The organism is Methanosarcina sp. (assembly GCF_028693135.1).
Lineage (GTDB): Archaea > Halobacteriota > Methanosarcinia > Methanosarcinales > Methanosarcinaceae > Methanosarcina.
This window is the reverse complement of the sequence record NZ_JAQUVZ010000004.1, coordinates 1-176,260: the sequence shown is the minus strand read 5'-3', so window position 1 is coordinate 176,260 and position 176,260 is coordinate 1. Positions and strand designations below refer to the sequence as shown.

Here is a 176,260-nt window from a genome sequence, read left to right as displayed (position 1 = left end):
TTATCTTTAATGCATCAAAATATCTTAATGAAGGGGGAAAAATAGTGTTGTTTGACATGCTGGACCCTCGCTTATATCCGTTATGGAAAATAGGGCTTTTTTCACAGGACAAAAGTTGCTGGAAATTATTATGTAAAGCATTTTGTGGGGTTAGAAATACAATATCATCAAGCTTGAAAAATCGGCCCAGAGATATTCTTGGATATTCCCATAATCCCAATACAATTAGAAAAATTGCAAATAAAAATGGTTTTGAAATGATTTGCGTGCAGTCAATGTATTATGAATACAAATATCATGCAATAATATATCGGAATAAAACGGCTGTTCAGACGGACATCGAACCACAGGTTGTAGAGTCCGAATAAAAAAAGGATTTCAAAGCCATTATTCTAAAAAAAGGATTAGGGATCCTGAAAAAAGGGATCCTGAAAAAATTTATAAATATTTCAATAAGAAAATTAGAAGGGCAATTTGCCCTCCTCCTTCTGATAGTGTTTATCTCTACCGCTTAAACGCAGAGAAGAAATAAGTAACTAATTTACTTCCTTGCTTTAATCTTTGCAAAGAGCTGTTTTAAGGTATCTTCGTTGCTCTGGGTGAACTCAAAAGGAGAGCTTGTGAAGGGCTCAAAGTGCACAGGCACATCGTCTAGCCTATAGAAAGTCCCATCGCATTCCATGGCGTCGATGACTCCTGGGAGTACAACATCCGAGGCAACTGTGGTCGGGCAGGGAGCGATGTCCAGGCAGACCATAGGGATTTCGGCAAGATAAGAGGCGCAATCTGCAGGGATGTGGCAGACAAGGTCAGCACACATTACAAGAGCTGCATCAACGTCCTTTTCCCGCAGCAAGTCCACAGTTGTGAACTCCCCGGGGTTGTAACGCGGATACCCACGTGTGAAGTCAAGCCCGAAGGGGTAGCCGTACATGTAGGAGGCGACCTGGTTAAAACCTGCCACGTTGCAGTGGCCGCGGAGTGCGCCCAGGGTGAACTTTGAGTAATTGTTCAGCTCCTTTACCAGATTCATGGCAATTTCGGCGTTCCTGTGCTTTCCGATGGACGAAGAAAGGCCGAGCCCCACTGAGATAGCCCCGAAGTTGCAGTTCTTCATCATATCGAGCATGTCTTCCATCACTGCAATGGGGACCCCTGTGACCTCTTCCACTGACGGGTGAGGAGTTTTTCCGTGCAGGAGGGTCAGGAGCGCACTTATCAGTTCATAATCTGAGTTGGGTTTGAGCTGCACGTGCAGATCGGAAGCTTCTGTTGTTGGAGTTTTTCTTGGATCTACGGTGATGATTGTCCTGTCGAAACGCCCGCGTTTGGTCCAGTAACCCCTCGGGAAGACCCCGTACCTGGACATCTGCCGCGGCATGGATTCAAGAGGGTTTGTTCCCCAGTAGATTATAAGGTCGCCCCTGTTTTTCTTCTGCCCTTCGGTTGCGCCGACTTTTCCGGCTTCCTGGATTCCCATGGCTGTTGGCCCATGGCAGATTGTTGCATTGGAGTCAACAATAGCACCCAGGTATTCTCCGATTTTAAGCCCGACTTCATGCGCTTCACAGGAGGTCTCACTGCCCATAAAGAGAAGGGGACGCTTTGCCGAAACAAGGATATCGGCAGCTTTTTCAAGAGCTTCATCCCAGGCGGCAGGGGTCAGTTTTCCTTCTCCCTTTATAAGGGGCTGCCTGAGCCTGTGGGAACTTACAACTTCCTGGAACTTGGCGTTTCCCATCTTACATGCATTTTTAGCTTCAATCTTTCCGTCTCCGAATTCAACCTGGATATCGTCGCAGGCTGCCCCGCAGACCGGACAGATTATGTTTTTGTAAATCATACTCACTGCCCTCCGACATAAACTTTCAGCACTATATCTTCAGCGCTCAGGACCTCTTCTTCTGTGGGCTCAACCTGCACGGGGGCACCTTTGTAGAGGGGAGATCCCGTAGAAAGGGTATCAGGGTCGATGATAACATTGGACCAGATAGCTCTTGGCATGAACACATGCCCTGTACAGACTGAATCCGTACATTTCGTATAGACCGCAACAGAATGCCTCCCGTCCCGGCTTGTAACCTTCACTTTTTCGGGGGAGCAGAGTGACACGAAATCAACCGGGGAAAGCCAGCAAGATGCACATTCCGTGATATAATCATCTGTTAACTTGTCCCCGCCTTTGGCAAGCCTGCCTTCATCAATCGTACTTCCGGTAATGAGTAATACTTCCATACCTCTCACCTCAGAGTTCCGGATTTGCATCTGCAGCCGCGTAGAGCACTCCTTTTGCCCGCTTGCTGATTGCATAGTCCCCGGTGAACTTCTTGAATTTTCCAGATAACTCAACCCCACCCTGGGTGAAGCCATCTACCATACCTGTATATTCGAAACCCGGAGTGAAGCGTTCAATTACTCCCCCGACAACTATGGTACCGGCTGCCATTTCAGCGCCAACGCAGCGAAGAGCTCTGCCTTTCACAACGATGAGCCCTCCGTTCTGGCGGATCCCGCAGAAGCCTTCAACATTGCCTTCCACTAGAATTTCCCCACCGTCCATGCCGCCTCCGAGCTGGTGCCGCGCCGAGCCTTCGATCACGATACGCCCGCCTTTCATGCCGTGCCACTTGCCTCTGTAAGCACAGCCCACGTGGTCTCCGGCGTTGCCTTTAATGTGCAGGAGCCCGCCAAGCATTTCCATGCCTGCCCAGGAATCCGCATCTCCGGATACAAGGATCTCGCCTCCTTTCATCCCGGACCCTACATGCATACCTGTGGAACCCTCAATTTCAATATTTCCTGCACTCATGCCTTCTCCAATCCTTTTGACCCTCGTTACGTCGCCTTTTATGCGGATCAGAGTCTCAGCTGCGGAACTGCCTCCATTGCCTTTCACTTCGAAAAAATCGGAAAGAGGATAGGTCTTTGGCCCTTGCCAGATAAGCAGGTTTCCGATTTCTTCAGCATTTTTGCCTGCAAAGGAGTCAGGAGTTATGGCATCTGCCTCCAGTTTAATGTCGATCTCTCTCTTAAGAATAAGAATTACTTCTGACATCACTTCACCTCTCACCGTTAACCTTTATGGGAGTCGGATTTTCCAGATACTTCTCTGAAGTCGGATAGTTGGCAAAACCCAGAGTGTAATACCTGAACCATTCCTTAACGTCGGCCAGCATCTCCTTTTCCCGCTCGTCTTCTACATGCACTTCGGAATAATAAGTCCGTTTTTCAGGAACGGAGACGATCTCTCCTTTAACAGCCACGATTTCTCCTCCCTTCACGGTGTATTCTGCCTTCCTGAAGGTCCTGAGGAGAGCCTCGTAGTTGTTCGGGTCAAGCTGCTGCGGGTTTATGTTGTAGACTGTAACATCCCCGTCTGCGCCCACGCCAAGAGAGCCTTTTCTGTGGACCATGCCAATTGTCTTAGCAGGGTTGGCTCGGGTCAGAATCGCAAGGTCATAGAGGGAAAGTTCCCGGTTTACGCCTCCGAGTTCGCTCCTGTCATTTGCCCATTTGTGGCATTCACTGAAGGTCTGCTTCCTGAAAGCCTCGGACATGAGCCAGGTCATAACCTCAGGATATTTCGTAAACGGCCCACCGTTAGGACTGTCCGTGGTCATTATCGTTTTCCAGGGGTCGTTGATAAGCAGGAGACATTCAAGTCCCATTGCCCACTGCAAACTGTGTACGGGGTTGGACTTGAGATAGGTAAAGGGAATGACACCTGAGCCGCATTCCATCTCAACATCTGTATTCGACCACTTGTTTCCTGTAAGTGTGTAGAGGTCGTGAATAGCAGGTCCGTCTCCGGTCATAACTGTTGCTTCTCCGAAAGGAGTGCACCCACTATCGATTACCACATGGTCTTTGTTATTGATGTAGTCTGCAATATCTTTTACGCCGGATTCGCAGTCTCCCCAGGTTGTGCCTGCAAAACTGTTGAACATCAGATGGGTGAGGTATACGGAACGGTCCCTTGAAGGGTCCATTTTGGTTTCAGCCCATTCAACATCCATGTTCTGCCTGGTCTTTACCCCGTCAGGGATTTTCAGGGAATCTTTGGTAAGTGCATAGCAGCCCGGATGGCCCAGGTTGTTTGCATGCAGGTGGACAGGCATTGGCATGCCAAGCCGTTCGTTGATCTCGGTAAGCCCTTTTATGACCTCTCGAGGAGTAATTTCGAAATGGATGTTAGCCTCATCAAGCGAGCTTACGTTTTTACCCCAGCCCCAGTTTTCGACTCCTGCAGGGTTGACGCATTTGATCCCGTAGGTCTTGTGAGTTTTCATCATCCAGGCCACATATGCTGCAGCCTTTTCTATGTCTCCGTCCCGGAGATAACGCATTAAGAAAAAGTTGTTCCCGAGCACCAGGTACCCGCCCATGTCAAGAAGGGGAGTTGCCTTCATCTCCTCGTGGGTGTGGCGGGCTTCAATAGGGGGAATTGCCGCTTCAAAGACCGTTGTGTAGCCCATTGCTGCGTAATCATATCCCTGTTTGTAGACTGAGGGGACAGTGTATCCTGAACCGGAATGGGTTAGAGAAGTCTTCTTGAGAGTTGCTTTATAGTGGTCTTCCGGCCGCATTAGCCTGCCGGCGTTAACCTTTGCACCTGCAACGTGAGAATGGGAGTCAACTCCTCCGGGCATGACTGTCATACCTGAGGCATCAATAACCTTTGCGTTTTTCAGTTCGGCTGCAGAAAGCTCTTTTACAACTTTTCCGTCCCTGATGAAAACATCCATTCTCTCCCCTTTTATTTCGTTCAGGGGGTCAAAGACGTACCCGTTCTTGATTGCGATTGTTCCTGCCATTCATTCCACCTCTTTTTTTACAAGCCAGATCGCATTAACAGGGCAGATAAGGGCACAGGTCCCATCTCCTCCACAGCGTTCCTGGTTTACAACCGAAATTTTTCCGTTCTTAACCCCGAGGAGAGCTTTTTCGTCCATGTTGTACAGGTACCCTGCAGCAAGTTCACGGTTATCGAGAGCGTTTACCGGGCAGACGATCACACAGTTCCCGCAACCCAGGCAAGCGGCTTCATCCGTTTCCAGGCGGGTGCGAAGCAGGGCTTCAGGGGCAGGAATTTCAAGCAGTTTTTTCTCGAGGGGACCCTTTTTCTCCATTTCCGGAAGAATTGCAGTCTTCCTGACATCAATGGCATCTACGGGACAGGCAACAGCACATGCCCCACAGTAAATACAGGCATCCGGACGGTGACTAATCTTTTCGACTCTTTCTCCGGGTTTAGCCTTTTTATTGAAAATGGCGTTTGCAGGACAGACGTCAACACAGGTATGACAGGTCTGGCAAACATTCTCGTCCCGGGTCCAGCGTCCTTCAAAGGGCTTTTCCACAGAAATCGCGTTTACTGGACAGACTGCAGCACACCAGCCACAGTGTACACAGCACTCTGTATCAATGAGGGTCTTTCCAACCAGCTTCAGGCTTCCGTCCTCTGAAATCTCGCGGGTTACCTCAATACAGCCTCTGGGACAGACATCTTCACAAAGCCCGCAGTGGACGCAGTTATCATTTACGGAAGTTGGTTTCATGGCTCCGGAGAGATAGGAGTTGTCATTGAGGGTTTTTCCTTCCTGCCTCAACTCAAGAGCACCTGTGGGGCAGACTCTCGCACAAATTCCACAGACAATGCATTCTTCACTCTCCTTCATTTCCAGGAAATCCGCATCCAGTAGCCCTCTTGCTATGGCTCCCACGGCTCCTATAGCCAGGGTACCCTTAGGGCATGCCTGTACACAGGTTCCGCAGCCAATGCATTTTTCAGGCTTATAGACCAGCTGTCTATCTTTTTTTTCGGAAAAGACAGACAATCGTATATCATTTTGCATTTTGCTTACCTCTCAGCGTTATTCTGTGCATCCGCCGCACAGCAGCTCATTATCATGTTGAATGAACATTTCACCGCAATTTTTACAGCACTGTATCCGCTTTTTCTTCCGAACCGGAATTTCCAGGTTCACAGGTTTCCAGGAATACACCTTTTCTCCTGCAGCCAGAAGGATGGGCACAACCTCTTCATGGGGAAGCTTTTCAGTATTCAGGAACCAAGCGTGGAGTTTAGGATAGTCCTTTGTCTTCTCAGTGTCGAGAATGATTCGGACACCTTTTATGCCGTGCGCTCCTTCAGGTGCCTGTTTGTTTACCGTAACAGCCATCTTCCCCAGATTATTGATCTTCAACCCGTTGTTTCCGATGGTAGCTCCGGCAAGGATCTGAAAGGGGTCAGGCATGCAGCTTTTTGTTTCGCAGGTCACGTATATGCGCTCCCCGTCCCGGACATCGAGCTCCCTTCTTGCAATATTGAGCATCTGGATGCCGATTAATGCCCCGGTGGTCAGGAAGCCGTGAAAGGGGATTACCTTTTCAAGCTGTGAACGCAACTCAGGGTCCTTTACCTGCTTTAGAATTTTTTCCATGTGGGAGTTTTCTAAGTCTGAGTTTTTATGCAATGTATACACCACCACGGGTTTTAGCGTTATGTTTTTATGAACATAATGGTATTGAATACAGTTGCGGACAGGAAAAATGTCAGACAACCGTGTTACTGGAAGGTATTACATTATGTAAATTTCAACATAACGCAGAAGGATACACTGTATTTATAGGTAACTTCTGAACAGAAACTTATTGATTATAGAAGGATTCAGTTTGGTGGAATCTCAATTTGAGGAATAGAAATCCTCTTAATTGACCAGGATGCTGAAAATACCCACCATCCAGACCTCTGTAGCTTCCAGATATGTAAAGCGCAACATATCTATAAAAACGGAAGACAAAACTATTGTGCTCAAAATATATAAACAGGTATTTTATAAAATTGTCGATTGAGAAAGAATTTTCCTTCAAAAAAAGGACAACAGCGAAAATTTTTATTATTAACTCTGTGAACGCGGAGACATAGCGTGAAGTCCCCTTCCTAGCCTTCATCAGAACGCAGGTGGAGTAGTTCACAAGGTAATTTACCCACGAAAAATAGGAAGCCATAGATTTTTAATCACTCGGCAAGTTTGACAATAGCTGTTCTTTCAGCAATGACATTCCTGCCTTCACGGTCAATAACCATCAGGGTAATTTCAGAACCCGCTTTGAAACCGTAGTTATCAGAAGTATTATCGTCGCCATTCACGCTTACTTTTACGCTGGATTCTATGGATCCTTCTGCACTGTCCTGCCCACAGAGCACAAGCCTTTCCCCGACGTCCCATAAGCCGTCTTCAAGAGTGTCCCCGTTGTGTTCAGGGTAGTAGTCGGATTTTTTACCTCCGGATCCCAGATCCAGGTAGAAGACGGAGGTATCTCCTGTGAGAAAACCCTGCCCAAAAACAGGCCTGTGGGAATTCCCATATCCGGAAACCCTTATCGATATAGAGTCTAATGGAAGGGAATCTCCTCCCTCGTGCATGAGGACAATCTGATTTTCTTCGAACTTAACTGGCTCAGTTGACCCATCATGGCAAAGCCCCCCTTCACAAGATTCAAGAGCAATTCTTGCCATAGGTTGCTGAAAATTTGTCCTGCCTCCGGAGAGATTAATGCTGCTGGCAACTGCACCTACGAGCACAAAAACTATTAGAAGAGAGAGAAGGGAACCGACAACAGGAGAGAGACCTTCCGTTGCAGATTTAAAGAAATAACGGAATTTATGCCGGAGACTTCCCAACGCCCTCATCAAGACGATTATACGTCGAACTTGAATAAATAGCTAACTGTTTGTCCAAAAATTGGAATTTTTTAGGAATCGATGCAAAAAAAAGAAGGGGAATATTTGTCCCGGATTATTTATTTTTCCGACGTCCTTTCTCCTCATATTCCTTTTCGAGTTTGAAAATATTCCGGACGCTTTCAAGTTCTTTTTTGCTCCGGGAATACCTCGAAAGCACCATACCAGCCCCGAAGAGCAAGGCTACAATTGCAGCGAAGAAATACATGGGTGCGGATTCAGCATAGTATTTAACCTGAATAGCCTCTTCCCGTTCTCCCATCTTAGAAGAGATCCACAGAAGAGTCTGCCTTCCATCCTCATCGAAGCTTGTATCATAAGGTGCAGGCCTTGCTATCCCGAATATTCTGTTACCTGTGATAAAACCCTCCGGAAGAACTACACGGATGAACTCAGAGTCGGGTTTCATAAAGGCAAAACTCTGAGTTCCAGGTGTATCAAGGGTGTATGCAACAAAACCCGTAACAGGAGCTTCAAATTCAAGGTGTATGACCTTCATGTTCTGGGAAATTTCCTGCGTAAGAGTATAATTAAGATCCGAAACGTTGCTGCTGTTCGAAAACCTCATAAAAGTTTTTGAACTTGCTACGGTTTCGTTTGCAGGTTCCGCCAGAAGTACGAAATTTTTAATCGGGCCTTCATTGGAACTGCCACCAAGGGAATCAGGCGGGAAAATTTCAAGCTTACTGCTATTTATGACAATGCTGACTACCTGTACCTCTGTTTTGTCTTCCAGAATATAATATGTGGTGGTATTTGCTGGAATATTATTATCCCAATCATCTAGAAAAACTTCAAATTCATAGTTAGAGATATTGCCAGGCTCATCCAGAATGATCTCCTTTTTTTGATCGATACAGCCCGACATGAAGACCACCAGCAGGGCAAGGAGTATAAATATACTTTTTGTTATCAGTTTCACGGAAAAATTCTCCCTTGGGCTTGAAGCGATCTCTTTTCAGCCTGCAGCAGTTTTCGTTATTTAAAGCGAAGCTTGCAGGATCTGTAACAGGTCAGCCTTTATCCTATGCTCTCTCTTCTTAATAAACAAAACGGATAACCTGTCAGAAGAAAAACACAAAATAACCCCGGTTTAGCTAACAGAAAAGAAAAAATTTATTGAGAAAAAATAAAAATAACAATCAAAGCTCAAACTCAGGTTTTTGAGTCTCCTGAAGAACTCAGATACCTTTCTACCATGGACCAGTCAATTTTTTTGATATATTTTGCCTGAAGTTTTGAAACGTAAAGAATATTACTGCCAATAAGGATTTTCATGTCAGAGGGTTTGGAAGCAGATTCCCCAAGCGGGAGAAGCACAGGCCCCTCTGAAGAAGTGGAAAGCCTGAAGTCCTGCCCGCTTTTCCTGATGTAAGCCCTGACTTGTTCATCAATTGAAAAAACCGGAATCATATAACACACCGTGCAGAAATTGTTTGGGGAGTATAAATAGTTACAGGTTATTGTATCTGGAGAAAAGCCAGAACCTTTACATTGATAAAAAGAAACTTTACATTGAAAAAAAGAAACTTTACATTGAAAAAAAGAAACTTTACATTGACAAAAAGAAACTCCGGAACTTCAGAAGCTTCCGGGCAGTTTTAAATTTAATGACAGCAATTTAGAACGAAGATAGCATGATGATGAAAGATAAAGGAAAACTTGTAATCTGGCCTGCATACATTGACCAGACTAAACCCAGAAGTAGTGGAAGGATAATCGCTCGAAAAAATGCCATAAAGGAGCCGCGTCTGAATGAGATTAAAGAAGCTTCCAGGCAACTGGGCCTGAACCCTGAAGTAGAGCCTGAAAAAGCCTATCCCAAATTCTGGTGGGAAGTTAGCGGGAGAGTGCTCGTGGATGATAAGGGTCCAAAATCCGTTATTGCAAAGCAAATCGCTTTAGCAATAAGAAAGACGAGAGGGCATGAAACCCCTTCTAAAGCGGAAACTCGCCGGTAGATATCTTAATAGCAGGGAAAGAGCGCCCGAAGAGGATTTCTGTAATATATGTCTGAGATGTATGTTTCCTGAAAAACATCTGAATTATCGGGAAATTCAGTATTTTTGACCCTGCAAACATCTAACCTTTAAGCTCTGACCCTGGAATTTGATACGATTCTTAAAGAAGATAAAAGCCTCATTAGTATTCGGGAAATTTTCGGGATATTCTTGAGACATAAAAAGAACGTTTATATCATTTGGATGCAAAACCTGCATACATGTCCGAAAGCAATAAAAAAATACTGCCTGTCATAAACAACAGTTCAGTTAATATCAATAAAAATGCTCAGAACCCCTATCAAGAAATCAAGCTGGGATGCGGGTGCGACTCTGCTTGTAGTGGCTGTGCCGGGTCCCTGGGGATGAAGGCAGGTTCGGAAAAAGACGTAGTATACAAAAATGTATCCTCATATCTGCTGATCGTAAGCGTGATTCTCCTTGTAACTTATATTGTGAAACAACTTCTAACTTCGATGTTCACTTGAATCCGATTCAAGAGGAAACACCCTAAAACCATAAGTTCAACCTTATTATTTCAACCTTTTATAGGGGTGCCTCGTTTCCTTTCCACAGTGCTCACAGGATACGACAATAAACCCTCCTTTCAATCTGTAACGAGCATTGTGTCCAGGCATAAGGAACGCATAACAGTGTTTGCAGATCCTGTTTTTAATTTCCCTTGGAATGCTAATCCTGTTCCTCATAGAGAGATTTCGTATGAGCTGCACGTAACGCCTGCTGTGCTCTGGGTTTTCCGGGAACTCAACTTTCGCAAGCTCAAAAAGCCGCCACATACGCTGGACTGCTATATTCTGAATAAGGTTTTTCTGCTTTTTCCTGGCTACTTTAGGCATTGATAGACCGATCCTTTTTATGATAGAAGAGTCCCGTTTCAGCCCTTCTCTCAAAAAGCGAAATCAGGAATCAAGAATAATCACGTTAATATCTGGATTCTTGCTGTGTACAAGGGCTTTAAACCTTTCGGGATCTCCCTCTATTTCTCCCGAACTCCCGTAGTGCATGGGAATTACAACCTTTGGGGAGATAACTGCTGCTGCGCTGGCAGCTTCCTCTTCATCCATGGTATACGTCCCCCCGATGGGCAGAAGAGCTATATCGGCACTGAAAGTCTCCATCTCCGGAAAGAAATCACAGTCTCCTGCATGGTAGATCCTCAATCCTCCGAGTTCTATGATATACCCCACTCCAAGCCCCCTGGGATGGTACGGTTTATCAAGGTTATAGGCTGGAACTACCTCAATCCGAACCCCTTTAATCTCAAGCCCGTCAGCCAGGATATCACCTTCCTCAACCCTCCGAGCATCACCTCTGAACTCAAGGGAACAGCTCTCAGGGATCAATGTGGTTGTGTCAGACCTCCGTACTTTCCGAATATCTGCAGGGCTGCAGTGGTCAAAGTGCTCATGTGTAATGAGAAGAATATCTGCTTTATCATCAAAAGCAGGCTCTTCACTGAGTTCATAGGGATCGATATATATCTTTTTGCCGTCCCCTTCAAGTAAAAAACCAGAGTTTCCCAACCACTGAATAGTAACATCCTCAATCTTCACACTGTTCATATCATACACCTGCGGATTCCGTAACTGAGCCTGCGAGAAAAACTTATAGAAGGATTGTTCCCGGATTATATTAATAGTATCCGACAGCGTTGACTCTATTCATTAGAGAGAAAAAGATCCCTTAAAATCCCGGGCAAACTTATGATTTTAAAGGGTTCAAGAATAAGCTTCCTTAAGTTTAAGAACAACGTTAAAATTCGGACATGGAGACCGGTTATCAGTCCTTTTTGACGAAACCTGGCTCCAGTACCTTATTATAAATCATCTTCTGAAGATAACAGACAAACGGCATTCTGATGACTACTGCTTCTCTTTTATGTCCTGCACTGTGGACCCCAATCGATTCCTTCCCGTCAGCAATAATGAAAAGTTCTTCTTTGTACTGAGCGCCGTCAATTACAATATCATGGATAAAATCTTTAAACTCTTGAGTAACTTCTCTAAACTCAAAAGGCAGCGATTTGAATTTTTCAATCTCGTCCACAATGAAAATTAACCTGCACGTTTTTTGCAGTTTTTGTAGTGCCGCTTCAAATTCCTGCAGATATTCAGGATTGGATGAGAAAATAATGAGTTCTTCCTTTGCTTCGCTCAGGATTTCAAAAATTCTGTTTTTTATTCCCCACTCACTCTGGATACACCAGACAGGAGAGGTTTTAGGAAGTTCATAACTTAATTCATTTAGCTGGTCAAGCGTCTCGATTGCACAGTTGATGAATTCGTCTTTTATCTTGCCTATTACCTGCTTAGGGTCAACTGCACGAAAATAGGTTGGAGAGCCCTGGCGGACTTCCAGATAACCCTTCTTTGACAGCACTTTAAAGACTTCGTATATCTTGGCTCTTGGCACATTAGTGAGTTCATGGACTTCCCTGGCTGTAGCTTCCCTCAAACTGACAACCCCAACATAGACTTTTGCCTCGTTTTCAGTTAGCCCTAGCCGTTCCAGATTGCTAATTAGCTGAGGATTAAGTTGTGAAAACATTTGTTACCCCTAAAGTAACAATAGATTTAAATCTTTTCTATCTATAATACGTCACCAAATCTACAATAATTAAAAAAAATAAGACAGTATAAAAAGGATAGGAATGTAATAATAACAAACCTTGAATGTGGAACCTCCGGCCCAAAGGGAAAAACGGCGGGTTGAAGCTGTGAATCAAGGTTCCTAAATGGCACTTCATATTAAAAATTATGAGAGGAATCAAATATTAAAAAATCTTTTGAAAAACTTGGGTTTTTTACTCAGAAGAACCGTTTTTCCGTACTCCTGGTAGCTTTCCTGTTCATAATCATATCAATTCAGGGAGCACAGCTAATTGAGATGAAATCAGGAACGGAGACCTTTGTAGGAAAAGATTCTCCTCTCTACCAGAACTACGATCACCTTTATAAGAATATTTTTCAAACACAGTCTATTGTTGTGATGGTAGAAGGCAACGATGTGAGAAATGCTGACCTGATGAGAGCTGTGGACAGGTTAGAACATCAGCTGGCAGCAACAGATGGAGTGATTGAGACTACAAGCCCTGCTTCCCTTATCAAGACGATCAACTACAAGATGACAGGGAGGTATGAACTTCCCGAAACCAATGAAGAAATAGAAGCTATCATAGATGGAAATCCTGATATTTTCAGCCAGATTATCCCTGACAATACCCATATGCTGATTTCTGTAGTCATGGCCGGCTCAGCCAATGACAAAACTCAGCAAGATATCCTTACTGCTACTGAAGATGCGGTCCCATTTGCGGAATTTCCACCTTCTTACAATATTATCGTTACGGGGGATCCGGCATTCCAGATCTCCATGAACTATGAGATGAATTCCAGTATGGGTGTACTTTTAGGGCTTTCAGCTATTTTCATGGTTATTGTGCTGCTCATCGTGTTCAGACATGTCCGCTGGTGTCTTCTTCCTCTGCCAGTAGTTCTGCTTGGCATTGTTTACACCTTCGGAGCTATGGGTTATGCCGGGATTCCAATGTCCATGGTTTCAATGTCTGCGTTCCCGATCCTCATAGGCGTAGGGATCGACTATGCCATCCAGTTCCACAACAGGCTTGAAGAAGAACTACAGGAAAAAGGGAATAAAACAAGAGCAGTTATAGAAACCATAAAGCACACGGGTCCTGCAGTCCTCATAGCCCTGACAATGACAGCCCTTGGCTTTTTCTCCCTTTTTACATCCACGGTGCCAATGATCCAGGACTTTGGAAAACTGCTAATGATAGGGATTGTTATGTGTTACCTCTCCTCCATATTCGTAGGTGTTGCAACACTTTCAATATTTGATAGTTATTCAGATAAAAACCCCTTGAGAAAGGTAGTAAATAAGATAAAACCGGCAGATTCGGGAAAACAGAAAAAGCCAGAGGGAGATACCGAGAGCGGCCATCTAATCGGAAAGATCCTCCAGAAAACCACGGATTTGACTATCAAATATGATGTTATCGTGCTGGGAGTCGCAGCCTTACTCTGCGTTAGCGGTATCTACCTCGATCAGTCCGTACCTATCCAGACAGACGTTCAAAAATTTGTACCCCAGGATATGCCTTCCCTTGTGGACCTAAAACACATGGGGGATATAATGGGTGGAAGCGACGAATTAAACCTTATAATAAAGGTTGAGGACACAGCCAGCCCTGAGGTCCTGAAATGGATTGACCAGTTTTCCGAACATGAAGTGGCAACCAGTAGCCATATTTACAGCGCTTCGAGTATCGTATCTCTTGTAAAGGAACGGAATGATGGAGTGATTCCTGACACCAGCCAGGAGATAGAGGATATTTATTCAGAAATCCCTGATGCACAGAAGGACAGCTACATGTACGGAAAAAATATGCTTCTCCTGAACTTCAATATAGGGAATGCGGTTTCCGACATCAAGGTAATAGGTATTAAAGAACTTACAAACATCGTTAAGCAGGATATGCAGTGGATGCCAGCTCCTCCGGGTGTCACGGCCACGATTACCGGAAATTCGGTTGTCTTTATAGAGGTAATTACTGCTCTTACCAGTGGAAGAGTAGCAATGACTTTCCTGGGTCTCGTCCTCGTGCTCGCAGGACTTTATATTGTTTATAGAGACTGGGTGAAAGCTCTGGTCCCTATAATCCCAATGGTAATAGTTATCGGTTGGTCAGGAGGAATCATGAGCACCCTTAACATCAGCTATACTCCTCTAACAGCAACTCTGGGAGCTTTGATTTTAGGAGTGGGGTCCGAATATGCGGTCCTCATGATGGAACGTTACTTTGAGGAAAAGGAGAAAGGACAAAGTCCTATGGAAGCAATCCATATGGCCAGTTCCAAAATAGGAAGTGCAATCGTTGCTTCAGGAGCTACTACAGTATTTGGGTTTATGGCCCTACTAGCTTCTCCTTTCCCCATGATATCCGACTTCGGTATGGTTACGGTTATCGATGTCGTGCTGGCTCTCCTTGCAACCTTTGTGGTCTTCCCGCCACTGATAGTATTCCTTGATACCTGGAGGGATAGGAGAAAAGGAATCAGGAAAACAGAAAAAGAAATAGAGATAAAAAAACAAATTCAGGGGGCCGAGATATGACACGAGTGCCCATAAAAATATTAAGGCAAAAAATGATTAAAAAAGTTACTACGTTTGCGTTAATTCTATTATTAGTATCAGTGACTGCACTTCCCGCCCTCGGAAACGATGACGATGAAACGAATTTCATTATTCTGGATCAAGGCTCTACTGTAGACTACTACAAGAGTTACGGAGAGCCAGTTATAGAGGCGTCAGTAACAGGGGATCCCGAGTTAACGAGAGGAGAAACAATAGACCTGAAGGTGAAAATCGCAAACACCGGAGTAATAGACGGTTTTAAGAGGCTGAATGCAAACCAGAGACTAATAAACGACTCCACTGAGGAAACAGTTGCACTGGCAGAGATGGAAGAAGAGGAAGAAGCTACAACAGCAAAAGATATCGAGGCTACCCTCCAATCGGAAAACAAATACATCGAAGTCGAGTCCACATCTAATCCTCAGAGTGTAGAAGAACTTGAAACGGGGCACACATCAACCCTCAGTTACACCATTAAAATAAACAGCGACACACCTGCCGGGGATTATGAGCTCCTCCTGCCTGTAACTTACCAGTATCAGGCAAATGTTAAAACTGTAACTGCGGATGCAATAAATCTCGGGGTTACGGGTGTGGAATTTGCAAGAGTGTATGAAACAAAGAACGAAACTCTCAGAATACCCATTTCCGTAAAAAGCGGACCTAAATTCGAAGTAATCAATGTCTCCGGAAGCCTTGTACAGGGAGAAAGCAAGCTCATCAATGTCACCTATAAAAACACAAGAGAAGAAGTAGCAGAAGACGCTTTAGCCCGGATAATCGTCATGAGTCCCCTGAGCACTGAGAAATCCATAGTAAGGCTTGGGGACATAGGTCCCGGCGAAGAGAAGACTGCAAGTTTTGAAATTTCGGCAGACAAGGAAGCCCTTGTAAAGAACTACGGAATTAACAGTGAAATAAAATACGTTGATGAAGACGGAGAGACATCGTTTTCTGAAAGCATGAAAGTGAACATACCTCTTGAAGCCACAGAGACAAAATTCAGCACAACAGGAATAGCAATTATACTGATTATCGTTATCGCCCTTTACCAGATCATAAATGTACACCGGAAAAGAAACAGGAATGAAGAAAATGCACCAACCGATGAAAAAGCATCAGGTGATGAAAATGAATAAAAATGGATTATTTGCTACGGTCACAACTCTTCTGATCCTCTGCTCTGCAGTCCTGCCAGCGCAGGCTGCTTTACCCAAAAATTTTGACATCAGTGAGAACTATTATAATGTGTATGGAAGCCCTGACATCAATGCAACACTCATTGGAGACAATGAGTATTCCAGAGGAGATACTGTTACCCTCAGTATTGAAATGATGAATAAGGGAGAAATCACCGGCTTTGAGGCTGATAAAGACGTGGAATTTGGAGAGTCAGTGGATCTGGTTCTCCAGCAGACAGAAATGCAGTATGAGGCACAGGTTACAACAGCAGTAGGCATTCTTGCAACTCTTAAATCCGATGATCCAAACATTAAAGTCAAATCGGGAGCCCAGCAAGCAGGCACTCTCAAACAGGGAAAACAGAGTTCAAGCCCCACAAAGTTCACCATAGAAATCAATAAAAAAACTTCTGCAGGTACATATCCCCTTAACCTTGAACTTGCATACCAGTACCAGAACAATGTTCAGCTGGACGGAGATGAGTATGATACTACTACAGGCATTGTGACAAACAAGGATGTAGGTATCTGGTATGAAAACAAGACTCAGACCCAGACAATATATGTAGAAGTCAAAAAAGAACCTTACTTTGAAGCCGCAAATGTAACAGGTGATCTTTACCCTGGCAAAAGCGGGATGCTTTACGTCACATACAAAAACACAGGAGAAGAACCTGCAAAAGACGCGACTGTAAGAGTCAGTGCAGCTGATCCTTTCAGTACGACTGACGACCAGGCTTACCTTGGGACTTTGAATCCGGGAGAAGAAGCTGTTGCCGTTTTTGATATGGATGTAGACGAAACTGCAACTCCAAAGCCATACTCCCTGAGCAGTGAGATTCTCTATGAAGATTCGGACGGGCACGACCAGGTTTCAGATACCATCAAGATCAACACCGAAGTTCTGGAAGCAAAAGAATCGCTTCCGGGATACGAGATTGGAGCAGGTGTTGCAATGATACTTGCAGCATGTTTCGTTGTGCTGAGGAAGAAGAAACAGAAGCAGGAATAAACACGGGAAAACCGTATAACTGAACAACCAGAAAGAAATGTGTCTGTAAATATAATTTTTACAGGCACTCACCGACTCAGTTCCAAAATCCAGTGATGAATGTAAAATCAAAAATCACTGGATTTCAAAATTGGTTATAATTCTTTGAATACGGAATCATGATTGAAGTCTATAGATGTCGAATATTTAGTTTAGTCGAAGTCTGAATTCTTTGTGCAAATTCAGTGTTTCAATCAAAAAATGCAAAAATCACTGGATTTTGGACCAGAGTCCACTCACCCCTTATTTATTACAGATCTTGAATTCAAAAATATACAGGATCTAAAAAAGAAATGTTCAGTCTGAGAGATCGGACTTTTTCGAACCGGCGTTTGTAAACTCTTTTTCACTGACAGCTTTTGCAACCATTACCTCAGTGGATTTTATGACCGCATAAATCCGGTCCCCGGGCTTTATATCCAGCTTTTCCACTGCCTCTTCCGTAACTACAGAGGTAAGGATTGAAGGTTCCAATTCAATAGTGATCTTGGAGACAAGCCCACTTTTCTCGACTTCAAGTACCCTTCCGGGAAGCTTGTTTCGGGCTGAAAGTTTGAAACTTACGTTTTCCCACGAGGTTTCATCTTCTACGGCTTCATTAATCAGTTTTTTGTTCGTATCGTATTCAACCAGCAGTTTTCTTCCCAGGTCAGTCAGAAAGGTACCCTGATCCTTTCCTCCGCGCACAGTAACTACCGCAGGTTCGCCGAGAGCTTCATTCATTTTTTTAAGCATTAACCAGGCATGCTTGTACGAGATTCCAAGTTTCTGGCAGGCTTTCCGAAGGGATCGTTCCTCGTCAATTGTTTTCAACAACTCGGCTCTGCCAGCACCCATTACCGTTCTTCCATCTTCAGTAAACCAGAGCTTTGTTTTCGCTTTCACAGACTTTCACCCTTTTAACGGAGCACATGAACAGAACTTGCCTTGAACTGGACATAAACCGGAACACCCGGAGAGAGATCCATCTCTTCTGCCGACTGCCGTGTTATGAGAGCGTTCAGAGAAACCCCACAATCAACCTTCACCCTCACAAGAGCTCCAAGTATCCAGACTTCCGTAACCTTGCCCTGCAGAGAGTTTCTGATGCTGGATTGCGTAGAAGTTTTACTTAAAGCTATGTTTTCAGGCCTCAGAAAAGCATATACCTGATCTCCTGCCTCCATATCCCCTGAGGCATCGATCACTGCCCCCCCGGTTTCGATCCGGAGAAGCCCGCGGTCAGCAGAGAGAACCCTGCCTTTCAGCACATTCTCAAACCCTACAAAGCTGGCTACCTGGCTATCTACCGGGTTTTCAAAAATATCTTCAGGGGTCCCAACCTGTACAAGCTTTCCATCCATTACGATTGCAATTCTATCAGCCATTATGCGGGCTTCGGTCTGGTCATGAGTAATATGCAGCACAGTCAGATTAGTCTTTTTATGGAGCGCCAAAAGCAGTTCTCGGGCGTTTTCCTGCGTACGGGGATCAAGCGCACTCAGGGGCTCGTCAAGAAGGAGAATTTTAGGGTCAGTGACAAGGGCTCTTGCAAGGGCTACTCTCTGTTGTTCCCCTCCTGAAAGCGTAAGAGGGTTTCTGTCAAGAAGATGGGCGATTTTCAGGTCTCGGGCAGCATCCAGAACCCTTTTCGGGTCTTTTATTTTTTTCATCTTCATCCCGAACTCGATATTCTGTTTCACGTTCATGTGAGGAAAAAGCGAATAATTCTGGTAAACAAAAGCAAGGTTGTGCTTTTCCGGAGGCAGGTGTGTTACTTCTTTTCCATCAATCAGAACCCTTCCGGAATCAGGGACATGAAAACCCGCGATCAGTTCGAGAAGCAGGGTTTTTCCGGAGCCTGTGGGCCCAAGTATCACAAAATATTCCCCGGCTTCAATTTTAAGGCTAAGCTCGTGCAGGGCAAAATTCTTCCATTTCCGGGAAAGGGATTCAATCTCTATCATAAATACTCCAGCCTGCGGAAATAACTCTTATCACAAGAAATATCGAAAGCGTGACCAGTATAAGCAGTACAGCTATGGGTCTGGACGCCGAAAGCCCGTAAGAGAGATAACGGTCATAGATAAGCGTGGGCCCTATCATAGGGTAGTAGGCGATAATCACAACAGCTCCAAACTCACTTATAGCCCTTGCCCAGGTCATGACGGCGCCTATTAAGAGATGCCTTGCTGAAAGCGGGAGGGTTACAAAGAAAAAGGCTTTCCAGAGAGGAGCTCCCAGAGAACGGGCGGCATTTTCAAGTTTAGGGTCCACGCTTTTGAAGCCTTCCCTTGCAGAATTTGCCAGATACGGCATGGACACAAAAAGCATTGCAACCACAATTCCCGGAAGAGCATCTCGAAACTGGATATAGGGTTCAAGGGGTCCGCCAATAAGCCCCCTTGACCCGAAAACCGTAAGAAGGGCAATTCCTGCAACCGTATGCGGGACTACAACAGGCACATCAATTATGCTCTCAACCAGCCTTTTTCCGGGAAAATCGAACCTTGCAAGAATGTAACCTGTCGGAGCTCCGAGAAACAGAGCGAGAAGAGTGGCAAGAAAACCCGCATACAAAGAGAGGGAAATCGCACCCATTACTGAACTGTTTTCTACAGCTTTAATCAGGCCCGTAAAATCCCCCAACAATTGCCCGAAGATCATGTTTGAAAGAGTAAGGAAAATAAAAAGAAAAAGAACAAGCAATATAAGGGAAAAGACGAAAATCATAGGCTCAATTCTACGGATTTTTCGGGTTGTGGCTTTCATTCTAATCCCTTTACTGCCGTTTTTGTTTTTAAGTAATTCCCTGAGTCCGTGCTTTCTGATGTTCACCTTATGCAAGAGGTGTTTGAAACAGCTTTCCGGACCAGGGAGAAGTTTATCCTTATTCCACAAGAGCCTGAACTTCTTCAGGCATTGAATCTTTTCCTTCAGCAATGGCAGGGATAATCGGAGGTTGTCCGTTCTCGATGAATATCTGCTGACCGGGCTCATCGAGGAGGAGTTTTACGAATTCTGCGGCAAGCTCCGGGTTTTTCGCGTTTTTGGGAATTGTTACACCGTATACGATAGGAGACCCGGTGACCACTTCTCCGTTTGCCATTTCCACCTGTACTTTTGAGTAATTATCAGCATATTCAAGAGACCCCAGATCAATTTCAGACGGGAGTTCCACGAACTTAAAACCGTGCTGGACAGCAACACTCCTGTAGATGTAGAAATAGTCGATTTCTCCCATTTCAAGAGCAGAGGAAAGTTCGACTTCCATACTCCTGAGCATAATCTTGCTGGTGTCAGGGGAAAGGGATTCGGATGCGGGGACGTGGACAAGAACTGTCCCGTTTTCCTCTGCTGTAGCGGTCATGCCGGTTTTATCCAGAATCAGGTCATCATAGATCTCACTGTCAGCGTAATAGGACTCTGCGAGCTGGGTCACCATCTGGGTCCTGTAGCCACATGGGTCGTCGTTAGGGTTGGAAAAGCCGTAAGTTACGCCTGGACGCCTGAGGATCTCATACCAGTTATCTGCGTTGATCTCGTCGCTGTACATGCTTTCATTCGTGTAAGCGATTACGATCTGGTTTCTTGCAAACGCCGCATACCAGTCCGCATATTCCGGCATCATCATGGACGGAATCAGGACATAGTCTGCAGATGCAAGAACATCAGCCTGCTTTCCCAGTTCGGTGATTTTTCTAACACTCTGCGCACTCCCTGCAGCTTCCCGCTGAACATCGACCCCCGGATGCTGGGCTTCGAACTCGGCTTCAAGCTCCTCAAAGGGCACCCCCAGGCTTCCGGCATGGAAAATCGTCAGGACTTCCCCTGTACCTGCAGAGGGGTTTTCAGCCCCGTTTTCCATTGTTCCGGCACTTTCATTCTCGGACTGGTTATCAACACAGCCTAGACCGGCAAATACAACCAGGATTAAGAGAACTGAAATTAACTTAAAAAATCTGGAATTAACATTCATAGTTATGTTTTCTTGAATATAACAATATAAACCTTTGGAAGGAAAAATAACTGCTATTTTACATTAAAGAAGTAATATTTAGATAAAAAAGCTATTAAAAGCATAATAAAGTTTTTTTACCCATATAAACCGCAAAAAGAGAAGAAACTAAAAAAAGAACCGGAAGGGATTTGTGGGAAGTAGAAAAAATATAAATATAAACATAAAAATCATTTTAATTCAAGTTAACTTGTATAGTGAGAAAAAAAGAGCTCATTGGGTAGTAAAGAAGTAAATAAATACTAGAATGAAAGTAAAAGTTTATTTATATACAGGTCGATACGAGGGGGATATATAAATGGTTATATATTTTAGAAATATCAATAATATCCCATAGTTTCGATAAATAATAGACTCACAAACATTAATAAATATTTCTTGGTGTATCCTTATGGATGGTTATAATATCTTCTTAGTATTGCTTTCAGTCTACATAGCCGGGCTTGTGGCTATTGGCTGGTATTTTAATAAAAAACAGAAATCTGTTACTGACTTCTGGCTCGCAGGACGCAGGATTGGACCAGCCGCCCTTGGATTTTCAGCTGCAGCCTCATGGCTGACAGCCGGAGGGATTCTTGCGGTTATCGGGTTTTACATGCTACAGGGAATAGGTTCTATATGGGCTTTTGTTGCCCCGAACATCCTCGCCCTCCTTATCATTGCGATGCTTGTGGGGAAGATCAAGAACCTGCCTGCAATCACACAACCCGAACTTCTGGAACAGCGCTATGGCAGTGCTGTCCGATGGCCGATTGCCCTGATCATTACTGTAGTGATGATTCTTTTTGCGGTAGCAGATGTTACAGGGCTCTCCCTGGTGCTTCAGGTCTTCTATGGCCTTAATCCTCTTTATGCTGCAGCTATTGTTGCAATTGCAGTCTCCATTTACGTAACCCTGGGAGGGCTTTCGGCGGTAATCTGGACAGATGTCGTCCAGTTTGCTTTCCTCGCCATCTTCACAATAGCAATGGCTTTTGCCGCAGTAGGAGCAGTAACTGATGGCAGCCTTAATATTCCTGCAATGAGCAGCTCAGAGCTTTTCGGAAACGTACCGGATACATGGTGGAACCCCTTTTCAATTGGCATTCCCATGGTCCTTATCTTTGTGTTTGCAATCGTCCCTGGCTGGATTACGGAACAGGACCCCTGGCAGAAAGTATGGGCTGCAAGGGATGCAAAATCAGCCCGGCTCGGGATGATCATAGGGTCCCTTATGATCACTGTAGTTTTCGCGGCATGTGCTGTAATTGCAATAGCCCTCAACGCCATTTACCCTGAAATAGCAGTAATGGGATTTCCTGCAGGAATGGCTCTGGCAGAACCTGCACTTCTTGCCTTTGTAAGTGAGCGTTTCGCCTCAGCTCCCCTGATAATAGCCCTCAGCGCAATCGGGCTTGCAGCAGCTTCGATGTCATGTGCGGACACTTTTGCAACCTCAGGAGCGTCCTGTCTCTCAAGGGACATTTACCAGAGATACATAAAACCTGATGCTACAATGAAGGAAATGCTGGTTGTAAACAGGATCAGCGTGCTCATTATTGTACTTGCTGCAACCGCGGGTTCATTTGTGATCCCCAATATTATCGATGCAATTCATATTGCAACCTTTATTGCAAGTGCTTCCTACTTCTTCCCCCTCATGGGAGGCCTGTACTGGAAAAGAGCGACAAAGGAAGGAGCGTTTGCAGGGATGGTGACAGGATTTACAATTCAGGTAACCCTTGTAGCCCTGGACCTTATAAAGACCCCACCTCTGGCGCCTTACTACCTTGAAACAGTCCACCCGGCTCTGATGAGTCACGGTGTTATTGTGGGTATGGGCCTGAGTGCCATTGCCTTCTTCGGGGTCTCCCTTATGACAAAGCCCTCAAGCAGGGTTAACCTTGCACCATTTTTCGAAGAGGAAGCCGAAGAGCTTGCCCGCTACGAGACACGTGAGATCAATGAGACAGACTCCTCATACATTGCTTTTCTCAAAAACGTTGATGAGAAAGTTTCAGGGGAACGCACTCACCTTCAACTTAACCTCCGGGCTTCAGGGGCTCTCAGCTGGCACGAACTTGTGGAAAGGCTGAAAACCAGTTCTCCGGCATGGGTTACTCCAACAGGGCTTGATTCCGTATACAGACTGACACATGGGGATATGCTTGCCTGCGTAACTGTTACAAGGGGAAGCGAAGAGAGGGATATCTGGCTCAAAGCCGAACCAAAACTTGAAACCGTTGGAAGGCAGAAAAAAGAGCTTTTTACAGCTTACGAAGAGCTTAAAAAAGTTCTTGGAAAGAAAGGAGTAGAACTGGAATTCTATTAACAAAAAGTTATTAAGAAAGGCTGAGGTTCTTAACCGAACCCGGCCGTCAATTTCTTTTTTGGAATTTAACCGCGTCAGGAATATGGTGACGAAAAATGGTAACAATAGTAACTAATATAATCATCTGATACTATCAATTAATATATTCATATAAAAGCTGGAGATTGACTAAAGTGGCATTAGTGACTAGAACCGAGCAAATACAATTTAAATCCGAAACAATCTCAGGTCTAGCTCACGCCTCTAAAAATTTGTTTAATACTGCCAACTACATAATACGACAAAGATTCTTTGAAAATGATAAGCTATACCAGGAAACTGGTGAAAAGGGTGAAGGTATCTGGTATAAACAGCTTTACTCAATGCTAAAAAATACAGAGCAGTATCGGACATTGCCAGCACAAACAGCTCAACAGGTACTTAAACTACTGGATAAAAGCTGGAAATCGTTCTTCAAAGCATTAAAAGTATACGCAAAGTCCCCAGAATTGTTTTTAGGCAGACCTAAACCACCCAAATACAAACACAAAGATGGAGAACATATCCTGGTATTCACAAACCAGCAATGTAAAATCGTAGATGGATTACTCAAATTCCCAAAAGCGGTAAACCTGGAATTGAAAACCAGACTTGTAGACGTGGACTTGAGAGAAGTACGGGTAATCCCAAACGCAAATAAGTATACGTGTGAAATCGTGTACGACAAAACAGTTTCTGAGAATGAAATTAACTCCAGTCGGGTTTTAGGAATTGATCTTGGTGTTCGCAATATTGCAACTATCGCAAACAACTTTGGTGCAAACCCAATTGTTGTTAAGGGTAATACTGCAAACAACATTAATCAGTTCTATAACATGAAAAAAGCCAGGATTCAGCACATATACGATCTGGCTAAAATTAAATGGGGTAGTAAATTAGCAAAACTCGACTTCAAACGAAATAACATGATAAAGGATTATTTCCACAAACTTAGCCGTAGAATAGTTAATTACGCTATCAAAAACAATGTCAAATCAATCATAATTGGCAAAAACGAAAACTGGAAGCAAGATGTCAACATGGGACGAAAAACCAACCAGAAATTTGTTCAGCTTCCCCTGGCCAGGTTAATTGAGATGATCCAGTACAAAGCTCAGGAAGTCAACATAGAAGTTGTTCTTCAAGAAGAGAGCCATACATCAAAATGTAGTTTCCTTGATAACGAACCTGTAGAACACAGAGCTAAATATGTCGGCAGACGAATCAAACGGGGTTTATTCAAATCTGCAACTGGGATAATCATCAACGCCGACGTCAACGGAGCTCTGAATATAATCAGGAAAGCAACTCCAAAAGCATTTGCAGACGGAGTGGAGGGTGGAGGGTTACACCCAAAGAGATGTTTGATAACATCTTTTGAAGATATTTGATCACATTTTGATCATTTTTGATAACCTAGAGCTTTCTCAATGATTTTTTTTCCAAGCTGAACATCCTCCAGAGAGAAGACTTCCAGATTGTAGACCCCCTTATAGTCGGAAAGTAATTTGAGGACCGAAAAATCGACACACCCCTTCCCTGGCGCCATATGCTCGTCTCCATCATATTTTTCGGTCCACTGCCCGCTGTTGTCGTGCAGGTGAAGGTGAATAATATGCTTCTGCAGGGTCTGGACAAACGTCCTGAGTTTATCAGAATTTCCCCCACAGGTGAGGTTCGCGTGCCCGATATCAAAAGTAGCCTTAAGCTGGTCGGAGTTCACACATTCAATGGTTCGGGAAAGTTCTTCTGCTTCACAGCAAAAGTTCGAGGGGTCTGTCCCTTCCTTATTTTCAAGCCCCAGCATAACTCCATAGTCTTCAGCCAGAGAGGCAAGAAATCTAAGGTTATTTACCATTGAAGAAAAGGATTTTTCTCTATCAGGTCCAACTCTACCAGGGTGGAGCACCACTACATGAGCTCCGATACTGTTTGCAATTGACATGGACTCTTCAATGAGAGTAAACTCTCTGTCCCCCATTTTTGCAGTATCCACCTGCAGGGCTGCAGGGTACTTAGGATCTGCTGCAGAATAGGGGGCGTGAACAGTGCCTGCGAAACAGTATGCTGACATTTCGTCAAAGATAAGTTCAAGTTCTTTCTTTTCAAGTAACGAACCATTGTAAATTCCCAATTTCGGGACATATAATTCTATAGACCTCACATTTTCCTTTAGTTCCTTAAGGGAACCAGCAAAGGATGAAGCTCCAAAGATCACATATTTAGCAAGGAAACAAAATATAAAGCTCTTTTGCGATGCCGCAACGACCGGGATACGGCAAAATGTGTAAATTTATAGAAACACATGAGCACCAAAGGAAAAAAAGATGAGATTTACATTTAACCCGGGGCAGAAGGCGTTAAAGCTCTAAAAATACAGAAAAATAGCCAACATATTTATATATAATTAATTGTTACCAGGTTTTCTTTTTAAAAAAATTAATAGATAGTTTCTGAAAAAAATAGATAGTTTTACCCTCAGGAATATATGATTACGTAGAAGAAGAACAATATAAAATAATTCGAATTTTTGAAGCTGAAAAATATCCTTTTTGTCCCAAAAGAAATGGAAGGATATTTGTGAGGTGTGTTTTTTATAAAAATTAGAAATATAAAAACCACTTCAGGATAACTGATTATTATAAAAATGATTAATATATTAATAGAAATAAATAAGAAAATTCATTAGTAACAATCGGAATCTTTATATGATACTGAAGAAAGTATGATTTTTTTTTTTTTATATATATAGGACTTTGATTAGTTTGCCCTGCCCAACCGTCCTTATAAAATTGATTATATATTATATAATTATATAAAAATATTTTAAAAGCGCCTTTATTTCGAAAGGTTTATGAATGATCCTCTCTAATCCAAAATTTAACGCTCGTCATCATCATTTTTATTTGCAATGAGATGGCAGACGGTTTTAAAAAAATGTATAACGTTTTTGAATCCAGCTTATTAACATGTTAATAACATAAAGGAGGAAAATAAATGGAACCACTCATAGGCATGGGAGTGCTGGCACTTATTGGCGTAGCTGCAACCATTGCAGGTGCCTCAGAAGACCTAGAATCCGATGTTGGGTCCCAGAGTAATCCCAACTCACAGGTCCAGTTAGCCCCCCAAATGATGTTTCCGCACAGAATATATAATAAAGCGGTGTCAGGGGAACCACCCTCAAACGCTTTAATGTGTTCGGTAGGTGCAGCCGTAGCTACAGTATTGATAAGTGAATTTACTTTGTCACCACTCTTTGCACTGGTAATCGGTTCCCTTGTTGCAGCATGCGTCCACGGCACCTTTGCCGTCACATCTACAATGGGCCGTGCAGCCAGCCAGAGGCGTTTCAAGCAGCCAGTTTATCTGGATATGATAAGAAGCCACACCCCGGTAATTATGGGATACTCATTCATAACGACTTTCTGTGTCCTTATTGTATCTTATTTGATGACCGTCGTGCTTGGACACCCCTTCCCGCTAACGATGCTTGCCTTTATCTGGGGTATTACAGTAGGTGCAATTGGTTCATCTACAGGTGATGTCCACTACGGTGCAGAGCGTGAATTCCAGCAGTTCGAGTTCGGTTCCGGGCTCAACGCTTCAAACTCGGGAAACATTGTCAGATATGGAGAATCCGGGGTCAGGAACGGGTACGATAACTCCTGGTTCTGTGCCAAGTTCGGAGGTCCTGTCACAGGCATTGCTTTTGGTATGACTGTATTCCTTGGTAGCTGGGTGACCACTATTTTTGATCCTGCAGTAAGCATTGCCAGAGGCTGGCTCTCTGTTGTTGCAGGTGTTGTCATTGTCCTTATCTTAATTATCTGGAACTGGAAAATTGAAGTCAAAGCCCGTAATGCTTTCGGACCTTACAAGGAAGACAAACCCGAGGAGGCTTCAGCATGATTGACGCTCTTATGGCTAACATCCTTTGGATGGTATTCATTGTAGTTGGTGGCGTCCTTATCTCCTGGAGTGTCCACTTTGTACCTGTAGGTGGCGCACCTGCAGCTATGGCTCAGGCAACTGGTATCGGTACTGGTACCGTACAACTGGCAGCCGGAGCAGGCCTGACAGGGCTTGTCAGTGCAGGGTTCATGATGAACGTGACAAAGGATCTCCCCCTTATTCTTGCCTCAGGTGCAGTAGGGGCAATGATCATGATTTCTGTAACCATGATCGTCGGAACCTGGGTTTACGTCTATGGTGTGGGCTGTGTGCCTTCCTCAGCAAAGGTAAAAGTCGACCCTATTACAAAATACAGACAGGATCTGTATGTATCCCAGGGTACTGAGGGGCACGGACTTCCAACAGTCTCTTTCGTCAGTGGTGTTATTGGCGGCTGCCTTGGTGGAATCGGCGGAGCTCTCATATATTATTCTCTTATAGAAGTGGGTGTTACTGCAGGTCTCGCTGCGAGCGCAAGCTCTTCGGTTACAGGGAATGAACTTGTAGGAATTGCTGCAATGTTCGCAATAGGCATCTTCTTCGTGAACGCTGTGATACCCTCCTATAACATTGGAGGTACAATCGAAGGGTTCCACGACCCTAAGTGGAAGAAGTGGCCAAAAGCTGTAATGTCTTCCTTTGTAGCAACGATATTATGTGCCATCGTGGCAGTAATCGCAATTTCACAGCTCGGAGGTATCTAAAAATGTCTGCAGGTGGAGCAGGAGGAGGAGCCACAGCCGCTTATCCTCAACAAACAATAATGGCTATTGGTGCAGTCGGCGGCCTTGCAGGGATTTACCTGGGCCATTTCATGCCTCCAGCATTTTCCTTCTTTGGAGGACTTGGAGCAATCTGCGCCATTGTATGGGGTGCTGATGCGGTTCGTCGTGTTGCAAGCTATGGGCTTGGTACCGGGGTTCCATCCATTGGTATGATCGCCCTTGGTATGGGTATTGTAGCCGCCCTGTTCGGGCTTTCCGTTGGAGGTATTGCAGGACCCATAGTGTCCTTCATTGCCGCAGCGATAATAGGTGCCGTAATTGGTGTCCTCGCAAACAAAGTAATAGGAATGGGCATCCCTATAATGGAACAGGCGATGGTGGAAATTGCAGGTGCAGGAACCCTGGCAATTATCGGATTAAGCGTTGTCATTGCAGGAACATTTAATTACGCTGATGTCGTTCAAAACGTGGTCGCCAATGGATACATTGCACTGATCTTTATCATAGGAGGTATGGGAATCCTTCACCCCTTCAATGCTAACCTCGGTCCTGATGAGAAACAGGACAGAACTCTGATGTTAGCTGTTGAAAAGGCAGCCATCGCAGTGGTAATTACAGGTTTTGCGTCTTCACTCCATGAAGGATTGATGGCAGCCGGATTAAACATCTTTGTAGGACTTGTTATCTGGGCTTTTGCCTTTATGAAGTACTATGAGCTTGTCAAGAGAGATGCATTCTCTGTTGTTGGAACCGGGCTGCTGCCAAGTGCGGAGGAATTAGAATGAGCATAATTCGCATAGCTCCCGAAGTACATCTGGTCCTGGACCCTGACACTGCAACTGTAGCAGAAGAAAGGGCAGACTCTATTCTCTATTCCATGGAACCTGTCTTTGAGAGGCTGGACAAACTTGATGGGGTTGCAGAGGACCTAATGAACTCGCTTTCACCCAGCAAACCGCTCCTGAACTCATGGCCCGGCCGTGAGAACACCTCCTATATGGCAGGAATTTATGGGAACTCTTTCTACGGAGTCGTTGTAGGTCTTGCCTTCAGCGGACTGCTTGCCCTGATCATATTCATACAGAGACTGATCGAGGGAGGTATGTAAAATGGTAAATAAAAGAGAACCAGCACCTGGATGGCCCATCCTGAAAGGAGAGTATGAAATAGGCGATGTAAAGAGCTGTGTTGCAGTCATTACCTGTGCGTCACACCTCCCCGGAAAGCCTATTCTCGATGCAGGAGCAGCAATTACGGGGTCCTGTAAAACCGAAAACCTGGGCATAGAGAAGGTCGTTGCCGACGTAATTGCAAACCCCAATATCAGGTTCCTGGTTGTAACAGGAGCTGAAGTCAAAGGGCACGTTACAGGACAGGCAATGCTTGCTGTCCATGCAAATGGTGTAAAAGACCACAGAATTGTAGGTGCAGTAGGTGCTATCCCGTATGTGGAAAACCTGAACGAGGAGGTAATTGCCCGCTTCCAGCAGCAGGTCCAGACCGTAGACCTGCTGAACACAGAAGATATGGGTGCAATCACAGCCAAGGTAAGGGAACTTGTATCAAAGGACCCTGGTGCCCTTGATGCAGAACCAATGGTTGTGGTAATAGAAGAGGGAGAAGAAGAAGAAGATGTAGGAGTCGTCAGGCCGGTTTCCGGTGAGATTGCAGTCATCCGCAGCAGGCTAAAAGGCATTGAAGCCCGGATGCTTGACATAGGAAACTTGAACAAGTTCCACTCAGGGATTCATGCAGGAAAGGTCGAAGGTGCCATGATCGGGTTGACAATAACCATATCCCTGCTTGGGTTATTACTGCTCGGGAGGTAAGGAGAATGGCAGAAGAATACGGAAACGGAGTGCCAATGGTGCTCAACCCTCAGATGGGTGCAATTGACGCTACTGTTGAGAGCATTCGGTACAGAGCACAACTGATTGCGAGGAACCAGAAGCTGGATTCCGGGGTAATGTCCACCGGAATGATTGGCTTTGCAGGAGGCTTCCTCTTTGCACTGCTGATGGTGATTATACTCCCGTTAATGGTCGGTCTCTAAGCTTGAGAGGTGAAACTATGGAAGGAAAAGCACCAGCAGCGTTTGTAGATCCAGACGAGTTTAACGAAGTAATGAAAAGGCTCGAAAAGATCGATGAAAAGGTTGAGTTTGTCAACAGTGAAGTTGCACAGAGAATCGGAAAGAAGGTAGGAAGAGACATCGGAATTCTGTACGGCGCAGTGATAGGACTGCTTCTCTTCCTGATCTATGTCTCGGTATCATCAATGTTTGCAATATAATGAGGGATCAAAATGTTCAAGTTTGACAAGAAACAGGAAGTTTACGAAATAGGTGGAGTTAAGTTCGGCGGACAGCCGGGCGAAAACCCAACCGTGTTAGTCAGTACCATGTTCTATGCAAGGCACAAGATCGTGACCGATGAGGACAAAGGTCTCTTTGACAAAGCCGCTGCAGAAACTCTGTGGAACACACAGGTGTCAATGAGCGACGCCACAGGAAACCCCTATGTAAACCAGATAGTAGGGGAAACCCCCGAAGCAATCAAGAACTACATCGACTGGTTCGTTGGGATCGATGACAGGACTCCCTTCCTGATCGACTCCTCAGCCGGAGATGTGCGTGCATTTGCAGCCAAGTACTGTACTGAAATCGGAGTTGCAAACAGGGCAATCCACAACTCCATCAACGCAAGTATTGAACAGGCAGAAATGGACGTGCTCGCAGAGAGCGCTGTGGAAGCCGCAATAGTTCTGGCTTTTAACGCAACCGACCCAACCGTAAAAGGGAAAATGGATATCCTTGAAGTCGGTGGTTCCGGGCAGACAAAGGGTATGCTTCAGGTCGCTAAGGAATGTGGAATCAAGATTCCTCTTGTCGACGTTGCTGCAATGCCCCTTGGCGCTGGATCAGGCGCAACAATCCGCTCTATCCCGACCATCAAGGGCAAGCTCGGCCTGCCTGTCGGCGGTGGATACCACAACATGGCATCCGCATGGGACTGGCTCCGGAAATTCAAGAAAACCCAGCCTGACCCCAAGGCAATCTACATGCCTACGGACATTGGTACCAACCTCGTAGCCCAGATAGCAGGTTCTGACTTCCTGCTCTACGGTCCTATCGAGAACGTCAACCAGATTTTCCCTGCTGTCGCCATGGTAGACATCATGCTCGGCGAAACCGCAAAGGAACTTGGCGTCGAGATAGCAGACCTGGACAACCACCCGGTCACCAAACTGACGTAAGTTCAAAAATTATTAAATGGGTCGCGAGATCCGGAAGCAAAGAGGCATTTTCTCTTTGCTTTTTCTTTTTTTGCATTACCGGAAATTTTTATATAATTAATTCTCCCGTAATTATTCTCAGTGCCATTTTTTTTCACCATTAGTTTTTCTCAGCATTAGTTTTCTCAACCTTATAGTCAAGGACGAAAATTTTTTTCACTAATCTTGAGTGAAAGATTAACAACGGAAAACATGGAAAGCATGGAAGAATTGTGCCCTTAATTCCTTTATTCCATGCTTTCCGTGCTTTCCGTGGTTCATAAATTCTTTTGAGATTAGCTAAAGAGTGAATGTACACTAATTTTTATGAGAACTCTTTGTTTTGCCAGAACTCTTTGAACAATATTGATTTCAAAGCCCGGTTTTAGTTCCATAATTTGGAAGCCATGCACCAGAAAAAAAGCTGAGGAAAAAAATTGAAGAAAAGAGCTGAAAAAAAATGAAGAAAAAGTATAGATCTTAAAGAAATTTTGGTATTTTCAGATTGTTTTTTAGAAGGAAAGTACCCGGCAGACTGGAATTATAAAGAGCCTGCCAGGTACGATGAATCCACTCCCAACTCGCTTTTTAGGAAGAACAAATAGCCCCTGTAGAAGATCAGATTATTAAGGAAATGTAACGACCTGACTGAGTGTCCATAAAAACCCCCCGCCCAATCAGAAGACATACAAATCCATTTCCAGACTCACCATTTGTCAGAGTTAACCAATGTCTTTCGAAACTGGAGAGGACAACAAAGACATATAAACTGTGAGCACATAGGAAATCAGCAACCTGATTTTCAAGGCCATTCGAGCCCCATTCACATACTAATTTATTTAATTTACATGTCGTACACTGTTTTACATATATATATAAAGAATTGTGAACTGATATTATCTGTTTTAGATACGTTGTCACTGTCTCACTTTAGCACATGGGCGGAAAGTACTGCCTGATGCAGCCCATAAGGGAATAAACAGAAAATTAGGAGTCAGATGAATTTGCAAGAAGTTATAAACAGAGAATATTATATGTAACTGCAGATGAATTGACCATCCTGAAGAATAATATAAAATTACAAAAATTCTCAAAAAATGGCACTAAACAGAAAGATTTAATATTCGGTAGTACTTACCAGTATATAAACCACTGATAAATATTTTTAGTTTTTAAAGGGATAAGGGTCATTTGATAAAATAAATTTGTTATGTTTTTAGCCGGAAGAGATAAAAAAGTCATTAATATCGGGGTATAAATTATGGATCGTAGCATAAAGGACCGGAAAGCTAGACCATCTTGGGTGAAAATATGCTGATCAGAAAAAATATATCCCTTGATGATAAGTACCTTAAAAAGTTGCAGCCCCTTCTGGACGCCAATGACGGGAATCTTAGCGCCGCAGTCAGGGACACAATTGAAATTGCAGATACAGCACTTACGTATCATAAAAGCATTGACGAAGCAATTAATTTTTTGAAAGAAACCCCCGCAAAAGAAGAACTGAGTGACACAATCAAGAACGGGGAAAATGTCATTATAAATAATACAATGCTCGATTGGCTTTTCAGATATACAAAAGGAAGGCTTACGGATGGAGAGCTGGTTAATGAGCTCATCAATCCTTTTGAAATTAGTGATATGAGAGAACTCGAGGACTACCTTAACCGGATTTCCAGAAACTATCAATGGACAATCAGAACATCAATCAAGTGTGAGGATATCCGCAATCCTGAGTCTGCCCTTATACTTCTTTCCAATGCCACTGTAAACAGCAGAGATTTTTTTGCCCAGCTTATAGCCCATTTTCTGGCCAGATGGAAACAACTGGATGTGGAACACATTTTCAGACGGGCAAATTCAACCCAGATCTCATTCAAAAAGAACCTCTCGGTCTCTCTTAATGAGACCATGCCAGGGATCCGAAAACACTTTGGTTACCTTGACATTATATGCAGAGAACTTGACGATAATACAGAGTTCTGGACCCAGCTAATGTATACATACAATGTTGAAAGGTACAACCTTGTGACTTTGCACAGAAGCCAGTTCGAAACTTTTGCAGCTGGAGAGGTCCCAAACCCGACAAAGATACTGGAACGCCTGTGTAAACAATCAATAAGCGAAATGTCTCTTCCCGATTTACTGATTTACTTCAGGAAGATGTACCTGGCAACCCAGCTCGTAAAGAATATAGAAATATGTCTTGAACCAGGAAAAGAATCAGTAACCATCTATCATGATTTCAAAAATGAAAAGGTTATCCAGAACCTTGTCGAATATTTTTCAAATATATTCAGAGAAAACCGTACAGCTTTTGTAACTTCTTCATATTCAAGTATGATAGTGTTCAGTTTTTATAAGGAACATGAATTTGAAGACAGCTCCGACTTATAAAGAGTAGAAGAATTAATAGAATCTGATTTCATTTCAAAAGAATAAAGCTCCTGAGAAAAAAGGCTGCTCAAAGAATCAGAAAAAATTAAAGAAAAAGAAGGTTAAATTTCTGCCAATTTAACCTTTTGCGACCCCGATCGGGATAACTCTTGCAACCTTGCGGGCAATACCAAGCTCGTGGACAACATTTACGACTTCACTGCTAGACTTGTACACGCCAGGAGCTTCTTCCGCAATTACGGAGGGGTGAGTTGCCCTTACAGTTATTCCCTGAGCTTCAAGGTTATCTTTTATGCTTTGCCCGTGGAACTCTTTCTTTGCGTGTGCCCTGCTCATAATCCTCCCGGCTCCATGGCAGGCACTTCCGAAAGAAACGTTCATGGCCTCTTTTGCACCGCAGAGTATGAAAGAAGGCGTCCCCATGCTTCCAGGAATTAAAACCGGCTGTCCCACATCCCTGTATGCGGCTGGAACTTCAGGGTGTCCGGCGGGAAATGCTCTTGTTGCCCCTTTTCTGTGCACGTAAACCTCTTTTTTCCTGCCGTCAATGTTATGTTCTTCCAGTTTTGCTACGTTATGAGCAACATCATACAGGAGGCTCATTCCCAGGTCATCGGCATCCCTGCCAAATACCTTTTCAAAAGACTCACGCGTCCAGTGAGTGATCATCTGCCTGTTTGCCCAGGCATAGTTTGCAGCGCAGAGCATTGCTTTGAAATAGTTCTGTGCTTCCCTTGACTGAGCCGGAGCACATGCAAGCTGCTTGTCCGGAATTTCAATCCCGTACTTTTTCACAGCCTGAGAAAGTTCTTTTAAGTGGTCCGTACAGATCTGATGCCCTGCACCTCTTGACCCGCAGTGGACCATTACCGTAACCTGGCCTTCTTCAAGCCCAAAGGCCGAAGCCGCTTCCCTGTCATAAATCTCGTCCACATATTGGACTTCAAGAAAGTGGTTGCCGCTTCCAAGAGTGCCTATCTGAGGTTTTCCGCGGGCTCTTGCCTTTGTGCTCACATGAGAAATATCTGCTCCTTCCAGGCAGCCGTTCCCCTCACAGTGTTCCACGTCCGCTTCCACACCATACCCGGCTTCTACTGCCCACTTTGCACCCTCAAGAAACACACTGTCCAGTTCCCGGTCAGAAGCCCTGAACCTGCTTTTGGATCCGACACCTGAAGGTACATTATTAAACAGCTCGTCAACCAGCGTTTTTATTTTAGGAACTACATCTTCTTTTTGAAGGTTTGTGCGGATTAACCGCACCCCGCAGTTTATATCAAAACCCACTCCACCGGGACTGATAACTCCTTCCTCTGCATCAAAAGCTGCAACGCCTCCTATAGCAAAACCGTAGCCCAGGTGGGCATCAGGCATTGCCATTGAATATTTCTGAATGCCAGGAAGAGTTGCCACGTTTGCAATCTGGTCGATAGTATCGGGATCGATGCCTCCAAGCAAATTTTCGGATACAAACAGGCGCCCCGGAACCCTCATATTAGGAATGTGCCCTCTCGGGATTTCCCAGCTGTTATCGGAAAGCTTCAGAACCATGCTTTTTATGTCTCGAGGTACACTTTCCGTGCCCAATTCCTCAGTACCGATATCTTCACTCTCTACCATAATTGATGCTCCCTACTCCTTTACGTGTTATGAATATAATCTCGATATGAATATAATCTCGATATGAATATAATCTCGATATGAATATAATCCTGATAAATATACTCTTGATATGAATATAATCCTGAAATTACTCATTTACCTTACGTTTCCTTAATGATCTACAAATTAATCTGGAAACACAAATAATATACAATTATTCAGACTGCTTTAAAGACCAGCATTTTACGAAATGCCTGGAAAGAGTATAACTCGAGAATAACAAGCCGTTAGAACCTGATTGAATTACTTAATTAACATAGCGAGTTAACTTAAATTAGGCTGGGTTAAACCCACTTAACCGGTTAAGCGTCATAGGTTAATTTAGAATATAAAAATTAACTCCAGATTTATAGCTCAGGATAATGATAATAATTCACGTACATGAAGATATGTATGGCTCAAAATAGTAGAAATAAACAGGAGGCATATATGAGAGTCATGCATAGCAGCTAGATCCTCCATCCATGCATAGGAAAATCAAAAAGCAGCTACAAATTCCAGCCATACATAAGGAAATCAAAAAACACTGATTCTTAAATATCAACAACAACCTGAGCCATCCAGCCATCGGCTGTCTTCTCGAGTTCCAGCTGATTATAAGTGACAGCTTTAATTTCAGTTTCAAAGGGGTGGCTTCCGGGATAGTATTGTTCACCTGCTGCCAGGGCTTTTATTGAGTATTCACCTTCTTCTTTCCGGATTTCCTCTACCCGGAATTTCCAGAAAACAACCTCATCGACCTCAAAAAGATATAAAAGCTCAGAGAGCCAGTCCACAAGCAGAGATTCCAGATCAGGGGACTTAAGGAAAACATCTCTTGCCGTCTCTCCTGAAACCTTCCCGGTGTCAATTATAACATTGAACATAGCAAGAGCTGCGTTTTCAAATACCTCTTCCAGCGTATTTCCATAAGCCCGGAACTTTACATCTGCAGTGTGTTCCAGATACTCATACTTTTTTCCTTGAGACGGCATAGCCCAGTATTGGATTTTGTCTTACATTAACCTATCCGCCTCAGAAGCCTGTTTTCAGGCATCAAAACGATTTAAAAGAGATTTATCAGGCTGAGCCCAAAAAACAGCTAAAATCAAAAAACGCTGAAAGGCATCAGTCCAGCCTTTTCCAGATATAAATAATCCGCTGGATTGCAGTAATATGGCTGGTCACAGCGATCAGGACAACCGCCCAACCCAGGATGGTAAAACCTGCAATCGAAGCCGGATAAATCGAATTGGCGAAAGCGGCGAGAATTATGACTACAAGACGGTCAGCCCTGCCCATGATCCCTCCGTAATACCTTCCGAGATTGAGTGCCTGGGCCTGAGTCCCGAGATAACTCGTAAGAAGCACGCCTACGATTGCCGCAACCCCTATCTGCCAGGACACATAACCTGCAAAAAAAATGCTGCAGATAATAAACACGTCCGAATAGCGATCGATTACGTGGTCGAGGAAATCGCCCCTCGGTGTTGCCCTGTTGGATTTGCGCGCAATTACCCCATCCAGGGCATCAAAAAGCGAGTTAAACACTACCAAGATGCCTGCTAATAGGGTAAGTTCATTATATACAGGAGAATAATAAAAACTGAGTCCCGCAAAGAAAGCACATATAAGGGAAACTATGGAAATCGTATCAGGTGAGACCTCATATCTTATGAAAAAATCTGCCAGTGGATCAATAACTCTCGAGGCAACGGGTCTCAGGGCATTAAACGTCATGGTGCTTGGAATCTTCCTTTTAGTTTTATATCCGTTATAGAAGACAGGCCTGAAAGAATGACAGCTTATCCTGGGTCTTATGCCGATCTGGATCTACTTATTTATAATATTTATTTGTTTACCTGTCTTTTGGTATTTATACTTAAGGCTGTAAGTTTGATTATCAGTGCACTCCATAGATAATACTTACTCATCTCACATTTCACTTCTTATTTTCACTTTTTTACGGCTGCCAGCTCATAAAGGTACTTTACTCTGCAGGAGTGCTCAAGCTGCGTGGTCACGATATAAGCCTCTCCCAGAGTCCTTCCAATGGCAAAAGTCCCATGGCTATAAACCACAGCACCCCTGTGTTCTGAAAGCGCATCTGCCAGGTTTTCGGCAAGCTCCCGGCTCCCGATCCCGCCGCCTACCACAGGGATATTCCCAAGGAAATACTGGCCTTCACTATCCACAGGAACAATCACTTCCCCGGCTCCGGCAAGCAGAGACTCCACAACTGCATAAGAGCAGTGGGCATGAATTATTGCAAGGGCAGAGGTCTTCCTGTATATCTCCCTGTGCACTACAGTCTCGGAAGATGCAATTATGTCCAGGGATGAAGTATCCTGAATTTCTACCTCAACAACATTATCGACGGTGATCTCGTCAAGGGCAGTCCCGCTCCGGGTAATAAGCATCTTATCCCCGGCTCTGACACTGATGTTTCCAAAATTTGATTCCACAAGCCCGTGTCCTACCAGCTTGCGCCCATATTTTGCCATTTCCTGCCACATCTTATGCGAGATATAGATAAAGAGTGCCATAAGGTTTATGCGCCGCAACATTCTGACAACAACAAAAACAGGGAAAAGGGAGACAGTTAAAACACTGTGGAAAACTTCCGAAAGGGGGATTCTGCCATAAAGTTTATCTGTGAGTATTGTATTTAGATAAGTCTGCAATCAGCTTCATTGTGCCTCGTTGGCTCAGCCCGGCAGAGCGAGTGACTTGTAATCACTAGGTCGCGTGTTCGAATCACGCACGAGGCTTCTTTCTAATTTTTGTATATGTTGCCCCTCGATTTTAGATATTTTTTCAGGCATCTATACAGGTCAGAGTTTATCTTTCTAGTAACAACGCATCAATCCCATTATACAGCCCTCTCAGGGCTATGCTGAGTCTGCGGACTTCAACCTGCCACACCCTTTTACTGATCTGCCCATTCCCCCCGGCTTTAACAGCTGCTATCCAGGCGTACCTCCGGGCTAATTGTTCATTGTTGGAAGGGGAATGAAAAATATTTCCCGTTTTCTGGTTACTGTATTTTTCATTAATAAGAAATTCATAGATCTCCTGAACTCTTTTGAGCAGGGTTTGTTCACTTTCGGAATCTGAAGCTCCAAAAAGGACAAGACTCCAGAGGCGAAACTCCACCTCATGACGCTCAGATAAAAGTTTATTAGAGCTGGAGATCTCAAGCATCTTTCTGAACTCAAGATAGATATCCGTATTTCCAAAACCAGAAGGTAGAGTGTTTCCTAGCGAGATCATAAGATGAATACACTCATGGAAAAGGATTCTGGCTATAAGGAACTCAACTCTCTCCTGCAAGTTCCAAAATCTGGTTACAAGAGTCTCATCCCAGAGCTGATAGGGGTTAACAAGGATTACAGACCTGTAAACAATCTTTTTTTCTTTCCGGGAAACCAGACGTTTGGGATAAAGAACCACCCCCTGCATTTTCCCGAAAAACTGAACCCTGACAGCCAGGTCCCAGCAACATTCCCATTCCCCGGAATTTACACACTTTACCCTGTAGTATTTTCCATCAAAATTAACCTTCTCAAGCAACCGGTACATATCCTTACTATGTGCCTTTATCAATGACTTCACTCTGGATTCTCGATAGATTCCAAGGTCAAGATAAGGGACGTTCGGGACAGAAGAATAAGAGAAATAAGGTGCATATGGATTCAGATCATGAAATCCCTGAGGCAGTGAGCCTGGATTGTCTTGCCAATTACCATCTTTGGCCTCAACTGGCGGGACCTTCCGTTTCATAAAATATCCTCCTATGACATATCCCATAAGATGTTATAAGATATTATTACAAAGGATATATAAAAAAGAATCAACCCGCAGGAAATTAAAAAAAAGGTTTGTCCTTCTTGAGAAAAGGCAGAGGCATATTTAGGCCCATTCGTCCCCAGGATTGGGCATTCACCCCTCATTTAATTATATTTATTCTCATTTATTCTCATTTATTTTCATTTATTTTCATTTGATTCATTAAGATATCCGCAAACGGGACAATTATTTAACTTTGAGAGAGAGATTTCACTGAAATTTCCTGAAAGCCCGTTCCAGAATAAGAGTCGGCTTTCCAGAAGCTTTCCTTTTCCAGTAAGAAACTTAATTGTTTCATTTGCCTGAATAGAACCGATAATACCCGGAGTTGTTCCAAGGATCGGGAAAACTTCCTTTCTGGAAATTCGTGGGAAAATGCAATAAAAGCAGGGGGTTTTTCCAGGAATGATTGTTGTGACCTGCCCATCATACCCTGTAACTGCCCCATGAATTAAAGGAATTCTCCTTTTTACGGCAAGCCTGTTAAGCAGATGTCTCGTTTCGAGGTTATCAAGGGCATCGACAATAATATCACATTCAGGAATCAGGGATTCAATGTTTGATTCGGTAAGCATTTCCCCAATGGTTTCAACCTCAATTCCGGGATTCATAGAAAGAAGCTTTTCCTTTGCAGATTCTACCTTAGCTCTCCCAATATCCTTCTCATGGTGGAGAAACTGCCTGTTCAGATTACTGAGATCCACCGAATCAAAATCTGCAAGAATTATTTTCCCGACCCCGGCTATTGCGAGATATGTGGAAATGGGGCTTCCGAGTCCGCCTGCACCGGCAACCAGTACTTTCGCATTTTTCAACTTTTCCTGCCCCTCTTCCCCGAAAAGGAGGATCTGCCGGCTGTATTTTTCACGCTCAAAATCATTCATGTAAGATTTTCCTGAATATTCTTCTAGAATATTTATTTTGCTGGTCAGTCTCCGAAAATGCTATTATCCAGAGAAGTTAAAAACCATTCCATTAGTGATTGATTTCTTTATGCATAACATCTTCGGACAACAGAGAACAGGCAAGGAATAAGTAAAAGCTTTGATAAAGAGAGTAAAATGTGAAGCTTTGATAAAGAGAGTACTCCAGATTCAACTGTTTAGAAATGATTAAAATATAATATCAAGGGGTTTTGTTGCCAAGAATGATTATTTTAGGAATGGAACTAGAGATCAATTCCCAAACTGAAAATTAGAAGTTATATTTTTATCATTCCTTAAGGTAAAAAGGCATTCACTGAAAAGGAAGGATAACACACAGGCATATTAGAGGTTACGAATCAGAATTTTTTTGGAAAAATTAATTAAGGCAAGGCCCATAAAAATAGTTAAATCATTTTTAAGATTACTGGAGCCGGGTACTGCTGCTCATTATTACAAAGCCCCTTTACAGGTTTAACAGATGAGATGCTGGAAAAGAGAGAGTTATAAAGGTTTTGAAATTTATGAAAGTTCTGGATTTAAAAAATACTATCCTCAATATTAAACAGGAATTCTCTGGCTACTTTAAAGAGCGAGATGCTGAAATCAACGGTTCTCTTCTTGCGCTGCTCTCGGGAGAACACGTTCTTTTGCTGGGCCCTCCGGGAACTGCAAAAACCCTGCTCGCAAACAAAATCTGCGAAACTATCGAAGGCGGAAACTTTTTCCATTACCTCCTTACTCGTTTTTCAACTCCGGAAGAAGTATTTGGACCGCTTTCTCTAAAGGCGCTTGAAAAGGACGAATTCAGCCGGAGAGTAGAAGGCTACCTGCCAACTGCGCATATCGCCCTTCTTGACGAAATTTTCAAGGCTAACAGCTCTATCTTAAACAGCCTTCTGACAGTTCTGAACGAGAGGAAGTACCATAACGGCAAGGAAGTCCTGGATGTTCCTCTCTTTTCCGTTTTTGGGGCTTCCAACGAACTGCCAGAAGAAGAGGAAAACCTTGAAGCCCTTTACGACAGGTTCCTTTTCAGGTATAGTGTGGACTATATTCAGCATGAAGAAAACCTTGAAGACCTCATTTTCGAAAATACAGAGGATTTCCTGCCTTCAACGAAACTCTCGGTTGAAGATATAAAGGAAATCCAGACGAAAGCAAGGGATATGCGTGTAGACCCCGAGGTCCGGGCAATTATAAGAGGGCTGAGAAGAGAGCTTAAGAACTCCAATATCTTCGTTTCGGACAGGCGCTGGAAAAAGATTATAAATGTGCTCAGGGTCGCTTCAGCCGTGAATGGGCACACAAGCGTAAACAGGATGACTGTTGTCCTGCTCCAGCACATGCTCTGGGACCTCCCTGAACAGAGGGAAACGATCAGGAAACTTATCCTGGATAGAGTGGTCTCCGGAGGCACTGATACCGGAAAGCTCAAACAGAATGTGCTTGACCTTAGAAATTCCGTATACAGTTGCCTGCAGCAGGAACTCCCGGACCCCGTATCCTGCAATAAGTGCTTTGAAGAGGAGAAAAAGACGATAGGTGGCGTGAGAGCATCCAGGTTTACAGGGGTGAAAGCCACAAAAAATCTCACATTTAATAATGCCCTTGATTTTTTAAAGCACCATACCGAGTTTCCGACCCATACCTACAGTTTCGGACTTGAGTACAGCAGCATTAACGGAGCGCTGAGCTTCGAAGCCGTGGCAGGGCAGTTCCGCCAGAGGTACGATTTTGAGTTCAAGCTAAGCCTGGACTACGGAGACAGGAAGCTCTATGAAAAAGAGTACGAAAACCTTGAAGAAAGGCTGAACTACTTCAGAAAGCAGGTGCAGGAAGAAGAAAAAGCCCTTGAGGAAACCCTTCGGGAAAATATATGGGTTTCCGGACAGGACAGCAAGGAAATACTGATAAAATACCGCTCCAAAAATACGGATATTTATGAGATTGCAAGCCATCTGAACGAAATCCGGGCCCTGCTCGAAAAACCAAAAATATTTGATGTGGAACTCGAAAAAGCAGAAGTTGCCTAAAGGAAGGTTTTAAAAAGCCTGAAAAAGACAGGAAACAAAAAATATGCAGGACCAGAAAAGCTCGAAAAGAGGTATCAAAGATCTATACGGATCAGCCCAGGCGTTATCTTTTGATCAGGCGTTTAACCCCTCTACTATATTGAATATAGAACTGCGGGAATTTCTGGTAACTCCCCGAAAAGTACCTTACAGGCTCAGGGAAGAGATTGCAGAAGTGCTTATTTATGAACTACTCTCAGGAAAAAACTACGAAATAAAGGACGAAAACCGCTTTATGGAGAAGTTCGGGGCATTTTATCCGGTTTTTCTTAGTATGAGAAACCAGCAAGTCTGGGAAGAAATAAAAATCCTTGCAGGAACCAACCGTATGGCAGGGATTTTTATCCTGAAAAGTCTGCTGGAAGAACTTTTTACGCTTCTTGGAGACTACGAAAAAGTAGAAAAAGACCTGTTCAAAAAATCCCATCGAGGGCTGGAAAAAACTCTAAAAGCCCTGAAAGAGCTTATCAGTGAAACTCAAGCAGTATGGGAAAGGAGCAGGCTGGAAAGGATTGAAAGCCCTAAATACCCTGACTGGCAGAGAAATACGAACGGGTGGCAGGACAGAAAACGACCAGACGATAATAACCAGAGAGCAGAAGATAATAACCAAAGAGCAGATGATAATAAGGGAATTTTCCTTAAAAATGCTGAGAATCGGACAGCGAATAACCAGGGACAGGACAAGGACCAGAACCAGAACCAGGATCATGCGCCCGAAAATACGTTGGCGTCGGAAAGACTTGCCTCAATGACCCACGAATTCATGTTCAGCGAAAAGGCTGGAGAAGCAGTTGACTCTTTAATAGGGGAAAAGATAGCTGTAAAGCTTGAGGAGCTTATCCCTGTCCTCGAAGACCACTTAGACATGCTTGATCTCCTCTCAATGCTCTTTCCGGGAAGAATGTGGGACTACTCCTTACAGGCCCTGCACAGGGAATACTTCGAAAACCTTGAAAAGTATGCGGCAATCCTCAGAAAAAGTTCTGACCTGCATGAGATTCTCGAACAGGTTGGTAGAATTGAGCTTGAGTACGGCTCAAAGAAACTTCAATTATCGCCGCACAGCCGAAGTGAAGTGCACTCAATTACCTTTTCAGGTGATATCCAGACCCTGCTTCCGGTAGAAGCCGTAAAACTCAAAAACCCCGTCCTGAAGCTCAAGTTCTATGCTGACATGCTCGAAGAAAAACTCCTTACATACCAGCTCAGAGGGAAAAACTGGAACTCGAACTCTGCAGGTAAAAAAAGAAAAGGACCTGTTGTTGCCCTGGTTGATACCTCTGGTTCCATGCGTGGAGCCCCTGAAATTCTTGCAAAAGCCATGGTCCTGGCAATTACGAGGAGGATGTTAAGAGAAAACAGGGATGTCAAAGTAATTCTTTTTTCATCGAAATGGCAGACAGTTGAGATCGAGCTTACGGCTAAAAAACACATGGGCAAAGAGTTTCTGGAGTTTCTCAAATATACTTTTGGGGGCGGAACGGACTTCAATACGGCTCTTCGTGCAGGGCTCAAAGCAATAAAAGAAGAAAAAACCTATCAGGGAGCAGACCTCCTTTTCCTTACCGACGGTGCCTCCGAACTCTCAGAAATACCCCTTATCCGGGAATGGAATGAAATAAAAGCCGAAAGAAAAGCCCGCATATTTTCCCTCATAATAGGAAACTATGATGCAGGAGGGCTGGACCAGGTCTCAGACCATACCTATATTATCCCTGATGCCGGAAACTGGCAGGCTGAGGAAAGCCCTGCAAGGTTTATAAAAGAAATCAGCAGACCTGTGAGGATGTATTAACTGATTGGGGAAATGAAAGAACAACTTTAGTGTAAATTGAGATTATTGGGTTCTCACGTCTAATTATAAAAACAGGACCGGAGATTTACAATTAACGTCTGCGTTTAAAACGCCTGCTCATCTCTTCTATGAAATCTTCCAGATCTTTCTTACCTGGCGTTTGATGTTTGTAAATACTTGACAGAACAACAAATGCCGCCTTTTTACCTTTGTTGGAATTCTTAAGCAGACCGATCTCGATCACTGTAATTATCACTTCAGAGATCATCTTGCGGTCCCCGGGACTTAAATTACTCCACTTATCATTGAGTTTTTTCGAAGAGCCCTTTACTGACTCCTTACTCTCGGAAGCTATTGTTGAGGCTTTTGAAGAGACGGTTTTTGAGATTTTTATTACCCGGTCCCTCCCACAGGAGGCAGTTTTCGAAACCGTCCTGAAAGCTCTTCCCGGAATATCTTTCAGCCACTCTTTTTCGTAAGCATAAGAGCTCCCCCTGGTGTCTCTTGAAAATCTGCCTTCGGAAGTTCTGCTTTCCAGGATTTTGCGAATTTCGTCAAAGATTTCAGTGATTTCCTCCTTAGATCTCGTTCTAAGGTATTCTCTGAGATTTTCGATCAGTTCGGAGTCCGGTTCGGCAGAATAGTCTTCTTCAGAATAATCTTCATCAGATGCAGGGTCTTCTCTGACCTCGACAAAGTCAGCATCAATTACAGGACAGGACCACATGAGAGAGTCGCGTAAAGAATCCTTCCCGGACCCACGGCTTTTCCTGAGCCTGCTGCCGGAACTTGAAAATTTCCTGAATATGTCCTGTTTATTTTTGAGCAAGAAAATCACATCCATGCCTGTTATGAAGCAAGAATTACTCGACTTCTATCGAAAATGTTCATAGCCTGAAATGGTTTCAGTATCATCTTTACCACATATATGGTTCGTAATTACATAAACAGATTTCATTCCGGGGTTTAATATCTTTTTCTGTTTACATTGCGGCGAAATCTCAAGTTATCGTACAGGAATACTGTAAACCCGGAACTGTCATACTGAAACGCTGGTAGTAATGAAACATCGTGTGAACATCTCGTATAAACATCGTATAACCTTCGTGGCAACATATACAGTTCCGGGAGCTGCAGGAGATTGGACGCTTTCAATCCTTCCCAAAAACACTGAAAACTTTGATTACACAATTACAATCAGGGACGCAAAAGAATAAACGGCCCCGTTTCCCCTTTTTTTGGTTTATTTCTCTATAAAATGCCCCCTTTTTTTAGATTCATTCCCGATCCATTTCCGATCCATTTCCCTCTTCATCAGATATTCAGGATGCTGGAGGAGCCTGGAATCTGTTTATAGACCCCTGAGAATGCAGAACCGACGAATTCAGAGATTTTGAAGAAGCATTTAATATCTCTCTACCCGGATTTCAATCCTTTTCCTGTCCACCTCTCCCTTGCCCCTGCTAAAACAGTATGTGGGGATACATAATTCTGGATATTCATATCCCAAAACCCTGACGGACAGGTTTTTGAAAGCTGAAACGGTCGATGGTTATTATAATAGATAACATATAATATTGAATGGCATATAATTAAATTGGGCATAATTCCCAGGAAAAATCAAAAAAACCTGTCTTTAAAACTTACCTTTTATCCTGCAAGTGCTTGAAAACGAGGAAGAGCTGGAAAAGAGCCCCTGAATATATAATTGAAATAGAATACCGAGAACCGGGAATCAGGTGGGGGAAGGAGCGATAAACTTCTGGTCTCCAAAAAAAGGAAGATAACAAGCCCGAAGGAATAAAATAGTCTCAGGGACAAAAGAGAGGAAGTTTCATAAGATAAAGAGTTAATGGGAGAACATTAGCCACGATTATCTTTAATCCATACTTATCTTTACTTTATATTTTTGCTGGAGGTAAAAAATACAATGAGAGAAGGCCTGGACCCCTTTGGGGTAAGAGATAGCATCGAAACAACTGCCGGAAAAGCTACGATTTACAGACTGAGCAAACTGGAAGAAAAGGGCTTTGAAGGGATTTCCCTGCTCCCCTACTCTATAAGGATCCTGCTGGAATCCCTGCTCCGGCATGCGGACACTCAAACAACTATAATAACTGCAGAAGATATAGAAGCCCTTGCCAGCTGGAGCCCTGAAAATATAAACGAGAGGGACATTCCGTTTATTCCTTCAAGGGTAATCATGCAGGACTTCACAGGGGTTCCTGCGGTAGTTGACCTGGCAGCCCTCCGCTCGGCAATGGAGCGTCTTGGAGGAGACCCTTCAAAAATCAATCCTGTAATTCCTGCTGACATGGTCATTGACCACTCGGTTCAGGTGGATTCCTACGGAACCTCATATGCCCTTGAGGAAAATGAGAAAAAAGAGTTTGAACGCAACAGGGAGCGTTATACCGTCCTCCGCTGGGCACAGAACGCCTTTGACAATTTCAGGGTCGTACCCCCTGGAAGAGGGATCATCCACCAGGTGAACCTTGAGTACCTGACCCCTCTCGTGCATCTGAAAGAGACAGAAGGCGAGTTATTTGCATTCCCTGACACTCTTGTTGGGACTGACTCCCATACCACAATGATCAACGGGATAGGCGTGCTCGGCTGGGGAGTAGGCGGCATAGAAGCCGAAGCCGTAATGCTCGGTCAGCCTTACTATATGCCTGTTCCTGAGGTTGTGGGCTTCAAACTCTATGGAAAACTGGGACCTGGTGTTACTGCCACAGATCTCGTTCTTACGATCACCAAAATGTTAAGAAATCATGGCGTAGTCGGCAAGTTTGTCGAATTCTACGGGCCCGGCTTGAATTCCTTAAGCCTCCCGGACAGAGCAACGATTTCAAATATGGCTCCGGAATACGGGGCAACGCTCGGGATTTTCCCGCCTGACATGGAGACCTTAAACTACCTGAGGAGAACAGGCAGGAGCGACGAGCAGGTTGACCTTGTGAAAAAGTACCTGGAAGCACAGGACCTTCTTTACTCTATCCACAAGCCTGAACCTCTTTTCAGCAGCACTCTAGATCTTGATATGGGTACTGTAAAGCCCTGCCTTGCAGGACCAAAACGCCCTCAGGACCAGCTCTTCCTTAACGAGGTCTCTGAAAATTTCCGTGAAACAATGAGGCAGACCTTTATAGGAAAGAAGGAAGGAGGTGTTGAGCTTGCCAGAGACTCTGCCTATCTGCGCTGGCTGGGAGAAGGAGGAGCACCTGTAGAAGAATCCGAAGAATCGGGCAAGGATGAGGCAAAAAAGGTTGACTCCAATGAGAGAGACTTCAGGGTCACACATGGTTCCGTAGTGATCGCAGCTATCACTTCCTGTACCAATACCTCCAATCCTTCAGTCCTCATAGGAGCCGGGCTGCTTGCAAAAAATGCTGTTGAAAGGGGGCTGAGGGTTAAACCCTTTGTGAAAACAAGCCTGTCTCCAGGCTCAAGAGTGGCTACTGAGTACCTTGGAGCCGCAGGTCTTCTACCCTATCTGGAAGCTCTGGGTTTCCACCAGGTTGGGTACGGCTGTACGACCTGTATAGGGAACAGCGGGCCTCTGCCCAAACATGTTTCAAAGGAAATTGAAGAAAAAGACCTTACAGTTGCAGCCGTACTCAGTGGAAACAGGAACTTCGAAGGCAGGATCAACCCCCATGTAAAAGCAAACTACCTTGCCTCCCCTCCGCTTGTTGTTGCATATGCAATCGCGGGTACAGTGAACATAAACTTTGAAACTGACCCCCTTGCTTACGACCCGAACGGGCTCCCTGTTTATCTCAGAGAAATCTGGCCTGGAAACGAAGAGATAAGGGAAGTCGAAAAGAACAGCGTTAAGCCTTCAATGTTCAAAAAAGAGTACTCAGGGGTTCTGGAAGGCGCAAAACTCTGGAAAGAGCTGGATGTACCTGAGGGTACCCTCTATGCCTGGAGCCCTACATCCACCTACATTCAGGAACCGCCCTATTTTGTGGATTTTCCGCTTACTTTGCCTCTGCCGGGAGATATACAAAATGCCCGGGTTCTTGCTCTTTTCGGGGACAGTATCACTACAGACCACATATCTCCTGCAGGGGATATCCCGGCAGACAGCCCGGCAGGCAGATACCTGATATCCTGGGGTGTGGACCAGAAAGATTTCAATTCCTACGGCTCGCGCCGGGGCAACCATGAAGTAATGATGCGCGGGACTTTCGCGAACATCCGGCTAAGGAACAGGCTTGTAACCAGGGAAGGAGGCTGGACTGCCTACCACCTGAAAGGAGAAGACTTCCCACCTGAGTCCTCCAAGGGAATTCCGATCTACGATGCATCTCTGCTCTATGAGGAAAACAATGCCCCCCTGATTGTTATCGCAGGAAAAGAGTACGGAACAGGTAGTTCCCGCGACTGGGCAGCAAAAGGGACATTCCTCCTTGGAGTAAAGGCGGTTATTGCCGAGTCCTTTGAGCGCATCCACAGAAGCAACCTTGTGGGCATGGGAGTTCTCCCTCTGCAGTTTAATAAAGGGGATAACGCAGATACCCTTGGTCTCACAGGAAAGGAAAGCTACGATATCCTCGGTATTGAGAAAATGGAGCCACACGGAGAGCTTCTCGTAAGGGTAAAAGACGATAAAGGAAAAGAAATAGAGTTTAAGGTCGCGTTGAGGCTGGACTCTGCTGTAGAGATAGAGTACTACAGGAACGGTGGAATTTTGCATAAGTTCCTGCGGGATTCGGTGAAGAAAAAGTAATATGTCACTTATGCCATAATGGCATAAAAATTATTTTTAGAAGGTTCCGCGCCTTAATAAGGATTCGTCTTTTTTTGGAACCTTTCTTATTATCCTTATTGCACACGGGTTATTTTACCTAAAATGTGTATTTTGAAGAAGAACAAATTACAAAAATATTAGATACTGTAATTAAAATAGGTGAATAGATTAAGAAGGCAGGAATTTTAACATCAGAAAATATATTTAAAACGATTAAAATTTACAATTTCAACAAATTTAATATACTTATTCGATGATAATACAGTTGCATTGTCCCTATTTTTGGACCCAAAAAGGTCCTTCGTGTTAAGTCTTTCACGTAGAATCTCAGAGGATTCCCCAATTTCAAAGTTTTTTGAAAATCCTCGAGGCATAAATAAGAGGTATAAAATGAGTAAAAATATATGTTTCATAGACGGGCTGGAGGGCATTCTGAAATACAGGGAAGTCGACATCAACGAACTGGTCGAACTTTCTTATGATGCAGTTTCATATCTGCTAATCCAGGGAGAGCTCCCTGGAGAACAGGAACTTGCCGAGTACTCAGCCCGCCTGCATGCGGTGCGTGAAATCAACGGGGAAGTAATGGCCATTATCCGCATGTGCAATTTCAACATCGATGCTATGGAAGCTCTGCGTACAGTCGTTTCTTTCATATCTCAATTTGATCCGGACCTGAATGACAGCTCTGCGGAAGGAAATCTGAGAAAAGCTATACGGCTAATTGCCATAATCCCAACCATTGTTGCTGCTTATTATAGAGTATCAAATGGAAAGGAACCTGTACCTCCTGACCCCTCCCTTTCCCACGGAGCCAATTTCCTGTACATGATAAAAGGAATCAAGCCAGATCCACTGGAAGCTGAAGTTATGGAAAAAGACTTTATTCTCAGTGCCGAGCATGAGCTGAATGCTTCCACATTCTCATCCAGAGTTACAGCTTCAACCCTGTCCGACCTCTATTCAGCAGTTGTTTCAGGGCTCTGCACGCTTAAAGGTCCCCTTCATGGAGGAGCAAGGGCAGAGGTTATGAATATGCTTGAAGAAGTTGCCAGCCCTGAAAATGCCGAGAAATTTGTCCTTGAGAAAATAGAAAAGAGAGATAAAATAATGGGCTTCGGGCACAGAGTGTACAAGACATATGACCCCAGAGGCACAGTGTTCAAGCAGCTCTCAAGGAAACTGGCTGAATCTAAAGGGGATATGCACTGGTATGCGACAGCCGAAGCAATCGAAAATACTGTTGTCCGCGAGCTTGTGGAAAAAAGAGGGAAGCCGATTTATCCAAATGTTGATTTCTATTCCGGAGTTATCTACAAATATATGGAAATTCCTCCGCAGCTTGCAACCTCGATCTTTGCAATCGGGAGAGTCTCGGGCTGGATAGCTCATTGCCTCGACCAGTATGAGAAGAAAAAGATCATAAGGCCAAGGGCCTTCATGCTTGATGAATGTTAAAATATGAGAAAAGTTTTTGAAGAAAAATGAGGAGTAATTTTTGAGAGGTTCCATTTTACTTCCCTCATCCTTCAAAACTCGGTTTCAGGAAGTGCTGATTATAAATTGCTTGTTTTAGGAGTTAGTAGTTACAGATACGTTTCAAATCAACGTCACGATAATAAGACTGATTCTTGGCCCGTTGAATGTTTACAACTGATTTTGAGACCCCCTCAAGAGACGTCTCACTGGGTACGTTTGGTAACTACAACGTTGTCGAAATAGATTTCTCGCAAAGGGTAATTACTGTGACTACTCATTTGCAAATAAATGTAAGCAGATGTGAAGTTCAAATCGCTTAATGGTGAAGCATATAATTCATTGCTATTTTCCAAAATTTTAAAGCTTTTATCATCCAGGATTATTTTTATGTGCTGATCTGCAATCTTCCTGCCAGTTCGCCCTTCAGGCCAGCCATCAGCATACAACAATCTTGGTTTCCCATCAATTTTATTGGCGATAACGCTACGAGCATTTTGCCCGGGCGGGACCCCAACATATTCAAATTTGATCCAATCAGTTTCATCTTCTGGATTCCCGTTAGTTGCGATAGGACAGAGATAGACCGATCCAGTCAGGTAACAACCATTGCTCTGGTTGTTCCAGTTAAGATCGAAAGAAATTTCCTTTCCGTCACTAAAGTTCACTTTCTCTACACTTTTGACTCCCTCGAACTTTACCGTATCATCTCTTGTGCCAATTGTATTCATGCCCAACCTCAATCGAGAATCAATATTTTCCGAGGGGTCAGCATCGTATACATCTATTATGCTTTCCTTAAAATCTCCTTCACGAGTGATTTGCCATGTTTGTGCATTCAAAACTCCTGCACTAAAATTTTCATTAAACATAGAGACATTTTTAGTGGAAATGACACCTGATGCTTTCTCTTCTATATTAAAAATATTAACAGCTAATAGCCCCACCAGAACAATAAGAATCAGACCGACCAGATATACTCCTTTTTTCACATTTTCTGCATTCATCGGTGTAGCCCCATAAAAATAGAAAATTACCTTAAAAAAGTAAAAAGACAGAAAGATACACCTTTTCCTGTCTTTTAGGCTAATATATTTCACGTTTCACTTCAACTGACAAATAATGTTTTGTTTACTCAGGGGTAATTCACTGTATAGCCTGCGACTGCACCATCATCAACAGCTGTAGCTCCTGCACCCTGATCATGGGGAACCCAGACCTGGAAGAAGCCGGCTACTGTATTACCGGATGCATCTGTTACCGCATAATTAATTGTGTATACTCTGCCGTTTCCATCTCCCTGTCTTTCTGCTCTCAAATCAACTGTCTGGGAATCCACGATAACAATATCCTCCAGCGTGTTCCCATCTCCATTGCCTGTGACTTCCTCCGGCTCATCGCTGCTCACTGATGTGATTGCTATACTATTAATGCCCACACCAGCATCACAGATATCGGCCACTGAAGTAACAAAATAAGAGATTAAAACAGTCTGATACTTATGGTTCGCGGGCCAGAGTACTATCGGTTCATCTGCCGTTGTTATCTCCGGTGGGGTCGTGTCCTCCACAGTGATGTCAACAGTATCAGTAGCTGAAAACTGCCCGTCGTAGACTTCGAGGGTTATTGTTGTTGTTCCAAGCGGGAGAGTCACTTCAGGATTGACACCTTCAGCTGATCCACCATCCCAGATCCAGGCATATGTCAATGGTTCGATTAGCCCGTCATCGGTGGAACCTGATCCATCAAGAGTTATCGATGTACCGGCCAGATTAGCCTGCTCAACGGTCTGATCTTCACCTGCATTGGCTACAGGTGACATATTTGCTGGTTTCTCTGCTTCAACACTGAGATCATAGAGGATTGGCGAGACTTCTCCACTGTTGATTTGCATTGTTGTCTTGATTTGCAGATATCTACCATCGGGTGTTGAACTCAATGAGACACCATTTGCCGCGGTTTCCCAGGGAGACCATGTGTTTCCATCATTTGAACTTCTTACCTCAACTTTGACAGATGTCCCAGTCGGCTCATTGGCGTTCCAGGAAAAAGTGCCCCAGGGCATGTCTGCTTCTTCACTGTCAAAGTCAACAGTCCAGGTACCTACTTTTGTAGTAATAGTTCTTGCCACGATACCCGTCATGTCGCTGTAAGTGTAATGTCCCCCGCTTCCAAGTATATTTTTTGTAAGGTCAACCGAATTTGTATCAGGGTTTATCCTATAGATGTTTTCACTGGATATATCTGTCACCCAGACTTTGCCGGCGGCATCCACTGCTACGCCAGAAGGCGAATTGAAACCACTTATTGTTTGTATAAGATTTCCGTCGTTATCGTACCTAGATACACTGTTATAATTCCAATTCTCATCTGTACCAGCTACCCATACGTTGTTATCAGCAGTACAAACAACGCCTCTCATTGTCATTGCAGATTTTGTCCATTCTATTGGAGTCCCCTTGTCATTGATGTCTATTTTAGTAAGCTGTCCACCTGATCCCACAAATAGATAATTCGAATAATCAAGCCCCATTCCGTATGTAGAGCCGAGGGGGATAAGGGTTATGTCTGTAAGATCTGCAGTATTAATTCTAAGGATATGTTCACTAAGTTTCGCCGACCAAAGGACACCATTTTTATCTATCACGGCTCCATAGGCACTGTGCCCCCAGCTAGATACATCAAGTGTTTCTTCAATCGCGCCTGTTTCTCCATTAATATAATAGTATTTCTGTGAACTCGAGGTCCCTGCCCACAAATTATTTTTAGAGTCAACAGCTAATCCTCTTGGAGCAGTACCCCAGTAGTCATAGTCATATTCACCGGTGTATTCACCAGGTGCATATGTGCCTTCCTTGTCGTTAATTAAGACAACTTCGTAGAGGACGCATTCGTCTTTACCCCAGTCAAGGATTTCAGCACCTGTTATGTCTCCGTCTCCATTCAGGTCTTCAGAGGTTTGAACCTTACCATCTCCATTTCGATCTATATACTGTCCAGCTTCAAAGAGCCCGATTTTCACAACCGTCCCTGCCCCTCTGTTGCCGACCCAACAGTTACCTTGAAGGTCAACTGTTGTTCTGGAAGGATCGCAAGAGGAATGAGGAGCAACTCGATAACGACCTAATTCATCCCCTGTTTCTGTATCGACTTTAGAGACTGTACCGTCGTAGTTCGGAACCCAGATAAAGGGTAGAGTAACAGCTTTTTCAGATAATTGTAATTGATCGGCTGCGGTGTCGTGTTCCACTCCAACAAGTGTTCCTTCATCGAAGTCAGCATCTAAAGTATATGCCTTTGATGTGGCTGCCATTGCTGGACTTGCTAATGATAGAATAACTAATGCCGTTAGTATTGCTACCATTATCGGTCCAGCTTTTTTGTTCGTAACTTCCATTTGATTTCCACTTCCTATATTTAGGAGACCTATTCCTTTTTCCCCGGATGTTTTATATTCATTTTAGACTATTTATTTACCTAGTTAGGAAAATATAGATTAATTTTGATATAAAAATATAGTTTTCATCCTTATTAGGAAAATATATTAATAGATTATTAAAAATATGAATATAAAAAATAACATCTAATAAATATATAGTCCAGTATATAAAATAAATTATCCAGATATAAAATTAATTATTTGTAACCATTTAGGTAGCCTTATATAGAATACATTTGGACAATACAAAATTAAAAATAGAGACTACAGGTTTTTAAGAAAAAATAGAGACACTATTTTGAACATATATAGTTTAAATTTAGAGAATTTTCAATCTAAAAATTATTTTGTCGAAAGAATATAAGCAAACTAAAAATTAATATGTCTGGGAAAAACTGCTGTGAATCAAAGATTTAAGTTTCCAGTTATGCAAATGTTTTCGTCAGGAAGAGATCCCCGATACGTTTGACCGGATAATCTTTTTATCATCTGACCGCTTTTTGGTATCCAGATACCCATGAGTTATAGAGATTTTATAGACCGGTTAAAAGAAAACGGAAAACTGGTAGAAGTTCCGCAGCCCGTTTCCCCTAGATTCGAGGCTTCAAGAATTGCAAAAAAAACAAAAGCTCCGGTTCTTTTCCACGACATTTCAGGCTCAAAGGTTATTATGAACCTTCTTGGGTCCAGGGACGAGCTTGCTTCCATGCTAGGGGTCTCTAAAGAAGAAATTATAAGGAAGCTTGCGGAAGTTTCTCCGGAAGGCGAAGTCCAGATAGTTTCAGAGTCTCCTACCCTTGAGGTCATAGAAAACGAGGTAGACCTCACAAAACTTCCTATCCTTACCCATTTTGAAAAAGACGGCGCTCCTTACATAACTGCAGGGATTGTGGTTTCCGAATATGGAGGGGGCATGAATGCCTCCATTCACCGTCTCATGCTCGCAGGAAAAGACAAACTCGCAGCCCGCCTTGTCCCCCCGAGGCATACCTACCTCCTGCACAAAAAAGCCATCGAAAAAGGCGAACCTCTACCCATTGCAATTGTTATCGGCTGCGACCCTACGATTATTTACGCAACCTCTACAAGGGTCCCTGTTGGAAAGGAATTTGAATACGCAGCTGCCCTGCGGGGAGCTCCGGTAGAACTCTTTGAGTGTTCAAACGGGATTAAAGTACCGCACTCCGAGATCGTACTCGAAGGGTACGTTGACCCTGTGGAAAAAGTTGATGAAGGGCCTTTTGTGGACATTACCGGAACATACGATGTTGTAAGGAAAGAACCTGTAATCCGCATCACCCGCGTGATCCACAGAAAAGACCCGATCTATCATGGCATTCTGCCGGCTGGTCCCGAACACCTCCTGATGATGGGAGTGCCTTACGAGCCAAGGATATACAGGGCTGTAGGGGAAGTTACGACCGTCAAAAACGTGGTCTTGACAGAAGGAGGATGCTGTTACCTTCATGCGGTTGTGCAGATCGAAAAGCAGACTGAAGGAGACGGGAAAAACGCTATTATGGCAGCCTTTGCAGCCCATACAAGCCTGAAACATGTAGTGGTCGTGGATGAGGATATAAATATCTTTGACCCTGATGATGTCGAGTTTGCAATTGCTACAAGGGTAAAAGGGGATATTGATATTATGATTATTCCTAATGTCCGCGGAAGTTCCCTTGATCCCAGAGGAGCTCCTGACGGGACGACTACGAAAGTAGGAATCGATGCTACAAAGGTTCTTATTGAAAAAGAGAACTTCGAAAGGGCTGTGATTCCTGAAGAATGACTTATATAGAACTTTTAAAAATATAGACTTTTTAAAGGGCAGGTAAACCTTAAGAGACTGCAAGCCGGGGGGTGGAATAAACCTCACCTTGCCTTAATATATTATACTCGTCTTAATATTTTATACTTGTATTAGTCCTGTACTTGCCTTAATTGATTATACGGACTTCAATATTTTGCATTACGCCTTTACCACCTGACAGCTGAAGAGTGAATTTTCATGTACCTTACAAAAGAAGAAGAACAAATTCTTAACGGAGAAGCAGGAGAGACTCTCAGGAAAGCAATTGAGATTCTTGTAGCTCTCGGGGACATCTATGGTGCTGATGGGTTGATCCCCATCAAAAGCGCCCAGATTGCAGGGGTCTCTTATAAAACGATAGGTGATGCCGGACTTGAATGGATCTCAGACCTTGAGGGGCAGGTAAAGGTTCCCTCAATCCTGAACCCGGCTGGAATGGACCTCGAAGACTGGGAGAGGCTGAGAATCTCTCCTGAATTTGCAGAAAAGCAAAAGGCAATTATTCAGGCTTACAAAAAGCTTGGGATTAGCTGTGAATGTACCTGCACTCCTTATAACCTGGAAGGCTTTTCAGCGGGCTATGGCGACCACCTGGCCTGGAGCGAATCCTCAGCAATCTCCTATGCAAATTCCGTAATAGGAGCCCGGACAAACAGGGAGGGAGGCCCATCCGCCCTTTCAGCAGCGCTTCTGGGAAAAACTGCAAACTATGGGTTACATCTTGATGAAAACCGCGTTCCTGAAGTCTCGATCAGTGTGGAGTGCTCACTTAAAGAATCGGATTATGGAGCACTTGGATATGTAGCAGGCAAAATCATAGGGAGCAGGATACCTATTTTTCACCTGAAGGATACTCCTGAAAAGGATGAACTTAAAGCCCTTGGAGCTGCAATGGCGGCATCCGGAGCAGTGGCACTTTATCACGTGGAAGGAGTGAGCCCTGAAGCCTGCAGGATGGGCTTTGAAGAACCTGAAGAGAAAATAATTATCGAGAGAAGCCAGCTGGATGAAGTTTATGAGAGCAGAGAAAGAGCTGGAAAAGAGCCGGAACTGATTACTATAGGCTGCCCTCACTGCTCTGCAGCCGAACTTAAGAAAGCGGCTGAGCTCCTGAAAGGAAAAACAGTTTCAAAGGAAACCTGGATCTTTACCTCGCGAGAACTTGCAAAACGTTATCCGGACCATATCCGGACAATTGAAGAAAGTGGAGCTAAGGTTGTCTGCGATACCTGTATGGTAGTCTCTCCGGCAACCAACCGCTACTCCTGCGTCATGGTGAATTCGGGAAAAGCCTTTGCCTACGTGCCCGGGATGTGCGGGGCTGAAAGTGTATACGGGAATATGGAAGCCTGCATCGAGGAAGCAACCGGAGGGAAAAGAAAAAAGGTAGGTGGTTCCTATTAAACTCAAAGGCAGGACAATTTCCAGGGGATGTGCAGAAGGGGAAGTTTTGCTTTCCAGAGACCCCATATCCTTCCTTGGCAGTGTAGACCCTAAAACAGGAATTGTTGTCGAAGAAAAACACTCTCTCGCAGGAAAATCAATCAAAGGGAAGGTTCTTGTTTTTCCCCATGGGAAGGGTTCGACTGTTGGCTCCTATGTAATGTACCAGCTGAAGAAAAACGAGGCTGGCCCAATAGCGATTATTAATCTGGAAACCGAACCGATTGTAGCTGTAGGAGCAATTATATCTGAAATTCCTTTAGTTGATATGCTGGAAAAAAACCCATACGAGTATTTAAACGATGGAGACATTGTCCTGGTAAACGGCAGCGAGGGATATATCGAATTAATTAAACCTAAAGGCGGTAAGACAGAATAATGATGCAGATAAACTTTAATGATTCGAATTTAATTTTAAACCTGAATACCGTGCCGTTTAAGCTTAAAACGTGAAAATTGCATTAAATGTAAAAGCTAAAAAAACCCCAAGCTTCAGAGACGTGAAACCTAAAATGAAACAGGGACGAGAAGACCAGAGAAAAGGCAATGGTAAGTCAGAGACTGAGGAGATGATTTCACGCATATACCCTTTCATAACCAGGGTATTTGATGTATATGAAATCCAGAAGTCCGGAGAGATTCTTTATTTATTCGGCACCCCTAAAACGGATGCCGAAAATGTAATGGGAGAACTCTGGGCTCCCCTCGAACAGCGAGGGTTTGGAGGTACCCTGAAGTACGAGCTTGGGGAGCACGTTCTTATTGTTACTCCTGTAAAAAAGACAAAGGAAAAGATCTGGGTAAACCTCGTACTTTTCATAGCAACAGTTTTTACAACCATGATCTGCGGAGCCTGGATGTTAGGGGTTGACCTCTGGAGTGATCCTCTGCAGGTTTTTCAGGGTTTGTCCTTCACCTTTGCAATAATGGCTGTGCTAGGCTCTCATGAGATGGCTCATTATGCAATGGCAAGGTACCATGGGATGAAAACTTCTCTCCCTTACTTCATCCCGTTTCCGACTTTCATAGGTACAATGGGAGCGGTAATCCGTTACAAAGGACCTATTCCTAACCGGAAAGTTCTCTTTGACGTGGGAATTGCAGGGCCTCTGGTAGGGCTTTTTGTCTCAATTGTAGTCACCATAATAGGGCTAAATCTTAATGCGCCTACAGCCAAACCATTGCCCGATGCCCTGATGTTCGAGCTTGGCTTCCCACCTCTTTTTGTAATGATCCAGAAGCTTGTCGGTGTTACAGGGAGCAACCTGCACCCTGTGGCTTTTGCAGGCTGGGTGGGGATGTTTGTAACCCTTCTAAATCTCCTTCCTTCAGGGCAGCTTGACGGCGGGCACGTGCTCAGGGCAATGCTCGGCAAAAAAGCGGACAGGATTTCTTCAATGATGCCGCGTATCCTTTTCCTGATAGGTTTTTATGTGGTTTACTGGTTAAAGGGAGACGGATTTATCTGGATATTCTGGGCTCTCTTCCTATGGGCTTTTGCAGCGGCCGGGCATCCTTCCCCTCTTCATGATAAAGTGAAGCTGGATAGAAAGCGTATTATTATAGGAATAATTACCTTCATCCTTGGCTTTCTCTGCTTTACCCTTATTCCTTTTAAGCCCATAATCTGAAAGGAACCGAAAAACCTGAAGAGAACCGAAACCTGAAAAAAGCACTGAAAAAAGGAGAAAAAAATAATGGATGTGCATTTCCGGTATAGCAAAAAGAACTCTTACAGCTTGGCGGTTCTTTCACCTTTACTTCCTGAAACCGGGTTTACGGACAGCCCCCTTAACGGGATCATGATTTACAGTTTTACTACACGGCAGGCAGCGAAAATCTTCAGGGAAGTTGAAAATGCAGGAACGGACTCGATCTTCATAGCAGGAGGGCCTCACCCTTCCGGCTCCCCTGAAGAGACACTTGACTATTTTGATTACGTGGTGATTGGCGAAGGGGAAGAAACGCTTCCGGAACTTGTAAGGGTTCTGAAGGAAGGGAGAGATCCGGGAGAGGTAAAGGGGATTGCTTACAAAAATTCAGATACCGGCAAGATGATCAGAACTCCTGAAAGGCCACATGTGGACCTGGATAAATATCCCTGTTTTGACCCGAAAAAACTTCGCTCCCCCATTGAAATCAGCCGTGGCTGCCCCTGGGGTTGTAAGTATTGCCAGACTCCCAGGCTTTTTGGACGAGAGGTCAGGCACAGGAGCATTGATTGTATCCTGAAGAATGCACAGCATTATAATGACCTCCGTTTCATAGCTTCAAATGCTTTCGCTTACGGAAGCGATGGAATTCACCCGAGGTTCGACAAGGTAGAAAAACTGCTCTCCGCCCTGCACAAACTGCCCGATAAGAAAATCTTTTTCGGAACTTTCCCTTCCGAGGTCCGCCCTGAGTTCGTGACCGAGGAATCTGCCGAACTTGTGAGAAAATACTGTGCAAACGACACCCTTAGCCTTGGCGCTCAGTCCGGAAGTGACAGCATCCTCAAAGAAATAAGGAGAGGGCATACGGTTGAGGACAGCATTTCAGCTGTTGAGTGCTGCCTGGAAAATGAGATTGTCCCCGCAGTTGATTTCATTTTCGGGCTTCCCACAGAAACCGAAGAGGACCAGGAAAAAAGCCTTGACCTCGTGCGCTGGATCTGCGGAAAAGGAGGGACTGTCCGGGCTCATTACCTGACCCCACTACCGGACACTCCGTACGCATCAGCAGTCCCCTCGAAAGTGAACGACCATGTAAGGCGGGAGCTTGGAAAACTTGCCCTTGAGGGGAAACTAACGGGCTACTGGGAAAAATACAAAAAAGTCTAAAAAACCTGAAAAAAGAAGGAGAAGAGGATTAAGGAAAGCCGACAGGTGTTGCCCCATCCCGGCTTTTAAACCCAAATCCTGCTTTCTGGTTTTTCAACCCGTTTTTAAATTAAACCGCACAAGGAGACCTTTGTTTTTGATCCTGTTACTTTACTTCGATATCAATTCCGACTAACGGAATTGACTCTCTGGTAGGTATTTATTTTTCAAGAACTCTTTATTTCTGCAGGTTTGATCTATGCCTATTTATAAAGTATGTTCACTGATTTTTTTGCTTTGATGGCTCGTATATTTCAAAGAATGTCTGTTGATCCCGTATTTAGTTCTCTTTAGGAGATATGCTTCTCGATCTTGTATTGTTGTTTGCTTCGTCTTAGCAGGTGATTTAGAACCTTCTGATACTCTTTTACTATTTAGGAGGTATATGTTTTTCAGATTAGGAGGCTCTCATACTAACACATTTATCGGCAGGATAGATATTTCGTTTTTAGTCCCATATGTAAGAAACACTTCAATGTATTTATAATTTATTGTTACGTATTTTAACGTAATGCATAATAAATAACAAATCATAGAATATAAATCATAAAATTGAAATATGTAGAAGTAAAATGTGTAGAAGTAAAATGTGTAGAAGTAAAATGTGTAGAAGTAAAATATGTAGAAGTAAAATATGTAGAAGTAAGTTTTCCAGAAGATCAATTTACAGAATGAAAGTATATACAAAAACTAATCACTAATCACTAATCACTTTAATTGAAAGGTGAAATTCTATTAGAAACTCATAGCCAGTTCATCTTTTTTGGCTCCGTCTTCGATAAGAGGCAGTCAAATTAAGAATGACAGATCAAGGCTCAATTTAACTTGAGCCTCACCTGCATTATGATCTATCATGTAGACTCGTTCATCACTACCCGGAAACTTTACTTCGGGATGTGTTGAGAACCTGCATTCCAAAAAGATACTGTTGGCTAAATATTACTGTTCAGGCTTTTTCTGCCTTTAAGACCATTTCCAGACCTGCCTGCATTAATTCTTCTGCACGCTCCTGCTTTTTTGCCTCGGCAAAGACCCGGAAAATAGGTTCCGTACCTGAAGGACGTATAAGGACCCAACCATCGTCATACCAGATCTTGATCCCATCAATGGTATCTGTTGTGAGCCCCAGGCGTGAAGCCTCCTCCCGGATTCTCCCCATAGTGCCCGTAACATCCCTGGAAGGCGTTTTGGTCTTTGCATTGAAGTATACAGGCACGCTTTTAGTTAACTCGGAAAACTTTTTCCCTCCAACCATAATCTCCAGGATTTTAGCACATGCCATTGCTCCGTCCCTGCAGTACTGATGTTTGGGGAAAATAAGGCCTCCATTGCCCTCTCCTCCGAAAACGGCACCTACTTCCATCATCTTTCGGGCGACATTTATGGAACCGACGGCTGTCCAGTAAAGTTCAACCCCTTCTTCCTTTGCGACATCAGCCATGCGCTGGGAAGAACTGACCGGGGTGACTATAGGTCCTTTTTCACTTTCAAGCATATATTTCGCCATCATGGCAAGCAGAATTTCTTCATTTACGAATACCCCGTTTTCGTCCATAAAGACTATTCTGTCCGCATCCCCATCGTGCGCTGCCCCAAAGGCTGCACCTGTCTTTTTAACAAGGTCCGAAAGCTCAGTCAGGACTTCAGGCGTGGGTTCGGGGTTTCTCCATGGAAAAGTCCCGTCAGGCTGAGCCCCAAGAGTCAGTACCTCACAGCCAAGGTCCCTGAGCAGAAAAGGAAGGGTAAGGGAACCTGCTCCGCAGCCCATATCCACAACTACCTTAAATTTCCGGCTGCGTATGGCTTCAGCATCCACTGCACGGATTATACTTTTTATATAATAATCGTTAACTGACGGATCTGCCTTGAAATTTCCCGTTTTTTCCCAGGAGACCGTTGAGAATTTGCCTGAAAAATAAATTTTTTCAATATCGCTCTCCCCGTCCCTCGGGAACTCTGAGCCATCTCCTGCAATCAGCTTGATTCCATTGTATTCCCTGGGATTGTGAGATGCCGTAATAACGATCCCGGCATCAGCATAGTCGCGCACATAGTATTGAATAGAGGGGGTAGGGACAATCCCTACATCAATCACACTCAGGCCTGTTGCAAGAGCGCCGGCAATTGCTGCAGATTTCAGCATCTGACCCGAAATCCGGGTATCGCAGCCTATTGCAACCGTACCTTTCGAGCCCATGTATGTGCCAAGGCTTTTGGCTAAATTGACTGCCAGTTCAGGCGTTACAAATTCATTGGCGATACCACGCACACCATTAGTTCCGAATAATTCCATTTAAGATCTCCATCTCATTATTTACGTCAAAATTATACCATTATAAGGAAATTATGTTCTAATTAGATTTATTTATTGTAACCAGAACCCTGATAGGAAAACAAAGTTTCGGTACAAGAGATTAAAGAATTTTTGAAGTAAAGCAAGCAACTTTAGAAATTATGCTATTTCAGATATATAGCTCAGGAAAAAACCCCGATTAAATACACCATATCCCTTACTATAGCTGCTGTAAGGCACCTGGCTATAGGGCTGGAAAATACATATATCTTATTAGCTGAAAACTCGTTATTAATGGATATTGCAAAGCTCGAAATGATAAAAGAGGCTATAAAAGCCAGAGAAAGTGCAGTCATTGCATTTTCAGGGGGAGTGGACAGTACAACTCTTGCAGCGCTGGCATTTGAGATACTTGGGGAAAAAGCCCTTGCCGTAACTATAGATTCTCCACTTTTTCCCAGGCAGCAGCTCGAAACAGCTGCCCAGACAGCCTGTGAAATAGGTATTCAGCATAAAATCCTCCCGTTCTCCCTGAACAGCGTGCCCTATTTTTCCGCAAATACTATTAACAGGTGCTACTTCTGCAAAAAAGCCCTTCTTGAAACCCTGGTAGAGTTCGCGGAGAAAACCGGATATAATGTAGTGCTTGAAGGAACAAATGCTTCTGAAATAAAAGGGGAAAACCGTCCCGGGTACAGAGCAATTGAGGAAGCCGGTGAAAAGATTTTATCTCCATTTGTGGAGTTTAACATTACGAAAGAAGAGATAAGGGAGATTGCCTCAAACCGCTCCCTTTCAGCTGCCAACCGGCCGTCTGCAGCTTGCCTTGCTACACGTATTGCTTATGGCCAGCCTATCACCACTGAAGCTCTTGAGAAAATAGAAAAAGCCGAAGATTATCTTTTATCTCTGGGTTTTACGCAGTTCAGGGTCAGAATGCACTCCAATCTTGCCAGAATAGAGGTTACTGGGGAGGAGTTTGAGGACGCACTCCGCAAAAAAGAAAAAATATCCAGGCATCTTAAAGCTCTTGGCTTTGACTATGTAACCCTCGACCTTGAAGGCTTCCGTTCAGGGAGTATGGATGAACCCCACATGCAGAAAAAAACGGAAGAAAAAGAAGAAACGGAAAGACAAGAAACCGAAGAAGAATGAGCTCAAAAAAGAAAAAATATCGAAATAGCCAGATGAGCCAGATGAGCCAGATGAACCACAAAAAGACTGACTGCTGAAGAAATATGACAGAAATTAGAATCCGAAAAGCCAAAAAAAAAGACCTGCCTGCAATCCAGAGGCTCCTATCCACTTATTTTCTGGATATGGAAGAGCTTGAGCCCGAGGACTTTGTGCTGGCTGAAAAAGAAGAAAAAGTGGTCGGATGTGCTGCCCTTATCAGGGACACGTCAAACGAGAAGACTTTTCTGGAGCTCCACTCCATTGCCGTGCATCCAAACCTCCGGGGAAAAGGAATCGGAACAAGGCTTATGGAGTACCTTATAAATACTATTGATTGTCCGGAGACTCCTGGAGCCCCAGTGTGTAAATTATATGTACGGACTACTGCTCCGGGCTTTTTTGAAAAACTTGGTTTTATAAAACTACAGGACGCTGAAAAATTGCTTCTCTGGGATGACTGCAGAAAGTGCGAGCATTTTGAGAAGTGTGCACAGCACGCCATGAGATATTTTCGAGTTTCCTGAAGAAACAGACCTTATAGAGGTTAACGAAACATTATTTTACAAAAAAGCACAATGAAGCAGCTTATGCTCACTCTTGGAATCGTCAATACCTACGACAAGATCAAAGTTCTCGATGCGCATTACCGTGCAATTGCCAGAGCCGCCCCAATCTGCCATGCTTTTGGGTTCCACCTTGCCCTTTATGACTTCCCATTCAAAATGACCGCAGAAGAGCTGGTCGCGTTCGTAATGGATAAAACCACTATAGGAGAATCGGGAAGTTATCTCAGAATCCTTTACGAAAAAAACCACCTTTCAGTGTCCGACCTTCCAAAAAAAGGATTTCCTTCCCACTTTGGAGAGATAGTTATCACCACTTCAAAGCCGGACCCAAAAAGGCAGGTTATGCCTGTAAAAGTTGCTGAAGAAGCGCTACGCAACCGTTCATTTCTATTTCTTGTGGGCCTCGGGCATAAGGGGCTTCCAAAAGAACTCTTTGAGAGAGGGAAATACCATCTTGATATTACCTCTAAAGGACTTTCCCTTGAGACATGCACTGCAATAGGGGCTATACCTGCCCACCTCTCAGGGCTCATGGAAATCATGGTAACAAAAAAGTAACCTTTGAATTTAAAATTAGAAAGCCCAGAGATAAAAAAAATAATCAGTGGAGCAGCCGCCCTGAAATCAGACTGTTCCAAAAAAAAATTGAAGGAAATCAAAAAAAATTCCGGAATAGATATATATTACGAATTACAATTAATATTTTGTTGTGGGTAAGAACAACACTTGTTGCGCTGTTGTGGGGTTTGCAACCTGAAGGACTTAGATTTATGACCTGTATTTCAGGAATTCGTCCGTAAGGGCCGGGAATTCCAATTTGAGGAATTTAACCCGGAAAGATTTGAACTCTAACCTGCAGTACAGTTTACCCTTTCGAAAGGGGCAAAAATTCTGCCCTAACCGAAGGAACCTGTATCCGGAAGGAGTGAAATTTTAACCCTGACAGAGTGCAAGCATTGAAGAGACAGGAGGAAAACTTATGAGTGAACTGAATTACGAAGACAGAAAAAAAAGTGAATATAGATACAAAAACCGTAAAAATGGCTACCATACCGTAGTAAAAGGCTGCACAGACAGCCTTGACACAGATGAATTAGACCTTTACCGCTTTATGATAGGCGGCGTGCAGGGTAAATAACCTGCATAAGCTTTTTTTAGTACTCATTCCTAGAAAAGAAGCATGTACGATGTATATGCGGTCCGTGAAGATTTTCCTGTTTTAAAAGAAGTTGTGTACCTGGACAGCACAGCGACTACGCAGACCCCGATCCCTGCAGTTGAAGCCATGGTTGACTACTTTTACAGGTATGCAGGCAACCACGGGAGAGGAGCGCACCGCCTTGCCAGGGAAACCACAAACCACTATGAAGATGCACGGGAAACTGTTGCCCGTTTCCTGAATGCAGATCCGTCAAAGACCGTATTTACGAAAAATACAACCGAAGGAATAAACCTTGTTGCAAACAGCTATCCCTGGGAGGCAGGAGACCACATCGTTACAACCATGCTCGAGCACCATTCAAACCTCCTGCCCTGGCTGCGCCTGCAAAAGAAAGGGATAAATATAACAGTTGTAAACCCGGACCGTAAAGGCATAATTGATCCTCAGATGATAGAAAATGCTCTCACAGACAGGACAAAACTCATCGCTATAACCCAGGTTTCAAACGTTTTCGGTTCTATCCAGAATATTAAAAGGACTACGAAAATTGCCCGCAGAAACGGGGTAAAAACTCTTATTGACGGTGCCCAATCTGCAGGACATATGCCAGTGGACCTGAAAGACATTGAATGTGACTTTTTTGCAACCGCAGGACACAAAGGGCTGCTTGGCCCTCAGGGAACTGGCGTACTCTACATCAGACAACCGGAGATTCTGGAAAGTGCCTTAGTAGGGGGAGGTGCGGTTTCGGACGTCAGAGGGCTTTCATACACACTTGAGCCTTCCCCTGCATGTTTTGAAGCCGGCACTCCGAACATTCCTGGGGTTATCGGGCTTGGGAGAGCAGTAAAGTATGTGGAAAAAATAGGAGTTTCCGAGATTGAAATGCATGAAGCGAAACTTTCCGGTGAAGCTGCAAAGAGGCTTTCAGAACTCGAGCATGTGGAGGTTTACGGGCCTGAAAACCGGGCAGGGATTGTGCCTTTTAATGTGAAAGGGCTTCATGCTCACGATGTTGCCCTGATCCTTGACCAGACAAGAAAAATTTGCGTTCGCAGTGGACACCACTGCGCAATCCCGATTACCCGCTTCCTTGAAGTTGACAGCACTGTGAGAGCTTCTTTTGCACTTTACAACACAGAAGAAGAAGTAGACATACTTGTAAATGCAGTCAACGCGCTCAAAGCCCTTGTATCATGAAAACTACCTGCCTCCTGAAAAAAGGTTTCTTTTAAAGGGCATCTGAAAACTAGATCCTGAAAACCGAAACCTGAGAACTTGATCCGGTATTTAAGCAGAAAACACATTACATTCTGGCTTACATTCCTTAATTTTTATAGATTGTTTTTTATATAGGCTCCGGGCAATATAATTACATAACACTAAATTTATATAAGTTAATTTAACCTAACTTTTTTCAGGAGCAAGATAAATGGAACGAATAACAAGCGGGATAGAATGCCTTGATTCACTCCTTGGAGGAGGATACCCAAGGGGAAAAGGTATCCTTATTACGGGACCTACAGGTTCGGGAAAGACAATAATGGGCACACATTGCCTTTACAGCAACTGCTCCGCAGGAAAGAGAGGGCTTTTGATCCTTACAAGAGCCCTTCTGGAAGATGTCCTCCTTCAGTCTAAATCGCTGGGAATGGACCTTGAACCTTTTATTGATTCCGGGCTGCTCGTGGTAGAAGATGTATTCCAGAGCAGGATTCAGGAGACACTCTTTTCTTCTCGCCTGGGAAAAGGGCTTGAAGTAGCAGAAAAAGACCGGGTTGGGACGGTCAAAGACCTGGCTGAAAATGTAGACATTGTAGTTTTGGACAGCCTTGGAGCTCTTACCAGAACACGTAATTGTGTGGGTAATGAAGCCCTCAGTAAGTTTGACGCCATCTACAGCATCCTGGCAAAACATGGTTGCACATCTCTTTTTCTTATGGACGACCGCGCCCACGCCCAGCACCAGGGGTTTGCAGATTATCTCGTGTTCGGAAAAATAGAACTGAAAATAAAAGAAAAAACTGAAAACGGAAGACTATTACATATGCTTTCAGTCACAAAAATGAGGGGGGCGGACCTCTCCGGCGAAAAGCTCTTCTTTGGACTTACTCCGTCAGGGATAAAAAGCAATTAAGGTTTCGAGAACTATTTAGAGAGCTGAAAACCTTTTCTCAAAAAAACCTTTTCTCAAAAAAATCTTTTTTTTGAATTTTAGTCTTTGTGAACCACTCTCAAGCTAAAAAGACCAGGGAGTTTTACGCTTCGTAATATAAAAAAGTCAGGGCATTATTTGTGAGTTTAGATCAGTGTTTACTACCCTGAAAGATCTGGTTTTAGAACTATTTTCGGACTCTTTCAGTATATTTGACCTTCTCCCAAATTATCCCGATTTTAAAATAACCCAGTTGTCTTAATAAAAAAGTTTATAATATACTTAAGAAGTAAATTTAGTTAGTTTATAGACAAATACTTTGAAAAAGAGGATTAAATTGAAAAAATCGTTTTATTTAGAGAAATTCAAGGATTAAAAGTTAGGAAGATATTGCTACACTATAGGAAGATTTTATAATATGTTGATTCATATATAGTTCAAGGAGAAATCTGAAGGCGAGAGTATGGATGAAGTAACAGAAATCTCGGAAAAGAAAAGTTTTATTTCGGGGTTATTCGGGAAAACAGGCGATAGTAACTCCATCTCAGAGATACTAAAAAGGACTAAAAGTTATTTTGATAAGCCTTTGAGAAGCATGCCGACGTACGACCAGGAAAATGAAGGACCTCTCATAGAGTTTGAAGTACCTGAAGGATTTAAGGAAATCGAAAGGTACTGGCTTCAAGAACCTTATTGTCTGGTATCGATCCTGGAAGACCGCAGAACAAAATACTACAGGCTGGTTGAACCTGCCCTTACAAAGTTTGAAAAAGAACTGCTTGAGAGACTTTATGAGGATTTTCAAGATGTAATGGTTTTGAACCCTACGACCTCTAAAATAGAAAAAGATGCGTACCTTGTGGACAAAACCCTTTTCCTTCTTGAACGTTATAAAGCTGAAATTTCAGCCTCAGCCATTCACAAGATAATGTATTACCTCAGAAGGAACCTGCTTGGTTATGAAAAAATCAATTCTCTTCTTTATGATCCATATATAGAAGACATATCGTGTGACGGTGTAGGAGTTCCACTCTATATTTATCATACGAGGTATCTCAATATTGAAAGTAATATTTCTTTTGAAGAGGAAGAACTCGACTCCCTTGTAATCAAGATGTGCCAGCTGAATAACAAGCACATCTCTGTCAGCCAGCCAATCGTGGATGCAACAATCCAGGATGGATCAAGGCTTCAGGCTATGTTAGGGAGAGAAATAACTCCCCGCGGCAGTTCATTTACTATCCGTAAGTTCAGAAAAGATCCGATAACACCTATCGACCTGCTCGGCTTTAAAACGTGCGATATGGAAATGCTGGTATACCTCTGGCTGGTCATTGAAAACGGCTACAATATGCTTTTTGCAGGAGGGACGGCTTCAGGAAAAACCTCAATGCTTAACGCCACTTCCCTTTTCATGCCTTCCACAGCCAAGATAGTCTCTATAGAGGATACAAGGGAACTCTTGCTCTACCACAACAACTGGGTCTCGGGTATTTCAAGGGAAAGCTTTGCCGCAGATGCTACGGGAGAAGTTTCCATGTACGACCTTTTAAGGGCTTCCCTGAGACAGCGTCCGGATTTCATCATTGTGGGTGAAGTAAGAGGCAGTGAAGCTCTTACTCTGTTCCAGGCAATGTCAACAGGGCATGCAACAAGCTCGACAATGCACGCAGGAGATGTTCAGACTGTTATAAACAGGCTTACCCACGAACCCATAAATGTGCCTCATATTATGCTGCAGTCGCTTGATGTGCTGTGTATCCAGGAACAGGTGTACATAGAAGATGAAAGAGTCAGGAGAACAAGGAGCCTTGTAGAAGTCCTTAACGTGGACACTGAGACAGGAGACCTTGGCATAAACGAGATTTTCAACTGGGAACCTTCTGAAGACAGCTTCCTGAAAGTTGGGGACTCCCATCTCATGCAGGATATCATGCACGTTAGAGGATGGGATTCGGGCCAGTTGAGAAACGAGATCGAGAGCCGAAGAAAGATCCTGACTTACCTGTATGAGAAAAATATGAGGAGTTACATCCAGGTATCTCTTGTAGTGCAGGCGTATCAGAGTTATCCGAAAATGGTCATGGAAGGTATAGAAAACGACACCCTGCAAGGTATGATACAGGATATGGTTGCTTAAGAGGGGGAACATGACTTACATTTCTGTGGACGAACTGGCATACAGAACTTTTGGGAACTTCTTCTACAAAAATAAGGAAAGCTTTCAGGAGCTCAAAGTAAAGATACGCCACTCCCATATTCCAATGTCAGTGGACCAGTACCTGGCTTCAGCCTTCATGTATTCGATATTCGCAGGTATAATCGGAGGAATCTTCGGGGGATGGCTCGGGCTGAAAACCTTTGGAGACCCTATTTCCCGACTCAGCCTTTTTGTGGATTCCACGAATGCAGGATTTGCAGAAGAGTACCTTTATTTACTTGCGATTTTAGTCGCTCTTTTGATATTCGTTATAAGTTTTCTTACCGTCTTCGGGGTGGCATACATCTATCCTTATTTACAGGCAGATATTCGGAACGCCTGTATAGATAAATCCATGCTGCCGGCGGTAACTTACATGTACGCTCTTACAAAGGGCGGCATGTCAATATATGATGTTTTCAGGTCTCTTAGCAAGTATACCCATATATTTGGCACAAGCGCGGAAGAAATCTCCTACATTGTGCGGGACATGGACTACCTGGGAAAGGATTTTATAAGTGCCCTTAAAGAAGCCAAAGAACGCACCCCTTCGGACCTTTTTAAGGATTTTATTGACGGCTTGATCCTTGTTTCAAGCAGCGGAACCATAACCGAATACATAAAAAATAAGTCTGAACAGTACCAGGATATGGCGGAACTGGCAAACCGGAACCTGTTAAAGAGGCTGGATGTCCTTGCAGAAGTCTATGTGACTGTGCTTGTCGCAGGCCCATTGTTCATAATGACAACCCTTGTCGTGCTGCAGTTTTTCAAGCCAGCTTCAGCCCAGATCCTGTACATGTTAATTTATGCCATAATACCTCTTGCAACCCTGCTTTTCATAGTGTTTCTAGATACAGTGGGAGAACTCTCCATGAGCCCGAAAAAGGGCAGTGTTCCCGGTTATCCCATAGACTTTTCCGATATCCCGGAGCTCAGGTCAGAACTCAGTGTAGAAGAGGAGGAAAAAAGGGACAAAAAGTTAAAGCTATACAAGCAGCTTTACAATATCAGGGACCGGATTTTTAATCCGTACAGGACTATCCGGGAAGAACCCAGATATACATTCTTTTTCGGGATCCCTCTAGGGTTTTACTATCTCACCCATCTTCCTAAAGCTCTTAAGGATAGTATAAATTATAATTTCCACTGGAACCTGACCTTTGCCCATATCAGTGATAGCAGTGTTCATTTTATCAGCGCAATTGATGATTACCTGGTCATATTTATCGTAATCTCACTCATTCCTTTCATCATATTTTACGAGATCAGGGCATGGAGAATGCGAAAAATTGATGAGAGAATGCCTGACCTGCTGAGAAACCTGTCAAGTATGAACGATTCAGGGATCTTGCTTTCTAATTCCTTAAAAATAATAGCAGAATCCAAGATGGGACTCCTTAGCAAAGAACTCAAAAAGCTAAAGGAAGACATCTCATGGGGAACTTCTACTTCAAGAGCCCTCATGAAACTTGAAAACAACATCAGAACCGCTTCCTCAAGCCGGATTATCCATACCCTCATAAAGGCAAACGAATCTACAAGCGACCTTAAAAGTGTGCTATCCATTACCGCAGAACAGGTAAAGGGTGATGAGAGGCTGAAAAAAGAGCGCTCTTCGGAAATGGTGGTCTACGTCGTAACCATCTACGTAGCCTTTTTTGTCTTCCTTTTCATCGTTTACGTCCTGGCTGTGTATTTCTTTCCGGAAAGTGCATCATTCAAGAATTCGGCTCAGGGAGTGGGAGGATACGGAGGGATCGGAAATAGCTACTTCAACATCGAAGAGTACACGATGCTCATGTACCACTCTGCTCTTGTCCAGGCTTTAACTTCCGGGCTTATTGCCGGAAAGATGGGACAGGGTTCAGTATACATGGGCCTGAAGTACAGCGTCAGCATGATGATAATCACGTATGTGGTCTTTACATTCATGGTTTAAGGGGGATTTCTTTGCTTAACCGAACTGAAAAAAAGATAACATCTGACGAGCACGCGGTTTCGGAAGTAATGGGGCAGGTCCTTCTCGTAGGCATAGCAGTGATCATGCTCAGCTCATTGAGTGTTTTCGTATTTTCACAGGAAGGGCCTATCGATATCCCCCATACGAATGTCCAGGAAATTATGGACACTTCCACAGACACGATTTACCTGAAACACAGTGGAGGAGAGCCCATAAGAGCCGAAGATGCCGAGATAATAGTAAACATTAACGGCAAGAAGTATGTGTACACATCTTCTCAAATTTACGAAAGCCTGGGAAACAGCAGCGCCTGGGAAGTAGGGGAGACTATTGAAATCAATACAATGACCATGTGGACAGTTAACCTAAAAAATAGCGATGAAGTGGAGTTATTTCTGGTCGATACCCCATCAAACGAATTGATCCAGAAAAGCAGGCTTACTACAGAGTTCCAAAAGAGAGCCGGTTTAGCAACATGGCTCACCCCGATGGGAGATATAACGGATACATCCGGAGGCTATGGGGACAATAAACAGGCCCATGCTTCAGATAGTAATACAGAAGACGCGAAAGGTGATGACAACGAAAACAAAAAGTGTACCACTCATTACCCTCCGGAAGATGCGATAAACCCCAGTAAATATCAGGAATTCGATTTCGGATTCAATCCCATAGCGCACGGGATAAGACAGGATGATACTTTCTGTAACATAACCCTCGTGATAAGATATTATTGTCATGATAGCTCCATAAAAGAAATTCAACTCAAATTCTATGATATCGACGAATATGGAAATGGAAAATGGGTATACTACACAGAACCTATCTACAACCCAGTTACAGACAATGCAGCAAACAGTAATTTCGTGTTCAAAAGTATCAATCTGACAGATCACATCAATACATATGATGACCTGGCGAATTTCAAAGTACGGATAGAAGCATCAACTACAGCAAATCCAAGTTCGAAGAAACAGATAAGCATCGATTATCTGGCCTTATGGGTAGAACAAACAAGCACCGAGAGTGAATTAGATTCTTGACAGAATTTCGAGACAGGATTTAATCAGGACTATATTAAAAAGAGCGATTCAAATATTTACGAAAGGTACTTGGGAATCAATATGGGATGGAGGGATCAGCTTGTTAGATGTGAAAAAACTCATTAAAAACTCCAGTGCCGTTTCAGATGTCATGGGGGAGGTGCTCATGACGACAATATCAGTTCTCATTCTCAGCTCAATTGCCGTTTTCGTTTTTTCATACGACGGAGCAGCTGACATCCCCCACACTCAGGTGAAAGGCTGGATGAATGCACAGGATGATACAATCTACCTGGTAAACAGCGGAGGAGAGTTTATTGATACTGAATCCTTTGAAATTGCAGTAAACATCAATGAGCATCGGAGCATTTACTCTTCGTCCCAGATATATGCGAATCTGGGAAACAGGAACTTATGGAAGCTGGGAGACACAATAGAAATTAACACATTCGGAGAATGGGGAATCGACATCAAAGAAGGAGATGAAATAAATGTGTACCTGATCGATATTCCCTCAAAAGGAATCATCCATAATTTGAAGATTTCCTCCGAATACTTAGAGGCTTCCAACTGGACTGCTCCATAAGGTTCCGAGGTAAACACTTCCCAGGGAGAGCAAACAGGACTCCTCGATGTCCAGAAAGAAAAACGACATGCATTGAATGTAAATTAAAAAATAAAAGTAGAGGGAGAAAATGAAAAATAGGGGCTTTAAAGCAATATCCTCTTTTTACAGATCCGAATCCGGGGTAGCTGTCGCCGTTGCCGCAGCCCTGCTGCTCGGAATTGTAGTTGCCGCAATGACAACAATCCAGCTTAATTACGTGCCCGTCTGGAAAGAAGACGCAGAATACGCCCATATGTCCGATGTATGGCAGGACATGGCCAGGCTCAAGTCTAACGTTGACATTCTGGCAGCAGGGCTCGAGATAAACCCGAATTCAAGGCTCGTGCTGAACAGCCCGGTCGAGATGGGGGGGAGTGATGTGCCATTCATAGGAGGCATGAAAACAGGTGGGACTCTTGCCATAAACAACGACATCTCAGGCATGTTAATAGTCGTAGATGATGATGTTGTGGGATACAACAGCAATAACACGTTATTTTATACAGGCTCGGTCTCATATCGTCCTACTAACATCCATTACGTAGACGAAACTTACTGCTACGAAAACGGAGCTCTCATAGTCTCCCGGAACGACAGGTCCATGATGAAACTTTCCCCGGGAATTGTGATAAATGGAGATACCTCCTCAGTAAACCTTTCAGTTCGGGCCGTAACCCTGGAAGGGAACCGCGGAGTTCTGGCCAGCAATAGCATAGAGGACGTCAGGATGACATGCGAAGGCTTCGGAACCCTCTATAACGGAGAATATAGTAATGCAAACGGAACTGTAAAAGCCAACATCACCTCTGTGGACCTGACTATCTACACAGAAAATCCGGAAGCCTGGGAAAAATATTTTGAAGATTCAACCAATGAGATTAACCTCCAGAACGGCACGGACTACAACCTCAGCACCGGCACCCACCTGGTCACCTTTTCTCTCCCCCATAAAAATAATAGAACTATCAACTTTGAAGCCTACAATACCATGATAAAAATCGAAACCGAGACTTAATAAGCAGGGGACATAAGCAAAAATTTGTTTCTCCAAAAAGAAAATTTTTATTTCTATTTTTATTATTTTTTTCCAAACATTAAATATTGAAGCTCGAATTTTCTATTTTAATTCACAAAAAATTACTAATCACATGGATATTTTAATTAATTTTTTTAGAAAAGTTAACACATATAAAATAATACGATAGTTGAAGAGAAAATTTCACTATAAAGTGCAAAAATGATCCCAAATTATCAACAAAATATATATGCATGCCATTTTCGGTTTTATTTGAATTTAATGATTTTAGCCCCATCCTGGAGAAAGAAGTTCAAAATATTTTTGCACCAGAAAGAACTCGATACACGATCAAAATCTTTCCCTAAACGTGCCCCTGGTGCTCAGGAAAGTGATTTAAAAAGGCAGATAGCATACACTTGGATTATCACAATAGAAGATCTAAAGACCAGAAAATGAACTAAAAATAAACATTCTACATTCCTGCGGCAGTCTTTAATTCTGAAAACAAGAGTTTTAGCTATCAAGGGGATATTCCACAATATCCCACCTGATGCTGCGCCAATAAGACGCAGTTCGCGGCTGTATTTTCCTGTAGAACTATTAAACCTCGCCTTAGAGGACTCATTTCAGCTCATTGACCTCACTGTAAAGAGAGTTGATTTAGGAGATATATGCTTCAAGAACCGATTAATTCGACATATTATTTTTCGCGCGCGTCTCAATAAAAGTTTGAATGAGTTGGAACAGTAGGATGCGACAAGTAAAATGATCGACAAAACTTCAAAAATCCGATGAGGCACAAAAGGAAGCTTAATTCAAAAAAAGTAACAACAGAAAAGGAAAAGGATAGCACCTGAAGAAGGTGCTTTCCATTTGAGTTTAGAACCTTAGAGTTCTGTCGCAGATCAGCTGCTTGGTCTGTACATCGATGATCTTGACGTTGAGACTGTCACCTGACGTCACAGTAACGTTGTTGAGTGCCATAACTTGTACGTCACCGACATCAAAAGTAGTGAGATTGACAGCGTAAATTTCATCAGAATTTCCACCATTGACAGAGCCCATGACCTTTGTTGTAGAGTTAGACTCGAAATGAATTGGGTCGCCACCAAGGTGTTCGAATTTTATCCATCCACCACCTGTAGCGTTTATTGCTTTAATGTCTATATTCGCCTGCGGTGCAGATTTGGCAGTTCCCTGGCCGAAAACGGATGAACCGATTGCAGCGGCGAGGATGACGGTGATTGCGACCATCAGCACGACACCGATAACCGGGGACACTGCCTTGTCATTCCTGAATATTTTTTTGAGATCCATATGTTTCTCCCTCCTGAGTTAAAGACATCCATACAGGACAGCCTGTCTGAATTTTAACGTTTGAATACACATATTAACAATCATCATTTTTTATAACTGCACTCAAAGATATTCTTTGTTTGTATAAATATTTTTGCAGGCAACATTCTGAAATTATTTATTAATTTTTGTTAATATTATTATGGAAGAAAATATTAAGTACTCAAAATAAAAAGAACTTTTCTTAGACCGCCAATACATTAGTAAATCAAAAATATCGTAATAAGTTGGGCAAGAAATTTATAGGATGTGACATTTGTCGCAGAGGATAGTAAAAAGTACAGAGAACTTAACCAGGAATACCAGGAAGTTTTGAAGATAATTGGGCAGGTGCTCATGTTAGCTATAGTTGTGCTGGCTTTTTCGTCAATAGTTGCGTTCGTGTTTTCAGAGGAGGGAGCGGCAAATCCCCCTCATACACCAAAAGCTGACCTGCAGGAAACAATAACACAGGCGCTAATACCGTAAAGATCTCCCACAAGAGGGAAGAGGCTTATGATGATGAAGCATAAAAGAAGCTTGATTCAGAAAAAGTAACAAAAGAAAAGGAAAAAGATAGCACCTGGAGAAGGTGCTTTCCATTTGAGTTTAGAATCTTACAGTTCGGTCACAGATAAGCTGCTTGGTCTGTACATCGATGATCTTGACGTTGAGATTGTCGCCCGAATTCACAGAAACATTATTGAGTACCATTAATTGTACATCACCGACATCAAAAGTATCAAGAGCAACCGCATAAATTTCGTGAGAATTTCCGCCATTGACAGATCCCATGACCTTTGTCATAGAGTCAGACTCAAAATGAATTGGGTCACCACCAAGGTGTTCAAATTTTATAGTTCCGTTGCCTGTTTCGTTTACTGCTTTAATGTCTATGTTCGCCTGCGGTGCAGATTTGGCAGTCCCCTGACCGAAAACGGATGATCCGATTGCGGCGGCGAGGATAACGGTGATTGCGACCATCAGCACGACACCGATAACCGGGGAAACTGCCTTGTCGTTCCTAAATATTTTCTTGAAATCCATATGATTCTCCCTCCAAAATCAAATACATCCAGACAGGACAATCTGTCTGAATTTTAACACTTGAATACCATAGTTACAATTTTTATTTTTTTAGAACTATACTTAAAGATATTCTTCATTAGTATATAAAGTTTTGCAGATAACATTATAAACTTATTTATAAATATTTGCAAACATTATTTGGAAATATGCTTGTAATCCCTCAAAATAAAAAGTAGTTTTCTCAGACAGACAAGACTAGATAAAATAAACAAAAATAGTAAGAAGTTTTGCAAGAAATTTATAGAATATTATTTTTATAGAGGAGGGATAAAATATAGGGCATTTGGCCAGATTGCCACGCTGATGTGTTTTTCAATAGCCGTGGTCGTATTCTCCGATGGAGGAGCTGTAAATCCTCCTCATACGCCAAAAGTGACCCGCAGGAAAGCATTAACACAGGCGCTAATATCATGAGGATCTTCCACAAGGGAGGAGAGGTATATGATGAGGCACAAAGATAAGCTTGATTCAAAAAAAGTAACAAAAAAAAAAAGGATAACACCTAAAGAAGGTGCTTTCCATTTAAGATTAGAACCTTATAGTTCTGTCACATATAAGCTGCTTGGTCTGTACATCGATGATCTTGACGTTAAGACTGTCCCCCGACGTCACAGATGCTGTGGTGTTGCTATTGAGAACCATTTGCGTTACGTCACCAACATCAAAAGTACCAAGGGTAGTAGCATTCAGGTCAACAGAGTTTCCTCCATTAACAGATACCATGACCTTTGTTGTGGAATTATCAGTCTCGAAATGAATGGGGTCACCACCAAGGTGTTCGAATTTTATAGTTCCGTTGTCTTCGAGATTTACTGCTTTAATGTCTATATTCGCCTGCGGTGCAGATTTGGCAGTTCCCTGGCCGAAAACGGATGAACCGATTGCAGCGGCGAGGATGACGGTGATTGCGACCATCAGCACGACACCGATAACCGGGGACACTGCCTTGTCATTCCTGAATATTTTTTTGAGATCCATATGTTTCTCCCTCCTGAGTTAAAGACATCCATACAGGACAGCCTGTCTGAATTTTTTAACACTTGAATATACAATTTACAATTAGTATTTTTTTAGGATATTACTTTAAGCAATTCTTTATTCTTATATAAATTTTTGCAGAGAACATACAAACTTAATTTATTAAGAATGATTAATATTATTCTGAAAACTGGGAATATCTAACCAAAATAAAAAGAATTTTCATTAGACAGTCAAGTTAATATTCAATTAACAACATTGTAGGAAGTTAGGCAATAAATTTTAAGAAGGTGACGTTTATCGTGGTGGGTAAAAAATACAGGGCACTTGGCCAGGACTGCCAGGCAGTTTCAGAGGTAATAGGCCAGGTGCTAATGTTAGCTATAGTTGTGCTGGCTTTTGCTTCAATCGCCGCATTCGTGTTTTCAGAGGAGGAGGCGGCAAATCCCCCTCATACGCCAAAAGCCGACCTGCAGGAAACAATTGACACTGACACTAATACCGTAAAGATCTTCCACAGGGGGGGAGAGGCTATCGACCTGAAAGATGTGAAAATTGTTCTCAACATCAATGGGCACCCGGAAGAGTTTGATGTATCAGACCCTTCCGACCCTGGCGTTAACTACAGTGCCACAAACAATGTCCTGATGGTCGGGGACGAGATTGTAATCAACACGAACCTGAGCAGGGGACTCGACCTGAAGAGCACGGATACCGTTGACATGTACTTTGTACACATTGGATCGGATCAGGTAATCCAGAGAGTTATGCTCCAGAGCGGAAATGAAGAAATCGAAATGGATGAGGAAATCAAAAAGGAAGAGTATAACGGAAAAAGCCTCCCTGATTGGATAACCCCTCATCCGAATGGAAGCGCTATAAACGAAATCGGTGCCTCGGCACTGACCATAACAGTCGACGAGCCGAAAGATGGGCAGTTCATAGAGATCATACCGCCAAAGGGTTCTCTGGGTTCCAAATATGAGGAATTCACTTTTGGAATAAAAGCTTCGGAATTAGGCATTAACGAAAATTTTAATGCCACATTAAAGGTCGATTATTGGAGACATGACTCAAGTAGTGATGAGATTGCTCTCGAACTGAATGACGGCAACCCCAGCGATTGGATACAAATTAAAACGTGGGAATATAATGGAAAACCTGCATCGGAAAAAGGCTGGGTTATGGACACAGTGAACATTCCTTTGGAGGGGAGTGTGTCCAGCACCACTGAGCTGGAGAACATCAAAATCCGGTTTGTGCCCAGCACAAAGTCAGGCTCTAATAACTGGAATAAAGCCCTTCTGATTGATTTCATAGGAATTCATATAGAAAACCTGTAATCAGACAGGGATTGAAAATATTAGAAAGACGGAGTAGGGTTGAAGATTTGGGGAAAACATGACAGAAATTAGAGATAAAATGATAGGAGTAAATAAAGACCCTTTCATTGAGTCAAAATCTGCTTCATCGACAGCTATAGCAGCTATTTTGCTTTTAGGAATAGTATTTTCAATTTTTTCCGTGGTCCATCTTGGATATTATCCGGAATGGAAAGCTGATGAAGAACATTCCCGCGTGGCCAATGTATGGGAAGACATGACAGAACTCAAGTCACAAATAGACAGGACTACATTACTCCTGATTTCAGACCCAAATTCCTCTGCCCCAAAAATAACCAGGAATATACCCCTTCACATTGGAAGCTGGCAGATGCCTCTAATCGGCACCATGACGTCCAGAGGGGTCGTTTCAGTGAACACCAACCGGTGCAAAATGACTATAACTCCGAAAAATGGCAATGAGACGGTCATCAACTGCGGCACAATTGCATATCATTCGAACAATAAGTATTATGTGGATCAGACTTTCAAGTACGAAAATGGGGCTTTGATTCTTGCGCAGAAAGAGCAGTCGGTTATGAAACTTTATCCTTCAATCCGTGTCTCCGAAGTTTCGTCTGGAAACTACAGCTTTTTAATTAATGCCGTAGAAGTCCAGGGTTTAGAAGATACCCTTTCATCAAACTCAGACAGTTCTTTTTATTTGAAAGATTGTGCTTTTGATACCCTCTATGATGGAAACGTGGACTCCTTCGTGTTAACAATAGATACTGAACACCCTGACGCATGGGAAACTTATTTTAACGAAATGCTGACCGGAGCAGGGCTGGAGAAAAATGAAGATTATGCCCTTAAACTCACTGAAAACGATAGTCTGTCCTTTTCGTTTCCGGAGGATGGGAGCACAAATCGCCTTTCCAGGCTTTATGTTGGAAAGACCGCAGTTAATGCGGAACTTGTGAATGGATTAAGCTGAGCTCTTAAAGCTTAATTTTTGCACCTCCATTACCTCACAAATAACATAATGAATTTTATTGGCTAAGATTTAAAAAACGGGAATTAAAAAAGTGATCTGAGTAAAAAAAATATTTAATTAAAAAAATACGTGATGTCCCGCTATGAAGACCAGAAAGAACAAAAGCAGGGAAAAGGCCAGGAAGAGCCTCTTCAACTCAGAATCCGCAGGAGCCACAGTAATTGCGGCAATACTGCTGATGAGCATCATATTTACTGTGCTTACAGTGGTAAGGACTGAATATGTTCCGCAATGGAAAACTGATGCCGAACAATCGCATATGAGTGAAGTCCAGAACGATATGGCCGAACTAAAATCAACGGCAGACATGGTCTCCCTCTTCACGGCCTCAGACCAAAATTCTTCAGCCTACGGTTATTCAGTAACTGTTCCATTTACCATGGGAGGAGGAGAAATCCCTGTTCTGGAACCGTCGAAATCAAGCGGGACACTATCAGTGAACACAGAACGTTACAGAATGGTCATAACTCCCAAAAGGCCTTCGATTGAAGAATCTCCTCAAATCGTGGACTGTGGAGGCATTACCTATTATTCAAACAACCGGCAATATCTGGATCAGGTTTTCAGGTATGAAAACGGAGCCCTAATCCTTTCCCAGAACGAGAGATCATTGATGAGGCAGATTCCATCATTCAGTATACAGAAAACTGAAGAAGGAAATTATACTGTATCGATCCAAGCAATCGAAATGAGAGGCAAAAATGATTCAGTTTCCTCGAATACCGATGCTTCTTTGAGGCTGACCGGAATTTCTGCCGGACCTATCTATGACAGCGCCGAGACAGGAGAGATTGATAATTTCACCTGCACAATTATAACGAAATATCCGGATGCCTGGGTTTCTTACCTCAAGGAAACAGCAGAAAATGCAGAGCTTGAGTATGACACGGACTATGACCTTGGTAAAATAGGCTCAGATAGCGTATACTTTTCTTTCCATCCCACCGACGGTAAAAACCTCGAGAGGCTCTACATAAGCAAATCTGTTATCCAGGCAGAACTGGGAGCTGGAGGCAGTCTGAACAGCATTTAGGAAGACGATTCTGAGTCTGAAGAAGATGATGAGGAATCCGAAGAAGAACCGACTCATGGAAATAGGATCATATTAAATAAACCTGGAATCGGGGGAGTTATTTCCTCGGGAACTTACATTCAATTTAAAAACAATGGACAAAATAACCATTACTGGGTCGAAATTGATGGAACTCAAAAGAAAATTAAAAAGAATGACATTGTAAAGCTTGTAATAGACGGAGACCAGACGTCTGGAATTGCAGATATGAGCGCCAACCAGATCACAAACTTCAATTTTAATGTTAAAATGTATATTGATGGAAAATTCGTGGATCAAGGGAAAGTCACTGGAATATGGGTGAAAGGTTATTCAGACTATGAATCGACTTTAACTTATAAACTTCCATCATACTTATCCGGCACTCAACTACAGGTTGACGAAAATGCCCTGATCAATTGGTGGCCGGAAAATGACTCTGCAATCAATCTATACAATATAGGACCATCCACTACCAATAATAACTTCCTAAGAATTACATTCGATGCAGAGAACACGTATTTTGACTGCAGTGCAGACTATGAAATAGTTAACAGCTAAGGAAGAAGAAGAAAGAAATTGCAGTTGCCTTGTAATGTACAATCAAAAAGGAAACACGATCAATGAAATAATAAGTCTGGAAAACGTATAGGAATAGCAGAAAGAAAATGCCTGAGAGATACACCACACCTTACCCTGCCAGAAGAATCCATTCCAACGGCAGGGCCGAAGACACTAAAGTACTGCTTGCAAGGGAAATCCCTGTTAAACTTTTTCTTGATGGGAAAGCTTTTACGACCCTTTTTGCATCTCCTTTTGAACTGAAAGAGCTCGCAGTAGGGCATTTGATTACGGAAGGGGTTATCAATTACGGAGAGATTGCAGGGGTTGAGGTGGAAGGTTATGATGTCCATATCCTGACTCGAAAGGAAAGCCGAACCCCACGGGATGAGGCCACCAGGGCACAGATTTTCGTAGATTCGGATGCTGTTTTTGATCCAGAAGCCATTTTTACAGGCACAGATCATCTCGAATCCGAGACCTACAAGCTCACAAGGGGTACACATCTTGCCGCCCTTATAAACAGAAAAGGAAAACTCGCAGCACATATTGTCGATATCGGCAGGCACAATGCCGTGGATAAGGTAGTAGGGACTGCTTTTCTCCAGGGGCTCGACATTTCTCAACACTATATGCTTTCCACAGGCAGGCAGCCTGCCTACATGATTACAAAAGCAGCTCGTGCAGGAATCCCCCTTGTCTCCACCAAAGCCATGCCCTTTGACTCCGGAGTTGAAGCTGCAAAACAAGCGAACATTTGCCTCGTGGGACAGCTAAGGCCAGAATCAATGCTGGTATTTGCAAATGAATGGCGAATCAAAAATAACAAAATAAAGAGTTAAAATAGTTAGAAGAGTAAACAAGTAAAAGAGTAAAACGTTAAGAATTGCTGCTAAACTTGTCCATAAGTTAGTCCTCTTGAGCGCAGCGAAAAGGACCGCGTACTGTTGCACTTACAGTGCAACTCCCAGAAAATCTCCGATTTCCTGAGATCCCAAAGCGCAATTCGGGCGAGGCGCAATTCGGGAGGGGCAGCTAAGGCCAGAATCAATGCTGGTATTTGCGAATGAGTGGAGAGTCAAAGCTACAAAATAAAGAGGTGAAAGGTGAATCTAAGTGCTGATTGGTTGTTATAGCGTCCCCTTCGTACTTTTTACCTCATTACCTTCGACCTTTACAGCCCTTTTCATTGCATAAGCAAAAGCCTTGAAGAGAGCCTCGATTTTATGGTGATCGTTATCTCCGTAGACACTGGCATGTATGGTAATTTTCGCATTTGAGGCAAGGGTCTCGAAGAAGTGTTTCACCAGCTGGGTACTGAACTGCCCTACCAGTGGGGCAACAAAATCGGCTTTCAGGACTAGATAGCTGCGCCCGCCGACATCCAGGGCAACTTCGGCAAGAGCTTCATCCATGGGGATTCTGGCTTCCCCGAAGCGGGCGATTCCTGCCATATCCCCGAGAGCTTCGGCAAGAGCCTTTCCGAGGACTATTCCCGTATCTTCAATGAGGTGATGCTCATCCACATAAAGGTCGCCTTCGGCACGCACTTTAAGGTCAAACTCGGCATGCCTGGCAAAAGAAGTAAGCATATGATCAAAAAATCCTATCCCTGTACTGACATCTGCAATGCCATTACCATCAAGGTTAAGCTCAAGCTGGATATCGGTTTCCTTTGTCTTACGGGAGATTTTGCTTGTTCTCATACAGCATCACATTCTCTTTTAAAATAATTAAATACTTTGTATTTAACTGCTTATCTCTTCCTTGCTTGTGGCCCTTATATTCGGTTTGCTCCGGAAAAATGAAAGAAAGGAGCTGATAAATAGCGCCTCTTTGAAGACAAAAACAAGCAGCCAGATCAGTCATCGAGGGCAGCCTTAATCGCATCCTCAAGAGTGAACCTGCCCATGTAAAGGGCACTGCCTACTACAACTCCTGCAGCTCCGGTTTTCTTCAGGACCTGAAGGTCTTTGAGGGAGCTTACCCCTCCTGATGCAATTACAGGAATGCTAACCGATTCCACAAGTTCCCTTGTCGGAGCAGGGTTTACACCCTGCATCAGGCCTTCAGAATCAATATTTGTAAAAAGAAGGCTCCCCGCCCCAAGTTCTTCAAACTTCTTGCCCATTTCGACAGGAGTTTGCGCGCACTCCTCAGTCCAGCCTTTGATGGAGATTTTCCCATTCTTTGCATCCAGCGCAACGTTTACACATGAGTTTCCAAAGGCACTGGAAAGCTGTTTTACAAGTTCAGGATTCTGGAGAGCAGCGGTTCCGAGAATTACCTTTGAAACCCCAAGCTCAAGAAGGGAAACTGCATCTTCAAAGCTCCTGATGCCTCCCCCAACCTGGATACTCACACCTTTCTCCTTACATACCTTGACTATTTTTTCAATAATTGGAGCATTTTTTCGTTCCCCTTCAATTGCTCCATCAAGGTCTACCAGATGAAGAGTCTTAGCCCCTTTTCCAATCCAGTCAAGGGCAACTGCGAGAGGATCATCAAGGGACACGATCTCACTTCCAGGAACACCCTGCACCAGCTGAACGCACTTTCCTCCTCTCATATCCACTGCTGGAATCACTTCAAAAGCCATAGAAAACCACATCTCCGGCATATCTGCAAAAAAACTATCTTCTGTTTCTGATCTGTTTTACGCCTGCACTATTTCCAGGTATTTTACCATTCAGGGAAGATCCTTTCAGAGAAGATCCTTTCAGAGAAGATCCATTCAGGGCATGATCCTTTCGATGGGAACGACAAGTATATCCCTTGCACCGACCTTCCTGAGCTTGTTTACCAGGGTAAAGATCAGGTCTGCATCCACAACGGAGTGAACAGCAAGGAATGATTCTGAAGACGATTTGCTGGACTCAACCTTCATAACTGTTGGGCCTGACATTCCTGGAAGAACCTCTTTTACTGTTTGAAGAGCGGCTTCGGGAACGTTCATCATCAAATAGCGCTTATTCTTTGCATTGAGCACACTCTCGAGTGCAGTTTTTATATCCAGGATTTTGTCCTTTTCCCTGAGGCTTTTTTTGTTAGCGATCAGATGGACCGTGGAAGAAAAGACGGTGTCGATAGCTTTCAGGTGGTTTATCAGGAGAGTTGTCCCGGAACTTGAAATGTCTACAATGGCGTCTGCAATTCCCACATGAGGAGTCATTTCGCAGGCCCCGCTGACCTTTATAACTTCAACGTTAACTCCAAGGTTTTTGAAGTACTGGTGCGTGATCTCCGGAAACTCAGTTGCCACTTTTTTGCCTTCAAGATCCTGTGCATTCTGGAAAACAGAGTCTTCAGGAACTGCCAAAACAAGGCTCGCTCTCCCGAATTTAAGGTCCAGGAGAGCCTCAACATTTGCCCCTCTTTCTGTAATCAGGTCCATTCCTGTAATACCTACATCTGCAGCTCCGTCCTGTACATACTCAGGTATATCAGCAGCCCTGGCAAAGAGAATATGAATCTCAGGGTCTGTAGTTTTTGCAAAGAGTATTCGGCTTTCGGCTCCTCCACTGATGGGAAGCCCTGCATCTTTAAAAAGAGACATTGTGGGTTCGTGAAGGCGCCCTTTATTGGGTATTGCTATGCGAATCATCTGCTCTGTCCTCTAATAAGTGATCTAAGTGATCTAATAAGTGATCTAATAAGTGATCTAATAAGTGATCTAATAAGTGATCTAATAAGTGATCTAAGTGATCTGCCGGGAAGCTTACCTCCGGGTATGCTCATTCCATATAAAACATTTATCCAGAATACTCTTGTATAATATAGACTTCACGGTAAGTTTCAGTGCAAACCTTTTTTTCAGAACCCCTGTTGATAAGGATAATTCGGGTTACATTGTGAGAAATTTTCACACAAAGGGGATAGACTAATTTTTTGGTACTAAAGCCGAAAGAAAGCCATTTGAAAGAGAAGTATTACCCACGGTAATGAATAGATGGGAAACATTATATAGCCGTAGTAATTTAATAGAAACGGACTATCGAGTCATATAAATAATAATATCAATGTTGTAAAATCATAAGTCAACTACCCCACGCTCAAGCAGTGGGGCTTGCAAAAGCCCTGGTTGACCAGCCTGAGTCTTAATTGACTACGTTGGAAATGTCATGATACCTACGAATGCTTCCTCAGTTTGTAGCTCTATCGTGTAGCATTAAAAGTCCTGAGAGGTAGGGGCGGTGTGCTACACCTAACAAGCATATCCAACATTGGCGAGGGGAGACGGTTTTCCAAAACCGTGTTACCTGCTACGGAAATTCGTTTCCAAAGCAGAGTGGAGAAATCCAAACGTGGAACGGAATGCCAGAAAGTTGACGGCATTCCTCCCTGCGCTAAAGCAACAGGGCTTCCTGCCTGTCACATGTGATTAAGCCAACAGACTAAAGATTAATAAAGCGGTAATATTAACATCTAGCAATAAAAGTTACCAATAATTTTGAAAAAAGAGGATCCAAATGGCCCGAAATATAAAAGTGGAAGAGCTCTTGCAAACCCCTATCGAAAAACAGCGGATAGAGCTTGTAGAACGCAAAGGAATAGGGCACCCCGACAGCATCTCGGACGGACTTGCCGAAGCCGTAAGCCGAGCGCTATGCAGGGAATATATAACCAAATGTGGAGCTGTACTCCATCACAACACTGATGAAACCCAGATTGTAGCCGGCAGATCCAGCCCGAGATTCGGAGGAGGAGAGGTACTGCAGCCCATATATATGCTCCTTGTAGGCAGAGCCACTAAAGAGTTCGAAGGTACCGAGCTTGCCACCGAGTCCGTAGCCCTCCAGGCTGCCCGTAAGTACCTGAGAAACACCCTGGTGAACATGGATCTAGAGAGAGACGTGATCATGGACTGCAAACTCGGAACAGGATCTTCAGACCTCAGAGACGTCTTCAAGAGAGACAGGGTGCCGGTTGCAAATGATACCTCTTTCGGAGTTGGGCATGCCCCATTTTCTGAACTTGAAAATATCGTTTACAATACAGAGCGTCAGCTCCTTACCGATCTGAAGTCCCGCATGCCTGCAATAGGAGAAGACATGAAAGTTATGGGGCTCAGGGATGGGGAAGATATAACCCTTACTATATGCAGCGGCATGATTGGAAGGTATATTGACGATCTGGACAGCTACATAAGCATGACTGAAGAAATGAAGACCTATGTGGAAGAGCTTGCAACTCACTATACTGAGCGGGATGTGAAAGTCCAGATAAACACAGGTGATAACCTGAAAACAAGCTGTATCTTCCTTACAGTCACCGGCACCTCAGCTGAAATGGGAGATGACGGATCAGTGGGGCGTGGAAACCGCTGCAACGGGTTGATCACACCTAACAGGCCAATGAGTATGGAGGCAACCAGTGGAAAGAACCCGATTAACCATATCGGAAAAATCTACAACCTCCTCTCGACACAGATGGCTCGGGATATCGTACAGCAGGTTCCGGAAGTACAGGACGTCAATATCAGACTACTTTCCCAGATCGGAAAGCCCATTGACCAGCCACTTGTGGCAAGCGCGCAGATCATTCCAAAAGAAGGCACCTCCTTTGCAAAGGTCAAATCGGAAGCTGAAGTTGTAATTGACGACTGGCTTTCCAATGTGACGAAAATTACAGAAATGGTTATCAGGGGAGAACTGAACACCTTCTAATAAAACCAAAAATATCTGAGGCAAGAAAATATCGAGGGGAACCTTCGGGTTCTTTTCACATCTTTTTTACTGTACCTGTCTTAACAGTCAATCCATTAACAGTCAATCCATTAACAGTCCATGATCTTAAAATGAGATTTTTAAACAGGACCTGCCATACAGATAGGATTTTTCAGGAGTTTTTTAACCTTTCAGGTATTCTTGCCGAAATCAAGTATTTTAAGGCTTCTCAGTGGGTAAGATTACATTTTCAACTGTCGTGTTCAACTGTCTTAAAAAGATTATACTTTCAGCTATGTAAGACAGGTTTTTAATATTCTCAGGGAACCTCCAAAAAATAAAAATATTTTAATTCAAGGAGGTTTTTAGATAACCTTAACAGTTAGTTTGAACTTTTCCTCGCCTCCAAAACGGAAAATAGTATAAATACCTTCAATTTCCCAGGTGCCTGGTTTTACAGCCTCGTATTCCCATTCATGAACCCCTGGAACAGTCTTTGTATCCGGGACATCAGGAGTAAACTGTTCCCGGAGAAGTTTAAGGCCCTCCTCGACCTCCATCTTCCATACAGTTTCAGCAACAGGTTTATCCTTACTGTACATGTGCTCTCCGGGTTGGTCCCTGAGTTTTATCACAAAGGTGTCTCCAAGGTTGATGCTGACCGTATCGAAACTATTGGCATTCGTAAAGATTTGAGCGACCATATTCCATATCCCTTCGGTATTATGAGATCAGTTCATTTTCTTACTGTAATTATGCTATATGTCCTCTGTAATATACAAAAGTATTTTTGATAAATATGGAAAATGTTATAAATGTAAGCTATAATCACTCACCCTAGCGAAAACCATAAATACCATCACCATATATGGAGATGGTGCACTGAGGCAGTGTAGCACTATGCAACACTGGATCAGTATCATCGTCCCGCCTTAACTCAGTGGTAGAGTGCGCGGCTGTAGTTCGGCTCGTGCGGGAAATATCCCGTACATTTCTGCGCAGGCACCGCGATGTCCCCGGTTCGAGTCTGGGAGGCGGGACCTGGAACTTAATCCAGAATAGACTCAAGTCAACGGGAACATTTATATATTAAAGATGCATTTAAGATTTGCTCGCAGCGCGGGCAAAACAGCAACTAAAAAGACAAAAGTGTCCGGATAGTGTAGAGGCCTATCATGGAGCCCTGTCGAGGCTCCGACTCGGGTTCGAATCCCGGTCCGGGCGCTTCTTTATTTTCAATAAGATTACTTTACATAATTGATTATACACTTATGTAATGGATCTGTTTTGATATAATTTATGATTTTTTTAAGTACGGTTCGGTCTTTATTTTAATCAACCCCCGCTCCTGAGATTCCTGACCCTGAGTACCTTGCTCTGAGTACTTTACTTCTGCTCTACCCTCCTGATTTTTCGGAACCTTTTAACTTTCACATACAGGTCAGAACCATCTCTCGAAGCTCTGGGAACTTTTTCCGTAAAAAACATGTAAAGAGAGACAAATACAGGAATAAAGCTGAAGTAAAAGCTGAAGTCGGAAGGTACAAAAATGGGGATTGAATCCCATACTCCGGATTGTTCCGAAGAAAGAGCCAGCAGATTTAGCGATCTCTGCAAGAAGATGAAGAGTACAAGAGAAAAAATGGAAGAAGAGACTCTCATTTTTATCGAAGCCACCAAAATTTTCTCCCTGGAATGGATTCAAAGGGAAATAGAAGTAAACGTGCCCCCTCTGAAAAATGAAGGTTATTCTGAAAATGTGGAAAGTGGCAAAGATAAGTTGAATAAACTGTCACGCCTGAAGGAAATTCATTCCCAAATTCCACTTATTGTCGAAGAAAATCTCAACCGTGATGAGTATTGGGTTCACAGGAATCAACTTCTTCAGGCAGACACCTCCCGCGACTACCTTGAGTTTAAAAAAGATAGAATGAAGAGGGGGCTTACATCAAGCATTCGAATGATTCTGGGCTGCGCGGCAGAAGTTTTCGCTAACCTGAAAGATGAAGATCCTGAAGACAGTGTATGGGTGAAAGAGCGGGGAAGACGAAAATACATATGTATTCTCAGGTTTTCGGATGAGATGACAGCTTCCCTTGACCGCTATTTCACAATGGTCGAGGAGCTTTTAGTTCTTGGAAACGAGGTGAATGAGATTGAAAAGAAGAATGAAGAAAGGGAAAGATGAAAAATGAAAATAAAAAGGGAAGATAAAAAAGAGAAAATAAAAAAGTAAACCAGGTAAAAAAGTGAATCATGCGACACTTAAATGAGAAATACCCCTGTTAAATTTGTGTCCCATGCTCAGGATACATATACAAGCCCGCCTGCAAGCTGACGATAACACCTTTATTCACGGACACCAGATTAATCCTACATGACAGAGCCAGACTTCAGCATAAAAAAAGCCCTTGAGGAAGCAGGAACAGATGCTTACCTGATGACCGGGGGCATTCATAATGCCGATATTTACTATGCAACCCACTTCCTGGCATCGGACGATTTCATTTATCTGCAAACCGGAACCGGGAAAGAAGTTATGTTCATTTCGGAAATGGAGCGCGGAAGGGCTGAAATAGAGTCAAGGGTTTCGACTATAAAAACCACTCAGGACTTTGGCTACCGCGAAAAAATTAAGGAGAAAAAGGATGTCTCTATTGCCTATGCAGCCTGCGTATCCGAACTGCTCCTTGAAGAAAAAGTAAAAAAAGTTGCAGTTTCCTACGATTTTCCGGTCTTTTATTCAAACTATCTTACAGAAGCAGGTTTTACCGTAGTCCCTATAAAAAGCCCTTTCAGGAAAATGAGGAGCGTGAAGAGACCGGAAGAAATCGAATCTATAAAGTATGCCCAGATGGCTGGGGAAAAGGCTATGGAAGCGGCAATTTCCCTGATAGAAGGAGCAGAAGAAAGGGACGGCACCCTCTATTTTGAAGGGCATGTCCTTACCGGAGCTAAAGTGAATTCAGTCATTGACCATACTCTGCTGGATTTTGGGTGCGAAGCCGAAGAGACAATTGTCTCCTGCGGGGAAGATACTTCAAACCCTCATGGAACTACGGAGGGGCCTCTCAAGGCAAATGCTCCGATCATCCTGGACATTTTCCCAAGGAGCAAAAAGAAGCGCTATTTTGCGGACATGACGCGGACCGTGCTCAGAGGGGAGGCTTCAGAAAAACTAAAGGCAATGTATGAAATTGTATTTGAAGCCCAACAAAAAGCTCTGGGAATGGTAAAACCCGGAGTTTCGACCTCTGAAATACACAGTGCAGTCTGTGACCTCTTTGAGGCACGAGGTTATCATACTTACAGAAGTGGAGCAAAAGCCGGATTCACACACTCTACAGGCCATGGGGTCGGGCTTGACATCCATGAACTTCCCGGCGTAGGAGAAAACAGTGTGCTTCTGGAGGCAGGTAATGTGATAACAATCGAGCCCGGGCTATATTATCCGGAAATTGGGGGGATCCGGCTTGAGGATATGGTTCTGGTTACTGAAACAGGGTGTGAAAACCTTACAGGATTAGAAAAGAAATTTGTATTAAAATCCGTCATATAAATTAAACAACCGGCTTGTAATCAGAATTTGCCTTAATTTGCCTTATATAGCCCGAAGTGACGGGAAACAAGCATAAATACGGCAGGAATCTACCATAATAAGGGTTTATAAATCAGGTTTGCACAGATCGGATTTCATAACCAATCCTATGGCAGAATACTGCTATAATAAGGCTTCAGGCAGGATAAAGCCATTGTATAGCCATTATATAGCCATTACATAGCCATCACATAGCCATTACATAGCCATTACATAGCCATTAAATAGCCATTATATAACCATTATATAACCATTATATAGCCATTATATAAACCATTATATAGCCATTATATAAACCATTATATAGCCATTATATAGCCATTATATAGCCTGGAAACGTTTATGAGAAATCATCCAGTTTGAGGTAAACATGACAGATAATGTATACAACAGAGAAGATATCCTTGAAAAGTACAGAGAAGCAGGCAGGATTCTGAAGATTGTCAGAACTGAAGCTGCAGATATGGTGAGAGTCGGAAACAGTCTGCTTGAAGTTGCTGAATTTGTGGAAAAGAAAACCATAGAACTTGGAGGCAGGCCTGCCTTCCCCTGCAATATCTCAAGAAACCAGGAAGCTGCCCACGCGACCCCCAAAGCAGGGGATAAGGATGTCTTTGGAAAAGATATAGTGAAGCTGGACCTCGGAGTCCATGTAGACGGATACATAGCAGACTCAGCAGTAACTGTGGACCTTTCAGGCAATTCCGACCTCGTAAAAGCCTCTGAAGAAGCCCTTGCAGCAGCCATTGACCTCATGAAGCCGGGAGTCTGCACAGGAGAGGTCGGAGCTGCAATAGAGGAAACGATCCGCAGCTACGGCTTAAATCCTATTATGAACCTCACAGGCCACGGACTTTCTCAGTATGAAGCCCACGACAACCCCGCAGTACCCAACAAACATGTAGAGGGTGGAGTTGTCCTGAAGGAAGGAGATGTGCTTGCAATCGAACCCTTTGCAACTAATGGAACGGGCTTTGTACACGACGGCAGCTGGGCAGAGATATACAGCGTTATACAGAAAAAACCTGTACGTCTGCCAGCAATCAGAAACATCCTGAAACAGGCAGAAGAGTATAGGGGACTTCCCTTTGCAAAGCGCTGGCTCAATTCAGACAAACTTGAATTTTCATTAATCCAGCTTGAAAAAGCCAGAATTATCCACTCTTATCCCGTACTTATTGAAAGTGCCGGAGGGCTTGTGTCCCAGGCAGAACATACGCTAATAATAACCCGGGACGGATGTGAAGTCACAACAAAATAAAGCCCGGACCAAAAAACAGAAAAACGAATCGGATGAAAGACGAATAAAAAAGAGTTGAAAACCTTGAAACTGTATCCCCTCCTCTTAGCCAGTATTTTACTGGCAACTTTCCTCATTCCTGCCCTTCTTGCAGATCCCTGCTCTGCTGCCTTTATCCCTGGCAACAATATTACAGTAGAAAGAGATGGGATGACATGGAATTACGACGAGAAAATTACAGATACCGAAGCTATTTTTTTCAGGAATCTTATCGATAGAGATACAGGCAATAATGACGGTTTTGTTAATGCCTGGGAAATCCTGAAAATGGAAGTTCTTTTAGGGGACAAAATGGAGAAATCCATAGAAGAGAAACCTGATGTAAAGCTCAACGCGACTTCAGACCCTGTTGAATTAAAGGACGTTGAGTTCTGGATTTCGAAAAACACCCTCGGAAGAACTGAAAAAAGCTCGTCAATTACAAACCGCGCCAGCGTAACCTACAGTTTCAAAGAAGAAATAAGCGCCGGAACAGACATATGGCTGATGGGCACTCCGAACTCAAGTGTTACAATTACTCTCCCACAGGGCCTTGACGTAGAATTAACGGAAGGTCTTGACAACAAAAGCCTTGTGCTTGAAAATAACCGTACATTATTGAGAGGGAACTTCGGCTCTGAAAAAAACATTACACTATGGCTTTCGAAAAATGAAAGCCTTAAAGCCGAACTGCTGGCTATGGAATTATATAAGGATAAGATTGCGGAAAATAAAAGTGTGAAAGAAAGCGGAGCAGGAGAAAACGAGGCCCCGACTGCTGGAGAAAAGGCTGAAGTCAGTCAACCATCCGGGGTTTTCAAAAATATCCTCAACAAAATTAACCGGAGCCTGAACGGGGCCTGAAAGAGACTGAACAGAGCCTGAAAAGAGACTAAACAGAGCCTGAAAAGAGCCCAAAAGTTAATCTGGCTTGACGCTTATCCAGAAAAACATGCTCATTAAACAGATTCCACTTGAAAACGGATGCGCACTTGGCCTCCGATTTGAGATGCAGAAGTATCCTCTGCTGGTTATAAGGGCAGAGAAGGGTTTTCTGATGTGCGGCTATCTTAATGTCAGTGCCGCTGAGACACTGGGGGATACGGCAGCAAAAGTAAAAGGTGTGCAGAGTTTCGAAGATATGCTCAAAGCCACTGTTATCGAGGTAACAAAGTTTGCCGGAGAGCTTGGAATTGAGATAGGAATGACTGGCAGGGAAGCCCTGGAAAAAATGTTTTGAAGGATAGAACCTGCTTCACAGACAGCCCTCTCAAATTTGATCTTACACGCGGACATATCATAAATTGGTCTCTTACAGGCTGCCTCCCATTCAGGCAACTTTTTTCTTACATGCAACCTGTTTTTGACCTCAACCTTCTGCACAGTACCCTCAAGTAGCCAATATGTTTAAAACACGAAAAAAACAGAATTAAATTAAAACACAGGCTTAAAACACTTTTAAATATATGATATTTTAGATTTTGTCCCCTAACCCACAAGAAATTATTTTGAATCGCTTCAAGCCATTTTGAACTGCCTGAAGATCATTTTGAACTATATTATCAACTTATTTCTGATCATCAATGTTATACGCTTTTGAACTCTCTGGAGAGCACGAAGAATTGCCAGCTGCCGAAGTCCTTGCCTGCCTCAAAATTGAGAGGCTTGATTTCCGGCCCCATGCAAGAGTCGACCAGTGCCTTGTAGTGGATATCGCAGGCAGAGAAGAGGATGTTGAAAGAGCCCTCGCAGGTCATGTAACTGAAAGGCTGGCAATGACCCACCATATACTGAAAGTTGTAGGGATTACCGAAAACAACCCTGATGCGGTCATGAAGCTTGCGGAAGCCTTTGAACTTGGAGGATATATCAGGGAAGGAGAGAGCTTTGTTGTCAGGGCAAAGAGGATCAAACACCACGTTGACTTTCCGTGCGAGTCCCTTGAGCAGAAAATTGGAGGATGCATCTACAGGAAAGGTTTCAGGGCAAACCTGAAGAGCCCTGATGTGGAATTCCGGCTCATCCTGAGTGAAAAAGCTGTACTTGGGACTCTTCTATCATCGGTTGACAGGAGCGCATATGAAGCCAGGACTCCCCAGAACAAGCCTTTTTTCCATCCTGGCGTACTTATGCCAAGAGTTGCCCGCGCCCTTACAAACCTTTCCGGGATAAAGCCAGGAGAGCTTCTCCTTGATCCTTTCTGCGGCACTGCAGGCATACTTGTAGAAGCCGGGTTTGTGGGGGCAAGGGTCATAGGAATAGATGCCCAGGAAAAACTCGTCCTCGGGGCTCACATGAATCTTGAAGCCTATGAACTGGACTACCTCCTGATGGAGGGAGATGCCTGCAGGATTCCGCTAAAGGACTCTACAATCGATACCGTTGTCACCGATCCTCCCTACGGAAGGTCGGCAGCAATCCTTGCCGAGTCTTTAGAAGAGCTATATTCCGGCGCCCTTGGGGAGATTCAACGTGTTTTAAAACCAGGAGGTATCGCGGTTGTTGTCTCGGACAAGGCAGCGTTTGAGTACGGAGAGAAGGCAGGACTTAAGGTTCTTGAGATTTATGTACAGAGAGTGCACAGGAGTCTCACACGGATAATAACTATTTTCCAGAAGGATATGGAGTAACCTACCCATCATTGAAATGACAGGCATCCGGCTTCTCGAAAAAGTTGCTTAAAAAGGAAAGTAAAGATAGAAAGATGACTTTTCATCTTTAAAGACATTTCTCACTCATGGGAAATCAGTTCTTCCAGCACCTCAGCCATTATCCTGTGCCTGAGAATGCGTTTGCGGTTCTGCTCACCTGCCCGCCTGATTGAGTAATCGTCTTCAATCCAATCGATATTTCTTCCATAGTTAACTCCCATAAGGGTTAATCCATAGGGAGGAGCCGGTTCAATTCCTTCTTCATAAATCTCGGGATTTAGCATCTGGAGCAACCAGTCATTATCACGCACCCCTTTTCCGATCATTGAGAGGGCGGTCACTATTTTTCGGACCATGTTCCAGAGAAAACTGTTGCCAACGACTTCAATCGTTGTAAGTTCCCCATCTACACGGGCATTGATTCTCTCCAGAGTACGAACAGTACTTTTTTCTCCGTTTGATCGGGAAAAATTTTCAAAATCATGGGTTCCAAGTAGCAGTTTGGAAGCTTCCCTTATCTTTGAAATATCGAACTCTTCGCCGCTCATCACGTAGCGGTAGTGCCTGGAAACCGCACTCCTCCTGGCATCAAAGTCGAAGGGGACTTCTGCATGAGCCCATGCCCATATGGTTGGAGGAAGTTCGGAGTTGATGACTCTGGGAATTGCCAGGTTCGGTTTGTCCGTATCAAAAGCGATGACCTGTCCGAGGGCATGAACCCCTGCATCAGTCCTGCCCGCACAGTTATAGTTAGCAGATTTGGGGCTTTCTATAATCCTGAGGTTCCGAAGAGCCTTGAAGATTTCTTTCTCCACGGTCTCGACATTCGGCTGAATCTGGGACCCATGAAACTCGGTGCCTATGTACGCAAGCTTTAAAGCGACTCTCATAAGATCCCTGATTACTTGGTTTTTTTCTTATAATAGACTTCTCTTAAAATAACCAAAAATATTACAAAGATGCACCCGAAAAGGAACCAGACCCCAGGGTGAAGAGAAAGGGTATCATAAAGCCCATGGATTCCTCCGAGGTGTGTGAGCCCTTCAGGAGGGACAGAAGGTAGTTCCGGGGTTGAGTCCGGAGTCTCCAGGGAAGGGATTTCAGCAACCGCCTCTTCCGGGATAACTTCCACCCCCGAAGACAAATTTTCTGCCCCTGAGCCATCCATTGCCTGCTGGCCAGCAAAAGTCTCAGAGCTTGCGTTCATTACCTCTTCTTCCGGCATGGCCCGGTCAAAAGTAGACTCAGAACCCTCTGCTTTTGGGCTCAAGCTTTCGTTTTCAACGTCCTCCATAACCATTGCTTCTGGATAAGCCTCATTTGCCGGTCCCGTGATTCCCATCCGCAAAGGAGCAGTGGCATCAACGATACTTTTTGCCCTTAGATAGACTGAGAGGTACTCTATTCCTGCAGCTGCAAAGAAGGCTGCTCCTATTACTCCCATATATTTCTGTAGCAAACTTATAATGGAGAGTTTATCCATTGAGTGTCTTGAAGGAACAAGAACAATCAGTTTTTCCACTGATTCATAGATTTTTACCTGCCGCCCTTTCTGGCTCCATTTTATCTGTTTGACCTTAATCAAGTCGGATTCTACCAGAGAATCAAGGTTATATTTGACCGTGGTAAGGGGAAGATTCAGCTCTTCTGCAATATTGGTTGCAGACATGCTTTTCTTCCCGAGAATTTCAAGGATTTTCAATGATGTTTCGTTGGAGAGGACCTGGGTGAGTTTTCTTGAGTCACCATTTACAGGGAGAACAAGCACCCTGTTATCCGACTCCCCGAGTCCAGGCTCCTGGGGAAACTCGCCGGTTTCAGATAAACCGTCTCTATCTTCAAGCCCGTTCATGCGTATTTCCTGAGTTAAAAACTTATTATCAGTATTTATTAAGTATACTTATCAGTATTTTTTAATTATACTCTCTACTGTACTTTGCACCGATCTGAATATAAAGTTTTATTTTCCACGGGTTATTATAGATCCACTACTATATTTATATATAGAATCCTGCCCTTAACCTTAAATATAACATTGTATATTCTAGTCTAAATTTTCCGCTGGTAGCAATCATGATAACAAAACAGCAGGTTCTTGAATTTCTGAAAAATTACGATTTAAAAGACATTACTATTGCAACAGTATGTTCTCACTCAAGCCTTCAAATTTTTGATGGAGCTCGAAAAGAAGGTTTCAGAACTTTGGGGATCTGCGTTGGCAAACCACCCAAATTCTACGAGGCATTTCCCAAAGCAAAACCCGACGAGTATCTTATTGTCGAAAGTTATGCAGATATTATGAATAAGGCTGAGGAGCTCAGAAAAAGAAACACTATCATAATCCCTCACGGTTCATTTGTTGCTTACCTGGGTACGGAGAATTTTGCAGAAATGGCTGTGCCTACCTTTGGGAACAGAGATGTACTGGAGTGGGAGTCCGACCGGGATAAAGAACGGGAATGGCTGCTTGGAGCAGGTATCCACATGCCCGGAAAAATAGATGACCCTCATGATATCAACGGGCCTGTGATGGTCAAGTACAACGGAGCAAGAGGAGGAAAAGGCTTCTTCGTTGCAAAAACCTACGAGGAATTCGAGGAACTCGTTGACCACACGCAGAAGTACACTATCCAGGAGTTCATTACAGGAACTCGCTATTACCTGCATTACTTCTATTCCCCGATCCGAAATGAAGGATACACCTTAAGCGAAGGAAGCCTTGAGCTTCTTAGCATGGACCGCAGGGTAGAATCCAATGCAGATGAGATCTTCAGGCTTGGCTCTCCCAAAGAACTTATCGAAGCAGGTATTCGCCCTACATATGTGGTTACAGGAAACATGCCCCTCGTCGCAAGGGAGTCCCTCTTGCCTCTGATATTCTCTCTTGGAGAAAGAGTGGTTGAAGAATCCCTGGGCCTTTTTGGCGGGATGATAGGGGCTTTCTGCCTTGAAACCGTGTTTACGGACGAACTTGAAATTAAGGTATTTGAGATTTCAGCCAGGATTGTTGCAGGGACAAACCTTTACATTTCAGGTTCCCCCTACGCAGACCTTATCCAGGAAAATCTTTCGACCGGACGGAGAATGGCTCAGGAAATCAAAGAGGCAGTCCGGACAAACCAGCTGGATAAGATAATATCCTGAAGCTGCTGAAGTATTTTGAAGCTGCTGAAAGCTTCAGAAGCTTTCGGCTAATTCTGTTTTTCATCAGATTTACCAGGGTTGAAAGGATCTTTCAATCCCTGATTATCCCTGTTTTTCTCAAATAGAAGGTTTTTCACAGATCAGGATTTTTTTTCCATATTGGAGTTTTTTTCAAAGATCAGGTAATTAGTGCCCTCTCATAAGATTTTGTGAGAAAGTTCCCTGTAGTACATAAACAGTTATTTAACCCCTCTGTTGCCTCACTTTCAGAATTTGTAAGAAGGTTACGGTCAAGTAGAAATTCTCTATTCAATATCAAAATTTAATAGTTACCAGACACCTGCGGAAATTTCCGGTTTTTTGGATGGAGTTTAAAGATAATTTCAGGGCTTAAAAAACTCTCACATAAGTTTCTTCCATTGATACTTTGCCCAATCTTTTCTCTCGGATTTTTTATTCTCTGCCACTCCCCGCATTTAGCATACACCTCTTGAATAAATAAAAGTTTACGCTATCCAGAGAGATCTTACCAGCCAGTAAGTTACTGGACAGTAAGATCGAATAAAGATATTTTCCAGAGGGTCCTGGGAAACTTTGGGCGATACGGGAAATAGTAAAAACAGGTAATATATCTGACCTTCAAGAGAACGGGAAAAACTTTCAAAATTATATAGATTAAAGAAGAAAATCAATGAATTCTCCGACTATACCTTTAAATATCAAAAACCCCATGCACAGACTCATATATCACAATAAAATATAATCAAATCTTAATAATTCTCATACATTCACCAATCACTATCATTTCTTCAAAGGAAGATTAGTTTAGCATCATTTAAGGAGCATTTCAATGGTAAAACCCGAGAAATTCATTCCAAAGGCAGTTGAGAAGATCAGCCAGGAAATAAAAGACGGGAGAGCAATTATTGCTCTATCGGGCGGCGTGGACAGTTCTGTTTGTGCGGAGCTGGCTTATAGGGCGATCGGGGACAGGCTGCAGCCGATCTATATCGACACCGGGCTCATGAGGAAAGGAGAAACCGAGAGGATAAAGCACATCTTCTCTCACATGAACCTGGATATTGTCTATGCAAAGGACAGGTTCCTTGCAGCCCTGAAGGATATTACTGACCCTGAAGAGAAACGGAAAGCCATAGGTGAGACCTTTATCCGCGTTTTTGAAGACGAGGCAAAGAAGCTTGAAGCCGATTACTTGATCCAGGGCACGATCTATCCTGACAGAATCGAGTCCGAAGGCGGGATCAAGTCCCACCACAATGTTGGAGGGCTGCCGAGCGTAATGGACTTTAAGAAAATTGTTGAGCCTATAGAGGACCTTTACAAGGATGAGGTAAGGGAAGTCGCCTGGGCACTCCAGTTGCCTGAGGAGATCTGCGAGAGGATGCCTTTCCCGGGTCCCGGGCTTGCTGTGCGCATTCTCGGAGAGGTTACCGAGGAAAAACTTGAAGTCGTGCGGGAAGCAAACTTCATAGTAGAAGAGGAACTTCTTGAGAGGTTCTGTCCCTGGCAGACTTTTGCTGCGGTAATCGGCAAAGGCACAGGAGTAAAAGGAGATGTAAGGGCTTACGGCTGGATCATAGCTGTAAGAGCTGTAGGATCAAGGGATGGAATGACTGCAGAAGCACTCGAACTCCCCTGGGAAGCCCTCAAGACCCTCGAATCGAGAATCACTTCCGAAATTCCACAGGTTGCCAGAGTGGTATACGACATCACGCCAAAACCACCTGCAACAATCGAGTTTGAGTAAAACCGGAAAATAGAAGCTAAAAGTGAAGCCCAAAATGGCTTCATCAACCTTTTTTACAAATCGTGCAGTAAATCATAAAATGAATATAATTCATAATAGCGAGTTCTAAGCCTATGTCCCTTAATAAAGCAGTAATGGATATCCGGCAGCGGATAAAAGTAAAGCCATCACCTACGAATGAACCTGCGGCAAGCTGGACCGGAGCAGACCTTGTAAATGGGGTTGAAACAAAGGTCCTCACTGTAATCTTCAAAAGTGCAGGCTGCCGCTGGGGAAAAGCCGGCGGCTGTACGATGTGCGGCTACGTCTATGAATGTGCAAGTGAGCCCCCGTCCCTCGAAGACTATAGCGCCCAGCTTACAAAAGCAATGAGGAAAGCTGAAAAGTTCCCTGAGTTCATGGTCAAGATCTTCACCTCAGGCAGTTTCCTTGACGAACAGGAAGTCTTTCCTGAAGCCAGAGATGCGATCCTTAAGGCCCTTGCAGATGACCCCAGGGTCATCAAAGTGCTTGTTGAAACCCGCCCAAACTATGTAACCGAAGAGAATGTACAGGCCTGCCTCAGCATCCTGAAAGACAAACCCTTCGAACTTGCGTTCGGGCTGGAAACAAGTTCGGATAAGATCAGAAGAGATTCCATTAACAAGGGTTTCACATTCCAGGAATTTGTTCATGCAGCAGAAATTGCAAAAAAGTATGGAGTAACCATAAAAACTTACCTTATGCTCAAGCCTCTCTTCCTTTCCGAAAAGCAGGCAATGGAAGACATCATACACTCCATAGATGATGCAGCTCCTTATTCTGACACCATATCCATCAACCTCTGCAACGTCCAGAAAGGCACCCTTGTAGAAGCCCTCTGGGAAAAAGGTCAGTACCGCCCGCCCTGGCTCTGGAGCATAATAGAAATCCTGAAAAAAGCAAAAGCCGCCCATCCGGACCTCCCACTCATGTCCGACCCCGTCGGAGCAGGCTCAAAACGCGGCCCCCGCAACTGTAAAATATGCAGTCCGGAAGTTGCAGATTCCCTCCGGACTTTCTCACTCACCCAGAACCCTGCCGACCTCACTACAACGGACTGTAAATGCAAAGAACTCTGGAAAAAAGTCCTGGAAATCGAAGACTTCACTTACGGGACTCCTATTTTAGATTAATAGGAGAAAAGAAAAATATAAAAATTAGTCTGCTTGGGAGAGCGAAGTTCACTGCTAAACCTATAAAGTAGTCCTCTTGAGCGCAGCGAAAAGGACCGCGGGCTGTTGCACTTGCAGTGCAACTCCCAGAAAATCTCTGATTTTCTGTGATCCCGAATCGCAACTCGGGTGGCAAGTGTATTCACCCTGAAACCTTCTTGCCCCCCATTTCAGAAACCCTCAGCAGGAAAACCCTGAGTCTTTCTTTTTCCAGAAAGTGAACTATCCGCACCTATCGGGCTGCTGTCCTTCAAAGAAGGTAACTTCCCGCTGTGCCCCCACACTCTCTAAGTTAAAGGCCACTGGTGACCCGTAGTTACTCCGGCGAGTAGTCCCAGATCATTGTCCCGACTCCACCGTCTGTGAAAAGCTCAAGAAGCATGGAGTGGGAAACGCTCCCATTTATGATATGTGCCTTTTCTACCCCACTTTTAACCGCTACAGCAGCACCTTTTATTTTGGGGATCATGCCTCCACTGATAACTCCTTCCTCAATAAGAGAATCAATTTCATCCAGCTTAATGCGAGAGATGCGGCTGCTCGGATTTTTAATGTCTCTCAGGAGCCCGGAAACATCGGTCATAAGTATCAATTTTTTAGCATTCAAAGACGCTGAGATGTCTCCTGCAACCGTATCAGCATTGATATTCAGGGCATTGCCTTTTGTATCCACAGCAATCGGAGAGATAACAGGGATATAGCCTTTTTCAAGCATAATATGGAGAATTTCCGGGTTTATGACCTCACTTTCCCCTACCCAGCCTATATCCACTTCAGTTTCCACGCCGTCAATAAGTACGCGTTGTAAAGCCTGTTTATGGCCAAGGATCATTCTTCCGTCGTAGCCTGTAAATCCGACACCTTTGCCGCCGAACATCCCGATAAGGGATACAATTTTAGTATTGATATTCCCGACAAGAACCATCCTTGCAATTTCCATAGTTTCGTCATCTGTAATGCGCAGTCCCTGGAAAAACTCAGCCTTCTTGCCCATGCGTCCCATTTTTTCAGTGATTTCAGGTCCGCCACCATGTACGATAACGGGTTTGATTCCCACATAACGCAGGAGGACAACATCTTTTATGATGTCCTCCATGATCTGGGCGCTAACCATTGCGTTTCCACCCACTTTGATAACCATGATTGAATCATAGAACTCCTGCATATAAGGCAGGGCTTCAATAAGCACATTCTCTCTTTTGAGTTCCATGATCTAGAAATCAGAAAATCTCTTTTTAAACTTATCGTTAGACATCACAGGTAAAAGCAGAGGAATTCTGTAAAAAAGGGTTTATTCACATGTTATTAAAAATTTGGATATGTCTAAAAGGTATAAAAATAAGCCAGCTCAGATAGCATTAAAGATCCTTCCAGGCTAATTCTGCTATGGATATCAAAAAGAAAAAGAAAGAACCCCGATCTCCAGGGTATGTGAAGGATACTGGTTTACTCTATTTTTTCGATCTTTTCTTTCTTGACAAAGGGCTTGCTAATTTTCTCAGGCATCCATTCAGGTCTATTTTTGGGGGCTGCGACAAGATCTTTCCATGCCTTGAAAACGTGCACCTTCTTTGTCCCGCGTTCTCTGAGGCGGATGACATCTGGTTTGGATTTGGTACCGGCGCCCCGGTTTGCAGCTTTCAAAGCAGCCTGCCGAGGCTGTTTACCAGTGAAAACTCCATGCTCATTGCCTTCTTCGTCTCGTAAAACAAAATTTCTTGTGTTGGACATAAAGGTCACCTCGCAAATTGTATTGCTAGACACTGATTAATTTTTAAAGTATATAAAATCTTTCTTCAGGATGTTGCCTATAGTTATTGATTTATGCAAAACTGCCCTTAATTTGTAAAGGGCATATAAACTAAATATTTATAAATTGTGGTCAAAAGGGGAAATGTGCAAATATTTATAAATTGTGAAAAATACGAGTTGAAATAGGATTCAGGAAAGGGTTTTTAAATATTTTTGCAAAATATATTTTATTGTACTTTTGGAACAGGGCCTGGAAAGCACAAACTTTACATGCTATAACTTCTTATGATCACTATATTTTTCCAAATGCATATAATGAAATTATGTATTTGCTAAGGATTGATTCTATAAATCAAGCACATACTCATCTTTTCACGGATCTGGTTAAACATGGAACACTGTAATTTCAACCTCCCTGATGTCCAGGCCAGCAAACCAAGCATAGCCATCAACCTCACCCGTGTTGGGGTAACAAACATGAAAAAGCTGGTTGAAATCAAACGAAAGGACAAGCGTCCGATAGTACTGATTTCAACTTTTGATGTCTTTGTTGACCTGCCCTCGGATCGTAAGGGAGCGAACCTTTCAAGGAACTTCGAAGCTGTAGATGAAGTTCTGGAGAAGGTTCTCAGCACACCGGTGTATGAAATAGAACAACTATGTAGCGATATTGCACATAACCTGCTTGGCCGTCACGAATATGCAAATCAGGCTGAAGTCAGGATGAAAAGCGAATATATGATAAGGCGCACCTCCCCTTCAACAGGGATCAAGTGTCAGGAAGTCGTGAATATCTTTGCTGAAGCTTCGGCTGTAAGGGGCGACGGAAATAAAAGCTACTTTGATGTGAAAAAACTCATAGGAGCTGAAGTCGTGGGAATGACTGCCTGTCCCTGCGCACAGGAGATAATGAGAGATAAAGCTGCAAATGAGCTTGCTAACCTTGGAGTTGATAGGGATACTATCATAAAATTCCTTGAGAAGGTTCCTATGGCCACCCACAATCAGCGCGGAATAGGTATTGTCTCAATCAAAGTAGCTCACGATTTTGATGTTTCCCTGGAAAACATAATCAAGATAATTGAACGCTCCATGAGTTCAAGCGTTTATGAGATCTTGAAACGCTCAGACGAGAAAGTTGTTGTGGAAACTGCGCACATGAACCCCAAGTTTGTGGAAGACTGTGTAAGGGCAATGGCAGACAATGTTGTAAAAGAATTTCCAAATCTTCCCGATAATGCAGTAATCACTATCAAACAGACCAATGAGGAAAGCATACACAGACACAATGCATATGCCGAAAGGGTCGCTCTCATGGGAGACCTCAGGAACGAAATAAATCAGTAAAAAGGTTAACCAATAAATCCAAATAACCAGTGCTGAGAGATCAGCAAACTTTAAATTCTTTTTTTATTTTTCAAACTCTGAAGCCTTTATTAAGTCTTTCAGGGTTTTTTTGGAGTAATGTATAGTTAAGCCCACACAAACTTTATTAAAGGGCCTGAATAACCTATTAGAAGCGGTTAAAGAAGGAATGGACTTGCAGGGCCTGAAATTTAAGCGTCCTGGAAGCTCTCGAGGTGAAAGCATGGCTGATGCTGAAGAAATCACAGCGGTAGGGCGCAACAAAAAACCCATCCGAGTGGGAGATGCTGTCAAATACGTAAATAGTGACACCGTAAGCATGGTTAGCGAGATCAAAAAGGACGAACTGGGAAAAGTCTGGGTCCTGCTCGAAAGTACCGACCTCTGGTACAGAGAAGAAAACCTGGAACTTACGGATATCAAACCCACAGAAAAGAGAGAAGACAGAGAGTATACTGCCGAGGAACTGGAAGAACGGTTCAGAAAAGATAGAGAAGTGGCTCAAAGCTTCGATCTTGCAAAAATTGGAGGAGGAGGAGGGGCAGGAGGGTAATTCTTCCCGCCTTTACTTTTTTACTCAAGTATCGTTTTTTATTTTACCGATAAATTTCTTCGTTGACTTTGCATTTCGTTACCTTATAATTTACTATTGTTTTACGTTTGTTTTTTGCAGTCAAGCTGTTTATAAGCAATGCTTTTGAGAGACGTGACTGCCCATTCACCTTTTCTGCATTTTTATCCGCTGCGCAAGAATACATTTACCACCGTGCCTGCCACCAAGCGGTTTTTGCGGTGTACCCAGGGAGTTCATGCAGCGCGCCATAACAGCCGCACCTCTGGCAAGCCCGTCATCCACAAAGACCACTTTCTCATCGATTTTAGGAGCGAGGTTCATTTTATCCAGGCAGCTCAGGATTAATTTAGGCTTGTTCCCGGTAATCCCGGCCCTACCTGTAATTCCGAAAGTTGTATCTTCAAAAATGAGCCCTTCTTTTTTTGCGACCCCTATGAGCCTGCACACCACTCCGGCCATTACCTCATCAATGACAGCATAAACAATCGGAAGACCATGACTTTTGCAGATCTCCATGCCTATTGCACTCAGCTTTCCCATATCTGAACCGTTTTCGCCCACATCGCAACCTATAAGCGTTACACCTATCTCCTCGGCTGCATCCGGCCTAACAGGAACGCTGCCATACCTCTTTTTATCTCTGGGAACTTTTTCAATGATTATGAGCTCATGAATGCGCCTTGCATAATCTTCGATAGCTTTAGCCTTCATCTTCAAAGTGAGGAAAGAAGGTGGTTTCTGGTTCTCAAAAACTTCCAGAGCGGTCCCTACCTTAGAATCAACGACTTTCGAACCCCGAATAATAGCATCAGGAATTGCACCTGCATAACCGCAAAAGTTTCCAATTGTTTTTGCATACGGCTGGTCCTGGCTTGTGATTCTGCCGTCAAGAGTCGTCCCAAAATCAATTGAAATGCAGGGATTTCTGAAATCAACATCCGTCAGTTTAGCCGCTTCCTTTATTCCTGCTGTTGCAAGCTCCCCCTCCATTTCGTTTGCAACAATTTCAACCCCTGTAGAACCAATCGGAGGCATAACACCGGCTACAGCCCCATCAAAGATTACTTTTTCCAGTTTACTGTATTTCTGGAGTTTTTTAGAAATATTCGAGATGGACATTGGAGGAGTCATGTTCTTTGGAGGGACACCTGCCAGCAGACACCCTTCTGCCAGGGCTTTGACAAATTCACCCACTTCATCAGGACTGTCAAAGCCTGCAACGACACCCGTAGAGCGCACCACAAAATTAAGGTCAGTCTTTATGTCCAGGTTGGCTTTTTCCATGGCTTCTGTTAAAGTGCTACTCACCAATTCTGCAACGGCCTCGCGCGTAAGTTCCACACCAGTAAGTGTCTTTCCGAACACGGTTTCTCCGGGTTTTGGAGGACGGACATCTCTGGTCATGCGCAAGACCTTGTTTATGATATGTGTCCTTCCGGTATCCATATTGACAGCTGTAAGGATAGATTTGGTTGTGGTATTTCCTACTTCTACGGAAGCTACGATAAAGAACGGTTTTGATTTGAGATCAATCAAACGAACCTGAGGAGATTCTGCAATTCTGGGTTTCAGAGCCATTTTTTATTCCTTCTTAAGAATTTACACATTGTTCTAATTGAATCAACCTCCAGTACAATTTAACTGCAGATATAAAATTCAATTGAGTTTGTACTATCAAATATAAGAATGGAGTTCATTTTAAACTGCACTGCTTTTAGTAGTTTAATCAAAGGTTATCCAAACTGATTTGAAAATGATTCATACTAATTTAAACGCTATTAAACTGGTTAAATCCAACACGAATGCATTGAACATAACAATTAGAAACCGGATATTTTGAATATCGAAATATTCCGAAGATATATATATCTCCAGAGTTTGATAAAAAGATATGATAAGAACACAATTTATCTGAAGTTTAAAGAATGTATAACCAAAGCCTATAATAATCTTTGCTAAAACACTTCAAAGTGCCGTCTATTTCAGTTAAGTATTATTATAATCCATCCACAATTTATTTGAGACTGTGTGTTTTTATTAAATATGTTTACATATACTGATGATTTGTTTTTCACATACGCTTTTTTGCAATTCCTAGCTCATTTTTCTTGTGTTTACTTATCATTATTCTTGTGTTTACTTATCATTATTCGTGTGTTTACGTATCATTATTCGCTCTTATGAGACACCTTATCATTCAGCCTTCAACAGCATTTCTATACAAGAGTGTTTTGACCTCAAAACAATGTTTTCAATCAAGCCTGAAATTATTTGCCTATAAGAATATATTACAGCGTATAATTATAAGGAGTACGAATTATATAGGACTTACTTATAATAACGCGCCTAATTAATATTCACCCATAAAATATAATAATTAGATATTGAAGAACTTATCATAGATTATTTCAAGAAATGACGCATGTGGCGTTTCCTGAGATTTGGAATAAATAATTATCGGAGACCTTTAATGCCGCTAGATCCTATTTGCAAGAAAATGATATCTGACGATACTGAATACTTTTCGGATTACGGGGGAAAACATTACTATTTCTGCAGTACCGAATGCAAGCATAAATTCGATACACTTGAAAAAAGCGTTATCCGGCTTAAACGAAACCTGAGTGAAAAAGAGAAGATTTCCTTCGGAAGACTAAAAAGAGATATCATAAAACCAGGAATCTGCACCCTCTGCGGAGCCTGTGCAGCAAACTGTGAGTACATAACCATTGAAAACGGTGCGCCAAAACTGGTTGGCCCCTGCAAAGCCTGTGGGGTCTGCTACTACCAGTGCCCAAGAACTATTACTACAGAAGAAGGACTGATAGGGGGCTTCAGATACGCCTATGCTGCAAGATCTGCTATTCCCGAAATGAAGGGACAGGACGGTGGAGTTGTGACCGCTCTCCTCCTATACGCACTGGACGAAGGACTGATCGACTGCGCTGTGGTCACAACCCGCTCAAAGGAAGAACCCTGGAAACCCATACCCAAATTGGCAACAACCAGAGAGGAGATTCTTGAAAGCGGAGGAAGCATATACTCCCACTCAATGACTCTGGAAGCCCTGATGAGCGCAATCAAGCAGGGAATGCAGAGCATCGCCTTTGTAGGAACGAGCTGCAACATCGATGCAGTCACAAAGATGCAAAAAAGCTCTTACGGCTTACTGCACCTCTTCATGAGGGCAAAAATCCTGAAATTGGGGCTATTTTGCATGGACACGTTCGCCTATGAAGGGATAAAGGCAGTGCTGGAAAGTTATGGGATCACGCTCGAAAATGTAGAGTCCATGAAAATCCGAAAAGGAAAGTTCGAAGTTACACTGAAAGATGGAAAAGAACATGTCTTCGAACTCAGCGATTTCGATGAATACCGAAGTTCATCCTGCCAGTTCTGTACAGACCTTGCCTCTGAAAACTCAGACATCTCCTTCGGCGGAGTCGGCAGCCCCCAGGGCTGGACCACTGTCCTCGCCCGCTCAGCCATAGGTTACGAGATCTTCAACGAAGCCATAGACAACGGCTACATCGAAGCCCGGCACCTTAACGATGAAGAACTCGAAAAAGTACTCAACCTGGCAAAAATGAAAAAGGTCCAGATGTATGCGCTTCACATGAGACAGAAAGTGTAAAAATCCAAAATGAAAAGATAGTCATCTTAAGCGAAGAAAAAAAAATATTTATCAATAAATAAGTCCTCTTGAGCGAAGCGAAAAGGACCGCGTACTCCCGAGGCGCAACTAAGGAACGGAAGAATATATATTTATTTCATAAACCTGTTTCTATTATGCATTACCAATGGCATTCTATTCAGGATTATTCTATTTTTGAGGAATTTTCATGATCACAAAAGAAGATGTAGAACACATCGGCTGGCTTGCCCGGATTGAGATCAATGAGCAAGAAACAGTCGAGTATATGGAAAAACTTAATTCAGTTTTGGAGTACTTCGGGCAGCTTGATGAGTTGCAGACCGAAGATGTGGCTCCCACATACCACGTTGCTGAGATCTATAATGTATTCAGGGAAGATGTGGTAGAAGAATGCCTCCCGCAGGAAACCGTTCTTGCAAACACCGAAAACAAACAGGACGGGGCTTTCAGGGTCCCGAAGATAGGCTGAGGAGATGTTTTGATGGCAAAATGGATGAGTGTTGCACAGGTTAAAGAGAAAATTGAAGAAAGCTCAGCCGAAGAAGTAACAGCCCGATACCTTGAGGTTATCGGAAAGAGCAAAATCAATGGTTATTTGACGGTTTCCGATAAAGCCCTTGAGCAGGCAAAAAAGATAGATAAGGAAGGGCACAGTGGTCCTCTTGCAGGCGTTCCAATCGCAATCAAGGATAACATTTCCGTAGTCGGGCTGCCAAACAGCTGCGGCTCAAAAATCCTTGAAGGTTACGTTCCTCCTTTCAATGCTCATGTAATCGAAAAGCTTCTTGCTGCCGGAGCCGTAGTCCTTGGAAAAACCAATATGGATGAGTTTGCAATGGGCTCCTCCACTGAAACCAGCCATTTCGGGCCGACTTCAAACCCCTGGGACCTTGAAAGAGTACCTGGCGGGTCTTCCGGAGGCAGTGCAGCGGTTGTTGCAGCTGGGGAAGCCCCTTTTGCCCTTGGTTCTGACACCGGCGGATCTGTGCGCTGTCCTGCCGCTTTCTGTGGAGTTGTAGGGCTTAAACCAACATATGGGGCAGTTTCAAGGTACGGAGTTGTGGCTTACGCAAATTCCCTTGAACAGGTCGGACCTCTTGCAAACAATGTGGAAGATATTGCAGTCCTGATGGATGTTATAGCCGGTTACGACCGGAGAGATTCAACATCCATAAACAACAAAACCGAATGCCAGAAATCCCTTGTTGACGATGTGAAGGGCCTGAAAATAGGGGTTCCAAAGGAATTTTTCGGAGAAGGCATCCATCCGGATGTGGAAAAAGCCGTATGGGATGCTATACACAAATATGAGAGCCTCGGAGCGACCTGGAAAGAGGTCTCGATGCCCAACATAAAGTACTCTCTTGCTTCATACTATATCATTGCAATGTGCGAAGCATCCTCAAACCTTGCCCGCTTTGACGGAACACGTTACGGGTTCAGGGAGAACGCCGAAAACTGGCACGCAATGGTCTCAAAGACCAGAGCCGATGGTTTCGGGACCGAAGTCAAGAGAAGAATTCTCCTCGGGACCTATGCGCTTTCTGCAGGCTATCACGACAAGTACTACCTCAAAGCCCTGAAGGTAAGAACTCTTGTAAAGCAGGACTTTGATAAGGCGCTTTCAGCAGTTGACCTGCTTATGGCTCCAACCATGCCCAATCCTGCTTTCAAGATCGGGGAAAAAATTGAAGACCCTCTTACCCTCTACCTCTCAGATGTAAACACCTGCCCGATCAACCTTGCAGGCGTACCTTCAATTTCCGTACCCTGTGGCTTTACTGACGGACTGCCAATCGGACTCCAGATAATGGGTAAACCCTTTGACGAGCCTACAGTCCTGCGTGCAGCCTATACTTTCGAGCAGAATACCGATCACCACACAAAGAGACCTCCGGAGGTGGCGTAAATGGCCTACGAGAACCCTGATGGCATAAGGATCGGGCTTGAAATCCACGTGCAGCTTAACAAACTTAAGACCAAAATGTTCTGCGGCTGTTCTACCGATTACCACAATGCAGCCCCCAACACCCACACCTGTCCGATCTGTCTTGGCCTACCCGGCACGCTTCCGGTCCTGAACAAAAAAGCCGTGGAAGCAGCAATTAAGGTGGGGCTTGCCCTTGAAGGAGAGATTGCAGAAGAGACCCAGTTCCACAGGAAGAACTACTTCTACCCTGACCTTCCCAAAGGTTTTCAGGTAACCCAGTTTGATTTCCCCATTGTTGGCAAGGGAAAGGTTGTGATCGAAGGAGAAGACGGGGAGCATGTAGTCGGAATTACAAGAGCTCACATGGAAGAAGACCCCGGAAAGCTTGTGCATATAGGGAGCATCGAGAAGTCAAAAGGTGTCCTTATAGACTACAACAGGTCAGGCATGTCCCTGATTGAAACCGTTACCGAACCAGATATGAGGAGCCCTAAGGAAGCCAGAAGGTTCCTTGACAAGTTCAGAAACATCCTCGAATACCTGGACGTCTTTGACGGAAATCTTGAAGGGGCTATGCGTGTGGACGCAAACGTCTCAGTCTACTGGGGCACCCGTGTTGAAATCAAGAATATCTCTTCCCATAAAGGAGTGGAAAGGGCTCTCCTCTACGAGATCATGCGCCAGAAGAACGTGATCCGCCGTGGCGGTAAAATCCTTCTGGAAACCCGCCATTTTGATGAGGGCAGGGGAGTAACAATCTCGATGAGGACAAAAGAAGAGGCAGAAGACTACCGCTACTTCCGCGAACCTGACCTTATGCCTATGCGCGTGACTAGCTGGATTCCTGCAATCAAAGAAACTCTACCTGAACTTCCGGACGCCAAACGTGCCCGCTTCATGGAACAGTATGGCATCACGGATATGCATGCAAAGTCCCTCACTTCCAAGATCATGCTTGCAGACTTCTACGAAGGGGTCTGTGCAACAGGCATGGACCCGAAGACTGCCGCTACCTGGACTGCCGACGTCTTCCTCGGAGAGCTTAACTACCGCGACCTCGCAATCTCTTCTTACGACGGTATGACAATTGGCTTCATCCACGCAAAAGACCCGGAAATCGAGAATTCCTTCAAGGTCCCGGATATGATAGAACTGGTCACCCTTTTCGCCGAAGGCAAAGTCAGTGACAGGACTGCAGTTGAAGTCATCCGTGCAATTCTGGACGGGACGGAAGAAAAGACTCCTTCTCAGATCATCGAAGAAAAGGGCCTTTTCAAAGCCGAAGATGACCTGGTCACCAGGGCTGTTGCCGAAACAATTGCTGAAAACGCTGCCGCAGTGCAGGACTACCTTGGAGGAGCAGAAAAGTCCCTGAACTTCCTTGTAGGGCAGGTAATGAAAAAGACAAAAGGCACGGCAGATGCAAAGACAGCCCGCGAGCTGATTGTGAAGGAACTTAAAGGGTAACCCGGCAGGGTTTACCTTTTCCACTTTTCTTTTTCTTATTTAGGCTTTTTTGGATTTCTGGATTTCTTCTTTTTTTTTGGGCAGCCAGGAACTCTTTTCTCTATCTCGAGAGAGGCTGGAACTTTATTCAGGTGGAAAATCTGGCAGGGATTGCGGAATAAAGAATTGGAGCTTTCTATCCGGCACCCCGGCACAATGTCGCCTGCCGTCAAATAAGAAAATATGGTTTAATACAGATCAGGTCTGCGACCTTCGAAAATTGAGCCGGTTTGCCTTATTTCTTTTGCCTCGTCGAGATCGATTTCTCCGATGAGGACACACTCTTTCTTTTCAGCTTCTGCCAGAATGCGGCCCCATCCATCGGCAATAAAAGAGCCGCCAGGATAAGTCGAATACCTATCTTTTCCCACTCTGGTGCAGGCGATATGAGGCAGCTGGTTTTCAATTGCACGGGAAAGGGACATAATTCGCCAGGGATATATATAAAAATCCGGCATATCGGCAACTGAAACCAGCAGATCTGCTCCCTCAAGGGCCAGTTTTCGGGCAACTTCCGGATACCGAAGTTCATTGCAAACTATGAGTCCTAAGGAAAGCCCATATTTTTTCAGCCTGATAGGAGCTATGCTGTCTCCTGCTGCAAAATATTCTTTCTCCGAGCCGTAAAGCTGGACTTTTCGGTGGATGCCGACCAGTTTTCCTGACTCAATGCAGAAACCGAGGTTGTACTGGGAAGGTGCCTTCTTTTCTGAACTTACTGTATCCTTTTCATTCCTTTCGAGCTTTTCTATCATTGAGCCTGCAAAAATACAGTCATATTCTCTGGAAAAAGCACGGAGAGCTTCAAGCGTGGGGCCGGAAACGGTTTCAGCCACTTCCTCTATATGGTCATAACAAAAGCCGGTTGAGAATACTTCCGGAAAGACAAGTAGTTCAGCTCCTCTTGAAACTGCTTCTTCTGCAAGGGAGAGGGCACGCTCAAGGTTTTCATGTTTAGAGCAAAGCGAGATATTCATCTGGATGCAGGCAGCTTTCATGCTTGTCACTTTCATTCCTTCAATTAAGAAAATTTGATTGCTTTACTTAGATACTTTATGAGATTATTCTACTTTTTGATTTTACATTAAGGTTTTGTGCTGCATTATAACAATGGTGACCCTAAGTCCGGATAGCTACTTCAGGCAGCACCTTGATTATCAGGCAGTACTTTGATTATACATGTATCCGAATATCTGATAGAACAAAAATCTGATAGAAAAAAAATCATGAAAACTTTCCTTAGGAAAAATATAAAGCATGTCAACCTCAAAATAGGCTTGAAGAAAAAAGCCGTCTGCAAAAAAAAGACCTGAAACATTACTTAATCAAGGACTGACCATAAGGAGGAAAACACCACGGAAGAGCCAGCTTCTGATTTTCGATTTCACGCAACGACCCTTATCTTCAAGTTCCGGGACTTCTTTTTCCCCCGCAGAAAAATCATGGAAGAAGCAGGGATAAAGCCCGGTTTCAAAATTCTGGATTACGGCTGCGGGTCAGGTTCCTATATCCGTGACGCTTCCGAAATGGTGGGCCCTTCAGGAAAAGTCTATGCCCTGGACATCAATCCGGTTGCTGTTGAGATGGTCCGGCACCTGACTTCGATAAAACAGCTGAAAAACATAGAGACTATACTTTCCGATTACGATACCGGCTTGCCCGGCGAGAGCCTGGATATAGTCCTTTTCTATGATACATATCATACCCTGAACAAGCCGGAACTTGTTATGAAAGAATTGCACCGCGTCCTGAAGCCCGAAGGGACACTTTCTTTTAGTGACCATCACATGAAAGAGGAAGAAATCATGGAAGGTGTAACCCGGAAAAAACTTTTCAAGCTGAAAAAGAAGGGCAAAAAGACATACTCCTTTAAAAAGGACGGAAGTTAATTCAGGTGCAGGCGTGTACCTGTTCATTTATACTGCCAAAAAACAATAAAAAAGTAAAAGAAAGAAATGAAAGAATCTGAACTCAGAAAAAGCACAAAGCTTAACGGGTCAACAAGATAACAAAGCTTAACAGGTCAACAAGATAATTTTCAGTAAATTTTCATATGCTTCTTTTTTTATTGATTCAACTTCCATAGCCATCTTATTGAGCTTAAGTATGGTCTGGAGCAAATCACTGGTAATGGGAAGATCGATTTAACTATTAGGAAGTTATTTTGTTGGATTTTTGGAGGTTAGTTAATAGGTAGCTCGAGATTTAGGAAGTTGGTTACAGATTGTTTATTGACGAGTTATTTGACCCTTTTACAATATGCCCTTTCCCGGTTCACCTTTCGAGTTCATGCTCGTGTTGCCGGGACTACCCCGAGGCTTTCCATGATTCTCATTTCCGCGGGAGTGATAAACATGCCGTTACCAAACAAAAACCCATGCAAAACGGGTTTTTGAGCCTGTTTCTGCACTTTTTCTTTCATTTTCTGGATCTCCTTTTCTGGTTTTGCAGTTCCTTAATTAGTTACAGGAACACAGAATCCTATTTCCTAGTTAAACTATAAATAGGTTTTCCTTAATTTGTCTTGAACTCTCTCCTTACCTCAACAGGCACCCGATTCATAGGGCACTCAAAATTGATGCAACGGACGCACTCATACCTCCTTGCTGTCAAAAAGAACAGCGCCCAGGAAACAACATATCCTCCCAGCAGCAGAGGGTCCCTGACCAGCCAGTAAACCGGAAAGAAAAACATGGGAAGGGCTCCAAGCACAGTCATTACCTTTTCAAAAGGGCTATGTGGGCCGGGACGAGCTTTGAAAATCTTTGGCACTCCCGAAAGCATCATGCACTTTACACAACCCTTGCTCCGGATGTAGTACAGGCAGTGGGTGCAGGTAAAACGGAATTCGATTACGAGGAAGAAAAAAAGAGCTATACCTATGTAAACTGCCACCCATTTGAGAGAATCTCTGGCAATTGCTATGGAGCCGATTAGAAAAGGGATTATATTGAAGAAATTCCAGTAGAGGCGGTCTCTGGTGGAGTGCTCGGTTTTGAGGGGGATGCCGGAATTCAGTGGGGACATGGAAGAATTTTAGAGGAAGGAAAGGTAAAAAGGTTTGGATTTCGTGGAGTTTTGATGGAAAACGGTCTTCTATAAAAGACCAATTTTGCCTTATTATGGTCTTCTATAGGAGACCACTATGATAGAAAGTATGTATTTCCCAGCTTAATCTGGAAAAAAGCAAGCAAAAAACAGAGCAAAAACTTCACCCAGGCTGCGTGAATAGCTTATCTCCGTCTGTCTTGTCCCGTTCGCTAGCGAACGGCCTGAGCCGTACAACAACAGAAATGAAACAATAAATAAGAAGCAAAATCAACATAAAACCATAATATGTCACTAAATGGGGAAAGGGAAAATGAAAGATAACACACCCAGAATAAAGCTTTACATAGCCTGCAGCCTCGACGGATTCATAGCCCGTGAAAACGGCAGCATAGACTGGTTAACCAAATACGAAAACAGTTCCGAAACCGACTACGGTTATTCCGAATTTTACGCATCTATCGACACAGTCCTCATGGGCAGAAAAACCTACGAACAGGTATTGGGCTTCGGAGACTGGCCTTACGGAGAGAAGAAAGCGTATGTTTTTACAAGACAAGAAGAGCCCCTGCGCCGCGAAAAAAACGTAGAATTTATTTCCGGAGACATAGAGGAGTTTGCGCGCCGGCTGAAGGAAAATACTGAGGAAGATATCTGGCTCATAGGCGGGTCCCAGATTATCAAGGTGTTTCTCGAAGAAGACCTTGTGCAGGATTTGATTATTTTCGTGGTTCCGGTTATTCTTGGAAGTGGGATTCCACTGTTTGACCAGATTCAAAAGGAAATCGGGCTCAAGTTGATTAATACGGAGAGGTATGAGAGTGGGTTGGTGAGGGTGGAGTACGAAATTTAGAGATACATAACAAAATAACAAACTATAACAAGATAGACACTCAAAGTTTTTATGAAATAATATAGCCTTTTGAGTGATCTAATGGTAATTCCAGATTATCAATCCGTAATGCTTCCTTTGCTAAAATATGCAGGAGACGGAAAAGAACATAGAATCCGCGATGCGGTAGAAAAGCTAGCCGAAGAATTCAGGCTAAGTGAAGAGGAAAGAAATGAGCTTCTACCAAGCGGCCAGCAGGCGATTTTTAAGAACAGAGTCGGATGGGCTAGCACTTATCTGAAAAAAGCTGGACTATTGAATTCCGGAAAAAAGGGATATTTTTCTATTACCCGGAGAGGATTGGATGTTCTGAGAGAGAAACCTCCTTCCATTGATGTCAATTTTTTGAAGCGATACGAAGAGTTTAACGGATTTTACAACAAAGATAAACAGCCTGTGATCGATAAGCCAGATATTCCAAGAACAGAATCTGTAGAGATAAAAAAAGATCTTGATCCTGAAGAGTCCCTCGAAATCGCATACCAGAAACTTCACAACGAACTCGTTTCCGAAATTCTCTCTATCATAAAAAAATGCTCACCTGACTTCTTTGAATCACTGGTCGTTGATGTCCTGACAAAAATGGGTTATGGAGGTTCAAGAGCTGATGCCGGGAAAGCAGTTGGCAAAAGTCATGATGGTGGGATTGACGGTATCATAAAGGAAGACAGGCTCGGGCTTGATGTCATCTACATACAGGCAAAACGATGGGAAGGCACAGTCCCAAGACCTGAAATCCAGAAATTTGCCGGAGCCCTGATAGGGAAAAAGGCGAAGAAGGGAGTTTTCATAACGACCTCAGGTTTTTCAAAAGAGGCTATTGAATATGCCGATCTCACCGGGAATATTATCTTGGTGGAGGGGGAAATGCTTGCAAGGCTGATGATTGAATATGGGGCCGGAGTTTCTAAAGTAAAGTCTTACGATGTTAAAAAAATGGATACGGATTATTTTGAAGATGGAGTAATCTGAATATTGGGTATTCGTCTCACAAGAAGCATCATACTTCTGATTCGCTTTGAAAGTTAAGCATAAACATGTAACTTATTGAAACTGTAATAAAGAATCAAAGATCTTTAGTAATGGCAACTACAGTAATAGCAACTGCAGTAATGGCAAAATCTAAGCTTCATTCATTTTCATTGAAACTAATTTAGTAAAATTTTTTTCAATAAATATATATACCTGTAACCCAATAATTAGTTTGAAATCAAACTAAAACATACATTCAAAGACAAAAGCAAAATAAATATCCCCAAACAGATATTTTAAAGGCTGCTGCGAATTTAAAATATGGGGATTGCCACAGAAAGCAGGATAAAACTTTTTGTATAAAAATCGAACTTCCAATCCAGGAAATAAACTTTCCACTTTATAGAATTTAAGGGCTTTTTTAGATAAAATTGGAATGATAAATGATACAAAAAGGAAAAACATCCATATGGAAGATAAAAAATATATATACGCAATCAGAGTATATACCATTGGTTCTACCTGATCTAACTTATTGAAAGAAATAAAGACAGATAAATCAAAAGACTGAAAACCCAGACGTTAGCCTGGGAGGACGTCGTGTGAGAAGTCATGAAGAACATGTTTAAAACCACAATTCTGCTCGCTTCCCTTACAGGGCTTCTGGTCCTTATCGGAAACTACTTCGGTGGGACGGGCGGGATGATAATCGCATTCTTGTTTGCGGTCGTCATAAACTTTGGAAGTTACTGGTACAGCGATACGATCGTGCTGAAAATGTACAAGGCAAGGGAGGTTACTCCAGCAGAGTCCCCGAACCTGCACAGGATCGTGAGCGACCTTGCAATGAAGGGAGGACTTCCAAAACCTAAGGTTTATATCGTTGAGTCCGGGATGCCAAATGCCTTTGCAACAGGCAGGAACCCACAGCATGCAGCTGTGGCTGTTACAACCGGAATTCTCAACCTGCTCTCGAATGAAGAGATCGAAGGGGTGCTGGCCCACGAGCTGGCCCACGTCAAAAACCGCGACACCCTTATCAGTGCAGTGGCTGCAACAATTGCCGGTGTGATCACCATGCTTGCCACCTGGGCCCGCTGGGCTGCAATCTTCGGCGGTTTTGGTGGCAGGGATGATGACAACGGGGGAATAGTAGGCTTTATAGTGATGGCGGTTCTCGCGCCTCTGGCTGCAACCCTGATCCAGCTTGCAATCTCCCGTTCAAGGGAATTTGCTGCGGATTACGAGGGCGCCAGGATGTGCAAAAAACCCTGGGCACTTGCAAATGCCCTGGAAAAACTGGAATACGGAAACTCCCACTTCCAGCCAAGCATCAGGGATGTCCAGGCAAAAGAGACCACAGCACACATGTTCATTGTAAACCCCCTAAAGGGTGGAATACTCCAGTCTCTCTTCAGGACCCACCCGGTAACCGATGAGCGTGTAAAGCGCCTGAGGGCAATGAGATTCTAAATCCCTCAAATCTTTTTTTCTTTTTATTTTTTATCTTTTTCGTTTTTGTTTTTCATGTTTTCCTATTACCTCTTTACGTTTTCATTTTTGTTTTTCGCTCCCCTGCATTATTTATTCATTTTTCTTGCATTATTTTCTCTCTGAAAGTTTGCCCGGTATTTTTTTAAATTTAGCATGCCATATGTTATCAGATTGCACATAAGAAAAAGCACTTATAAAAGAAAGCGATAGATAAAATGGAAAGGACAAATAGTCAATAAAAGACAGTCAATAAAAGACAGTCAGCAAAAGCATCAGTTTATTATTAATGTGCTGACAAAAAGATAAGAAAACCGGACCCAACAAAACAGCATATTTACCGTTCTTATTTGCCGTTAGTAAGAAAATATTTGGAAGGCAGATAAAAAAATCGGGTCTGGAAAGTGTTTTCGCAATAATAAATTATTATGTAACTTATTATGTTGATTATCCACATCCTATCTTAACCTGATCGGGGAATTTTCTATGGAAGACAAGTTTGAGATTGGCAGGATCATCAGAGCAAAGAATATCTCTGATGCATGGTACCGCGGGCTTAACATCATCTGGAACCACGGACAGGTAATTACCGACGAACGGGGCAGCCAGATCAGGGAATTTATGGATTTGATGGTGGTAATTGAAGACCCCTATACGGACAGAATTCCCGAAGATACTGCCTGGAATGAAGAAAGGCTTGAAGAGTATGCAAAGCAGCTGATTTCGGGCGAAAACGTCCAGGACTTTGAGTACACCTACGGGCAGCGCCTCAGGAACTGGAATGGGGAAGTAGACCAGATCGAATATGTAATCGAGAAGTTAAAGGAGAGCCCCACTTCCCGGCGGGCCACAGCTGTAACCTGGATCCCGCCTGTGGACACTAAAGTCAATGAAGTTCCCTGCATGATACTCGACGACTTCAAGATAAGGGACGGAAAGATTCACCTTACCACACTCTTCAGGAGCCACGATTTCGGAGGAGCCTACCCTGCAAACCTTTACGGGCTTTCCAGGCTCCTTGAATACGTTGCCAAAAGGGTCGGAATAGAACCAGGAACAATCACCACGGTCAGCATTTCCGCCCATGTTTACGACCACGACTGGGATACGGTAGAAAATATCGTGAAAGGCGTGTGCTGAATCTCAAATCATACGAATTTAGATAGAAAAACCTGGTAAGAGTAAGTATTCCATGAGAATATCAGAATAAATATTCCATGCAGCTATCAGAATAAACAGTAGAAAAACCTGGAGTCCTGTTGTAAATGCGTGTTTCGATCAACAAATCGTCGATTAAAGGGGAAGTCTTTGCACCCCCTTCAAAGAGTTATACTCACAGGGCCATAACCCTGGCAGCCCTATCTAAAGGAGCAGTCATCCACCGCCCCCTGCTCTCCGCTGACACCCTCGCTACCATCCAGGCATCCAGGATGTTCGGAGCTTCCATAGAACAGAAGGAAGATGATCTCTTCATCCAGGGCGTGAATGGAAAACCCAAAGTTCCGAATGATGTAATTGATGCTGCAAACTCCGGGACAACCCTCCGCTTCATGACGGCAATTGCAGCCCTCACTGAAGGGATCACCGTGCTTACGGGAGATGCTTCCCTTCGTACAAGGCCCAACGGACCCCTCCTCGAGGTCCTTAACAAGCTGGGGGTAAAAGCGTTCTCGACTCGCGGAAACGAAAGAGCTCCTATTGTGGTTAAAGGGGGGCTTGGAGGAGCTATTGTGACAATTGATGGGTCTATCAGTTCGCAATTTATCTCCGCCCTCCTTATAGCCTGCCCTCTTGCAGAAAACAGTACCACCCTCTCAATCGTCGGAGAGCTTAAATCAAAGCCCTATGTTGACGTGACTCTGGAAATGCTCGAACTGGCAGGAGTCAAAATCCATACCGATGATAATAACGGCATCAGATTCATCATCCCTGGAAAACAAAAATATAATCTCAAAGAGTATACCATTCCAGGTGATTTTTCCTCTGCTTCCTACCTGCTTGCATCTGCAGCCATGATCGAAGGATCAGAAGTTACAGTCAAAAACCTCTTCCCTTCAAAACAGGGAGATCTTGTGATAATCGAAACCCTGGAACGCATGGGAGCAGATATCACCTGGGACAGAAAAGCCGGAAAGGTTACGGTAAGGGGAGGAAAACCCCTCAAAGCCATCACCTTCGATGCCGGCGCAACCCCGGACCTTGTGCCCACTGTTGCCGTCCTGGCTTCGGTTGCCGAAGGGACGAGCAGGATAGAAAATGCCGAGCATGTCCGCTACAAGGAAACCGATCGGCTTCGCGCCCTTGCGATTGAACTTCCAAAGTTTGGAGTCATCCTTAAAGAAGAGAAGGACAGCCTGACAATTACAGGGGGAGAACTGAAAGGGGCAGCAGTCCACGGCTGGGATGACCACAGAATTGTTATGTCCCTTGCAATTGCAGGGATGGTGGCAGGAAATACGACAATTGACACTACAGAATCAGTTTCGATCTCTTACCCTGATTTCTTTAAAGAAATGCGTAACCTTGGGGCAAAAATAGAGGAGATTTCTGAAGAATAAATCCTGCAGGACTTCCTGCAGCCGTTTTTACAGTTTCCCGCTCTCCGTAGAAAAACGGGAACCTCCAGAGATGAACGGTTCCTGTAAGCTTTTCATAGGGTACCGCCTTATTCAGATTACAAAACCAGGCTTTTCCATCCCCATAATGAAAAAAAGCGGAGGAAATCAATATTATCTCCCCGGATTATTTGATCCGAGCCCGAAAACCAAAGCCGAGAAATGGCCCGGTTTCAGGCTCTGATCTTGAGTTTCTGTTTGACGCAAGACCCCTGATTTCACTGAAAAAACTTAGGCAGGTGCCGAATCTATCTCCATCAGAATTACAAGGTCCTGGAAATCAGAAGATGGGTCTGTAAGGGGCCCGTTCCCCAGCTCAAACAGGAAGATAACCTCATTCTCCTCCAATACGATCTTGTCATCTTCAACATAGGCATCTACAAAATCGGTAATGGAATTCTGGTCCGAGAAACCTTTTATTTGAGGGACAGCGTCTCCGTTCCTGAGTACAATCAAATACTCAGAATCATCCATAGAACTAACCTCTATCCTCTCAGCCCATGAGCTATCGAGAGAATTGGGGGACTTGATGAGATTCCAGGACTTCCCACTTATCGAAACTGGCGTACCTGCCGGATAGGTGGCTGGGAGGTTCCATGAATGAGTAGTGTGGTCATTGACATTGCCAGTCACTGCCAAGTTGTAATCTCCCCAGGGATCAAAAGTATCGTTTCCAACCTTGAGCCGGGTAGTCACCATCAGGTCATCGCCACCCGCGCCATTAGTAATTGCGGCCCCGAGCACCGTAAAACCGCTGATAAAGGCACCGTTTGGAACTACTGATTTTCCCGCGATATCAAAGTCAATTGAAGGTGCAGGAGATTCCGGATTGAGGCAGACCCTGTATTTGGGGTTAATAATTTCCCTTGAATCCGAATTAATCAATTTCACAGTTACATCCTTTTCGTTTAGAATACTGATGCCCCACTCCTCACTGGTGTTGATTTCAATGACATCTGAAAGATCCCAGAAGCTTTTTCCACCCAGGTTTTCAGAAATATTGGCTGAGGGATACATATGGTTTGTACCACGTATATTGACATTGATTTTCAGGTCTTTTGTATCAATTGGCTCTCCTCCAACGTGATGCAGGTAAATGGTATCGGAAGAAGTGTCAATCCATTCCTCAACCGCGAGATGAGCGGAATCGACAGGCGTGTCAATAGAATTCACAAATACAAATAGCGAACCGAGCGAAAGAACAAAAACCCCTGCGATAAGAACCTCACCCAGGACAGACGAAACTCCGCTGGAGTTTCTTTTTAATTTTTCAAATACCAGAATAAATACCCCCTGAAAATACAACCCTCAGGCTTTGTCGTCCTAAACGAAAAGTCAGATTCAATTGACCCATTATTATCTCCCCGGATTATTTGATCTGAGCCTGAAAACCAAAACCGAGAATGGTTCGGTTTCAGGCTCTGACCCTGAGTTTTTTGACGAAAAATATCAGTTTCTGCAGGATTAACTTGCAGGCGCTGGATTTATTTCCATCAGAATTACCAGGTCCTGGAAATCAGCTGCGTCACTGGTCAGATCTGTCACTCCAAGCTCAAACAGGAAGATAGCCTCGTTATCCTCCAGTAAGATCTTGTCGTCTTTAACATAACCCTTTACAAACTTGGCAATGGAGTCCTGGTTCGAGAAACCTTTGATTGTAGGGACAGCGTCTCCGTTCCTGAGTACTATTAAATATTTAGAATCACCCGTAGAACTAACCTCCATATGCTGAGCCCAGGAGCTATCGAGAGTATAATTTAAGCCGGTATTTAGATGGTTCCAGGACTTGCCGCCTATCGTTACAGGTGTACCTGCCGGATAGGTGGATGTAGGGTTCCATGAATGAGTGGTTTTGTCATTGACATTGCCAGTCACCGCCAGGTTGTAATTTCCCCATGGAGCAAAAATGTCGTCTCCAACCTTGAGCTGGGTAGTCACCATCAGGTCATAACCGTTCTCACCATTAGTTATTGCGGCCCCGAGCACCGTAAAACTGCTGATAAAGGTACCGTTTGGAACTACTGTATCGTTAATTATCGTAAAGTTAACAGGAGCTAATGGATCTTTAGGCGTGAAGCTGATCCGGCATTTAGGGAGAACTTCCCTTGAATCCGTATCGACCACTTTCACAACCAGATCATCTTCGTCTGGAACGCTGACGCCCCACTCCTTACTTGTGTTGATTTCAATGACATCTGAAAGTTCCCAGAAGCTTTTTCCACCCAGGTTTGCGGAAATGTTGGCTGAGGGATAGACATAGGTTTTCCCATCTATATTGACATTGATTTTCAGATCTTTTGTATCAATAGGCTCTCCTCCGGCGTGAAGCAGGTAAATGATATCAGAAGGAGCGTCTACCCATTCTTCAACCCCGAGGTGAGTAGAATCGACAGGTTTGTCCATAGAATTCACAAATACAAATATCGAACCGAGCGAAAGAACAAAAACCCCTGTAATAAGAATCTCACCCAGGACAGATGAAACTCCGCTGGAGTTTCTTTTTAATTTTTTAAATACCAGATAAATACCCCCTACACATACAAATCTCAGACATTGTAACCTCATACAAAAGGAAAAAGGAGGACTTCCGTCGCAGTGACTGCACGAAATTAACTGCCTGAAGCCCGGATAATACCCCCAAATCTCGAGCTCAAGGCTACCCCCTTTCCCCGGTAAGCCTGAACAAATTATTTGATACTGTATTGGTATCTAATTATGTAAGAAGTGGTATTTAAAAGTAATTAAACTGGAAACGTATACAAATATTTAAAAAATAAATAAGAAATATAAAATCGCCGATATGCTTGTACAAAACTAAAAAACAGTATCAATAAACAGTTTAGTTTAGTTTATTTTTAAAGAAAACATATGCAGAAGAAAGGGATATAAAAAACGGGCAGCCAGCCGAGCAACCAGCCGAGCAACCAGCCGGATAACCAAAAGAATTAACCCTATTGATTACGATTTTGTTCATTCAGTAAAGTTAAATTACTTGCTTGTGCCGAATTGAAAAACAGGCTCATTTAGCTTCAAATCAATAAAATATATCCACGTACCTTACACATAAAAATAACTGAGGGTGGAGCTTTTATAAAGGGAGAAAGCGGCTATTGGGCAGGATGCATCTGAATAATTACAGATGCTTACAGATGTGGGGATTATAGTAGGGGAGGGGGACATTCACAAAAATAGACCAAAGATATTAAACGAACAGGGGGATTTTAATCTAAAAAAATTTGAGAGTTTGAGACTCACATGAACCTTGAAGCCTATGAAATGGACCACGCCCTGAATAGTGAATTCTGACCTTGAGAAAGTACTTTTACATGAAATATCCATATTTAAGCATATGGAAATAAGATGTAGGTGTGGAGATACGTGCATAAAGCCTATTTCGGAAGCACTAAAAGATATTGAATTATTCTACAAACCATGCAACGATTGCAAAACAGAAAAAATAAGGAAATTTTCTCCTCTAGCAGAACAGATTAACTTAGATGAAATAGATAACGATTTTGGAAGTTGTAAATGTGGTAAGAGGCAACTTGATATTGTAATGTCTCACGTGTTAAAAGTAATGATCGATGAAGGAATAAAAGATAAAAAAGCTAATTTAAGGAATGCATGTGTTCCTCTTGTGACTCCTGGATATCCAATTAATTCTGTTCCCTATTTGCCTGAGGATTCTTTAGTAATATTATCTAATGAAGTGGATAAAAGATGTGCTGAAACAATTGTAAAGGAAGTTGGGGAAGTTAAAGGGGTTTTAAAGGGAGATATAAGACAAACCGTGGGTATAAAAGATTCTGATTCTAATCCTCATGTATATGAACTTCTTGCCGGATGCGATTTGAGATGTGATATTATACAGACTCCTTACGGTACTTTAGGAATATACAAATATCAGCATGAAATTCATATAGAGTTTCCAAAGGTAGAATCACCCAAAATAGAGATCCTTAAAAACGCTTTGAAAGATTATGATAGGCCTACTGTTTTTGATTGTACATGTGGCCCCGGGACTTTAGGAATCGCAAGCCTTAAAGCCGGCGCGCATAAAGTAGTTTTTAATGATATATGGAATCCTGCAATAGAAACTACTTTGATTAATTTGGAAGCTAATGGATTTCCAGTCAAACTTCCAGGCAGTGAAGGCGAATTAATAGCATCTGGAGACAAATTTGAAGTCTATAGTATGGATATAAGAGAATTAGCAAATTGTTTAGATGAAAAATTTGATATTTGTATTATAGATACATTTCCTGGTGTAGATACAACAGAATTTGTGGAAGCCGCAGGCAAATTAGGTAAAAAAGTTGTCGTGATTTGAAGAATTATATAAGCTTAGAATGGGAAATATAAGCTTAGAATGGGAAATATAAGCTTAGAATGGGGAGAAATATTGTTTGATGGCCCTTATCCAATAAAAAGATGGGGACCATTATCCAATGCTGGAATTATGCTATTATGAAAAAGCCTGATGCATACAATAAGTTGCATACATATTATAGTATTATATTTTAGATTTTTTGGAGGATCAGGAGATCTATCGCGATCAAAGGTATATAAATAGCGACTTCCGGAAAAACAGTAAAGAAAAGCCAGAATAGAAAAAAGAGAAAAAAGCAGGCCAGAAGGCCTACTCTGTTTTAAAGTGTTTAATTTATTGAGTTTATTTTGCCGGGATGATGAGGGATCTCTCACCAGCAGGCACGAACTCTCTGATGGCACCGCGGCCAAATTCTCTCCTGGGTGCGGTGAAGTCAAAGGGCATGAGATCGTCGGCGAAGCAGACCTTGATCAGCGGGTTGACAGCGAATGCGTCTCCGCGGGTCGAGTGAGCTGCGGAAGCGATACCACCGTAGCCACCCTGGTGACCGACGTTCATTGCATAGTTGGGGTAGTTTGGACCACGCAGTTCGCCTGCGAGACCTTCGTCACCCTGGTAGGTACAGATGTTGGTTGCACCGCACTGGTCCTGCAGGTCGAATCCGAAGAAGCCGAGACGGCCCCATGCTTCCTTGTGGACATACATGGAGAGGTACCAGCCTGAGAGACCGGCGTTTCCGTTTCCGGTTGCAAGAGCGCATGCAACACCTGATGCGGCTGCGAGCACAGTTGCTCTCTGGGAGCCACCGAAGTGGTCTTCAAGGGCGGTTGGGAACTTCTCGTAGGTCTCGATACCATAGATTGTGGACTCTGTTGCGATGTCCTTTATGACTTCGAGGCTGGCCTTTACGGTCGGCTGGCCCACGTTTGCTGCACCATTGTACTTGTCGTTGATGTAGTCAACGTCGTAGTAGGTGTTGTTGTCGAGGATATCATCGGTGTATGCAGCTGTTGCATACTGAGTGAAACCGACACCACCGGACATGTAGGATCCGAGCCAGATCTGGTCGTAGAGCATACATCCAGCACCGACTACCTCAAGGGAAACCTTTGCGGGATCTTCTGCTTTTACACGGCTGGTCTGGATGATATCTGCCATGTGACCGAAGGAAAGTCCACCGGGCTCGTTGGGACCACGTGCACGCCTTGCGGGGAGCATTTCACCCATGGAAACCAGAGATGCGTGCTTTGCAGCGAAGGACAGGTCAGCGACGGCTGCTTCACCAGCACACATGTTGTATGCGGAGATGAAAGACATACCGATCTGCATTGCAGCCCACCTGGAGGTCTGGGCACCATCAGTTGTCCTGGAGACAATTGTTGGGATGTGGATTGCCTGCCAGGTGGTCTTGCCGATGGAGGCCTTAATCTGGGCGGCCTGCTCTTCATTGAACATCTTGTTGATGTTGATTACGTACTGCTTGTCGATTTCATCTGCAAGCTCGTCGTCACCGGTGAAGACCTTTACATAGCAGTCATCAACAAGTGCGGGGTGGGTTTCGATCATCATTTCCTGAACCACTGCTGCACCGGGCATGGCGTGGTTGAGGGTCTCAAGATAGTGGTTGATGGTTTCAGGAGTAACTTCCTTACCCAGCCTCTTCTCGAGGGTTTCGTGAGCCATGTCAAGACCGACAATACAGGTTCTCCTGATATCATCCCACATCTGCTGCATTGCAGCGTTGTTGACGTAGTGCAGGTCATCTGGTTCACAGACAATGTCAGTGCCAGAGATGGTGTAAGGAGTGATTGCACGCTGACCAAGGGGTGCACCGGTGTGCATCATTGGGTTGTAGCCTACAAGGCCTCTCTTCTCTGCGATTTCTTTTCCGGCCTTAATCATTTCGGCCTTTCTTGCGTCCTGTGCAGGTCCAAGTCTCAGGAACTTCTCGGTCTTGCCTGTGATGTCCGTTGTGGACTGCTGGTTTGAACCGTATTCCTGTGTGAACTTGACTTCCATTGACTTTTTGAATTTTGAGAAAATATCTGCTGACATTGTGGTCACCTCATTTCGGCTGGAATCCGAAGCTAGTCCTCTGATCAAATACTCTGTGTATCCATTCAATGACTTCTGCATCTTCCCTGAAGGATACATTGTCCACACGGTAGATGGTGGTTCTCTTTGCGGCTTCTTCTTCAGACATAGGTTTGCCGAGGTCTACTTTCCTGTCGAGTGGAATTGCAACCTGGTCCTTGTCCATGATGATGGTGCCGCCTTCGAGTCTCCTCCTGTCAAGCATGTCGAACATTACGCCGTCTTCCTGAAGACGGACAGAGTGACCGTGCACTGTTGCACCGCGCATACCGGAAAGTGCAGGGCAGCTCATTTCGGTTTCCATCTGAACTTTTGCGCACTGTTCCATGTCTCTTTCACGGGCTTCAACAATCTGACGACCGGAAAGGGTACCTGGGTCCACACCTCTGAAGTTAATTGCTGCGAAGTATGATCTGAAGTATGGGGTAGCTGGAGCGTTGTACATGGAGTCAGCGAACTGAACGTATCTGACTCTGTCTCCTGCTGCTGCACCGGGTGTTGCTGCTACAGCCTCGCGGACCGAGCATGCGGGTTCTCCCATCTCTGCAAGTGGTGGGTGGGTGCTTGGGTAGTCGCTCCCTGGTGCACGGTGTCCGAGGACTGCAGTTAAGTCTTCGTCTGAAATCTCCCTGATTTTCTCAAGTTTCCCGGACATGTGTTTTCTTCGGTTAGCGCCAACTGATGTAGCGCCTGGATAAAACTGTGGTTCGTATGCCATCTCATGCAACTCCTTTATGATTTTCTAACTGGTCTAATGTCGTCTTGACGTATTTTACGATTGAATTTAGTTTATCCCTGGGACAGAAGTCACCACGTGTAACTCCACTTACCATATCCATTACAATTCCCTTGGTACGAATATTTTCATCCCTTGGCATCACTAATCTCGTCTTTATCCCTGCTTCTGCAAAATCCTCAAAATCCACCGGAATCTGGCTGACAACAATTGCCGGAATATCAGCCTGGCTCAGGATCTCCCTGGTTTTTCTAATTACATGGTCCTTAATATTTCCGAGGTGAATAACAGCCAGTTTGTGCATTTCAATCTGTGCAACTTCTACCGGACTCAGTACAAATGACCCTGTCCTCATGCCTGATTCGGGAATCCCTGAACCGGAGTAAAGTACAAGTACACTCACCTGAATGTTTTCCTTCCTCATTCCGTATGTGATCTCGCATACCGGTTTTGTGATATGCCTCTGGCCGGGACTCATAGCAATAGCTACCACATCGGCACGGCCGGCTTCCGAAAGAGTGCCCCTTTGAGCAAGCCCTCCTCCTTTGCCCAGTCCTCCGCCGCATCGGCAGTCAACTACCTGTGTTTCCCGATCGATCATCATATCTTTTCACTCATCTGTATCTTTGTGACCTTCTTTCTTTTGTTTCTCGATAAAGACGAGCTGGTCGATATTGGCTTTAGCATCTACCATACCAAGCAAGGAAGTGTCGGAATCAGGACCAAATTTTGCATAGTCAGTCACAGTAGGCTGTTTCCTGAAGAAGTGTCCTTCCCTGAATTCAAAAGCAAACGGGAACACTTTATCGCATACTGACCTGACCTCTTCTTTAGTTTCGGCATTTGAGATTTCAAGCCTGATCCTGCCTACACTGATCTTAAGTTCAATAACCTGATCTCCGATCTGAATAGGCTTCCTTAGGGGGTGGTCCACCTTTTCCCCGGTACCCGGGCCTGCAGACACCCTTTCGGGGAGTCTTGAGCCCTGGACCATAACGCGGATTATCCCGTCAATCCGATAAAGCTCAGTAATAAGCTTCTGAGCAGTTTCAGGAGACAGGATTCTACTGGGAAAGATTTCGATTTGAATAGGATCTTCCGTGTTTGAAGCAGAGTCTGACATCTTTAGACCTTTCGAGTTATATTTTTAGAGCGCTCCTGCAACTGCCTTAATCGGCTCGCGGAATTCCTTTATTCCACCAAACACGTCACCAATGAGGCCAGATGTTGATTCGATTGTGAACATCTGAGTACCTGCATCAAGGGCTACTGCTGCGCATACGCAGGGGATTGCAAAGCCTCTTGAGTGCCTGGTAACGACGTGGTTACCGTTGAAGACACCGGGTCCACCGCCACCATAGATTGAGTGGCTGAAGAAGGAGAATCCTACTGCGACACCCTGTACTTTACCATAGTCGCATCCTGGGAGACCGGTTTCCTTCTCAAGCATATCGTTGAAGTACAGAAGTGTTGAGGAGACGTTCTGGGCTGCACGGCCTGCACCACAGTTCACAAGAGTGGCTGCAAGGGTACCTGCTGCTGCATAGGCGTTCCACATTGGGACGTCGTTTGCCTTGTAGAATTTGTATCCGGATGGTGCGGTCTTGTCAACGGAGATTACACCGTCTTCAATTGCCCTTCCGACAATAGACTGGATAACGGTTCCAATGGTACCGTCCTTACCGTTCTGCTTTACAGTGTCGTATACGACATTGTTGGCGTTGAGACCCTGGCAAGCAAGACCGAGGAGCTGATGCCTCTCGAACATACCAACTGCGCCACCCATCTCAAAGATACCGGACTGTTCATAGATTGAGGAGAGAGCTGCGGCGTTCATTGCACCGCGGTTGGTGATTGCTGCAACGTGGTTGGCCATAATGTTCCTGAGGGAGAAGCCAAGACCTTCGTTGTTCTGGGGGATGTTCAGGATACCTGCAACGTTTCCGCCCATGAGGTCCATTGTCTGTGGGTAGCTTCCCCAGATAGCGGACTTTACAATGGGTGCATCGTACATGTCGGTTTTGAACATATCCAGAACTGTCTGGGTGACTGCTGCTGCACCGACGGTGGTTGCGGACATGTAGTCAGCGCCAGAGAGTATCCTGGACTCTGGGACCTGGACGAGCAAGCTCTTTCCGCCCTTGAGGATCTTTACATTTGCGTCGTCGCCTTCATCGACTTTGATAAGATCCTTAACGCTTGCTGCAATTGCATCAACGTTGCCTACGATATCGTAGTTAAGCCCACGGCCTAAGATCTGACGACCTTTGCCGCCCATCTTGCCGCTTGCAAGTGCGCCCTGAATACCTGCAAGGTTGATTGCAACGGACCTCTTGGTGTCCAATATAATTTTTTTAATTGCTGCGTTTCTTGTTGGAGCAAGGTTCATAATATCGACATTGCTCTCGAGCAGTTTTCCTCTGTCGTCGTAGATGTCTACTGTGTCAGACACTTATAATTTCCTCCTTAATTTATTAAAATCATTTTGGGACTGGTCACCTACTCGAGTGCAAATAGCACTCACAAATCAAGTACCGCATCGTTTTTAAGTGTCCACTTTCCCAATGAAATCTCATTCGTTTAGAAGGTACTTAAATCTTTTGTGTTCTCAGCTAGATGAATTCACGTATTTTTTTAAAAGGTATTTTATTCAGATAGAATATATTTTTATCAAAATATATAAAAAAACGGCATCAAAAGGAAAAGGACATTTTAAGGTTACTTAAAACTACCGACAATACCCATACCCACTTATTTAAGTATTTTACCGAAAAACGATTAGTATAACAGTATTTTTATTAAAATGTTCATATCCAATAAAGATAATCATACCAAAAAGAATTAGTAATATCCTCGTAATACGAAAGTTTAATATGGAAGTAGTTGTCGACGTAGGCGGAAATCCCGGGGTAGACTGCAGAGGCTTTTGCAAATATTGTTATTTTAAGAAAGTCAAAGACGTTCAGCCCCTGGGCTGCAAGTATTGCCTCCCTTTTAAAAAAGGGTGTGATTACTGTACTCGCAGTGTGAAAGAATCGTACTCAGGCTTCAAGTCTCTCCAGATGGTACTCGAAGAGACGTCAAGAAAACTTTACTTCACAACCGGAGATGTCAAAAAATTCACTGTTAGCGGAGGAGGGGACTTAAGCTGTTACCCCGACCTGAAGAATCTTGTTACTTTTCTATCTCAGTTCAACACCCCGATACATCTGGGATATACCAGCGGAAAAGGCTTCATTAAACCTGATGACGCTCTATTCTACATAGATAATGGGGTTACCGAAGTGAGTTTCACGGTCTTTGCAACAGACCCGGCTTTGAGAGCCGAATATATGAAAGATCCTGAGCCCGAAGCTTCAATTCAGGTTCTTCGGGACTTCTGTGCTCACTGTGAAGTCTACGGGGCAATAGTTCTCCTCCCAGGAATAAATGATGGAGAGGTTCTTGAAAAGACCCTGAGTGATCTCGAAACTATGGGTGCAAAGGGAGCCATTCTGATGAGATTTGCAAACTTTCAGGAAAACGGTTTGATTCTCAATAATTCTCCTATCATTCCCGGAATAAATCCTCACACGGTTTCTGAATTTACTGAAATTGTACGCAGTTCCGCAGAAAAGCATCCTTCAATAAGGATTACCGGAACGCCACTGGAAGACCCATTAATCGGCTCACCTTTTGCAATCCGCAACGTTCCTGAAGCCCTTTCAAGACTTCCCAATGTAACCAAAAAGGCAACTATCATCACAGGTCAGGTCGCTGCCCCCAGGCTTACGGAAATATTTGAAGCCCTTGGGGGGACTGTAAACGTAGTTCCAGTGAAAAAGGACATCGGCTGCCTTATTACAATTGACGATTTTAAAAACATGGACCTCTCTGAGGTAACTGAAACTGTCTTTATTCCGGGAAGAGCTTTTGCCCATGACATGGAAATCAAAGAAGCCTTCAAAAGAGACGGAGTGGACAGGCTTGTGCGCAGAGGACCCGAGCATCTTTCCGTGGACGGAGAAATGTCCATAGGCATGACCAGAGAAGAGGTTCTGGAACTGGAAATAGAGAGCTTCACGGAGCTTATTAGCCAGATTAACTCCCTGGGGATGCCTGCAAAGTAAAGACTCGGTGTAAGAGAGGCGTTAGAATCGCACTCTGGAGAGAGCCGAATATTAATACAAAACTGAGAAAGAGAGACAATTGCCCGCTAAATCAAAAGATTTAACGGGTTTCCTGCTGTGGGTGTATGAAACGACCTCTTTTCCTGAAGAAAAAATTCTGCAGAAAAGCCTGGATCATTATTGAAAACATCCCAATTTCTTCAGACTTTTAGACTGCCCTATCTCCTCCTCGCTAGCCGTATGAAGTCATTTCATATTCTTAACACACTCTGCTCTTGACTCAGCGCGCAGACCCGGACATAAAATCTGAAAGTCCCAGCTGTTTAACCCTGTGGTTTTCAAACAGAGAGCTGATATCATAATCAAGAAGCTCTATCCTCTGTCTGGTATAGCTGGAGACCCCGTACCTTTCACCGATCTCTTTTGAAATTTCAAGATATTTGCGGACAGATCCCTCATGCACGGTAAGTATCACATTGCCTCCGCATTTCGGGCAAGCTCCGGTAAGGGGGGGACGCCTGAATTTTTCTCCACATTTGATACAGCGCATCCGCTGTCTGGAAAAAGAACGCAGATTTCCTATCAGGTCCGGAAGGAAATGAGACTTGAGCACCCTTTCAGCTACGTCAGGTGCGTCTACTGCCCGTATCCTGCTAGCCAGGGCGAGTTGAGCCTCCATTTTCTCAATCATACTTCCGAGGGTCTTATATGAAGAATTAAGAGGGCCTGCAGCAATGTCCGATGTATCATGGGTAAACATGAAATGTTCGTACTGCTCGGGCGTCCCAAGCCGGCTGCTAACCAGGTCCATAATACTCTCAATTTCAGTGGGATTTTTGATTTCCTGCGTAGCCCTGTAAAACTCAAGAGGATAGCACGCAGAAACATCAATATTATGGGCTTCCTTATCCACTTCCTTGGGGTCAATCCTGGTAGTTAGCACCAGAGGAGCATCCATCTTCCCCCCCCTTTTGTCGGGCAGATATGACCTGGAAAAATTGAGAATCCCATCCATAAGAAGCATTATGCAATCTTCATCTCCGTCACAATTCCTGCGTTTTGAAGCATGGAAAAAAGGATGAGCATAGCCTACGGAAGCTCTCGTAAACCCTATAAGGCGCCCGAGTACTCCTGCGGAAGTATGGGGAGCAAGCCCTATGAGCAGTGCTCCCACAAGGTCCTGAATAGTTTCGGCATTGTAATAGGGCTCAATCTTGTAATACTTCACAAGAAGGTCATCCACATATTTTGCAGTACGCAGCATATACTCAGCCCCATCATAAGAGATCACAAGATCCTGAACCTTCAGGCAGACAATCTGATCGTCCCTCTCAAGGGGTTTTCCACAAATATCCTCACTGTACCCGAGTTCTCGGAGTTTGGCTGCCGTAATTCCCAGTTCATCAGCCCTGATATGAGTAAGGGGAATATCTGACATGTCGTAGCGTATAGTCCCATCTTTAAAAACGTAAACATTATGTTTTGCGCGCAGAATTCCTTTTTCCAGGGGCTCGGGCGTCATTTGCCCGTTCATGAGCCGCTTTACTCCCTTAATTAGATCCTTTTTTTCCCTTTCCCCTAAGTTCTCAAAAGCCTGCTTGTAAATGGAACGGAAATCCAGTTTTACGTTTGCAACGGAAGTCAGCTTTTTCCCGCACTTGGGGCAGGTCTCAGCACCCTTTACATCGATCTTGCAGCGAGAGCAGGAAAGTTTGGGATTCGTGAATTCTCCGCATTCGCAGCGCCAGAAATAAGATTCTTTCCCGCAGGAAGGGCATTCCCTCCGCCCTAATTCCACTTCAATTTCTCCGATCTTCGCATTCATGCAGGATGTGTAGTCGGAGGCAGAGACAAGATTCCGCGTAATTCCCCCAGAATTGTTTATCGGGAAGAGAACCTGGGCTGCAGGAGACATCTTGCGCAGGTTAGATTTTTCCGGTCTTCCCATCCGTGCCCCTATCCTTGAAGGAGCTCTCGGATAAACCTTAAACCCGCTCAAAACACCTGCAACTTCCACCATATCATCTATGTCTGGCATACTGGCTTTTTCTTTGAGAGAATTGTCAAGCCCAAGGCAGAAAATAAACGGAAGAGCCTCTTCGATAAGGATTTCTCCATTTTTTACCCTGTGCAGGACTAGGAGTTTTTCAAGCACCGGCTTTATTTCCTCTTCAAGAGAAGCTTCCAGGGGCAGTTTAAGGACTCCTCCCCCAGCCACTTCGCCTGCCAGAAAGCTCCCTTTTTCAGCCACAAATTTTCTGAGAGCTTCAAACTCGTGCCGGTTTATGTCGTGCCAGAGATAGGTAAACTTTGGGTGCAACGGCACATTAAACTCCTCTGCAAGCCTGAGAGCAAGGGCAGCGGAGGGGTTTTTCAGCTCTTCCTCGGGAATTTGTTCAGGGCAGGCTGCCTGGTAATCGTACTGCCACCATTCGAAAACATAAGGGGAAGGCATAAGAGGATGATTATTTTCAAGGAAGTCCCCATAATTGATCAGAATTTCCCCGATATCAACAATTACCTCAACCTGTGGGCGAATTTCATACGCCTCCTTTATATTATCTATACGGACAAGGTCTCCCGAAAAAAGCCTTACCGTAGGTCCCTCTATGGAATCCACGGCAGACATGGCTGCAGCTTTTCCGGGCCTTTCAACCTTAAGCTGAGTCCCGTTAGCTATAAAATCGTCAAGCAAGACCATGCTGGCAGGACTTATTCCTGCCGAAGCAAATGAAGTATTTCTTGACCGCCCGTACCGCAGCCTGAAACCTCCTGGCCTTGAAGGATGAGAGAAAACAGGCCTTCCGGCGATCAGGTCACGGATATATTTATCCTTTGGCTTGATCTTGTTTTTGTGCTCATCTTCAGCACTTTCCTCACTTTTAGCACCCCCGATAAGTGTCTCCAGCCAGTCCCATCCATCTATCTTCAACTTGTTGACGTGCTTTTTGACCTTGGGGGCCTTGAGGGCAAGACCTTCGGCAAGCACGAGACACATTCCCCCCCGGACACGGTTTGTCCCTATCCTCTCAAGATTCCTGTGCCCTTCGACCTCGGCTTCTTCAGTCGGATCCCCGTCAATGCAAACCGGGCAGTTCCGGACTATCAGACGGATTTCGTCTTCGGAAGGCATGTACTGAAGGCTTGCGACCCTCTTGTAAAGCAGGATTTCTTCCACATAGCGCTCTACTTCCTCATCTCTTGGCTTGTAGCGATCAATTCCTATCCCGCGCCTCACATAGTCGCCAACCAGCACGGAAAGCGCCTGCGCAGTCCCTCCTGCACTCCTGATGGGTCCCGAATAAAATATCCGGATATACTGAGAACCGTCGTCATTTTTCCCGAGATCTACCTTATCGATTCCTTCGATAGGAGCTGCAACTACCCCTTCGGTCAGGACCGCCATGGAAACACGGATAGCAGCTTCCACGGCATCTTTCTTTGTTGGAAAGCTTCCTACCATCCCTTCGGCGACCTGGCGCCCGATTTCAAGGGCAGCTTCTTCCCTGGACATGTTGACCTCAAGCTCCCGGATCTTTGCAGCAACCCCTTTGACTCCTATAAGGTTTTCAACCCTATCTGCAAGGTCTTTGGCAAGAGGAATTTCCACAGTGGGCTTCGGATCTCCACCCCGGGCCCGAGCCCTATTTGCAACATCTATTGCCTCTTTTAGCCTTGCCTCAAGCCCATTGAAGTACTCATGCATTTCCTCACTTGCAATTGTTTCACCCATGTTGAAAAGTCCCTTTTTGGAAAAGAAGGAAAAAGATTATTTCTGCTTACGCAGGGCTCCCGCAGCGAAGAGACCTGACATCGAAGTCACAAAGAAGACAAAAACCCCTGCCCAGAGAATATAGTACCCGACATCAATACCAAGAATAACTATATTAAGAGTCTTCAAAAGCAGACCTGCAGCCAGGATCGCAAGGCTTACTCCTGTTGTTTTGTTGTTCTGCTTCCGAACTTTTTTATAAGCCCGCATTTTTTCCATCTGTTCTTTTTTTTCTGCTTTCAAGAAGATCTCTCCAGGTATCTAAAAAATCAATAACTATCAAATCTGACTATCAAATCTGACTATCAAATCTGACTGTCAAATTCTCGCTTATAATATTGCAATTTAACAGGTACAACCGACTTAAACAGCATGCCTTACGGAGGCAGCTTCTCTTAACCGGTTAAGGAGTGCAGTTCCAAGTCCTGAAGGGGAAAAAGAGCCGTCAGCCAGAATTACATCCAGACTTTTCGTGTCCAGAACCCTGAGCCCTTCAAATAGTCTTCTGGCAGCTTCCTCAGGCTCTTCGCGGGACCCCAGTAAAAAGCATTCATATGCACTCAATCTTTCAGAAGCAAAAAAGCCTGCGGTCTCATCGCTAAGCAGAAGTCCGACTTTCTTGCCCTCGCGTCGGTAATTTTCGAGCAGGGTATCAATCTTTTCGGAAACTTTTTTCATTTCCCCTTCCATAAGCACGACCTGCGCATCCGGGGCATAATGCCCGTATTTCTGACCTGCCTGCTTTTCAGGCATAGCCCCTCCAGTCCCAGCTTCAGTCCCCCCATAAGCGGACCTGACTTTACCTATAACCCTTTCAAGCTCTTCAATTCCCACGGCTCCGGGCCGCAACACCACCGGAGGTTCAACTGTCATATCAACAACAGTTGACTCAAGCCCTATAGCTGCTCCCCCTCCGTCAATAACCGCATCAATTCTGCCTGTAAGGTCAGCCAGGACATGGGCTGCCAGACTGGGACTGGGCTTTCCCGAGAGGTTCGCACTCGGAGCAGCCAGAGGAGTGCCTGCCCTCTTTATAAGCTCCAGAGGAATCCTGTGGTCAGGCATGCGGAGCCCTATCGACGGCAGGTTTCCCGAGGTAATTCCCGGGACAATGTCATTTTTCTCCAGAACAATCGTAAGGGGCCCAGGCCAGAAAGCGTCCATAAGCCTGAAAGCTTTTTCAGGGATGTTTTTTGTAATCTTTCCGAGGTCTTCCCTGGAATGGACGAGCAGGCTAAGAGGATTGCCAGGCGGGCGTTCCTTTGCTTCAAAGATTTTCCGGACAGCATCAGGGTCCAACCCGTCAGCTCCAAGCCCATAAACAGTTTCCGTGGGGAAGGCAACTGTCCCGCCCCTTCTGATAATCGCCGCAGCCTCTTCAAGAATGACGTCAAAGTTCTCTTCAGAGATCCGGAAAATCCGGGTCTTTATTTTATTTCCGTTTTCTGCCTGCACCGAAGGTAAACTCCTTATTGATAAGTATCCTGCTATTGTTTATGTGTTTTACAGCTTGTAAATTGCTCTTAGCAACTGGTTCTTATTATACATCCTGGTCGCTGCGTAGCTTATTTCTGAAGCCACTTCCCGAGAGCAGCTTCAAGTTCTTTGTGGTCCTTTGCATAGTCCTGCATGCTGACTCCTTCAAGGCTTGCATCAAGAGCCTGCCTGCAGGCAGTAGCTCCGGCTGCCGTACCCATCGGATGCGCATGGATTCCGCCACCGAATTGCATAATAACATCTTTTCCGAAGATGGAGTAAAGGTCAGGAATCATTGTAGGAGCGAGCCCTCCGGATGCTACCGGGAACATTGGCTTTAATCCCCCCCAGTCCTGGGTAAGAACATGCTGGCTCTCATCCGCAGGCACTTTCTCGAGCACGCACTCGTCCCTTAGAGACAGGACTTCATGCTTCTCTCCGTGCATCTTCCCGACAACCGTGCCTATATGGAGCTGGTCAAGCCCTATCAACCTGCAGAGCTTGGCAACGAGAACCATGCTTATCCCATGGCGGGGGTTTCGAGTATACGCTGAATGCATGCAGCGGTGGGCATGAAGGGCAAGACCCGCATCTTCAGCCTCTTCCCGCAGGGTCTGAAGAGCAGTCCAGCCTACCGGCACGATATCGATCATTGCATAGCTGGCCCCTAGGTCTTTGAGGACATTTAAGCGCCGGAACATTTCCTTACAGGTCGGGGCTGTGATGTTGCAGAGATACATCTTCTTCTCCCCAGTCTCGACTTCAGCTTTTTCTGCGATTTTCAGGGTGAGTTCAGCCCTTCTGTCAAAGCCATTGAACTTCTGGTCGGTAAGGTTCTCATCATCTTTAACGAGGTCACAGCCTCCGGCAAAAGAATTGTACGCAACTTCCGCATGTTTCTCAGAGGTCAAGCCTACCTTCGGCTTAACGATAGTCCCGATAAGGGGGCGGTCATACACACCCACAAGTTTCCTGATCCCCTGCAGCCCGAAGTTCGGACCTTTGAACTCGCGGAGCATTGACCTGGGAAAGGCTATATCCTGCAGCCTGAGGTTGTCAACGATTTTCATACTGAAGATGTTTCCTGCAACAGCACTCAGCACCTGGGGGACGGAACCCAGTTCAAAAAGGTCTTCCGAGTAAGCCACCCTTACGGTCTGTGATTCTTCGTCCAGGTAAAAAACGTGAGGTTTTAATTTCGCTGCAAGTTCGGGACTCAATGTGGAAATCTCAGTCCAGGAGTCTATAGAGCTTTCCCCTGCCATGTGGGTGGCAGCTTCCTCAAAATTCACTCCTGCCGACGGTTCGATATGGAATTCACAGATCAGATCTGTGTCTTTTGGGCTATAGTCCCTGTCTATGTAGTCCCTGCGCATTTTCTTCACTCCTTTGGAATAAGCACTTTTACAGAATAAAATTCAGTTATATAGAATAATAGTTCTGATAGAAGGAGGTAACTAAACATAAATAAAAATTTGTTTATCAGAACCGAAAAACCTGACCGAACGGGAAAAGGGGCTGGAGGAGAAGGAAAAAAGAGGGAACTCCTGTAATCTCCAGAAAAAGGGAAAGGAAACAAAAAGGATATTATGAGAACTGAAGTCCTATTCGGAAATCTTTTATAATCCCCTGATAAGGTCAGCTCTCTAATTGGAAAATACTTTTAAGGTTCTTTACTTTTAAGGTTCGTTACTGCTCCAGCCTCAAAGGGTTTCCTATACCAAGCCCCGTCAAACGAGTCTCTTTATGGGCTCCGAAACCAGGATTGAAATCCTTTCTTTCAAAGTCAAAACGGATCTGATCTTTCTGCAGCCCGTACCCATCCATATGATCGAAAATCAGTTTTTCCATAAGCTCCGTCCCATAATCCACAGCCTCAAGATAATTATCTGCAACCTTCCTTTCTACTTCAGAGAACACATGATACTGCTCGGTTCCGAAACCTACCGGCCGAATTAAAATTTCACTTCTCTTGATGACGTTACCAGCCAGGGCTCCTGCGGCATTGCCCACTTCATGGAATTCGGGAACCCTGATATCCGCATCGATAAATTCTCTGAGTTCGGGCACATAGGCTTTGACAGGCGCTCCGATCATTACGACCGGAATATTGATTTTGAACTTTGTGAAGCGAGTGTTTTCCAGCAGTTTTTCAAGGTCTTCCCGCTTGAAGTCTTTGGCAAAGAATGCCAGCAGGTCAAGAGCAATATTTTTTGCAAAATTTCGTTTTATTTCCCGGGAAAAACTTTCAGGATCCAGCCCGAGATAGTTGCCAAGAATTTTTGCTCCCAGCCAGGAAGCAGTACTGTTCCACATTTCATACTCTCCAAGCACATGGAGGGCATCCGTAGGTGTGAAACCTATATGGTAGATGCAGCGCTTCTGGACCAGAGAACGCAGAGCCTTTACAAACTGCAGAGGATGTTTTCCAACTGTTTCAGAAATATCGGATACCGAAACCGGCTCATATCCTATAACATCAAAGATCTGACGTTCATAATTTTCCAGTTCAAATTCGATGGAGTAATTAAGAGCATGTACGTCATCATCTGCCCCCGCATTCCCGCTTCTGACAAAGAAACTTGCTGGCTGGAAAATATCATCCATTATCCTGTCCGAAATTTTTTCAGCTTTCCTCAACTTGTCTTCAAGGAAAGGATAGTCTGAAGCTGCAAGGCAGAGAGGAATAACCCTGTTCGGGCCAATATAGATTTTTCTCTGTACCCCGACGTGGCTGTCCCCTCCCATAGCCGAGGTTCTGATCCTGACCGCCCTGACCATAGTTTTCCAGTTTCCCACTACAGCCCCATTTTCACTGATCTCGGGAACTCCGCCCTCTATCAGAGCAATATCGGTGCTCGTGCCTCCCACATCCACAGCCACGCAGGTTTTCAAGCCGCTTATATGGGCAGCCCCTACAAGGCTTGCGGCAGGGCCTGAAAAAATAGACTCTACGGGCTTTTCAAGAGCCTCTTCAATGCGGGCAAGGGAACCGTCGCATTTCATTACCATCATGGGAGCTTTGATATTTCGTGCTTCCATTACCGATAGAACGGCCCGGATGAACTGAGTGGTTATCGGGATCAAGCGAGCGTTCAGAACTGCAGTTACTGCCCTTTCGTAAGCTCCCAGGCTCAGGGAAAGTTCGTGCCCGCAGACAACAGGCTTATCGGTCAACCTTTCTATTGCTTTTTTTACTGAAAGCTCATGTTCCGGGTTCCGTACGGAAAAATAAGAAGATACGGCATATGAAAAGAGCCTGCCTCTGGTGCTGTTAACGAATTGTTCCGCAGAATTAAGTTCAAGGCAACTAACTTCGTTTCCTTTTGAATCGTGGCCGCCATCTATGGAAATTATCTCACTAGCCGGGATATTTCCATTGACTTTATAGCCTACCAGAATCAGGCCTGCAGGATGGCCTTTGCCTTCCAGTGTGGAGTTTGTAGAAAGAGTTGTGGATACCGAAACAAGTTTTATATCCTCCAGATACTCCTGTTTTAAGCCTGCAACTACTTTTTCTATCCCTTCAACCAGATTGGAATGCGTAGTTAGTGCTTTATTAGAATCAAGAATGCTGCCGTCTGCAAGGTTCATTAAAACGGCGTCAGTGTATGTCCCACCAGTATCGATTCCTAAACCAAGTTTCATAGTTTATAAGTTATTTCCAAAAATATAACATAGCCGACCGGGATTTTGCAGGAGTATAAGGTTCTGGAGGAGGGTAAAATATTGATGGGGACGAAATAATAGAGGAGACGAAATATTGAAAGAAAAGAATCAGGGAAATATGGGAAGGAGCAGTAAAAAAAGATGAGTAAGATGGAGGAAACGGATAAAAGAAATCTGAAGTTTCCAGGACTATTTCAATTCTTAACCCCCCTATTATATTATACTGTCCACAACCCGCTCTTTTTCTCCTCCGGCGAAAACTCTGTGAACTTGCAGGTGCCAGCGAGTACATCCAGGTTCAGGCGCTTCAAGCTCAATGTAGTTGTAACACTGTGAGACTTTTCCCCGGACCTTGGACGAACAGACTGTTCCTGCACTGACAACAAGCATGTCGTTTAATCTCCAGGCCCAGGGAATATGCCAGTGCCCGCAGAGCACAAGGTTCACACCTGAACGGTCCAGAAGCTCAAGAACGTCTCCTGCGTCCACAAGCACATTATTTCCCCTGCCTGTCCGGGGAATTGGAATCAGATGGTGGTGAAGGGCAAAAACCTTAAAACCGCCTGCTGAGAGAGCCTTCTCTATCCAGCCGTAGTTTTCCCTTCCGATGTGCCCTTCTTCAAGTTCCGGCTGGGAAGAATCAAGCCCTACAACTGTGACTTCCCCAAAGCGCCCAAAAGAAGACCTGGCCTTGAAAATGTCCTCGAAGAAAAGATAACCTGCATTTCTGGAGTCATGATTTCCGGGAACTATCACCTTGTTTTTGCATTCAATCCTGTCAATGAAGTTTTTTGCCCCATTATACTCGGCTGCGAGTCCGTTTTCTGTAAGATCGCCTGTAATTACAACAATATCAGGGCTATCCTGATTTATTTTTTCGAGCATTGCATCTGCAATTTCCGGCATATAGTATGCCTCTGAGAAATGGATGTCTGAAAGATGTACCATTCTTATAATATCTATTCCTCTCTGTCCTGCTGTTCACATTTCTGACTTTTTCAGGGTTAGAATTCGGGGGGATGGATATATAGTTATTCGATATAGTCTATATAAGTAAGAAAAAGAGAGACATTCAGAAAGGATCTATATACCAACAATGCCAGAGAACCTGTATATCTGATAATATTCTGGCTGAAAAATAGCTTGAAAATGCTTTAATCCCTTAAAAAAGCCAGTTTAAATCCCGGAAATATTCCATCCATGATTTTTACTTCAGGGATATTCAGTGACGAATCACTTGTTAAAAGGTGGCTCTGATTCGTTTTTCGGCCCAATTAGACTCTTTTAAGACCGGTTTTTCCCTGTATCAGAACTTTTCGGACTCGAGATTTTCCGTAGTTCCAATTTGGCCTTATCTTCTGTAGAATCCTGTTTAGACCTTTTTTCAGATCCATTTTGATCCATCTTCAAGTTGGTTCCCAAAAAAAGAATCCAACTTCTGCGTACCTGACAAAGAAAGCCTTAATTTATCCGGGATTCACTGGCATATGTAAGTGAGATATAAAAATAGATAACATAACCGACTCTCTTTTTAGAAGGCAAAAAAAATTTGATTATGTGTAAAAAAACATTAGACTCTCAATTTCAAAATAAGCCTTTTTTACATAGAGGGTGATTTTTATCTTGCTGAAATAAACTCGTCCCCTCAAATTTAAAGCCGTATAATTTTTTACAGATATTATATGGAAAACGAAAAAGAATCTGAAAACAGAAATTCGATTGAACCAAAAAACCGAATTAAAACTGGATAAAAAAGAAGCAAACGCCTGATAGAATAGATATAAATCGGAAAAACAAAACCCCGATAAAAAACAAAATGATGAATGTGTTTGAAAAACACATTCATTTTATTTTTATTTTTGTCTCTTTGGTACGCTTTTTGATCCATTTTTTGGTACGCTTTTTGGTACGCTTTTTGGCCCGTGTTCAGGTCCGTATTCGTCCAGGCAGGTACCTTCACAGAGTTTTACTCCTGAGTGGTAGGCTGCCTTGCCGATCATATGGCCTGAAATGGGGGCTGTAAGCATGATAAAGATCGCTACAGTCAGCGCCTTTACTCCCATTGGCGTATAGCCCTCCTGGATGATGATACTCGCCAGGACTCCGAGAGCACCCAGAGTTGCAACCTTGGTTGTTGCGTGCAACCTGTTGTATACATCAGGTAAACGCAGCAGGCCGAGCATTCCAAGACAGAGGAATATAAGCCCTACTACAAGGAAGAATATACTGATTATATCCAGTATAGTCGCGATTATAGTCATCACAGCACCTCCCCTGTATCGATATACTTTGCTACTATTACTGTCCCCACAAAGGAGATGACTGAAAGTAGCATGGCTACGTCCATGAGGAAGATCGACCTCCCCTGGAAAGCATAGAGAGCAAATATCATTGCAAGGACGTTACCCACAGCATCTGATGCTGCAATCCTGTCAGGGAGGGTCGGGCCGTACAGAACTCTGTACGTACTCGGCACCAGAGCGACTACCATAACAACCAGCGCCAGGAAATCTGCCTGTTCCAGTGTAATAATCATTCGAATGCCTCCAGTACATAGTGTTCAAGATCATCCCGAATGGAATCACGAATGCCCTGGGGATCTGTTGCATCGATAGAATGCACATAGAGGATCGTTTTGTCGTCCGAAATATCCACGGTAAGGGTTCCGGGGGTAAGGGTAATGGTGTTAGCAATACCCGTAATTCCAATATTGGTTTTGGTCCGGATAGGAACCGCGATAATTCCCGGTTTGATGTCTATCGTGGGTTTGATGACGATCTTTGCGACTGCTATGTTGGCCTTTATGATCTCCTTGATCAGAACGTAAAGATATATGATTTTCTTCGGAATCTTTGAAATCCAGTCTCCCGTGGGGTGTACCACCTCGTCCAGCCTGTACAGCTTGCTGAAGGGCGATACAACTATGACTCCAAAGAGGAGACCAAGTAGAATGCTGCCAAGGGTTATTTGTCCGCTGACAAGGCACCAAACAACTGGAAGTGCCATATAGGTAAGTGTACGACGCTTCATCTTATCACCCTCACCATTACTGCATCAATATAAGGCTGAGGATCAATAATCTGGTTTGCAATGGTCTGTGATAACTGCACAACAGGTTCAGGGTACAGTCCAAGGATCAGCACAATAGCTGCCAGTATCAGGACTGGAGCTACAATCAAGGGAGACAGTTTGTGGTGAGAATATTCCCCGTACTGTGGGTCCCGTTCTCCCCAGAATATAAGCATCCAGCCTCTAAACATGTAGAAGAGGGTAAAGACCGCAAAGATCAGAGCTATCCCTATGGGCATGTAAAACTGAGATCTAAGACCTGCATCAAAGAGCAGGAACTTGGAGATGAATCCTCCCATAGGGGGAACTCCACCAATTGACATGGCTCCCACAAGGAAAGCAACACCCATCATAGGAGCTTTGCTGACCATGCCTCCCATCTGCCGCATATCCCTTGTCTCGGCAGTGTGGATGATTCCACCCGAGGTAAGGAACAACATGCTCTTTGCAAGTGCATGGTTTATCAGGTAGACCACGGACGCGCCAAGGATTAGAGTTGCAGCCTCAGCCTCACCGGCTGCATTTGCCATTGCTGCCATCCCAAAGCCTAAGAAGACATATCCTATCTGGGATACACTGGAATAAGCCAGCATACGCTTAACATCCGTCTGCCCTATTGCCGAAGTTGCCCCCAGGCCCAGGGTGACCAGAGCCATGAAGAGAATGACTGGTCCGTACACTGCCTGGAAAGGAGCAAACATCATAAAGAGGACCCTGAGTATACCGTAAGCTCCGATCTTTATGATCACACCACTGAGCATTGCACTGATCGGGGACGGAGCTGTAGGGTGCACATCCGGAAGCCAGTAGTGCAGAGGGAACATTGCTGCCTTACCACCAAATACAATGATAAAGAGCAAACCCACTGCATACAGATGCCATGGGACAGCCCCTGCCTCAGCAAGCACCCTGATCTTAAGGGTAATATCTGCCATGTTCAGGGAACCGATGGATGCGTACAGTGATGTGACTGCAATCAGCATCACATTGCCCCCGAGAATGTTCAGGACCAGGTACTTCATTGTAGCTTCCATCTTGTCCGAAATCTTCGTAACCTTTGAGTTTTCGTTTGAAACTATCAAAGCTGCCGAGGAAAGCAGCATTATTTCGAAGAAGACGAACATGTTGAAGATATCCCCTGTCAGGAATATCCCGTTGATGCCTGCAAGCATCAGGTTGTAAAGGGAGTGGTAGGTCTGGTTCAGGGATTTGTCTTCTATGTAATCATAGGAATAAACTAAACCCAAAAAGCCAATTAGGCAGTTCAGGACAACCATCCCGGCACCCAGCAGATCGGCTACAATTACGATTCCATACTTTCCGAATTCTCCTACATCATATGCAATAATTCCGTGCTTCCAGACGGTTGTGATCAGGAGCGCGCTTAAGCACAATAAACCAAAGCCAACTACGATGTCGATTACCTTTTGCAGCCCTGGACTGCCTTTGGTCAGGATTGTGATCGGAGCCATTAACAGAGGGATAGCAATCAGGAAGATCGGCAAATTATCCATTAAAAAGCTCATTCTCGAAGCCTCCTGAGTTCCTGGACATCAATAGTACCATATTCCTCATTGATGCGGTAGCAAAGAGTCAATACGAATGCTGTGGTCGCAAGCCCGATCACGATGGCTGTGAGTACGAGAGCCTGCACAAGAGGGTCCACGAATTCTGTATATGGAGTGGTTGTTATCGGCCCGAGAATTCCAGCTGCCAGGTTATCATTATAGATAAGGCCCTGGCCAAGACCTTCTATAGCCTGCTCGTGCTCCAGAATCGGTACAAGAGTACCGTCACTGAAAACTCCACCTCCAACGATATACAGGTTAATGGCATGGGAAATTATACCGAAACCGATGATAATTTTCATCATGTCCCTGCGAAGAACCAGGAAAGTTCCGATTCCGAAGAGCAGAGCGATCGTAAGCTCAAGGAAAAAATTATTCATGTTCTCCCTCCGAGCCGTTATCGGTTCCTAATTTAGTTGCAATAAACAGCAGACCTCCAATCACTACGAAGTACACACCAAGGTCAAAGAACCCGGATGAAACCAGTTCAATCTCAAACAGGTGAATACCTCCTACTTCTACGGGAATGAAATCCCAGGCGCTTCTGAAGAATTTGTGGCCTGCAAATAAGGGAGTCCAGGCAGTTATGCTTGCAAACAGGAGCCCGTATCCAAACCACATGTGCCAGTCCGGGTTCCAGATTTTTTTGATCTCATCAACCCCGTATGCGACATAGATCAATCCGATCCCAGCCGCACACAGCACACCGCCGATGAAACCTCCACCTGGCCTGTTACCTCCGATGAGCAGAAGATCGATTGAATAGAGCATATCGATCATCAAACAGATCTTTGCGATTGTTTTGGTAATTATCGTGGTATCGGCCATTATTCCTTACCTCCCTTCACCTTTTTTGCTCTGCTCAGGATAAGGTTGTACACCCCAAGGGCTGCTAAGGAAAGGACTGAAATTTCTCCGATGGTATCATATCCTCTGAAGTCCACGACTATCACGTTGACCACATTGAGTCCGCCGGTCATTGCCAGAGCCTTCTCCATGAAGTAGTAATTGAAGGTCTCGAACGGGGCCAATACCCCAATGTTTGCATTTAACATTACGGCGAGAACACCAAACGCGACAACGCCTGAGATTAGCAGGTTCACCGTAACCTTACCTACCGGCATAGGCTCCTTGAACTTCTGGGGAATCTTCATGAGTACCAGGATGAAGATAATGGTGGACAGTGTTTCTACACAGACCTGGGTCATTGCAAGGTCAGGGGCTTTGAGGTATATGTAAAGCAGGGATACCAGGAAACCAAGCTCTGATAGGGATATGACCGCAGGCAGATATTTCGGCAGGACTGCAGCACCAAGCGCTGCCAGAATCATCAGGGAGTACAGTACAATTTCATAAGGCTGTGCCGCATAGTTTATCCCTGCAGGCAGAAGATTGCCAATTCCTATACCCATGCCTATACTAAACTTATAGACCGGCCAGAATATCAGGAAAATCATAAAGAGTAGTGTCATCTTGACATACACTCCAATGGGTCCTGGCTGGGCAAACGCTGCGAACTTGTGGGTTATTTCCCTTGCGTTGTTTACGATTGCATCGTACCAGTAGTTCGTGCTGACCCAGGGAAGCTTGGCGTTGAAACTGTTCTGCCAGGCAGCAATTGAGTCATAGAACTTGTAAAGCACAATACCGATGGCAAAGGTTGCTATCGTCATCAAAAGCGGCGTGGTTACTCCATGCCACAGCGCTACATGCAAGTGTTCTGCGTGGGGGACAAGGCCACTATAAGCAGGCTGGATCAGGGTTTCGATCGGGAACTTGGGATAGAGCCCGAAAAAGATGATCAGACCTACAAGGAAAACTGCCGGGCCCAGCATAACCCAGGGAGCTTCGTGAACATGGTGAGGGACATCGTGATCATGTGTCCTCTCTCCAAGGAAGATCCCGTCTATCAGTTTGATAGAGTACATAAGGGTGAATACACCACCAAGCACTGCAACAGCCGGGAAGACAATAGCCCACGGTCCTCCGTAAGTTTCTGAAACCAGCTTGCCTATCTCAAGGGATGTTTCATAGAACATTTCCTTGCTCAGGAACCCGTTGAGTGGAGGGACACCAGCCATTGAGGCTGCTGCGATCACCGCAACTATAAACGTTTTTGGCATTTCCTTACGCAAACCACCCAGTTTTCTGATATCTCGGGTTGTCGTCTCGTGAGCCACGATACCTGCTACAAGGAAGAGGGTAGCTTTGAAGGTAGAGTGATTCAGCATATGGAAAGTTGCTGCCGCAAAGCCCAGTCCTGGGTGTTCGGCCGTACTATAACCATACATAGTCATCAGGTAGGCCAGCTGGCTGATTGTCGAGTAAGCCAGGATGGCTTTGATATCGGTCTGCCGGAAAGCCATGAAGCCCGCCATAACCATGGTGATCATCCCTGTCCCGGCAACCAGGACCAGCCATTCGGTGGTTCCCGAAAGGATGGGGTGCATCCTTGCAACCAGATAGACACCAGCCTTGACCATTGTAGCCGAGTGGAGGAACGCGCTCACAGGAGTCGGAGCTTCCATAGCGTTAGGCAACCAAATATAAAATGGCCCCTGTGCAGATTTGGAAGCAGCCCCTATGAAGATCAGGATCAGAGCTGCAACGTATAAGTTGCTTCCATGGAGGACTCCAAGGAGTTCAGAGTTCTGAGCCAATCCAGAGATCGCATAAGTGCCCGTAATGACCCTGAGCACCAGGAAGCCTGCGAACATGAAAAGTCCGCCACCGGCAGTTACCAGAAAGGCTTTGGTTGCGCCGTATACGGATTCTGGTCTTTCTCTCCAGTATCCGATAAGCATAAAAGATGTTATACTAGTCAGTTCCCAGAAAATAAACATCTGGATCGTATTATCTGTGTAGGCAATACCCAGCATTGCACCCATAAAGAGTAAGAGCCACTGGTAATACCTTGGCAGGTCTTCCTTTATGGACATATAACCGTTTGAATAGGACATGATGATAACACCAATGCCTGAAACGATTAATGCCAGGAGAACGGCCATGCCGTCTCCATAAAAGTCTAAGGATAGACCCGCTGCCGGTAACCAGGCAAACGAACCTTTTACAGGAGTACCCGCCATAGCGTACGGGATTACCTGGACGTTCAACACAAAACACGTAAATGCGATAAGTGCTGCAATCCAGCCAATCCTCTGTTTAAATACTTTATATAACGCAGGTAATGTCCATGCAAGTATAAATGGTAAAAAGACAGCTATTACTATTGCATTAAATGGATCCATGAATCATCAACCCAACCTCTTTAGTTTTTTGGTCATTGATAATTAATAGTGAATACTAGTCAGGTTCAAAAGTTTCAATTTAGAATTCAATCCACATAGGAAATAAAGATATAATGTAATATTATATTTCCCTCGCGTATACTCTTTTTTCATATAGTAAAAATGTTTCGGTTTTTGTTTGACACATCATCAGTATCAAGCAAACTATTTTGCGTCCAAAATTGCACACGAAATCTCCCAAAATAATTCCCTGATTACAGCAAATACCTCCCTTTCAAAACTGCAGATTTTTACATAACTTAAATTACATCCCACTTTTCTCGTTGAAATTTTAGCTTTACTCAGCCTTTAATGCTATCGATTTTATCAGTATAGGGGTTTAATGGAACTATGTGCAATATTCCAGATCAGAACTAAATAAATATAAAGATCTAAAACCGATAGCATCAGGTTCACTAAATTCCATGTGGATTCCCAAATATTTGAATATTTCCAAAAAACACTATCAAGAAAAACAGCAATTTCGAGGAAAAAAACAGGGAAATAAAGGTCAGAGAAAAGTTTTTCCCTTTTTGAGTAGCAATTTAATCAGGATAATTGGTTAAATTAATTGGTAAGTTACCCCCTCAATCAGTATAATTTATTTCGATCACTAAAACTGTGTATCAGAAGATTTAATTTGAGAAAGCAATAGAGAATGATTCAGTAACAGATTCATTTAAATTAATTCAATATTAAAATATATAGGATTATATCTCAAAAAATTGACACTTGTATGTAAAATGAATCAAATAGATAAAAAAGAGAAATATGCGCATTGAAAGTAAAAAAAATCAAAATAGAGAGAAACTCGAAAGAATGCTTATTGTCTAAAAAAAGAAAAGCAGGGCAAAAAAAGATCACCAAAAGGAAAAGAGTATATCTAACATAATTATTCGAAACATTCTGGCTTTGAAACTGTCAGAGAAATGCTCTGGAAATGTTTTGGAATTGGGTTTTTCGATAAAAGAAGGGATATTAAAAAATCAACGAGCGGCACGTTAAAAACTCCAGTCGTCTTGTAAAAGGACATGATATTTAAAAAATTACCGTGCTAATATAAAAAAAGTACAAGTATAGAAGAAGAAAAACAATAATTGTTCTATGCTGCTGATTCTATACTCAGCATATTTATCAGGGTTCAGGCTTTTGTTTCCTGCCCTTCACGAAAAAATAAGGCAGGATGCTTTTGACTTTAGTCATGAGAGGAATGCCGTCAATTTTCTGGCATTCCTTTCATGTTTGGATTTCTCCACTCTGCTTTGGAAAAGAATTTCCGTAGCAGGTAACGTACTTTCGTATCTCCTCTCGCCAATGTTGGATATGCTTGTTATGTGTAACACACCGCCCCTACCTCTCAGGACTTTTAATGCTACACGATAGAGCTACAAACTGAGGAAGCATTCGCAGGTATCATGACATTTCCAACGTAGTCAATTAAGACTCAGGCTGGTCAACCGGGGCACTATTACATGCCTGCCACTTTAGTGACGGGTAGTTGACCCTGAAACGGCCCTCTATCTATTCTAATTAATTGATCTCTATTGCTACAGGACTTTCCTCGGGGCAGCGCCTGAAGGTAACCTCAAGCACTCCATTTTTGTAACTTGCTTTTGCACTCTTTGGGTCCACGAGGACAGGGAGTTCTACATCTTCCGAATACTCAGAAAGCCCAATGACTTTAATTTCAAGGTGCTGAGCGGTAGCGTGCAGCAGGAGATCTTTCTTTTCAACCTCCGGGAATTCTACAAGTACATGCACCATGTCCTCATTTTCAAATATGTCAATTAAAGGTTCTTTTGTTTCCGGAGAAAAGAAATTCTCTTCTTTTTGAGAGTATTCCGGAACGTTTCCAAATTCCCGGAGTTCAGTATCTTCCCCCGGGCGGTGAATGATAGAAAATCCGTAAACAAAGGGAACGGACTCCCCCATTTCTTCCAGGAGGGCTTCGATCATCTCTTCCAGGTTATCAAAAAGTTCAGACCCAAAATCTTCAAAGAAATCCTTTTTTTTTCTTGTGCCCACCATTATTACCTCTGATTTTCCTGACGCTCTCGAAGATCATTCGATATTGATAGAAGTTCGAGAACTGGACTCCAGCCTCTTAAAGGTAACTTCCAGCACACCATTCTGATATGTGGCTTTCGCACTCTGGGGGTCTACCTTCACTGGCAGTTCAATACGTTCGGAATATTTTGGATTCCCATCTAATGTTTCGATGTCAAGTATTAAATCAGTTGCGTTCAGTTGGATATATTCTTTCTCGATGCCTGGCATCTCGGCAATCACATGAACCTTTTCCTCGGTTTCCAGTACATCAATAAGGGGTTTTCTTATGTCAAGGTAACGTTTTTCTCCGGTTTCCGCCTGCTCAAACATCGGGAGATTCCCAAATTCCCGGATTTCAGGCTCTTCCCCTGCCCTCTGGGTTACGGAAAATCCGTAAACAAAAGGGTGCTGCCCGAAGTTATCCATACTCATGCCCATAGCCTTACTAAGGCGATCGAACATTTCGTCCATATCCTGGAGGGGGTCAATTCCGAATATTTCATCGAAAAAACTTCTTTTTCTCCTGTCTCTGTCCATCTCATCACATCATTATTAAGTTATGCGTCTTGAGTTTCTTAAGTGAGTACTACTCAAATCAGTTGGTAATTAATTGAAATGGTTATTTTTTCCACTAAAATTAAAAAGGCCGATATTTACCGGCATGTCAGGCAAAACCTCATTTAGCCTGTAGAAAACTCGGAACTTCTTTTTCCTCGCTTTCCTTTGTCTGTTCTTTTGCTTCGGGAGATTCTTCCTCAAACTTAGTTGCATACCTGGCAAAGAGTTCGGCGCTCTTTTCATACACACTCAGGGTTTCTCTGGATGTTGTAGGCCTTACACGGCGGATTGCTTTTTCGAAGTGTTTTTTGGAAATCCGGACATCTCCTACCTTTTCCTGGAGGTCCTTTCGGTCGATACCCGGGGTAACTATTTCCCTGAGGGCGAGCATTGCCGCTTCCCTGCAGATGCCTTCGATATCCGCACCCACATATCCCTCGGTCATATCAGCAAGCTCGGAGATGTTTACGTCTTCTGCAAGAGGTTTTTCTTTTGTGTGGATCTCAAAGATCTTCTCCCTGCCTTCTTTGCCAGGCGGCTTGATGTAAATAAGCCTGTCAAAACGGCCAGGCCTCAGAAGGGCTGGGTCTACCATATCCGGCCGGTTTGTAGCAGCAACTATGATCACGTCCTTGAGTTCCTCTACCCCGTCAAGTTCTGTCAGGATCTGGCTTACCACTCTTTCGGAGACGTGGGTATCGGAAACAGAGCTTCTTTGAGGAGCAATGGAGTCAATTTCATCAAAGAAAATTACAGTCGGAGCAGACTGCTTTGCTTTTCGGAATGTTTCCCTAACTGCACGCTCGGATTCACCCACATATTTACTGAGCAGTTCAGGGCCTTTTATACTTATAAAATTGGCTTCACTTTCGCTTGCAACAGCTTTTGCAAGCAAAGTCTTGCCCGTACCCGGAGGCCCGAAAAGCAGTATACCCCTCGGGGGCTTTATACTGACAGCCGCGAACATTTCGGGATACTTGAGGGGCCATTCCACAGACTCGAGAAGTTCCTGTTTTGCATCCTCCAGCCCGCCTATATCATCCCAGCCCACATGCAGAACTTCAACGTAGACTTCTCGCATGGCTGAAGGCTCGATGTTCTTCAGCGCTTCCCTGAAGTCCTCCTTCGTAACCACCAGGTTGTCAATGATTTCCTGTGGGATCTCCTCTTCAATATCGATTTCAGGGGTGATCCTTCTAAGGGCATGCATAGCGGCTTCCTTGCAGAGAGATGACAGGTCAGCTCCCACAAAACCGTGGGTCACATCTGCAATTTCACCAAGGTTCACTTCATCTTCAAGAGGCATACCTCTGGTGTGGATCAGAAGAATCTGCTTTCTGCCTTTCCGGTCAGGAACTCCAATTTCAATTTCCCGGTCAAACCTTCCGCCGCGGCGGAGAGCTTCATCAATGGAATTCGGACGGTTTGTGGCAGCTATGACCACGACTTCCCCCCTGGACTGGAGCCCGTCCATCAGGGAAAGCAGCTGGGCAACTACTCTTCGTTCCATTTCTCCGGTTACTTCACCGCGTTTGGGAGCAATGGAGTCAATTTCATCTATGAAGATAATGGAAGGTGCATCCTTCTCAGCCTCTTCGAAGATCTCACGGAGTTTTTGTTCACTTTCTCCATAATATTTGGAAACGATTTCAGGCCCGCTTATGGTGATGAAATTGGCATCAGTTTCACTTGCAACTGCCTTTGCAATCATTGTCTTGCCCGTTCCGGGGGGCCCGTGAAGAAGGACCCCTTTGGGAGGCTCGATCCCCAGCTTCTGGAAGAGTTCAGGGTGCCTCATTGGCAGCTCAATCATTTCCCTGACAAGCTGGATTTCCCGCCTGAGCCCCCCGATGTCCTCGTATGAGATGCCTTCCGGAGCCTGGATTTCCTCAATTGATTTTTCCTTGATAACAATTTCAGTGTCTTTGGTGACGACAACCGGCCCTGCGGGTCTTGTAGATGCTACAACGAAAGTAAGGGGGTTATTTACAGTTTCAACCCTGATCTGCTGACCTTTGTTCAGAGGTCTGCCCTCGATTATTCTCAGGATGTAATGGGCACCACCCACAAGCCGGACAGGCTGGGATGGAGCAAGTGTGACCCTTTGCGCATGTTTTACCTCGACCTTCTGGACTGTAACTTTGTCATCAATTCCAACCTTTGCATTACTGCGCAGGTTTCCGTCTATTCGGATCCTGTTCTCCTGCCCATGCTCGACGTTAGGCCAGACAATTGCATAAGTCCTGGATTTACCTAAGATTTCAATTATATCTCCGCTCACAAGATCCATTTGCTGCATCAAACGGGTATCAATTCTTGCAATTCCCCTACCCACATCTTTATGATACGCTTCAGCGACTCTCAGATTCATTTCTTCAGTCATTTCTTCTCAACCTCCGTCTCACAGACTTTCCAGTACTGCTGGTTATTTTTAATCGTGTATTCAACAAACCCTCTTTCTTCCAGATCCACAAGGTTAGATGTAATAATACTAGGGTGAAGGCGCAGGTTATAGCAGAGGACAGCCACTGTCGCCTCGTTTTTCAGAAGCTCAAACAGGAGCTCGCATTCTACAGGGTTTCTTGCAACCTCTTCAACTGAGTCCAGGCATCGGTCCATCAGTTCCATATATTCAACCTGTAGCTGTTTCTGCATTTGCACAAGCTCTTCCTGCTTTACTTTAAGTTCCCGGAGCTCGTTGCTAAGTTTCAGGAAGAAGCAGGAGGATTCATCTCTAACAACAGTTTCTTTCTTCTCGACAGCAGATATTTCCCCTTTTTTCTCCCTGTCAAAATTAATGTCCTGAAGAGACACTGTATACGCATAAGGTGATACGGACACCTCAAGCCTCATGTTATTTGCAATATTGAAGTACTTGCGCCTCTGTTCATCCACACTGAACTCGATCAGCCCTGACTGTTCTAACAGGCTCAGATGACTGATAATCGCCTTTGGCCCGACCCCCAGCCTGCCTGAAATTTCACTGACATAGCAGGGGCGGTTTGCAAGAAGCTGAATAATCTTCCTGCGGTTTTCATTCCCCAGGATGTCAAGTAGTTTTGCTGGGTCCATGTTTTTCCCTCTGGTAATTATTGAAATATTATGATGTATAATTAGTGATAAGTTTTGAATTGTATTTTTTATATATTTTTGTAATAATTATTATGATATATACTTTATATTTAACATAGATTAAATAGTAGCTTAGATCCTTTCTACAGTTCGTTTGAATTGTTGTCTTCCTGCTACTCAAATCTCCGGTAAAGAAAATTTATGAGTTCGTATGACAGAAGTTATCGGAAATCCCTGACAAGAATACTAAATATTGCTAATGCACAATAGTTAGTAACCATTAGTTAGCACTAATTGTATATAAAATTTTCTGTAAAGCTGATAATATAAGAAATTCCCCAGGAATTTAGCAGAAATTTCCCGATAGTACCAGCTTTTTCAGTATTATCAGGGACTGTAGAGAGGAAAATCAGTTTGTTAAAAAATAGATGAGAGGAAAAGTTGTTTGTTAAAAAATAGATGAACGAAAAAAACGAAGATGAGGTCATTAAAAGGAATTACTAAACTGGGAGAAAAAGATTTTACTAAAATGTTTTACTCTTTAGCTCGGTGAACTACCCCATCTGCCTTCTGATGAAGGAGAAGAATGGGACTTCACGCTGTGCCTCCTCGCTTCCAAACTTAAAATGCCTTAATCATCAAAACTTCATCCCCGTAATTTGAGGTTTCAGCCGTGATTTTCCAGGCGGGGTAATATTTAGTTTGGCCTTCATATCTGTAGGGATAAGTGTCAAAACCGTTGAAATAAACAAATTTTACATCAGTGATCCTGACCCTTCCAAGTGAAAACCTTGGCAGATTACCTTTCTGAGCGACGAAATTTCTGTTTCTTACCTGCTGGATTATGTATTTACCCGAGTCATTGAAACTACCTGAGTCATTGAAACCCGCTGTTTGGAAACTGGTTATTTTTATGGGTTTCAAACCTGTAGCACTATCGGTTAAGTTAAATCTGCTTTCCACAATCTCATTATTCGCGACAAGAAAATAGATTTCTCCGGGATATATGTTATTATAAGACTCACTCGAGGAAATAAAACTGACATTCAGGGTGCTTGAGGAAGATTTCCCCTGATACATAGGGAACTGATTTACAGGTATTGAAGGAATTTGAGTGTCAAGGGTTACTCTTTGATTTGTAAAAGTGTTCCATATCTGTGTAGTCTTTCTGTAAGGCATATCTTCTTTCATGGGAGGATAATAATTGAAAGTCTCATAGAAAAAAGGAAAAGCACAGTATAATACTGCCATGCCAATGATGATTGCAATTACACCTTTTGTTTTTTCCTGCATATGTATTGAACCCCCTCAAGCAGATTCAATCCCGATATCTATCGGATATTCCGGGTGGTCTATGAGGTCAATACGCAGTTTTTCAGAGGAGCCAGGCTCGGTAGCATGTTCAGCCCTTACTTCCTGTTCGAAGGAAAAATTGTTGTCCAGAGTAATCTCACACCTGTAAATTCCAGGTTCCACGCTAATCTCAGGAGAGGAAATTTCGTTGCCCGAACTCAACGATTCTGAAGAAAATTCCTTGAACGAACTTTCATTGGAAGCAATTTTATCAAGTTGCGTTCCAGTATATTCAGAAGTTTTAGCTTTACTATTGTCATCGGTTAAAACCAGAAATCCTGAAAAAGCAACTGGTGCCGGGAAGGCTGCAAGTACTACTATTGTACTATCTACTTTCATTTGAATCCCCAAACTCCAAGATGATAAAGATCGAATCGTCCAACAAAAAGAGTATATGAGTTCTTTGTAGAAGAACTTTGTTCTTTATAGAATAACTTCATAGTTTAGAGAGTTGGGTTGTTATTTCATTTCATGTTTTTACACATTTGAACTGTTGAATCAATAAAAAAATAAAAACCCATCGGAGAATAGAAATAATATAAACATTAGACTTAAAAAAGATATAATGAATAAAAGTTAGAGAGTTTTGAAGAAGGGTTTAAAATGGAAAGCTTGACAAAAGAAGTAAATATCTGAAATTATTTCTGCTTTTTTGCTTTTGATTTATCTTTTTTTCTTTCCTTCTGCTGGTTAAAAACAGAGGGCAAATGGAGGGCATATGAACCTTCCTCCCTGATTGCCATAACAAGTTCTCTTCGCTCTAAAAGGGAATCCAGATTAAGTTCATAAGAGCCAGGGCCGAGAATCCTTACAGATTCCACCCTATCTTCATCAGGTTTATTTTCATTTTCTGACTGCTGCCCCCTATCTTTTTCTCCGGATGCAAGGGCCTCGTCAATGTTCCTGACAACCTCATCCAGAGAGGCTTCAAGATCCAGTTTTTGTTCTTCCAGAGGAGGCCTTCCCTGGTGTTCCAAACCTTCTGGCTCTATTTTCACGTAGAGGAACTTATTCCAGCCGCAGTTCGGGCAGCCGCTGAGGACTACAGAATCCCCGTCTTCAAAAATGGTTCCGCATCTGGTACATCTATGGGGCATGAGTTCACCGGTAATCAATAATATGAACTTAATTGCTGCAAGTTTTATGACCGTAACAGTAAATAGCTTACCTAGATACATTTCTTAAATTGATATTAAAATAGGTAACTTAAACGGGTGACTTAAAGGAATATGAGATTTACTCTGAATATGAGATTTACTCTTATACTAGATTGACGCTTATATCGTATACCTTAAATGGTCTCTTAAATAGATACCGTTAATAAATATGTATATTTGTATTTACGACTTTTTTATTAGTAGCTTTAAACGAAAGATTTGTTTTCGACAGGAAGGCTTTTTGTCCTTATCGACTGCAACCCTCCTGCTTTCTGCAGAAGGCATAATTCTTAGTTCTCCTGATATCTAAAGTAAGCCATCGATATGCAAACTACTGATAAACAAACTACCAATAAACAAACTACTGATAAACAAACTAATAGCCGAACTTGTTATAGAAGTTTCCAGTACTTTTTCCCCTCAATAACCTCAGAACTGGTTCTATGGATTCGAACCATTTCTTCCAGAATTTCCTGAAGCCTGCCAGGTTGAGTGATTTCAAAAACTACTGGATCAAGAGCATGGTTCACGTAGAGGCTGTGTTTAAAATCTTCAAGGCTCCAGAGTTTTTTAGGGTATTTTCTCATGCTTTTTGTCAGAATACTGATCATATCTTCCATAAAGTTCCAGGGATAGACAATCCAGGCCCAATCTTCGAGCCGCTCCCCCACATAATCAGGATCGATTTTCGAGCTCCCCAGGTATTGTAAGGAAGCGGTTCGAACCTCTTTGGGGTTTCTGCCTTCTACGTAAGTCTTAGCACTTATCATACTTTCCCCGGTATCTACAATGTCATCTACGATAAGCACTTTTTTGCCTTCCATTACGTTGTTTGAGAGGGGATATCGTATATAGGGTTCGCCAGTGTCAATGGCTGCAGTCCCTATGTAGTGCTCTATTTTCAGACTGGACAGGTCATCAAGCCCCAGAAAATCACATAGAACCCGTCCTGCAAACCAGCCTCCTCTAGCAAGCGCGATAATAACGTCCGGCTCATACCCCGAACTTTTGATTTCTCTTGAGATGTTTCGGCACAGGTTGTAAATGTAATCCCAGTTAGTAAGCACACATCTAAACGATTCTATGTAAAACCCTCCCGGATCCGGAGCCCGGTACATTGCAAGGAAATATACTGTTTAAGGAGCACTCATTCCAGGCTCCACTTTCGAGATTATATAATTCAGACCATAGACTTTAAGTTTTCTTATTTTATTAAAAAAATAGTTCAGAAAAAGACTGAAAAAAGAAATGCTTTAAAAACAAATTAAAAAGCCTTGCCGGTTTAATTTGATGCAATTAAAATATTATTTCAAAAAAGCCTTTAAATTAAAGACCTTTAAATTAAAAACCTTCAATTACTATTTCCGGAAAGACAGACCCCTTTTAGAAAACGTCATGCGTTCAGGAGGAGTCAAAAGTCAACTACCCCTCAGCTAAAGACTGAGTGGCTTCTTGAGTCATCCCTCCGCCTAATGAGACAAGTCACGCAAGCCCTACTCCCTGTCCCAGGGATGAAAAATTATGTAATATATATTAATTGGGTTTAGAATATTAAGGAAAAAGATGACTAAAAGAATGTTGACGATGTTGACGATGTTGACACTTATATCCCCTGAAATAAAGATTTCATGGATTTTACGCTTCTCAGTATAAATTCTCCAGTAGAAAAGGGAGTATGGAAAGTGAGTGCAATGGATAAAATACTGATAGACCTGCTCTTTATGTCCCAGAAAAGAAGGGATCTTATGCTCCTTCTAAGAAACGGTGGGAAAACACTAGAAGAGATAGTAGATATTCTTGATGTTACCCCAACAGGGATGCTTCCCCAGATCAAAAAATTAAAGGAGGAGTTTCTGGTTTTGCAGGATGATAAGGAATACAGGCTTACCCCCCTGGCAGAAGTCCTTGTAGAAAAAATGAAACCCCTGCTTGACATTCTTGGGGTTATTGAGGAACATAAGGATTTCTGGCAGGAGCGTGATTTGAGTGGTTTGCCTCCAGCCTTTCTTGAGAGACTTAACGAATTAGAACCTTATTCTCTTGTAAACCCCGACCCCAATAAAATTTTTGAGACTCCTGCAGTGTTTCTGGAAAACGTGGAAAAATCAAAAAACATACTTCATCTATCTTCGATATTCCATCCGGTATTTCCAGAAACGTTTCTGAGGACTGAGAATAACGATGTCGAAATTACCCTTATAGTAACAAAAAAAATTTATGAAAGGCTGAAAAACGACTTTAAGAAAGAACTAAAATTTTATCTGACCCAGGAAAAGAAGAGACTTTTTGTCTGCGCTGACGAAATAAAAATAGCCATGCTGACAAAAACTGAACATTTCATGATGGCTGATTTCCTTACATGGAAAGGAGCCTATGATCAGGAGAGGGTCATAAGCTTTGAACCTGCTCCTTTGAAGTGGGCTGAAGACCTTATTCTCCATTATAAAGAGCAGGCTCAGGAGATTAAGGGATAAATCCTGGCAAAAAGGTTATCAAGGAAAGGTTTTATCTCAACATATATTTTTCCGTCTTTACAGGCGAAAAAATATATGGATTTATCTTTATAGAGGTTGCCAACTTTATATCCGAAAGTATTGCAGTTTTCGTAATCAAGAACCCTGATACTGAACCCCAGCCTGCACAGGCTGTTTTTCTTCAACAGAGCAGAATGATACTTCGGAGTGCCGTTTAAAAAATGAAAGACCCTCTCTACACCCCAATCCTCCCACTTTATTAGCTTATTATATTCTTCGGGTTTGATTTTTCTGGCCCTTGGGGTTGGAGTGTCAACTGGCTGCTGTTTAATCCCAACGCTTCCGTTTTCAAGAGCTTCCATCGCCTCTGAGAGTAGTTTAATCCCGGTAGAGACTAACTTTTGACCGGTTTCTTCAAGTTTCTCCCCAGAGCTTATAATTACACGTTCCTGGCAGATTATGTCCCCTGTATCTTCTCCCTTATCCACGTAGTGGAGGGTTACACCGAGATCGAGTATATAGTCATAATATTCCCAGAACAGCGGATTTGGTCCCCTGTACTCCGGAAGGTACGAATAATGAATGTTAATAGTACCATATAAAGGAATATTGAAGATATTCTCCTTCAACAGGTGAGACATAGAATATATAACGATAAGATCAGGTTCTACCCTCCTGACCCATATTTCCAGACCCTTACTGTCCCCTTTTCTGAGATAATAATAAGGGATCTGCAGTTTTCGGGAAAAAAGTTTTAAGCTTAAAGGATTTGAGGTAAACGAATAGTGAATACCTGTAAGAAACCTTCCTGCGGCTCTAATAAATTTATTTGGTTCGTTTATTGGAGCACAATCAACAATTCCCACTACTTTGTGTTTCGATTCTATAACTGATTGTAGAACTTGCGTGATGCCCTGTGTGATAACCACAATCCTCAATTGAATCCCACCAAAAATGTCAACTGGCACCAGATAAAAACAAAGCCTGCTACGGATACTTCTTTTAACCCCTCTTTCAACCTGCACTTTGCGCCTATTGTAGTTATTTTTTGCGAATTCAAATTGAAAGCCTCCCTGAATGCCAATTCCGGATATTCGATTCTGTTTGCAAAAACACTTATTTTAAAGATAAGAGATGTAGTTTATATAATTTTAAAATCACAGGACTATGTATTCTCGAATAAGTGGCAGGATTATTTTTAATTAAAACAGAAAAAATAAACTTACTGTTAAAGCTGCGAACAGAACTGAAGTTTAAGCAAAGGATAAATTCAAACAGGCTTATCCTTCCATATATAAATTAGAAGAAGCAAGAGGAAGATAAATGAAAAGAAGGATAAATATCAATTCTGATAGCAGTTCTAATAGCAGTTCTATAAAAACTGTGAGACTGGCAACAATCCTATTCGTGATCTTTACAGTTGCTCTTTCCGGCTGTGTTGGGGATGGGCAGAATAATACCACTGAGGAAGAATACACATATGGTATGGCAAACGTGGAAAGTGTCGAGATTCTGACTCTTGAATCTTTTCCCGTACAGATACACGTGATAGCAGAAGGCTACCTGCCTGACGGATGCACTGAGATTGACGAAATAAAGCCTGAAAGGGAAGGAAACACTTTCAATATCAACATCACGACGAAGCGCCCAACAGATGCAATGTGTACCCAGGCTATAGAGAACTTTACAAAAACGATTCCTCTTGAAGTCCAGGGACTCAGCGCCGGAAACTATACTGTAAATGTAAACGGGGTAACCGGATCATTTGAGCTTGCTATTGATAATACATTAGATGGACCGACAAGCCCTATGCCACCGAGACAGCAGATTATAACCGAAGCTAATAACGGAACAACTATAAGTCTCAAAAAGGGAGAGACTTTTTACCTGAGACTTAAGGAAAACCCGACTACAGGCTATTCCTGGCAACTTAACCTGAGCCAGGGACTCAACACCACTAATGTCTCTGGAATATATTATCCTCCGGAGTTGAAAGAAGGGGAACAGCCTCTTATTGGTGCTGGAGGGGTTCATCTGTGGGAAATCAAAGCCGATTCCGAAGGCGACCAGCAGGTAACAGCGGTATATAGAAGGTCCTGGGAAAATGAAACTGGCACGGAAAACAAATTTACACTTAATGTTGAAGTGGTCTGAACTGCATTATCTCTTTTCAAGCCTCTACTTCCTTTTTTCTCTTATCTCAAGTAAGAGAGTGAGGGCATAAAAAAATTATATTCAGGCAGCAATAGTCTCGTTTTCCAGCGGGCTCACGGGATCCCCAGAGCCTGTTTTAAGTCTTTGAGGCAACTGTCGCAGACGTACGACGTGCCTATCTGGGTACACCCGAGTATATTTACATCTTCCCTGTGTTCTTTTTCTTCCGGGTTTCCTGGATAGCTTTCGCAGTAGACTCCGCATTTTACTTCACAATAAGCTCCGCAAAACAAACATCTTGTCATAATATAATGTGGGGCTCCAGCTTTCAAATATCTTTCCCGAAAAGTCCCGGTTAGCTAGCAAAACAAGAAATAAAAAAATATGAAACGTTGGATTGAGACTGTGAAGCCTCTAAAGCAGACCATAAATTTTCCAGATTTCCCGGAAAGATCGATGGGTCAAGCGAAAAGTATATAAGTAATCGTTAGTATGTTCAGGTAGTTGTCTCAGGCAAGGTGCCTGACCTAAAACCCTGTAGCGGGGTGGGGTAGCCAGGAGATCCCGACGGGCTCATAACCCGTAGACCGATGGTTCGAATCCATCCCCCGCTATCAGAGAAATTTCAGATAACTCTTTTCCTGATAATTATCCTTTTGGATAAAATAAATCGAAAAGCCCCGTAGCGGGGTGGGGTAGCCAGGAGATCCCGACGGGCTCATAACCCGTAGACCGATGGTTCGAATCCATCCCCCGCTATCTACAATTCTTTTAAAAATTGGTTTCGTTTTTCCGTACCCGATAATTTTGCATTAGCTCAGATTTTGTACCATACCTCTATTTTTTATATCCGGGCACTCATTATACCCAGATTAATCAATCATATTTTGACTAATCAATAATATCTTGACTAATCAATAATATCTTGACTAATCAATAATATCTTGACTAATCAATCATATCTTGACTAATCAATCCCATATTATGCGTTCTATCATACCTTTTTAAAGCGTAAGAAACTCAAAGGCTTATTAAGTAAAGATCACTTTCTTATACAGGATTGAAATAAATTTTATACAGGTTGAAATAAATTCAAAAAACCACTTTCTGATATTCGGAAAAAATAAACGCAGGAAAAAATAACCTTCTTGCACAGGCTAATAAACAGAACTTAAACTACCTTTTTATCCATTCTCAAAATTAAGCAGGACGATTCTCATATGGTAATGGAAAAACTCGGAGACTCCTTACAGGGGGCACTCAAGAAACTGATCGGCGCAGGGAGAATTGATGAGCGCACGGTCAACGAAGTGGTAAAGGATATTCAACGGGCTCTGCTCCAGGCCGACGTTAACGTAAAACTTGTCATGGGGATGTCCCAGAGAATCAAAGAACGTGCAATGAAAGAAGAACCTCCTGCGGGTATGAATCCGAGGGAGCATGTAATCCGCATTGTGTATCAGGAACTGATGGAAATCATCGGGAAGGGAGCGGAGATACAGCTCAAACCCCAGACCATAATGATGGTGGGGCTGCAGGGGAGCGGAAAAACTACAAGTACTGCAAAACTTGCCCGCTACTTCCAGAGAAAGGGACTCAAAGCAGGAGTTATTGCCGCAGATACCTTCCGTCCCGGGGCCTACCACCAGCTCAAGACCCTCTGTGAAAAGCTTAATGTGGCATTTTACGGGGAAGAAGGAAACCCCGATGCCATCGAGATTACCAGAAACGGCCTTAAAGAACTTGATAAATACGATATAAAAATTGTAGACACTGCGGGCAGGCACGCTCTTGAAGCCGAACTGATAGAAGAAATGGAACAGATCAATGCTGTTGCAAAACCCGACCACAAGTTCATGGTTCTGGACGCAGGCATAGGGCAGCAGGCAAGCCAGCAGGCTCATGCTTTCAATAACTCTGTGGGGATCACAGGAGTTATCATCACAAAACTGGACGGAACAGCAAAAGGTGGTGGAGCCCTTTCAGCCGTTTCCGAAACAAAAGCTCCGATTGCTTTTATAGGAGTTGGGGAAACCCCGGAAGACTTTGAAAAGTTCGAAGCTGACAGGTTTATTTCGAGGCTGCTCGGAATGGGAGACCTTAAGAGCCTGATGGAAAAGGCAGAGGAGAGCCTGAGTGAAGAAGACGTAAATGTTGAAGCCCTTATGCAGGGACGCTTCACCCTGAAGGATATGTACAAGCAGCTCGAAGCAATGAATAAGATGGGGCCTCTGAAACAGATCATGTCAATGCTCCCAATGGGTATGGGAGGCATGGGAGGCATGAAGCTCTCAGACGAAATGTTCCAGGCTACCAGTGACAAGATGAAAAACTACAAGGTCATCATGGACTCAATGACAGAAGAGGAAATGACAGACCCCAAACTTATAGGTGGTTCAAGGATCAAGAGAATCGCAAGGGGTTCGGGCTGCAGCCCGGAAGATATAAGAGAGCTTCTGAAGTACCACAAAACCATGCAGACGGCTTTGAAAGGCTTTAGAGGCGGAAAATTCAATATTCAGAAAATGATGAAGAAGAAAATGGGGATGTAATAATCCCGGGACTTTTTTCATTTTTCTTTATACTTTCTTTTTTCTTTATACTTTTATTATCTTTGCAGCTTTTTCTGTGATTCTTAAAACTTACAGGATTTTCACATAGAATTCAGATTTTTTTAGAGAAGCATAATCCTTTTAGAGAACCCTGATCCGTTTAGAGCCCTGGTTATAGAATTAGAGAAATATCAGTACTGATCACAGACCTCAAAGAAGTTCATCAGCAGCTCTTCTCCCTTCTTTGTGTGGGAAACTTCAGGGTGCCATTGAACACCATAAATCGGTTTTGTTGGGTGCCGCATAGCTTCAATCTCGCAGACATCTGAACGGGCAAGATGGATAAAGCCTTCAGGAAGAATAGCAACCTCGTCAGCGTGGGAAGCCCATACAGTTGTTTTTGGGCCAAGTCCCCTGAGTATGTCATCTTCTTCAATGACCTCTATTTCAATCTCGGCATACCCGCCTTTTTTCCCTGCATGGACGTGTCCCCCGTAAGCCAGGGCAATTGCCTGGTGCCCGAGACAGATCCCCAGAATAGGGATATCGATTTCCCGGGCATAGTCAAAACAAAGACCTGCCCTTTCCATCTCCGGCCCTCCGCTCAGGATCATCCCGTCAGGCTCTTCTGCCAGAATATCTTCTATAGGGGTTACATTGGGAATAATTTTTGTATCCATGTCAAGATCCCGGACAGCTCTGTGAATAAGGTGACAAAATTGTCCGTAATTATTTACAACAAGGATTTTTAATTCTTTCATAGTTCCTTCCGTTCCTTTTTACAAATATGAAATGATTCTTAGCTCTGAGATTATTCTATTAGCCTATGTTCTCTTATTTTAGCCCGTGTTATCCTATTTTAATTTTTGTATCTTCCTGGCTTTACTTCAGATCTTTCTTACTCTTTTCTTACTCTTTTCGGACTCTTCAAATCCACAGTTTTTAGGCTCATGCAGCAACTTCAAAAAGAGAAGATACCCCAGGGTCACTATCACAGGAATTGAACTACAGGAATTAAAATACAGGAATTGAAATGAGGCAGAACCATCTAACCAGAATAAACTGTCAAATAATAGAAAACTTTAATAACTGAACATTATAGTACATAGATGTACAGATTAGTTCACTGGTTGCAATCTAACAAACACATAGTGACTGGAAAACTTGACAGGGGTCAGGGCTTGAATAGTTATTGAATAGGTTTAAATATGAGATGTGTGTTAGTATGTGACATACTAGCACGCTAGAACGAGTCGATTAACAAAAATTAATAAAAAGTACAAATAAAGGAAACCAATTCAGAATTTAGGGGAACCACAATGTCAGAAATTGGCAAAAAAATACGCATAGAAAGGCTGATGAATCGAGAGAGCAGAAACATGGTCATTATTCCCATGGATCATGGGCTCTCCGACGGACCTATTGAGGGGCTTATCAACATTACCGATACAGTTAATAGGGTTGCCGAAGGAGGAGCAAACGCAGTTCTCATGCAGAAAGGTATGGTCAGGTACGGGCATAGAGGATACGGCCATGATATCGGGCTTGTTGTGCATATCAGTGCCTCTTCTGTTCTGAGCCCTGACCCCAACGCCAAGGTACAGGTCTGTACTGTTGAAGAAGTGATAAAGATGGGAGCTGATGCAGTTTCCATGCATATCAACATAGGGTCTGATACAGAAACCGACCAGCTAGAAAAGCTTGGAACAATCTCCAGGGACTGCACGGAATGGGGCGTGCCTCTTCTCGCTATGATGTACCCAAGAGGTAAAAAGATCACAAATCCCCACGATCCTGTAAATGTGGCACATGCTGCCAGGATTGGAGCTGAACTGGGGGCTGACGTTGTAAAAACCGTATACACCGGAGATCCTGACAGTTTCAGAGACGTGGTAAGGGGCTGCCCTGTGCCGGTAGTAATTGCAGGTGGGCCGAAGACCTCAACCGACCTGGGACTTCTGGAAATGATTGACGGGGCAATGGAAGCAGGAGCAAGAGGAGCTGCAATCGGAAGAAATGTATTCCAGCACCGTGATCCTGTCAGGCTGACCCGGGCTATTTGCGAAATCGTGCACCATAGAAGGCCTGTAGAAGAAGCTCTGGAACAGTTAAAGTAAAAATGATATTGAGAAGCAAAATTAAGCCCGAAATCAAAGTTGCGCTGGCGCACCCCGCCGCAAGCAACGGGGTATGTTCGCGCCACCGCTCCAAATTCCGTTAAAGAAGACAATAACCCTAAAAACTTTAGTTTGAGCAGGAGTTAACAACCAAAAAATTGAATTGATAAATCATATTATTATTAACGGTTACCGGGGAAGTTTTCCATCCCCGCAGCAAGCTAGCGGGGTATTCGACTGAAAATAAAAACAAAAAAAATACCGGATTAAAGCTGGAATAAAAAACAGAATTATGAACGGGGTTGAAAGCCTTTGAAAAAGAAAAGCGTCTGGATAAAAGCCGATGAAGGCGGATGGGAAGAACAGAAAGAGAGGATCACGACAGGCCTGGAATCCGGAGCCGACTGTATACTGGTAAACCCGGGAGAGGTGGAAAAAGTCCGGGAACTGGGAAACATTACAGTAGCAGCCTTTGCCCGCGACAACAAATCCGGAGCTGACATCGTGATCGTAGGAAAGAGAGGAGAAGGTGACGGGACAAAACCCCTGCCCCTGGAAATTCCTGGTTCTTTAGACGTAAACGCAGCAACCCTGCTCATGGAAAAAGGCTTAACCGTAGGCGGATACGTAATCATAAAGGACAAACATTATGAACGCTTCGCAGCCGAAATGGGAAAAATCTGCAATTATCTGCTTGTTACAGGTACTGACTGGAAAGTCATCCCTCTCGAGAACCTGATAGCTGATCTCCAGCGAGAGAAGGTAAAGATCATTTTCGGAGTAAAAAGTGCAGAGGAAGCAAAACTCGCCTTCCAGACTCTTGAAACAGGAGCTGATGGGGTCCTTCTGGATAGTGGAAACCCTCAGGAAATAAAAGATACGATCAAGGCTGCAAGAGAACTGGAAAGCGAAAGTGCCGAACTTGAGGCTGCGGTTGTAACCAGAGTAGAACCCCTCGGAATGGGAGACCGGGTCTGCGTGGATACATGCAATCTCATGCAGCGTGGAGAAGGCATGCTCATAGGTTCACAGGCCGGCGGGATGTTCCTGGTAAACTCGGAGTCCGATGAAAGCCCTTACGTGGCAGCCCGTCCCTTCAGGGTAAATGCAGGTGCGGTTCACTCTTACATCAAAATTGGGGATAAAACCCGCTATCTTTCGGAACTCCGGACCGGAGATGCCGTAACTATTGTAGACTCAAAAGGGAAACAGCGGGAAGGTATAGTTGGCAGAGTAAAGATCGAAAGCCGCCCTCTCATGTTAATAGAAGCAAAAGCCAGAGACAGAACTTTAACTGCGATCCTGCAAAATGCCGAAACCATCAAACTGGTAGGAAAAGATGGAAGCCCTATCTCAGTTGCAAAACTAAAGAAAGGAGATGAGGTCCTGGTCCGCCTCGAGGAAGGAGCCAGGCATTTCGGCAAAAAAATTGAAGAGACAATCATAGAGAAATGAACCAGGGAAAACTGAATAGTAACCAGATTCCTTAACTCCCGGACCCGGAGCGAGCAATGACGCAAATAGGCCTATTTGACCTTAAAAAAAAAGCTGCAGTTGTTGCAGTAATCCTTGAAAAGCCTCTTGAAACTTCAAAAAAAGCAGCTAAAAAGGGAGCTGATATCCTTGAAATCCGACTGGATTTGCTGGGAATCAGGGATCTGGAAAGAGCCGCAGAAATAATCAGGGAAATCAAATCCGAAGCCGGGCTTCCTGTAATCGCCACCAACCGTTCCAGGGCAGAAGGGGGAAACTGGGAGGGGGCAGAGGAAGACAGAACAGAACTTCTGACAGGGCTTCTGAAATACCCATTTTCCCTTGAAGAAGGGCCGGATGCCGTTGATATCGAACTCTCTGCCAGCCGGGAAGAAAGAGATAAAGTTATAAAAGCGGCTAAAGATCACGGAAAAACCGTAATCGTTTCTTCCCACTATTTTTCAAAAACTCCGTCTCCCCGGGAAATGAAAACCATTCTTGCAGAAATGTTTCTTGTCAGGGCGGATATTGCCAAACTTGCAGTGATGCCTCAGTCAATGGAAGATGTTCTTAATCTGCTGAGAGTTACACTGGAATTCAGGAACGCAGGAAAATCAATATGCACCATTGCAATGGGCAAGCCGGGAAAACACACAAGGGTAGTTGCCCCTCTTTATGGTTCGGTCCTGACATACGCTTCGGTAGAAAGCAGTACAGCCGCAGCCCCGGGCCAGCTTCCGGTAGACGACGTAAAGAAGATAATGGAAATGTTAAAATGAAGCGAGTTTTTGGCGTATTTGGAGATCCTATAGGTCATTCCCTTTCCCCTGCCATGCATAATACAGCGTTTTCAGCCCTTGGAATGGACTGTGTCTATCACGCTTTCAGGGTCAGCCCGGAAAAACTGGAAAAAGCACTCCTTGGAGCCGAAGCTATGGGATTTGGAGGACTTAATCTGACAGTCCCATTAAAAGAAGAAGCTCTGAAACTGGATTTCATCAAGCCAGATCCTCTTACAAAGAAAATTGGAGCAGTAAATACTGTAGTCTTCGGAAAAACAGGAGAAATCCGGGGGTACAACACTGACGGACTGGGAGCAAGGCAGGCACTTCAGAATGCTGCAGTGGAAATAGAGGGGTCTAGAGTGGTGGTTGCGGGGGCAGGAGGAGCAGCAAGGGCGGTTGCTTTCCAGCTTGCAGCCGACGGTGCCGAAATCACCATAATAAACCGAACAGAAGAAAGGGCAGTAGAACTTGCAAGAGATGTTTCGGCTGCAGCCCTTCCGGGAAAAATAAGTGTGACCGGGCTTTCAGGTTTAAAAGAACTGTTGAAGGATGCAGATATCCTGATCAATACCACAACTCTCGGGATGCGCCCAAACATAGATACAACTATTGCAACCGCAGAAGAACTTCACAGCGACCTTACTGTTTTTGACATCGTCTATAACCCGCTTGAGACCAGGCTTTTAAAGGAAGCCAGGGCTGCAGGAGCAAAAACCGTTAGCGGGGTTTTAATGCTCGTCTATCAGGGAGCAGAAGCTTTCAAACTCTGGACAGGAGTTGAACCTCCAGTAGAACTCATGAAAAAAACCGTACTGGAGGCTCTGCAGGCATGAACACAGACCCTGAGAAACAGAGTTCCGGAAAAACAAAGGTTCTGATCCTTGGCGGAACCGGAGAGATGGGGCAGTGGTTCACTCGTTTTTTTAAAGAAAGAGGCTATGAGGTTACAGTCTGGGGAAAAGGGGGCAAGGTGGAAATCGCCAGGAAACTGAATGTACCTTTTGCTTCGGACCTTGAGGCAGCTATCCCTGAAAATGATATAGTGATAGTATCCGTTCCAATAAACGCAACGGAAGAAACTATTGAAGAAGTTGCCCCGAAGATGAAAGCAGGAAGCCTCCTTATGGATTTTACCTCCATCAAGGTAAAACCTGTTGAAGCCATGCAGAGATTTGCACCTGCCGGAGTTGAGATTCTTGGGATGCACCCCATGTTCGGCCCCACAATTCCCACCATCCGGGGACAAACCGTAATCCTTGTCCCGGTGAGAGGGCACTCGGAAAAATGGTTTCCGGTAATCAGGCAACTTTTTGAGGAAAGCGGCGCACATGTTGAAATCACGACTGCAGCCGAACACGACGGGCTAGTCTCAGTAGTACAGGGGCTTACTCATTTTGCTTATATCGCCATAGGAACAACCATTGACAGGCTTGACTTTGATATCAAGAAATCCAGGAAATTCGTAAGTCCGGTTTACAGTATAATGCTTGACTTTGTGGGCAGGATTCTTGGCCAGAATCCCTACCTCTACGCCCTGATCCAGATGGAAAACCCGAGTATTCTGGAGGTGCATGAGGCATATATAAAGGAATGTGAGGAACTTTCCAGCCTTGTGCGGGCTCATGATGAGGAGGGCTTTGTAAGAAAAATGAAAGCTGCTGCCCGAAAGTATGATGACACAGCCCATGCCCTGCGAAGGTCGGATAAGCTGATTAACTCCAGAATAACCGAGTATGAGACTATCCTGAACTCTGTCGGAAAAGTCATCGGCTTTTCTCACATTTATTCCGGAAAGGTCCATGTCGGTACACTGGAAAAGGTTGGCCCGAATGAGGTGATTCTTACAAAAATTGCCTCAAAAGGCACCGCTCTTCATATAAAGAATAAATTCATAAAACTCAAGCTTGAAAACCTTCGCCTCCTTTCAGAATCCGAATTGAGGGAATGGAGAAAAGAAAATCTGATGCATGCGACCAGGGATATTTCGGTCCTGATCCCCAAAGGCGCCGATCCTGAAGTTGTCCTGGGAGCTGTAAGTACAAACACACATCTTGTAGCCTGTCAAATCAGTGATATCTACCATGGGGCAGGGGGGACAGAAGCTGAAAATAAGAGAAGATGGGCCGAAAGGCTCGGCGTGACTTACAGGATAACTATTTTTGGAGATTGTAATGCAGATTCTGTCGAAACTGAGGTGACAGACCTTCTCTGTGGGCTTGGGTGCCGGGAAAGAGAGAAAAACCAAAGTATGAAGGAGTAAACGAACTCCATGCGTCTTCGGTTAAGTGAGGAATCATGATAAATTGCATCTATTTCCACAACAGCTATCCAGGATATTAACCGAATATGGGCTGGAGAAGGGTATCGATTTTAGGTAATAAGGGCAACATTTGAGGCAGACTTCTGGTACAAAATCGATAGACTTCAGGCAAGAAAATTCCTTAACCGATGACCAATGAAAAGAACTCTTACCTTTGAGTTGTACATTGATAAGCAGAGAAATGGATATAAACAATAAATAAATAAATACAAAACATAATGTCACAGGTCAAATTGAAAATTTCTCTTTTATTTGCACTTATCGTTCTTTCCACATTTATTTCGCTTGTTTTAAGCGGTGATAATTTTATGGAAAGAAATGAAAATGCAACAAACACCACAGCAGTAGCTGGAGTTTCAAGCGAAAATATGATCATAAATTTCATGAATAAGCTGGAAACTGGTGACCGTGAAACTAGATTTAACGCAGCAACCGAACTCGGAAAATTAAGAGAGCCTGCAGCCGATTCTCTTATCGAAAAAATTGAAGCCGGAAATTCGAGTTCTGGAGAGATAAAAAGTTATATGCTTCTTGCACTTCTTGAAACCGGAGATGAAAGAGCGGAAAATATTCTATCAGGAAGCCTTGGAGAAAAAGAGGCTTCAAGTAAGACTCCAGACGAAAGTATAGACGGGAGACAGAGACCGAAAGAAGTTTCAGAAGATATTCTTCAGACTATAGAAGCAAAAGATAAAGCTATGCGAGAAAGCCTTGCAAAGTCCCTTAATAGTGAATACCAGGATGACACGGATATTCTTGAAGAAGCCCTCAATGCCGAAGAACAGAATTCAACTCTCTATACTTCCTTTGTACTTTCAAAGTTCGGCTCTGGTGAAACAGGAAACGAAAACGAAATACTTCTTAAAGCCCTTAAAAGTGAAAACGGAAACGTAAGAGTTGCAGCTGCAATGGCTCTTGGAGAAAAAAAGGAAATAGCTGCAATAGATTCCTTAATAGCGATTTTACTGCGGGATTACCCTCTGACGAAATACAGTGCAGTTATGGCGCTTGGAGAAATCGGAGATGAAAGAGCAGTAGATACCCTGATGACAGAAATGAAAAATAACGAGAAAGATTATATCAGGAGCAGCGCTGCAGTCGCCCTTGGGAAAATAGGGTCAGAAAAAGCCGTACCCTATCTTATCGAGAGGCTGAGAGACACGAAAGCTACGGTAAGAAGTAATGCAGCCCTCACACTTGGTAGAATGGGGGACGAATCCGCGGTAGAACCCCTGATAGACGTCCTGGAAAGCGTAAAAGAGGCTGAAGGAAGAAGAAAAGATACCGTGAACACAAATGCAGATATTCGAAAAAGCGTTGTCCTTGCCCTTGGAGGAATAGGAGGCTCTGAGGCTACGGAAGCATTAATCGGCGTATTAAACGATAATGAGGAAACGCTTGAGGTCAGGGTAGCTGCAGCCTCAGCTCTTGGGAACATAGGAAGCCCTAAAGCTGTAAATACCCTTAGAACTGCATTTGACAACCAGAAAATGGATAAGGGAATCAGAAACGGAGCCCTCCTTGCTCTTGGAAAAACAAAGAGCCAGGAAACTGCAGAGTTTTTTGTAGAAAAACTGGGAGATAAAGACTTTGGAGTTAGTGCCAGAGAGGCCCTGATAGATATGGGAGAACCGGCAGTTGACCCTCTTATAGAAAACCTGAAAACAGAAGACCAGAAAGTGAAGGACGAGACCGCCCTGATTCTTATTGAAATAGGGGATCAGAAAGCGGTTAAGCCTCTTATTCTGGCTTATCAGTGATTCAAAAGTCCTGAAAAGAATTGCAAAGAAAAAGGCGGCTGAAAAAGCCGCATTCTTTTTTATCCAGGTGTGTTCATTATTACGGATTATCCGTCTTTGATTTTTAGGGATTATCCGTCTTTGATTTAAATTTTCTTCTTTCTGGGAATGAAGTTCTGGAAGAAAACTTAAATCAAACTGATAAGGTCTTCAAGTGCAGCCCTGGGATCTGCAGCTTTAACAATTCCAGATGCAAGAAGTACACCCTGCGAACCAAGGTCAAGAGCTGCCCTGAGGTCTTCACCTTTTGAAATTCCAGCTCCGCAAAGCACTTTTACTCCGGGATTGATTTTTGCAACTGCTTCAACCGAGCCACTTACAACTTCAGGGTCGGCTTTTGAGACAGGAATTCCACTGCCTATAAGCTCCGGCGGTTCGATTGCTACATAATCGGGCCCGAGGGCTGCGGCTGCTGCAGTTGTGGGAACGTTGTTAGTACAGATAACTGCCCTGAGTCCAAATTCTTTTGCCGCCTTCAAGGAGGCCTCAATTTCTGCAAGGGTCAGACGCCTTTCAGAGTGATTAATAAGAGTCCCGACAGCTCCTGCATCTTTTATGCATTTTCCGAAAACATGCCCCGTAAAACTTCCTGCTCCTACCCCATCCAGATGCTGGGAGAAAACCGGAAGTTCAACCTCAGAGGCTACCCTGTAAATGTCCGGAAGCTGAGGAGCTACTGCAATCTCGATACCTGATTCTTCGGATACGGCTCTGCAGGCCTTTGCAATCTCGACTGCACTGTGGCCTGTGCCCTGCAAATAAGTTTTGTAGTTCAGTAGAATGAATGGTGAACCCAGGAAAAATCCCCTCCTGAAAAATGAAATGAAAAAGAAAATGAAATGAAATGAAATGAAAAAGAAAAAAGCGTGAAAAACCACACTTTCTTCAATAGTTTCTGCCGGAGATTTTGCCGTAAAGTTGGTTTACTAGCAGCTTTTTTAGCAGCTTATATAACAAACCGTTCTGGCAGTTTTTTCGGCAGCTTTTTCGGGAAATTTTTAAAGCCTGCTCAGAAGTCAGTCATGACTCTGAACTGGTCTATTTCAGGTTTGTTAAGGCTGTTAATGAACTGTTCAGCCATATCCCTTATGTCCTTTGCGTTGGTGATAGCACGTCCGACCACAAGGATATCAGCACCCTGGCTAAGGGCTATCGGCACCTTGTCGAGACGGACTCCACCTGCAACTGCAACCAGGGCCTTTGGAGCAACCTTCTTGATATCGTCAATATTGCCCCAGGCATGTTCTGTGCCTTCGATATCGATTCCACGGTGGAGTTCAATGACATCAGGCATGACCTTGAGCTGCTTTAAGACCGAAATCGGGTCGGGCTGGTTGAGAGTATCCATGACCGCATAGATGCCTGTCTTGTGGGCTTCTTCAATGAGCTTGTCAATGGTGCTGATCGGAGCAAGGGCTGAAACCACAATTGCATCGCCTGCAGCGTCTGCAACCATTCTTGCTTCAAGGTTTCCGGTATCCAGGGTCTTTAAGTCAGCAACAATAAAGGCATCGGGCTTGACATCCCTGATCTTGGAAATCACGTCCATGCCGTAGCGCTTGATAAGGGGGGTACCTGCTTCGATAATGACATGGTCACTGTTCGGGATCTGGGAAATAGCCGAAAGCACGAACTCGAGGTTCGGGTTATCAAAAGCAATCTGCAGGTAAGGTGGATCCCAGAGCCTGATGACTTTAAAGCCCATGATAGCGTGGGTGGACTTGTTGCTCTCCTCAAGCACAGTGTTGATGTCCGGGAAGCCTTCAAGTGCTCTCTTGAGCGCAAGTTTTGTGGCGCCGTAGTTGTACCTGTAGATCTTGCTATAGTCCTTGGCATCAGGGTGGATAAAGACACTAGCTACAATGACAAGGTCTTCAGCCTGATCCTTTGAGATCACGCCTTCTTCTACTGAGTCTGCTACTGCCTTTGCAACTGCTGACTGGGCAGGCCCGAAAATTCTTGATGCCTGCTCCATATTCTTTACAGTAACCTTCGGGATAATAAGGGTTGAAGGTTTTGCAGGCAGGTTTGGCCTTATAACGGACAGAAGAGGGGTGTGTCCGGCTGAAAGCTGGGTCAGGCCGTTTGCAAAAGCCTGCCCTACGGGACCTCCCTTGTCTCCTATCATCAAATCAACATGGGCAAGTTCTGCGCCCTGCCCCATTAATGCTTCTCCTATCTGAAACATGTTTAACCTCGTAAATGCGATGAAAATAATATTAGAATGTTTAATAGTTATATTAGAATGTTTGATAGTTAGATTAGAATATTTGATAGTAGATTAGTATATTTGATAGTTAGTTGCTTGAGAACGAATTTGTCGTTGGACTGAGGGATAGAATAACCCTTTTGCCTGCTAAACGCCAGCCTGATATAAATAATCTTGTATCATCCCAAACAGTTTTTAGATAGCGTACAGGTTCTCCGCGCTTTGATTCTATAATTACAGAGTTTCTAAAAACTCCCTATCAAAGGAGAATTTTAGGACACATATCGTTCAGGACGCAAACTCCGCATCTGGGAGAAATAGGCCGGCAAATATTTTGCCCTAATTTTACAAGTAAGAGATTTATATGTTTCCAATACTTCTGAGGAAATATCTTTTTTAGTTCGATCTCGGTCTCTTCAGGAGCTTTCGTTTCAACCAGACCAAGCCTGTTCGAAATCCTGTGAACGTGTGTATCGACCGCAAGGGCATCTTTAAGGAATGCGTGTGCAAGTACACAGTTAGCTGTTTTCCGACCGACTCCGGGTAGTTTCAGAAGAGTGTCCATCTCATCCGGAACCCTGCCATTGTATTCCTCAAGCAGAATCCTGGAAATCTCTTTTATCCTCCCGGCTTTGACCCTGTAAAAGCCCACATCTTTTATGAGCGTTTCAAGCTCTTCAACATCAGCCCCGACCATTTCCTCAGGGGTTGAGAACCTCTCAAAAAGCCTCTTTGCTGCAGGATAGGTTACATCGTCCCGGGTCCTGTGGGACATGACAGTGGAGATTAACACAAAAAAGGGGTCTCTTGGGCCATCAGTATAGCCCTCAGGATAAAGTTCGAAAAGCCTCCGCATGAGTTCATCAAGGTCCATGTCCAGAGTTAGTATTCTCTTGATATAAAAAGACCAAATTAAAACTGTAATTCGAGAATCAAGCAAAAAATAAGAGGATGTAAAAAATTTCAAAAGAAAAGCAGAAAATGTTTTAAGAAAAAGAAAATATCTGAGAACAAGAAGTGTTTGATAAAAAGAAGGAGTTAAAAAGCCAAGATCCGGATTCGAACCGGAATGGTATCGCTCTGCAGGCGATTGCGTAGCCGCTCCGCCATCTTGGCATAAGGTGGATTCTCTTAAAGAACTTTATTGGATATATAGTTTTAGGTTGAATCAGTTATTAAAAGATAATAAGCCAAGATCCGGATTCGAACCGGAATGGTATCGCTCTGCAGGCGATTGCGTAGCCGCTCCGCCATCTTGGCATTTTTGAACACGTCTCAGTCGTGTAGATGCAATTAAAGTAATTTCTAATATATAAATCCTGCCTTCGGCAGGTTAACGTAATTAGAGATAGATATTTTCATATTTTTCTCCCATTAGACTCAATATCTTCCAGTGAATATCCTCCATATTCAATATTTCTGACTCTATTTCACCTTCATTATGAGTATTAAGTTCTGTAATTCCCTGAAAATTGAAAAATATCCATCTCATCGTAGGTCTTT

Annotated in this window: 153 protein-coding genes, 7 tRNA genes and 2 pseudogenes; 82 read left to right on the top strand and 80 right to left on the bottom strand. The window is 43.8% G+C overall.

Annotation, left to right across the window (positions count from 1 at the left end; genetic code table 11):
• Window positions 1-368: pseudogene (locus tag PHF18_RS03565) on the top strand (hypothetical protein); the annotation flags it as partial.
• 173 nt (window positions 369-541) lie between these two features.
• Here PHF18_RS03565 and PHF18_RS03560 read toward each other — a convergent pair.
• The 9 genes from PHF18_RS03560 to PHF18_RS03520 all read right to left on the bottom strand — a co-directional run bounded on the left by PHF18_RS03560 (window position 542) and on the right by PHF18_RS03520 (window position 9,160).
• A complete protein-coding gene (locus tag PHF18_RS03560) occupies window positions 542-1,843 on the bottom strand; it encodes a formylmethanofuran dehydrogenase subunit B (RefSeq protein ID WP_300098380.1) in 1,302 nt (433 codons plus the stop codon).
• 2 nt (window positions 1,844-1,845) lie between these two features.
• Window positions 1,846-2,235, bottom strand: coding sequence for a molybdopterin dinucleotide binding domain-containing protein (locus tag PHF18_RS03555; RefSeq protein ID WP_300098377.1), 390 nt, complete (start codon window positions 2,233-2,235; stop codon window positions 1,846-1,848).
• A gap of 10 nt (window positions 2,236-2,245) precedes the next feature.
• Window positions 2,246-3,055, bottom strand: coding sequence for a formylmethanofuran dehydrogenase subunit C (locus tag PHF18_RS03550; protein WP_300098374.1), 810 nt, complete (start codon window positions 3,053-3,055; stop codon window positions 2,246-2,248).
• 4 nt (window positions 3,056-3,059) lie between these two features.
• Window positions 3,060-4,814 carry a formylmethanofuran dehydrogenase subunit A gene (locus tag PHF18_RS03545; protein WP_300098369.1) on the bottom strand — a complete coding sequence of 585 codons (1,755 nt, stop codon included), beginning with the start codon at window positions 4,812-4,814 and terminating at the stop codon, window positions 3,060-3,062.
• Window positions 4,815-5,855 (bottom strand): 4Fe-4S binding protein, encoded by a 1,041-nt coding sequence (locus tag PHF18_RS03540; RefSeq protein ID WP_300098366.1) that lies wholly within the window; start codon window positions 5,853-5,855, stop codon window positions 4,815-4,817.
• 18 nt (window positions 5,856-5,873) lie between these two features.
• Window positions 5,874-6,485 carry an FmdE family protein gene (locus PHF18_RS03535; RefSeq protein ID WP_300098415.1) on the bottom strand — a complete coding sequence of 204 codons (612 nt, stop codon included), beginning with the start codon at window positions 6,483-6,485 and terminating at the stop codon, window positions 5,874-5,876.
• A gap of 536 nt (window positions 6,486-7,021) precedes the next feature.
• The gene (locus tag PHF18_RS03530) at window positions 7,022-7,696 is read right to left on the bottom strand and encodes a type IV pilin N-terminal domain-containing protein (RefSeq protein WP_300098363.1); all 675 of its coding nucleotides are present in this window, start codon (window positions 7,694-7,696) and stop codon (window positions 7,022-7,024) included.
• Window positions 7,697-7,802: 106 nt separating this feature from the next.
• Window positions 7,803-8,669 carry a DUF5803 family protein gene (locus PHF18_RS03525; protein ID WP_300098360.1) on the bottom strand — a complete coding sequence of 289 codons (867 nt, stop codon included), beginning with the start codon at window positions 8,667-8,669 and terminating at the stop codon, window positions 7,803-7,805.
• 233 nt (window positions 8,670-8,902) lie between these two features.
• Window positions 8,903-9,160: a hypothetical protein gene (locus tag PHF18_RS03520; RefSeq protein ID WP_300098357.1), complete on the bottom strand. Its 258-nt coding sequence runs from the start codon at window positions 9,158-9,160 to the stop codon at window positions 8,903-8,905.
• 230 nt (window positions 9,161-9,390) lie between these two features.
• Here PHF18_RS03520 and PHF18_RS03515 point away from each other — a divergent pair, with 230 nt between their 5' ends.
• Window positions 9,391-9,708 (top strand): signal recognition particle protein Srp19, encoded by a 318-nt coding sequence (locus PHF18_RS03515; protein ID WP_300098412.1) that lies wholly within the window; start codon window positions 9,391-9,393, stop codon window positions 9,706-9,708.
• 260 nt (window positions 9,709-9,968) lie between these two features.
• A complete protein-coding gene (locus tag PHF18_RS03510; protein ID WP_300098354.1) occupies window positions 9,969-10,235 on the top strand; it encodes a hypothetical protein in 267 nt (88 codons plus the stop codon).
• A 45-nt stretch (window positions 10,236-10,280) separates the two neighbouring features.
• On the opposite strand, the gene PHF18_RS03505 is transcribed toward PHF18_RS03510, so the two are convergent.
• From PHF18_RS03505 to PHF18_RS03495, 3 genes are all read right to left on the bottom strand, one after another.
• Complete coding sequence (locus PHF18_RS03505; RefSeq protein WP_300098351.1) at window positions 10,281-10,604, bottom strand: ribonuclease P protein component 4; 324 nt, start codon at window positions 10,602-10,604, stop codon at window positions 10,281-10,283.
• Window positions 10,605-10,667: 63 nt separating this feature from the next.
• Window positions 10,668-11,330, bottom strand: coding sequence for an MBL fold metallo-hydrolase (locus PHF18_RS03500; RefSeq protein ID WP_300098348.1), 663 nt, complete (start codon window positions 11,328-11,330; stop codon window positions 10,668-10,670).
• 217 nt (window positions 11,331-11,547) lie between these two features.
• The gene (locus PHF18_RS03495) at window positions 11,548-12,315 is read right to left on the bottom strand and encodes a TrmB family transcriptional regulator (RefSeq protein ID WP_300098345.1); all 768 of its coding nucleotides are present in this window, start codon (window positions 12,313-12,315) and stop codon (window positions 11,548-11,550) included.
• Window positions 12,316-12,540: 225 nt separating this feature from the next.
• Here PHF18_RS03495 and PHF18_RS03490 point away from each other — a divergent pair, with 225 nt between their 5' ends.
• From PHF18_RS03490 to PHF18_RS03480, 3 genes are all read left to right on the top strand, one after another.
• Window positions 12,541-14,901, top strand: coding sequence for an RND family transporter (locus PHF18_RS03490; protein WP_300098409.1), 2,361 nt, complete (start codon window positions 12,541-12,543; stop codon window positions 14,899-14,901).
• Between the two features lie 80 nt (window positions 14,902-14,981).
• Window positions 14,982-16,061 (top strand): hypothetical protein, encoded by a 1,080-nt coding sequence (locus PHF18_RS03485; protein WP_300098342.1) that lies wholly within the window; start codon window positions 14,982-14,984, stop codon window positions 16,059-16,061.
• Window positions 16,054-17,115, top strand: coding sequence for a hypothetical protein (locus PHF18_RS03480; protein WP_300098339.1), 1,062 nt, complete (start codon window positions 16,054-16,056; stop codon window positions 17,113-17,115). The genes PHF18_RS03485 and PHF18_RS03480 overlap by 8 nt, the downstream gene beginning before the upstream one ends.
• A 336-nt stretch (window positions 17,116-17,451) precedes the next feature.
• On the opposite strand, the gene PHF18_RS03475 is transcribed toward PHF18_RS03480, so the two are convergent.
• From PHF18_RS03475 to wtpA, 4 genes are read right to left on the bottom strand one after another with little or no spacing between them, the layout of a single operon-like run.
• A complete protein-coding gene (locus tag PHF18_RS03475) occupies window positions 17,452-18,039 on the bottom strand; it encodes a TOBE domain-containing protein (protein WP_300098336.1) in 588 nt (195 codons plus the stop codon).
• A gap of 14 nt (window positions 18,040-18,053) precedes the next feature.
• On the bottom strand, window positions 18,054-19,100 hold the full coding sequence (locus PHF18_RS03470) for an ATP-binding cassette domain-containing protein (protein ID WP_300098333.1): 1,047 nt from the start codon (window positions 19,098-19,100) through the stop codon (window positions 18,054-18,056).
• Window positions 19,087-19,971: an ABC transporter permease gene (locus PHF18_RS03465; RefSeq protein ID WP_300098330.1), complete on the bottom strand. Its 885-nt coding sequence runs from the start codon at window positions 19,969-19,971 to the stop codon at window positions 19,087-19,089. The genes PHF18_RS03470 and PHF18_RS03465 overlap by 14 nt, the downstream gene beginning before the upstream one ends.
• Window positions 19,972-20,023: 52 nt before the next feature.
• A complete protein-coding gene (wtpA, locus tag PHF18_RS03460) occupies window positions 20,024-21,112 on the bottom strand; it encodes a tungstate ABC transporter substrate-binding protein WtpA (RefSeq protein ID WP_300098328.1) in 1,089 nt (362 codons plus the stop codon).
• 430 nt (window positions 21,113-21,542) lie between these two features.
• Here wtpA and PHF18_RS03455 point away from each other — a divergent pair, with 430 nt between their 5' ends.
• On the top strand, window positions 21,543-23,462 hold the full coding sequence (locus PHF18_RS03455; RefSeq protein WP_300098327.1) for a sodium:solute symporter: 1,920 nt from the start codon (window positions 21,543-21,545) through the stop codon (window positions 23,460-23,462).
• A gap of 173 nt (window positions 23,463-23,635) precedes the next feature.
• Window positions 23,636-24,871 (top strand): transposase, encoded by a 1,236-nt coding sequence (locus PHF18_RS03450; RefSeq protein WP_300098325.1) that lies wholly within the window; start codon window positions 23,636-23,638, stop codon window positions 24,869-24,871.
• A gap of 11 nt (window positions 24,872-24,882) precedes the next feature.
• Here the strand turns inward: PHF18_RS03450 and PHF18_RS03445 are convergent, their stop codons facing one another.
• On the bottom strand, window positions 24,883-25,698 hold the full coding sequence (locus tag PHF18_RS03445; RefSeq protein ID WP_300098322.1) for a sugar phosphate isomerase/epimerase family protein: 816 nt from the start codon (window positions 25,696-25,698) through the stop codon (window positions 24,883-24,885).
• A gap of 779 nt (window positions 25,699-26,477) precedes the next feature.
• Here PHF18_RS03445 and mtrE point away from each other — a divergent pair.
• The 9 genes from mtrE (at window position 26,478) to PHF18_RS03400 (ending at window position 33,829) form a co-directional block, all read left to right on the top strand.
• On the top strand, window positions 26,478-27,392 hold the full coding sequence (gene mtrE, locus PHF18_RS03440; RefSeq protein WP_300098320.1) for a tetrahydromethanopterin S-methyltransferase subunit E: 915 nt from the start codon (window positions 26,478-26,480) through the stop codon (window positions 27,390-27,392).
• On the top strand, window positions 27,389-28,138 hold the full coding sequence (mtrD, locus tag PHF18_RS03435; protein ID WP_300098318.1) for a tetrahydromethanopterin S-methyltransferase subunit D: 750 nt from the start codon (window positions 27,389-27,391) through the stop codon (window positions 28,136-28,138). The genes mtrE and mtrD overlap by 4 nt, the downstream gene beginning before the upstream one ends.
• Window positions 28,139-28,140: 2 nt before the next feature.
• Entirely contained in the window at window positions 28,141-28,944 is an 804-nt protein-coding gene (gene mtrC, locus PHF18_RS03430; RefSeq protein WP_300098316.1) for a tetrahydromethanopterin S-methyltransferase subunit MtrC, read from the top strand.
• Window positions 28,941-29,267, top strand: a complete 327-nt coding sequence (locus tag PHF18_RS03425; RefSeq protein WP_300098314.1) for a tetrahydromethanopterin S-methyltransferase subunit B — start codon at window positions 28,941-28,943, stop codon at window positions 29,265-29,267. Before mtrC ends, PHF18_RS03425 begins: the two co-directional genes overlap by 4 nt.
• Before the next feature lies 1 nt (window position 29,268).
• Complete coding sequence (mtrA, locus tag PHF18_RS03420) at window positions 29,269-29,988, top strand: tetrahydromethanopterin S-methyltransferase subunit A (RefSeq protein ID WP_300098311.1); 720 nt, start codon at window positions 29,269-29,271, stop codon at window positions 29,986-29,988.
• Window positions 29,989-29,993: 5 nt separating this feature from the next.
• On the top strand, window positions 29,994-30,212 hold the full coding sequence (locus PHF18_RS03415; protein WP_300098307.1) for a tetrahydromethanopterin S-methyltransferase subunit F: 219 nt from the start codon (window positions 29,994-29,996) through the stop codon (window positions 30,210-30,212).
• 17 nt (window positions 30,213-30,229) lie between these two features.
• Window positions 30,230-30,451: a tetrahydromethanopterin S-methyltransferase subunit MtrG gene (gene mtrG, locus PHF18_RS03410; RefSeq protein ID WP_300098305.1), complete on the top strand. Its 222-nt coding sequence runs from the start codon at window positions 30,230-30,232 to the stop codon at window positions 30,449-30,451.
• 12 nt (window positions 30,452-30,463) lie between these two features.
• Complete coding sequence (gene mtrH / locus PHF18_RS03405) at window positions 30,464-31,414, top strand: tetrahydromethanopterin S-methyltransferase subunit H (RefSeq protein ID WP_300098304.1); 951 nt, start codon at window positions 30,464-30,466, stop codon at window positions 31,412-31,414.
• Window positions 31,415-32,743: 1,329 nt separating this feature from the next.
• Window positions 32,744-33,829 (top strand): hypothetical protein, encoded by a 1,086-nt coding sequence (locus PHF18_RS03400; RefSeq protein ID WP_300098301.1) that lies wholly within the window; start codon window positions 32,744-32,746, stop codon window positions 33,827-33,829.
• A 117-nt stretch (window positions 33,830-33,946) separates the two neighbouring features.
• Here the strand turns inward: PHF18_RS03400 and PHF18_RS03395 are convergent, their stop codons facing one another.
• The 4 genes from PHF18_RS03395 to PHF18_RS03380 form a co-directional block, all read right to left on the bottom strand.
• Complete coding sequence (locus PHF18_RS03395; RefSeq protein WP_300098298.1) at window positions 33,947-35,449, bottom strand: RtcB family protein; 1,503 nt, start codon at window positions 35,447-35,449, stop codon at window positions 33,947-33,949.
• Between the two features lie 575 nt (window positions 35,450-36,024).
• The gene (locus PHF18_RS03390) at window positions 36,025-36,465 is read right to left on the bottom strand and encodes an archease (RefSeq protein ID WP_300098294.1); all 441 of its coding nucleotides are present in this window, start codon (window positions 36,463-36,465) and stop codon (window positions 36,025-36,027) included.
• A gap of 133 nt (window positions 36,466-36,598) precedes the next feature.
• A complete protein-coding gene (locus tag PHF18_RS03385) occupies window positions 36,599-37,210 on the bottom strand; it encodes a CDP-alcohol phosphatidyltransferase family protein (RefSeq protein ID WP_300098292.1) in 612 nt (203 codons plus the stop codon).
• 215 nt (window positions 37,211-37,425) lie between these two features.
• On the bottom strand, window positions 37,426-38,037 hold the full coding sequence (locus PHF18_RS03380; RefSeq protein ID WP_367279134.1) for an aldolase: 612 nt from the start codon (window positions 38,035-38,037) through the stop codon (window positions 37,426-37,428).
• Between the two features lie 130 nt (window positions 38,038-38,167).
• Here PHF18_RS03380 and PHF18_RS03375 point away from each other — a divergent pair.
• Window positions 38,168-38,241: transfer RNA gene (locus tag PHF18_RS03375), tRNA-Thr, on the top strand.
• Between the two features lie 70 nt (window positions 38,242-38,311).
• Here the strand turns inward: PHF18_RS03375 and PHF18_RS03370 are convergent.
• Together PHF18_RS03370 and PHF18_RS03365 are read right to left on the bottom strand one after the other, a co-directional pair.
• Window positions 38,312-39,253, bottom strand: coding sequence for a hypothetical protein (locus PHF18_RS03370; protein WP_300098290.1), 942 nt, complete (start codon window positions 39,251-39,253; stop codon window positions 38,312-38,314).
• 206 nt (window positions 39,254-39,459) lie between these two features.
• Window positions 39,460-40,203, bottom strand: coding sequence for a HesA/MoeB/ThiF family protein (locus PHF18_RS03365; protein ID WP_300098288.1), 744 nt, complete (start codon window positions 40,201-40,203; stop codon window positions 39,460-39,462).
• A 563-nt stretch (window positions 40,204-40,766) separates the two neighbouring features.
• On the opposite strand from PHF18_RS03365, the gene PHF18_RS03360 reads away from it, so the two are divergent.
• A complete protein-coding gene (locus PHF18_RS03360; RefSeq protein ID WP_300098286.1) occupies window positions 40,767-42,278 on the top strand; it encodes an AAA family ATPase in 1,512 nt (503 codons plus the stop codon).
• Window positions 42,279-42,321: 43 nt separating this feature from the next.
• The gene (locus PHF18_RS03355) at window positions 42,322-44,115 is read left to right on the top strand and encodes a VWA domain-containing protein (RefSeq protein ID WP_300098284.1); all 1,794 of its coding nucleotides are present in this window, start codon (window positions 42,322-42,324) and stop codon (window positions 44,113-44,115) included.
• A gap of 91 nt (window positions 44,116-44,206) precedes the next feature.
• Here PHF18_RS03355 and PHF18_RS03350 read toward each other — a convergent pair whose 3' ends face one another.
• Complete coding sequence (locus tag PHF18_RS03350; protein ID WP_300098403.1) at window positions 44,207-44,953, bottom strand: hypothetical protein; 747 nt, start codon at window positions 44,951-44,953, stop codon at window positions 44,207-44,209.
• A 1,092-nt stretch (window positions 44,954-46,045) separates the two neighbouring features.
• On the opposite strand from PHF18_RS03350, the gene acnA reads away from it, so the two are divergent.
• Together acnA and PHF18_RS03340 are read left to right on the top strand one after the other, a co-directional pair.
• Window positions 46,046-48,853: an aconitate hydratase AcnA gene (gene acnA, locus PHF18_RS03345; protein ID WP_300098281.1), complete on the top strand. Its 2,808-nt coding sequence runs from the start codon at window positions 46,046-46,048 to the stop codon at window positions 48,851-48,853.
• 411 nt (window positions 48,854-49,264) lie between these two features.
• On the top strand, window positions 49,265-50,332 hold the full coding sequence (locus PHF18_RS03340) for a citrate/2-methylcitrate synthase (RefSeq protein WP_300098279.1): 1,068 nt from the start codon (window positions 49,265-49,267) through the stop codon (window positions 50,330-50,332).
• A gap of 224 nt (window positions 50,333-50,556) precedes the next feature.
• Here PHF18_RS03340 and PHF18_RS03335 read toward each other — a convergent pair whose 3' ends face one another.
• Window positions 50,557-51,357 (bottom strand): hypothetical protein, encoded by an 801-nt coding sequence (locus tag PHF18_RS03335; protein WP_300098277.1) that lies wholly within the window; start codon window positions 51,355-51,357, stop codon window positions 50,557-50,559.
• Between the two features lie 128 nt (window positions 51,358-51,485).
• Complete coding sequence (locus PHF18_RS03330; protein ID WP_300098275.1) at window positions 51,486-53,663, bottom strand: hypothetical protein; 2,178 nt, start codon at window positions 53,661-53,663, stop codon at window positions 51,486-51,488.
• A gap of 643 nt (window positions 53,664-54,306) precedes the next feature.
• On the opposite strand from PHF18_RS03330, the gene PHF18_RS03325 reads away from it, so the two are divergent.
• The 5 genes from PHF18_RS03325 to PHF18_RS03305 all read left to right on the top strand — a co-directional run bounded on the left by PHF18_RS03325 (window position 54,307) and on the right by PHF18_RS03305 (window position 59,861).
• Window positions 54,307-55,575 carry a UbiD family decarboxylase gene (locus PHF18_RS03325; protein WP_300098272.1) on the top strand — a complete coding sequence of 423 codons (1,269 nt, stop codon included), beginning with the start codon at window positions 54,307-54,309 and terminating at the stop codon, window positions 55,573-55,575.
• A gap of 219 nt (window positions 55,576-55,794) precedes the next feature.
• Window positions 55,795-57,000 carry an aconitase X gene (locus PHF18_RS03320; RefSeq protein WP_300098270.1) on the top strand — a complete coding sequence of 402 codons (1,206 nt, stop codon included), beginning with the start codon at window positions 55,795-55,797 and terminating at the stop codon, window positions 56,998-57,000.
• Window positions 56,987-57,418: a DUF126 domain-containing protein gene (locus tag PHF18_RS03315; protein WP_300098268.1), complete on the top strand. Its 432-nt coding sequence runs from the start codon at window positions 56,987-56,989 to the stop codon at window positions 57,416-57,418. Before PHF18_RS03320 ends, PHF18_RS03315 begins: the two co-directional genes overlap by 14 nt.
• 133 nt (window positions 57,419-57,551) lie before the next feature.
• Window positions 57,552-58,670 carry a site-2 protease family protein gene (locus tag PHF18_RS03310; protein ID WP_300098265.1) on the top strand — a complete coding sequence of 373 codons (1,119 nt, stop codon included), beginning with the start codon at window positions 57,552-57,554 and terminating at the stop codon, window positions 58,668-58,670.
• Window positions 58,671-58,736: 66 nt separating this feature from the next.
• The gene (locus PHF18_RS03305) at window positions 58,737-59,861 is read left to right on the top strand and encodes a TIGR04013 family B12-binding domain/radical SAM domain-containing protein (RefSeq protein ID WP_300098263.1); all 1,125 of its coding nucleotides are present in this window, start codon (window positions 58,737-58,739) and stop codon (window positions 59,859-59,861) included.
• Window positions 59,862-60,846: 985 nt separating this feature from the next.
• On the opposite strand, the gene glmM is transcribed toward PHF18_RS03305, so the two are convergent.
• On the bottom strand, window positions 60,847-62,193 hold the full coding sequence (gene glmM / locus PHF18_RS03300; RefSeq protein WP_300098261.1) for a phosphoglucosamine mutase: 1,347 nt from the start codon (window positions 62,191-62,193) through the stop codon (window positions 60,847-60,849).
• 294 nt (window positions 62,194-62,487) lie between these two features.
• Between glmM and larE the strand changes: the two genes are divergently transcribed.
• The 11 genes from larE to PHF18_RS03245 all read left to right on the top strand — a co-directional run bounded on the left by larE (window position 62,488) and on the right by PHF18_RS03245 (window position 74,080).
• Window positions 62,488-63,348, top strand: a complete 861-nt coding sequence (gene larE / locus PHF18_RS03295) for an ATP-dependent sacrificial sulfur transferase LarE (protein WP_300098258.1) — start codon at window positions 62,488-62,490, stop codon at window positions 63,346-63,348.
• An 83-nt stretch (window positions 63,349-63,431) separates the two neighbouring features.
• Complete coding sequence (locus tag PHF18_RS03290; protein WP_300098255.1) at window positions 63,432-63,893, top strand: GNAT family N-acetyltransferase; 462 nt, start codon at window positions 63,432-63,434, stop codon at window positions 63,891-63,893.
• Between the two features lie 51 nt (window positions 63,894-63,944).
• Complete coding sequence (locus PHF18_RS03285) at window positions 63,945-64,493, top strand: DUF531 domain-containing protein (RefSeq protein ID WP_300098253.1); 549 nt, start codon at window positions 63,945-63,947, stop codon at window positions 64,491-64,493.
• A gap of 421 nt (window positions 64,494-64,914) precedes the next feature.
• Window positions 64,915-65,073, top strand: coding sequence for a hypothetical protein (locus PHF18_RS03280; RefSeq protein ID WP_300098250.1), 159 nt, complete (start codon window positions 64,915-64,917; stop codon window positions 65,071-65,073).
• 42 nt (window positions 65,074-65,115) lie between these two features.
• A complete protein-coding gene (locus PHF18_RS03275; protein WP_300098249.1) occupies window positions 65,116-66,297 on the top strand; it encodes a cysteine desulfurase in 1,182 nt (393 codons plus the stop codon).
• A gap of 232 nt (window positions 66,298-66,529) precedes the next feature.
• Window positions 66,530-67,234: an RAD55 family ATPase gene (locus PHF18_RS03270; RefSeq protein ID WP_300098246.1), complete on the top strand. Its 705-nt coding sequence runs from the start codon at window positions 66,530-66,532 to the stop codon at window positions 67,232-67,234.
• A 481-nt stretch (window positions 67,235-67,715) separates the two neighbouring features.
• Window positions 67,716-69,392: a type II/IV secretion system ATPase subunit gene (locus PHF18_RS03265; protein ID WP_300098243.1), complete on the top strand. Its 1,677-nt coding sequence runs from the start codon at window positions 67,716-67,718 to the stop codon at window positions 69,390-69,392.
• A gap of 10 nt (window positions 69,393-69,402) precedes the next feature.
• Window positions 69,403-71,394 carry a type II secretion system F family protein gene (locus PHF18_RS03260; protein ID WP_300098241.1) on the top strand — a complete coding sequence of 664 codons (1,992 nt, stop codon included), beginning with the start codon at window positions 69,403-69,405 and terminating at the stop codon, window positions 71,392-71,394.
• Between the two features lie 11 nt (window positions 71,395-71,405).
• A complete protein-coding gene (locus PHF18_RS03255; RefSeq protein ID WP_300098239.1) occupies window positions 71,406-72,458 on the top strand; it encodes a type IV pilin N-terminal domain-containing protein in 1,053 nt (350 codons plus the stop codon).
• A gap of 109 nt (window positions 72,459-72,567) precedes the next feature.
• Entirely contained in the window at window positions 72,568-73,044 is a 477-nt protein-coding gene (locus PHF18_RS03250; protein WP_300098400.1) for a type IV pilin N-terminal domain-containing protein, read from the top strand.
• A 109-nt stretch (window positions 73,045-73,153) separates the two neighbouring features.
• Window positions 73,154-74,080: a hypothetical protein gene (locus PHF18_RS03245; protein WP_300098236.1), complete on the top strand. Its 927-nt coding sequence runs from the start codon at window positions 73,154-73,156 to the stop codon at window positions 74,078-74,080.
• An 882-nt stretch (window positions 74,081-74,962) separates the two neighbouring features.
• Here PHF18_RS03245 and PHF18_RS03240 read toward each other — a convergent pair.
• Window positions 74,963-75,400, bottom strand: a complete 438-nt coding sequence (locus PHF18_RS03240; RefSeq protein WP_300098232.1) for a type IV pilin — start codon at window positions 75,398-75,400, stop codon at window positions 74,963-74,965.
• 288 nt (window positions 75,401-75,688) lie between these two features.
• Between PHF18_RS03240 and PHF18_RS03235 the strand changes: the two genes are divergently transcribed.
• The gene (locus PHF18_RS03235; protein WP_300098230.1) at window positions 75,689-75,907 is read left to right on the top strand and encodes a type IV pilin N-terminal domain-containing protein; all 219 of its coding nucleotides are present in this window, start codon (window positions 75,689-75,691) and stop codon (window positions 75,905-75,907) included.
• Between the two features lie 120 nt (window positions 75,908-76,027).
• Here PHF18_RS03235 and PHF18_RS03230 read toward each other — a convergent pair whose 3' ends face one another.
• Complete coding sequence (locus PHF18_RS03230) at window positions 76,028-76,465, bottom strand: type IV pilin (RefSeq protein WP_300098228.1); 438 nt, start codon at window positions 76,463-76,465, stop codon at window positions 76,028-76,030.
• Window positions 76,466-77,035: 570 nt separating this feature from the next.
• A complete protein-coding gene (locus tag PHF18_RS03225; RefSeq protein ID WP_300098225.1) occupies window positions 77,036-77,485 on the bottom strand; it encodes a type IV pilin in 450 nt (149 codons plus the stop codon).
• A 302-nt stretch (window positions 77,486-77,787) separates the two neighbouring features.
• On the opposite strand from PHF18_RS03225, the gene PHF18_RS03220 reads away from it, so the two are divergent.
• From PHF18_RS03220 to fdhD, 5 genes are all read left to right on the top strand, one after another.
• Window positions 77,788-78,828 carry a type IV pilin N-terminal domain-containing protein gene (locus PHF18_RS03220; protein ID WP_300098223.1) on the top strand — a complete coding sequence of 347 codons (1,041 nt, stop codon included), beginning with the start codon at window positions 77,788-77,790 and terminating at the stop codon, window positions 78,826-78,828.
• Window positions 78,829-78,886: 58 nt separating this feature from the next.
• Complete coding sequence (locus PHF18_RS03215; RefSeq protein ID WP_300098220.1) at window positions 78,887-79,804, top strand: hypothetical protein; 918 nt, start codon at window positions 78,887-78,889, stop codon at window positions 79,802-79,804.
• Window positions 79,805-79,946: 142 nt separating this feature from the next.
• Window positions 79,947-80,897 carry a hypothetical protein gene (locus tag PHF18_RS03210; protein WP_300098217.1) on the top strand — a complete coding sequence of 317 codons (951 nt, stop codon included), beginning with the start codon at window positions 79,947-79,949 and terminating at the stop codon, window positions 80,895-80,897.
• A gap of 246 nt (window positions 80,898-81,143) precedes the next feature.
• Window positions 81,144-81,476 (top strand): hypothetical protein, encoded by a 333-nt coding sequence (locus tag PHF18_RS03205; protein ID WP_300098211.1) that lies wholly within the window; start codon window positions 81,144-81,146, stop codon window positions 81,474-81,476.
• Between the two features lie 107 nt (window positions 81,477-81,583).
• Entirely contained in the window at window positions 81,584-82,318 is a 735-nt protein-coding gene (fdhD, locus tag PHF18_RS03200) for a formate dehydrogenase accessory sulfurtransferase FdhD (RefSeq protein ID WP_300098208.1), read from the top strand.
• 288 nt (window positions 82,319-82,606) lie between these two features.
• Here fdhD and hisB read toward each other — a convergent pair whose 3' ends face one another.
• From hisB to hisG, 3 genes are all read right to left on the bottom strand, one after another.
• Window positions 82,607-83,182 carry an imidazoleglycerol-phosphate dehydratase HisB gene (hisB, locus tag PHF18_RS03195; RefSeq protein ID WP_300098205.1) on the bottom strand — a complete coding sequence of 192 codons (576 nt, stop codon included), beginning with the start codon at window positions 83,180-83,182 and terminating at the stop codon, window positions 82,607-82,609.
• Between the two features lie 155 nt (window positions 83,183-83,337).
• A complete protein-coding gene (hisA, locus tag PHF18_RS03190; RefSeq protein WP_300098203.1) occupies window positions 83,338-84,075 on the bottom strand; it encodes a 1-(5-phosphoribosyl)-5-[(5-phosphoribosylamino)methylideneamino]imidazole-4-carboxamide isomerase in 738 nt (245 codons plus the stop codon).
• A 135-nt stretch (window positions 84,076-84,210) separates the two neighbouring features.
• Window positions 84,211-85,080 (bottom strand): ATP phosphoribosyltransferase, encoded by an 870-nt coding sequence (hisG, locus tag PHF18_RS03185; protein WP_300098201.1) that lies wholly within the window; start codon window positions 85,078-85,080, stop codon window positions 84,211-84,213.
• Window positions 85,081-85,945: 865 nt separating this feature from the next.
• On the opposite strand from hisG, the gene PHF18_RS03180 reads away from it, so the two are divergent.
• Window positions 85,946-87,142, top strand: coding sequence for a methionine adenosyltransferase (locus PHF18_RS03180; RefSeq protein ID WP_300098199.1), 1,197 nt, complete (start codon window positions 85,946-85,948; stop codon window positions 87,140-87,142).
• Window positions 87,143-87,507: 365 nt separating this feature from the next.
• On the opposite strand, the gene PHF18_RS03175 is transcribed toward PHF18_RS03180, so the two are convergent.
• A complete protein-coding gene (locus PHF18_RS03175) occupies window positions 87,508-87,846 on the bottom strand; it encodes a protease inhibitor I42 family protein (RefSeq protein ID WP_300098196.1) in 339 nt (112 codons plus the stop codon).
• A 222-nt stretch (window positions 87,847-88,068) separates the two neighbouring features.
• Here PHF18_RS03175 and PHF18_RS03170 point away from each other — a divergent pair.
• From PHF18_RS03170 to PHF18_RS03135, 8 genes are all read left to right on the top strand, one after another.
• Window positions 88,069-88,182: transfer RNA gene (locus tag PHF18_RS03170), tRNA-Tyr, on the top strand.
• A 111-nt stretch (window positions 88,183-88,293) separates the two neighbouring features.
• A tRNA-Asp gene (locus PHF18_RS03165) sits at window positions 88,294-88,366 on the top strand.
• 325 nt (window positions 88,367-88,691) lie between these two features.
• Entirely contained in the window at window positions 88,692-89,330 is a 639-nt protein-coding gene (locus PHF18_RS03160; RefSeq protein WP_300098193.1) for a hypothetical protein, read from the top strand.
• Window positions 89,331-89,519: 189 nt separating this feature from the next.
• Window positions 89,520-90,701 (top strand): Xaa-Pro peptidase family protein, encoded by a 1,182-nt coding sequence (locus PHF18_RS03155; RefSeq protein ID WP_300098191.1) that lies wholly within the window; start codon window positions 89,520-89,522, stop codon window positions 90,699-90,701.
• 409 nt (window positions 90,702-91,110) lie between these two features.
• A complete protein-coding gene (gene map, locus PHF18_RS03150; protein ID WP_300098189.1) occupies window positions 91,111-92,001 on the top strand; it encodes a type II methionyl aminopeptidase in 891 nt (296 codons plus the stop codon).
• Between the two features lie 63 nt (window positions 92,002-92,064).
• A complete protein-coding gene (locus PHF18_RS03145; RefSeq protein WP_300098186.1) occupies window positions 92,065-92,883 on the top strand; it encodes a hypothetical protein in 819 nt (272 codons plus the stop codon).
• A gap of 88 nt (window positions 92,884-92,971) precedes the next feature.
• Window positions 92,972-93,259 carry a DUF1805 domain-containing protein gene (locus PHF18_RS03140; RefSeq protein ID WP_300098184.1) on the top strand — a complete coding sequence of 96 codons (288 nt, stop codon included), beginning with the start codon at window positions 92,972-92,974 and terminating at the stop codon, window positions 93,257-93,259.
• 343 nt (window positions 93,260-93,602) lie between these two features.
• Window positions 93,603-94,649, top strand: a complete 1,047-nt coding sequence (locus PHF18_RS03135) for a TRM11 family methyltransferase (RefSeq protein WP_300098181.1) — start codon at window positions 93,603-93,605, stop codon at window positions 94,647-94,649.
• Between the two features lie 101 nt (window positions 94,650-94,750).
• Here PHF18_RS03135 and truA read toward each other — a convergent pair whose 3' ends face one another.
• Both truA and PHF18_RS03125 read right to left on the bottom strand, forming a co-directional pair.
• Window positions 94,751-95,560, bottom strand: coding sequence for a tRNA pseudouridine(38-40) synthase TruA (gene truA / locus PHF18_RS03130; protein ID WP_300098179.1), 810 nt, complete (start codon window positions 95,558-95,560; stop codon window positions 94,751-94,753).
• 11 nt (window positions 95,561-95,571) lie between these two features.
• Entirely contained in the window at window positions 95,572-96,522 is a 951-nt protein-coding gene (locus PHF18_RS03125; RefSeq protein ID WP_300098176.1) for a transcriptional regulator, read from the bottom strand.
• 221 nt (window positions 96,523-96,743) lie between these two features.
• On the opposite strand from PHF18_RS03125, the gene PHF18_RS03120 reads away from it, so the two are divergent.
• The 3 genes from PHF18_RS03120 (at window position 96,744) to PHF18_RS03110 (ending at window position 100,736) form a co-directional block, all read left to right on the top strand.
• Window positions 96,744-97,814 (top strand): formate--phosphoribosylaminoimidazolecarboxamide ligase, encoded by a 1,071-nt coding sequence (locus PHF18_RS03120; RefSeq protein WP_300098173.1) that lies wholly within the window; start codon window positions 96,744-96,746, stop codon window positions 97,812-97,814.
• 850 nt (window positions 97,815-98,664) lie between these two features.
• On the top strand, window positions 98,665-99,582 hold the full coding sequence (guaA, locus tag PHF18_RS03115; protein WP_300098170.1) for a glutamine-hydrolyzing GMP synthase: 918 nt from the start codon (window positions 98,665-98,667) through the stop codon (window positions 99,580-99,582).
• A gap of 113 nt (window positions 99,583-99,695) precedes the next feature.
• Entirely contained in the window at window positions 99,696-100,736 is a 1,041-nt protein-coding gene (locus PHF18_RS03110) for an archaeosine biosynthesis radical SAM protein RaSEA (RefSeq protein ID WP_300098168.1), read from the top strand.
• 355 nt (window positions 100,737-101,091) lie between these two features.
• Here the strand turns inward: PHF18_RS03110 and argB are convergent, their stop codons facing one another.
• Together argB and PHF18_RS03100 are read right to left on the bottom strand one after the other, a co-directional pair.
• A complete protein-coding gene (argB, locus tag PHF18_RS03105; protein ID WP_300098165.1) occupies window positions 101,092-101,985 on the bottom strand; it encodes an acetylglutamate kinase in 894 nt (297 codons plus the stop codon).
• Between the two features lie 236 nt (window positions 101,986-102,221).
• The gene (locus PHF18_RS03100; protein WP_300098162.1) at window positions 102,222-102,506 is read right to left on the bottom strand and encodes a non-histone chromosomal MC1 family protein; all 285 of its coding nucleotides are present in this window, start codon (window positions 102,504-102,506) and stop codon (window positions 102,222-102,224) included.
• A 411-nt stretch (window positions 102,507-102,917) separates the two neighbouring features.
• Here PHF18_RS03100 and mptA point away from each other — a divergent pair, with 411 nt between their 5' ends.
• Both mptA and PHF18_RS03090 read left to right on the top strand, forming a co-directional pair.
• Window positions 102,918-103,874: a GTP cyclohydrolase MptA gene (gene mptA, locus PHF18_RS03095; protein WP_300098159.1), complete on the top strand. Its 957-nt coding sequence runs from the start codon at window positions 102,918-102,920 to the stop codon at window positions 103,872-103,874.
• Between the two features lie 241 nt (window positions 103,875-104,115).
• Window positions 104,116-104,445: a DUF2098 domain-containing protein gene (locus tag PHF18_RS03090; protein WP_300098155.1), complete on the top strand. Its 330-nt coding sequence runs from the start codon at window positions 104,116-104,118 to the stop codon at window positions 104,443-104,445.
• Between the two features lie 165 nt (window positions 104,446-104,610).
• Here the strand turns inward: PHF18_RS03090 and PHF18_RS03085 are convergent, their stop codons facing one another.
• Entirely contained in the window at window positions 104,611-106,044 is a 1,434-nt protein-coding gene (locus PHF18_RS03085; RefSeq protein ID WP_300098152.1) for a methanogenesis marker 14 protein, read from the bottom strand.
• A gap of 892 nt (window positions 106,045-106,936) precedes the next feature.
• Between PHF18_RS03085 and PHF18_RS03080 the strand changes: the two genes are divergently transcribed.
• The 4 genes from PHF18_RS03080 (at window position 106,937) to gatB (ending at window position 111,518) form a co-directional block, all read left to right on the top strand.
• Entirely contained in the window at window positions 106,937-108,100 is a 1,164-nt protein-coding gene (locus PHF18_RS03080) for a Coenzyme F420 hydrogenase/dehydrogenase, beta subunit C-terminal domain (protein WP_300098149.1), read from the top strand.
• Window positions 108,101-108,308: 208 nt separating this feature from the next.
• Window positions 108,309-108,590 (top strand): Asp-tRNA(Asn)/Glu-tRNA(Gln) amidotransferase subunit GatC, encoded by a 282-nt coding sequence (gene gatC / locus PHF18_RS03075; RefSeq protein WP_300098146.1) that lies wholly within the window; start codon window positions 108,309-108,311, stop codon window positions 108,588-108,590.
• 12 nt (window positions 108,591-108,602) lie between these two features.
• Window positions 108,603-110,030, top strand: coding sequence for an Asp-tRNA(Asn)/Glu-tRNA(Gln) amidotransferase subunit GatA (gene gatA, locus PHF18_RS03070; protein WP_300098143.1), 1,428 nt, complete (start codon window positions 108,603-108,605; stop codon window positions 110,028-110,030).
• Window positions 110,031-111,518 (top strand): Asp-tRNA(Asn)/Glu-tRNA(Gln) amidotransferase subunit GatB, encoded by a 1,488-nt coding sequence (gene gatB / locus PHF18_RS03065; protein WP_300098140.1) that lies wholly within the window; start codon window positions 110,031-110,033, stop codon window positions 111,516-111,518. It begins immediately after the preceding gene.
• A gap of 227 nt (window positions 111,519-111,745) precedes the next feature.
• Here the strand turns inward: gatB and PHF18_RS03060 are convergent, their stop codons facing one another.
• Entirely contained in the window at window positions 111,746-112,570 is an 825-nt protein-coding gene (locus tag PHF18_RS03060) for a carbon-nitrogen hydrolase family protein (protein ID WP_367279133.1), read from the bottom strand.
• A 387-nt stretch (window positions 112,571-112,957) separates the two neighbouring features.
• On the opposite strand from PHF18_RS03060, the gene PHF18_RS03055 reads away from it, so the two are divergent.
• Window positions 112,958-113,446 (top strand): class I SAM-dependent methyltransferase, encoded by a 489-nt coding sequence (locus PHF18_RS03055; protein ID WP_300098395.1) that lies wholly within the window; start codon window positions 112,958-112,960, stop codon window positions 113,444-113,446.
• Window positions 113,447-113,844: 398 nt separating this feature from the next.
• On the opposite strand, the gene PHF18_RS03050 is transcribed toward PHF18_RS03055, so the two are convergent.
• Both PHF18_RS03050 and PHF18_RS03045 read right to left on the bottom strand, forming a co-directional pair.
• Window positions 113,845-113,979 (bottom strand): hypothetical protein, encoded by a 135-nt coding sequence (locus PHF18_RS03050; protein WP_300098137.1) that lies wholly within the window; start codon window positions 113,977-113,979, stop codon window positions 113,845-113,847.
• Between the two features lie 92 nt (window positions 113,980-114,071).
• Window positions 114,072-114,584, bottom strand: coding sequence for a hypothetical protein (locus tag PHF18_RS03045; protein ID WP_300098134.1), 513 nt, complete (start codon window positions 114,582-114,584; stop codon window positions 114,072-114,074).
• Window positions 114,585-114,918: 334 nt separating this feature from the next.
• Here PHF18_RS03045 and PHF18_RS03040 point away from each other — a divergent pair, with 334 nt between their 5' ends.
• The 6 genes from PHF18_RS03040 to PHF18_RS03015 all read left to right on the top strand — a co-directional run bounded on the left by PHF18_RS03040 (window position 114,919) and on the right by PHF18_RS03015 (window position 120,759).
• Window positions 114,919-115,458, top strand: a complete 540-nt coding sequence (locus PHF18_RS03040) for a dihydrofolate reductase family protein (protein ID WP_300098132.1) — start codon at window positions 114,919-114,921, stop codon at window positions 115,456-115,458.
• 81 nt (window positions 115,459-115,539) lie between these two features.
• Window positions 115,540-116,469: a restriction endonuclease gene (locus tag PHF18_RS03035; protein WP_300098129.1), complete on the top strand. Its 930-nt coding sequence runs from the start codon at window positions 115,540-115,542 to the stop codon at window positions 116,467-116,469.
• 612 nt (window positions 116,470-117,081) lie between these two features.
• A complete protein-coding gene (gene htpX / locus PHF18_RS03030; protein ID WP_300098127.1) occupies window positions 117,082-117,942 on the top strand; it encodes a zinc metalloprotease HtpX in 861 nt (286 codons plus the stop codon).
• Between the two features lie 504 nt (window positions 117,943-118,446).
• Window positions 118,447-119,100 carry a thymidylate synthase gene (locus PHF18_RS03025; protein ID WP_300098125.1) on the top strand — a complete coding sequence of 218 codons (654 nt, stop codon included), beginning with the start codon at window positions 118,447-118,449 and terminating at the stop codon, window positions 119,098-119,100.
• Window positions 119,101-119,225: 125 nt separating this feature from the next.
• Entirely contained in the window at window positions 119,226-120,518 is a 1,293-nt protein-coding gene (gene aroA, locus PHF18_RS03020) for a 3-phosphoshikimate 1-carboxyvinyltransferase (protein WP_300098122.1), read from the top strand.
• A gap of 70 nt (window positions 120,519-120,588) precedes the next feature.
• Window positions 120,589-120,759: a hypothetical protein gene (locus PHF18_RS03015; RefSeq protein WP_300098118.1), complete on the top strand. Its 171-nt coding sequence runs from the start codon at window positions 120,589-120,591 to the stop codon at window positions 120,757-120,759.
• Window positions 120,760-120,806: 47 nt separating this feature from the next.
• On the opposite strand, the gene PHF18_RS03010 is transcribed toward PHF18_RS03015, so the two are convergent.
• Together PHF18_RS03010 and PHF18_RS03005 are read right to left on the bottom strand one after the other, a co-directional pair.
• A complete protein-coding gene (locus PHF18_RS03010) occupies window positions 120,807-121,880 on the bottom strand; it encodes a type IV pilin N-terminal domain-containing protein (protein ID WP_300098116.1) in 1,074 nt (357 codons plus the stop codon).
• A gap of 159 nt (window positions 121,881-122,039) precedes the next feature.
• On the bottom strand, window positions 122,040-123,140 hold the full coding sequence (locus tag PHF18_RS03005) for a type IV pilin N-terminal domain-containing protein (protein ID WP_300098112.1): 1,101 nt from the start codon (window positions 123,138-123,140) through the stop codon (window positions 122,040-122,042).
• 730 nt (window positions 123,141-123,870) lie between these two features.
• Between PHF18_RS03005 and PHF18_RS03000 the strand changes: the two genes are divergently transcribed.
• Complete coding sequence (locus PHF18_RS03000) at window positions 123,871-124,905, top strand: 50S ribosomal protein L11 methyltransferase (RefSeq protein WP_300098110.1); 1,035 nt, start codon at window positions 123,871-123,873, stop codon at window positions 124,903-124,905.
• Between the two features lie 342 nt (window positions 124,906-125,247).
• On the opposite strand, the gene mcrA is transcribed toward PHF18_RS03000, so the two are convergent.
• The 5 genes from mcrA to mcrB are packed head-to-tail and all read right to left on the bottom strand — an operon-like array spanning window position 125,248 to window position 130,187.
• Window positions 125,248-126,960 carry a coenzyme-B sulfoethylthiotransferase subunit alpha gene (gene mcrA / locus PHF18_RS02995; RefSeq protein WP_300098106.1) on the bottom strand — a complete coding sequence of 571 codons (1,713 nt, stop codon included), beginning with the start codon at window positions 126,958-126,960 and terminating at the stop codon, window positions 125,248-125,250.
• A 10-nt stretch (window positions 126,961-126,970) separates the two neighbouring features.
• Window positions 126,971-127,717, bottom strand: coding sequence for a coenzyme-B sulfoethylthiotransferase subunit gamma (mcrG, locus tag PHF18_RS02990; RefSeq protein ID WP_300098104.1), 747 nt, complete (start codon window positions 127,715-127,717; stop codon window positions 126,971-126,973).
• Between the two features lies 1 nt (window position 127,718).
• Window positions 127,719-128,339, bottom strand: a complete 621-nt coding sequence (gene mcrC / locus PHF18_RS02985; RefSeq protein WP_300098101.1) for a methyl-coenzyme M reductase I operon protein C — start codon at window positions 128,337-128,339, stop codon at window positions 127,719-127,721.
• A gap of 6 nt (window positions 128,340-128,345) precedes the next feature.
• Window positions 128,346-128,858, bottom strand: coding sequence for a methyl-coenzyme M reductase operon protein D (gene mcrD, locus PHF18_RS02980; protein WP_300098099.1), 513 nt, complete (start codon window positions 128,856-128,858; stop codon window positions 128,346-128,348).
• Window positions 128,859-128,882: 24 nt separating this feature from the next.
• Window positions 128,883-130,187: a coenzyme-B sulfoethylthiotransferase subunit beta gene (gene mcrB, locus PHF18_RS02975; RefSeq protein WP_300098097.1), complete on the bottom strand. Its 1,305-nt coding sequence runs from the start codon at window positions 130,185-130,187 to the stop codon at window positions 128,883-128,885.
• A gap of 421 nt (window positions 130,188-130,608) precedes the next feature.
• Between mcrB and mmp10 the strand changes: the two genes are divergently transcribed.
• Window positions 130,609-131,844, top strand: coding sequence for a methyl coenzyme M reductase-arginine methyltransferase Mmp10 (gene mmp10, locus PHF18_RS02970; protein WP_300098095.1), 1,236 nt, complete (start codon window positions 130,609-130,611; stop codon window positions 131,842-131,844).
• Between the two features lie 280 nt (window positions 131,845-132,124).
• Here the strand turns inward: mmp10 and PHF18_RS02965 are convergent, their stop codons facing one another.
• The 21 genes from PHF18_RS02965 to PHF18_RS02865 form a co-directional block, all read right to left on the bottom strand.
• The gene (locus PHF18_RS02965) at window positions 132,125-135,577 is read right to left on the bottom strand and encodes a DNA polymerase II large subunit (RefSeq protein ID WP_300098093.1); all 3,453 of its coding nucleotides are present in this window, start codon (window positions 135,575-135,577) and stop codon (window positions 132,125-132,127) included.
• Window positions 135,578-135,613: 36 nt separating this feature from the next.
• Window positions 135,614-135,859 carry a hypothetical protein gene (locus tag PHF18_RS02960; protein ID WP_300098090.1) on the bottom strand — a complete coding sequence of 82 codons (246 nt, stop codon included), beginning with the start codon at window positions 135,857-135,859 and terminating at the stop codon, window positions 135,614-135,616.
• A 120-nt stretch (window positions 135,860-135,979) separates the two neighbouring features.
• Window positions 135,980-137,071, bottom strand: coding sequence for an L-threonylcarbamoyladenylate synthase (locus PHF18_RS02955; RefSeq protein WP_300098087.1), 1,092 nt, complete (start codon window positions 137,069-137,071; stop codon window positions 135,980-135,982).
• A gap of 110 nt (window positions 137,072-137,181) precedes the next feature.
• On the bottom strand, window positions 137,182-138,510 hold the full coding sequence (rbcL, locus tag PHF18_RS02950) for a type III ribulose-bisphosphate carboxylase (RefSeq protein WP_300098392.1): 1,329 nt from the start codon (window positions 138,508-138,510) through the stop codon (window positions 137,182-137,184).
• Between the two features lie 271 nt (window positions 138,511-138,781).
• Window positions 138,782-140,740, bottom strand: coding sequence for a hydantoinase/oxoprolinase family protein (locus PHF18_RS02945; RefSeq protein WP_300098084.1), 1,959 nt, complete (start codon window positions 140,738-140,740; stop codon window positions 138,782-138,784).
• Between the two features lie 234 nt (window positions 140,741-140,974).
• On the bottom strand, window positions 140,975-141,667 hold the full coding sequence (locus PHF18_RS02940) for a metallophosphoesterase (RefSeq protein ID WP_300098081.1): 693 nt from the start codon (window positions 141,665-141,667) through the stop codon (window positions 140,975-140,977).
• Window positions 141,668-142,614: 947 nt separating this feature from the next.
• Window positions 142,615-143,022, bottom strand: coding sequence for a monovalent cation/H(+) antiporter subunit G (gene mnhG, locus PHF18_RS02935; protein WP_300098079.1), 408 nt, complete (start codon window positions 143,020-143,022; stop codon window positions 142,615-142,617).
• On the bottom strand, window positions 143,022-143,297 hold the full coding sequence (locus PHF18_RS02930) for a monovalent cation/H+ antiporter complex subunit F (protein WP_300098077.1): 276 nt from the start codon (window positions 143,295-143,297) through the stop codon (window positions 143,022-143,024). The genes mnhG and PHF18_RS02930 overlap by 1 nt, the downstream gene beginning before the upstream one ends.
• Complete coding sequence (locus PHF18_RS02925) at window positions 143,294-143,791, bottom strand: Na+/H+ antiporter subunit E (RefSeq protein ID WP_300098075.1); 498 nt, start codon at window positions 143,789-143,791, stop codon at window positions 143,294-143,296. Before PHF18_RS02925 ends, PHF18_RS02930 begins: the two co-directional genes overlap by 4 nt.
• Complete coding sequence (locus tag PHF18_RS02920) at window positions 143,788-145,356, bottom strand: proton-conducting transporter membrane subunit (RefSeq protein ID WP_300098073.1); 1,569 nt, start codon at window positions 145,354-145,356, stop codon at window positions 143,788-143,790. The genes PHF18_RS02925 and PHF18_RS02920 overlap by 4 nt, the downstream gene beginning before the upstream one ends.
• Window positions 145,353-145,778 (bottom strand): NADH-quinone oxidoreductase subunit K, encoded by a 426-nt coding sequence (locus PHF18_RS02915; protein ID WP_300098070.1) that lies wholly within the window; start codon window positions 145,776-145,778, stop codon window positions 145,353-145,355. Before PHF18_RS02915 ends, PHF18_RS02920 begins: the two co-directional genes overlap by 4 nt.
• On the bottom strand, window positions 145,771-146,226 hold the full coding sequence (locus PHF18_RS02910; protein WP_300098068.1) for a monovalent cation/H+ antiporter subunit B: 456 nt from the start codon (window positions 146,224-146,226) through the stop codon (window positions 145,771-145,773). The genes PHF18_RS02915 and PHF18_RS02910 overlap by 8 nt, the downstream gene beginning before the upstream one ends.
• The gene (mbhE, locus tag PHF18_RS02905; protein ID WP_300098066.1) at window positions 146,226-148,646 is read right to left on the bottom strand and encodes a hydrogen gas-evolving membrane-bound hydrogenase subunit E; all 2,421 of its coding nucleotides are present in this window, start codon (window positions 148,644-148,646) and stop codon (window positions 146,226-146,228) included. The genes PHF18_RS02910 and mbhE overlap by 1 nt, the downstream gene beginning before the upstream one ends.
• 1,569 nt (window positions 148,647-150,215) lie before the next feature.
• Entirely contained in the window at window positions 150,216-150,713 is a 498-nt protein-coding gene (locus tag PHF18_RS02900) for an Hsp20/alpha crystallin family protein (protein ID WP_300098064.1), read from the bottom strand.
• A gap of 33 nt (window positions 150,714-150,746) precedes the next feature.
• On the bottom strand, window positions 150,747-151,271 hold the full coding sequence (gene hsp20 / locus PHF18_RS02895) for an archaeal heat shock protein Hsp20 (RefSeq protein WP_300098062.1): 525 nt from the start codon (window positions 151,269-151,271) through the stop codon (window positions 150,747-150,749).
• A gap of 139 nt (window positions 151,272-151,410) precedes the next feature.
• A complete protein-coding gene (locus tag PHF18_RS02890) occupies window positions 151,411-153,675 on the bottom strand; it encodes a CDC48 family AAA ATPase (protein ID WP_300098059.1) in 2,265 nt (754 codons plus the stop codon).
• Entirely contained in the window at window positions 153,672-154,364 is a 693-nt protein-coding gene (locus PHF18_RS02885) for an ArsR family transcriptional regulator (protein ID WP_300098056.1), read from the bottom strand. Before PHF18_RS02885 ends, PHF18_RS02890 begins: the two co-directional genes overlap by 4 nt.
• Window positions 154,365-154,985: 621 nt before the next feature.
• Window positions 154,986-155,657: a hypothetical protein gene (locus PHF18_RS02880; protein WP_300098053.1), complete on the bottom strand. Its 672-nt coding sequence runs from the start codon at window positions 155,655-155,657 to the stop codon at window positions 154,986-154,988.
• A 15-nt stretch (window positions 155,658-155,672) separates the two neighbouring features.
• Window positions 155,673-156,056 (bottom strand): hypothetical protein, encoded by a 384-nt coding sequence (locus PHF18_RS02875; RefSeq protein ID WP_300098051.1) that lies wholly within the window; start codon window positions 156,054-156,056, stop codon window positions 155,673-155,675.
• A gap of 299 nt (window positions 156,057-156,355) precedes the next feature.
• A complete protein-coding gene (locus tag PHF18_RS02870) occupies window positions 156,356-156,814 on the bottom strand; it encodes a Zn-ribbon domain-containing protein (RefSeq protein WP_300098389.1) in 459 nt (152 codons plus the stop codon).
• 452 nt (window positions 156,815-157,266) lie between these two features.
• Window positions 157,267-157,992 carry a phosphoribosyltransferase gene (locus tag PHF18_RS02865; RefSeq protein WP_300098048.1) on the bottom strand — a complete coding sequence of 242 codons (726 nt, stop codon included), beginning with the start codon at window positions 157,990-157,992 and terminating at the stop codon, window positions 157,267-157,269.
• 573 nt (window positions 157,993-158,565) lie between these two features.
• Between PHF18_RS02865 and PHF18_RS02860 the strand changes: the two genes are divergently transcribed.
• On the top strand, window positions 158,566-159,348 hold the full coding sequence (locus PHF18_RS02860; protein WP_300098046.1) for a winged helix-turn-helix domain-containing protein: 783 nt from the start codon (window positions 158,566-158,568) through the stop codon (window positions 159,346-159,348).
• Here the strand turns inward: PHF18_RS02860 and PHF18_RS02855 are convergent.
• Together PHF18_RS02855 and PHF18_RS02850 are read right to left on the bottom strand one after the other, a co-directional pair.
• Window positions 159,330-160,277, bottom strand: coding sequence for a formyltransferase family protein (locus tag PHF18_RS02855; protein ID WP_300098386.1), 948 nt, complete (start codon window positions 160,275-160,277; stop codon window positions 159,330-159,332). The genes PHF18_RS02860 and PHF18_RS02855 overlap by 19 nt on opposite strands.
• A gap of 5 nt (window positions 160,278-160,282) precedes the next feature.
• On the bottom strand, window positions 160,283-160,408 hold the full coding sequence (locus tag PHF18_RS02850) for a hypothetical protein (RefSeq protein WP_300098043.1): 126 nt from the start codon (window positions 160,406-160,408) through the stop codon (window positions 160,283-160,285).
• Window positions 160,409-160,671: 263 nt separating this feature from the next.
• Here PHF18_RS02850 and PHF18_RS02845 point away from each other — a divergent pair, with 263 nt between their 5' ends.
• Entirely contained in the window at window positions 160,672-161,502 is an 831-nt protein-coding gene (locus PHF18_RS02845; RefSeq protein WP_300098040.1) for a protease inhibitor I42 family protein, read from the top strand.
• A 113-nt stretch (window positions 161,503-161,615) separates the two neighbouring features.
• Here PHF18_RS02845 and PHF18_RS02840 read toward each other — a convergent pair whose 3' ends face one another.
• A complete protein-coding gene (locus PHF18_RS02840) occupies window positions 161,616-161,807 on the bottom strand; it encodes a hypothetical protein (protein WP_300098038.1) in 192 nt (63 codons plus the stop codon).
• 234 nt (window positions 161,808-162,041) lie between these two features.
• On the opposite strand from PHF18_RS02840, the gene PHF18_RS02835 reads away from it, so the two are divergent.
• From PHF18_RS02835 to PHF18_RS02825, 3 genes are all read left to right on the top strand, one after another.
• Window positions 162,042-162,116: transfer RNA gene (locus tag PHF18_RS02835), tRNA-Met, on the top strand.
• A 70-nt stretch (window positions 162,117-162,186) separates the two neighbouring features.
• Window positions 162,187-162,261, top strand: a tRNA-Met gene (locus PHF18_RS02830).
• Window positions 162,262-162,722: 461 nt separating this feature from the next.
• Window positions 162,723-164,054, top strand: coding sequence for a signal recognition particle protein Srp54 (locus PHF18_RS02825; RefSeq protein ID WP_300098035.1), 1,332 nt, complete (start codon window positions 162,723-162,725; stop codon window positions 164,052-164,054).
• Window positions 164,055-164,245: 191 nt separating this feature from the next.
• On the opposite strand, the gene PHF18_RS02820 is transcribed toward PHF18_RS02825, so the two are convergent.
• Complete coding sequence (locus PHF18_RS02820; RefSeq protein ID WP_300098033.1) at window positions 164,246-164,815, bottom strand: GMP synthase subunit A; 570 nt, start codon at window positions 164,813-164,815, stop codon at window positions 164,246-164,248.
• Between the two features lie 558 nt (window positions 164,816-165,373).
• Between PHF18_RS02820 and PHF18_RS02815 the strand changes: the two genes are divergently transcribed.
• The 6 genes from PHF18_RS02815 to PHF18_RS02790 all read left to right on the top strand — a co-directional run bounded on the left by PHF18_RS02815 (window position 165,374) and on the right by PHF18_RS02790 (window position 172,509).
• Window positions 165,374-166,171: a 2-amino-3,7-dideoxy-D-threo-hept-6-ulosonate synthase gene (locus PHF18_RS02815; RefSeq protein ID WP_300098030.1), complete on the top strand. Its 798-nt coding sequence runs from the start codon at window positions 165,374-165,376 to the stop codon at window positions 166,169-166,171.
• A 312-nt stretch (window positions 166,172-166,483) separates the two neighbouring features.
• Window positions 166,484-167,626 (top strand): 3-dehydroquinate synthase II, encoded by a 1,143-nt coding sequence (locus PHF18_RS02810; protein WP_300098028.1) that lies wholly within the window; start codon window positions 166,484-166,486, stop codon window positions 167,624-167,626.
• Window positions 167,627-167,682: 56 nt separating this feature from the next.
• Window positions 167,683-168,423, top strand: coding sequence for a type I 3-dehydroquinate dehydratase (gene aroD, locus PHF18_RS02805; RefSeq protein ID WP_300098025.1), 741 nt, complete (start codon window positions 167,683-167,685; stop codon window positions 168,421-168,423).
• The gene (locus tag PHF18_RS02800; protein WP_300098023.1) at window positions 168,420-169,262 is read left to right on the top strand and encodes a shikimate dehydrogenase; all 843 of its coding nucleotides are present in this window, start codon (window positions 168,420-168,422) and stop codon (window positions 169,260-169,262) included. The genes aroD and PHF18_RS02800 overlap by 4 nt, the downstream gene beginning before the upstream one ends.
• A complete protein-coding gene (locus PHF18_RS02795) occupies window positions 169,259-170,689 on the top strand; it encodes a prephenate dehydrogenase (protein WP_300098020.1) in 1,431 nt (476 codons plus the stop codon). Before PHF18_RS02800 ends, PHF18_RS02795 begins: the two co-directional genes overlap by 4 nt.
• A 368-nt stretch (window positions 170,690-171,057) precedes the next feature.
• Window positions 171,058-172,509 carry a HEAT repeat domain-containing protein gene (locus PHF18_RS02790; protein WP_300098018.1) on the top strand — a complete coding sequence of 484 codons (1,452 nt, stop codon included), beginning with the start codon at window positions 171,058-171,060 and terminating at the stop codon, window positions 172,507-172,509.
• A 167-nt stretch (window positions 172,510-172,676) separates the two neighbouring features.
• Here PHF18_RS02790 and tpiA read toward each other — a convergent pair whose 3' ends face one another.
• The 6 genes and pseudogenes from tpiA to PHF18_RS02760 all read right to left on the bottom strand — a co-directional run.
• Window positions 172,677-173,345 (bottom strand): triose-phosphate isomerase, encoded by a 669-nt coding sequence (gene tpiA / locus PHF18_RS02785; RefSeq protein ID WP_300098383.1) that lies wholly within the window; start codon window positions 173,343-173,345, stop codon window positions 172,677-172,679.
• Between the two features lie 212 nt (window positions 173,346-173,557).
• Complete coding sequence (locus PHF18_RS02780; RefSeq protein WP_300098015.1) at window positions 173,558-174,736, bottom strand: bifunctional 5,6,7,8-tetrahydromethanopterin hydro-lyase/3-hexulose-6-phosphate synthase; 1,179 nt, start codon at window positions 174,734-174,736, stop codon at window positions 173,558-173,560.
• A 280-nt stretch (window positions 174,737-175,016) separates the two neighbouring features.
• Complete coding sequence (gene nth, locus PHF18_RS02775) at window positions 175,017-175,631, bottom strand: endonuclease III (RefSeq protein ID WP_300098012.1); 615 nt, start codon at window positions 175,629-175,631, stop codon at window positions 175,017-175,019.
• Window positions 175,632-175,801: 170 nt separating this feature from the next.
• Window positions 175,802-175,873, bottom strand: a tRNA-Cys gene (locus tag PHF18_RS02770).
• Between the two features lie 72 nt (window positions 175,874-175,945).
• Window positions 175,946-176,017, bottom strand: a tRNA-Cys gene (locus tag PHF18_RS02765).
• A gap of 82 nt (window positions 176,018-176,099) precedes the next feature.
• A pseudogene (locus PHF18_RS02760) lies at window positions 176,100-176,260 on the bottom strand (IS1634 family transposase); the annotation flags it as partial.

Bases quoted from the DNA above. Each gene is read 5' to 3' on its own strand.
- PHF18_RS03005 (WP_300098112.1), bottom strand. From the start codon at position 123,140: ATGAGGTTACAATGTCTGAGATTTGTATGTGTAGGGGGTATTTATCTG.
- PHF18_RS03025 (WP_300098125.1), top strand. From the start codon at position 118,447: ATGGAAGACAAGTTTGAGATTGGCAGGATCATCAGAGCAAAGAATATC.
- mtrH (WP_300098304.1), top strand. From the start codon at position 30,464: ATGTTCAAGTTTGACAAGAAACAGGAAGTTTACGAAATAGGTGGAGTT.
- PHF18_RS02790 (WP_300098018.1), top strand. From the start codon at position 171,058: ATGGAAAGAAATGAAAATGCAACAAACACCACAGCAGTAGCTGGAGTT.
- mcrC (WP_300098101.1), bottom strand. From the start codon at position 128,339: ATGATGATCGATCGGGAAACACAGGTAGTTGACTGCCGATGCGGCGGA.
- PHF18_RS03560 (WP_300098380.1), bottom strand. From the start codon at position 1,843: ATGATTTACAAAAACATAATCTGTCCGGTCTGCGGGGCAGCCTGCGAC.
- PHF18_RS03385 (WP_300098292.1), bottom strand. From the start codon at position 37,210: ATGACGTTTAATGCCCTGAGACCCGTTGCCTCGAGAGTTATTGATCCA.
- truA (WP_300098179.1), bottom strand. From the start codon at position 95,560: ATGAGAGTCGCTTTAAAGCTTGCGTACATAGGCACCGAGTTTCATGGG.
- PHF18_RS03390 (WP_300098294.1), bottom strand. From the start codon at position 36,465: ATGCCGTCTCAAGGAAAAAAGTATGAGTATCTGGAACACACTGCAGAT.
- PHF18_RS02840 (WP_300098038.1), bottom strand. From the start codon at position 161,807: ATGACAAGATGTTTGTTTTGCGGAGCTTATTGTGAAGTAAAATGCGGA.
- PHF18_RS03470 (WP_300098333.1), bottom strand. From the start codon at position 19,100: ATGATAGAGATTGAATCCCTTTCCCGGAAATGGAAGAATTTTGCCCTG.
- PHF18_RS03270 (WP_300098246.1), top strand. From the start codon at position 66,530: ATGGAACGAATAACAAGCGGGATAGAATGCCTTGATTCACTCCTTGGA.
- PHF18_RS02795 (WP_300098020.1), top strand. From the start codon at position 169,259: ATGAACACAGACCCTGAGAAACAGAGTTCCGGAAAAACAAAGGTTCTG.
- mbhE (WP_300098066.1), bottom strand. From the start codon at position 148,646: ATGGATCCATTTAATGCAATAGTAATAGCTGTCTTTTTACCATTTATA.
- map (WP_300098189.1), top strand. From the start codon at position 91,111: ATGACAGATAATGTATACAACAGAGAAGATATCCTTGAAAAGTACAGA.
- argB (WP_300098165.1), bottom strand. From the start codon at position 101,985: ATGGAACTCAAAAGAGAGAATGTGCTTATTGAAGCCCTGCCTTATATG.
- mtrC (WP_300098316.1), top strand. From the start codon at position 28,141: ATGTCTGCAGGTGGAGCAGGAGGAGGAGCCACAGCCGCTTATCCTCAA.
- PHF18_RS03110 (WP_300098168.1), top strand. From the start codon at position 99,696: ATGTCCCTTAATAAAGCAGTAATGGATATCCGGCAGCGGATAAAAGTA.
- PHF18_RS02815 (WP_300098030.1), top strand. From the start codon at position 165,374: ATGTCAGAAATTGGCAAAAAAATACGCATAGAAAGGCTGATGAATCGA.
- mtrD (WP_300098318.1), top strand. From the start codon at position 27,389: ATGATTGACGCTCTTATGGCTAACATCCTTTGGATGGTATTCATTGTA.
- PHF18_RS03135 (WP_300098181.1), top strand. From the start codon at position 93,603: ATGTTATACGCTTTTGAACTCTCTGGAGAGCACGAAGAATTGCCAGCT.
- htpX (WP_300098127.1), top strand. From the start codon at position 117,082: ATGAAGAACATGTTTAAAACCACAATTCTGCTCGCTTCCCTTACAGGG.
- PHF18_RS03100 (WP_300098162.1), bottom strand. From the start codon at position 102,506: ATGTCCAACACAAGAAATTTTGTTTTACGAGACGAAGAAGGCAATGAG.
- mcrD (WP_300098099.1), bottom strand. From the start codon at position 128,858: ATGTCAGACTCTGCTTCAAACACGGAAGATCCTATTCAAATCGAAATC.
- PHF18_RS02915 (WP_300098070.1), bottom strand. From the start codon at position 145,778: ATGAATAATTTTTTCCTTGAGCTTACGATCGCTCTGCTCTTCGGAATC.
- PHF18_RS02900 (WP_300098064.1), bottom strand. From the start codon at position 150,713: ATGGTGGGCACAAGAAAAAAAAAGGATTTCTTTGAAGATTTTGGGTCT.
- PHF18_RS03060 (WP_367279133.1), bottom strand. From the start codon at position 112,570: ATGAAAGTGACAAGCATGAAAGCTGCCTGCATCCAGATGAATATCTCG.
- PHF18_RS03495 (WP_300098345.1), bottom strand. From the start codon at position 12,315: ATGTTTTCACAACTTAATCCTCAGCTAATTAGCAATCTGGAACGGCTA.
- aroA (WP_300098122.1), top strand. From the start codon at position 119,226: ATGCGTGTTTCGATCAACAAATCGTCGATTAAAGGGGAAGTCTTTGCA.
- PHF18_RS03275 (WP_300098249.1), top strand. From the start codon at position 65,116: ATGTACGATGTATATGCGGTCCGTGAAGATTTTCCTGTTTTAAAAGAA.
- hisB (WP_300098205.1), bottom strand. From the start codon at position 83,182: ATGAGAACAAGCAAAATCTCCCGTAAGACAAAGGAAACCGATATCCAG.
- PHF18_RS03400 (WP_300098301.1), top strand. From the start codon at position 32,744: ATGCTGATCAGAAAAAATATATCCCTTGATGATAAGTACCTTAAAAAG.
- PHF18_RS03280 (WP_300098250.1), top strand. From the start codon at position 64,915: ATGAGTGAACTGAATTACGAAGACAGAAAAAAAAGTGAATATAGATAC.
- PHF18_RS03040 (WP_300098132.1), top strand. From the start codon at position 114,919: ATGAAAGATAACACACCCAGAATAAAGCTTTACATAGCCTGCAGCCTC.
- PHF18_RS03370 (WP_300098290.1), bottom strand. From the start codon at position 39,253: ATGAAACGGAAGGTCCCGCCAGTTGAGGCCAAAGATGGTAATTGGCAA.
- PHF18_RS03180 (WP_300098199.1), top strand. From the start codon at position 85,946: ATGGCCCGAAATATAAAAGTGGAAGAGCTCTTGCAAACCCCTATCGAA.
- PHF18_RS03510 (WP_300098354.1), top strand. From the start codon at position 9,969: ATGTCCGAAAGCAATAAAAAAATACTGCCTGTCATAAACAACAGTTCA.
- hsp20 (WP_300098062.1), bottom strand. From the start codon at position 151,271: ATGGACAGAGACAGGAGAAAAAGAAGTTTTTTCGATGAAATATTCGGA.
- PHF18_RS02925 (WP_300098075.1), bottom strand. From the start codon at position 143,791: ATGAAGCGTCGTACACTTACCTATATGGCACTTCCAGTTGTTTGGTGC.
- PHF18_RS03205 (WP_300098211.1), top strand. From the start codon at position 81,144: ATGAGCGCCAACCAGATCACAAACTTCAATTTTAATGTTAAAATGTAT.
- PHF18_RS03210 (WP_300098217.1), top strand. From the start codon at position 79,947: ATGAAGACCAGAAAGAACAAAAGCAGGGAAAAGGCCAGGAAGAGCCTC.
- mcrG (WP_300098104.1), bottom strand. From the start codon at position 127,717: ATGGCATACGAACCACAGTTTTATCCAGGCGCTACATCAGTTGGCGCT.
- PHF18_RS03285 (WP_300098253.1), top strand. From the start codon at position 63,945: ATGAAGCAGCTTATGCTCACTCTTGGAATCGTCAATACCTACGACAAG.
- mcrA (WP_300098106.1), bottom strand. From the start codon at position 126,960: ATGTCAGCAGATATTTTCTCAAAATTCAAAAAGTCAATGGAAGTCAAG.
- PHF18_RS03455 (WP_300098327.1), top strand. From the start codon at position 21,543: ATGGATGGTTATAATATCTTCTTAGTATTGCTTTCAGTCTACATAGCC.
- acnA (WP_300098281.1), top strand. From the start codon at position 46,046: ATGAGAGAAGGCCTGGACCCCTTTGGGGTAAGAGATAGCATCGAAACA.
- PHF18_RS03245 (WP_300098236.1), top strand. From the start codon at position 73,154: ATGAAAAATAGGGGCTTTAAAGCAATATCCTCTTTTTACAGATCCGAA.
- gatC (WP_300098146.1), top strand. From the start codon at position 108,309: ATGATCACAAAAGAAGATGTAGAACACATCGGCTGGCTTGCCCGGATT.
- mptA (WP_300098159.1), top strand. From the start codon at position 102,918: ATGGAACACTGTAATTTCAACCTCCCTGATGTCCAGGCCAGCAAACCA.
- mnhG (WP_300098079.1), bottom strand. From the start codon at position 143,022: ATGACTATAATCGCGACTATACTGGATATAATCAGTATATTCTTCCTT.
- glmM (WP_300098261.1), bottom strand. From the start codon at position 62,193: ATGGAATTATTCGGAACTAATGGTGTGCGTGGTATCGCCAATGAATTT.
- PHF18_RS03530 (WP_300098363.1), bottom strand. From the start codon at position 7,696: ATGAGGGCGTTGGGAAGTCTCCGGCATAAATTCCGTTATTTCTTTAAA.
- PHF18_RS02910 (WP_300098068.1), bottom strand. From the start codon at position 146,226: ATGGCCGATACCACGATAATTACCAAAACAATCGCAAAGATCTGTTTG.
- PHF18_RS02780 (WP_300098015.1), bottom strand. From the start codon at position 174,736: ATGTTTCAGATAGGAGAAGCATTAATGGGGCAGGGCGCAGAACTTGCC.
- mtrE (WP_300098320.1), top strand. From the start codon at position 26,478: ATGGAACCACTCATAGGCATGGGAGTGCTGGCACTTATTGGCGTAGCT.
- PHF18_RS02885 (WP_300098056.1), bottom strand. From the start codon at position 154,364: ATGGACCCAGCAAAACTACTTGACATCCTGGGGAATGAAAACCGCAGG.
- mmp10 (WP_300098095.1), top strand. From the start codon at position 130,609: ATGGAAGTAGTTGTCGACGTAGGCGGAAATCCCGGGGTAGACTGCAGA.
- PHF18_RS02945 (WP_300098084.1), bottom strand. From the start codon at position 140,740: ATGAAACTTGGTTTAGGAATCGATACTGGTGGGACATACACTGACGCC.
- PHF18_RS03520 (WP_300098357.1), bottom strand. From the start codon at position 9,160: ATGATTCCGGTTTTTTCAATTGATGAACAAGTCAGGGCTTACATCAGG.
- PHF18_RS03555 (WP_300098377.1), bottom strand. From the start codon at position 2,235: ATGGAAGTATTACTCATTACCGGAAGTACGATTGATGAAGGCAGGCTT.
- larE (WP_300098258.1), top strand. From the start codon at position 62,488: ATGGATATTGCAAAGCTCGAAATGATAAAAGAGGCTATAAAAGCCAGA.
- PHF18_RS03540 (WP_300098366.1), bottom strand. From the start codon at position 5,855: ATGCAAAATGATATACGATTGTCTGTCTTTTCCGAAAAAAAAGATAGA.
- PHF18_RS03395 (WP_300098298.1), bottom strand. From the start codon at position 35,449: ATGGTAGAGAGTGAAGATATCGGTACTGAGGAATTGGGCACGGAAAGT.
- PHF18_RS03505 (WP_300098351.1), bottom strand. From the start codon at position 10,604: ATGCCTAAAGTAGCCAGGAAAAAGCAGAAAAACCTTATTCAGAATATA.
- PHF18_RS03360 (WP_300098286.1), top strand. From the start codon at position 40,767: ATGAAAGTTCTGGATTTAAAAAATACTATCCTCAATATTAAACAGGAA.
- PHF18_RS02920 (WP_300098073.1), bottom strand. From the start codon at position 145,356: ATGAGCTTTTTAATGGATAATTTGCCGATCTTCCTGATTGCTATCCCT.
- guaA (WP_300098170.1), top strand. From the start codon at position 98,665: ATGGTAAAACCCGAGAAATTCATTCCAAAGGCAGTTGAGAAGATCAGC.
- PHF18_RS03090 (WP_300098155.1), top strand. From the start codon at position 104,116: ATGGCTGATGCTGAAGAAATCACAGCGGTAGGGCGCAACAAAAAACCC.
- PHF18_RS03310 (WP_300098265.1), top strand. From the start codon at position 57,552: ATGAAACAGGGACGAGAAGACCAGAGAAAAGGCAATGGTAAGTCAGAG.
- mtrG (WP_300098305.1), top strand. From the start codon at position 30,230: ATGGAAGGAAAAGCACCAGCAGCGTTTGTAGATCCAGACGAGTTTAAC.
- PHF18_RS03325 (WP_300098272.1), top strand. From the start codon at position 54,307: ATGAGTTATAGAGATTTTATAGACCGGTTAAAAGAAAACGGAAAACTG.
- PHF18_RS02845 (WP_300098040.1), top strand. From the start codon at position 160,672: ATGAAAAGAAGGATAAATATCAATTCTGATAGCAGTTCTAATAGCAGT.
- PHF18_RS03330 (WP_300098275.1), bottom strand. From the start codon at position 53,663: ATGGCAGCCACATCAAAGGCATATACTTTAGATGCTGACTTCGATGAA.
- PHF18_RS02820 (WP_300098033.1), bottom strand. From the start codon at position 164,815: ATGAAAGAATTAAAAATCCTTGTTGTAAATAATTACGGACAATTTTGT.
- PHF18_RS03160 (WP_300098193.1), top strand. From the start codon at position 88,692: ATGGGGATTGAATCCCATACTCCGGATTGTTCCGAAGAAAGAGCCAGC.
- PHF18_RS03230 (WP_300098228.1), bottom strand. From the start codon at position 76,465: ATGGATTTCAAGAAAATATTTAGGAACGACAAGGCAGTTTCCCCGGTT.
- PHF18_RS03380 (WP_367279134.1), bottom strand. From the start codon at position 38,037: ATGTTGCGGCGCATAAACCTTATGGCACTCTTTATCTATATCTCGCAT.
- PHF18_RS03045 (WP_300098134.1), bottom strand. From the start codon at position 114,584: ATGTCCCCACTGAATTCCGGCATCCCCCTCAAAACCGAGCACTCCACC.
- PHF18_RS03550 (WP_300098374.1), bottom strand. From the start codon at position 3,055: ATGTCAGAAGTAATTCTTATTCTTAAGAGAGAGATCGACATTAAACTG.
- PHF18_RS03545 (WP_300098369.1), bottom strand. From the start codon at position 4,814: ATGGCAGGAACAATCGCAATCAAGAACGGGTACGTCTTTGACCCCCTG.
- PHF18_RS03500 (WP_300098348.1), bottom strand. From the start codon at position 11,330: ATGAACAGTGTGAAGATTGAGGATGTTACTATTCAGTGGTTGGGAAAC.
- PHF18_RS03415 (WP_300098307.1), top strand. From the start codon at position 29,994: ATGGCAGAAGAATACGGAAACGGAGTGCCAATGGTGCTCAACCCTCAG.
- PHF18_RS03085 (WP_300098152.1), bottom strand. From the start codon at position 106,044: ATGGCTCTGAAACCCAGAATTGCAGAATCTCCTCAGGTTCGTTTGATT.
- PHF18_RS02875 (WP_300098051.1), bottom strand. From the start codon at position 156,056: ATGAAAGTAGATAGTACAATAGTAGTACTTGCAGCCTTCCCGGCACCA.
- PHF18_RS03335 (WP_300098277.1), bottom strand. From the start codon at position 51,357: ATGAATGCAGAAAATGTGAAAAAAGGAGTATATCTGGTCGGTCTGATT.
- PHF18_RS02880 (WP_300098053.1), bottom strand. From the start codon at position 155,657: ATGCAGGAAAAAACAAAAGGTGTAATTGCAATCATCATTGGCATGGCA.
- PHF18_RS03140 (WP_300098184.1), top strand. From the start codon at position 92,972: ATGCTCATTAAACAGATTCCACTTGAAAACGGATGCGCACTTGGCCTC.
- PHF18_RS02940 (WP_300098081.1), bottom strand. From the start codon at position 141,667: ATGCCGGAAATTGCAGATGCAATGCTCGAAAAAATAAATCAGGATAGC.
- wtpA (WP_300098328.1), bottom strand. From the start codon at position 21,112: ATGAATGTTAATTCCAGATTTTTTAAGTTAATTTCAGTTCTCTTAATC.
- PHF18_RS02865 (WP_300098048.1), bottom strand. From the start codon at position 157,992: ATGTACCGGGCTCCGGATCCGGGAGGGTTTTACATAGAATCGTTTAGA.
- PHF18_RS02870 (WP_300098389.1), bottom strand. From the start codon at position 156,814: ATGCCCCATAGATGTACCAGATGCGGAACCATTTTTGAAGACGGGGAT.
- PHF18_RS02965 (WP_300098093.1), bottom strand. From the start codon at position 135,577: ATGGGTGAAACAATTGCAAGTGAGGAAATGCATGAGTACTTCAATGGG.
- PHF18_RS03515 (WP_300098412.1), top strand. From the start codon at position 9,391: ATGAAAGATAAAGGAAAACTTGTAATCTGGCCTGCATACATTGACCAG.
- PHF18_RS03355 (WP_300098284.1), top strand. From the start codon at position 42,322: ATGCAGGACCAGAAAAGCTCGAAAAGAGGTATCAAAGATCTATACGGA.
- PHF18_RS03240 (WP_300098232.1), bottom strand. From the start codon at position 75,400: ATGGATCTCAAAAAAATATTCAGGAATGACAAGGCAGTGTCCCCGGTT.
- PHF18_RS03035 (WP_300098129.1), top strand. From the start codon at position 115,540: ATGGTAATTCCAGATTATCAATCCGTAATGCTTCCTTTGCTAAAATAT.
- PHF18_RS03320 (WP_300098270.1), top strand. From the start codon at position 55,795: ATGTACCTTACAAAAGAAGAAGAACAAATTCTTAACGGAGAAGCAGGA.
- PHF18_RS03290 (WP_300098255.1), top strand. From the start codon at position 63,432: ATGACAGAAATTAGAATCCGAAAAGCCAAAAAAAAAGACCTGCCTGCA.
- PHF18_RS02800 (WP_300098023.1), top strand. From the start codon at position 168,420: ATGAAGCGAGTTTTTGGCGTATTTGGAGATCCTATAGGTCATTCCCTT.
- PHF18_RS03215 (WP_300098220.1), top strand. From the start codon at position 78,887: ATGACAGAAATTAGAGATAAAATGATAGGAGTAAATAAAGACCCTTTC.
- mtrA (WP_300098311.1), top strand. From the start codon at position 29,269: ATGGTAAATAAAAGAGAACCAGCACCTGGATGGCCCATCCTGAAAGGA.
- PHF18_RS03265 (WP_300098243.1), top strand. From the start codon at position 67,716: ATGGATGAAGTAACAGAAATCTCGGAAAAGAAAAGTTTTATTTCGGGG.
- PHF18_RS02890 (WP_300098059.1), bottom strand. From the start codon at position 153,675: ATGACTGAAGAAATGAATCTGAGAGTCGCTGAAGCGTATCATAAAGAT.
- PHF18_RS03015 (WP_300098118.1), top strand. From the start codon at position 120,589: ATGAACGGTTCCTGTAAGCTTTTCATAGGGTACCGCCTTATTCAGATT.
- fdhD (WP_300098208.1), top strand. From the start codon at position 81,584: ATGCCTGAGAGATACACCACACCTTACCCTGCCAGAAGAATCCATTCC.
- PHF18_RS03365 (WP_300098288.1), bottom strand. From the start codon at position 40,203: ATGAATGATTTTGAGCGTGAAAAATACAGCCGGCAGATCCTCCTTTTC.
- PHF18_RS03120 (WP_300098173.1), top strand. From the start codon at position 96,744: ATGATAACAAAACAGCAGGTTCTTGAATTTCTGAAAAATTACGATTTA.
- hisA (WP_300098203.1), bottom strand. From the start codon at position 84,075: ATGGCTTTTGAAGTGATTCCAGCAGTGGATATGAGAGGAGGAAAGTGC.
- gatB (WP_300098140.1), top strand. From the start codon at position 110,031: ATGGCCTACGAGAACCCTGATGGCATAAGGATCGGGCTTGAAATCCAC.
- PHF18_RS03305 (WP_300098263.1), top strand. From the start codon at position 58,737: ATGGATGTGCATTTCCGGTATAGCAAAAAGAACTCTTACAGCTTGGCG.
- PHF18_RS03480 (WP_300098339.1), top strand. From the start codon at position 16,054: ATGAATAAAAATGGATTATTTGCTACGGTCACAACTCTTCTGATCCTC.
- PHF18_RS03425 (WP_300098314.1), top strand. From the start codon at position 28,941: ATGAGCATAATTCGCATAGCTCCCGAAGTACATCTGGTCCTGGACCCT.
- PHF18_RS02825 (WP_300098035.1), top strand. From the start codon at position 162,723: ATGGTAATGGAAAAACTCGGAGACTCCTTACAGGGGGCACTCAAGAAA.
- PHF18_RS03340 (WP_300098279.1), top strand. From the start codon at position 49,265: ATGAGTAAAAATATATGTTTCATAGACGGGCTGGAGGGCATTCTGAAA.
- PHF18_RS03225 (WP_300098225.1), bottom strand. From the start codon at position 77,485: ATGGATCTCAAAAAAATATTCAGGAATGACAAGGCAGTGTCCCCGGTT.
- PHF18_RS03260 (WP_300098241.1), top strand. From the start codon at position 69,403: ATGACTTACATTTCTGTGGACGAACTGGCATACAGAACTTTTGGGAAC.
- PHF18_RS02860 (WP_300098046.1), top strand. From the start codon at position 158,566: ATGGATAAAATACTGATAGACCTGCTCTTTATGTCCCAGAAAAGAAGG.
- PHF18_RS03155 (WP_300098191.1), top strand. From the start codon at position 89,520: ATGACAGAGCCAGACTTCAGCATAAAAAAAGCCCTTGAGGAAGCAGGA.
- PHF18_RS03175 (WP_300098196.1), bottom strand. From the start codon at position 87,846: ATGGTCGCTCAAATCTTTACGAATGCCAATAGTTTCGATACGGTCAGC.
- PHF18_RS02930 (WP_300098077.1), bottom strand. From the start codon at position 143,297: ATGATTATTACACTGGAACAGGCAGATTTCCTGGCGCTGGTTGTTATG.
- PHF18_RS03080 (WP_300098149.1), top strand. From the start codon at position 106,937: ATGCCGCTAGATCCTATTTGCAAGAAAATGATATCTGACGATACTGAA.
- PHF18_RS03125 (WP_300098176.1), bottom strand. From the start codon at position 96,522: ATGAACGGGCTTGAAGATAGAGACGGTTTATCTGAAACCGGCGAGTTT.
- nth (WP_300098012.1), bottom strand. From the start codon at position 175,631: ATGGACCTTGATGAACTCATGCGGAGGCTTTTCGAACTTTATCCTGAG.
- gatA (WP_300098143.1), top strand. From the start codon at position 108,603: ATGGCAAAATGGATGAGTGTTGCACAGGTTAAAGAGAAAATTGAAGAA.
- hisG (WP_300098201.1), bottom strand. From the start codon at position 85,080: ATGATTCGCATAGCAATACCCAATAAAGGGCGCCTTCACGAACCCACA.
- aroD (WP_300098025.1), top strand. From the start codon at position 167,683: ATGACGCAAATAGGCCTATTTGACCTTAAAAAAAAAGCTGCAGTTGTT.
- PHF18_RS03050 (WP_300098137.1), bottom strand. From the start codon at position 113,979: ATGAAAGAAAAAGTGCAGAAACAGGCTCAAAAACCCGTTTTGCATGGG.